At 60.6% G+C, this 226175-nt stretch carries 250 protein-coding genes, 3 tRNA genes, 1 other RNA gene, 1 pseudogene and 2 riboswitches (1 of these 257 cut by a window edge); of the genes and pseudogenes, 27 read left to right on the top strand and 228 right to left on the bottom strand.

All coding sequences use genetic code 11. The annotated features are described in order from the left end of the window. The 20 genes from Q4T40_10795 to cbiD all read right to left on the bottom strand — a co-directional run. Positions 1-1335: the 5' portion of a sigma 54-interacting transcriptional regulator gene (locus tag Q4T40_10795; GenBank protein MDT8901732.1), read on the bottom strand. It extends 219 nt beyond the left edge of the window; 1335 of the gene's 1554 nt are visible here — the first part of the coding sequence; it begins with the start codon at positions 1333-1335; its stop codon lies off the left edge, out of view. A 177-nt stretch (positions 1336-1512) separates the two neighbouring features. Next, positions 1513-2154 (bottom strand): alpha-ribazole phosphatase, encoded by a 642-nt coding sequence (cobC, locus tag Q4T40_10800; protein ID MDT8901733.1) that lies wholly within the window; start codon positions 2152-2154, stop codon positions 1513-1515. Further along, on the bottom strand, positions 2151-3248 hold the full coding sequence (gene cobD / locus Q4T40_10805) for a threonine-phosphate decarboxylase CobD (protein ID MDT8901734.1): 1098 nt from the start codon (positions 3246-3248) through the stop codon (positions 2151-2153). The genes cobC and cobD overlap by 4 nt, the downstream gene beginning before the upstream one ends. Then, on the bottom strand, positions 3245-4129 hold the full coding sequence (locus tag Q4T40_10810; protein MDT8901735.1) for a GHMP kinase: 885 nt from the start codon (positions 4127-4129) through the stop codon (positions 3245-3247). Before Q4T40_10810 ends, cobD begins: the two co-directional genes overlap by 4 nt. A gap of 106 nt (positions 4130-4235) precedes the next feature. Then, positions 4236-4997, bottom strand: a complete 762-nt coding sequence (gene cobS, locus Q4T40_10815; GenBank protein MDT8901736.1) for an adenosylcobinamide-GDP ribazoletransferase — start codon at positions 4995-4997, stop codon at positions 4236-4238. 42 nt (positions 4998-5039) lie between these two features. Further along, the gene (gene cbiB, locus Q4T40_10820; GenBank protein ID MDT8901737.1) at positions 5040-5990 is read right to left on the bottom strand and encodes an adenosylcobinamide-phosphate synthase CbiB; all 951 of its coding nucleotides are present in this window, start codon (positions 5988-5990) and stop codon (positions 5040-5042) included. Continuing rightward, positions 5984-7522, bottom strand: a complete 1539-nt coding sequence (locus tag Q4T40_10825) for a cobyric acid synthase (protein ID MDT8901738.1) — start codon at positions 7520-7522, stop codon at positions 5984-5986. Before Q4T40_10825 ends, cbiB begins: the two co-directional genes overlap by 7 nt. A gap of 34 nt (positions 7523-7556) precedes the next feature. Beyond that, positions 7557-8126 carry a bifunctional adenosylcobinamide kinase/adenosylcobinamide-phosphate guanylyltransferase gene (cobU, locus tag Q4T40_10830; protein MDT8901739.1) on the bottom strand — a complete coding sequence of 190 codons (570 nt, stop codon included), beginning with the start codon at positions 8124-8126 and terminating at the stop codon, positions 7557-7559. Further along, a complete protein-coding gene (locus Q4T40_10835) occupies positions 8123-9514 on the bottom strand; it encodes a cobyrinate a,c-diamide synthase (protein MDT8901740.1) in 1392 nt (463 codons plus the stop codon). Before Q4T40_10835 ends, cobU begins: the two co-directional genes overlap by 4 nt. A 216-nt stretch (positions 9515-9730) precedes the next feature. Then, positions 9731-10309 carry a cob(I)yrinic acid a,c-diamide adenosyltransferase gene (locus tag Q4T40_10840; GenBank protein MDT8901741.1) on the bottom strand — a complete coding sequence of 193 codons (579 nt, stop codon included), beginning with the start codon at positions 10307-10309 and terminating at the stop codon, positions 9731-9733. A gap of 5 nt (positions 10310-10314) precedes the next feature. After that, entirely contained in the window at positions 10315-10938 is a 624-nt protein-coding gene (locus tag Q4T40_10845) for a precorrin-8X methylmutase (GenBank protein ID MDT8901742.1), read from the bottom strand. After that, the gene (locus tag Q4T40_10850) at positions 10939-11316 is read right to left on the bottom strand and encodes a CbiX/SirB N-terminal domain-containing protein (GenBank protein MDT8901743.1); all 378 of its coding nucleotides are present in this window, start codon (positions 11314-11316) and stop codon (positions 10939-10941) included. Continuing rightward, complete coding sequence (cobK, locus tag Q4T40_10855; GenBank protein MDT8901744.1) at positions 11313-12077, bottom strand: precorrin-6A reductase; 765 nt, start codon at positions 12075-12077, stop codon at positions 11313-11315. The genes Q4T40_10850 and cobK overlap by 4 nt, the downstream gene beginning before the upstream one ends. Beyond that, positions 12074-12763, bottom strand: a complete 690-nt coding sequence (gene cobJ, locus Q4T40_10860) for a precorrin-3B C(17)-methyltransferase (GenBank protein MDT8901745.1) — start codon at positions 12761-12763, stop codon at positions 12074-12076. Before cobJ ends, cobK begins: the two co-directional genes overlap by 4 nt. 20 nt (positions 12764-12783) lie before the next feature. Then, entirely contained in the window at positions 12784-13857 is a 1074-nt protein-coding gene (locus tag Q4T40_10865; protein MDT8901746.1) for a cobalt-precorrin 5A hydrolase, read from the bottom strand. Further along, positions 13854-14609 carry a precorrin-4 C(11)-methyltransferase gene (cobM, locus tag Q4T40_10870; protein MDT8901747.1) on the bottom strand — a complete coding sequence of 252 codons (756 nt, stop codon included), beginning with the start codon at positions 14607-14609 and terminating at the stop codon, positions 13854-13856. Before cobM ends, Q4T40_10865 begins: the two co-directional genes overlap by 4 nt. Beyond that, entirely contained in the window at positions 14606-15319 is a 714-nt protein-coding gene (cobI, locus tag Q4T40_10875; protein ID MDT8901748.1) for a precorrin-2 C(20)-methyltransferase, read from the bottom strand. Before cobI ends, cobM begins: the two co-directional genes overlap by 4 nt. Next, on the bottom strand, positions 15316-15906 hold the full coding sequence (gene cbiT / locus Q4T40_10880; GenBank protein ID MDT8901749.1) for a precorrin-6Y C5,15-methyltransferase (decarboxylating) subunit CbiT: 591 nt from the start codon (positions 15904-15906) through the stop codon (positions 15316-15318). The genes cobI and cbiT overlap by 4 nt, the downstream gene beginning before the upstream one ends. After that, the gene (cbiE, locus tag Q4T40_10885; protein MDT8901750.1) at positions 15903-16529 is read right to left on the bottom strand and encodes a precorrin-6y C5,15-methyltransferase (decarboxylating) subunit CbiE; all 627 of its coding nucleotides are present in this window, start codon (positions 16527-16529) and stop codon (positions 15903-15905) included. Before cbiE ends, cbiT begins: the two co-directional genes overlap by 4 nt. Further along, positions 16514-17617 carry a cobalt-precorrin-5B (C(1))-methyltransferase CbiD gene (cbiD, locus tag Q4T40_10890; GenBank protein ID MDT8901751.1) on the bottom strand — a complete coding sequence of 368 codons (1104 nt, stop codon included), beginning with the start codon at positions 17615-17617 and terminating at the stop codon, positions 16514-16516. Before cbiD ends, cbiE begins: the two co-directional genes overlap by 16 nt. 93 nt (positions 17618-17710) lie before the next feature. Further along, a riboswitch (cobalamin riboswitch) is annotated at positions 17711-17877 on the bottom strand. A 257-nt stretch (positions 17878-18134) separates the two neighbouring features. Here cbiD and Q4T40_10895 point away from each other — a divergent pair. From Q4T40_10895 to Q4T40_10905, 3 genes are all read left to right on the top strand, one after another. Then, positions 18135-18752 (top strand): lactate utilization protein, encoded by a 618-nt coding sequence (locus tag Q4T40_10895; GenBank protein ID MDT8901752.1) that lies wholly within the window; start codon positions 18135-18137, stop codon positions 18750-18752. Further along, positions 18752-20923, top strand: a complete 2172-nt coding sequence (locus tag Q4T40_10900) for an LUD domain-containing protein (protein ID MDT8901753.1) — start codon at positions 18752-18754, stop codon at positions 20921-20923. The genes Q4T40_10895 and Q4T40_10900 overlap by 1 nt, the downstream gene beginning before the upstream one ends. A 247-nt stretch (positions 20924-21170) precedes the next feature. Further along, a complete protein-coding gene (locus Q4T40_10905) occupies positions 21171-21350 on the top strand; it encodes a hypothetical protein (protein ID MDT8901754.1) in 180 nt (59 codons plus the stop codon). A 47-nt stretch (positions 21351-21397) separates the two neighbouring features. On the opposite strand, the gene Q4T40_10910 is transcribed toward Q4T40_10905, so the two are convergent. The 11 genes from Q4T40_10910 to Q4T40_10960 form a co-directional block, all read right to left on the bottom strand. Beyond that, positions 21398-21964 (bottom strand): rubrerythrin family protein, encoded by a 567-nt coding sequence (locus tag Q4T40_10910; GenBank protein MDT8901755.1) that lies wholly within the window; start codon positions 21962-21964, stop codon positions 21398-21400. Between the two features lie 95 nt (positions 21965-22059). Beyond that, positions 22060-22815, bottom strand: a complete 756-nt coding sequence (locus Q4T40_10915; protein ID MDT8901756.1) for a hypothetical protein — start codon at positions 22813-22815, stop codon at positions 22060-22062. A 220-nt stretch (positions 22816-23035) separates the two neighbouring features. Beyond that, on the bottom strand, positions 23036-23242 hold the full coding sequence (locus Q4T40_10920; GenBank protein ID MDT8901757.1) for a hypothetical protein: 207 nt from the start codon (positions 23240-23242) through the stop codon (positions 23036-23038). A gap of 226 nt (positions 23243-23468) precedes the next feature. Then, the gene (locus Q4T40_10925; protein MDT8901758.1) at positions 23469-23999 is read right to left on the bottom strand and encodes a 2-oxoacid:acceptor oxidoreductase family protein; all 531 of its coding nucleotides are present in this window, start codon (positions 23997-23999) and stop codon (positions 23469-23471) included. Between the two features lie 4 nt (positions 24000-24003). Beyond that, a complete protein-coding gene (locus tag Q4T40_10930) occupies positions 24004-24825 on the bottom strand; it encodes a thiamine pyrophosphate-dependent enzyme (GenBank protein ID MDT8901759.1) in 822 nt (273 codons plus the stop codon). Continuing rightward, on the bottom strand, positions 24825-25961 hold the full coding sequence (locus Q4T40_10935; protein ID MDT8901760.1) for a 2-oxoacid:acceptor oxidoreductase subunit alpha: 1137 nt from the start codon (positions 25959-25961) through the stop codon (positions 24825-24827). The genes Q4T40_10930 and Q4T40_10935 overlap by 1 nt, the downstream gene beginning before the upstream one ends. Beyond that, a complete protein-coding gene (locus tag Q4T40_10940) occupies positions 25954-26160 on the bottom strand; it encodes a 4Fe-4S binding protein (GenBank protein MDT8901761.1) in 207 nt (68 codons plus the stop codon). The genes Q4T40_10935 and Q4T40_10940 overlap by 8 nt, the downstream gene beginning before the upstream one ends. Positions 26161-26592: 432 nt before the next feature. After that, complete coding sequence (locus tag Q4T40_10945; protein MDT8901762.1) at positions 26593-28527, bottom strand: TRAP transporter permease; 1935 nt, start codon at positions 28525-28527, stop codon at positions 26593-26595. Positions 28528-28559: 32 nt separating this feature from the next. After that, positions 28560-29081: a DUF1850 domain-containing protein gene (locus Q4T40_10950; protein ID MDT8901763.1), complete on the bottom strand. Its 522-nt coding sequence runs from the start codon at positions 29079-29081 to the stop codon at positions 28560-28562. An 89-nt stretch (positions 29082-29170) separates the two neighbouring features. Continuing rightward, positions 29171-30142 (bottom strand): TAXI family TRAP transporter solute-binding subunit, encoded by a 972-nt coding sequence (locus Q4T40_10955; GenBank protein ID MDT8901764.1) that lies wholly within the window; start codon positions 30140-30142, stop codon positions 29171-29173. A 243-nt stretch (positions 30143-30385) separates the two neighbouring features. Continuing rightward, complete coding sequence (locus Q4T40_10960) at positions 30386-30538, bottom strand: hypothetical protein (GenBank protein ID MDT8901765.1); 153 nt, start codon at positions 30536-30538, stop codon at positions 30386-30388. Between the two features lie 139 nt (positions 30539-30677). Here Q4T40_10960 and Q4T40_10965 point away from each other — a divergent pair, with 139 nt between their 5' ends. Beyond that, positions 30678-31037 carry a hypothetical protein gene (locus tag Q4T40_10965; GenBank protein ID MDT8901766.1) on the top strand — a complete coding sequence of 120 codons (360 nt, stop codon included), beginning with the start codon at positions 30678-30680 and terminating at the stop codon, positions 31035-31037. A 166-nt stretch (positions 31038-31203) separates the two neighbouring features. Here the strand turns inward: Q4T40_10965 and Q4T40_10970 are convergent, their stop codons facing one another. The 5 genes from Q4T40_10970 to hpnK form a co-directional block, all read right to left on the bottom strand. After that, the gene (locus tag Q4T40_10970; protein MDT8901767.1) at positions 31204-32751 is read right to left on the bottom strand and encodes a glycosyltransferase family 39 protein; all 1548 of its coding nucleotides are present in this window, start codon (positions 32749-32751) and stop codon (positions 31204-31206) included. A gap of 16 nt (positions 32752-32767) precedes the next feature. After that, positions 32768-34300, bottom strand: a complete 1533-nt coding sequence (locus tag Q4T40_10975) for a glycosyltransferase family 39 protein (GenBank protein MDT8901768.1) — start codon at positions 34298-34300, stop codon at positions 32768-32770. A gap of 16 nt (positions 34301-34316) precedes the next feature. Beyond that, positions 34317-35243, bottom strand: a complete 927-nt coding sequence (locus Q4T40_10980) for an NAD-dependent epimerase/dehydratase family protein (GenBank protein MDT8901769.1) — start codon at positions 35241-35243, stop codon at positions 34317-34319. 131 nt (positions 35244-35374) lie between these two features. Beyond that, the gene (locus tag Q4T40_10985) at positions 35375-36370 is read right to left on the bottom strand and encodes a lysylphosphatidylglycerol synthase transmembrane domain-containing protein (protein MDT8901770.1); all 996 of its coding nucleotides are present in this window, start codon (positions 36368-36370) and stop codon (positions 35375-35377) included. Further along, entirely contained in the window at positions 36367-37218 is an 852-nt protein-coding gene (gene hpnK, locus Q4T40_10990) for a hopanoid biosynthesis-associated protein HpnK (protein MDT8901771.1), read from the bottom strand. The genes Q4T40_10985 and hpnK overlap by 4 nt, the downstream gene beginning before the upstream one ends. 163 nt (positions 37219-37381) lie before the next feature. On the opposite strand from hpnK, the gene Q4T40_10995 reads away from it, so the two are divergent. Then, on the top strand, positions 37382-37636 hold the full coding sequence (locus Q4T40_10995; protein MDT8901772.1) for a hypothetical protein: 255 nt from the start codon (positions 37382-37384) through the stop codon (positions 37634-37636). Between the two features lie 45 nt (positions 37637-37681). Here Q4T40_10995 and Q4T40_11000 read toward each other — a convergent pair whose 3' ends face one another. The 11 genes from Q4T40_11000 to Q4T40_11050 form a co-directional block, all read right to left on the bottom strand. After that, the gene (locus tag Q4T40_11000) at positions 37682-38863 is read right to left on the bottom strand and encodes a PLP-dependent aminotransferase family protein (GenBank protein MDT8901773.1); all 1182 of its coding nucleotides are present in this window, start codon (positions 38861-38863) and stop codon (positions 37682-37684) included. A gap of 24 nt (positions 38864-38887) precedes the next feature. Beyond that, the gene (locus Q4T40_11005) at positions 38888-40855 is read right to left on the bottom strand and encodes an N-6 DNA methylase (GenBank protein MDT8901774.1); all 1968 of its coding nucleotides are present in this window, start codon (positions 40853-40855) and stop codon (positions 38888-38890) included. 154 nt (positions 40856-41009) lie between these two features. Continuing rightward, the gene (gene folE2 / locus Q4T40_11010; GenBank protein ID MDT8901775.1) at positions 41010-41798 is read right to left on the bottom strand and encodes a GTP cyclohydrolase FolE2; all 789 of its coding nucleotides are present in this window, start codon (positions 41796-41798) and stop codon (positions 41010-41012) included. An 18-nt stretch (positions 41799-41816) separates the two neighbouring features. Continuing rightward, the gene (gene queC / locus Q4T40_11015) at positions 41817-42494 is read right to left on the bottom strand and encodes a 7-cyano-7-deazaguanine synthase QueC (GenBank protein MDT8901776.1); all 678 of its coding nucleotides are present in this window, start codon (positions 42492-42494) and stop codon (positions 41817-41819) included. A gap of 141 nt (positions 42495-42635) precedes the next feature. After that, entirely contained in the window at positions 42636-43703 is a 1068-nt protein-coding gene (locus Q4T40_11020) for an HD-GYP domain-containing protein (GenBank protein MDT8901777.1), read from the bottom strand. A gap of 168 nt (positions 43704-43871) precedes the next feature. Continuing rightward, the gene (locus tag Q4T40_11025; GenBank protein MDT8901778.1) at positions 43872-44501 is read right to left on the bottom strand and encodes a ribonuclease H family protein; all 630 of its coding nucleotides are present in this window, start codon (positions 44499-44501) and stop codon (positions 43872-43874) included. Between the two features lie 34 nt (positions 44502-44535). Then, positions 44536-45738 carry a nickel pincer cofactor biosynthesis protein LarC gene (gene larC, locus Q4T40_11030; GenBank protein ID MDT8901779.1) on the bottom strand — a complete coding sequence of 401 codons (1203 nt, stop codon included), beginning with the start codon at positions 45736-45738 and terminating at the stop codon, positions 44536-44538. Positions 45739-45742: 4 nt separating this feature from the next. After that, positions 45743-46495, bottom strand: coding sequence for a nickel pincer cofactor biosynthesis protein LarB (gene larB, locus Q4T40_11035; GenBank protein ID MDT8901780.1), 753 nt, complete (start codon positions 46493-46495; stop codon positions 45743-45745). Between the two features lies 1 nt (position 46496). Next, positions 46497-47312, bottom strand: a complete 816-nt coding sequence (gene larE, locus Q4T40_11040; GenBank protein ID MDT8901781.1) for an ATP-dependent sacrificial sulfur transferase LarE — start codon at positions 47310-47312, stop codon at positions 46497-46499. Positions 47313-47441: 129 nt separating this feature from the next. After that, positions 47442-47921 (bottom strand): hypothetical protein, encoded by a 480-nt coding sequence (locus Q4T40_11045; GenBank protein MDT8901782.1) that lies wholly within the window; start codon positions 47919-47921, stop codon positions 47442-47444. 282 nt (positions 47922-48203) lie between these two features. After that, complete coding sequence (locus tag Q4T40_11050; GenBank protein ID MDT8901783.1) at positions 48204-49259, bottom strand: HD-GYP domain-containing protein; 1056 nt, start codon at positions 49257-49259, stop codon at positions 48204-48206. Positions 49260-49735: 476 nt separating this feature from the next. On the opposite strand from Q4T40_11050, the gene Q4T40_11055 reads away from it, so the two are divergent. Further along, entirely contained in the window at positions 49736-50020 is a 285-nt protein-coding gene (locus tag Q4T40_11055; protein MDT8901784.1) for a CC/Se motif family (seleno)protein, read from the top strand. Here Q4T40_11055 and Q4T40_11060 read toward each other — a convergent pair. The 86 genes from Q4T40_11060 to Q4T40_11485 all read right to left on the bottom strand — a co-directional run bounded on the left by Q4T40_11060 (position 49983) and on the right by Q4T40_11485 (position 121885). Then, positions 49983-51407 (bottom strand): cobyrinate a,c-diamide synthase, encoded by a 1425-nt coding sequence (locus tag Q4T40_11060; GenBank protein ID MDT8901785.1) that lies wholly within the window; start codon positions 51405-51407, stop codon positions 49983-49985. The two genes, Q4T40_11055 and Q4T40_11060, sit on opposite strands and share 38 nt — an antisense overlap. A 114-nt stretch (positions 51408-51521) precedes the next feature. Next, complete coding sequence (locus Q4T40_11065) at positions 51522-51872, bottom strand: hypothetical protein (GenBank protein MDT8901786.1); 351 nt, start codon at positions 51870-51872, stop codon at positions 51522-51524. 95 nt (positions 51873-51967) lie between these two features. Next, positions 51968-53311, bottom strand: a complete 1344-nt coding sequence (locus tag Q4T40_11070; protein MDT8901787.1) for a putative sulfate exporter family transporter — start codon at positions 53309-53311, stop codon at positions 51968-51970. Positions 53312-53568: 257 nt separating this feature from the next. Continuing rightward, positions 53569-53886: a TusE/DsrC/DsvC family sulfur relay protein gene (locus Q4T40_11075; GenBank protein ID MDT8901788.1), complete on the bottom strand. Its 318-nt coding sequence runs from the start codon at positions 53884-53886 to the stop codon at positions 53569-53571. A 41-nt stretch (positions 53887-53927) separates the two neighbouring features. Further along, complete coding sequence (locus Q4T40_11080) at positions 53928-55262, bottom strand: (Fe-S)-binding protein (GenBank protein ID MDT8901789.1); 1335 nt, start codon at positions 55260-55262, stop codon at positions 53928-53930. Further along, on the bottom strand, positions 55259-56065 hold the full coding sequence (locus Q4T40_11085) for a respiratory nitrate reductase subunit gamma (GenBank protein MDT8901790.1): 807 nt from the start codon (positions 56063-56065) through the stop codon (positions 55259-55261). Before Q4T40_11085 ends, Q4T40_11080 begins: the two co-directional genes overlap by 4 nt. 107 nt (positions 56066-56172) lie before the next feature. Next, entirely contained in the window at positions 56173-57231 is a 1059-nt protein-coding gene (gene dsrB, locus Q4T40_11090; protein MDT8901791.1) for a dissimilatory-type sulfite reductase subunit beta, read from the bottom strand. After that, positions 57224-58417 carry a dissimilatory-type sulfite reductase subunit alpha gene (gene dsrA / locus Q4T40_11095; protein ID MDT8901792.1) on the bottom strand — a complete coding sequence of 398 codons (1194 nt, stop codon included), beginning with the start codon at positions 58415-58417 and terminating at the stop codon, positions 57224-57226. Before dsrA ends, dsrB begins: the two co-directional genes overlap by 8 nt. Before the next feature lie 27 nt (positions 58418-58444). Beyond that, entirely contained in the window at positions 58445-58627 is a 183-nt protein-coding gene (locus tag Q4T40_11100) for a 4Fe-4S binding protein (protein ID MDT8901793.1), read from the bottom strand. Between the two features lie 445 nt (positions 58628-59072). Next, entirely contained in the window at positions 59073-62324 is a 3252-nt protein-coding gene (locus Q4T40_11105) for an efflux RND transporter permease subunit (protein ID MDT8901794.1), read from the bottom strand. Beyond that, on the bottom strand, positions 62325-63455 hold the full coding sequence (locus tag Q4T40_11110; protein ID MDT8901795.1) for an efflux RND transporter periplasmic adaptor subunit: 1131 nt from the start codon (positions 63453-63455) through the stop codon (positions 62325-62327). A gap of 171 nt (positions 63456-63626) precedes the next feature. After that, positions 63627-65027 (bottom strand): TldD/PmbA family protein, encoded by a 1401-nt coding sequence (locus Q4T40_11115; GenBank protein ID MDT8901796.1) that lies wholly within the window; start codon positions 65025-65027, stop codon positions 63627-63629. A gap of 99 nt (positions 65028-65126) precedes the next feature. Then, positions 65127-66212 (bottom strand): 3-dehydroquinate synthase, encoded by a 1086-nt coding sequence (gene aroB, locus Q4T40_11120; GenBank protein MDT8901797.1) that lies wholly within the window; start codon positions 66210-66212, stop codon positions 65127-65129. After that, the gene (locus Q4T40_11125) at positions 66199-66726 is read right to left on the bottom strand and encodes a shikimate kinase (GenBank protein MDT8901798.1); all 528 of its coding nucleotides are present in this window, start codon (positions 66724-66726) and stop codon (positions 66199-66201) included. The genes aroB and Q4T40_11125 overlap by 14 nt, the downstream gene beginning before the upstream one ends. Continuing rightward, a complete protein-coding gene (gene aroC, locus Q4T40_11130; protein ID MDT8901799.1) occupies positions 66723-67883 on the bottom strand; it encodes a chorismate synthase in 1161 nt (386 codons plus the stop codon). The genes Q4T40_11125 and aroC overlap by 4 nt, the downstream gene beginning before the upstream one ends. 155 nt (positions 67884-68038) lie before the next feature. Then, entirely contained in the window at positions 68039-68587 is a 549-nt protein-coding gene (gene pilO, locus Q4T40_11135; GenBank protein MDT8901800.1) for a type 4a pilus biogenesis protein PilO, read from the bottom strand. A gap of 2 nt (positions 68588-68589) precedes the next feature. Continuing rightward, the gene (locus Q4T40_11140; GenBank protein MDT8901801.1) at positions 68590-69120 is read right to left on the bottom strand and encodes a PilN domain-containing protein; all 531 of its coding nucleotides are present in this window, start codon (positions 69118-69120) and stop codon (positions 68590-68592) included. After that, positions 69117-70196, bottom strand: a complete 1080-nt coding sequence (gene pilM / locus Q4T40_11145) for a type IV pilus assembly protein PilM (protein ID MDT8901802.1) — start codon at positions 70194-70196, stop codon at positions 69117-69119. The genes Q4T40_11140 and pilM overlap by 4 nt, the downstream gene beginning before the upstream one ends. Continuing rightward, positions 70193-70471, bottom strand: a complete 279-nt coding sequence (locus tag Q4T40_11150) for a late competence development ComFB family protein (protein MDT8901803.1) — start codon at positions 70469-70471, stop codon at positions 70193-70195. Before Q4T40_11150 ends, pilM begins: the two co-directional genes overlap by 4 nt. A gap of 101 nt (positions 70472-70572) precedes the next feature. Beyond that, complete coding sequence (locus Q4T40_11155) at positions 70573-71358, bottom strand: prepilin peptidase (protein ID MDT8901804.1); 786 nt, start codon at positions 71356-71358, stop codon at positions 70573-70575. A 69-nt stretch (positions 71359-71427) separates the two neighbouring features. Further along, positions 71428-71835, bottom strand: coding sequence for a prepilin-type N-terminal cleavage/methylation domain-containing protein (locus tag Q4T40_11160; protein ID MDT8901805.1), 408 nt, complete (start codon positions 71833-71835; stop codon positions 71428-71430). A gap of 30 nt (positions 71836-71865) precedes the next feature. Continuing rightward, complete coding sequence (locus Q4T40_11165; protein ID MDT8901806.1) at positions 71866-73098, bottom strand: type II secretion system F family protein; 1233 nt, start codon at positions 73096-73098, stop codon at positions 71866-71868. Between the two features lie 44 nt (positions 73099-73142). Beyond that, positions 73143-74192 carry a type IV pilus twitching motility protein PilT gene (locus Q4T40_11170; protein MDT8901807.1) on the bottom strand — a complete coding sequence of 350 codons (1050 nt, stop codon included), beginning with the start codon at positions 74190-74192 and terminating at the stop codon, positions 73143-73145. 12 nt (positions 74193-74204) lie between these two features. After that, entirely contained in the window at positions 74205-75878 is a 1674-nt protein-coding gene (locus Q4T40_11175) for a GspE/PulE family protein (protein MDT8901808.1), read from the bottom strand. A gap of 316 nt (positions 75879-76194) precedes the next feature. Continuing rightward, positions 76195-77043: a shikimate dehydrogenase gene (locus Q4T40_11180; protein ID MDT8901809.1), complete on the bottom strand. Its 849-nt coding sequence runs from the start codon at positions 77041-77043 to the stop codon at positions 76195-76197. Continuing rightward, complete coding sequence (locus Q4T40_11185; protein MDT8901810.1) at positions 77040-77816, bottom strand: carbon-nitrogen family hydrolase; 777 nt, start codon at positions 77814-77816, stop codon at positions 77040-77042. Before Q4T40_11185 ends, Q4T40_11180 begins: the two co-directional genes overlap by 4 nt. 18 nt (positions 77817-77834) lie before the next feature. Next, entirely contained in the window at positions 77835-78341 is a 507-nt protein-coding gene (locus Q4T40_11190; GenBank protein MDT8901811.1) for a YqeG family HAD IIIA-type phosphatase, read from the bottom strand. 127 nt (positions 78342-78468) lie between these two features. Then, complete coding sequence (locus Q4T40_11195) at positions 78469-78732, bottom strand: sigma-70 family RNA polymerase sigma factor (GenBank protein MDT8901812.1); 264 nt, start codon at positions 78730-78732, stop codon at positions 78469-78471. Between the two features lie 1216 nt (positions 78733-79948). After that, positions 79949-80224 carry a DUF3467 domain-containing protein gene (locus tag Q4T40_11200; GenBank protein MDT8901813.1) on the bottom strand — a complete coding sequence of 92 codons (276 nt, stop codon included), beginning with the start codon at positions 80222-80224 and terminating at the stop codon, positions 79949-79951. A gap of 292 nt (positions 80225-80516) precedes the next feature. Further along, positions 80517-81104, bottom strand: coding sequence for a hypothetical protein (locus Q4T40_11205; GenBank protein ID MDT8901814.1), 588 nt, complete (start codon positions 81102-81104; stop codon positions 80517-80519). After that, positions 81097-81393 carry a DUF6527 family protein gene (locus Q4T40_11210; protein ID MDT8901815.1) on the bottom strand — a complete coding sequence of 99 codons (297 nt, stop codon included), beginning with the start codon at positions 81391-81393 and terminating at the stop codon, positions 81097-81099. The genes Q4T40_11205 and Q4T40_11210 overlap by 8 nt, the downstream gene beginning before the upstream one ends. Next, on the bottom strand, positions 81394-81966 hold the full coding sequence (locus Q4T40_11215) for an N-acetylmuramoyl-L-alanine amidase (GenBank protein ID MDT8901816.1): 573 nt from the start codon (positions 81964-81966) through the stop codon (positions 81394-81396). It lies immediately after the preceding gene. Beyond that, the gene (locus Q4T40_11220) at positions 81947-82348 is read right to left on the bottom strand and encodes a hypothetical protein (GenBank protein ID MDT8901817.1); all 402 of its coding nucleotides are present in this window, start codon (positions 82346-82348) and stop codon (positions 81947-81949) included. The genes Q4T40_11215 and Q4T40_11220 overlap by 20 nt, the downstream gene beginning before the upstream one ends. A gap of 14 nt (positions 82349-82362) precedes the next feature. After that, the gene (locus Q4T40_11225; GenBank protein ID MDT8901818.1) at positions 82363-82572 is read right to left on the bottom strand and encodes a hypothetical protein; all 210 of its coding nucleotides are present in this window, start codon (positions 82570-82572) and stop codon (positions 82363-82365) included. Positions 82573-82652: 80 nt separating this feature from the next. Further along, the gene (locus Q4T40_11230) at positions 82653-83234 is read right to left on the bottom strand and encodes a DUF4376 domain-containing protein (protein MDT8901819.1); all 582 of its coding nucleotides are present in this window, start codon (positions 83232-83234) and stop codon (positions 82653-82655) included. Positions 83235-83246: 12 nt separating this feature from the next. Beyond that, a complete protein-coding gene (locus Q4T40_11235) occupies positions 83247-84491 on the bottom strand; it encodes a hypothetical protein (protein ID MDT8901820.1) in 1245 nt (414 codons plus the stop codon). Then, the gene (locus Q4T40_11240; GenBank protein ID MDT8901821.1) at positions 84491-85138 is read right to left on the bottom strand and encodes a phage tail protein I; all 648 of its coding nucleotides are present in this window, start codon (positions 85136-85138) and stop codon (positions 84491-84493) included. The genes Q4T40_11235 and Q4T40_11240 overlap by 1 nt, the downstream gene beginning before the upstream one ends. Beyond that, complete coding sequence (locus Q4T40_11245; GenBank protein ID MDT8901822.1) at positions 85138-86250, bottom strand: baseplate J/gp47 family protein; 1113 nt, start codon at positions 86248-86250, stop codon at positions 85138-85140. Before Q4T40_11245 ends, Q4T40_11240 begins: the two co-directional genes overlap by 1 nt. After that, positions 86243-86563: a hypothetical protein gene (locus tag Q4T40_11250; GenBank protein MDT8901823.1), complete on the bottom strand. Its 321-nt coding sequence runs from the start codon at positions 86561-86563 to the stop codon at positions 86243-86245. Before Q4T40_11250 ends, Q4T40_11245 begins: the two co-directional genes overlap by 8 nt. Positions 86564-86566: 3 nt before the next feature. After that, a complete protein-coding gene (locus tag Q4T40_11255; protein MDT8901824.1) occupies positions 86567-87022 on the bottom strand; it encodes a phage tail protein in 456 nt (151 codons plus the stop codon). A gap of 12 nt (positions 87023-87034) precedes the next feature. Continuing rightward, a complete protein-coding gene (locus tag Q4T40_11260; GenBank protein MDT8901825.1) occupies positions 87035-87526 on the bottom strand; it encodes a phage baseplate assembly protein V in 492 nt (163 codons plus the stop codon). Beyond that, complete coding sequence (locus tag Q4T40_11265) at positions 87526-88545, bottom strand: contractile injection system protein, VgrG/Pvc8 family (GenBank protein ID MDT8901826.1); 1020 nt, start codon at positions 88543-88545, stop codon at positions 87526-87528. Before Q4T40_11265 ends, Q4T40_11260 begins: the two co-directional genes overlap by 1 nt. Beyond that, complete coding sequence (locus Q4T40_11270; protein ID MDT8901827.1) at positions 88542-88754, bottom strand: tail protein X; 213 nt, start codon at positions 88752-88754, stop codon at positions 88542-88544. The genes Q4T40_11265 and Q4T40_11270 overlap by 4 nt, the downstream gene beginning before the upstream one ends. Then, positions 88747-90924, bottom strand: a complete 2178-nt coding sequence (locus Q4T40_11275) for a phage tail tape measure protein (GenBank protein MDT8901828.1) — start codon at positions 90922-90924, stop codon at positions 88747-88749. Before Q4T40_11275 ends, Q4T40_11270 begins: the two co-directional genes overlap by 8 nt. Before the next feature lie 164 nt (positions 90925-91088). Continuing rightward, a complete protein-coding gene (locus tag Q4T40_11280) occupies positions 91089-91361 on the bottom strand; it encodes a phage tail assembly protein (GenBank protein MDT8901829.1) in 273 nt (90 codons plus the stop codon). Positions 91362-91439: 78 nt separating this feature from the next. Beyond that, positions 91440-91718 carry a hypothetical protein gene (locus Q4T40_11285; GenBank protein MDT8901830.1) on the bottom strand — a complete coding sequence of 93 codons (279 nt, stop codon included), beginning with the start codon at positions 91716-91718 and terminating at the stop codon, positions 91440-91442. 27 nt (positions 91719-91745) lie between these two features. Then, positions 91746-92423 carry a Rha family transcriptional regulator gene (locus Q4T40_11290; protein MDT8901831.1) on the bottom strand — a complete coding sequence of 226 codons (678 nt, stop codon included), beginning with the start codon at positions 92421-92423 and terminating at the stop codon, positions 91746-91748. Then, positions 92407-92535, bottom strand: coding sequence for a hypothetical protein (locus tag Q4T40_11295; protein MDT8901832.1), 129 nt, complete (start codon positions 92533-92535; stop codon positions 92407-92409). The genes Q4T40_11290 and Q4T40_11295 overlap by 17 nt, the downstream gene beginning before the upstream one ends. A gap of 309 nt (positions 92536-92844) precedes the next feature. Next, positions 92845-93012 carry a helix-turn-helix domain-containing protein gene (locus Q4T40_11300; GenBank protein ID MDT8901833.1) on the bottom strand — a complete coding sequence of 56 codons (168 nt, stop codon included), beginning with the start codon at positions 93010-93012 and terminating at the stop codon, positions 92845-92847. Positions 93013-93159: 147 nt separating this feature from the next. Next, positions 93160-93693 (bottom strand): phage major tail tube protein, encoded by a 534-nt coding sequence (locus Q4T40_11305; protein MDT8901834.1) that lies wholly within the window; start codon positions 93691-93693, stop codon positions 93160-93162. A gap of 15 nt (positions 93694-93708) precedes the next feature. Then, a complete protein-coding gene (locus Q4T40_11310; protein ID MDT8901835.1) occupies positions 93709-95169 on the bottom strand; it encodes a phage tail sheath family protein in 1461 nt (486 codons plus the stop codon). Beyond that, positions 95170-95454: a hypothetical protein gene (locus Q4T40_11315; protein MDT8901836.1), complete on the bottom strand. Its 285-nt coding sequence runs from the start codon at positions 95452-95454 to the stop codon at positions 95170-95172. Beyond that, complete coding sequence (locus Q4T40_11320; GenBank protein MDT8901837.1) at positions 95429-95908, bottom strand: hypothetical protein; 480 nt, start codon at positions 95906-95908, stop codon at positions 95429-95431. Before Q4T40_11320 ends, Q4T40_11315 begins: the two co-directional genes overlap by 26 nt. Beyond that, positions 95905-96471: a phage tail protein gene (locus tag Q4T40_11325; protein ID MDT8901838.1), complete on the bottom strand. Its 567-nt coding sequence runs from the start codon at positions 96469-96471 to the stop codon at positions 95905-95907. Before Q4T40_11325 ends, Q4T40_11320 begins: the two co-directional genes overlap by 4 nt. After that, positions 96468-96773, bottom strand: a complete 306-nt coding sequence (locus Q4T40_11330) for a hypothetical protein (protein ID MDT8901839.1) — start codon at positions 96771-96773, stop codon at positions 96468-96470. Before Q4T40_11330 ends, Q4T40_11325 begins: the two co-directional genes overlap by 4 nt. A 51-nt stretch (positions 96774-96824) precedes the next feature. Beyond that, positions 96825-97196 (bottom strand): hypothetical protein, encoded by a 372-nt coding sequence (locus Q4T40_11335; GenBank protein ID MDT8901840.1) that lies wholly within the window; start codon positions 97194-97196, stop codon positions 96825-96827. 9 nt (positions 97197-97205) lie between these two features. Beyond that, positions 97206-98255, bottom strand: coding sequence for a major capsid protein (locus Q4T40_11340; protein MDT8901841.1), 1050 nt, complete (start codon positions 98253-98255; stop codon positions 97206-97208). A gap of 15 nt (positions 98256-98270) precedes the next feature. After that, a complete protein-coding gene (locus tag Q4T40_11345; GenBank protein ID MDT8901842.1) occupies positions 98271-98969 on the bottom strand; it encodes a head decoration protein in 699 nt (232 codons plus the stop codon). Then, complete coding sequence (locus tag Q4T40_11350) at positions 98969-100222, bottom strand: Clp protease ClpP (GenBank protein ID MDT8901843.1); 1254 nt, start codon at positions 100220-100222, stop codon at positions 98969-98971. The genes Q4T40_11345 and Q4T40_11350 overlap by 1 nt, the downstream gene beginning before the upstream one ends. Then, positions 100215-101855 carry a phage portal protein gene (locus Q4T40_11355; GenBank protein ID MDT8901844.1) on the bottom strand — a complete coding sequence of 547 codons (1641 nt, stop codon included), beginning with the start codon at positions 101853-101855 and terminating at the stop codon, positions 100215-100217. Before Q4T40_11355 ends, Q4T40_11350 begins: the two co-directional genes overlap by 8 nt. Before the next feature lie 9 nt (positions 101856-101864). Beyond that, positions 101865-102086 (bottom strand): hypothetical protein, encoded by a 222-nt coding sequence (locus tag Q4T40_11360; GenBank protein MDT8901845.1) that lies wholly within the window; start codon positions 102084-102086, stop codon positions 101865-101867. Positions 102087-102088: 2 nt separating this feature from the next. Next, complete coding sequence (locus Q4T40_11365; protein MDT8901846.1) at positions 102089-103990, bottom strand: phage terminase large subunit family protein; 1902 nt, start codon at positions 103988-103990, stop codon at positions 102089-102091. Then, a complete protein-coding gene (locus tag Q4T40_11370) occupies positions 103938-104474 on the bottom strand; it encodes a hypothetical protein (GenBank protein ID MDT8901847.1) in 537 nt (178 codons plus the stop codon). Before Q4T40_11370 ends, Q4T40_11365 begins: the two co-directional genes overlap by 53 nt. 111 nt (positions 104475-104585) lie before the next feature. Beyond that, positions 104586-104924 (bottom strand): hypothetical protein, encoded by a 339-nt coding sequence (locus Q4T40_11375; GenBank protein MDT8901848.1) that lies wholly within the window; start codon positions 104922-104924, stop codon positions 104586-104588. Between the two features lie 373 nt (positions 104925-105297). Then, complete coding sequence (locus Q4T40_11380) at positions 105298-105789, bottom strand: hypothetical protein (protein MDT8901849.1); 492 nt, start codon at positions 105787-105789, stop codon at positions 105298-105300. A 71-nt stretch (positions 105790-105860) separates the two neighbouring features. Beyond that, positions 105861-106046, bottom strand: coding sequence for a DUF2292 domain-containing protein (locus Q4T40_11385; GenBank protein ID MDT8901850.1), 186 nt, complete (start codon positions 106044-106046; stop codon positions 105861-105863). Positions 106047-106050: 4 nt separating this feature from the next. Then, on the bottom strand, positions 106051-106500 hold the full coding sequence (locus Q4T40_11390) for a hypothetical protein (protein ID MDT8901851.1): 450 nt from the start codon (positions 106498-106500) through the stop codon (positions 106051-106053). 13 nt (positions 106501-106513) lie between these two features. Then, positions 106514-106708 (bottom strand): hypothetical protein, encoded by a 195-nt coding sequence (locus tag Q4T40_11395; protein MDT8901852.1) that lies wholly within the window; start codon positions 106706-106708, stop codon positions 106514-106516. A 2-nt stretch (positions 106709-106710) separates the two neighbouring features. Further along, positions 106711-107403 (bottom strand): nucleoside triphosphate pyrophosphohydrolase family protein, encoded by a 693-nt coding sequence (locus Q4T40_11400; protein ID MDT8901853.1) that lies wholly within the window; start codon positions 107401-107403, stop codon positions 106711-106713. After that, complete coding sequence (locus tag Q4T40_11405; GenBank protein MDT8901854.1) at positions 107390-107728, bottom strand: hypothetical protein; 339 nt, start codon at positions 107726-107728, stop codon at positions 107390-107392. The genes Q4T40_11400 and Q4T40_11405 overlap by 14 nt, the downstream gene beginning before the upstream one ends. A 325-nt stretch (positions 107729-108053) precedes the next feature. After that, a complete protein-coding gene (locus Q4T40_11410) occupies positions 108054-108428 on the bottom strand; it encodes a single-stranded DNA-binding protein (GenBank protein ID MDT8901855.1) in 375 nt (124 codons plus the stop codon). Further along, the gene (locus Q4T40_11415; protein MDT8901856.1) at positions 108425-108964 is read right to left on the bottom strand and encodes an ATP-binding protein; all 540 of its coding nucleotides are present in this window, start codon (positions 108962-108964) and stop codon (positions 108425-108427) included. The genes Q4T40_11410 and Q4T40_11415 overlap by 4 nt, the downstream gene beginning before the upstream one ends. A gap of 9 nt (positions 108965-108973) precedes the next feature. Then, positions 108974-109666 (bottom strand): ATP-binding protein, encoded by a 693-nt coding sequence (locus Q4T40_11420; GenBank protein MDT8901857.1) that lies wholly within the window; start codon positions 109664-109666, stop codon positions 108974-108976. Beyond that, on the bottom strand, positions 109572-110381 hold the full coding sequence (locus tag Q4T40_11425) for a DnaD domain protein (GenBank protein ID MDT8901858.1): 810 nt from the start codon (positions 110379-110381) through the stop codon (positions 109572-109574). The genes Q4T40_11420 and Q4T40_11425 overlap by 95 nt, the downstream gene beginning before the upstream one ends. 50 nt (positions 110382-110431) lie before the next feature. After that, the gene (locus Q4T40_11430) at positions 110432-111436 is read right to left on the bottom strand and encodes a radical SAM protein (protein ID MDT8901859.1); all 1005 of its coding nucleotides are present in this window, start codon (positions 111434-111436) and stop codon (positions 110432-110434) included. Next, entirely contained in the window at positions 111411-112262 is an 852-nt protein-coding gene (locus Q4T40_11435) for a phosphoadenosine phosphosulfate reductase family protein (protein MDT8901860.1), read from the bottom strand. The genes Q4T40_11430 and Q4T40_11435 overlap by 26 nt, the downstream gene beginning before the upstream one ends. Next, complete coding sequence (locus tag Q4T40_11440; protein MDT8901861.1) at positions 112231-114504, bottom strand: DNA cytosine methyltransferase; 2274 nt, start codon at positions 114502-114504, stop codon at positions 112231-112233. Before Q4T40_11440 ends, Q4T40_11435 begins: the two co-directional genes overlap by 32 nt. Further along, complete coding sequence (locus Q4T40_11445) at positions 114501-117041, bottom strand: DNA methyltransferase (GenBank protein MDT8901862.1); 2541 nt, start codon at positions 117039-117041, stop codon at positions 114501-114503. Before Q4T40_11445 ends, Q4T40_11440 begins: the two co-directional genes overlap by 4 nt. Positions 117042-117116: 75 nt before the next feature. Continuing rightward, positions 117117-118889: a DEAD/DEAH box helicase gene (locus tag Q4T40_11450; protein MDT8901863.1), complete on the bottom strand. Its 1773-nt coding sequence runs from the start codon at positions 118887-118889 to the stop codon at positions 117117-117119. After that, the gene (locus Q4T40_11455) at positions 118886-119260 is read right to left on the bottom strand and encodes a hypothetical protein (GenBank protein MDT8901864.1); all 375 of its coding nucleotides are present in this window, start codon (positions 119258-119260) and stop codon (positions 118886-118888) included. The genes Q4T40_11450 and Q4T40_11455 overlap by 4 nt, the downstream gene beginning before the upstream one ends. Further along, positions 119260-119460 (bottom strand): hypothetical protein, encoded by a 201-nt coding sequence (locus Q4T40_11460; protein ID MDT8901865.1) that lies wholly within the window; start codon positions 119458-119460, stop codon positions 119260-119262. The genes Q4T40_11455 and Q4T40_11460 overlap by 1 nt, the downstream gene beginning before the upstream one ends. Continuing rightward, a complete protein-coding gene (locus tag Q4T40_11465; protein MDT8901866.1) occupies positions 119442-120236 on the bottom strand; it encodes a radical SAM protein in 795 nt (264 codons plus the stop codon). Before Q4T40_11465 ends, Q4T40_11460 begins: the two co-directional genes overlap by 19 nt. Beyond that, entirely contained in the window at positions 120237-120770 is a 534-nt protein-coding gene (locus Q4T40_11470; protein ID MDT8901867.1) for a hypothetical protein, read from the bottom strand. Positions 120771-121044: 274 nt separating this feature from the next. Continuing rightward, positions 121045-121458 (bottom strand): hypothetical protein, encoded by a 414-nt coding sequence (locus Q4T40_11475; protein MDT8901868.1) that lies wholly within the window; start codon positions 121456-121458, stop codon positions 121045-121047. 12 nt (positions 121459-121470) lie between these two features. Further along, positions 121471-121617, bottom strand: coding sequence for a hypothetical protein (locus Q4T40_11480; GenBank protein ID MDT8901869.1), 147 nt, complete (start codon positions 121615-121617; stop codon positions 121471-121473). A gap of 121 nt (positions 121618-121738) precedes the next feature. Then, entirely contained in the window at positions 121739-121885 is a 147-nt protein-coding gene (locus tag Q4T40_11485; GenBank protein MDT8901870.1) for a hypothetical protein, read from the bottom strand. Between the two features lie 91 nt (positions 121886-121976). On the opposite strand from Q4T40_11485, the gene Q4T40_11490 reads away from it, so the two are divergent. Beyond that, positions 121977-122246 carry a hypothetical protein gene (locus Q4T40_11490; GenBank protein MDT8901871.1) on the top strand — a complete coding sequence of 90 codons (270 nt, stop codon included), beginning with the start codon at positions 121977-121979 and terminating at the stop codon, positions 122244-122246. 39 nt (positions 122247-122285) lie between these two features. Here the strand turns inward: Q4T40_11490 and Q4T40_11495 are convergent, their stop codons facing one another. The 6 genes from Q4T40_11495 to Q4T40_11520 all read right to left on the bottom strand — a co-directional run bounded on the left by Q4T40_11495 (position 122286) and on the right by Q4T40_11520 (position 125247). Further along, positions 122286-122756 carry a hypothetical protein gene (locus Q4T40_11495; protein MDT8901872.1) on the bottom strand — a complete coding sequence of 157 codons (471 nt, stop codon included), beginning with the start codon at positions 122754-122756 and terminating at the stop codon, positions 122286-122288. 59 nt (positions 122757-122815) lie between these two features. After that, positions 122816-122968, bottom strand: a complete 153-nt coding sequence (locus Q4T40_11500; protein ID MDT8901873.1) for a hypothetical protein — start codon at positions 122966-122968, stop codon at positions 122816-122818. Positions 122969-122981: 13 nt separating this feature from the next. Then, positions 122982-123374, bottom strand: coding sequence for an ORF6C domain-containing protein (locus Q4T40_11505; GenBank protein MDT8901874.1), 393 nt, complete (start codon positions 123372-123374; stop codon positions 122982-122984). Next, positions 123371-124387 carry a hypothetical protein gene (locus tag Q4T40_11510; GenBank protein MDT8901875.1) on the bottom strand — a complete coding sequence of 339 codons (1017 nt, stop codon included), beginning with the start codon at positions 124385-124387 and terminating at the stop codon, positions 123371-123373. Before Q4T40_11510 ends, Q4T40_11505 begins: the two co-directional genes overlap by 4 nt. A gap of 34 nt (positions 124388-124421) precedes the next feature. Beyond that, entirely contained in the window at positions 124422-124544 is a 123-nt protein-coding gene (locus Q4T40_11515; GenBank protein ID MDT8901876.1) for a hypothetical protein, read from the bottom strand. 466 nt (positions 124545-125010) lie between these two features. Next, positions 125011-125247: a hypothetical protein gene (locus tag Q4T40_11520; protein ID MDT8901877.1), complete on the bottom strand. Its 237-nt coding sequence runs from the start codon at positions 125245-125247 to the stop codon at positions 125011-125013. A gap of 121 nt (positions 125248-125368) precedes the next feature. Here Q4T40_11520 and Q4T40_11525 point away from each other — a divergent pair, with 121 nt between their 5' ends. After that, the gene (locus Q4T40_11525) at positions 125369-125539 is read left to right on the top strand and encodes a hypothetical protein (protein ID MDT8901878.1); all 171 of its coding nucleotides are present in this window, start codon (positions 125369-125371) and stop codon (positions 125537-125539) included. Here Q4T40_11525 and Q4T40_11530 read toward each other — a convergent pair. Further along, on the bottom strand, positions 125536-125742 hold the full coding sequence (locus Q4T40_11530; GenBank protein MDT8901879.1) for a helix-turn-helix transcriptional regulator: 207 nt from the start codon (positions 125740-125742) through the stop codon (positions 125536-125538). The two genes, Q4T40_11525 and Q4T40_11530, sit on opposite strands and share 4 nt — an antisense overlap. A gap of 198 nt (positions 125743-125940) precedes the next feature. On the opposite strand from Q4T40_11530, the gene Q4T40_11535 reads away from it, so the two are divergent. The 4 genes from Q4T40_11535 to Q4T40_11550 all read left to right on the top strand — a co-directional run bounded on the left by Q4T40_11535 (position 125941) and on the right by Q4T40_11550 (position 130236). Continuing rightward, the gene (locus tag Q4T40_11535; protein ID MDT8901880.1) at positions 125941-126357 is read left to right on the top strand and encodes a helix-turn-helix transcriptional regulator; all 417 of its coding nucleotides are present in this window, start codon (positions 125941-125943) and stop codon (positions 126355-126357) included. A 559-nt stretch (positions 126358-126916) separates the two neighbouring features. After that, positions 126917-127861 (top strand): BRCT domain-containing protein, encoded by a 945-nt coding sequence (locus tag Q4T40_11540; GenBank protein MDT8901881.1) that lies wholly within the window; start codon positions 126917-126919, stop codon positions 127859-127861. Between the two features lie 20 nt (positions 127862-127881). Further along, positions 127882-128604 (top strand): hypothetical protein, encoded by a 723-nt coding sequence (locus Q4T40_11545; GenBank protein MDT8901882.1) that lies wholly within the window; start codon positions 127882-127884, stop codon positions 128602-128604. 84 nt (positions 128605-128688) lie between these two features. After that, positions 128689-130236: a recombinase family protein gene (locus tag Q4T40_11550; GenBank protein ID MDT8901883.1), complete on the top strand. Its 1548-nt coding sequence runs from the start codon at positions 128689-128691 to the stop codon at positions 130234-130236. A 28-nt stretch (positions 130237-130264) separates the two neighbouring features. On the opposite strand, the pseudogene Q4T40_11555 reads toward Q4T40_11550, so the two are convergent. Next, positions 130265-130660 (bottom strand): annotated as a pseudogene (locus Q4T40_11555) (sigma-70 family RNA polymerase sigma factor). A 236-nt stretch (positions 130661-130896) separates the two neighbouring features. Then, positions 130897-131517, bottom strand: a complete 621-nt coding sequence (gene yyaC / locus Q4T40_11560) for a spore protease YyaC (protein ID MDT8901884.1) — start codon at positions 131515-131517, stop codon at positions 130897-130899. A 255-nt stretch (positions 131518-131772) separates the two neighbouring features. Between yyaC and Q4T40_11565 the strand changes: the two genes are divergently transcribed. Continuing rightward, positions 131773-132678, top strand: coding sequence for a LysR family transcriptional regulator (locus tag Q4T40_11565; GenBank protein MDT8901885.1), 906 nt, complete (start codon positions 131773-131775; stop codon positions 132676-132678). Positions 132679-132734: 56 nt separating this feature from the next. Here the strand turns inward: Q4T40_11565 and Q4T40_11570 are convergent, their stop codons facing one another. From Q4T40_11570 to Q4T40_11590, 5 genes are all read right to left on the bottom strand, one after another. Beyond that, on the bottom strand, positions 132735-132959 hold the full coding sequence (locus Q4T40_11570) for a sulfurtransferase TusA family protein (GenBank protein ID MDT8901886.1): 225 nt from the start codon (positions 132957-132959) through the stop codon (positions 132735-132737). Positions 132960-133032: 73 nt separating this feature from the next. Continuing rightward, positions 133033-134349, bottom strand: coding sequence for a hypothetical protein (locus Q4T40_11575; GenBank protein MDT8901887.1), 1317 nt, complete (start codon positions 134347-134349; stop codon positions 133033-133035). A 30-nt stretch (positions 134350-134379) separates the two neighbouring features. Next, complete coding sequence (locus Q4T40_11580; protein MDT8901888.1) at positions 134380-134868, bottom strand: prepilin-type N-terminal cleavage/methylation domain-containing protein; 489 nt, start codon at positions 134866-134868, stop codon at positions 134380-134382. A gap of 5 nt (positions 134869-134873) precedes the next feature. Beyond that, positions 134874-135296 carry a hypothetical protein gene (locus Q4T40_11585; GenBank protein MDT8901889.1) on the bottom strand — a complete coding sequence of 141 codons (423 nt, stop codon included), beginning with the start codon at positions 135294-135296 and terminating at the stop codon, positions 134874-134876. A gap of 107 nt (positions 135297-135403) precedes the next feature. After that, positions 135404-135964, bottom strand: coding sequence for an HD domain-containing protein (locus Q4T40_11590; protein ID MDT8901890.1), 561 nt, complete (start codon positions 135962-135964; stop codon positions 135404-135406). 134 nt (positions 135965-136098) lie between these two features. Here Q4T40_11590 and Q4T40_11595 point away from each other — a divergent pair, with 134 nt between their 5' ends. Then, a complete protein-coding gene (locus Q4T40_11595; protein MDT8901891.1) occupies positions 136099-137034 on the top strand; it encodes a Na/Pi symporter in 936 nt (311 codons plus the stop codon). On the opposite strand, the gene Q4T40_11600 is transcribed toward Q4T40_11595, so the two are convergent. From Q4T40_11600 to Q4T40_11615, 4 genes are all read right to left on the bottom strand, one after another. Beyond that, on the bottom strand, positions 136990-137856 hold the full coding sequence (locus Q4T40_11600) for a metal ABC transporter permease (GenBank protein ID MDT8901892.1): 867 nt from the start codon (positions 137854-137856) through the stop codon (positions 136990-136992). The two genes, Q4T40_11595 and Q4T40_11600, sit on opposite strands and share 45 nt — an antisense overlap. 16 nt (positions 137857-137872) lie before the next feature. Then, complete coding sequence (locus tag Q4T40_11605) at positions 137873-138595, bottom strand: metal ABC transporter ATP-binding protein (protein MDT8901893.1); 723 nt, start codon at positions 138593-138595, stop codon at positions 137873-137875. A 91-nt stretch (positions 138596-138686) separates the two neighbouring features. Next, a complete protein-coding gene (locus Q4T40_11610; protein ID MDT8901894.1) occupies positions 138687-140408 on the bottom strand; it encodes an ABC transporter ATP-binding protein in 1722 nt (573 codons plus the stop codon). A 178-nt stretch (positions 140409-140586) separates the two neighbouring features. Beyond that, the gene (locus Q4T40_11615; GenBank protein MDT8901895.1) at positions 140587-141252 is read right to left on the bottom strand and encodes an NlpC/P60 family protein; all 666 of its coding nucleotides are present in this window, start codon (positions 141250-141252) and stop codon (positions 140587-140589) included. 98 nt (positions 141253-141350) lie between these two features. Next, positions 141351-141488: riboswitch (cyclic di-AMP (ydaO/yuaA leader) on the bottom strand. A 261-nt stretch (positions 141489-141749) separates the two neighbouring features. Here Q4T40_11615 and Q4T40_11620 point away from each other — a divergent pair. The 4 genes from Q4T40_11620 to Q4T40_11635 all read left to right on the top strand — a co-directional run bounded on the left by Q4T40_11620 (position 141750) and on the right by Q4T40_11635 (position 144606). Next, positions 141750-141902, top strand: a complete 153-nt coding sequence (locus Q4T40_11620; GenBank protein ID MDT8901896.1) for a hypothetical protein — start codon at positions 141750-141752, stop codon at positions 141900-141902. Positions 141903-141918: 16 nt separating this feature from the next. Further along, complete coding sequence (locus tag Q4T40_11625) at positions 141919-142410, top strand: response regulator transcription factor (protein ID MDT8901897.1); 492 nt, start codon at positions 141919-141921, stop codon at positions 142408-142410. Then, the gene (locus Q4T40_11630; GenBank protein ID MDT8901898.1) at positions 142403-143689 is read left to right on the top strand and encodes a HAMP domain-containing sensor histidine kinase; all 1287 of its coding nucleotides are present in this window, start codon (positions 142403-142405) and stop codon (positions 143687-143689) included. Before Q4T40_11625 ends, Q4T40_11630 begins: the two co-directional genes overlap by 8 nt. Before the next feature lie 248 nt (positions 143690-143937). Next, the gene (locus Q4T40_11635) at positions 143938-144606 is read left to right on the top strand and encodes a CAP domain-containing protein (protein ID MDT8901899.1); all 669 of its coding nucleotides are present in this window, start codon (positions 143938-143940) and stop codon (positions 144604-144606) included. Between the two features lie 76 nt (positions 144607-144682). Here the strand turns inward: Q4T40_11635 and Q4T40_11640 are convergent, their stop codons facing one another. Continuing rightward, positions 144683-145639, bottom strand: a complete 957-nt coding sequence (locus Q4T40_11640; GenBank protein ID MDT8901900.1) for a glycosyltransferase family 2 protein — start codon at positions 145637-145639, stop codon at positions 144683-144685. 204 nt (positions 145640-145843) lie between these two features. Between Q4T40_11640 and mqnE the strand changes: the two genes are divergently transcribed. Beyond that, a complete protein-coding gene (mqnE, locus tag Q4T40_11645; GenBank protein ID MDT8901901.1) occupies positions 145844-146932 on the top strand; it encodes an aminofutalosine synthase MqnE in 1089 nt (362 codons plus the stop codon). 65 nt (positions 146933-146997) lie between these two features. On the opposite strand, the gene aroH is transcribed toward mqnE, so the two are convergent. From aroH to Q4T40_11725, 16 genes are all read right to left on the bottom strand, one after another. Beyond that, positions 146998-147357 carry a chorismate mutase gene (gene aroH, locus Q4T40_11650; protein MDT8901902.1) on the bottom strand — a complete coding sequence of 120 codons (360 nt, stop codon included), beginning with the start codon at positions 147355-147357 and terminating at the stop codon, positions 146998-147000. Positions 147358-147529: 172 nt separating this feature from the next. Continuing rightward, the gene (locus tag Q4T40_11655) at positions 147530-147688 is read right to left on the bottom strand and encodes a DUF1540 domain-containing protein (protein ID MDT8901903.1); all 159 of its coding nucleotides are present in this window, start codon (positions 147686-147688) and stop codon (positions 147530-147532) included. Between the two features lie 405 nt (positions 147689-148093). After that, on the bottom strand, positions 148094-148474 hold the full coding sequence (locus tag Q4T40_11660) for a hydrogenase expression/formation C-terminal domain-containing protein (GenBank protein ID MDT8901904.1): 381 nt from the start codon (positions 148472-148474) through the stop codon (positions 148094-148096). Continuing rightward, on the bottom strand, positions 148464-148961 hold the full coding sequence (locus Q4T40_11665) for a HyaD/HybD family hydrogenase maturation endopeptidase (protein ID MDT8901905.1): 498 nt from the start codon (positions 148959-148961) through the stop codon (positions 148464-148466). Before Q4T40_11665 ends, Q4T40_11660 begins: the two co-directional genes overlap by 11 nt. Further along, a complete protein-coding gene (cybH, locus tag Q4T40_11670; GenBank protein MDT8901906.1) occupies positions 148900-149658 on the bottom strand; it encodes a Ni/Fe-hydrogenase, b-type cytochrome subunit in 759 nt (252 codons plus the stop codon). Before cybH ends, Q4T40_11665 begins: the two co-directional genes overlap by 62 nt. A gap of 12 nt (positions 149659-149670) precedes the next feature. Continuing rightward, entirely contained in the window at positions 149671-151566 is a 1896-nt protein-coding gene (locus tag Q4T40_11675) for a nickel-dependent hydrogenase large subunit (GenBank protein ID MDT8901907.1), read from the bottom strand. Continuing rightward, on the bottom strand, positions 151563-152663 hold the full coding sequence (locus Q4T40_11680) for a hydrogenase small subunit (GenBank protein MDT8901908.1): 1101 nt from the start codon (positions 152661-152663) through the stop codon (positions 151563-151565). Before Q4T40_11680 ends, Q4T40_11675 begins: the two co-directional genes overlap by 4 nt. Positions 152664-152900: 237 nt before the next feature. Next, on the bottom strand, positions 152901-153884 hold the full coding sequence (gene nirJ2 / locus Q4T40_11685; protein MDT8901909.1) for a putative heme d1 biosynthesis radical SAM protein NirJ2: 984 nt from the start codon (positions 153882-153884) through the stop codon (positions 152901-152903). 7 nt (positions 153885-153891) lie between these two features. After that, positions 153892-155064 (bottom strand): radical SAM protein, encoded by a 1173-nt coding sequence (locus tag Q4T40_11690; protein MDT8901910.1) that lies wholly within the window; start codon positions 155062-155064, stop codon positions 153892-153894. Further along, positions 155061-156080 carry a 4Fe-4S dicluster domain-containing protein gene (locus tag Q4T40_11695; protein ID MDT8901911.1) on the bottom strand — a complete coding sequence of 340 codons (1020 nt, stop codon included), beginning with the start codon at positions 156078-156080 and terminating at the stop codon, positions 155061-155063. Before Q4T40_11695 ends, Q4T40_11690 begins: the two co-directional genes overlap by 4 nt. 122 nt (positions 156081-156202) lie before the next feature. Continuing rightward, complete coding sequence (gene tatA, locus Q4T40_11700; protein MDT8901912.1) at positions 156203-156409, bottom strand: twin-arginine translocase TatA/TatE family subunit; 207 nt, start codon at positions 156407-156409, stop codon at positions 156203-156205. 109 nt (positions 156410-156518) lie between these two features. Further along, a complete protein-coding gene (locus tag Q4T40_11705) occupies positions 156519-158063 on the bottom strand; it encodes a 5'-nucleotidase C-terminal domain-containing protein (GenBank protein ID MDT8901913.1) in 1545 nt (514 codons plus the stop codon). A 32-nt stretch (positions 158064-158095) separates the two neighbouring features. Further along, positions 158096-159613 (bottom strand): ATP-binding protein, encoded by a 1518-nt coding sequence (locus Q4T40_11710; protein MDT8901914.1) that lies wholly within the window; start codon positions 159611-159613, stop codon positions 158096-158098. Further along, the gene (locus tag Q4T40_11715) at positions 159610-160302 is read right to left on the bottom strand and encodes a response regulator transcription factor (protein ID MDT8901915.1); all 693 of its coding nucleotides are present in this window, start codon (positions 160300-160302) and stop codon (positions 159610-159612) included. The genes Q4T40_11710 and Q4T40_11715 overlap by 4 nt, the downstream gene beginning before the upstream one ends. Positions 160303-160389: 87 nt before the next feature. Continuing rightward, complete coding sequence (gene trxA / locus Q4T40_11720) at positions 160390-160713, bottom strand: thioredoxin (protein MDT8901916.1); 324 nt, start codon at positions 160711-160713, stop codon at positions 160390-160392. A gap of 108 nt (positions 160714-160821) precedes the next feature. Next, positions 160822-161481 carry a TMEM165/GDT1 family protein gene (locus Q4T40_11725; protein MDT8901917.1) on the bottom strand — a complete coding sequence of 220 codons (660 nt, stop codon included), beginning with the start codon at positions 161479-161481 and terminating at the stop codon, positions 160822-160824. A 134-nt stretch (positions 161482-161615) separates the two neighbouring features. Between Q4T40_11725 and Q4T40_11730 the strand changes: the two genes are divergently transcribed. Together Q4T40_11730 and Q4T40_11735 are read left to right on the top strand one after the other, a co-directional pair. Further along, complete coding sequence (locus tag Q4T40_11730) at positions 161616-162227, top strand: ferritin-like domain-containing protein (GenBank protein MDT8901918.1); 612 nt, start codon at positions 161616-161618, stop codon at positions 162225-162227. A 73-nt stretch (positions 162228-162300) separates the two neighbouring features. Next, complete coding sequence (locus tag Q4T40_11735; GenBank protein ID MDT8901919.1) at positions 162301-162867, top strand: nitroreductase; 567 nt, start codon at positions 162301-162303, stop codon at positions 162865-162867. Positions 162868-162920: 53 nt separating this feature from the next. On the opposite strand, the gene Q4T40_11740 is transcribed toward Q4T40_11735, so the two are convergent. From Q4T40_11740 to Q4T40_11805, 14 genes are all read right to left on the bottom strand, one after another. Next, positions 162921-163370 carry a hypothetical protein gene (locus tag Q4T40_11740; GenBank protein ID MDT8901920.1) on the bottom strand — a complete coding sequence of 150 codons (450 nt, stop codon included), beginning with the start codon at positions 163368-163370 and terminating at the stop codon, positions 162921-162923. Between the two features lie 115 nt (positions 163371-163485). Continuing rightward, positions 163486-163841: RNase P RNA component class A (gene rnpB / locus Q4T40_11745), an RNA gene on the bottom strand. A gap of 77 nt (positions 163842-163918) precedes the next feature. Further along, entirely contained in the window at positions 163919-164569 is a 651-nt protein-coding gene (gene thiE, locus Q4T40_11750; GenBank protein MDT8901921.1) for a thiamine phosphate synthase, read from the bottom strand. Positions 164570-164691: 122 nt separating this feature from the next. Beyond that, the gene (locus Q4T40_11755; GenBank protein MDT8901922.1) at positions 164692-165393 is read right to left on the bottom strand and encodes a hypothetical protein; all 702 of its coding nucleotides are present in this window, start codon (positions 165391-165393) and stop codon (positions 164692-164694) included. Between the two features lie 57 nt (positions 165394-165450). Next, the gene (locus Q4T40_11760; protein ID MDT8901923.1) at positions 165451-166569 is read right to left on the bottom strand and encodes a Nif3-like dinuclear metal center hexameric protein; all 1119 of its coding nucleotides are present in this window, start codon (positions 166567-166569) and stop codon (positions 165451-165453) included. Then, positions 166560-167249: a class I SAM-dependent methyltransferase gene (locus tag Q4T40_11765; protein ID MDT8901924.1), complete on the bottom strand. Its 690-nt coding sequence runs from the start codon at positions 167247-167249 to the stop codon at positions 166560-166562. Before Q4T40_11765 ends, Q4T40_11760 begins: the two co-directional genes overlap by 10 nt. A 95-nt stretch (positions 167250-167344) precedes the next feature. After that, positions 167345-167893, bottom strand: coding sequence for an RNA 2',3'-cyclic phosphodiesterase (gene thpR / locus Q4T40_11770; GenBank protein ID MDT8901925.1), 549 nt, complete (start codon positions 167891-167893; stop codon positions 167345-167347). A 111-nt stretch (positions 167894-168004) separates the two neighbouring features. After that, positions 168005-168079 (bottom strand) — tRNA-Glu (locus Q4T40_11775). Between the two features lie 13 nt (positions 168080-168092). Then, positions 168093-168167, bottom strand: a tRNA-Ile gene (locus tag Q4T40_11780). Positions 168168-168219: 52 nt separating this feature from the next. Next, a tRNA-Asn gene (locus tag Q4T40_11785) sits at positions 168220-168294 on the bottom strand. A gap of 119 nt (positions 168295-168413) precedes the next feature. Further along, positions 168414-169514 carry an RNA polymerase sigma factor RpoD gene (gene rpoD / locus Q4T40_11790; protein ID MDT8901926.1) on the bottom strand — a complete coding sequence of 367 codons (1101 nt, stop codon included), beginning with the start codon at positions 169512-169514 and terminating at the stop codon, positions 168414-168416. 48 nt (positions 169515-169562) lie between these two features. After that, a complete protein-coding gene (dnaG, locus tag Q4T40_11795; protein MDT8901927.1) occupies positions 169563-171362 on the bottom strand; it encodes a DNA primase in 1800 nt (599 codons plus the stop codon). Positions 171363-171548: 186 nt separating this feature from the next. Next, positions 171549-171911: a hypothetical protein gene (locus Q4T40_11800; protein ID MDT8901928.1), complete on the bottom strand. Its 363-nt coding sequence runs from the start codon at positions 171909-171911 to the stop codon at positions 171549-171551. Further along, entirely contained in the window at positions 171908-172531 is a 624-nt protein-coding gene (locus tag Q4T40_11805; GenBank protein ID MDT8901929.1) for an HD domain-containing protein, read from the bottom strand. The genes Q4T40_11800 and Q4T40_11805 overlap by 4 nt, the downstream gene beginning before the upstream one ends. A 135-nt stretch (positions 172532-172666) precedes the next feature. Here Q4T40_11805 and Q4T40_11810 point away from each other — a divergent pair, with 135 nt between their 5' ends. Further along, positions 172667-173185, top strand: coding sequence for an LptA/OstA family protein (locus Q4T40_11810; GenBank protein ID MDT8901930.1), 519 nt, complete (start codon positions 172667-172669; stop codon positions 173183-173185). Positions 173186-173249: 64 nt separating this feature from the next. On the opposite strand, the gene lepB is transcribed toward Q4T40_11810, so the two are convergent. The 19 genes from lepB to Q4T40_11905 form a co-directional block, all read right to left on the bottom strand. After that, on the bottom strand, positions 173250-173813 hold the full coding sequence (gene lepB, locus Q4T40_11815) for a signal peptidase I (protein ID MDT8901931.1): 564 nt from the start codon (positions 173811-173813) through the stop codon (positions 173250-173252). Continuing rightward, positions 173806-174633 carry a pyruvate, water dikinase regulatory protein gene (locus tag Q4T40_11820; GenBank protein ID MDT8901932.1) on the bottom strand — a complete coding sequence of 276 codons (828 nt, stop codon included), beginning with the start codon at positions 174631-174633 and terminating at the stop codon, positions 173806-173808. The genes lepB and Q4T40_11820 overlap by 8 nt, the downstream gene beginning before the upstream one ends. Positions 174634-174798: 165 nt before the next feature. Next, the gene (glyS, locus tag Q4T40_11825) at positions 174799-176862 is read right to left on the bottom strand and encodes a glycine--tRNA ligase subunit beta (GenBank protein ID MDT8901933.1); all 2064 of its coding nucleotides are present in this window, start codon (positions 176860-176862) and stop codon (positions 174799-174801) included. Position 176863: 1 nt separating this feature from the next. Further along, positions 176864-177739: a glycine--tRNA ligase subunit alpha gene (gene glyQ / locus Q4T40_11830; GenBank protein MDT8901934.1), complete on the bottom strand. Its 876-nt coding sequence runs from the start codon at positions 177737-177739 to the stop codon at positions 176864-176866. A 289-nt stretch (positions 177740-178028) separates the two neighbouring features. Further along, on the bottom strand, positions 178029-178466 hold the full coding sequence (locus tag Q4T40_11835) for a DUF4342 domain-containing protein (protein MDT8901935.1): 438 nt from the start codon (positions 178464-178466) through the stop codon (positions 178029-178031). Positions 178467-178492: 26 nt separating this feature from the next. Then, positions 178493-179254, bottom strand: coding sequence for a DNA repair protein RecO (gene recO / locus Q4T40_11840; protein ID MDT8901936.1), 762 nt, complete (start codon positions 179252-179254; stop codon positions 178493-178495). Positions 179255-179260: 6 nt separating this feature from the next. Further along, on the bottom strand, positions 179261-179377 hold the full coding sequence (locus Q4T40_11845; GenBank protein ID MDT8901937.1) for a YqzL family protein: 117 nt from the start codon (positions 179375-179377) through the stop codon (positions 179261-179263). Positions 179378-179420: 43 nt separating this feature from the next. After that, the gene (locus Q4T40_11850) at positions 179421-180731 is read right to left on the bottom strand and encodes a hemolysin family protein (GenBank protein ID MDT8901938.1); all 1311 of its coding nucleotides are present in this window, start codon (positions 180729-180731) and stop codon (positions 179421-179423) included. Positions 180732-180795: 64 nt separating this feature from the next. Then, positions 180796-181380 (bottom strand): DUF502 domain-containing protein, encoded by a 585-nt coding sequence (locus tag Q4T40_11855; protein MDT8901939.1) that lies wholly within the window; start codon positions 181378-181380, stop codon positions 180796-180798. Positions 181381-181466: 86 nt separating this feature from the next. Next, positions 181467-182729: a CBS domain-containing protein gene (locus Q4T40_11860; GenBank protein MDT8901940.1), complete on the bottom strand. Its 1263-nt coding sequence runs from the start codon at positions 182727-182729 to the stop codon at positions 181467-181469. 220 nt (positions 182730-182949) lie between these two features. Then, positions 182950-183846 (bottom strand): GTPase Era, encoded by an 897-nt coding sequence (gene era / locus Q4T40_11865; GenBank protein ID MDT8901941.1) that lies wholly within the window; start codon positions 183844-183846, stop codon positions 182950-182952. 9 nt (positions 183847-183855) lie between these two features. Then, a complete protein-coding gene (locus tag Q4T40_11870) occupies positions 183856-184251 on the bottom strand; it encodes a cytidine deaminase (GenBank protein ID MDT8901942.1) in 396 nt (131 codons plus the stop codon). 14 nt (positions 184252-184265) lie between these two features. Beyond that, a complete protein-coding gene (locus tag Q4T40_11875) occupies positions 184266-184643 on the bottom strand; it encodes a diacylglycerol kinase family protein (GenBank protein ID MDT8901943.1) in 378 nt (125 codons plus the stop codon). A 154-nt stretch (positions 184644-184797) separates the two neighbouring features. Next, positions 184798-185271 carry an rRNA maturation RNase YbeY gene (gene ybeY, locus Q4T40_11880; GenBank protein MDT8901944.1) on the bottom strand — a complete coding sequence of 158 codons (474 nt, stop codon included), beginning with the start codon at positions 185269-185271 and terminating at the stop codon, positions 184798-184800. Beyond that, complete coding sequence (locus Q4T40_11885; protein ID MDT8901945.1) at positions 185189-187372, bottom strand: HDIG domain-containing protein; 2184 nt, start codon at positions 187370-187372, stop codon at positions 185189-185191. Before Q4T40_11885 ends, ybeY begins: the two co-directional genes overlap by 83 nt. A 32-nt stretch (positions 187373-187404) precedes the next feature. Continuing rightward, positions 187405-188379, bottom strand: coding sequence for a PhoH family protein (locus tag Q4T40_11890; protein ID MDT8901946.1), 975 nt, complete (start codon positions 188377-188379; stop codon positions 187405-187407). 14 nt (positions 188380-188393) lie between these two features. Beyond that, positions 188394-189611, bottom strand: coding sequence for a sporulation protein YqfD (yqfD, locus tag Q4T40_11895; protein MDT8901947.1), 1218 nt, complete (start codon positions 189609-189611; stop codon positions 188394-188396). 11 nt (positions 189612-189622) lie between these two features. Next, on the bottom strand, positions 189623-189901 hold the full coding sequence (yqfC, locus tag Q4T40_11900; GenBank protein ID MDT8901948.1) for a sporulation protein YqfC: 279 nt from the start codon (positions 189899-189901) through the stop codon (positions 189623-189625). A gap of 208 nt (positions 189902-190109) precedes the next feature. After that, positions 190110-191621, bottom strand: a complete 1512-nt coding sequence (locus tag Q4T40_11905) for an ATP-binding protein (protein MDT8901949.1) — start codon at positions 191619-191621, stop codon at positions 190110-190112. A gap of 258 nt (positions 191622-191879) precedes the next feature. Between Q4T40_11905 and Q4T40_11910 the strand changes: the two genes are divergently transcribed. After that, positions 191880-192146 carry a hypothetical protein gene (locus Q4T40_11910; protein ID MDT8901950.1) on the top strand — a complete coding sequence of 89 codons (267 nt, stop codon included), beginning with the start codon at positions 191880-191882 and terminating at the stop codon, positions 192144-192146. Between the two features lie 123 nt (positions 192147-192269). Here the strand turns inward: Q4T40_11910 and Q4T40_11915 are convergent, their stop codons facing one another. From Q4T40_11915 to Q4T40_11935, 5 genes are all read right to left on the bottom strand, one after another. Beyond that, complete coding sequence (locus Q4T40_11915; protein MDT8901951.1) at positions 192270-194534, bottom strand: EAL domain-containing protein; 2265 nt, start codon at positions 194532-194534, stop codon at positions 192270-192272. Next, positions 194518-195705 carry an alcohol dehydrogenase-like regulatory protein ErcA gene (gene ercA / locus Q4T40_11920; GenBank protein MDT8901952.1) on the bottom strand — a complete coding sequence of 396 codons (1188 nt, stop codon included), beginning with the start codon at positions 195703-195705 and terminating at the stop codon, positions 194518-194520. The genes Q4T40_11915 and ercA overlap by 17 nt, the downstream gene beginning before the upstream one ends. Before the next feature lie 123 nt (positions 195706-195828). Next, positions 195829-196275: a hypothetical protein gene (locus Q4T40_11925; protein MDT8901953.1), complete on the bottom strand. Its 447-nt coding sequence runs from the start codon at positions 196273-196275 to the stop codon at positions 195829-195831. Positions 196276-196283: 8 nt separating this feature from the next. Then, positions 196284-197282, bottom strand: a complete 999-nt coding sequence (floA, locus tag Q4T40_11930; protein ID MDT8901954.1) for a flotillin-like protein FloA — start codon at positions 197280-197282, stop codon at positions 196284-196286. An 18-nt stretch (positions 197283-197300) separates the two neighbouring features. After that, positions 197301-198599, bottom strand: coding sequence for an NfeD family protein (locus tag Q4T40_11935; protein ID MDT8901955.1), 1299 nt, complete (start codon positions 198597-198599; stop codon positions 197301-197303). A gap of 486 nt (positions 198600-199085) precedes the next feature. On the opposite strand from Q4T40_11935, the gene Q4T40_11940 reads away from it, so the two are divergent. Both Q4T40_11940 and Q4T40_11945 read left to right on the top strand, forming a co-directional pair. Continuing rightward, a complete protein-coding gene (locus Q4T40_11940) occupies positions 199086-199229 on the top strand; it encodes a hypothetical protein (protein MDT8901956.1) in 144 nt (47 codons plus the stop codon). Positions 199230-199315: 86 nt separating this feature from the next. Further along, positions 199316-200638 carry an MATE family efflux transporter gene (locus tag Q4T40_11945; protein MDT8901957.1) on the top strand — a complete coding sequence of 441 codons (1323 nt, stop codon included), beginning with the start codon at positions 199316-199318 and terminating at the stop codon, positions 200636-200638. A gap of 87 nt (positions 200639-200725) precedes the next feature. Here Q4T40_11945 and Q4T40_11950 read toward each other — a convergent pair whose 3' ends face one another. From Q4T40_11950 to dnaJ, 8 genes are all read right to left on the bottom strand, one after another. Continuing rightward, positions 200726-201178 carry a GatB/YqeY domain-containing protein gene (locus Q4T40_11950; protein ID MDT8901958.1) on the bottom strand — a complete coding sequence of 151 codons (453 nt, stop codon included), beginning with the start codon at positions 201176-201178 and terminating at the stop codon, positions 200726-200728. A gap of 58 nt (positions 201179-201236) precedes the next feature. Further along, on the bottom strand, positions 201237-201416 hold the full coding sequence (gene rpsU, locus Q4T40_11955; GenBank protein MDT8901959.1) for a 30S ribosomal protein S21: 180 nt from the start codon (positions 201414-201416) through the stop codon (positions 201237-201239). 89 nt (positions 201417-201505) lie between these two features. Further along, on the bottom strand, positions 201506-201856 hold the full coding sequence (locus Q4T40_11960; protein ID MDT8901960.1) for a histidine triad nucleotide-binding protein: 351 nt from the start codon (positions 201854-201856) through the stop codon (positions 201506-201508). A gap of 111 nt (positions 201857-201967) precedes the next feature. Next, a complete protein-coding gene (gene mtaB, locus Q4T40_11965) occupies positions 201968-203266 on the bottom strand; it encodes a tRNA (N(6)-L-threonylcarbamoyladenosine(37)-C(2))-methylthiotransferase MtaB (protein MDT8901961.1) in 1299 nt (432 codons plus the stop codon). 40 nt (positions 203267-203306) lie between these two features. Then, positions 203307-203765 carry a GNAT family N-acetyltransferase gene (locus tag Q4T40_11970; protein MDT8901962.1) on the bottom strand — a complete coding sequence of 153 codons (459 nt, stop codon included), beginning with the start codon at positions 203763-203765 and terminating at the stop codon, positions 203307-203309. Positions 203766-203810: 45 nt separating this feature from the next. Continuing rightward, a complete protein-coding gene (locus Q4T40_11975; protein MDT8901963.1) occupies positions 203811-204542 on the bottom strand; it encodes a 16S rRNA (uracil(1498)-N(3))-methyltransferase in 732 nt (243 codons plus the stop codon). A gap of 1 nt (position 204543) precedes the next feature. Next, entirely contained in the window at positions 204544-205482 is a 939-nt protein-coding gene (prmA, locus tag Q4T40_11980) for a 50S ribosomal protein L11 methyltransferase (GenBank protein ID MDT8901964.1), read from the bottom strand. Positions 205483-205507: 25 nt separating this feature from the next. After that, positions 205508-206644 (bottom strand): molecular chaperone DnaJ, encoded by a 1137-nt coding sequence (dnaJ, locus tag Q4T40_11985; protein ID MDT8901965.1) that lies wholly within the window; start codon positions 206642-206644, stop codon positions 205508-205510. A gap of 279 nt (positions 206645-206923) precedes the next feature. On the opposite strand from dnaJ, the gene Q4T40_11990 reads away from it, so the two are divergent. After that, a complete protein-coding gene (locus Q4T40_11990; GenBank protein ID MDT8901966.1) occupies positions 206924-208492 on the top strand; it encodes an IS1182 family transposase in 1569 nt (522 codons plus the stop codon). Between the two features lie 155 nt (positions 208493-208647). On the opposite strand, the gene dnaK is transcribed toward Q4T40_11990, so the two are convergent. The 10 genes from dnaK to Q4T40_12040 all read right to left on the bottom strand — a co-directional run bounded on the left by dnaK (position 208648) and on the right by Q4T40_12040 (position 220147). Beyond that, positions 208648-210492: a molecular chaperone DnaK gene (gene dnaK, locus Q4T40_11995; protein MDT8901967.1), complete on the bottom strand. Its 1845-nt coding sequence runs from the start codon at positions 210490-210492 to the stop codon at positions 208648-208650. 35 nt (positions 210493-210527) lie between these two features. After that, positions 210528-211091, bottom strand: coding sequence for a nucleotide exchange factor GrpE (gene grpE / locus Q4T40_12000; GenBank protein MDT8901968.1), 564 nt, complete (start codon positions 211089-211091; stop codon positions 210528-210530). A gap of 48 nt (positions 211092-211139) precedes the next feature. After that, the gene (locus Q4T40_12005; GenBank protein ID MDT8901969.1) at positions 211140-212723 is read right to left on the bottom strand and encodes a TCP-1/cpn60 chaperonin family protein; all 1584 of its coding nucleotides are present in this window, start codon (positions 212721-212723) and stop codon (positions 211140-211142) included. Positions 212724-212827: 104 nt separating this feature from the next. Continuing rightward, a complete protein-coding gene (gene hrcA, locus Q4T40_12010; GenBank protein ID MDT8901970.1) occupies positions 212828-213859 on the bottom strand; it encodes a heat-inducible transcriptional repressor HrcA in 1032 nt (343 codons plus the stop codon). Positions 213860-214020: 161 nt separating this feature from the next. Beyond that, complete coding sequence (gene hemW / locus Q4T40_12015; protein ID MDT8901971.1) at positions 214021-215157, bottom strand: radical SAM family heme chaperone HemW; 1137 nt, start codon at positions 215155-215157, stop codon at positions 214021-214023. Positions 215158-215178: 21 nt separating this feature from the next. Continuing rightward, positions 215179-216975: a translation elongation factor 4 gene (gene lepA / locus Q4T40_12020; GenBank protein ID MDT8901972.1), complete on the bottom strand. Its 1797-nt coding sequence runs from the start codon at positions 216973-216975 to the stop codon at positions 215179-215181. A gap of 132 nt (positions 216976-217107) precedes the next feature. Further along, positions 217108-217557: a hypothetical protein gene (locus Q4T40_12025; protein ID MDT8901973.1), complete on the bottom strand. Its 450-nt coding sequence runs from the start codon at positions 217555-217557 to the stop codon at positions 217108-217110. A 136-nt stretch (positions 217558-217693) separates the two neighbouring features. Next, a complete protein-coding gene (locus Q4T40_12030; GenBank protein ID MDT8901974.1) occupies positions 217694-218740 on the bottom strand; it encodes a stage II sporulation protein P in 1047 nt (348 codons plus the stop codon). Positions 218741-218953: 213 nt separating this feature from the next. Continuing rightward, entirely contained in the window at positions 218954-219922 is a 969-nt protein-coding gene (gene gpr, locus Q4T40_12035) for a GPR endopeptidase (protein MDT8901975.1), read from the bottom strand. Between the two features lie 51 nt (positions 219923-219973). Beyond that, on the bottom strand, positions 219974-220147 hold the full coding sequence (locus Q4T40_12040) for a hypothetical protein (GenBank protein ID MDT8901976.1): 174 nt from the start codon (positions 220145-220147) through the stop codon (positions 219974-219976). On the opposite strand from Q4T40_12040, the gene rpsT reads away from it, so the two are divergent. Further along, entirely contained in the window at positions 220137-220406 is a 270-nt protein-coding gene (gene rpsT / locus Q4T40_12045) for a 30S ribosomal protein S20 (GenBank protein MDT8901977.1), read from the top strand. The genes Q4T40_12040 and rpsT overlap by 11 nt on opposite strands. A gap of 100 nt (positions 220407-220506) precedes the next feature. Here rpsT and holA read toward each other — a convergent pair whose 3' ends face one another. The 4 genes from holA to Q4T40_12065 form a co-directional block, all read right to left on the bottom strand. Next, the gene (holA, locus tag Q4T40_12050) at positions 220507-221526 is read right to left on the bottom strand and encodes a DNA polymerase III subunit delta (protein MDT8901978.1); all 1020 of its coding nucleotides are present in this window, start codon (positions 221524-221526) and stop codon (positions 220507-220509) included. Between the two features lie 126 nt (positions 221527-221652). After that, positions 221653-222564, bottom strand: coding sequence for a hypothetical protein (locus Q4T40_12055; GenBank protein MDT8901979.1), 912 nt, complete (start codon positions 222562-222564; stop codon positions 221653-221655). A 20-nt stretch (positions 222565-222584) separates the two neighbouring features. Then, on the bottom strand, positions 222585-223754 hold the full coding sequence (locus tag Q4T40_12060) for a serine protease (GenBank protein ID MDT8901980.1): 1170 nt from the start codon (positions 223752-223754) through the stop codon (positions 222585-222587). Between the two features lie 63 nt (positions 223755-223817). Continuing rightward, on the bottom strand, positions 223818-226175 hold the full coding sequence (locus Q4T40_12065) for a DNA internalization-related competence protein ComEC/Rec2 (protein ID MDT8901981.1): 2358 nt from the start codon (positions 226173-226175) through the stop codon (positions 223818-223820).

A 226175-nucleotide genomic window follows, 5' to 3' on the forward strand; every position in this document is an offset into this window, starting at 1 on the left:
GATGGAGCGGCAGCCGGCGCCGATGATGTTGAAGGCGTATTCGAGGCTGTTCTGCAGCTCGCGGATGTTGCCCGGCCAGTCATAGGAGCACAGGGCCCGCATCGCAGCGGGGGTTATCTCCTGCACCCTTTTGCCCATCATGGCGGAATACTTTTTCATGAAGTGGTCGGTGAGGGCGAGCACGTCCTCCATCCTGTCCCTGAGGGGCGGAATGAGGATTTCGATGACGTTGAGGCGGAAGTAAAGGTCGGGGCGGAATTTCCCGTCGCGGATGAGGTCGAGGAGCGATTTGTTGGTCGAGGCGACGACCCGTACGTCGACGGCCAGGGCCTTGTTGTCGCCCAGGCGGGTGACTTCGCGCTCCTGGAGCGCCCGCAGCAGCTTGACCTGGAGGTGGTAGGGCATTTCGCTGATTTCGTCGAGAAAAAGGGTGCCGCCGTTGGCCTGCTCGAAGGCGCCGACCTGCCCGGCCTTGCGCGCCCCGGTGAAGGCGCCTTCGGCGTAGCCGAACAGGATGCTTTCGACGAGCTCGGCGGGGATGGCGCCGCAGTTGATAGCGACGAAGGGCTGGGCCGCCCGGCTGCCGAGGTTGTGGATGGCCTGGGCGAACAATTCCTTGCCGGTGCCGGTTTCGCCGGTGATGAGGACGGTGGACTGGGAGCGGGCGGCGTCGCGGGCGAGGTTGCGGGCTTTGGCGATCGCCGGGCTTTGGCCGACGATGTCCTCGATATGATAGCGGGCGTAGCGGTAGTGGCTGACGTTGTCGAGAAGGCGCTGACGCTGTTTGCTGGCGTGCTGGTTGTTGAACGCGAGGCCGTATTCGGGGGTGAGGGGGATGCGGACGGCGGTGGCGCCGGGGGTCATGACGGAGGGACCGACGCTCGGCCTGAGTTCGCTCATGACCTGGCGGCAGAGGTGGGTGAGCACGCCGAGGGCGCCGGGGTTGGGGCTGCCGTCGGGATGGGCGGCCCTGACCCTGATGCCGCGCTCGTCGAACAGCACGGCGTCGCCGCCGGCGACCTGGGCGATGTAGGGCAGGGACTCTTCGATTATCCGGCGGAACTGAAGGTGGTTTTCCACCTGGCGGCGGTTGTCGAGAACGAGGATACCCGCTCCCAGCCGGAGGATGACGGTAATGACGCCGTCGCCGGCGACGGCCCGGATGTCGTCTTCGCCCAGCAGCGAGCGCAGTTCTTCCAAGGACGGTTCACGGTCGGCCGGATAGACGCCGGCCCTGGCGATAGGCGTGCCGTCGCCGGCGTAGAGCAGTGCGGCGCCGCCGGCCAGTTCGGCCAGCTTGTCCATCGTTTCCCGGGTCGGTTGCCTGTCGGCCATGGTTGCCCTCCCCCGCCCCGCCGTGCCGCTTTTGTGGGCACGGGACGGTATTATCTGTTCTTAATTATACATCCGCCGGCCGGCGGCGCGGAAGGTAAGGACGGCGAATTTCCGTTGGGGCTGACGGGGAAAATCGGCTGTCCGGCGGCAACGAAAAAGAGGGCTATGGCCCTCTTTTTACGGTTTATGCGTCGTTTGGAGTAAAGACACCCAAGGGCGCAGGTGGTGGATGTCGTTCAGCAGGGTGACGATCGAGCGCTGTTTGTGGTATTCGATGATGCTGACGCAGGTGTTGTCGAGGCGGATGTCCCAGACGTGGTTGAGGTGGATGTTGAGGGCGGCGCAGATGATGGTGCGGATGGTGCCGCCATGAGAGACGACGACGACGGTTTCGCCGTCATGGCGTTCGACGAGGCTGGCGATGGCGCCGGCGGCCCTTTCCTTGAGCTCGCCGAAGGTTTCGCCGCCGGGGATGCGCACTTCTTCGGTGCGGGTGAAGAGCTGGGTGTATTCTTTCGGCCACCTGCCGCTGATGCCTTCGTAGGTGAGGCCTTCCCATTCGCCGAAGAGGATTTCGCGCAGGTCGCGCATGCAGGTGACAGGCAGGCCGTGGCGGGCGGCGATGGCTTCGGCGGTTATGCAGGCGCGGCGCAGGTCGCTGGCGTAAACGGCGTCGATTTTCTCGTCGGCGAGACGGTCGGCGACCAGTTCGGCCTGGCGGAGGCCTTCGTCTGACAGGTCGGTGTCGGTGTGGCCCTGGTATTTGAGTTCTTTGTTCCAGACGGTTTCGCCGTGGCGGACGAGGATTATTTTCGTCATGCGGTACCATCCTTGAGGTTTTTTTCCAGCGCGGCCAGGAGCGCGGCGTTTTGCGCCGGCAGCTTGACGGCCAGCCGGATGTAGGCGGGCGACAGCCCCGGGTAGTTGCTGCAGTCGCGGATGAGGATGCCGTCCCGGAGCATGGTCCTGCGCAGGTCGGGAGCGGTGGCGCCTGTTAGCCGGGCGAGGATGAAGTTGGCGCTGGCCGGGAAGGGCCGGAGACCGGGGAGGGCGGCGAGGGCGGGGATTAACTCCGCGCGAGCCGCGGCGACGGCGGCGACGCTGGCGGCGCGGTAGGCTTCGTCGTCCAGGGCGGCCACGCCGGCGGCCTGGGCGAGAGTGTTGACGTTCCAGGGGTCTTTGGCGCGGTCCAGGATGTCGCCTACCGCCGGTTCGGCGAGCAGGAAGCCGAGGCGCAGGCCGGGGATGGCGTAAAATTTGGTGAGCGACTGGAGGATGATGAGGTTGGGATAGGCGGCGAGCAACGGCCGGCAGGTGAAGCCGGCGGCGTCGGACAGGAAGTCGAGGAAGGATTCGTCGACAACGACCCAGGCGCCCGCGCGGGCGGCGGCGGCGACGATCGGTTCGACCTCGCCGCGCGTAAGCAGCCTACCGGTGGGGTTGTTGGGGTTGCAGAGGAAGGCGATGTCGACGCCGGCGAGACGGGCGGCGAAGGCGTCGGGGTCGAGGCGGAAGCCGTCGTCCGCCGCCAGCGGGAAATAGCCGACGGCTGCGCCGGCGGCCCGGGCGGCCCGCTCGTATTCGCTGAAGGTGGGGGCGGCGAGGAGGACGCGGCGGGGACGGCGAACCTGGCAGAGGACATAGAGCAATTCGGCGGCGCCGTTGCCGCAGGTTACGAGGCCGGGGTCGACGCCGTAGCGCCGGCCGATGGCGTCTTTGAGGGCGGCGGCGGTTGCGTCGGGGTAGTGGATGACGCTGTCGAGAGCGTCCCGGACGGCGTCCCGGACGGCGGCGGACAGGCCGAGGGGGTTGATGTTGGCGCTGTAGTCGAGCAGTTGGCCGGGGGCGGCGCCGGTTAGACGGGCGGCGGCGTAGATGTTGCCGCCGTGTTCGAACGGACCGGGGGTGTTCATCGGCTTCCCTCCTCGATGACGGTGAGCCCGCCGGAAATGAGGCTGGCGACGCCCAGGAAGCGGAGGCCGGGGCAGGCACGGACGATGTCGTCCCGGCAGGCTTCGGCCGCGGCGGGCGCAGGCCGGCCGGGGAAGAGGACGCCGAGGACGGTGCCGCTATGGGCGGTGTTGACGCCGACCGCGCCGTGGCGGCCGGCGATGGCGATGACGTCGGGGAGCGCGGGTTTGGCGAGGATGGCCTGGTTGGCGAGGGCGCTGAGGGTGGCGGCCTGGCCGATGAGGGCGCAGTCGCCGGTGGCAAGGCCGCGGCTGACGAGGTCGACCGCCCGGCGGACTACGTCTTCCTTGACGGCGTTGAGGGCGGCCAGATCGGCGCGGCGGTTGAATTCAAGGGTGTCGATGCGGCCGCCGGCGTCGAAGATGAGGACGTTCATGGGCGGCGGGGCGCCGAGGGGGCGGCGGATGAGGCCGCGGACATGGTCGAACATGACGATGCCGGGGAAGAAGATGCCGTCGGTCGGTTCAATGGCGAGGGCGATGTCGGCGATTTCGGCGGCGGCGAGGCGACGGCCGGCGGCTAGGGCGGCCGCCTGGCAGGCGGCGGCGATGTCGGCGCTGGACGAGGCCATGCCCTTGCCCTGGGGCAGGTCGGAACGGGCGGCGACGGCGAAGGGTTCTCGGGCGACGCCGAGGTAATCCCATGTCCGGAGGACGGCGGTGACGGTTTTGTCGCCGGCGGCCGCCGGTCCGGCGGGGCCGGGGGCGACGGTGACCTCGGCGTAGAGGTCGACCGGGCAGGTTATGAGGAAGTTGACGCCGTCCAGGGTGCCCTGGACGAGTTCGCCGCACGAGCCGGGAGCGCGGACGGTTGCTGTCATCATATAGATTATTCCCCTGTTGCGTACGCCGCGACTCGGCCACGCGCGAATTTTATCGTCGGGCTGCGAGGAGTGGCTTCCCACCGCTCGCCTCGCCCTGGTTAGGCGTTTACCAGAAGCAGCTGTTCCTGAAGAGAACGAAGATTAATAGCACGATAACTTCGGTCGTTTCGGCGACGGCGCCGTAGGTGTCGCCGGTGAGGCCGCCGAGCGCGCGGGTGGCGTAGCGGCCGAAGGCTACGGCGAAAAGGGCGGCCGTGGCCAGGGCGGCCAGACCGGCCGGGCCGAGGGGGGCGACGAGCAGGGCGGCGGTGGCGGCGGCGATGTAGAGGGCGGGACGGCCGGCGTAGACGGCGAAGGCTTTGCCGATGCCCTCCGGCCTGGCGTAAGGATATGACGTTATGACGATAACCATTGCCAGTCGACCCAGCACCGGCATGGCAAAGAGGGCTGCGAGGGGAGCCGCCGGCGCGGGACTTGCTGTCAGGAGGTCGAGGAGCAGCGACCATTTGACGAGGATGAGGGCGACGAAGGCGATGACGCCGTGGGCCCCCACCCGGCTGTCTTTCATGATTTCCAGCATCCGCTCACGGGAGCGGCCGGACATGAGGCCGTCGGCGCTGTCCATGAGGCCGTCGCAGTGGAGGCCGCCGGTGAGGAAGATTTCCAGGAGAATGAGGCCGGCGGCGAGGGTGTGGATGGGCAGGTTGTGGTCGGCAAGGCGGCAGGCCGCGGCGAGGATGGCGCCGATGACCGCGCCGACGAGGGGGAAGTATCTGACGGCGGCGCCGAAGGTTTCCGGCGCCACGGTGTCCTGGCTGACGAGCCGGATGCGGGTGAGGAACTGCAGGGCGGTGAGAAATTTGTCCATGGTTCGCCCGGCGGTGACGCCGGCCTCCTCTCCCGGTGGTTATTATACGATAAGTACGGTAATTATGGCCGCGAACAGAGCGGTGGCGGTGTACATCATTCTGACGGTGAGGGCGATGTCGCCGGGCGCGAGCGGGCGGCGCGGGTCGCCCATCGTGGCCCGCTGCGAGGATACGCCGCCGTAATAGTTGAGCCCGCCGAGCCGGACGCCGAGAGCGCCGGCGACGCCGGCTTCGGGGATGCCGCTGTTGGGGCTGGGATGCCTGGCGGCGTCCCGCCGGATGGCGCGGGCGGCGCCGCGGGCGTCGCAGCCGGTCAGGAAGGCGGCGGCGATTACCAGCACGCCGGTTACGCGGGCTGGGATGTAGTTGAACGCGTCGTCGGTCCTGGCCGCTGCCAGGCCGAAGTCGCGATATTTGTCGTTTTTGTAGCCGACCATCGAGTCGAGGGTGTTGACGGCGCGGTAGAGGAGGGCGAGGGGGGCGCCGCCGAGGGCGGCGTAAAATAAGGGGGCGATGATGCCGTCGGTGATGTTTTCGGCGACCGTTTCGACGGTGGCGCGGGTTATTTCGGCGCTATCGAGGCCGGCGGTGTCGCGGCCGACGATCCAGCCGACCTTGCGCCGGGCTTCGTCGAGGTCGCCGGCTTCGAGCAGGGTCTGAATTTCGCGGCCGGCTTCGGCCAGGCTGCGGGGCGTGATGGCGAAGGCCAGCAGCAGTGCGCCGCCGCCGAGACCGGCCAGGGGGTGAAGGGCGGCGAGGGCGGCCAGCGCCGCCCAGGAAACGGCGAAGCTGACGGCGAGGACGGCGAGGACGAGGACGAAGCCGGCGAGGCGCTTGGCGCCCGGCGCGGCGGCGGGGCTCAGGAGGCGCTTTTCGAGGGCGGCGATGAGGTTGCCGATAAGGACCACAGGGTGCCAGGGCGTCCGCGGGTCGCCGATGACGGTGTCGAGGACGAGGGCGAGGCCGGGCAGGTATTTGGCGGTGCTCAGCATGGGGCACCGAGGATGCGGTAGATGAGGTCCATGTCGAGGTGGGCGCGGACGTGGGCGGCCAGGCGGTCGTAGCTGCGCTCCTTGTGGCCGCGGGTGTCGGCGCCGGCCGCGAGGGGGGCGAGGCCCCTGCGGGCGCGGAGGGCGTCGATCACTGCCCGCCGGAAGTCGTCGTTGTCGAAGATGCCGTGGATGTAGGTGCCCATGACGAGGCCGTCGTCGCGGACCGCGCCGTCGCGTTCGCTGGCGGGACCGCCGGAGCGGCCGGAGATGGTGAAGGCGGCGGTGGCGGGGGTGAGGAATTCGGTGCGGCCCATGTGGATTTCGTAGCCGGCGAGGCTGCCGGCGGTGAAGCCCAGGCCGAGGAAGGGGTTGGCTTCGCAGGCGGCGGTGACCTGGTGGGTTATTTTGTCGGCGGCGAAGGTGGTGACGGCGTCGAGGAGGCCGAGGCCGGCGGTGCGGTCGTGGGCCGATTCGGTGTGGTCGGGGTCGCGGACTTCGCGGCCGAGCATCTGGTAGCCGCCGCAGATGCCGACAACGGGGGTGCCGGCGCCGACGAGGCGGGCGATGTCGCGGTCGAAGCCCTGGGCGCGCAGCCACAGGAGGTCCTCGGTGGTGTTTTTGCTGCCGGGAAGGATGACGAGGTCGGGGCTGCCGAGCCGCTGGCCGGCGGCAACGTAGCGGACGGCGACGCCCGGTTCGCCGGCGAGGGCGGAGAAGTCGGTGAAGTTGGAGATTTTCGGCAGGCGGAGGACGGCGATGTCGATGTCTGCGGCCCCTCGCCCCTCCCCTGCCCCGCTCCGCTTGTCGTCGAGGGAGACGGAGTCTTCGTCGTCGATGCCGAGGTCGTCGAGATGGGGGATGACGCCGACGACGGGTTTGCCGGTTCTGGCGGCGAGGAAGTCGACCGCCGGCTTAAGGAGGGCGATGTCGCCGCGGAATTTGTTGATGATGATGCCTTTGACGAGGTCGCGTTCGTCGGGCTCAAGGAGTTCGAGGGTGCCGACGATTGAGGCCAACGCCCCGCCGCGGTCGATGTCGGCGATGAGCAGCACGGGGGCGGGCGCGAGCTTGGCGATCCGCATGTTGACGATGTCGTTGGCTTTGAGGTTGACTTCGGCCGGGCTGCCGGCGCCTTCGATGACGACGACGTCGTAGGCGGCCTGGAGGGCGCGCAGCGACTGTTCGACGACGGCGAGCAGCTCGCGGCTGTAGCCGGCGTGGTACTGGACGGCCGACATGTTGCCGACCGGACGGCCGAGAACGACGACCTGGGAAGAAGCGTTGCCGGTCGGTTTGAGGAGGACAGGGTTCATTTCGACCGCCGGCTCCAATCCTGCGGCCTCGGCCTGGGCCACCTGGGCCCGCCCCATTTCGCCGCCGCTTTTGGTGACATACGAATTGAGGGCCATGTTCTGGGCCTTGAAGGGCGCGACGCGCTGGCCGTCCTGTCGGAAGATCCGGCACAGGGCGGTGGCGAGGACGGATTTGCCGACGTGGGAGGAGGTGCCTTGAAGCATGATTGATTTTGCCATGTTGTACCTCATATTACCCGCCTGAAAAAGCCTTCTAGACGGTTGGAATAGTTGTCGCAAGTTTTTTTATATCAACGGCGATACCGCTCACCACTAAGTAAACTTCGTCGGCGACGGCAGCAAGCCGCTGGTTCGCCAGGCCGGCCAGGTCGCGGTATTCGCGGGCCAGGGCGTTGTCGGGGACGATACCGGCGCCGACTTCGTTGGTGACGAAGACGACGGTGGCGGATACGGTGCGGGCGGCGGCTGCCAGTCTGGCGATTTCGCCCGTGATCTGGCTGTGCCGTTCCTCCGCGGTGGCGGCGGCGGCGGGGTCGAGCAGGAGATTGGCAACATAGACGGTGAGGCAGTCGAACAGGACGGCGCCGGCGGCTTCGGCCGCCCGGCCAAGAGCCTGGTGGGCCGCCCGGGGGGCCTCGTAGGTCTGCCAGGAGGCGGGCCGGCGGGCGCGATGGAGGGCGACGCGGGCCGCCATTTCGGCGTCGAGCGTTTCGGCGGTGGCGATGTAGGCCACGGGAACGCCGAGGGCGGCGACGTATTTTTCGGCGAAGGCCGATTTGCCGCTGCGGGCGCCGCCAGTGACAAGGACGATCTTGCCGCTCATCGTTTTTCCCCTTCCGCCGCCCGGAAGGCGCGGCACCGGGCGGCGAACATGGCTGCCGCGGCGCGGTTGCCGGCGAGGTGCATGTGGAGGTATGAAGCCAAAAGGCTGCCGGCGGCGAAGCCGCCGAGGTAGACGTTGCCGGTGCGGATCTTGCGGAACTGGAAAGCCCAGTCGAAATCGTCGGCCGGGCAGGTTAGCTCCATGCGGGAGAAGTGGAATTCGTGGCCGCGGAGGATGTCGCCGGCGCGGCAGAGGACGTTGTCGCCGAGGGCTGTTGCTTCTACATAGCCGACGGTCTGCAGGCGGCTTTCCATGCGGCAGGCGGCGGGAACGAGACCGACCATCGGGAAGGAACGGCCGTCGAAGGCGACGATCTCCTTCGCAAGGTACATGAGGCCGCCGCATTCGGCGTAAGCGGGCATACCCCGGCGTACGGCGCGGCTGATGGCTTCGTGCATGGGCCGGTTGGCGGCCAGGTCGGTGAGGAACATTTCGGGAAAGCCGCCGCCGATGATGAGGCCATCGACGGCCGGCAAAGCCTGGTCGCGCAGGGGGCTGAAGGGTACGAGCTCCGCCCCGTGTTCCTCTAGGACGGCGAGGCTTTCCGGGTAATAGAAGGTGAAGGCTTCGTCCCGGGCGACGCCGATGCGCACCGTTTTGGCGGCGGCGGCGGCCGGCGCGGGCACGCTGAGCGGCGGCGCGGCGGCGGCGGCGCGGAGCAGGGCGTCCACGTCCAGGCCGCGGTCTACGGCCGCGCGCATGAGGTCGACGCGCAGGGCGGCCTCAGACTGCTCGGTCACGGGAATAAGGCCGAGGTGGCGTTCGCCGACGCCGAGGCTGTCGCTGCGCTGCAGGCAACCGAAGACAGGCAGGCCGAGGCGGCCGAGGGCTTCGGCGACGATGGCCCGGTGGGTTTCGGAACCGAGACGGTTGACGATGAAGCCGGCGATGGCGAGATCGGGGTCATAGGTGGCAAAGCCGAGGGCGGTGGCGGCGACGCTTTCGCCGGCCGACCGGGCGTCGAGCACGACGACGACGGGGGCGCCGAGCGCCCTGGCGATGGCGGCGGTGCTGCTGATGCCGCCCCGGCCGCCGTCGAAGAGGCCCATTACGCCTTCGATGACGGCGATGTCGGCCCCGGCGGCGGTTTTGGCGAACAGGGGGACGAGCTCGTCCTCCGGCACCAGCCAGGTGTCGAGGTTGTGGGCGGGCACGCCGCTGGCCAGCTTGTGGTAGCCGGGGTCGATGTAATCTGGGCCGACCTTGTACGACTGCACGCGCAGGCCCCGCTGCCTGAGGACGGCGAGCAGGCCGGCGACGATGGTGGTCTTGCCGACGCCGCTGCTGGTGCCGGCTATGACTATTCTAGGAATCTGCAACTGCTTCATCGGCATATCGCCTTTCTTAAGCGGATTGTGCGGGTCGTTCAGAAACCCCCAGATGCTAGGCAGCCCGAGGACGCGCCGCGACGACGGCCCCGGATGGGCCTAGTGCCGAGCGCGCCATGGATGGCACAAGCGCTCGGTCGCGTACTCGCACGTACGCTAGCAAGCGCCCGGAGGGCTAACAACGCAGATGGGGGTTTATCAACGACCCCCAAGTGTTCAGTACTCAACCCCGCGGCGGGCGTCGATGTGTAAATCTTTCATCGGGTGTTTAACGGCGCGGCAGTAAGTAACCTGGTCGGCGAGCGCGATCAGCTCGTCAGGCATGTGGCGGCCGGTGAGAACCACGGTGGTTTCTGGAGACCGGGAACCGATCAGGGCGATGACCTGGCCGGGGTTGAGAAGGCCGCGGCGCAGGGCGTGGCTGATCTCGTCGAGGACGAGGACGGCGGGCCGTTCGTCTTGCAGCGCGCCGGCCGCGTAGGCGAGGGCCCGGGCGGCGTAAGGGTTGGCCGGGTCCCGGTTGGCGCGGAAGCACTCGCCGCATTTGCGGCAGGTGGCTTCGCCGCTTTTGATGCGGGCGGCGATGGCGCAGCCGTGGCCGAACTGACGGATGGTGAGGGCTGGCAGGTGAACCTGGGCGAACAGTTCGCCGCTGTAGCCGCCGCCCTTCTGGAACTGCACGACGACCGCCCGCCGGCCGCAGGCCGCGGCGGCGACCGCCAGCCCTAAAGCCGCAGTGGTCTTGCCCTTGCCGTCGCCGGTGTAGATGAGAAGCGGGGCTGCTGCGGCGTTCACGGCGCTCACTCCTGCAGGTAGAGGATGGCGTTGACGGCGGCGGCGGCGATGGGGCTGCCGCCCTTGGTGCCGGCAACGGTTATGTAGGGCACAGGGGAGGTGGCGGCGAGCAGGTCTTTGGATTCGGCGGCGCCGACAAAGCCGACGGGCACGCCGATGATCGCCGCCGGGCGGATGTCCGTCTCCTCCATGATTTTGAGCAGTTCGAACAGCGCGGTGGGGGCGTTGCCGATGGCGACGACCGCACCGTGGAGGCGGGACCCGAAGGCGCGCATCGCGGCCATGGCGCGGGTGGTGCCGGCGCTTTTGGCGGCGGCGGCGATCGCCGGGTCGGCGATCAGGCAGTGGGCGCTGCCGCCGAATTCGCCCAGGCGGCGCCGGTTGACGCCGGTGCGCACCATCTCGACGTCGCAGAAGATGTCGCAGCCGCCTTTGAGGGCCCGGCCGGCGGCTTCGGCGGTCAGGGGATGGATGCGGATGTGGTTGGCGTAGTCGACGTCGCCGGCGGCGTGGATGATGCGGGAGTAAATTTTGGCCGCGGCGGGGGTCAGGTCGAAGCCGGCGAGATGGGGAGCGATGATGGCCATGCTCCGCTCTTCGATCAGGCCGGGGTCGGTGATGAAGTCCACTTACTCAGCCTCCCGGATGCGGTCCAGCAGGATGTCGGCGATGCGGGGGTCGGGGCCGATGTGGGCGGCCATGGTTACGGAAACGCCGGGGAAACGGTTCTTGAGGTCGGCGATTTCCTCGGGGATGTCATGCTGGATGTGCATGCCGTTGGCGAAAAACATCGGCACGATGACGATGCTGGCCGCGCCGCGGGCGACGAGGCCGGCGACGGCGTCCTCGATGGTGGCGAGTCCGGATTTGCGGTTCATGATGGCTGTTTCCACCAGATCGCTGCCGAGGCGCTCTTTGATGATGTCGCTGATCTGGAATACGACCTGGTTGGCTTCGCCGACGCTGGCGCGGCTGCCGTGGCCGAGGACTACGATTCCCTGTTTCATTGCATGACCTCCTTGACAAATTCGCTTACGGCGTCGAAATCTGCGGCGACGCGGCTGTACTCGACCGCCGGCCGGTCGATGACCACCAGGGACAGGCCGAGTTCGACGACGGCGCTGATTTTATTGTCGGTGCCGCCGACGATGCCGCTGTTTTTGGTGACGACGACTTCGGCGCCATAGTCGCGGTATAGGGCGAGGTTGAGCTGATGGGAGAACGGCCCCTGCAGGGCGATGATGTCGGCGGGGGCGAAGCCCAGGCGCCTACAGACGGTGAGGACTTCGGGCTCGGGCAGGACGCGGGCGATCAGGCGGCGGCCGGCCAGCAGCGGTTCGTTTTTGAACACTGCCAGGGTACGGCTGCCGGTGGCCAGGAAGATCACCTTCCCCAGGCCGGCGGCCAGGCGGGCGGCGTCGGCGGCGTCGGCAGCCAGGTGGAGCTTGTCGTACTGCGGCAGGAGCGCCGGCGGGCGCTCGTAGCGCAGGTAGGGCAGTTCGAGGGCTTGGCAGGCGGCCTGGGCGTTATGGGATGCGTTGGCGGCGTAAGGGTGGCTGGCGTCGATGACCGCCCGGGCGCCTTCCGTTTTGAACAGGGCCACCAGGCCGGCGGTGTCGCGGCAGCCGGTATGGACTGTCAGTCCCTGGGTGGCGGCCAGTCGGCGGCCGTAGTCGGAGACGACGGCGACGCTGACCGGCCAGCCCTGCCGGGCGAGGACGGCCGCGAGCTCCCGCCCGTCCCTGGTGCCGGCGAGGACGACGATCACAGCGAATACCCCCGCGGGGTTATCATCCGCCCGGCGGCGGTATAGGTGCGGCTGTTGCCGATGATGACGAGGGAGAACATGTCGATGTGCTCGCGGGTGAAGTTCTCGAGGTCGGACAGGACGACGCTTTCGTCCTTCCGGCTGGCGTGGTGGACGATGCCCACCGGCGTGGTCGCCGGGCGGTGACGGAGGACGATTTCCCGCACTTGCTCGATGTGGCTTATCCGGCGGGTGCTTTTGGGGTTGTAGAGGGCAATGACGAAGTCGCCGGCGGCGGCCATCTCGACCCGCTTGACGATTGTTTCCCAGGGGGTGAGGAGGTCGCTGAGGCTGATGACGGCGAAGTCGTGCATGACGGGTGCGCCGAGCAGCGCCGCGGCGGCGCCGATGGCGCTGATGCCGGGGACGATATCGACCACGGGCTGGAGCGCCGGCGGATACTTGAAGACAAGTTCGAGCACCAGGCCGGCCATGCCGTAGATGCCAGGGTCGCCGCTGGATACGACGGCGACCCGCCTGCCGGCCATGGCTTCCTCGACGGCCGCCTGGCAGCGGTCGATCTCCTGGGTCATGCCGGTGCCGATGATTTTTTTGCCGGGGAGAAAATCGGCGATGAGGCCGAGATAGGTGTCATAGCCGACGATTACTTCGGCGGCGGCGAGGGCGTCGGCCGCGCGCTTGCTCATGTCGGCGAGGCTGCCGGGGCCTAGACCGACGACGGCGATTTGACCTCGGCGATGGCAACCGATATTTTGTCGTAGATCGTTTTGCACAGCAGGAGCCTGTCCGTTCCCGCCGCTAATAGAGCCGCCGCTTCGCATACGTTCCCCACTCCAATCTGTTCTTCTACAAAAGGCGATGTTTCGAGGCCGTTTTTTTCGATGCATTGCTGTAACTGCTCGTTGCTGTATGTCCGAAAGGGCACTGCCATCTGTTCCACCATGGCCAGCAGGCCGATTTCGTCGTCCTTGACGGCGGTGGTGGCGACCGAGCCCACGCTTTTGACGCTGCGGCCGATCTTTTTGCAGGCGTCGGTGATGGCGGTGAACAGGGCGGCGCTGGTCACGCCCCGCCGACAGCCGACGCCGACGGCCATGGTGGCCGGCCGCAGGAAGATATGGGGCTTGACCATGTACATCTCCTTGTCGGAGATGACCACGGCGGCGTCGTAGCGGTCGGTGTGGACGAGGTCTTCGCTGGTGACGAGCATGATGCACTGTTCGGCCGCCAGTTTGACGTAGTGCTCGTGGTTGGGCAGGGTGCAGTCGATGAAGAAGACGACCCGTTTGCCGGCGACGAGGGCGGCGTTGATGTGCTTGAGCTGGTCGAAGGGCTCGATCTCCAGGCCGATACGGGCGGCGAGCACGTCGGGGGCGGGTTTGTGCTGGATGTCGGTGGCGGTGGTGATGACCGGGACGGCGCCCGCCGCGTCGGCGAAGACGCGGGTCAGTTCGTTGGCGCCGCCGATGTGGCCGGCGAGGAGGCTGATGGCGTGCCGGCCGGCTTCGTCCATGACGACGACGGCCGGGTCGTAGCGCTTATCGCGGATATGGGGGGCGATGACGCGGACGACGATGCCGGCGGCCATGACGAAGAGCAGCCCGTTGTATTTGTTGTATATCGCGGCGACGAGCTCGCTCAGGCTTTCGTAGGTGACCGCTTTCGTCCCCCCCTCCCTGCCGGCCTTGGCGTAGAGGTCGATCTTGCAGGTTAGTTTGGCGGCGATGCCGGCCGCCAGGCGGGCCCCGTTGTCGGTCACGGAAATTACTGCGGTTTTCATTTTGCCTCCCTGAACATATGCCCGAAATCGGGAGAGTAGAGCTTCGACAACGCGTAGTCGCCGTCCAGGCAGCGGCCGACCACGATCATGGCGGTGCGGTCGACGCCCGCCTCTTCCACCGTGCGGGCGATGGTGGCGAGGGTGCCGCGATAGATTTTCTCGTCAGGCCAGGAAGCTTTCTGGACTACGGCGATGGGGGTGTCGGCTGGATAACCGCCGGCGGTGAGTTCGTCGACGACGCTGTCCAGCATGTGGACGCTGAGGAAGATGCACATCGTCGCCCGGTGAGCGGCGAGCGCGGCGAGTTTTTCGCGCTCCGGCACCGGGGTGCGGCCTTCGAGGCGGGTAACGATGACGGTCTGGGATACTTCCGGCAGGGTGTATTCGCAGCGGAGGGCGGCGGCGGCGGCCAGGAAGGAGCTGACGCCGGGGACGACCTCGTAGGGAATGCCGCGTTTGTCGAGGGCGTCCATTTGCTCTTTTATGGCCCCGTAGATGCTGGGGTCGCCGGTGTGCAGCCTGACCACCTCCCTGCCTTCGCCGGTCGCCCGGACGATGGCGTCGATGACCTCGTCCAAGGTCATGGATGCGCTGTTCATGATGACGGCGTCCTGCTTGGCTAAGCAGAGGAGGGCCGGGTTGACGAGCGAGCCGGCGTAGATGATGGTATCGGCGGCGGCAAGGAGACGCTGGCCTTTGACGGTGATGAGCTCGGGGTCGCCGGGGCCGGCGCCTACGAAGCGGACTGTCATCCGAGTCCCCCCTTTTTTATCAGGATGAGCGACAGGTAGTCGCGTTTCTTGCCGACGAGGCTGTCGAGGTCGCGGGTGACGAACTGGTCGGGGTAGCCCAGCCGGCTGACGAAGACGGCTTTGTCCTTGAGGCCGAGGTCGCCGAGGACGGCGACGATTTGCTCGTATTTGCCGGCGACCTTCATGAGGACGGCGTTGTCGAAGGCGGCTAAGAGCGGCCGCAGGGCCTCCGGGTCGTCGACGGCGGGCAGGATGGCGAGTTTTTCCGTGCCTTCGGAAAGGGGGAGGTCGAGGTGGGCGGCGGCGGCGGCGAACGAGGTGACGCCGGGGACGCTCTCGACTTCGACTTCGGGGATAAGGTCGCGGACGTGCTTGAGGAGGTAGGTGTAGGTGCTGAACAGCATGGCGTCGCCGATGGTGATGAAGGCGACGTTTTTGCCGGCGGCGAGGCTGGCGGCAATTTTTTCGGCGCCGCGACGCCATTCGGCTTCGAGCTGATCCTTGTCGCGGGTCATGGGGGTGGAGACTTCGATCATTTCCGCGGCGGGGCCGATGTGGGCGCCGGCCACCTTGAGGGCGACGCTTTCGTTGTCGGCGGCCGAGCGGGGGATGCAGACGACGTCGGCGGTTTTGAGCAGGGCGGCGGCGCGGAGGGTGAGCAGGTCGGGGTCGCCGGGCCCGACGCCGATGCCGTAGAATTTACCGGTCATTGTGGTCCTCCCTTGGTGCAGGCTATGATGTACACCGGGTTGTTGGCCTGGAAGAGGTGCTTGCCGCCGGCCCTGTGGAGGCGGGTGACCTGGACGCAGGCGGCCTCGGTTCGATAGCCTGGCCGTGCTTCGAGGTCGGCGAGCGCCTGGTGAAGCGTTTCGACGGTTACGGCGGTGACGATGAGGCGGCCGCCGGGGACGAGCAACCGGTCGGCGGCGGCGAGGATGGCGGCGAGGTGACCGCCGCTGCCGCCGACGAAGATGGCGTCGGCGGAGGGGAGGCCGGCGAGGGCTTCGGGGGCCGCGCCGGCGACGATTTCGATGTTGGCGGCGCCGAATTTTGCGGCGTTGGCGCGGATTAGGGCCGCGCCCTCGGCTTCTTTCTCGACGGCGAAAACGCGGCCGCGGTTGGCTAACAGGGCTGCCTCGACGCTTATCGAGCCCGTGCCGGCGCCGATGTCGATGACGGTGGCGGCGGGGCCGATCCTGGCTTTTACGAGGGCGAGGATGCGGACGTCCTGTTTGGTCATCGGAATGTCGCCGCGGATGAATTCCTGGTCGGGTATGCCGGGAACGGCCGGGGTCATGCCATCACCACCATCACGCAGTGTTCGCAACCGGCGCCGGCCGCCGCGGCGGCGAGGTCGGTCGCCAGGATCTGTTCGCCGGGGTAGGAAAGGTCGGCGCACAGCCATACGGCGGTGGCCGGCGGCCAGCCGCAGGCGAGGAGTTCGCCGGCGATGGCGTGCGGGGCGTTGGCGGCGTCGGTGAGGAGGGCGAGTTTTTTGCCAGGCGCGTAGTCGAGGGCGCCGTCGGCGGCCGCGCGGCCGTGGAGGCTGACGAGGACGGCGTCCTGCCAGGGACAGGCCAGGCGGGCGAAGGCTAGCTGGACGGAGCTGACGCCGGGGATGACTTCGAGGCGTCCGGGCCCGAATTCGCGGCGGAGGGCGGCGAGCAGGCTGTGGAAGCCCGGGTCGCCGGAGACGAGGACCGCGACGTCGCCTTCCGCCAGGCGGCGGCCGATGTATGCAAGGACAGCGGCGATGTCGCCGCCGATGGGGTAGGTTTCGCTGCCCGCAGGGGCGAAGGCGGCCAGGGCCCGGCGGCCGCCGACCAGCACCTTGGCCCGGGCGATGGCGCGGGCGGCTATGGGGGGCAGGTAGTCGGGCGAGCCGGGTCCGATGCCGATAACGGTTATTTTATGATCCATCCGAGAGTGCCTCCGATTTTGTCGGCCTGGTCGTCGCGGCCGAGGATATCGCCCTTGAGGGTGACGATGGCGGTGCCGACGGTCAGCCGGCCGTGGACGAAGCGCGCGGCGCGGCTGCTGGCCTGCGCGGCCAGGCGGCGCCAGACGCCGCCTACGGGGTAGCGGCCGATAACCTCGACCGCGGCTTCGGTGGTGACGCAGGCGAGGATTTCCTCGACCGCCTCGCGGGGGGCGCCTTCGGCGGCGGCGTACGCGGCGAGCGTTTCGAGCCGGGCGTCGGCCATGCGGCTGTGGGTGTGGAAGATGCCGGCGGCGACTTTGACGATTTTGCCGAGATGGCCAAAGAGCAGTATCTGCCGCAACCCCTGGTCGGCAGCGCTTTCAAGCATGTGGCCGACGAAGTTCGAGGTCTGGACGACCCGGTCGGCGGGCAGGCGGCATTTGTTTATGGCGATGTCCTGGCCGATCTTGCCGGGGACGAAGACGGCGGTGTCGTGGCCGAGGGCTTTGACGACGCTGAGCTGAGGGGTGAGGGAGGTTTTCCACGCTTCCTCGGACATGGGCTCGACGATGCCGGTGGTGCCGATGACGGACAGTCCGCCTTCGATGCCGAGGGCGGGATTGAGGGTGCGGGCGGCAAGCTCGCGGCCGCCGGGGATGGCGATGGTGGCGACGGCGCCCCGGCCGGCGGGGAGCACGTCGCGGAGGGCGGTTTCGATCATTAGGCGGGGTCCGGGGTTGACCGCCGGCTGGCCGACAGGCATGGCCAGGCCGGGTTTGGTGACGGTGCCGACGCCTTCGCCGGCGAGGATGACTATCGCCTCGTCGGCGGTGATAACGACGTCTACGGCGACGGTGACGCCATCGGTGACGTCGGGGTCGTCGCCGGCGTCCTTGACGACGGCGGCGCTGCCGCCGCCATCGATGGCGCGGCTGGCGGCCACGCCGACGGGGATGAGGTTGCCCTGCGGCGTGGCGACCTCGACCGTCAGGGCCGGGCGGCCGAGAGCGGCAAGGACGGCCGCCTTGGCGGCGGCGGCGGCGCAGGTGCCGGTGGTTATGCCCCGGCGGAGGGTCTTGCTGGACACGAAAATACCCCCTGAAAACAGGGGGTATAAATAATAACAATACTTATAATTGTTATACCTATCTACCCACCTGCCTATCTTCCGTAGGTCGTAACGGCGCGTGTTAGAACAGGCAGGTCTCCTGGCTCTGGCTCATCGCTCACCACGCCTTCCCGGTTTCCCAGTGGCATTGTGTGGTTGCTCCCCATTACAGTGGCGGGACCGCGCCGGACTGGACCGGCTTCCCTATTAAGCAGTGCACCTGTTCCCTGACGTATTAAATTACTGGCGTGTGGAGATATTATGTGCTTATATTCGGCCAGTATTACGATATTCCTGCTAATTATGGAAAAAAGACAAATAATTGGCCGCCGCCCGAAAATGTTGTAGGGTTTTTTCCTACACGACTGTAAGAAAAAATTCGTGCCGGCCTGTAAGAAAATTTAGTATTTTCCCGAACTTGCTGGAGGATTTCTATTGTCGCTACCCGAATATATGGAGTTACTGGTCAGTCCACCATACCATGCAGGGGAGTGATATGATGAAAAAGGTGTGTGAGAACTGGGAACAGGCTCTCCCGGCCGGCACTTTCGGCCCGCACCTGTTCGGGGAGTTCGAAACCCGCGCCAAGAACGTTTCCGCGGAGGTCTTCCGGGTCGCGACCGCCGCAGAAGCGCAGGCCGTGCTCGTCGAACTCGCCAAGAGCCTCGGGGCCAAAAAGGCGGTGGCCGTCGACTGCCCGCTCGCCCAAAGCGCCGGCGCGTACGAGGCGCTGAGGGCCGCCGGCCTGGAGGTCTACACCGCGACGGACGACATTGCCGCCCACGCCGATACCGCCGATCTCGGCGTGTCGGGGGTGGAGTTCGGCGTCGCCGAGACGGGCAGCGTCCTCCAGGATGCCTTGGCGGTCGAAAACCGGCTGGTGTCCACTCTTCCGCCCGTTCACGCGGTATTCCTGAAGAGCGGCAACATCGTGCCGGCGATGGCGGACGCGATCGGCGCGGTAGCCAAGGTGTTCGACCGCGGCTACCTGTCCTTCATCACCGGCCCCAGCCGCACGGCCGATATCGAACGGGTTCTCACCATCGGTGTTCACGGCCCCAGCAGGTTCATAATAATCGCTGTGGATGAGACCGCCGGGGGAGGTGCCGCGTAATGGCTGTCAACGAACGCAATATCAAGAAGGAGATCAGCCAGAAGCTGAAGGACGACGTGCTGCGCGGCGCGCTGGGCCGCTTTGGCGAGGCATATCCCGTGTCGCGGGCCAAGGCGTACGAAAATGTGGAGGATATCGAGGCGCTGCGCGACGAGTTGAAGGCGATGAAGGTCGCCGCGGTGGCCGATATCGAGGCGATTGCCGACCGGTTCGAGGCCGAGGCCGCCAGGCGGGGCGCCAAGGTGTTCCGCGCCGCGGACGGCCCGGCGCTGAAGAAGTATCTGCTCGACCTGTGCAAGGATAAGGGCGTAAAAAGGGTCGTCAAGTCGAAGTCGATGGCGTCGGAGGAAATCCACCTCAACCACACCCTCGAAGAGGCCGGCATCCACGTGAAGGAGACCGATCTCGGCGAGTGGATCATCGCCCTGGCAGGCCATACGCCGTCGCACATGGTCATGCCGGCCATCCACCTCAACCGCCAGCAGTGCGCGGAGTATTTCTCCAAGGAGCTTAACGAGGAAATCCCCCCTGATATCCCCTTTATGGTGCAGACGGCCCGCAAGACGCTGCGCGAGGAGTTTCTGCAGGCCGATATGGGCATCTCGGGCGCCAACTTCGGTATCGCCGAAAACGGCGCCATCGGCCTGGTGACCAACGAGGGCAACGCCCGTCTGGTCACGACCCTGCCCCGCGTCCACGTGGTCATCATCGGCTACGAGAAGCTTATCCCGACGGTTGAGGACGCCATCCCCATCCTCCGCTCCCTGCCCCGCAGCGCGACGGCCCAGCTGGCGACCAGCTACGTGAGTATGATCAGCGGCCCGACGCCGACGCTCGTCAAGCAGGGCGGCAAATGGGTGGAGCAGGATAAGGAGCTGCATATCATCCTGTTCGATAACGGCCGGCTTAAAGCGGCCAAGGACGAAAAGTTCAAGGAGATCTTCCAGTGCGTCCGCTGCGCTTCGTGCCTGAACGTCTGCCCGGTCTACCAGCTGGTGGGCGGCCACGTCTACGGCCATATTTACGCCGGCGGCATCGGCGCGATCCTGACGGCGTTCTTCAACAGCATGGGCGATTTCGAGAAGATCAACGAGCTGTGCATCGGCTGCCGCAAGTGCACGACCGTCTGCCCCGGCCGGATCAACATTCCCGGTCTGATCGAGGAGCTGAGGGTCAGGGGGGTCAAGGATCACGGCCTGCCGTTCTCGCTGAAGCTGCTGTTCGAGAATGTGATCGCCAACCGCCGCCTGTTCCACAGCCTGCTGCGGACGGCGGCCATCGGCCAGAAGCCGGTGCAGTCCGGCCGCTTCATCCGCCACCTGCCGCTCTTCCTGGCCGGGATGACGGAGGGGCGCAGCCTGCCGGCGGTCGCCGACACGCCGCTCAGGGACCGGGTGCGCAAGATCACCAAGAAGCTGGCCTCCCCGGCAAAGAAGGTGGCGTTCTTCAGCGGCTGCAATATGGATTTCGTTTATCCCGAGACAGGCGAATCGGTGTACAAGGTGCTGCAGGACCTGAATATCGCCGTGGTGTTCCCCGAGGAGCAGAGCTGCTGCGGCAAGCCGGTGGTCGGCTTCGGCGACGTGGAGACGACTAAGCGGATTGCCAAGCGCAATATCGAGGCGTTCGAGAAGGCGGGCGTGGACTATGTAATCGCCGCCTGCCCGAGCTGCACCGAGACGCTGCACGTGACCTATCCGGAAATCCTCGCCGACGACCCCGAGTGGGCGGAGAGGGCCAAGGCGTTCGCCGCCAAGGTCAGGGAGTTCTCGCAGTTCGTGTGCGGCGAGTACGAGCAGGCCGGCCGCCTGACGAAAAAGCCGGGGGCCACGAAGGTTACCTTTCACGATTCCTGCCACATGAAACGGGTGCTGAACATCCACGAGGAGCCGCGCAAGCTGCTGGCAAGCACCGGGGCGTGCGAGGTCGTGGAGATGAAGGACTGCGATAAGTGCTGCGGCATGGCGGGCGCGTTCGGTATCAAGTATTCGGAACTGTCGGCCCCCATCCTCAAGCAGAAGATCGAGAACATCAAGGACAGCGGCGCCCAGGTGGTGGCTGTCGGCTGCCCGGCCTGCATGATGCAGATCGGCGGCGGCCTCGACAAGCAGGCGCCTGATATCAAGGTGAGGCATGTGGCCGATATTCTGGCCGACCAGATCAAGGATTAAGGAAACGGAAAAGCGGCTCCCCGATTTCGGGAGCCGCTTTTCACTTGTCTTCATATGTTCGGGATGACGATCGGGCCGTTGCCGTCACCTGCCCGGCCTGCGTATCGAAGGACCGCCTAGTGACGAGACCGCGACCGACAAAAGAACGCCTTGTAGAAAACGAGACGTACTTTGCCGAAGCGGCTGCGGGTCCAAATCGCCGTCCGCAGCATAGCCTATATTATCCCATTGCGGGGAGGTGGCAGGAATGAACGGGTCGCTGCCGGGCCTGTGCGCGTCGCCCTTCGGGCTGCTGATACTATGGCTGGTCCTCTTTATCGTCCTGGCAGATGTCAGCTGTCCTATCTTCCACGCCTGCTACGCCTGCACGCCTTTCTACGGGCGCAAGGGGTGCGGCCGCGGGACCGACTGGAAAAGCCGCGATTAATCGCGGCTTTTCCCTTGGTCGGACAGACCGGTTTTTTCTGCCGGCGGTTATTTTTCCGCCGGGAAGATTTTGAACAGGCTCTTCTTCACGCCGCAGACCGGGCAGAAGTCGGGCGCGTCGCCTTCGCCGGTGTGGCCGCATACGGGGCAGATGTAGACGTCGCCGAGGGCCATGTCCTTGTTTCCTTTGGCCGCGTCCTGGGCGGTCTTGAACATTTTCGCGTGGATTTTTTCCGCCTCCAGGGCGTAGCGGAACGCCCGCTCGGCGCCTTTTTCCTCCTGGAACTGGGCGGTGTGCAGATAGACGGGGTACATCTGCTCGATTTCGTGCAGTTCGCCGTCGATAGCCCCCTGGAGGTTTTCCGCCACCGAGCCCAGGCCGAATACGGCGCCGGCCGTCACCGTCGCGCCGCCGGGCTGGTCGCCGAGCTCGCGGAAATGGTTGGTGGCGTGGGCCTGCTCGGCGTAGGCGATGGCGGCGAACAGGCGGGCGATGTTGGGCATCCCCTGTTTAGCGGCGTGCTCGCCCCATATCAGGTAGCGCATGCTGGCCATCGATTCTCCCCCGTAGGCTGAGCGCAGGAAGTCGGCGGTCATATCGTTTTTGACGGACATAATATCACTCCTTTGGGATTTTTTTGCAGGACGGTGATATTATTCCTATTCTCGCTGTCTTTCATTTAAACCTGCCGGAAATTCATTAAACGAATTCAGTCCGCCTCCCGGAAGCGTAAGGGTATTTTTTCGAACGCGTCGTCGAAGATGCGTCCCATCATCGATTCGGGGCCGGTGGAGTCGTAGTTGCCGCTCCAGGAAAAGGAGACGCGGCTGCGGGCGTCGGTAAACTGCCAGACGTTCCGCCAGGTTCGAGCGTCGAGCAAGGCGAAGCTGGCCTCGGCGCAGTCGAAAATCTTGTGGCGGGCCGGGTGATAGACGTCGACGGTGCGGGGCACTTCCATCCAGCCGGAGACTCTTTTGCCGTCTGACGACCGTTCGTGATATCTGACCTTATCGATGACCGTTTTGGTGGTATAATAGGCCTCCTGCCACTCGTAGAACCAGCCGAAGTCGCGGATATCGCAGTAGAGCACAAGGTCGGCGTACTTGGGCATCTCCCGCCTTACCAGAGCGGAGAGTGCCTTGGGGTCGTCCGACAGCTCGGCGGCGAGAGCGGGGTCGGCCTTGACGCGGGCGGTGACGTAGGTGAGGGTGACAAATTGCAGATGAGGCAAGTTGCGTTTGCGGTCACCCAGCATGGCGGTGATTTTTTCGGCTGACACAGGGTAAACGACGAACTTGTTTCTGCCGCCGACGTCGAAGCCGCCGTAGGCGAAGGTTGGTTCCATGATCAGCACGGTTTTGGCTTTGGCGAAGTTGTAGTTCGGGCTGACGGATTCGCTCTGGCCGGCCGCCGCCGGAGCCGCCAGCAGCCACAGCGCCGCCAGTACGACGATGGTTTTTCGCATGTTACTCCCCTCCTATTCTCGCTGCCCGCCCGCGCGGGGTCATCCGGAATGTCCGGGATATATACGACTGACCAGTCGGTCATGTATTGGCGGAAAAACAGGCCCGCCTGCGGCTTTGCTTTCAGGATAGCAGCAAAATATGACAGCGGTGTGACAATTATCCAGGTGAAAAAGAAGGCGAACCCGCCCGTCGCCGGAGGCTCGCCATAGTGTTCGGTGCTTAAAGGATTTCGTTCGAGGTGATCTGGACCGAGTAATCTCCCTTGCTTGTCCGCTTGATGACGGCCTTGCGGCCGGCGCCGTCGTCGACGGTGATCGCCTGGAGGTTGTGACCGAGGAGGAAATTGAGGACGTCCTGCTTGACGAACGCCTCCCAGCCGAGCTTCTTGGCGCTGGCTTCGTTCTCTGCGATAACATCCGCTGCCATTATGCTTCATCTCCCTTCGTGAAAAGTGCCTCTGGGGCCTACTACATATTCGCCCTTTGCCAGGAAAACCCTTGCGAGGGAGAAAAATAAAAAAGGCTGCCTATCGTGGCCGGCGAGGGCGGCTTGTGGTTCACCACCCGCTGCGGCGGCGGTCTTACTATGGCAGTAGGCAAAGAAAAGTGCTTCCCGTAATGGGAAGCACTTTTCGGCCATATCAATCTTCTCTTTATTTCTTTTCGCCGAGGGTGAAGCCGATTTCGAGGGCCTTGGTGTTGACCTCTTCGGTGCCTTTGGGCACGCGGGCGAGGACGGCTTCAACGAGGGCCTGGCGGCCGACGATGCCGGTGGAGCCGACCAGGACGCCGAGGGCGACGATGTTGGCGAACATGTCCTTTTTCAGGTTGTCGCGGGCGGCTTTGGTGATGCCTACCGATACGACGTCGGCGTCGATTTGGGGGATGGTGTCGACGTTGGTGGCGTCGACGACCAGCTTGCCGCCTTTTTTGAGGATGCCGGCGTATTTGGCGCAGGCTTCCTGGCTCATGGCGAGAAGGATGTCGGCGGCGACGATTTTGGGGTAGTCGATGTGTTCGTCGGAGATTATCACTTCGGCCTTGCTGGCTCCGCCGCGGGCTTCCGGCCCGTAGGACTGGGTCTGGATGGCCTGCTTGCCTTCGATGATGGCCGCTTCGGCGAGGATGATGCCGGCGAGGATGATGCCTTGCCCGCCTGTTCCGGTGAGGCTGATGCTGGTTATCATCTTATTTGCCCCCCTTCTTCTCGACGCGGGCGATGAGTTTGTCGTATTCGGCGGTGTATTCGGGCGCGACGGTGCGGTAGAGTTCGCCGATGACGAATTTGCCCTGGAGGTCTTCGGGGCTCATTTTAGCCACAGCCTGGGCCATGACGGCATGGTCGCGCTGCCAGGCGAGCATGTCTGCGGCGCTGCCCATTTTGTTTTTGCGCCCGTAGGAGATGGGGCACTGGGTGATGGCGTCGATGACGGAGAAGCCTTTGTTTTCGATGCCTTTGACGACCAGGTCGGTGAGGAGCTGGGCATGGAAGGCGGTGCCGCGGGCTACGTAGGTGGCGCCGGCGGCGATGGCGAGAGCGGCGATGTCGAAGGACCGCTCGATGTGGCCGAAGGGGGCGGTGGTGGCTTTGGCGTCCATGGGGGTTAGGGGCGAGTATTGGCCGCCGGTCATGCCGTAGATGCTGTTGTTGAAGATGACGGTGGTGATGTCGACGTTGCGGCGGGCGGCGTGAATGAAGTGGTTGCCGCCGATGGCGGTGGCGTCGCCGTCGCCGGTGAGGACGATGACGTTAAGCTCGGGCTTGGCGAGCTTGATGCCGGTGGCGAAGGTGAGGGCGCGGCCGTGGGCGGTGTGGACAGTGTTGAAGTTCATGTAGCCTGAGGCGCGCGACGAGCAGCCGATGCCCGAGACGACGACGGTTTTCTTCTGGTCGAGGCCAAGTTTGTCGACAGCCCGCAGGATGGCGGCGAGGAGGATGCCGTTGCCGCAGCCGGGGCACCAGATGTGCGGCAGCGCCGACTGGCGGAGATATTTTTCGATGCCGGCCATTATTTGCCACCTCCTGCCGTGATGATGGGGTTCAGTATTTCTTCCGGCCGGAAGAGTTCGCCGTCGTAGCGGGTGAGGGAGACGACTTTCTCTCTGGGCACGTAGCGCTCGATTTCGCCGACGAGCTGGCCGTAGTTGAGTTCGGGGACGATGACCTTTTTCGCCTTTTGGGCTGCCTTGGCGACGATCTCGCCGGGGAAGGGCCAGATGGTGACGAGGGTGAGGAGGCCGGCCTTGACGCCTTGGGCGCGGGCTTCCTTGACGGCGGCGATGGCCGCGCGGGTGGTGCCGCCGTAGGCGACGACGAGGACGTCGGCGTCGTCGGTGTAGTCTTCATGGTAGATGGTTATTTCGTCTCTGGCCCGCTCGATTTTGGTGTGCAGGCGGTCGATGAGTTCGGTGGTGAGGGCGTTGTTCTGGGACGGCATGCCTTTGTAGTCGTGGACGAGGCCGGTGACGTGGTAGTAGTAACCTTCACCGAAATCCGCCATCGGCGCGACGCCGTCGGCGTCAGGCTTGTAGGCCTGGTAGTCTTCGGGCGGTCCGGAGGGCCGCTTGCGGTCGATTACTTCCACTTCGCCGGATTCGGGCAGTTCGACCGTCTCGCGCATGTGGCCGATTACTTCGTCGAGAAGCAGGATGACGGGGGTACGGAATTTTTCGGCGAAGTTAAAGGCTTTGACGGTGATGTCGAAGGTTTCGCGGACCGAGGTGGGGCTGAGGGCGATGACGCCCCGGTCGCCGTGGCTGCCCCAGCGGGCCTGCATGACGTCGCCCTGGGCGGGCGAGGTCGGTTTGCCGGTGCTGGGACCGAGCCGTTGAACGTTGACGATGACGCAGGGAATTTCCGCCATGGCGGCGTAGCCGATGAGCTCCTGCTTGAGGGAGAAGCCGGGGCCGCTGGTGGCGGTGATGGCTTTGACGCCGGTGAGGGCCGCGCCGCAGACGGCGCCCATGCTGGCGATTTCGTCTTCCATCTGGATGAATTTGCCGCCGAATTTGGGTAGCATTTCGGCGAGGATTTCGGCGACTTCGGTACTGGGCGTGATGGGATAGCCGGCGAAGAATTTGACGCCGGCCGCCAGCGCCCCTACGGCGCAGGCCTGGTTGCCCTGCATGAGTTGCGGTTTAGCCATTGCTCTCCCCCTTCCCGGGTTTTACGACTTTGATTGCATAGTCCGGGCAGCGCAGTTCGCATTGGCCGCAGGCGATGCACTTGTCGGGGTCGGTAACGTAAATTTTGCCTTTTTCGTCGAGGGCCAGAATCTTTTTGGGGCAGAAGGCCACGCATATGCCGCAACCTTTGCAATATTTCTGGGTGATATCCAGTGCCACGTCAACACCTCCTGAGATTTTTGCCGGTAGCCGGTTATGATGCCGTTCGTGTACCATTAGCCTGTGCCGCCGGCGGCGGGGAATATTCCGGCGCGACGCCTGTCCGCCTGGGTGGCGGAAGACTGTTTTCATGGCAGGCGATGTATACAAAAAACATTGGTTCTATGGATACATGGCCTTAAGCACACCCATAGCCGGGCATCTCTACCCGGCTATGGTCAGCAACAATGCTGCGACTTACAAGCTATTGAATTTTATTACCCTTTGTTTTCGCCATCTGGCGAGGTTTTCCTGCAAAGACTACAGGAAAATTCCTCAAATGTCGAAATACTACAGGCTACGAGCTGTGCCGACGGGCGGCAGGCGTATGTTTTCTGGGTATTGTATACAAAGTACTTTGTCGGCGACCGCCCCGCTTGAGGGAAAGCGGTATCAGGCTTCAGCGTGGGGAGCGGCGAGTCGCTTCCGCTTGAGATATTGGAAGAATATCAGCGCCGCCATTACGCCGCCGCCGATGGCATCGGTGTAGATGCCCGGTTGGATGAGCATCAGACCGCCCAGGAAGAACAGCACCCGCATTGGGATGGATACCGGGGCGAGGATGTAACCGATCATCGCGGTGCTCAGGCCGACCATGCCGACCAGGGCGGTGCAGGTGCTCCACAGTACGGTAACAGCGGTGGCGTTGATCATCAGCAAGGTCGGGGATAGAACGAAGATGTAGGGTACGACGAAGGCGGCGATGGCCAGCTTGAAAGCGTTGAAGCCGGTGCGCATCGGGTTGCTGCCGGCGATGCCGGCCCCGGCGAAGGCAGCTAGGGCGACCGGCGGGGTGACGTCGGCGATGATGCCGAAGTAGAAGGCGAACATGTGGGCCGCCAGCACGGGGACTCCCATCTGAACCAGCGCCGGGGCGGCGATGGTGGAGGTGATGACGTAGTTGGCGGTGGTGGGTACGCCCATGCCGAGGAGCAGCGAGGTTATCATGGTGAAGAACATGGCAGGCAGGAGTTTACCGCCAGCCAGTTCGAGCAGCGCGGATGCGAGCTTGAGCCCGACGCCGGTCTTGGTGACGACGCCGATGATGATGCCGGCGGTGGCACAGGCGATGAGTACGCCGAGGACGGCTTTGGCGCCCTTTTCGAGGCCGAGGACGATGTCTTTGGCGCTTATCCTGGTCGCTTTGCGCAGCAGCGAGGCGCCGATGGCCAGGACAATGGCCCACAGGGCGGCTCTCATGGGCGTGTAGCCGACGACGAGAAGGTAGACGATGACGATGAGCGGGATGGCCAGGTGACCGCGTGAGAAGAGCAGTTCTTTGAATTTGGGCAGTTCACTGCGGGGGACGCCCTGCAAACCGTTCTTTTTGGCTTCAAGATGTACGCCGATCCAGACGCCGCTGTAGTAAAGGAGCGCCGGGATGGCGGCGGCCAGTACCACCTGGACATAGGGAATGCCGATGAATTCGGCCATGAGGAAGGCGGCTGCGCCCATTACCGGCGGCATGAGCTGGCCGCCGGTGGATGCGGTCGCTTCGACGGCGCCGGCGAATTCGGGCCGGTAGCCCAGTTTCTTCATCATCGGGATGGTGAAGCTGCCGGTGCCGGCAACGTTGGCCACCGAGCTGCCCGAGACGGTGCCCATGAGGCCGCTGGAAAGAACGGCGACTTTGGCGGGGCCGCCGCTGGCCCAGCCGGCGATGGCGTTGGCGATGTCGATGAAGAATTTGCCGAGGCCGGTGGCTTCAAGGTAGGCCCCGAAGAGGATGAAGAGGAAGATGAAGGTGGACGAAACGCCCAGCGGTATGCCGAAGATGCCTTCGGTGGTATAGAAGAGGTGGTCGATGAGTTCGCCGACGCCAACGCCCCTATGAGCCAGGATGTTGGGCATGTAGGGTCCGGCGAAGGCGTAGGCGAGGAAGCCTGAAGCGACAATGACCATCGGCCAGCCTACCGCCCTTCTGGCGGCCTCCATGACGAGAATCAGGCCGGTGACGCCGACGATGATGTCGAGGGTGGTGGGCATAGCGGCGCGGGCGACGAGCTCTTCGTAGAAGATAACGATGTATAGCGGCGCCGCGCCTCCCAGGATCGCCAGGATGAAGTCCAGCGGGTGAACCTTGTTTCGGGACCAGCTGCTCCGGGTCGGATAGAGGAGAAAGATGAGGACCAGGCCGAAACTAAGATGGATCGCGCGCTGCAGCGCGGCGTCCAGCACCCCGAAAACCGCAGTGTACAACTGGAACAGCGAGAAGCAAATGGCGATAGCCATGACTACTTTCGCCATCAGTCCTTTTAAGTCTCGCGTGTTGGATTCCCGGTCGTATTTCGCCAGGACTTCTTCAGCGGTAAGGGCTTTTCTCTCCAACTTGAGCCGCCTCCTTTCGGGTAATGAATGAGTCAGTCGTTACGAAGCCAACGGTAGTAGTAAGGTTTGACCCTGATGGTGACAAAAGCTCCTCCCTTATGGAAGGCGTATAGGGGAACGACGCGGTTGTGCACTTCGAGCACAAGTCCCGCAATCGGCCCGGCATGGACGGAGACTTTGTCGAAGCGGCGGTTCATGCCGGTAATGATGAAGTCGTTGCCTTGCCGGATGAATTTCCCCTCGCCGGGCAGGAAGGGAAGCCCTACCCCATAGGTCTGGTAGACCGTAGACTCAAGGATAAGTTCGTCGGCGGCCGCGATGACGAAGTTTTCCGCCACAGGCGTTTTTTGTACGGAGTGAGTGTATTTTAAGCTAAAGGTATCTCCCTTGCTGACGAGGATGGTCTCTGTTTTTCCCTGGTCTGTCTCGATGAACATGCAAAGCCTCGTCGCCAGAAACAGGCCTCCGACTATCAAGCCCGCCACCAGGCAGGAGACGCCCAGCAAGGTTGTCGTTCTGATGCCGGCCAACCGGCCTTTCATGCGCTCGAACATTTTACAACTCCAGTCTGCCAGAAAAAGCCGGGAATCGGAAAGACCCGATCCCCGGCACGCTAACTATTGGTCTCGAACCGACGAGAGGTTTATTTCTCTTTGAAGAATTTTTCAGCGCCGGGGTGCAGTTTAACGGACATGCCGTTCTGGGCGGTCGCCTTGGTGATCTTCGCGCCTACGGCATGAGCGGCCTTGATGCGATCAAGGTTGCTGTAGATGGCCTTGGTGATGGCGTACACGTTGTCGGCGCTCATTTTGTCGGCAACGACGAGCATAGCCTGGACGGCCACGGCGTCAGCCTCGGCGGCGCCCTGGTAGGTGTTGGCGGGAATCTTGATCTTGGTGTAGAAGGGGTACTTCTTGATCAGGGAGTCGGCTTTGGCAGCCTCGATGGGAACGAGAACGACTTTGTTCTGGACGGCGATGTCCTGGATGGCGGCGGTCGGGAAGCCGGCGGTTACGAAGGCGACGTCGACGTTGCCGTCTTTCAGGCCGCTGGCGGCTTCACCGAAGGACAGGTACTGGACTTTGATGTCGTTGTAGGTGATGCCGTACTGTTCGAGGATCTGGCGGGCGTTGGCTTCGGTTCCCGATCCGCGGGCGCCGACGGCGACGCGCTTGCCTTTAAGATCGGCGATCGTCTTGATGCCGCTTTTTTCGAGGGCGACTATCTGGATGGTTTCCGGGTAAAGGGTGGCGATGCCTTTGAAATTCTCGACCTTCTTGTCCTTGAACATTTCGGTGCCGGTCGAGGCATAGTAGGCGATGTCGTTCTGGATCAGCGCAAGGTCAACCTTGCCGTCCTTGAGCATGTTGACGTTGGCCACCGATGCTCCGGTGCTCTGGGCGCTGGCGTTGGCGCCGGGAACGTTTTTGTTGATGATTTCCGCCATGGCGCCGCCCAACGGGAAGTAGGTTCCCGCAGTGCCGCCGGTGGCGATGTTGATGAATTTCTGCGCGGCCGGTTTCGCCTGCTCTTTCTTGGCGTCACCGCCGCCGCAGCCGGCGATCAGACCGGCAACCATGATGATGACTACCAGGATCGCAAGAGTCTTTTTCATTTTTTCCCCTCCTCAGTAGATTTGTGGTTAACACAAATAGTTTTTCGATGTGAAACGAGGTTTTCCTGCTGGGCTGTGATAGCCAGATCGCGGAAATACGCCGTTTTGGGCCTACAATACAGAATCATTCAAAAAAAAACATAATCCTTCCCGCGCAGACGGGGTTTATGGTGTTGGCTGCTTGACCGCGTTTTCGATGCGAAACAGTTCCTGGAAGCAAACAATGTGCGCGTCAGGCGGGCATCAGTGCTCGGGGGTGCTGGCGCCGCGTTTGTGGACGTAGTACATTACCGCGAGCCAGACGATAAAACCCGGTCCGGCCACAACGGGGTTGATCAGCAGACATAAAATAAAGGCTATTATTATCGGCCAGATGCTGATACGGATCAGTTCCATTCTTTCACCTCCCGCCCGGTCCGCAATTTACTAGTATTATGGCCGCGTGCCGACCATAATAAACTGCGGAGTTGGGGACGGGCGGGGGAAAATGGTATAATGGTCGTATTATCACGAGACGATGGAAAGGACGTGCAAAATGGAGGGTTCCAATACCGGTTGGAGCATCAGGCTTGCCCGAACGTTATGGTTCAATACTTACCGCGCTTTGGTGGAGGACGCCGCCGGCGAATACGTGGCCACGCTGAGACTTATTCCCGCCATCCCCCTGGACCGCGGCAGCGTGCCCGAAGACGCGCCGGTTGTCGATCCGTACGTGCTGGTGGTGGTGGAGGACGCGGTCTTCGCCGAGGAGGAACTGGTCAATTTCGAGGGGCAGGTAGCCGGCCTGCTGCTGGAGAAGATGGCCCAGCCCGATTTCAACCCCGCCTTCTGCCAGTTCGCCTACCCCTCCGCGCCCCGGGGCGCAGGGCCGCAGGTGATGGAACTGGGAAGCTAAGAAGAAACAAAAAGAGTGCCGTAAAGGCACTCTTTAATTCTCTATGGATTGCGCTGCGGACGTTCAGAAGCGTCCAGATGCTAGGCACGACGAGGCTTGCGCCGCGCCGCGTACTCGGACGTACGCAAGCAAGCAAATGAGTCGTAACGACGCAGATGGATGCTTATCAACGTCCGCTCTCTTTTTTGTATACGGCTATGCGGGGGAAGGAGGCGATCTTGGTGTACCCCGGCATCGCCTCCCCTCCCCTGCCGACGAGGAGGTAGACCTCCGACAGACCGGCGGTGCGGGCGGCAAAAGCGGCGGTCGTTTCTGCTGGCATGGTGTATTTGCCTGCCCAGACGCTTGCGGGTGGAGTGACGGTTTCGACAAGGCGGGGAATGGCGTAGCCGCTGTAGAATACGGCGGAGGTGTGATAGTCGCCGACGGCTCCTACGACGGCTCCCTTGGCGGGCAGGACGGCGGCGGCTTCTTTGGCCGAGCGGGCCGCAGCCATCGGGATAAGCACCTGATAAATCATCAACAGGCTGACGACGACGACGGCGGCTCCGGCGGCCAGCGGCTGAAAGAAGGCCTCGCCCCGGTAACCCAGCCACAGTACCGCGGCCGCGCCGGCCACGGCGGTGAGTTGAAGCGGCCACCAGGCGGCCGCCGGCAGCCACGCCCCGCCGGCGGCGAAAGCCGCCAGCAACAGGACGGCTGGCAGGGAGAGCCACAGCAGGGCCCGCGGCCGCTGGGCCTGCATCTCGTCCAGTTCTCGCGCCACCAGGAGGGCGGCGGGGAAAAGGGCGGGAAATACGTAGGTCAGGTATTTGGTGGCCATAAGGGTGTAGAAGGCGATGAAGACGCCTATCCAAACGGCCAGAAACGCAAAATGCGGCCGTTTCCGCCCCGTCCAGAGCGTGCGGAGGAAGACGCCCGTCCACGGCAGCAGACTCACGGGAAAAAGGATGAGGTAGTAGTAGAAGACGTTGTCCTGGGGGTGCTCGGAGACGGTGGCGCGAAGATAGTTGTGGAGGCCGAGGAAGGTGTCGACGAAGTCGCGGCCGTGGGCAACGTACATCGCGAGGTACCAGGGGGCGGCGACGACGAGGAATATCGCCGCGCCGGAGAAGATGCGCAGCCGCTTGAAGAGCTCCCAGCGGCGGGCTAGGATAAGATGGACGAAGACGACGAGTGCCGGCATGACGAGGCCTACGGGGCCTTTGGTCAGGACGGACAGGCCGGCGGCGGCGTAGGCGGGGATGAACCAGCCCCTCCCCTCCCCTTTCAGGCCAAGGTAGAACGATGCCAGGCTGACGCTGGTGAAAAAGAACAGGACGGCATCGGTGATGACCATCCTGGCGATTACCCAGAATTCCAGCGAGGTGCCCAGGACGACGGCGGCAAGAAGGCCGGCCTGGCGACTGCCGTAAAGGCGGACAGCGAACCAGCAGGCGAAACCGACGCCGGCGGCGCTGAAAAGGGCAGCCGGGAAACGCGCCGCGAACTCGCCCACGCCGAAGACGGCGTAGCTGGCGGCGATAAGCCAGTAGATCATGGCCGGCTTGTCGAACCAGTACTGTCCGTAAATGCTGGGGGAAAGCCAGTCGCCGCTCATGAGCATTTCCTTGGCGGTGAGGGCGTAGTTGGCTTCTACGGGATCTGTTATGGGGATGTGGCCGCTGAGCGGCAGGAAGAGCGCCAGCGCGGCCAGGAAAACAAGCAGGGGCATTGTCTGGTCCTTTCTGTCACTGCTTGACGATCAGCAGCTTTTCGTCGGCGGTCGCCAATACCTTGAGCTTGCGTTTATCGGCTTCGGGCAGCCATTCCCAGTCGGCCGGACGGACGACGAAATAAGCCTTGCCGGGAGTTTTCCAGTGGTCGGGGGTGAGTTCCGTGCCATAGACGCCGGCATAGAAGGAGAAGCCGGGGCGAAGGAATTTGACCACATACACGGGCGATTTGCCGTCATAGTGTGCGGTGAAGGCCTTGGCGAGGTCGCGGGTGTGAAAGGCCGGCGCGGCCGGAGGGAAAAGCAGCGACATGAGAATGACGACGAATACGGCCATGCCGGCTATTTGCAGCCAGAAGGCCCGTTCCGTTTCCCGCCTGGCGACGAAGAACCATGTCCCGATGATCATGACGACGAAGACGGCGGCCGTGAGATAGGCACCCGGCAGGAGGGCCGGCATGGCCTGGCGGGCGCCGTAAACGGCGCCCGCGGCGAACAGGCCGCCGAGGACTGTGAAGAGGAGCGGCCAGGCGAACGGACGGGCGTTGCGTCTCCGGGCGGCCAGGCGGTCGATGTACCAGCCGGCGACCATGGCGAGCGGCGGGTACATTGGCAGGATGTAGGATACGAGTTTGGTCCGCGAGGCGGTGAAGAACAGGAAGATGAAGGCCGCCCAGATGATGAGGAAGAGCAATGGCCGGCCGTGCTGAGGCTGGCTGTCGGTCAGGGCCGCCCAGACGGACTGGATCACGATCGCCGTCCATGGCATGAAGCCGATAATGAAGACGGGGATGAAGTAGTACCACAGCACCCCTTCGGGATGCTCGGGGCTGGTAAACCGGGTAATGTTGTGAAAACCAAGGAAGGTGTCGACGAAGGCGTTGCCGTGGATGGCGTACATAGCTATGTACCAGGGCAGGCCGGCCAGGGCGAAGAGGACGATCCCGGCCGGTATCTTCATTTCCCTGAGCAGGTGGAAACTGCGGGTCAGGAGCATGTAGATAAAGATTATCGCACCCGGGAAGAGGAAGCCCACCGGCCCCTTGGTGACGGTGGCCAGTCCGGCGCAGATGTAAAACAGGTAGTAGCGTTTTTCGAGGAAGGCGAGCAGGGCAACGGTCAGGAAAAGGTTGAGGGTGATGTCGGTGACGGCCGCCTTGCCGAGGTAAAAGTATTCTATGCTGGTGACGAGGATAAGGGCGCCAGCCAGGCCGGCGCGGTTCCCGAACATCCGGGATGAGGCGGAGTAGACGTAGAGGGCGCAGAGGATGGCAAGCACGGCGGACGGAAGGCGGGCGGCGAATTCGCTGACGCCGAACAGCTTGAAGGAGGCGGCCACAAGCCAGTAGTACATCGGCGGCTTGTCGTACCAGTATTCGCCGTAGATGCGCGGCGATACGAAGTCGTTGTGGCTGAGCATCTCTTTGGCGGTTTCGGCGTAAACCGGCTCGTCCGGGTCGAGGAGGGGTATGCCGCCGAGGTTGTAGAACATGACGAAGGCGGCGATAAGGATGATGAGTATCGTTCCGAAGCTGATCCTATCCGTCATAATTACCTCCGCTTAATCAGGATGACGGGTTGCCCGCCAGCGAGCGGTAGGTCGCGGCCAGGCCCTCCATGAGCGGCGTCCGCGGCTGCCACGACAAGGCCTGCACAGCGGCGCGGTTGTCGAGGCAGGAACGGTAAATGTCCCCTTCCCGCGGCGGCTGGCGACGGACGGCCGTTTCCCGCCCGGATACCTTCGCCATTAGGGCGGCCAATTCGCTGACACTTATTTCCGTGCCTGTGCCGATATTATACACGGCGTTGGCGGCCGGTGATACGAGAGCCCGCCAGTTAGCCTCGGCGACGTCGCCAGCGTAGATGAAATCGCGGGTCTGGCCGCCGTCGCCGAAGATGTCGAGCGGTTGACCGGCGGCGATGCGACGGGTGAAGATGCTGACGACCCCGCCTTCGCCGGCGTCGCCCTGGCGTTCGCCGTAGACGTTGGCGTAGCGGAGGATTACGTAGTCGAGGGCGAAGACTTCCCGGTACAGCCGGAGATAGTTTTCCGCCGTGACTTTGCTCAGTCCGTAGAACGAGAAGGGCTGCACGGGCGTTTCCTCGACGATGGGGACGGCTGTGGCTGCGCCGTAAACGGCGGCGGTGGAGGCGAATACCACTCTTTTGACGCCGGTGGTGCGGGCAGCTTCAAGGACGTTGACGGTGCCGAGGACGTTGACGGCGCAGTCGAACGCCGGGGCGGCCAGAGATTTCGGTACAGCCGTCTGGGCGGCTAGGTGGATGACGAAGTCGAACTGTTCGGCGGCGAACAGCGGCCCAAGGTCGTCCTTGGCGATGTCCAGTCTCACGAGGCGCGCTGCCGGGTTTACGTTGGCCGCAAGGCCGGTGCTGAGGTCGTCGACGGCGACGACGGCGCAGTCTTTGGCCAGCAAGTTGTCCACGATGTGGGAGCCGATGAAGCCGGCCCCGCCGGTGACAAGAACTTTCACGGGAGCCCTCCTATGTAGGTGATATCTTTAAAATGAATCGTTTCTTTTATACTAGGCCGTTCAGAATGCTCTGACTTGTTTGCGTACGTCGAGCGGACCAGCCGAGGAGCAACAACGCAGCGGGGCGCTTATCAACGGCCGACTTTTTTCGGTTGATCAAACAGGAAGTCCCGGCCGAACACCCTGACCGTATAATAAAAGCCGATGGAAAATGGCAGGTACTCGGCGGCGATCCGCCAGGCTACGGCGAGGATGCCGACCGTGCCCGGCGGCAGGAGTTCTCCGAAGAGGATGACGAAGCCGCCTTCGGCGATGCCGGAACCGCCCGGGGTGGGGGCGAAGTAGAGCAGGATGTTGAGGAAGATCATGCGGCCCATGACGAGGGGCCAGTCGACCGTCGCCCCCAGGCCGAGGAAGAGTACGGGGACGACGGCGTAGAGGGCGAGCAGGCTGGCGGCCGATTCGGCAAACACCCTGAGCATGCCGAGGGGAGCGCTGAGCAGCAGGAAAACGGCGCCGCGGGTGTCGCGGTAGAGACCGAATATTTGGCGTCGACGGCTTCGCCCGACGCGGCGGGTGAGGCGCCGCAGCACCTTTAGGGAGAGCGGCGACCTCAGGAACCATACGCCGGCGGCGCTGGCCAGCACCATGGCGCCGCTTACGGCGATGAGAACCTGCGGCGGTATCCAGGGCAGCAGGCGGGGGTCGTAGGCAAAGACGAACGGTAGGCAGACGAAGAGGAACATGATGGACATGATGGTGCGAATAAAAACGACGACGGTGGCGCTGCCTGTGGGGACGCCGGCCTTCCGCAGGAACATGACCTGGGCCACCGCTCCGCCTGTCGCCCCCGGGGTAAGGAGGGCGGCGAAGTAGTTGCTGAATATAACCTGCACCGCCTGGGTCAGGGTTATCCGCTGGCCGGCGATGCGCACCAGGTGAAGCAGCCTCGTGCCGTCGAAGTACATGCCGACGACGAGGCACACGAGCACGGCGACGAGCGACCACGGACGGAAGGCGTCCATGTGGCTGAGGGTATCGATGCCGACGGTGAAATAGATTACGGCCGCCGATATGCCGGCAACGAGCAGGACGAGCAGGATGAGACGCCGGTAGAATTTATTCATGGGCCGAGCTCCCGGAAGGAGATCAGGCGGATTCCGTTAGCCTCCAGGCGTCGCAGGGTTTCGTCGCCGGTAAGCGCGGCCAGTTCGTCCCGCCAGCGGTAGCCCCAGCCGTACAGAGCCCCCAGCGCCGCGTCGTCGTCGCCGGGATGGACCATTATTTCGCTGACGCCGTCCGAGAGCCGGTCAAGGATGGCGAGCAGATATTGCTGCCGCATGTTGCCGCCGGCGAGCATGCCGAAAAAATGGTCGGGAACGGCGATCCCGCGTCGCCTCGCTTTGCCGCGGGCCAGCGACGCCAGCGAGGAAAGGCCGAAGCGGCCGAGGAAGCGGCCGGCGGTGTACGGGTAGCCGCCGGAGAAAAAGCGAGGCTCGGCTGGGATGCGCAGGGCCTTGATGCCGAATTCCGCCGCCAGGTCGAGGACGATATCGATGATGCCGGGGAGGACGTGCAGGTGCTGGTGGCTGTCGAGGTGGGTTATCGCGATGCCGGCGGCGGCTGTTTTGGCGATCTGGGCGGTAAGCTCGGCGCGTATTTCGTCCCTGTTGACGCGGCCGCGCAGGTAGCGGGCCAGAAAAGCCGGGTACTGGCCGGGAAAGCGCCCGTCGCTGTCAACGAGGGTCGGGATGGCGGCGGGATCGGTTACCGGCCTCTCCCCCACCAGCGTCAGGTGTACGCCGATGCCGAGAGACGGATGGTTACCGGCCAGCAGGGCCGCATCGGCAAAGGCGGCAGCGCCGGGCATTATCGAGGTGCTGGTTATGCAGCCCCCGGTGTGGCCGGCGATGACGGCCCGGTTTACCGCCGGGTGGAGGCCGAAGTCGTCGGCGTTGACGATGAGCTGTTTCATAAGCGGACCCTTTCCTGTTGCGGTGACGATACTAGTGTTTACCGACAGTGCAGATTTCTTCCCGGAGCGCCCCGGGCTTCGCATGCCCTTATTTTCCATGTATTCTTGCAGTCGGGCTGACAATACTAAATTTGTACCTAGTACATTACAAGGAGGTTACTCTGTGGACAAGAAGAATCAACAGTCCAAGTCTCAATTCGGCACGCTGACCGCCACCCAGGACGCCAACAACGATTATGCTTCGTCGTCCGCATCCAAGGGCTCGGCCTCTAGCAGCATGATGAGCGGTGGATCGATGAGCGCCGGTACCCTGACCGCCCAGTACGACGCCAACAACGATTACGGCGGCGGCAAGAGCGGCAATCAGAGCCAGTCGGGGCAGCAGAAGGTGAAAACTTCCGATAAGAATATCAAATAGCGCTTCAAAAGGGAGCCTGCGAAAGGCTCCCTTTCCTTTGCCTCGTCACATGTGTCTGGCCAGCAGGGCGCCCAGCCTGGCAATTCCGGAGGCGATCTCTTCTTCTCCGGTATTGGCGAAGCTGAGGCGGAAGGTGTTGTGACCGCCGCCGTCGGTATGGAAGGGCGTGCCCGGCACAAAGGCGACCTTGGCCTCGTCGATGGCCTTGGTAAGGAGGTCGCGCGCGTCGAGCCCCGGCGGCAGGGTGACCCAGATGAACATGCCGCCCTCCGGCTGCGTCCAGGAGACGTTGCCGGGGAAGTAGGCGGCCAGGGCGGCCAGCATGGCGTCGCGCTGGCGGCGGTATTGGCCGATGATGGTGGCAATGTGGGCGTCGAGGTCGGTGTCGGTGAGGAAACGGTGAAGGGCGCGCTGGGTGAGGGAGTTGGTGAGGATGTCGTTGAGCTGTTTGGCAGCCGTTACTTTAGCCGCGATTTCGGGGTGGGCGACGAACCAGCCCACGCGCAGGCCGGGAGCGATGACTTTGGAGAAGGTGCCGGTGTACATGGCCCAGTCGCTGTCGGCGAGGCTTTTGATCGGCGGGATGTCGGCACCGCCGAAACGGAGTTCGCCGTAGGGGTTGTCCTCCAGGAGAAGGATTTCGCGGCTGGCGGCAAGCTCGCCGAGGCGGCGGCGCCTTTCCAGGCTGAGGGTTATGCCGGTCGGGTTCTGGAAGGTGGGGTTGACGTAGATGAATTTCGGCCGCGCCTTTTTGAGCTGGCGCGCCAGAGCGTCGACGTCCATGCCGTCGTTGTCCATGGGCACGGGCAGGAAGCTGGCCTGATAGCTGCGGAAAGGCTGCAGGGCGGCGAGGTAAGCGGGGTTTTCGACGGCGATCAGGTCGCCGGGGTTGAGCAGCAGGCGGCCGATAAAGTCGATGGCCTGCTGCGAGCCGCTGGTGATGACGATGTTTTCAGGTTTGCAGGCGATGCCGGAGCGTTCGAGGCGCTGGGCCAGCAGTTCGCGCAGCGGCGGGTAGCCTTCGGCGAGACTGTACTGGAGCGCCGCCCCGCCCTGTTCTTTGAGGACGGCGGCGTACGCGGCCGCCAGGCGGTCGACGGGGAAGGTTTTGGCTGACGGCAGGCCGCCGGCGAAGGAGATGACGTCGGTGCGCTGGGTTATTTTGAGCATCATTTTTACGGCAGGGTCTTCCATGGTGGCTACGCGGTCGGCCCAGTCGATTTTCATGCGTATTCCTCCCGGGGTATATTTCTATAGCTTGCCCAAGAGCGGGCGACGGCGCGACCGGCGGGCCGTCAATCTGGTCTCGTATTCTTCGACGAGGTTTATCTCGGCGGGGGATAGTTCGTAGATTTTATAGACCATTTGGTTGAAAAGATCGTCCATGGCGGCGGAGCGGGCCTCGGCGCCGTTGTCGCCTTCTTTGCGGCGGCGGATGAGGGTGGCCATTATCCTGACGAGCTCGGGCGCGCGGGCGCTGGCCTCCGGATGAATCCTGACCGGCAGGAGTTCGAGGGTGTCGATGTCCGTCTGGGCCATCGACCGCCCGTATTCCATCGTAACGGCGTGGTAGTAGAAGGACATCAGCCTGGAATTCAAAAGCATCAGCAGGTAGTCGAGGGTTACGTCGCCGTCGGTGGCTACGAAGCTGTGAAGGTTGTTGAGGTGGTAGTAGCCGTTGTCGTCGATACAGGCGGTAAGGGTGTAACCGGTCTGACGGACGAGGATTTTGCGGACGCCGACGACGGCGGGGTCCCAGCCGCCTTTATAAAGCCGCGCGGGGTCGATGTTGAGCCAGTGGCCCTCGTAGGTCAGTCCGTACCGTTCGACCTGGCTGCCGGAAACCAGCCCGCGTCGCCAGGTCTGGCCCGCACACTCCCGGCCGATTATGTCGCTTTGCTTGGAAACGGAGCGTACGCCGGTATGGCCTGATGCAAAATTTGCCAACGGTTCATTGCTATTATCTATTTTATCAATCAGGTTTTTGACCGTCAAATCGGAAAACAGACGGAAGCGCTGGTGGGGAAGAGTGGCGAAATAGTTCTGAGGGTAGGAGCAGCCGGCTGCTTCCTGTTTGAGGTCGTCTTTGCTGTCGAAATGGTGGACGGTGACTGCCTGGCTTTCCCGGCCGGTGGGGTCGCTTTCACGCCGGAGGACGCAGATCGCCGACATGCCGACGGCGGCGTTTTTAAACACCGGCAGAGCGATGTGGACCATTGTTTCGATGGCGGTATGGTCCATAATGTAGCGGCGGATTTTCGAGTAGTAGCGGCCGAGGAGAAAGCTGTCGGGGAGAATGAACCCCAGCTTCCCCCCTTCCACAAGCATTTCGATGCCCCGCTCGAGGAAGAGGACGTAATAGCTTAGCTTGTATTCGGCCGAGGCGCTGAACGCGCGGCGCAGGTATGCTTCGTAGTCGCGGTCGAGGCGCTGCGCCCCCCGCAGACCGAAGGAGAGGTAGGGCGGGTTGCCGATGACATAGTCGTAGCGGGACGACCAGAAGGCCCGGTCGCCGCCGGCATCCCGCTCGGGCCGGCGGAGGCTGTCGCAGACGAGGATGTTGGGACGCAGGCCGCCGCAGGCCTGGGGCCTTTTGAGCAACAGACCGGCTGCCGCGGTTTCGGCCGCAAGTTCGTCGATGTCGGCGCCCCAAAGGTTATGGGTAACGATGTGCCGGTGGATTCCGTCGTCCGACCAGTCGTTGTCGGGAAACTGCTCCGCCAGGACGCCGCGGGCGGAGATATATTTGTCCCGGAGAAGATCGTAGGCGCGAAGGAGAAAGTTGCCGCAGCCGCAGGCCGGGTCAAGGATTTTGACGTGCGGATCGGCGGTGATATCGGCGTTGGCGGCCGTTCGCGCAAGAATGAAGTCGATCACCTGGGGGGCTGTATAAAATAGACCCTGGGCCCGCCGCCCGAAGGCGAGCTTTTCGTACAGTTCGCCGAGCAGCCAGGCGTCGTGGGGCAGGGTGCACAGCCAGCGGGAGATTATGGCGTGAATGCGATCGGGTATTTCGGCATCGCCGGCAACCGGCGGGCCTAGGACGGCGTCGGTCAATGCCTGGGAACCGATCGCCCGGGCGGCGGCGTCTTCCGTAGTCGGGCTGCCGCCCAGCACGGCGACGAGCACGGTTAAGAGGCCCCTATCGGCTTGCCGGCCGTGGGCAGTCAACCAGGTTTTCACTTCTTGACATTCCGCCAGAAAGTGCTTCCAGTTCATGCCCGCACTCCCCGTACCGTTTTTCCCGCTCCCGGTAATGTATATATGAAGGTCGTCGCTAACGTATAACGGTTGTGCGAGGCTGGTTAGAAAGTTCCAGATGCAAGGCGCTCTGAGGAGCAACGCAGCAGAGGACTTTATAACCGGCCTCCCCCTATTTGCCTATCGTCTCGATGTGGGCAGCGTAGGCGCTATGGTTATGTATCGACTCATAATTCTCGCACTCGACCTCGAACCAGGCCACCCCGTCCAGCGCCCGGAGCGCCAGGACCAGGTCGCGGAGGACATCTTCGACGAACTTGGGATTCTCATACGCCAGCTCGGTGAGATGCTTTTCGTCCTCGCGCTTGAGCAGCGAGAATACGGGGGCGCTGGCCTGGGCTTCCATGAGGGCGGCCAGATCTTCTATCCAGACGAAGCGCCCAGGCTGGAACCTGACCTTGACCCGCATTATGCCGCGCTGGTTATGGGCCCCGTAGGCCGAAATTTCCTTGCTGCAGGGGCACAGGGAGGTGAACGGAACGGTGAGACCGAGGACAAAGTCGAGGTGATTCCCCATCTCAAGGTTGCCCGCGAACAGGCAGTCATAGTCGAGCAGGCTTTTCATGCCGCTGACGGGCGCGGTCTTTTCGATGAAGAATTTGAAGGCGATGTCGATGCTGGCTCTTCTGGCGTCGAGGCGGCCGGCGAGATCGTTCAGAATGGCTTCCATCTCCCGGTAGGAAACGGGTTTCTGGCTCCAGTCGCTGAGCACCTCGATGAAGCGGCTCATGTGGGTGCCTTTGTATTCCTTGGGCAGGTCGACGGTCAGCTTGATGTTCGCGAGGACCGACTGGAAGGAGCCGCTTTTGCGTTTGATGAGGAACGGCAGGTGGACTTCGCTCACGCCGACTTTCTGGATGGCGATGCCCCGTTCGTCGGTAAGGCTTTGTACGTCTTTCATGGCTTCACTCCGTTTTCTTTACGGCCTTTTCGCATAAGGGATCGGGTCTTGCATGCCGGCTTCGCCGAAGCCTTTCAGGCGCAGCACGCAACTGTCGCACTTCCCGCAGGCCTCTTCGCCGCCGGCGTAGCAGCTGGTGGTGAGGTGAAGGGGGGCGCCGAGTTTGGCGCCGAGGAGAACGATGTCCTTTTTGGCCAGGTCGATGAGCGGCGTTTCCACCTTGATGCGCCGCCCGTCCTGAACGGCGGCCTTGGTGCTGTAGTCGGCGAGCTGCTGAAAGAGCCGCACGAATTCGGGCCGGCAGTCTGGGTAGCCGGAGTAGTCGAGAGCGTTGACGCCGATGTAGATGCGGTCCGCGCCGCTTACTTCGGCGTAACCGAGGGCGTAACTGAGGAAGATGAGGTTGCGGGCCGGCACGTAGGTTGCGGGGATATCGTGCCTGCCTGCGTCACCCTCGGGGACGGCGATGGCCGCGTCGGTAAGGGCGCTGCCGCCGATGGCGTCCATGTTGGTCGATATCACCAGATGGCGCTTGACGCCGTAATATTCCGCGACCCGGCGGGCGCTGGCCAGTTCGCGGCTGTGGCGCTGCTGGTAGTCGAAGCTTATGGGAAAAAGTTCGCATCCGGCGGCGGCGGCCGCCGCCATGCAGACGGTGGAGTCGAGGCCGCCGGATAGCAGGACGACAGCTTTCATGTCGGGCAACACTCCTCTTGGCTTCTTGTAGGGTTATTATGCGGCCGCCCCCGTCCCTGCTATGCGGGCGGACGCCGGAACGAAGGAAGGCTGTTCTCACAACAGCCTCCGATGCCGAGGGTTATAATTTGGGCCGGTAAATCAGGTTCTGAGCACTTTGATGATGCTCAGGTCTTTTTTGTTCTCAAGATCGATGAACTCGCCGTTTTCGTCGCGCACCACCGGCCGGGCGGAGATGAACTTGCCAAGGTAGACGACTTCCGCCTCCCGTCCGTCGCTGAGGAGGACGACATTGCCGATAAAGTAGTCGCGGACGTTGTTGAGGAAAACGGTGCAGATATTGGGGTCAAGCTTGTCGTACATGTCGCGCATCAGGGCTTCGACCGCCGCGAAGGGGGTCGCTTTTTTGCTGTAAACCTTGTCGGAGGTGATCGCGTCGTAGATGTCGACGACGGCTACCACCTTGGCAAAGGGATGTATTTTGGCGCCGGGGACCTGGATTGGGTAGCCGCTGCCGTCCTCGCGCTCGTGGTGCTGGAGGATGGCGTACATGACGGAGGCCGGGAGGCCGAGTTCTTTGACGAGATTGTACCCCCTGGTGGTATGGAGGCGCATTATCTCCATCTCGGCCGGGGTGAGTTTCCCCGGTTTACGGAGTATTTCGAGCGGAATCTGGGTCTTACCGATGTCGTGCAGCAGACCGGCCAGCACGAGGTCCTTGAGTTCGTCGCCGCGGTAGCCCAGCCACCGCCCTACGACGCCGCACAGCACAGCTACGTCGATGGAATGGTAGAAGGTGTAGTCGTCCTGGCGCTGGACCACCTGAAGATGGTTGAGGATGCCGGAGGTGTTGATGAAGGGTTCGAGGGCGCTGTCGGCCAATTCCCTCATCTCTTTAAGCGGCACCTGCTTGAAAAAGCGGATGGTTTCGAAGGAGCGTTTGAGGGTGCCGACGGTGTCGTTATATCCGCAGGAAACCGCCACCTGGGTTTCCGACAGGGGCGGGGGTTCTTTGTCGGCGCTGTCGACCACGTGACGGATGTCGACGACGCCCACGCCCCATCCCTTCAGGCGCTGGATAAGATTGTCGGTAAGGACGGTTCCCTCACCGAGCGCGAATTTGTCATTGTCGGTGATCAGGCTCCCCGCCAGTTCCATTCCGGGCTTGACTTCGTCAATCCGGTACCGCTTGGTGATTACCCGGATCATTCATACTCCCCTTTTCGCGGATATAGCGAAAAACGCCGGAAATGCGAGAAAATGATTAGTCGTATTTTTCATGTATTTTGACATTTTCCGTTGATTTCCTGCATTGGGAGGCAAATACATGCGTTGTTTTGAATTTTGCGTTCATTTTACGGGGTTTTTCCGCTTCCGCTACTGCGGAGTTTTTTTACCGAGGGCCTCGCGGGCGAGCTTGTCAGCCATTTCGTTCCCGGCCACGCCAGCGTGCCCGGGTACCTTGTTGAAGGCGACCCATGGCAGGTAAGGACGGATATAAGCGGCGTAAGCCTGGGTGAACTTGTTGTTCGCCTTCCAGTCGCCGAGCGCCCAGGCGGCGATGCCTACGTAGTCGTGGTGGATGGTCAGGGGCTTGGCGCCATTGTCGTGGGCCCACTTTACGGCCCGCATGGTGGCGGACAGTTCGCCGGCGACGTTGTGGATGACCGCCGCGGCGTCGTTCTCGCCGGCCCCGCAGTCGGTGAAGATGATTTCCCCGCCGCGGTAGACGACGAAAGCCCAGCCGTAGCGGTTGTCTTCCTTGCGGAAGGTGCCGTCTACGTAAATGTCATAGCCGTCGGCGGACGGCGTCGCGGCGGTTCCCGCCGTTTTGACGCCGACTGGCGGACGGCCGGACAGGTAGGCGCGGGCTTCCTGCTCGGAGGGAAAAGCTTTGTACTCAGCTCCCGGGAAGCGTTCGACCTGCTCCTTGCATTTTTCCCAGGATAGATATACTCCTGGCTGCCGGCCCGCCCGGACGGCGTAATATTTCACTTTCGGCGCCATCAGCTCACCTCCCGGAAACCGTGTTTACGCGCGGTCACTGTTCTTCCCCGCCGTCTGTCCGCCCGTAAAGGGGCCAGGCGAGCGACAGGGCTTTCTGCCAGACGATCTTAAGCGGCAGGCCGTGTTCTGCCGCGAGTTTGCGGCAGTCTTCGTATTCGGGGGCGGCGTTTACGGTCTGGCCTTTGACGGCGCTTACCTTGACCCGAACCTCGCCCCAGGGCGTTTCGACGGTGGCCGTCCGCCGCTCAGCCTCCAGGCGGTTGACGGGATAGTAGCGCATGCCGATGGTGGTTGTTTCGGCAAGGATTGCCGCAGCGGCGGCGGGGAAAGCGGCGCTGTCCGCAAGTACGGAGAGTCTGGTGGCCGACCGGCCTTTCTTCATTATGATGGGCGTCAGCCAGACGTCGCGGGCCCCGACGGCAAATAGGCGGTCCATGACATGGGGGAATATCTGGGGGTTGAGGTCATCGATATTGGCCTCGATTACGAGGTATTCGGCCTGCGCCTGCGCTTCAGCCGCTTCGCCGAGCACCGCTCTGACGACGTTGGGGATCTCGAGATCCCACGAGCCGGCGCCGTAGCCGATTGTGTCGCTGATGAAGCCGTCCGGAACGCCGCCGCTGCCTGCCGAGAAGACGGCTACCAGCGCGGCGCCGGTCGGAGTGACCAGTTCTTTGGCGATTTCGCCGTGTTCCCAGGCGATGCCGCGGAGGAGTTCGGCGGTGGCCGGGGCGGGAACAGGCATGCGGCCGTGGCTGCATTTTACGAAGCCGCTGCCTGTCCTGAGCTTGGAGGTGTAGACGCGCCCGATCCCGAGCCAGTGGAGGCCGAGAACGGTGCCGACAATGTCGATGATGGTGTCGACGGCGCCCACTTCGTGGAAATGGACTTTGTCGACGGTGGTGCCGTGAACCTTGGCTTCCGCCTCGGCCAGGCGCAGGAAGACTTTTTTCGCGTCTTCCTTGACGGCGGCAGGCAGATCTGAGCCGTCGATGATGGCGGTGATGTCGGGCAGGTGCCGGTGCCGGCGCTGACCGAAGAAGCCGGTCTTTACGTCGAGGTAGGTGGCGGCGATACCTTGCTTTTCGACCTTTTTAATGATGAGTTCGTAGCCGTTGACAGGCAGTTTGGCCAATTCCTGGCGCAGGTGGCTCTCCGGGAAACCCAGGTCAAGCAGAGCGCCGAGAAACATGTTGCCGCTGATGCCGCTGAAGCAGTCCAGATAAAGGGTACGCACGGTGTCACCTCATTTTGTTGATGATGCTGGCGAGGCGCCCGGCGCCGAAGCCGTTGTCGATGTTGACGACGGCCACGCCGGCGGCGCAGCTGTTGAGCATGGCGAGGAGGGCGGCGATGCCGCCGAAGTTGGCGCCGTAACCGACGCTGGTGGGCACGGCGATGACCGGTTTGGCGACCATGCCGCCTACAACGCTGGCCAATGCCCCTTCCATGCCGGCGACGACGATTATTACGTTGGCTTCCTCGATGGTCTGCCGTTGGGCGAGTAGCCTGTGGATGCCGGCGACGCCAACATCGAACACGCGAGTGACTTTATTACCCATTATTTCGGCGGTGAGGGCCGCTTCCTCGGCAACCGGGATGTCGCTGGTACCGGCGGTCATGACGAGTATGAACCGGTCCTCGTCGACGACGACTTCGTCCCGGCGGACGACGATCATCCGGGCGACCTCGTGATAGCGGGCGGCCGGCACAAGGGCGCGGGTCGCCTCGTACATCTCGGGGGTGGCGCGGCTGGCGATGACGTTGCCGTTGACCTGCGCCAGGCGCTCGACAATGGCGGCGACCTGAGCCGGCGTCTTGCCCTGGGCGAAAACGACCTCCGGGAACCCCTGGCGGAGCATGCGGTGGTGGTCTATCTTCACGAAATCAAGGTCTTCGTACGGCAAGTCCTTGAATTTATCAAGGGCCTGTTCCATCGAGAGCCGGCCGTCCCGGAAATCGGCAAGGATGGCGGCGACCGTTTTGCTGTCCATTTTACACCTCTTTTAGCGTTTCATTCATGCTCCCGGTGCGGTATCCGGCGAGGTCGAGAGCGACATAAGCGAAGCCAAGGGCTTTGATGGCGGCGACGATGACCGCGGCGTTGCCGGGGGCGACGAGAATGGCAAAGGCGGCCGGCTCGACCTCGATACGAGCCAGGTCGCCGTGGTGGCGGACCCGAACCTGGCCGGCGACCAGGCGGCGCACGGCGGTTTCGGCTGCTTCCACCTGCCGGAGGCGTTCCTCCGTGACCGGCAGGCCGTATGCGAGCCGGGAAACAAGGCAGGCGGCGCTGGGCTTGTCCCAGGTAGGAAGGCCCCAGAGGCGGGAGACGGAGCGAATTTCGTCTTTCGACAGCCCCGCGTCAAGCAGCGGGCTTACGACCGTGGGCAATTCGGCGACCGCTTTCATCCCCGGGCGGTAGTCGCAGCGATCGTCGGCGTTCGTTCCCTCGACCACCCAGGGAATCTCGTTGTCTTTGGCCCACGCCGCCAGGGCGGTAAAACGGATTTTCTTGCAATGGTAACAGCGCTCGCGGTCGTTGGCGGCAAAGGCGGGGTCGGACAGTTCGCCGCTGTCCAGCAAAATATGTCTGAGGCCGAGAGCGACGGCGATCGCGGAGGCGTCGCCAAGTTCGGCGGCCGATGATGTGGCCGAGCGGGCGGTGACGAGGACCACCCTCCCGCCGAGCGCCCTTTGCGCCGCCGCCGCGAGGAATGTACTGTCAACGCCGCCGGAGAAGGCGACCGCCACGCTGCCAAGCCGGCCGAGCATTTCTTCCAGCAGGCTTAATTTTTCCCCAGTCGTCACGCAAATACCTCCTGGATGTCAATAAAAAAGACATAGTTATTCCCTGGTGGAATTCTATGTCTTCATGACACGGTTTCGGATTATATTTTACCATATCCCGCCGGCGGCCTCAAGTTCATTTGTGAGCTGTCAGTTCTGCAGATGCTTCTGGCGGGAGCCGATCAGCAGAGCCTCGAGGTTCTCCATAATTTTGAGCTGGTTTTCCTCCAGCAGGCTGATGCTCTGGTTGAGGAGCAGAACCTGCGGGTTTATTCTGAGCTTGGGGTTGCGGGCAATCAAATCAAGGTGGCCGGCGGCCATTTCGAGTTGTTCGGCGGCGGCCAGCACCTGGCTGTCGAGGAGTTTTTCGAGTAGTACGTAATGGTATACTTTTACGGCGTCGATAGCCTGGCCAAAGCCTTCGCTGCTGGCCTGGCGCTGGGCGAAAGTATTGAAGTGGACACTGAATTCCTGAAACTCGCTGCTGGTGGCCACTGCCAGGTCATGGTTCAAGAGGTAGATCAGTTTATATATCTTATTTATATAGGAGTTCTGCAACTGTATCAGGGACAATACGTCGCTGAATTCTGCCCCCTGGCAGGGCGCGAGGTGGAAATCCTGCAATTCCACTCTAGTACCACCTCCACTGAAGCGTAGTCGGTCACTATATCCTATTCATTGTTACGCGTTATGTTTACGATTTCGGACAGCTTACCGACGTCAAGGTCAAAATTTTTGTCGGCCAAGCAGTGTGTTCTTCGAGTGACCAAACGAGCCTAACGCCGGTAACGGGGCACTTTCCCGCGCCCACCCTGCGGCAAGCGAAACTTGGCTCCGGCCAATCGCCTGATACAAGTTTCGCTTACCGGCGGCCTAATACAAAAACCGCCGGGGTTCTGTCACCCGGCGGTCCTATACCACAGCCACAATCTGCAGTTCTCGCTCATGAAGGAGGTTAACGATGCCCTCCCGCGTCCAGACGACCGGTCTGGCCGGCTCCTTGCTGTTTATCCTGAGCACCGCTCCGGTGGAGCCGTTGTTGAATTTCACCGCACTGCCGATATAGTAGGGAACGACGATCTTGTTGACGGCGTCGACAACCTGGCTGTCGAACTGCGTTCCCGCGCCGGCGTTTATTATGCGGATGGCTTCGTGGGCGGGAACGCGGGGCCGGTAGACACGGTCGGTTATAAGGGCGTCGTATACGTCGGCGACGGCGACGATGCCGGCGAGAGGGTGGATTTTGTCTTCGCTTATGCCCCAGGGATAACCTCGCCCGTCCGGCCTCTCGTGGTGCTGAAGGGCCATGAGGGCGATGCGGCTGTCGACCTTGGTCTCGAGCCGCAGGACGTTATAGCCGAACGCGGTATGCTTCTTAACCTGCTCGAATTCGTCCGGTGTCAGGGGGCCGTTCTTTTCGATGATTTCATTGGGGATGCAGCTCTTGCCGTAGTCGTGCAGCAGGCCGCCGATGCCGAGGATGTAGATTTCGTCGCGGGAAAGGCCCATGGCCATGCCGAAAGCGACGGCGAAAACGCCGACGTCGACGCAATGACCGTAGAGGTAGTCGCTTTTCTGCCTGATATCCGATAGGTATATCAACAGGTTGCCGTGTCCCGACAGTTCTTCGATTACCTTATGGATGCATTCGCGCAAATGAGGAAGGTGGGCGGCGATGCCCCCCCGGTTGCGGAAGGCGTTCTGCATGGCTTGGACCATGCTTAGCCGGGTTGCGGCGCTGATGAGGTTCGGGACGGCGGAGAGCTCCTTGTTGGCCGGTTCGGCCGCCTTGATGCGGACGGCGGTGATGCCGTGCTTGCCGAGAAGGGCGATTATCTCCTTGCGAAGCGCTGTGCCGGCCGTAACGAGAATCTGACCATTACCGTTAACTATGTCATCCGCTAATATCATGCTGCCGGTGGCTTGGACGAGCGGTATCTGCTTAATAGCCGTAACCTCCGTTCGCACAAAATAAGAACCCCGCCAAACTCTTACAGTCTGGAGGGGTTCACTACTAGCTCAGTGTAAAATAAGTGACCACATAGTTTTTTACACGTCATCGCATTCCACTGTCTGCAGTATAAAATTGGGCATTCACTTTGTTCGTTTTTTCAAATTCGACATGACATAAGGTATTCCTGCATGATTATTGGGAAATTTAATAAAAATTTACCATAATTTCGGGTCGAAAAAAACAGACCGCGCTCCAGCCGGTCTTCTCCAAGATGTTGTATTTAGGTCTGCCCCCCTCCCCTTTCCGGCAACAAAACCCGGTCCGCCTCAGCAAGAGAAAAAGCCAGCGGCATTTTTCATTATGTAGCCCTTGCACCTCCCCGCCTGGGTGACGAAAGTGTACATAAAGTTTCGAGAGGGAATAGCTTAGCCGGCCGCGAACTATATTCCGGTAGTCGCCGTCAAGTCGCTTGAATAACGGAGGAATACCAGTGCTGACCATAACCCCCGAAGCAGCCGCATATATCCGCTCGCGGAATAAGCCCATCTATCTCGACATTCCCCCGGCCGTCGGGACCTGCTGCATCCATATGCGGGATTGCCCCGCCGTCCGCTTCGGCGAGCCGCCGTACGACCGCGAGAGCTATGAAAAGCGCTGCATCGACGGCCTGACGGTATTTGTGCCTTATGATCTGCCCGACCAGCCTTTGAGGATAGTCCTGCACAGCTACTTCGGCTTTAAGAATCTGACGGTATCGGGCTGGCATCTGGCCTAGCCTGAACGCCGCGCCGCCACTGGGCGGCCAAAGTCACGAAACGTGGCGCCCACTCCGGGTTGGCCACGGCGTGGATATGGTTGTAGGTGGCAAAGGTGTTTTTGTAGATTATGCCGTCGCGGCAGCCGTCGATGCCGTGGCCACGGATGACTTCGTAGGTGTAGTTCAGGCCGGAGTCGGCGGCGATGAGGCGTGAGTGATGGAATTCGTGGCCTTTGACTTCGGCGCCGGCGGCGAAAAACGGGTTGCCTTCCAGGCTGCGCATCAGGGTGTAGCCATGCCCCTGGGGTCCCTTTTCGACGACGACGGAAAACGGCAGTACGCCGCACATCGGATAGGTCCGCCCTTCCCAGATTATCTCGCGACCCAGGTACATGAGACCGCCGCATTCGGCGTAGATGGGCAGGCCCGCTTCGGCCGCCCGGGCGATGGCCCGGCGGAGGCCGGTGTTGGCGGCTATGGCCTCGCCGAAGACTTCGGGGAAACCGCCGCCGATGTATAGGCCGTCGATAGCCGGCAGCTCCGTATCTGCCATGCTGTTGATGTATACGAGCTCAGCCCCGGCGGCAGCCAGGGCTTCAATGTTTTCAGGGTAGTAGAAGGTGAAGGATTGGTCGTGGATGACGCCGATCCTGGCCTCGATTTGTTGCCCGGACCGGGCGCCGGCGACGGCAGACGCGAGGGCCGGCGCCTTGGCGGCGACGGCGACGATGCCGCCAAGATCGAGGTGACGGGCGGCGACGGCGACGTTGCCGGCGACAGCTTCGCTCACGGTGCCGTGCTCGGCCGCCGGGACGAGGCCGAGGTGGCGCTCGGGGAAGACGCTGTAAGCGTTCTTGGGAACGGCCCCGAGCACGGGAATGCCGCAGTACTCCTCGATGGCCGCCCTAAGCATGCTCTCGTGGCGGGGCCTGGCTACTTTATTGAAGATGACGCCGGCGATGGAAACGTCAGGCTCGAAGTGCATGAAGCCGAGCACCAGGGGTGCGATGCTGCGGGTGGTACGGGTGACGTCGACGACGAGGATGACGGGCGACCGGGTGATGCGGGCGATCTGGGCAGTGCTGCCGGTGCCCTGGAGATCTACACCGTCGAACAGGCCCATGGCGCCTTCTATCAGGGCGATGTCGGCCCCTTCAGCCCCGCGTTGGAGGGTGGTCCTTATCTGATGGTCGTCCATCCAGAAGCAGTCAAGATTGCGGCAAGGCCGCCCCGCGGCATAACCGAGCCAGCTGGGGTCGATATAGTCGGGTCCCTTTTTGAACGGCTGGACGGCGTAGCCCTGCTCGCGGAGGGCCCCCACCAGGCCGATGCTGATGGTGGTTTTGCCGGAATGGCCGTGCGGCGCGCCGATGACCACGCGGGGGACGTTCCAGGATTGGGTCATGAAATAATATCCTCCCCTATAGTAGGGCTAAAGGCGGAATTAAAACGGCCGGCGTACCAAGTACGTGCCGGAGCGAGTTTCGAGGAGTATCGCAAAGTTGGACTTTCGGCTATTTCACAACGTGTCCCACTTGCGGGCATACTCGAGCAGCACCTGAAACTCGGTGTCTTCGTAACCTTGCGACAGCAAATACCGCTTGGCGTCCTGGGCTTCCATCTCGGTGGAATCGGCGAAAACGCGGTCTTTGGCGAATTTGAAGGTGAAGCCGCGGGCCTCCAGGGCTTCCATCATCGCCGCCACCCTTTCTGCGCGCCGCGAAAGGCTTTCACCGAATCGGCGGACGCTTGCAGCCGTGGGGGGGAGTTGCTCGGACGGCGCCACTACTTCGTATGGCACCGGCTCGTCAATAAGTTTGAGGATGACGCGGGTAAGATGGTTGACTACCGGCCTGTAGGTTTCGCTCATGTTATCGCCTCCGCTTAAAAGTATACCATAAAGGTGGTTCGGCTACTACGGAAAAAGGCCCGGCAAGCATTTGCCGGGCCTTCTGCAGTTAAGGCTTACTTCACACCGAGCCAGTAGCTGACGAAAACGTGGTTGGACAGCCAGTAGCCCAGCGGCACGTTGATGAGCACGCCGATGGTGAAGGCGGCGAACGGCTTCCAGCCGAAGGAGGTCAGTTCGCGGAAGCGGGTGGTGAAGCCGATGGACAGGAACGTCCAGGTGAAGGTCCAGCCGCGGAGATTCTTGATGGGACCGAGAACTTGTTTGGAGTACGCGGCGCCCATTTTGGGTGCCATCGCGGCGATGAGAACGGTGGTGAAGATGGAGGCTACGAAGAAGCCGATGACGAATTTGGGGAAGCGGCGCCAGATTTCGCCGATGTCGACGCGCTCGGAGCCGTTGCCGTTGCCTTCCTTCTTTTCCCAGACAGTTACGGACAGCCATGCGACCAGGAGGGCCCAGATGCCGACAAACATATCGCGGCCTACGACCTTCATGAGGGTGAAGGTCTTGACGGCGCGCTCGTCGCCGATGGCGGCGGCGGCTGCGAAGCCGGCGGCGTCGGCGAACTCGGAGGTGCCTATCCAGGCGCCGGCAGGCCCGGGTTCCATGCCGAGGGCCTTACACCAGATGGGCAGCAGGATGACCATGACGACCGCCCAGACGATAACCATGGAGATGGCGACCGATACGTGCTCTTTCTCAGCCCGGCAGGCGCCGCCGATGGCGATCGAACCGGAAACGCCGCAGATCGAGCCGCCGGCGCCGAGACAGGCGCCGAAGCGCGGGTCGAGGTTGAACAGTTTGGTGGCGGCCCAGAAGATCGAGAAGAAGGTGGTGGCCGCGACGATGGTGGCCTGCATCATCGCCATGGGGCCGGCCTTGAGGATGATGGTGAACGGCAGGGTGGCGCCCATGAGGACGATACCGGTTTTGACGTAGAATTCCGTCTTGAGGGCCGACTGGAACCACTTCGGCAGGGTGATCGTGTTGCTGATCAACATGCCGAACAGCAGGGCCAGCAGCGGGGTCTCGAGCTGCCAGGTCTTGAGGAACTTGTTGGCGCCGAGAGCGGTGATGGCGACGGAGATGATGAACAGCACGGTGAAGCCGGCGGCGTAGTTGCCGACGTTGATTTTCATCGTCTTGGCGGCGATACTGAAGGCGGCCAGGAAGAAAACGAACAAAATGATCACCCCCGGCACCTTAGAACCGAGAGTACCGAACATCTTGCCGGCGTCGGTCCAGGTGGACACGCCGACGGCCATGGTTTTGAAGAACCCGGCCGCGCCAATGAAAAAGGCGATGGTGATGAGGAAAGTGAGGCCCAAACCGATGATTATTGCCCAGGTGTCTTCCCGCTCGTACCAGGGAAGGGCTGATTGAGGAGCTCCTGCCATGAGATATTCCTCCTTTAGAATAAATCCTTTGGGGTTACGGGGTCTTACTGAAAATTGCGTCTATTCCCGACCAATCACCCCCATTTGACCGCTTATAACCCAACAAGCTTACCTTATATCTCTTCGCCGGGAACCTTGTGAATCCCCTAACATGCAACAATCATAATTTCTAATGATGGTATAAATAACTATTATAAATCACCGGGAAAAGGCCACGCCACCTGTGACGGGGCACAGGCGGCGTGGAAACTGTGAACTTAGACGCAGCCGGTAGGCTTGGGAAGACCGGCCAGTTTGCAGGCGCCCTTGGCCGGGCCGGACGGGAACATGTCATAGATCTGCTTGAGGCTGAAGCCGGTGTCCTTGCACAGCTTGCGGATCATCGGCGCAATGCCGAACTGCTTGTAGTAGTCGCGCAGGTAGTTGATGACCTTCCAGTGGTCTTCGGTAAGTTCGGTTACGTCCTCAAGCTTTGCGAATGCCTCGACGATATCCTGGTTCCACACGTCGGGATCTACCAGGAAACCGTCCTCATCAACTTCGATCTGTTGGCCTTTTACGTCAATGTTAGACATGATTCTACCTCCTTTGATTTATATGCTACATGAGATTAGATTTATGCCAGGACGATAGCCTTGCCGACAACGTCCATGACGCCGCCCATTTTTAGGTCTTCCATGCCGTAGTGCTTCATTACGTAGGGCAGCTGGGCCTTGCAGATGGAGCACGGGGTGGCGAGGAAATCAAGGGGCAGAAGTTCTTTGACCTGCTCGGCCTTTTTCTTGCCCAACTGCATGCGGATGGCCATCATCTCGTCCATGAGGATGCCGGAGCCGCCGCCGCAGCAGAAGTTGCGTTCGCGGTTGGGGGTCATTTCGACGAATTCGTCCACGCAGGCTTTGAGTATCTCCCGCGGCTGCTCGATGATATCGCCGGCCCGGGAGTAGTTGCACGGATCATGGAGCGAGACGCGCCAGGGCAGCTTCTGCAGTTTGAGCTTGCCCAGGTTCTGGTAGGTGTAGTCGAGAATGTGGACGAGGCCGAAGGGCGCGGGTCCGTTGGCGCCTTCGGTATACATCTTGGCTGCCCGCCAGCCGTGGCCGCACTCGCCCTGAACGACGAGCTTGGCGCCTACCATCTTGGCGGCGTCACGCATCCGCTGGTTCTGCTCCTTCATGGCGTCCATGTTGAATAACAGGCCGAAGTTGGCTGCCTCGAGGACGGTGGAGGGGATGGTCCAGTTGGCGCCGATGGCGTGGAAAAACTTGGCCGCGCCGATCATGGTGTCGACATTGGAGAAGAAGTCGGCCGAGGACGGAATGTAGAGGATGTCGGAGTCGGGCTTGTCGACGGGAATCTTGATTTCGAGACCCGTCTCTTCCTTCATCTCGTCTTCCATGAACTCGCAGCAGTCGATGGTGGCCGGCTTGGGGATGCCCATATTGTTGCCGGTCTTGATCATGTTCGCGGCGATGCCGGTCATGAACCGGGGCACGACGCCGATGGCGGTCATGATGCTGCGGGCGGCGATGGTGACCTCGGCGGTGTCGATGCCGAAGGGGCAGTAAACGGCGCAACGTCGGCACTCGTTGCACTGGTAGAAGTAGGTTACCCACTTGGCGAGCGTTTCGGAGTCGTAATCCTCGGCGCCGATGTAGCGGCCGATGGTTTTGCCCGTCCAGGTGAAGTAGCGTTTGTAGATTTTGCGGAAGAGATCCGCCCGGGCGGCGGGGATGTTGTTGAAGTCGCCGGTGCCAAGGTAGCTGTGGCAGGCTTCGGCGCAGGCGCCGCACTTGGTGCAGGTTTCGAGCATCACCATGATGGACCTGGCCCATTTGCGGTATTCATCGATTCCCTTAATCAGCGCCTGCTGTTTTTCTTCTTCCGGCACCGGGGTATAGCCGGCGGCCAGCACTTCCTTTTCCTTGGCTAAATGAAGCGGAACCTTCATGCCTGCACCCCCTTGGCTTGGCCTGAGTCGGCAACCGGCTGCTTGGTGCCCGCGAAGTCGGACCGCAGCGGCGTGCCCGCCGGCGTGGGATATACCGGCGCAGCCTCGACGAGCATGGCCCGGTTGACGAGGAAGCCGGCGAAGTGGAGCATCTTAGAGAAGGGGAAGTAGATCATGAAGAGCATCACGGTGGTGAAGTGAGCGATGAAGATGGGGTCATTGGGGATAGGTGTGGGACTCAAGGTCAGCAGGTTGCCGATGAAGGCCTTGACGGCCGGCAGGTCTACATGGACGCCCGGCAGGCGCATGTGATTGCCGGTGAGGGCAATGACGAGCACGAACAGGAGATCGATGTAGTCGGCCGGGTCGGACAATTTCTTGACCTCGGGATTGGCCAGACGGCGATAAAAGAGAACGATAAGGGCAACCATGAGGATTATCCCCGATACTGTTCCTAAAAAGGCGGACGTGGCCTGGCTGGCTGAGGACGAGAGGCCGATAAGGGTGAACTGGTTCATGAGGAAATAGATGCCGACTATATGACCGCCAATGACCATAGCCAGCGATACATGGAGAAGCCAGGCCCACAGCCAGAGGTTTTTGTCGTTTTTGTAGAGGCTCTTGAAGAGAAGCAGTTCCGTCCCCACGGCTGCTACGCGGCCCGCGCCGTCAGTGGGCGCCGGGAAGAGGGTGAGTTGGAAGGGAACGGGCACTTTCAGCCAGCCCGCCACCCGGTAGGTTACGCCGATCAGGAAGATCGCGCCCGCGATGTAGGGGAGCACCTGTCCGACGAAGTATAGCATACTTTAACCTCCAGCGGGGCTTGAGGCTGCCTAGAAAGTCCATCTGCGGCGTTGCTCCTCAGAGCGCCTTGCATCTGGAGCTTTCTAGACAGCCTCGCCGCGCGATTTTAGAGTCGGAACTGACTGGTGGAACGGAAGGTGGTCGGTGCGAAGGTGAAGTCGTCGATGTGTTTCTCGGTGAAGGGGATGTCGGTGAGCTTGAAGAAGCGCTCCCAGCCGATGCGGTCGATCCACTCGCCCATACGCTCGCCGGCGCGGGCGTTCTTGGCGTATACTTCGACGAGATGCTTGACGGCGTCGGTGACTTCCGGCCAGCGGGGCGGGTTATTCGGCAGGAAGGGGATGGCGAGGCGGGAGAATTTGGGGGCGGTGCGGGCGTTGGAGACCTTGCCGCCTACCCAGATGGAGACGCCGTCATTGATGGGATCGGCGATTTCCATCGACGGGCACATTGTATAGCAGTTGCCGCAGAACATGCATTTTTCCTTGATGACTTCGACGCTTTTGAGTTTGGGGTTGGGACGGATGGCGCCGGTGGGGCAGGCGGCGATGACCGAGGGGATCTCGCAGGCCTTGGCGACGCCTTCGTGGTTGATGCGGGGGATGGTGCGGTGGATGCCGACGATGGCGATGTCCGAGCAGTGGCAGGCGCCGCACATGTTGACGCAGCAGGCTACGGCCAGGCGAACCCGGGCGGGGAGCTTCATGGTGGTGAAGTAGCCGTGGAGTTCGTCCATCATCGATTTGACCAGACCGGAGGCGTCGGTCGCGGGGGTGTGGCAGTGGATCCAGCCCTGGGTGTGGACGACGTTGGAGATGGCGTTGCCGGTGCCGCCCACGAGGTAGCCGCGGCCTTTAAGGTCGGCGAGCAGGGGCTGGAGCTGTTGCTCGTCAGAGACGAGGAATTCGACGTTGTGGCGGGTGGTGAAGCGGAGATAACCGTCGCAGTATTTTTCGGCGATGTCGCACAGTTCCTTGATCCAGTCGGTGCTGATGAGGCGGGCCGACGCGATGCGGACCGAATAGAGGACGGCGCCGGTTTCGCTTACGTGCTTGAGGACGCCGGGCTGGGGGATTTCATGGTAGGACCATTTCCCGTAGTTGTTAGCGATTACCGGCGGAATCATCGTCCGATAATCGGGAGGGCCGAAATCGGTTTTAGCCATGCTTCACTACCTCCTCTTCCTGCCAGAAGATGTATGGGTTGGCGCGCGGTGCGGAGACCATCTGCGGCTGGGGCGTCAGGCCGATGCCCTTGAGGAAGTTGCCCATGCCGATGCGGTAAATGAGTTCGCCGATACGCTCGCGGGGTTTGGCGTGCTCGTCGAAGTATTCAGTGATTCTGCTGACAAGATCGAAGATTTCGGTGTAGGGGGCGTCGACTTTCATGAACGGCACGAGCACCCAGCCGATGAAGGCGGACTTGACGACAGGAGCTTTGCCGCCGATGAGGATGGCTGCGCCGCGATCCTTGCCGGTCTTGACGGCCTTGGGCATCATGTCGATACAGTTCATGCAGCGAACGCAGTTTTCGGCGTCAAATTTGAGTTCTTGTTTGGCGCTGTCGAATTCGAGAGCTTTGGTCGGGCATTTTCCGACAACGAGCTGTTGGATGTCGAAACCGCCTTTGACGTATTCGCGGACGGCGTCCTGGTCGATCTTGAGGGAGTCGCGCCAGGTGCCGATGACGGCGAAGTCGGAGCGGGCGGTGGCGGCGGCGCAGTCGTTGGCGCAGGCCGAGCACTTGATCTTGAACTTGTAAGGCCAGGCGGGACGATGGATTTCGTTCTGGAAGTGACGGGTGACTTCCTGGATGAAGTCCATGCTGTCGATACAGGCGAATTCGCAACGGGCCATGCCGACGCAGCCGCTCGGGGTACGGAGGCCGCCGCCGGACCCGCCGAGATCCCAGCCTTTTTCGCTCAGTTCGTCAAAGCAGGGCTGCAGGTTCTCGGTGGTGGTGCCGAGGAGGATGATGTCGCCGGTGGAGCCGTGCATGTTGGTCAGGCCGCTGCCGAATTTGTCCCAGGTCTCGCACAGGCTGCGCAGGGCTTTGGTGGTGTAGAAGAAGCCGGGAACCATGTTAACGCGGACGGTGTGGAACTCTTTGACGTTGGGGAACTCTTCGGGCTTGGCTGAATAACGGCCGATGACGCCGCCGCCGTAACCTTTTACGCCGACGATGCCGCCGTGTTTCCAGTAGCCGGTCTTGTCCTTGTAGGACAATTCGAGCTGATCGAGCAGGTCTTGGGAATTGGCTTTCTTAGCCGCGGCTTTTTTCATTTCGGTTATGAAACTGGGCCACGCGCCTTTTTCGAGATCATCCAGCATTGGGGTTTTGGATTGAGCCATACTCTTCACCTCCGCATTTTTTGGCCTTTAGTACTCCTGGACGACGATGGCCTCGGTCGGGCACATCATCATACAGCTTTGGCAACCCATGCACTCTTCGCCGGTCACTTCGGCTTTGCCGTCGACGAGCGACAGGATCTTTGCCGGACAAGTGGCGACACATTCGCTACAACCAACGCATTTGTCCTGATCAATCGTAACTATGAACAACAGTATCACCTCCCTCACAGAACATGTCCGCATCGAGGCTGCCGGCCCACACAAAAAAATGAGGCATCAGGGTCAACTAATGCTCACTTTGTGTTGCTGATACTACGGGAAAAAAAGTACGTGATGTTTTTTACAATTTAAGCGTAGCAGAATTTTGCGATAACAACAAGACGCCCGACCATCACTTTTGCTTTGCCGGGTATAATGATTTGTTTATGATGGATCTATTTATTCTGTAGGCTATCCGCCTTCTCCTCCGGCGCCGCCCCTCTCCCCGGGCCGGTAATTATAGGCAGCAGCCGCATTACACTTTATGAGGATCAGCAGGGAAAAATTACCGTCAGCTCTCTGCCGGCAGCGAGGTCGGGCCCATAAACAAAGGCAGCCCGAACGATGTCCGGGCTGCTTGCCGTTCCTATAACCGCTGGTTTGGGGGTGGACTCGGTCAGCGGACCCGCGGCGACCCGCCTTTTACCCAGGCCAGGGGCATCCGACCGTAGTAGGCGATCGAGGCGAGTTTCTGGCGGAAGGTGTTGGCGCGCCACCAGTTCTGGAAGGTGTCGATGATCAGGTAGACGAGCGGTACGATTATGAGGGTGAGAAAGGTGGAGGTGATGAGGCCGCCGATTAGCACGACGCCCATGGAGGAACGCAGTTCGGCGCCGGCGCCGATGCCGAGAGCGATCGGCAGCATGCCGAAGATCATCGCGAAGGTGGTCATGAGGATGGGGCGAAGTCTCACTACGCCGGCCTCCACCAACGCCTCCATGATGCCCATGCCCCGCTCCCTGAGCTGGTTGGTGTAGTCGACGAGCAGGATGGCGTTTTTGGTGACGAGGCCCATCAACATGATGAGGCCGATGAGGGACATGATGTTGACGGTTTTGTTGACCAACAGCAGGCCGAGGATGGCGCCGATGAGCGAGAAGGGCAGCGACAGCATGATGGTGAAGGGGTGGACGAAGCTTTCGAACTGAGCGGCCAGCACCATGTAGATGAGGACGATGGCCAGGGCCAGCGCCTTGAATATTTCCTTGAAGGAGTTCTGCTGGGTCTGCGCCTGGCCGACGAGCTTCCAGGTGTAGCCGAAGGGCATATCCATGCCGGGTAGGACGACATTGCGCACTTGGTCGAGGATGATGCCGGAGGATACGCCGACGGTGTTGGCGTAGACGATGATCTGGCGCTGGCGGCCTTCGCGGTCGATCTGGGTGGGTCCGGAATCCAGGCGGACGTCAGCGATGTCGCCCAGGCGGACGAAGGTGTTGTTTTTCGTGGAGACGCGCAGGTTGGCGACGTCGCTAATGTTCTGGCGGAATTCCTCGGGCATGCGCACGCGGATGTTGTAGTCGCTGTCGGCGATATTGTACTGGTTCTTGGTGGTTTTGCCGAGGAAAGCCATCTGAACGACATCGCCGACGGCCCCGGCGTCCACGCCCACATCGCCCATGCGCGCCGGGTCGAGCTTGATCTGAACCTCGGGCTCGGACTGCTCTCCGGAGATGTCTACGTCGGTGGTACCGGGAATCTTTCTGATGTTGTCGGCAAGCTCCTGGGCCAGGCTTTTCAGGACTTCGAGCTCCGGGCCGCGGATGCCGACCTGGACGGGACGGGAGTCGCCGCGGCCGACGCCCTGCACGTTGACGACGGCGATCTTAAGGTCCTTGACTTTGCGGAACTTGATCCGCAGTTCGTCCATGATGTCCATCATCGTCCGCGGAAAGAGCTTGGCTTTGGCGCGGCTATAGAACTCGCCGGCAGATTTGGAGGTCGACCAGATCTCGGTCCAGGGCGGGTAGCGATATTCGGACGGCTTGAGCTTGACGCCGATGATGCCTTTATAGACAGGCTGACGTTGGGCGCCGAGAGTCATGAAGCACGTCTGAAGTTCGGGTATTTTCATTACTTCCTGCTCGATCGGCGCGATGAGGTCTTTCATTCTGTCGATCGAGGTGCCGGCAGGAGCGGAGAAGCTGATCATGAAGTCGCCCGAATCGTAGCTGGGGGTAAATTCCTTGCCGAGGAAAGGGAAGAGAACGAAAACGCTGACGACCAGGAACGCGACCGCCAGGCCGACCAGTTTCCACGGACGCCCCAAGGCCCACGCGAGCAGCGATTTATAGTAATCGCGGGTGACGAGGAAGCCGTTTTCCCATATATCGAGCACTTTCTGGACGCGGCGGCCGACCGGTCCGCGCAATTTCCCCGCCTCGCTGTGGTCGAGAGCTTTCAGCCAATAGGCTGAGAGCATCGGCGTCATGGTGAAGGCGACAAACAGCGAGAAGGCGACGGCGAAGGCGATGGTGAGGCCGAATTGCTTGAAGAACTGGCCGATGACTTCGCCCATATTACCCACCGGGACGAAGACGGCGAGGATGGAGAAGGTGGTGGCCATGACGGCGAGAGCGATTTCGATGGTGCCGTCGCGGGCCGCCTCAAGGGGCGGCTGGCCATGTTCGAGGTGGCGGAAGATGTTCTCGATGACGACGATGGCGTCGTCGATGAGAATGCCGACAGCAAGGCTAAGCCCCATGAGGGACATATTGTTGAGGGTGAAGCCCATCGCCTTCATGAGGAAGAAGGTGGAGATGATCGAGGTGGGGATGGCGATGGCGCCGATGATGGTGGCGCGGGTGCTCTGCAGGAAAAGGAAGGTGATGACGACGGCGAGAAAGCCGCCGAATACAAGCGACATCATGACATCCTCAACGCTGTCGCGGATGTAGACGGCGTTGTCGCGTACGATGGTGACCTTGAAGTCGGACGGCAGCGTGGACTTCTGCAGTTCAGCCATGCGCTTCTTGACCCGCTCGGCGACGTCGACGGTATTGGTGCCGGACTGCTTCTGCACGGCGACGAGCACGCTGGGGGCGCCGCTGGTGCGGGCATAGACCCGTTCTTCCGCCCAGCCGTCCACAACCTCGGCGACGTCGGCGATCCGGACGAGGCGGCCGCCCTGATTGGCGACGACGATGTTCTTGACATCGTCGATGGATTTGAATTTGCCCAGCGTCCGCACCGTGATTTCGGTGCCCTTCTCATTGACTTTGCCGCCGGGAGTGTTAACGTTCTGGCTTTCGAGGATACTGAAGATTGACTGGAAGGTGACGTTGTACGCTTCCAGTTTGCGGGGATCGACCTGAATGATTATTTCCCGCTCGGCGGCGCCGAACACGTTGACCTCGCCCACGCCATCGAGGCGCTGAAGCTCGTCTTTGACGATATCGGTGGCGATTTTGCGGATTTCGCCACGGTCGCGGTAGTCGGAGGCCAGGCTGAAATAGACTATCGACTGGGCGGTTATGTCCATGCGCTGTACTGCCGGTTCGTCGATCTGGTCCGGCAGCCGCCGCCGGACGCCGGCGACTTTCTCGCGCACGTCGTTGGCGGCCATCTTGGCGTTGGTGCCGAACTCGAATTCGAGGGTCGTCCGTGAGAAGCCTTCACGGGACTCCGATGATAGTGTCTTGATGCCGGAAACCGAGCTTACGGCGTCCTCGATGGGCTTGGTGACAAGGCTTTCCATTTCCTCCGGCGAGGCGCCGGTATAGGTTACAGTGACGGTGACGATCGGGAAATCGACGTCGGGGTAAAGGTCGATGCCGAGCGTCGGGTAGGCGCTGAGGCCGAACACCACCAGAAGCAGGACGACCATGGTGGTGAATACCGGCCGTTTGATGAAGGTGTAAATGCCCACCTATTTTTCACCTGCTCCCGGCGACGGCGCAATCGAGGAGCCGTCCTTGAGCTTGTTGTGACCGGCGACGACAATCGTGTCACCCAATTTGACGCCGTCGAGCACCTCGGCCCAGCCGCCGCCCACGTAGCCCAGCTTGAGGAGCCGCTGCTGCACTTTGTTGTCGGCGATGACGACAAAGACCGTTTTCTGGTCCTCGCGCATTACGAGCGCTCCCTCGGGGACGGCGAGCGCCCCGGGCCGCACCCGGCCGGGCGCCTCTACTTTGGCGAACATGCCGGACTTGAGCTGACCGCCGGGGTTGGGGATGGTTATCTCGGCTGTAAACGTCCGCGACGGCTGGACCGCGGCCGGGGATATGCGGGTCACGGTGCCGGCGAATTGTTTGCCGGGGAAGGCGTTCACCTGGACGGCGACTTTGCTGCCGACCGACAGTTCGTGCACCTGGGCCTCGCCGACCATGGCCTTGGCGAGCAGCGACGCGGTATCGGCGACGGCGACGATCGCCGTCCCCGCCTTGGTATAGTAGCCTGCCTGGACGTACCGCTTGACGACGACGCCATCGCGCGGGGCGACGATGTTGGCGTTGTCCAGCCTGGCCTGCAGGAGCGCCAGGTTGCCTTCGGCCGACCTGAGGCTGCCGATGGCCAGGTCGCGCTTGATGCGGGCGGTGTCGAGAGCCTGCACCGAAACGGCCCCCTGTTTGGCGAGAGCCTCGGTCCGTTTGAGATCGAGGTTGGCCTGCTCCAGGCTCGCCTGCGCGGAGAACAGGCTACCCTGGGCCTGCACCACCTGGGCGGCCAGTTCGTTGGTATCGAGAACAGCCAGCAGGCTGCCGGCCTTGACGACGTCGCCTTCTTCGACGAGCAGGCGGTCGATGCGGCCGTCCACTTTCGAGGAAATGTCGGCGCTCCACACCGGCTCGAGATTGGCTGAGAATACCAGAACAGGCTTGATGTCCTGTCGTGTGACCTTGCCAAGTTCCACCGCCACTGTGCGCCCCTGGGTAACCCTGCCGGCCCTTTCCTTATTAGCTGCCAGGTTGGCGTAAATGCGGTAGGCGATTACAGCCGTAAACGCAATTACGACAATCGCAACAATTTTGACGAGTTTCTTTTTGTCAGTGGCCACTTTTTTTCTCTCCCTCAGCCGTGAAAATTCACATGATAATATTCGCTCCCGCGCGATACTCTCCTGCCGATAAGTGACCGGACAGTCCACAATATTTGTAATTATTAGAGCGGCCTTGTCAAAGGCCGCTCCCTGCTTTAATTATGTAGTTGCGTCAGACTTGACGGACGCTTACGGACGGCCGCTATGGTCGGTGCCGCCGACGACGATCTCCGGTATCCGTATCGTCGGCTGCGCGTCCGACACCGGCGCCCCCTGGCCGTCCTTGCCGCAGGTGCCGATGGAGAAGCCGAGATCGCTGCCCACCATGTCGATCTGGCGCAGCACTTCCGGTCCGTTGCCGGTAAGAGTCGCGCCCCGCACGGCATGGGACACCTTCCCGTCCCGGATAAGGTATCCCTCGGCAACGTCGAAGACAAAATCGCCGTTGACGGTGTTGACCTGGCCGCCGCCCATCTTTTTGACCAGCAGGCCGTTTTTGACCGACCCGATGACGGCGGCCGGGTCTTCCTTGCCGGGAGCGATGTAGGTGTTGCGCATGCGGGGGACGGGCTTGTGCTCGAACGACTCCCGCCGCCCGTTGCCGGTGGGGTCCGCCTTGTCGCGGCTCGCTGTCAAGTAATCGTACATGAAGCCTTTGAGCACCCCGTCGGCTATGAGAACAGTCTTGCCGGTTGGGAAACCTTCGTCGTCGAACCGCAGCGTCCCGTAACGCCGAGGCATGGTGCCGTCGTCGACGACGGTGATGCCGCTGGCGGCCACCTGCTCTCCCCGTTTGCCGGCGTAGACTGACAGGCCTTTTTGGACAAGATCGGCTTCAAGACCGTGGCCGCAGGCTTCATGCACCATGGTGCCGCCCGCGGCGCCGGCCATTACGACCGTCATCCTGCCGGCGGGGGCGGGTTTGGCGTCGAGAGCGGCGACCGCACGCCGGGCCGCCTCGCGGGCGACGGCTTCGCAGGCGTCGCGTTTCGTCAGTTCGAACCCTTGCGTACCGCCGAGGGCCTCGAAGCCGGTCTGGATCTGCCCGTCGCCGGCGGCGACGGCGTTCACCGCCAGCCTGGTCCGCACGCGGCGGTCCTCTACCAGCCGGCCGAGCGAGTTGGCGATGGTCACGTCCTGGATGACATCCCCGTACACGACCATCACCTGCTTGATCCGCGCGTCCGCCTCACGGGCCGCCGCGTCGGCGGCGGCGACGACCGCCGTTTTGTCTTCGATGGGAACGGCGTCCGGCATGACGGCGATATCCAGGTCGACCGTCGGCTGGACCGCTTTGAGGTCGATGCTCACGTCCCGCTCCGATACTTGAGCCGCGCGGCTGGCGATGTCGGCGACCCTGATAAGTTCGTCGGCGGTGATCTTGTTGGTGTAGGCGTAAGCGGTGGTGTCGCCGGAGATCACGCGCACGCCGGCGCCGCTGTCGATGCCCGTCTTGACGCGCTCGATCCTGTTCTCTTCGCAGGACACCATGGTGGTGGCCCGATTCTCCACGAATATGTCGGCGAAATCGCCGCCGCGCCGCAAGGCCGCGGCCAAAACGTCGCCAAGCACCCTCCGGTCTAGCATCATATCTCCCCCATGCGTAAGCGCCGGCCGCAACCGGCGCGATATCTACAGCTAGTATTTAGTAATGACGGGCTTTTTACGCAGCCGGTCTTCCGGGTCAGCCTACCCGGTAATCGCGGCAAGCACCTGCCTGACCGCCTCGTCCGGCACGTCACCGCAGATGGTCACGCGGCCGATTCCGTCAGGCAGCACCCAGTTGACGACACCGCCGATGCTTTTCTTGTCCCTGGCCAGATAGGCTGTAAGATCTTCGGCGCGGCAGCCGCGGGCGGCGGTCGGCAGGCCGAAGCGCCCGAGAAGGGCGGCGACGTTCTCGACCGTCTCCCGGCCGCAGCGGCCTAGAAGGCTGGCCAGGAGGGCTGCGCCGTACATGCCGATGGCCACGCCTTCGCCGTGGGTGTAACGGGCGAAGCCGGTGGCCGCCTCAACGGCGTGGCCGATGGTATGGCCGAAATTGAGGATCATCCTGAGATGGCTTTCCTTCTCGTCCTGCTCGACGACCGCCGCCTTGATCTCGCACGAGCGGCGGACGATCTCGCCTAAAACCCCGGCGTCGCGCGCCAGGATGGCCTCGCTGTTGGCGCCCAGCCACGCGAAGAAGGCGGCGTCGGCGATGACGCCGTATTTGACCACTTCCGCCAGGCCGGAGGCCAGTTCACGGGCCGGCAGGGTCGCCAGGACGGCGACGTCGGCCACGACCAGGCGCGGTTGATAGAAAGCGCCGATGAGGTTCTTGCCGGCGGGGTGGTTGACGGCCACCTTGCCGCCGACGCTGGAATCTACCTGGGCGAGCAAAGTAGTCGGCACCTGGATGAAGGGCACGCCTCTGAGATAGGTGGCGGCCACGAACCCGGCCAGATCCCCCACTACCCCGCCGCCGACGGCTATTATCGGCGACCTGCGGTCGAGGCCGCCCTCGATCGCCTGGGTGTAGAGGCCTTCCGCCGCAGCCAGCGATTTCGACTCCTCCCCCGGCGGGATTACGGCCAGACCGGCGCGTACGCCGGCCCGCCGGAGGGCGGCCAGAGCGCGCTCGCCGTAAAGATCGGCGACAACGGCGTCCGTGACCACCAGAGCGCGGTCGCCGAGGTTTAGCCGGCTGATGCGCTCGCCGAGCAGGTCGAGACCGCCGGGCTCGATGTAAATTGCGTACCCGCCGCCGGGCAGGTTGACGTTAACTTCGGCCATGAATATGCCCCTCCTGCCTGAGAAAGGCGATTATTTTTTCCACCGTCAGTTGTGGCGTAAGGTCGCTGGTGTCGAGGGTGAAATCGGCCTGGCCGTACAGGGGAGCCCGCTCAGCCAGCAGCCGGGCGACGATTTCCTCGCGGTCGGGCCGGGCGAGAAGCGGGCGGGTGCTCCTCCGTCCCGTGCGTTCCAGGATGACCTGGACCGTGGCGGTCAGGCAGATTATCACCCCGCCGGCGCGCAGCCGCCGCATGTTGTCCGGGTCGAGAACGACGCCGCCGCCGGTGGCGATGACGGCTTTGCGGTAGCGGGCGACGCGGGCGACCGCCGCCTTTTCCCTTGCCCGGAAATACGTCTCGCCGTGCTGGGCGAATAATTCGCCGATGGTAAGACCGGTTTCGCGTTCTATTTTTCTGTCGACATCGATAAAGGGGCGGCCGAGGCGGCCGGCCAGCAGGCGGCCGGTGCTGCTCTTGCCCGTCCCCATGAAGCCGATGAGGACGATATTCTTCATCGCGGTCCGCCGTCCAGGCGGCGGCGGTAATGCTCGACCGCCGCGAATAGGTCGCCCAGATGGTCGCCGCCGAATTTTTCCAGCACCGCCCCGGCGATAACGATGGCCACCGCCGCCTCGCCCACCACCGCGGCGGCAGGCACGGCGCAGACGTCGCTGCGTTCGGTGTTGGCGCGGGTGGCCTCCCTGGTGGCGATGTCCACCGAGGCCAGCGGCGCCATAAGGGTCGGAATGGGCTTCATCACCGCCCGGACAACCAGGTCTTCGCCGGTCGAGATGCCGCCTTCCACGCCTCCGGCCCGATTGGTCCGCCGGTAGTAACCGCGGCCGGGCTCGAAAAAGATTTCGTCATGCGCCTGGCTGCCGGGCAGGGCGGCGTTAGCGAACCCCTCCCCTATCTCGACGCCCTTTATAGCCGGTATCGATACGAGGGCGGCGGCGAGCGCCGCGTCAAGGCGGCGGTCCCACTGGACATGGCTGCCAACGCCGGGCGGCAGGCCCGAAGCCACAACCTCGAATACGCCGCCGAGGGTGTCGCCGCGCGTCTTGGCCGCGTCAACGGCCTCTATCATCGCCGTTTCGGCCGTTTTGTCGGCGCAAAAGAGCGGCGAAGCGGCGGCAAGCTGGCCGATTTCGGGCGCGGAGTACGGGCGCCGCGCGGCGGTTACGCCGCCGACGGCGACGACATGGGCGGCGACGGTTACGCCGATAGCCGACAGCAGCTGGCGGGCGACGGCCCCGACGGCCACGCGGGCCGCCGTTTCCCGGGCGCTGGCGCGCTCGAGGATGTTGCGGATGTCGTCATGCCCGTATTTCTGGACGCCCGCCAGGTCGGCGTGGCCGGGGCGCGGCGCGGTTACCGCCTCCCCCGCCGCCGGGCCAGTCGGCGACATGCGGTCCTGCCAGTTGGCCCAGTCGCGATTCCTGACAGCCAGCGTCAACGGGCTGCCAAGAGTGCGCCCGAAGCGCAGGCCGGACAGCACCTCGGCCTCGTCCTTCTCGATGCGCATGCGGCCGCCGCGGCCATAGCCCTGCTGGCGGCGGGCAAGGTCGCCGTTTACGACGGCCAGGTCTATCGGCAGGCCGGCTGGCAAGCCCTCGATCACGGCCGTCAGGCACGGCCCATGGGATTCGCCGGCGGTCAGAAAACGTAGCATCGGTCAGTCCTCCCCAAGTCTATGGTTATATAGAAAAAATTATAACTGTAGTATTTCTAAGCCAGGTAAGCCATATCCTGCCTGACAGGCGGCAAAAAACCAAGACGGCCTTGTTGAAAACCAAAATGAAAAGTGACCAAGGCCAAAGCCCCTGGTCACTTTTTGACGCTGTAGATTACCACCTGCAGCTTGGTCTCCAGCCCGCCTCCCGGTTTCATGTCCATCGTCAACTGGGGCACGGAGTTAAAGCGCGGCGCGTCCTCGAGACGTTTTAAAAAGCCGACCGTCTGGAAGAAGTCGCCCCTGACGAGGAGGTCGAGCGGCGTCTCGTGGTAGCCGTTCCGGCTTACGACCGGAGCCGGCTTGACTTGCATTATCTGCACGCCGCTGGCGCGGGCCGCCTTTTCGACGGCCACGAGGAAATCGCTGACGCCGGGGGTCTCGGGCAGCATCCGGTCGAGCGCCCGCCGCCGGGCGTCCAGCTCGGCCATATGCTTGGCGGGGTCGGGGTGGGCGAGCGCGTGAGCCTCGATCGTGTCCACCTGCCGCTTTTCGTTCCGGTAGCGCCCGTCGAGCTCGGCCAGGCGGAGCCGCTGGGGCTGGAGTAGGAACAACCAGGCCGCCGCGAAGATTAGCAGAGCTACGAGAGCGAACAGCATCAGCTTATGTTTTAGGGAGAGCTCTTTCGGCAGCGAAATTGCCACGGTTACCTCCCTTTAATCTTGAGGGTGATCTCGAACTTGGTGGCATAGGTGAGGATGTCCCGCTCCGCCTTGACCAGTGTCGGGTCGGCGAACAGGTCGTCATGCTCGAGTTTGCGCATGAAGGCGGCCAGGTCGGGGGTGCTCTTGGCCATCCCGAGCAGCTTCAAAGCGCCTTTATTATCGACCGTCAGGTCGGTGTACCAAAGCTCCGGGGGCGTCTTGGCCCCGAGCTGGGTGAGAACAGCGTACCAGGAGGTGCGGTCGCGGGTGAGGGCGATGAGCACGCCGTCCTTGGCGTCGACGCCCTGCTGCCTGGAGTTGGCGGCCAGCATGGCCTCCCGGGCCGGCTGCAGCAGCTGGAGGCGGTTTTTAGCCTCCTCCAGGTTGCGCTCGGTATGGACGAGCATGAACTGGAGATATCCCCAGACCCCCAGCAGCGCGCCGAGGACCAGGACTATTAGGGTGCCGAAAATCCGTCCGGTCCGCCATTTGGGCCGACGCTCGGCCGGCGGCAGCAGGTTGATGCGGATCATGCTTCCCCTCCCCTCAGTGCGAGGCCTACGGCCACGCCGAGGCGGCCGCCGAGGCTGCGGATGTACTGGGGGTCGAAGCTGCCGGCGACGTCGAACGGCGCCAGGGGATCGTGGATGACCACCGGCACGTCGAGCTGGGCGGCGAAATAGTGGACGATGTTGTCCAAGGCGGCGCCGCCGCCGGTAAGAAAGGCCTTATCGATGATGGCCTCCTTGTTCTGGATGCGGTAGTACTCGATGGTGCGCATGGCTTCGCGGGCCGCCTCGGTGACAAGCAGCTCGAAGCTCCGGTGGACGGTGGACGATTCCCCCTGGGTGCCTGGGCGGAAAAGCAGGCCCTTCTGGCGCTGCTTGAGGCGCTCGGCCTCCGTCTGGCCTAGTTCGAAGGCTTCCATGACCACCTCGGTGAACCGCTGGCCGTTAATGGGCAGGGGGCGGGCCACCACCGGGGCGCCGTCCTGGAAGATGGTGGCGTGGGAAACTTCGGCGCCGATATCTACCACCAGGGCATTGCCGGCGGCCGGCAGCGTCCGGTAGATGGCGAGCGGTTCGGCGTCGATGGCCGCCGGCCGGAGACCGGCTTCCTTAGCGGCGGCGAGCAGGTCGTCGACGACCTCGCGGGGCGCGGCGGCGAGCATGACCCTCAGTTCGAGCTCACTCGTGCCGCGGCCGGTGACGGCGTAGTCGTAATAGTATGTTTCGGGGGCGAAGGGGACGTATTTTTCGCTGTCCCACTTTACTGCCTCCCGCAGTTCATCGGGGCTGAGAGGCGGAAAGGAAATCTCGCGCACGAACAGCGCGGGCACGCCGATGGCCAGCGCCGCGTCGCGGATGTCGGCCCCGCTGGTGCCGAGGGCCTGGCGCAAAAGCGCCGCCAAGGCTTTGACGTCACGGCACGCGCCGTTCTCCATGATGCCGGACGGCAGGTCCACGACGCCGGCGGCCTTCAGCAGGGGCCGGCCCTTGCGGCGGTCGAGCTGGACGATTTTGACGGCGCTGGTGCCGACGTCGACGCCGAGTACGTTATCTGTCTGGCGGGCAAACAGGGACCGCAGGATGTTCCGCATAAATGTCATTCATCGCCCCGGTCGTGGTGGGGCCGCGACTTGACGAGGATGATGGCGTTGGTTAGAGCGGCGATGATATCGACATAGAACTGCTGGTCGAGGGCTTTGATCTTGGCCAGCGTCTGGCCCTTGTCGGTAACGACGTAGCGGGGCGGCAAAAAGTTGAGCGCCAGGGCCGCGATGTCGTACTGGCAGCGCTTGCAGTTGCAGGCGCCTTCGTGGTTGGCGAGCTGCTCGGGGAGGTGCTGCCAGACGAGGGTTTCCATATAGTTGACAAGATCCATATCCGCACTCTCCTTCTGTTACGGCCGTTGATAAGTTCTATAGATATAATTAGACAAAAGCCGTCAGCTACCTGCCGCACGGCGGAGGATTGCGGGAAAAATCACCGTCCGAGGAAGTGGCGGACGTACCAGGCGACGAGGTCCGGGCCGTAGAGGAGGGTGACGAACGCGCCGATGGCGATGAACGGCCCGAAGGGGATGAGGTCCTTGCGCTTTCTGATCCTGAGGAGCAGCAGCGCCCCGCCGCCGAAGCCGCCGGCCAGGAAGGCCAGGAAGAGGGCCAGGAGGGTTTGCTGCCAGCCGAACCACAGGCCGAGCGCGGCGGCGAACTTTAAATCCCCCCCGCCCATGCCGCCGCGGGTGACGACGATGATAGCCAGCAGCAGGCCGCCTCCGAGCAGGCCGCCGAGGAGCATGTCGAGCGGGCCGACGGGCAGGACGACGGAAGAACCCCATAGGGGCAAGTAGGCGAAGGAAAGGTTTATGGCGACACCCGCTCCGGCAAGCCATATAAGGACTTTGTCGTAGATGAGCTGGTGGTCGAAGTCGATGAGGGTGATGACGACAAGGAAGGACGTCAGGACGAGGGCTTTAACGAGCGAAGGCCCGATACCGAAAACAAAGAAACACCACACGAACAGCGCGCCGGTCGCAAACTCGACCAGTGCGTAGCGGGCGGAGAAGGCAGCGCCGCACGACCGGCAGCGGCCGCGGCGGAGTATGTAGCTGAGGACGGGGATAAGGTCGACGGGCCCGAGGCGGACGCCGCAGGCGCGGCAGCGCGACGGCGGGCTGACGACCGACTCCCCGGCCGGCAGGCGGTAGGCGCAGACATTGAGAAAGCTGCCCACCGCCAGGCCGAGAAGGAAAATGATAAGTTCAAACAAGTTGGTTAACTCCCGAAAAAGGTGGGAATCAAGGCAGTCATGAGACTGCCTTGATAGAAACAAGAAGAACTAAAGATTTTCGACAAGAGTAGTGCCAAGCGCAGCTCTAAAGGAACTACCTGAGGCAATAATTGCGTATGTTGTTGAGGCAGCTACCGTACCAGTCGATCCCTGAGGCCCTTTGTAAGAACCAACAGGCGGAGTAACCGCGGAAGCAAGGTTTGCGGTTACTGCCGTTTGCGTTGCGTAATCCGCGTTTGCAGCTACGGTGCCTCCATTGGCAATAGCAAGTTGAATCGCGGAATCAATGGTCCTCAGGTCGGCGGCAATCTTCGCGCCACGGGCAGCTGCACTCGCGTCAGAGAATTTAGGTATGGCTATAGCTACAAGCAGGCCAATGATCGCGACAACTACCATAAGCTCAATCAGTGTAAAACCTTTGTTGCTTTTTATTTTTCCACGAATATTAAGTAACATTATGTTTCACCCCCTTTCAAACGTACTGCCTTACATTTTCACATTTCCAATACCTGATATGACATCAAAGAGCGGCATGAGGATCGCGATGATGATCGCGCCTATAACCACTCCCAGCGTCCCGATGAGTATAGGACCAAGGAGAGCGCTCAGGCGGCTGACGGTGTCGTCGACGTCGTTTTCGTAAAAATCGGCTACTTTCTCGAGCATCTTGTCGACTTCGCCCGTCTCCTCGCCCACCGCCGCCATCTGCACGACCATCAGCGGGAAAACGCGCGCCGTGCCGAGGGTGGCAGCCAGGCCAAGACCCTCGCTCACGCCTTCCTGAGCGGCGGTGATAGCGCGGGCCATAAGGCGATTGCCGGTCGTCTTCTTGACGACCTCCAGGGCGGCGATGATGGGCACGCCGCCGCGCAGCAGTGTGCTGAGGGTGCGGCTGAAACGGGCAACGGCGATCTTGCGCCACAGACCACCCATGACTGGCACATGGAGCATAAGCTGGTCAAACAGACGCTGTCCCCGGGGCTGACGAAAATATAGGCGCATCCCATAGGCTATGGCTGCCAGTAACGCGGCCAGTAGTATTCCATACTGTTGCAGAAGGGCGCTAAACGCAACCAATGCACGAGTCGGAACCGGCAGAGCCACGTTCATTGTAGCGAATAGCTGCACAAACCTGGGGAGGACGAAGATTAAGATAAATATTATCGCCGCAGCAGCGAAGGTCATAATCACCGCCGGGTAGGTGAGGGCCGACTTGACGTTGGCGGTCAGCTTGCTCTCCTTCTCGAAATGGGTGGCGAGCCTGTCGAGGACGACGTCGAGCACGCCGCCGACCTCGCCGGCCTCGACCATGCTGACAGTGACGGCCGGGAAAACGCCGGGATGGCCCTGCATGGCCCTGGAAAGGGTTTCGCCCTCCTGCACCTTGACGAGCAGGTCCTTGGCCGCCGCCTTGAGGCGCGAATTATGAGTCTGGTCGACCATGACGCCGAGGCTGACGGTGAGGGACAGGCCGGCGTCGACCATGGTGGCGAACTGGCGGCAGAAGACGGCCAGGTCCTTGACGCCTACGGGGTTGAAGATATCGGCAAGCCCCCGGAGGACGGAGTCGCCTTTCTCGGCGGCCGGCCTGATCTGGGTGACGAAGTAACCCTGGTTTCGTATGTATGCCGCCACGGCCGCCTCGTTTTCGGCGACAACCGAGCCTGTGAACAGCTGGCCGGTGCGGTCTTTGGCCCTATAAGCGAAAGTCTTTGACACCGGGTTGATCTCCTCTGCGTGGGGGACTGGCTAAGAAGCCGCCCCTATCCGTTGATTAATTTCGCCAAAGTCTCCTGGTCGTTGGCCCGCGCCAGCGCCTCGTCGGCGCTGATCAGGCCGCGGCGGCAGAGGTCGCGCAGGGCGGTGTCCATCGGCTGCATGCCGTTTTTGGCGCCTGTCTGGATGACGGAAGATATCTGGTGGGTTTTGCCTTCGCGGATGATGTTGCGCACCGCCGGGGTGGCTATGAGAATCTCGAGGGCCGCCACCCGGCCGCCGCCGTCCTTGAGGGGCAGAAGCTGCTGGGCGATGATGCCCTGGAGGGTGAGCGAGAGCTGGACGCGGATTTGCTGCTGCTGGTGAGGCGGGAAGGCGTCGATGATGCGGTCGATGGTCTGGGCGGCGTCGCCGGTGTGAAGGGTGGCCAGCACGAGGTGGCCGGTCTCGGCGGCGGTGATGGCGGTGGCGATCGTCTCCGGGTCGCGCATCTCGCCGACGAGGACGACGTCGGGGTCCTCGCGGAGGGCCGCCCGCAGCGCGGCGGCGAAGGACAGGGTATCGGCGTGGACCTCGCGCTGGTTGATGATGCTGCGGTCGTGCCGGTGGAGGTACTCGATCGGGTCTTCGAGGGTGACGATGTGGCAGGCCCGCTCGCGGTTGATGAGGTCGATCATGGCCGCCAGGGTGGTGGACTTGCCGCTGCCGGTGGGGCCGGTGACGAGCACCAGGCCGCGCGGCTTGCGGGCGAGGGCGGCGACGGTGTCGGAGTGGCCCAGTTCGGCCAGCGTCGGCACCTGCTCAGCGACGATGCGGACGACGATGGCGGTGGCGCCCCGCTGGCGGAAGGCGTTTACGCGAAAACGGCTCAAGCCGGGGATGGCGTGGGAGAAGTCGACTTCGCCCCGCTCGTCGAAGACGGCGCGCTGGCTCTCGCCGGCGATGGCCGCGAGCAGCGCGGCGGTGTCGGCGGGCTTGAGGGCCGGCCGGTCGGTGCGGACGAGGTCGCCGTTGATCCTGAGGACGGGCGGGATGCCGACGGTTATATGCAGGTCGGAGGCTTTGCGGGCCACCGCTTCGCGCAGAAGGGATTCCATGCGTTACCTCCGTTATAAGCCGCTATACGCCACGCGCATGACTTCCTCGACGGTGGTCAGCCCGGCCATGGCTTTGGCGATACCGTCCTCGCGCATGGTGGTCATGCCCTGGCTGCGGGCAAGGGCGGCGAGTTCGCCGGTGGAAGCCCGGCGGATGATGAGCTCGTGCATCTCGGGGGTGACGGGCATAACTTCGTGGATGGCCACCCGTCCGCGGTAGCCGCTGTGGCCGCAGCGCAGGCAGCCGACGCCGCGGTGGAGGGTGATGGGCTCGTCGGGGCCGATGCCGAGGAAGAGGCGCTCAGGCGAGTCGGGCGCGGGCGTGTACTGCTGTTTGCACTCCGGGCAGACGACCCGCACGAGGCGCTGGGCGACCACGCCGAGCACCGACGAGGCGGCCAGGAAGGGCTCGATCTCCATGTCGATGAGGCGGGTGATGGCGCCGGGGGCGTCGTTGGTATGGGCGGTGGAAAGGACGAGATGGCCGGTGAGGGCGGAGCGGACGGCGATGTCGGCCGTTTCGGTGTCGCGGACCTCGCCCACCATGATGATGTTCGGGTCCTGGCGAAGGATGGAGCGCAGGCCGTTGGCGAAGGTGAGGCCGGCGCGGGGGTTGACCTGGACCTGGTTGACGCCGTCGAGGCGGTATTCGACCGGGTCCTCGACGGTGATGATGTTTTTGCCGGGCACGTTGACGGCGGCGAGGGTCGAGTACAGGGTCGTGGTCTTGCCGGAGCCGGTCGGCCCGGAAACGAGGATCATGCCGTACGGCTGGCGGTACAGATTGCGGTATTTGTTAAGATTATCGGCGGAAAAGCCCAGGCTGTTGATATCCAGGATAACGGTCTGCTTGTCCAGTATCCTGAGGACGGCTTTCTCGCCGAGGATGGTGGGCAGGGTGGATACGCGGATATCGATGTCGCGGCCGGCCTCGTTGACCTTGATGCGGCCGTCCTGGGGCAGGCGCTTTTCGGCGATATCCATCTCGCTCATTATTTTGACGCGCGAGATGAGCGACGCGTGGGTGTGGCGCGGGAAGGTGACCACCTCGCGCAGCACGCCGTCGATGCGGAAGCGGACGCGGAGGTTTTTGTCCTGAGGCTCGATGTGGATGTCGCTGGCGCGGTCCTTGACCGCCTGGCTGATGAGCGAGTTGACGATGCTCACCGCCGGGGCGTCGTCGGCGGTCTGGATGTCGCTGGCGAGCGGGTCGTCGAAACGGATGCGGCTGGCCGCTTTTTCGACAAGTTCGCGCACGCCGTAGGTCTCGTTGATGGCCTGGACGATCTCGCGTTCGGCGGCGATGACCGGTTGGACCTCGCAGCCGGTGACCATGCGCACGTCGTCGATGGCGTAGAAATTAGTGGGGTCGACCATCGCCAGGGTGAGCTTCTTGCCCTCTTTTTTGAGGGGCAGAACCTGGTAGCGCTCCGCCAGGGCCGCGGGGATGACGGCGGCGACGTCGCTGCCGACGGACGCGGCCGTGAGATCGACGAGGGGGACGCCGAGCTGGAATTCGAGCACTTCGATGATTCCACGCTCGGTTATGTAACCGAGGTTCACCAGGGTCTTGCCCAGGCGTTCGCCGGTTTTCTTCTGGACGGTGAGGGCCTTGTCGAGCTGGGTCTGAGTGATCGTGCCCGCTTCGACGAGCAAGTCGCCGAGCTTTTTGCGGTTTTTCACCATTGGCGCTCCTCCGGGTACGAATAGGCTGGGTTCTGTATACCGGTTTCAGGAGAAAAAAAAGCAACCGTCAACAGCAAAAATTGCAAATGGTCGGTTGCACTACTAGCTCGGGTCCAGGCAAGTGCCCACAATACGCCAAGAACTGTCATCGCTCCCATATGTAACTGTAATGACTAGGGACATTCGACATAACTAGGAGCACTTCCTGCAATAATATGTAATTTTAGAGGAAATTAACGAAAATTTTTCTATTATTTATTATTCAACAATGATTATCTGCATAATTCGACAAATATCGTGTTTTTATCACCTTTTCCTATCGGCGCAAAGCCTTGTCAAAAGCGGTGCGCATCGCCGCGCGGGACGCTTCCCTGCCTGTCCAGAGGGCGAAGGCTGCCGCCCCCTGCTCGATGAGCATGCCGGCGCCGCCCACGGTCTGGTGCCCGCGCTCGCGGGCGCGGGCCAGGAATCCGGTCAGCGCCGGCGTGTAAATGAGATCGCAGACGGTCGCTCCCGGGCTTAAGGCCGCCCAGTTCAGCGGCACCTCCTCGTTAACGTTCGGGTACATGCCGAGCGGGGTGCAGTTGACAAGGATGTCGCAGTTCCCGAGGACGGCGGCGAAAGGTTCGCCCTGCCAGCCGCAGCCGGCGACCGCACCGGCGGGGAAGGAGGCGGCGAAAGCCGTCGCTTTCAAAGCGTCGCGGGCGGCGACGGTTACGGCCGCCGCCCCGTGTTCGAGGAAACCCCAGGCGACGGCGCGGGCGGCGCCGCCGGCGCCGAGAAGCATGGCCCGCCGGCCGGTTATCGCTACCCCGTCGGCGAGCAGCGAGTTGACGAATCCCGCCAGGTCGGTGTTGTAGCCAGTCGCCCGGCCGTCGGCGAAGACGACGGTGTTGACCGCTCCTACCAGCTCGGCGCTGCGATCGAGCGCATCCAGGAGCGGGATGATGTTCACCTTGTGCGGCACGGTGACGTTGATGCCGGCGAAACCGGCGGCCCTGAAGCCCGCGACCGCGGCAGCCAGGCCGCCGGGGGCGACGGCCAGGGGGATGTAGGCGTAGTCGAGCCCGGCGGCGGCGAAAGCGGCGTTGTGGATGGCGGGCGAGAGGGAATGCTCCACCGGCCAGCCGATGACGGCGCATACCCTGGTTTTGCCGGTAATCACAGGTACACCTCCGGCCGGCGGTCCTGCCAGACCTTCATCGTTTCCCGCACCGCGGCCACGGCGGCGGGGTCGATTTCGCCGTAGATAACCGCCTCCTCCGCTCCGCCGGCGGCGACGATCTCGCCGTCAGGCGCGATAAGGAGCGACTGGCCGGCGAAGGGGCTGCCGCGGTGCTCGCCGACGCAGTTGACGGCGCAGATGTAGGTCTGATTCTCCATCGCCCTGGCGCGGCAAAGTACCTGCCAGGGCAGGGCGCGGACAAGCGGCCACTCCGACGGCATGAAGACGACCTGGGCGCCGTCGCCGGCCAGCAAGCGGAAAAGCTCGGGGAACCTGAGATCGTAGCAGATCGCCAGGCCGGCCCTCAGACCGCCGACATCGAACAGGCAGCGGCGGTCGCCGGCGGCGAAGAAGCGCTCCTCGCCCGTCATACTGAATAGGTGTATTTTGGCGTAATTAGCGATCGTCGACCCGTCCGGACCGATAACGACCGATTCGTTATATATCCGTCCTTGACGGCGCAACGCAAGCGACCCGGCGACTACCGTCACGCCCTCCCGGGCGGCGATCTCCCGCATCCCGGTCAGAGTCGGGCCATCCTGGTCCTCGGCCATATCCGCCACCTGGCGCAGCGCATAGCCGGTTGTCCATATCTCGGGCAGCACGACGACGGCGGCGTTTGCGGCCGCCTCGGCGGCAAGGGCCAAGCCGCGGGCGCGGTTGGCGGCGACGTCGCCGGCGATGATGCGCATCTGGACCATGGCGATTTTCATGGGCAGCCCCCTTTTGCTTTACTTCATCAGCCCTCTCGCCCGTAGCATCCTCACCGCCAGCCTCTCGAAGCGACGGTGGATGCGGGTGCCGATAAATTCGTGGGCGGTGAGCGGTTTGACCCAGATAGTCAGCAGCCCCATACGGTTGCCGCCAAGTACGTCGGTGAACAGTTGGTCGCCGATCACCGCCGTCTCACCGGGCTCGAGCTTAAGTTCGGCCAAAGCCTTCCTGAAGCCTGTCTTGGCGGGCTTGTACGCCCGTGAAAAGAACGGCAGGCCGAAACGGGCGGCGATCTCCCGCACCCGCCCCCGCCAATTGTTGGAAACGATAGCCACCTTGAAGCCCCTGGCCAGCACGTCCTCCAGCCAGGCGACAATGGCGGCGTCCATCTCACGGCTGTCCCAGGGGATGATGGTATTGTCGAGGTCAAAGATCACCCCGCGAATTCCCTGGTCAGCCAGAGAGTCAAGGTCGATCTCGAACAGGGAGTCGACCGCCAGGTTAGGGCATAGCAGGCGATACAACCGGGCACCTCCCAGGAGTTATTACCAAAAATTATATCACGCCCGCCGGCAAAAGACAAAAAGCCCGGCAACAAGGAAAGCCTTACCTTGCGGTAAGGCTCCGGACGTTCACTCGCCGGGTCAGGCGCTAATACTGGCCGTCCTCGGCGGACAGATTCTTGCTGAGTTTGCCGATGGCCCGCTTCTCGATCCGCGAGACATATGAACGGGAGATACCGAGCATCTTGGCGATGTCGCGCTGCGTCTTCTTGCCGCCGTCCGGCATGCCGAACCGCATCTCCAGCACCCATTTCTCCCGGTTGCTCAGGCGGCTTATCTGCTTGTTGAGCCGCTCCTGCTCGCACTGGATCTCCACCGCCTCGGCCACCACGTCGGGGGCGGTGCCGAGCACGTCGATCAGGGTGATCTCATTACCACTAACACTTTACCTGTTAATATCTTATCAAGCTATGTATTTATTATATTGAAAGCTTAAAAAGCAGGTTAAAAAGCAAAGTCCCTCGGCCATAACCGGGGGCTTCGTGGTAACTCACACTACACTGTTTCCAAACTCAGAGTTGCTGCTATCCTGCACCTCTGGCAAATAGCTCTACGCTTGAAATTGGCAAGGTTATCGTCGCTGCCACAAAATATACAAGAGGCCGATGAATACTTGGACAGAACGAGCTTGCCGTCTTCCTCCCTGATTTCGAGCAGGTCATTATAGGATAAGCATAGCGTTTGCCTTACTTCTGTCGGCAGTGATATTCGGCCTTGTAGATCCAGACGCCTGACGATGCCACCTGCCAGCATGATATCACTCCCCCGGATCCCTCTTCTCTTCTTTATAATATATCGGTAACCGGCGATTGTCCAATAGGTCGTCGCCCAGCCGGCAGACGGTGGCAGTAAGGTGGTTGATCTGATGGCGGCGCTGGAGGCGAGCCTGAGGGAGATTAAGGCTAAGCAGAGTAAGCCGAAGCGGAAAAAGGTAAGCGGGCATAAAAAAGCCCCGGCCAGCGCCGGGGCTCCGTAATAAGAGTTTTTACCTAAAACTATATAGATTCTCAATATCTAACTTTACTGGAATTACCTTCTGTAATTGTTCTTTGGTTCGCTTAGAAAAATCCATTATTGTGACTCCTGAGAATCTACCATCATTAAAAGAGTTTCGAATAAGAATGCCATCCACGTCACGGGAGCAATAAGATGGCCGTGGTGTTCCTAACGAAACATACAATATATCATGTTCCGTATCATAATTAAGCGTTAGTTTTCGCTTACGTCCGTTCATAAACGACACCCCGTTGCGTAAGCATTTGAGATTTTTGACTAGGCAATATAGGATATGCGGTCACAACATCGCCTGTGCTTGCGCCAAAACTTACAATTACCTTTAGAATTGACAAACATCCTGTGCCGGGAAGATTACATAACCTATAATAATTTTCTTTGCCATTATCTCGTTCATGCTTCAAAATATATTCCGGCGATTCGATCGCACGCCGAATAAGCTGGTCCTGTTTGTTAAGTTCCGGATGACCAGGTACAATATGTATATTCCACGTTTTACTAGTCAATGCTATACTTCGGCCCAAAGGGTCACTAGTCGTAAACATATTATCCCCTTACTTGCCTTGAATATCCTGCATTTTCTTAAATTTTTCTTCGTCGGGATTAACCACAATCGTTCCAAATAAGTCTTCATATTGTTTAACATTTTTACATAACAACTCGGTAAAAATTTTTGCATGCTGTGGACTCATTAATATTGTACACAGAACTTCCTCTGTATCTTCCTTATCAGGTGAGCTGCTTGCTAGTTTTCGAGCAACAACGAGCGAAAAATCAAGATTTGAAACACCGATACCAATCCGGTTAGTATAATATACTGGCTTTTCCATATATACCTCCTTGGCCACTTAATAACTTTTTCTTCGACGAATAAGAAAAAAAACCTACTGTAAATCCCCAAAAAAGAAATATTTATATCAATAGTAGTCTTCTACGCTATTATCATATCACACTTTTTTTCTCATCAGTCCATTAAAAGTCCACTTTTCGTCCAAACGGGTACTTTTCAAAAAAAAAATTTCTGCCCCCAATCTTTATCCGTACAAACTATATCAGAAATAGATAGTACGGTGGTGCAAAAAAAATGCAAAAATCCCCCGGCTACGGCCGGGGGATTCGTCGTCAATCCAATGGTATTGTCAGCCTCGCTCCAATCCTTACCTTCTCCCCCGCACGGTCGGCGTCGTAGCTCACCACCGGGCCGAGGTAGCCGGTTCGCTTGAACACTGTCACCCGCGTCATGTAGGCCACGTCAGCAGCGTCGCGGTAAACCGTCACCTCCAGCATGCGCTTCGGATATGCCTTGACATTATACACGTTCAGGTTGACAGACTCTTCCGGCTTCGGCTTGTCAGGGGGCTTGTCCGGTTTCGCTGGGTCGGTGACGATCTGCACCTGCGCCCCGGTCTGCTGCTGAACGTTGGCCAGCGCCTGCGTCATCCCTGCGCCAGTGGTCTGGATAACCTGGTCAGGCGTCCATGGCTTCGCCTCCTGGACTGCTTGGGCGACCTCCTGGGCCTGGTCTGGGGAAACATGCACCCCGGCGTTGTTCGCGGCCGTCTGAACGCCCTGCGGTGTCTCGGCCTGCTGCTGGGGCTCGTACGTCACCGGCTGAGTCTTGGCACAGTGGTTGTAAGCCCAGACGGCGGCGGCGAGGAAAACAGCCAGCAGCAGTGCGGCGAGGATGATCTTTTTGACGCGGTCATTCACCTTCTTCCACCTCCGGAAGTTCTACCGTCTGCCCGGCCAGTTCGTGGGTGCAATCGCTGAGGAACTGGATTTTGCCTTCACGGACAAAGCTATGGCAACGCGGCACGGCCGGGTTGTGGAATTGCGCTATCCCGTTCACCAGTATCGACGGACTCAACGTCGGCCGTTCGGCGTCGCCGGCGAAGTCCCAGCCGTTCGGATTGGCTGGCTTGATCGACACCAGGTGATAACTTTTGCATCCGGGACACCAGAAGCGGACACTATGCTGCGAGATTTTGGCTTTTGCCACTTACGCCACCCCCAGGAACTGATCGACAGCCAGGGCGATGGCTTCTTGCTGCCGCTGCCGGAATGTGGCGTCGTTGGCCAGCATCTCCTCGGTCGGGTTGGTGATGAACAGCAACTCAATGAGCACAGCCGGCATGGCGGCTACCGTGATGACGGTGAAATTTTCTTCCTTGTCCGGATCTCCGTCGGACATATCCGGCCGGCCGGGAACTTCCGGAACAATTGCAGTTATGTTGTTGTAAATCAGCGTGGCTAGGTCGTCGCTGTGGGTGTGTCCGCTGGTGGTCCACACCTCGAAGCCATGAGCACCGGCGCTGACAAAGGCATTGTAGTGGACGGACAGAAGAACATCCGCGCCCCAGGCGTTCGCCTTTACGGCCCGTTTGGTCAGGCTCTCCATTTCGGCGTCTGGGCCGTATCGGGTCAGTTCTACCTCATGGCCGCGGCTGGCCAGGATGCGGGCGAGCTCCTCACAGAAGGTCATGGCCATGACAGCCTCCTGGGTGCCGCCTGCACCGATCGCTCCGGGGTCTACCGCTCCGTCGTGGCCGGGGTCAAGCATTATTCTGGCCATTTGTCTGTCCCCCTTCCTGGTGCATATCCGGTGTACCGGTTACCTGCTGTACCTTCCGAATAAACGCCACTTCGGCGTCGATGAGCCAGCCAATGATCGCGCTCGGCAGAAATACGCGCTTCCACCCGAGCACCTGTTGCAGTTGGATCATAGCCATAGACCGCTTCGTCGGGTTCTCCATGTTATCGCAGGCCCGGTCGATTTCGTAGATGATTTTATCCAGCTTGTCCTTGAACGGCCCGGGCGGCATGCCGTGCTCCCGGACGTATTTGCCAGCCAGGTGAACGGCCAGCACTAGGACGTTTATAGCCGCAAAAACAATGAGCAGCGCCCACGCCAGGTGCTGCTCAAGCCAAGTAATAGCAATAGTAATCAGTTCCATGATATCCTCTCCTCTCAGTGGCCACGGGAGAACCAGATAGAAACCCCTATCCCGGCAAGCGATACGATGCCGGAAACAACGAAGGCCACTCCCGCAATAAATCCGGAGGAGTGGGCCTTCTGGTTTCTCAGTCCCTCAATGGCGGCAAGCACCTTGGGTATCTCCTTGGTGTGCTCCTCAACCCGCCCCAGCCGCTCAGAAACCTTTCCGATGTCTTTGTTCATTGTTGATAGTTCCCTGTCCATCTGACCGTGCAGGACGCAAACCTCGTGTTCTCCGCCCACCTCTCCCACCCTCTTTCCTTTTACTCCGTCCAGGTCGGCAGTGCTTCGATCTCCGCCGCTGTCTTGCCGGCATCCAGGGCAGCGTCAACGGCCGCCTTCAGCGTCCGGGCCGTCTGGTGTAGGCCGTCGGAGTGCGCCGCCAGAGCCGCCGCAAGAGCGAGGAGATGCTGCGCATCGAGGTCGATGGTCGTGTTGTCCGCGCATGTCCAGGTGACAGTGAACGAACCCTCGGACAAGATGGCAGCGACGGCCGTGTTGACCGCGGCGTTGATGCGGATAACGCTGGTCTGGTCGCTGTCGAAGGTTTTGTCGAGATAGGTGAAGCCAAGCTGTTCCCGCCGGTTGCGCTCGGCGTTGATGGCGGCACGCTTGATGATGGCGGCTTCAGCCGGCGTCGGCTCATGGTCGGGACCGGGCTGCTGCACGTTCTTGGCCACCCACGCGCCGTTTTCAAACGCCGCATACTGATTCTCACCGGCGGCCGGCGGCGCTTCGGACGTTGCAAAAGCCGGGATAAGATTAACGCCGGACACCGGGCATTTGTCGGCCTCGCCCTCGCCCAGGTAAATGCCGGTGTCCGGGTGGTAATGGTAAATCTTCATCGCGCGCCCCTCCTAATATTTGATGCAGTACAGGTAGGCTATATTGCGTGCACGGGTTTCTGCTCCGACTCGCGGCGTTCCGTTGGTTCCGTCAGCAATGATAGTGGTAGTGACACCGATTGCTTCATTAGCAATGCCACTTGATGTGTCATAAGATGCCGCAGCGGTCATTTGTGCGGCGGGTAGTGCGCCGCTTCCAGTAGAGCGGGAAACAAGGTGCAAGTGTCCCTGAATTTGGTCAGCCTGCGCCGCGCCCATAACGCGGTCAGCGTCCACTCCGCGCCCATCGTCAAGGCCGCGTAGAAACTCGCCGCGTAGATCAGGCAATCGGAAGGTGGTAGCGCCGTCGCCAACCGAAAAACGCCCAGTCTGCCCGCCGCTCCAAGCTGCCTCAGTTGCGACAAGGCCGGTCGCGTTTGCCCATGCCCACAGTCGCGGATAGGACGCCCGCGAAACCAGTGCGCCGTTTGCCTTGAGATAGCCGGCCCGCGCGGCCGTCAGTATTTCAGGCACCGCCCGCCCGACCGGCGTGCCGTCGCGCACGTCGTCCACTATCCATGTGACGGTGCCGTCTGTGACCAGCGAACCAACACCCGTCCAAGAAGGCTCTACGGCCCCCGACGTGCCTGCTACGACGCATTCGAGGCGCATGTACCCAGTCGGATTGGTGAAAGGATAGCGGATGTCGCCAACGGAATAAGTGGTTGTTCCATTCCAAGTATTGGATGACAATCCCAGCTGTTCAGCCTTCACTTCATGCGGATTGTCCTTGTTGTTGCTATGCTCGTTAAACAATTCCAACGAGACCAGCACCGCTCCCTCGTTGATCGTCGCCGTCACCGTCGCCGAGCTGCTAATCGCCACGACAATATCGACGACCTGCTCCACCACCACGGCCCCGCCGCCGGCCGGCAGATAATCGCACTCGCTGCCGGCATTGGCCACCGAGTACAGGATTTCGCCCTCATCCGGGTCGGTAGCGAAAAGGCCGACCTCGCGCACGAAAAAACCGGTCGCAAGGCCAGTGTTTGTGAGCGTTCCACGTACCCGCCAGGTGCCGTCGCCTAGCGAGGTGACTGATTCGATGTTGACGATCAGCTTCGGGCTCACCAGGTCAGTCAATGCCTCCAGAGTCCCCCCCACGGGCAGCGTGCCGTCGCCGAGCTTGATCTTGGTGAACGCCGCCGTGGTGCCGGCCTGGATCTTGGTCTGCAGATCGACGCCGAGGGTTGTCAGCGTCATGCCGTTAAATGCCATCACGATACCTCCAAACTCAGTAATTTGCCGCTATGCATTGCGCAGCCGAAATACGCGGGCCCGGTGACCGTTTCCATGGTGAATGCGACCGGGTAGAGGGTGAGCGTTTTGCCGAATACCTGCGCAGCGCCGAAGTATGTGGTGCCCGACCAGGTCCGTCTCACGATGACGCTTTCGAGCCACGACCGCTTATTTTTCGCGGCCTCTATTACCTTCACCAACCGGTCATAGGCTGCGGCCTCAGAAATTATTTCGTCTGTTTCCACCCGGAAGTAATACGGCTCGCCGCCGTATTCAAACCATTCGGTGACAATCCCATTCGAAAACACAGTCGACACCATGGCCTGAACCGCCGCCTTGGTGCCCTTTTTGCGGTGCCACTTGATAGCCGTCCGCACGAGGTTCCTTTTCTTGGCCAGCGTAAGGCTCAGGTCGTAGAAATCCACATGCCATTGCCAGGCAAGAAGATCGAGGACCTGCTCGTCCAACTCGTCAATCCGGGCCAACAGAACGCACTCGGCGATCGCGGCGCTGACCTCCTGCAATTGCGGGCTGACGGCGGCCGATATGGCCTTCACGTTGGCGTCGCCACTGATCGAAGCCGGAATCAGGTCGATCCAGTTGACATCGAAGATCGTTTTGCCCATCACTCGATGCCTCCGTAGTTGATGGTGACGGTGTCTTCCTTCGCGACCTGGCTCTTGGTAAGAGCGGCATAAGCAGGAGCCACTACTACCACCCGGCTGGCGCCGGCCTTCTTCATCCGGTGGCTCAATTCCGAAGGGTCAATCCCGCGGCCGAGCTTTGTCCGCTGCCAAACTTGGTATGCCGCAACGGCCGCGTTCACGGCTTCCTGAATGCTCGCCGCTGTCGATTCATTGGCCTTATCGATGTAATAGGTGACGTCGATATTGTAAGTGACTCGCGTCGGCGCGTCCGCCGATACGTTGTCAGTCAGCGGCCGAACATCGTCCGCGCTGCAGATCGCCAGGACGCTGGCCAGCAATTCCGCACCGGGGAGTTCACCGTCGTTCAACAGCGGGTAGATGGTGATACAACCCGGGCTAAGAGAATCGACCGCCACGTCAATGATCGAACTCGACGCCGTTTTGGCCCAGAATATATAAGCCCCTTCCGGGCCGGCCACCGAGAAGGATTCCGGTGCCTCATGAATACGCTCCCGGTAGGGATCATCTTCTTCCCTGTCGGTGCCTCCTTCGCTCTTCGTTAGGTTAGCCACCGAGGCGATATATGGTATCGGGTCGGCCAGGGTAGTGAGCGTATCCGCGGCGTAGTCGTTTCCCGCTGTCCCGGCCGTGGTGCATTGTACCTTCACGTCGACATAGAGGCTACCGGCCGGAATTATCCCTTCCGCCATGGTGGCGAAAAACACGCCGTCGCCGGCAGCCACCCGTTTGCCTTTGGCGATGGTGACGGACGACGGCCGCGCTGCCGACAGGCTGAAGCGCTCCGTTGTCGTCGCCGCTGTCGCCTGCGTGCGCGGACAATCGACCAGAGCGCCCAGGTGGTCCAGGAAGTCGCCTTCAGCGTAAGCAAGAAGGTTCATTTTTGCGGAGCGGTCGATATAGGCCCGCTGGCCGACGATGATCGGCACCTCGGCCTGCAGCATCTTTTTCCGCGGATCGCCGTCGGCCAGCGACTCGTTGGTTTCCGCCGTAAACTCAACGATGATTTCCGCCTCGATTGTCGCCGAATCTTTCGCCGCGAACTCGATATCAGGCAGGTTGAGTTTAGCCATTTTCTTTGATCCTCACTTTCACCATGGGCTTCAGCGTCCCGTTCAGCGAGCCGTCGTAGCTGACGCTGAGCACCTCCACCCTTGGCTCGTAGGTGGTAATGGCTGTTATCAGCCTGGCGGCCAGCAGCGACTTGACGACATTGATTGGCCGGTCCAGGAGCCCGCCGTCCCAGGCGAACGCGCGCGCCATCGGGCAGGAATACATCGTCGACGCCAAGATCATGGCCACGTTTTGCAGGATTTCGGCCGTGCCGGTGGCGCCGAAGTCAACCTTCAGTTCGCTGTCGAAGCTCACCTCGTAAGTTTCAGCCATCGCTTAAGCCTCCTTTGGTAGCTTTACGTACTCGGTCAGGCTGATATAGACCCTCGCCGCCAGAAGCGCCCCTTTATTTGTATACGATGCGTGCGATTCGCTGACTTTCGTAACCACCCATTGGTTGGTGGTCACCAAGTTGCCCCCCAGGGTGAAAGTGCAGACAACGCCGTTATCCCGAAGCTGCCGCAGTTTTTTCAGTTCGTCGATCGGCTCGACGCCGAGCGTCTTGCTGAGTAGTATGGAAAAGGAAATCGTCTCGAGGTCGGGCCCGATAAACTCCAACACCGGTTTCCTGTCCTGGCCGATAATCTCGTGGGTGGCCCAACGGCCGGCGCCGTCACGCTGGAAATCGTGAAAAGTCAGTATCTTGAGTTTGGCGGTCGTGGACGCGGACGCTTCGAATACGACTTCGATCGTCTGTCTTTCATGTTTGCCGCTTAATACGCCAATCGACATTTAACCACCCCTTTACACCGGAGTCCCGGTCGTGCTGCCACCGGGCGCGACACCTCCGTGAACGTGGTTAACCAGCGAGATCCCATTCACGACCACGTCTCCGGCGGCGCCTGATATATTAACCGTGCCGGCCGTGACATTGACGACACCGGCGGTCGTAATCGTCATGGTGCTCGACGCCCGGTCATGCTCCACCACCGCGCCGTCGGCAAAACGTATGTACCGCCGCCCCTGTGCTCCCGCCTTCGGAGCGTTGACGGCGCCGCGCACCGAAAACAGGACGTATCCCTCGCTGCGGCCGGTCGGCATGAACATACACATGACCTGTTCGTCCGGATCGGGCAACCAGAAGTTATCGTCGATATAGGCCCCCCAGGCGGCCACCTGGAGCCAGGCCGACACGGTATCGTCCAGGTCGTCGAAGGCAACCCGCACCAGCTGGTTTACCTCGTCGATCGCCGATACCGTGCCGACGCGAAACAGATTCTTTACCTCGCTATCCATCAATACCCCTCCAGGCACCGGCGCATCTGCAGGCTGACATCATAGCCGCTGCCGCTCTGTGCGTGCGTGACCTGGGTGATTAGCCAGCGGCCGTCGAATTTGCCGAAATTTTTCAAGATGACAACCATGCTGGCCATCAACCGGAGATCCGCCGATATGGTCATGCTGAACTGCCAGGCGCGGCTATTCTTTTCCCGCAGGGCTTTCTTGGCCTTGCGTTCAGCCTCGGCCAGGCTGTCGAAGCGCTCGCGCAAAACTAAAACCCGCTGCGTGTTCGGCGGGTTTGGCGGCGCGTATTCGTAATCGTATTTTTTCCGACCCTTAGGGCTTCGGTAGTTGATGCAGCAGGACTTATAGGTATCGTGCAAGGTTGCCCGGCCGCGGTACTGTTTGATGGGGAAAACCTTCTTGTCGATGGTGAGCACCGGGTCTGCCTGCTCAAACTTGGCTTCGTCAAATATCACCAGCTGCTTGTCCGAGACCTTGAACGCTAGGCCGGCTTCCCGGCACAGCCGCATGATAAAGTGCAGGTCCGTCTCTTCGGTCTGCTCCACCCGGTCATACTCGGGATCGTCCGCCACGTCGTAATAAAGCGAAACGCCGGCGCCGGCGGAGATATCGCCGGCCACCGCCGACAGCTTCGTCTTTTCCCAGGCGCGGTTTTTGTTCTCTCCCTTGAGTGCGGACGACTGCGGCACCGATAATGCCTTGATCGTGACTTCCGACGGCGGGTAGCCGCCGTCGATCTCGTCGATCTCCATCTCTCCCAGGGGGAGCTCGTCCTCGGCGTCGTCGTCCTTCCAGTTCCTCCGCCGGATGGTGGCGGATATCTTCGCTCCCTCATCAGGGAACCAATCTCCCTGCCAGAGCTGGTCTTTGTCCATGAGGGTGATCTGCAGCTCGTCGGATTGGCCGCTCAGGTTGTCGGTGAAGGTCCAGCCCTTCAGATACGGCCGCAGATCCTCGGTGATGTTCGTCCCCTCGTATTTTACGTCGAGCCACGCCTGCCGCGCCGTCATGTGCTCGCCTTCTTCCAGGGCGGCAGGTTGGTGGCAGTTGTGGCCGTCTTATCCGGTATGGTGAGCACCACGCCGGCGGGGAATATCACAGTGGCGGCGTGCTGGGGATTGGCGGCGATGAGATCCTGCATTTTGTACTCGGAACCGTATTGGTTATATGCGATCGTATCCCACATGTCGCCCTGCTTGGTCGTGTACGAGCTACTCAAGAGCCACCCTCCCCTGCTGCCAGAATGCTTCCTTCATTTGGGCGATGAAGTTGTCCTGAGCCCGCTGGAGCTCATCCATGGCCTGCGGACCGCCGCCGTTGATGACCGGCGCAAACGTGGCATTGATGACCAGGCCTCCGCCTCCGACGCCGAGCATCTGACCGGCTTTCTCCCAGAGCGACACTGATCTGGCCGAGCCGTCGAGCGGTATGGCAGCCTCTGGGACTCCGGCCTCCGCGATCAGGCCGACGTGCGGCCGGTTGAAGATGCCGCCGAGGGCGTGTGGGACGACGGCTTCCGCTGCTCTCAACCCGCCCATCCCGGCGGATTCTCTTTGCACGCCTATCAGGTTTTTAAACTTATCAGCCAACCAGGCGACCTTGTCTCCGATCGACTGCAGGAAGGCCGCGGCATTCGGGAAGGTCTCCTTAAACTTCTGCCAGGCTCCGTCGATTGCGTTTCGTACGCTTTCGAAGTTTTGATATAAGGCGTACAATGCAACACCCACACCGACAATCGCTAATACAAACCATCCCAGCGGATTAGTGAGCAACACGGTGAAAAATCTCATTGCCAGGCCTGACAGCCCTGACAACAAAGAGCCCAGCCCAGACCATACACCTTTCAACAAACTTGCTACCTTGGCGTATTTACTTACGCCATCAGCTCCGATAACCATCCACTTATGAAATCTAATAAAGGGACCTACCGCGGAGCTTACTACCCAGGTAACGCTTGATGCCGCCAGTGCAAACACAGTCAGCCCGGCAGCTCCGGTCATTACAGCGCTCGTCAGTTGCGGATGCGCACGGGCGAATTTCCCGACTGACTCGGCGAAGGCAGCTAGCCCCTGTGCTTTCTCGTTGATGTCAGGGAGTAGACCCTCTCCGAAGGCTCCCATCGTTCGAGCCAATGCAGCCTGTGTACCTTCCAGTTGAGCTTTCGCGGTCTGGGATAATATGGCGAACTCTTTCCTTACTGAGCCTTTGGCAGCTTCGGAATTCGCCTTTTTAACGGCGTCTAGGAATTTGTCGTAGTTCCCCGTTAAAAGTGATATGGTATCGATGTGGTTCTGACCTATCAATTCAGCCATGACGTTGTTTTTCGCGGCCTGGTCGAGTTGGTTGATACGGTTAAACAGGTCGAGAATAGCGCCGTCAGCGTTCTTTATCATGCTTCCCTGCAGCTCTTCCGCAGTCAACCCGATCTGCGCAAGCGCTTCCTGAAAACCTTTCGCCTGCGTCGGCGCGGCGGCGAACCTTGTAAGCATCGCGTTTACGGCCGTCCCGGCTACCTCCGCCCGCTCGCCTGCGGCCAGCATGCCCGCCCCCAGGCCAACGGTCATGCCCTCGCTCATCGTAGGCGCAAGCCCCTTAACGAGTTTCCCTGTTCTCGTCATGAAATCTATCAGATCGGGACCGGCCGCCAGCGTCTGATCATCGACGTAGTTGATTTTGTCGGCCAAGGCTTCTAGCTTGGCGATGCCCTCGGCCGTCTCCAGGTCATAGCCGAGGGCGTTGCCAATCTTCGCCATATCGGTGGACACCTGGTCAGCCGGCATCTCAAAGGCCTTACCCATCATCACGCCCATTTCCGTCATTTTGCGCAGGTTCTCGGCCCCCTTAACGCCGGACCTCGCCGAAAGAGCATAAGCCTTTGCAATCTCATCGGGTAAGGTTTTTAAGTCTCGCGATATCGCCAGGATATCTTCCTTCGCCTTTAAGCCGATTTCCGTCAGCTTACCGGTGTCATCCCTGGCGTTGTCGACCTGTTTGGCAACGTAGGCCATCTCCGTGTCAAAAGAAATGGCCGCAGCGGCAGGAACCGCGAGGGCGGCACCGGCTGCGGCCGATTTCATCATGCCGGACCTGGCCCGATCAGCCACAGCTCCTGCCGTGTTCTGCATTTTGGTTAGGCGGTTCACTTTGCCTTGCAGCTGTTCGACCTTGTGGAGTTGGACAGTAAGTTTTTCATAGCTGGCTGCGTACTCCAGAACGGAGATTTTACCCTTTCGCTGCGCGGCGTCCAGCTCGCGCAGCGATACCTTTAGAGCCCTGGAGCGCATCTGAAGGTCCGCAAGTTTTTGGGACGCGGAGGAAAACGTCCCGCTGAACGATCCGCTGAGTTTCCCCGCCATGGCGAATACTATTTCATGAACTTTGCTGGCCAACAAACATCACCTCTTTGGCCGTTTTTCGATGATTTTCGTAATATCCTCCACCCATCCGTTCAATTCTGTCAACGGCATTTCAAACCACGACATTACCGACGAGTGGGTTTCCAGCGATATCCGAAGGCAGATTTCCCTAAGCTGTTGCGGATCTGGCCTTCCGATTAGAGTAAAAAATCCTGCACCAGCGACTTCACAGCCGTGAAGTCCTTCGCGGGCAGGCTCAGGATGACATCCACGTTGACGCTGGCGGCTTTTGCGGCTACGACGGCCAGGTAGGTATGGGAGGTTTCCGGCACCTGGCTGGCGTCGCCCAGCAGTCGCGCCTCACGGGCAGCATTTACGAGATCGCGGCCGCTCAATTTTTCGAGATCGAGGTTTAGTTCGGTGTACTCCTTGCCTTCCGCCGTATGCGGCTTTTGCAGTTTGTAAATCACGATTTACCACTCCTTTTGTTAATTTGATAGTGTATTTTTTAAAAGAAAAGAGCCTTTCGGCTCTAGGAGGGAGCGACGTTATTTGTTTTTAAAGTTAACTGTTATCAAATTACTTTCTACAGCCCTGTCCACTAATAACGCCAATTCCTTAAACGAGCGCGGGTTGGCTTCATCGTAAAAATGGAGCGTTCCCTGCCCACTAAACAAAATGCTCACCAGCCGGCCCTGATTGTCTGTGCAATCAACGATAATATCATCGTCTTTCGTATTATATACCTTATCAATGGTGCACCCGACCAACCGCTGGATATCATCTGCATCAAACAACTCAAAACCATAGGCGCGCTTACCGCCCATCCAAACACCTCCGTATATCTTATTTGGTCAAGCTGTTAATTTTGGTACAACATGCAGCTTTTCGCAATATGCCCGTAGCACCTTCTTCCGCTCTTGAAATTCCGGTATCGTCGCCACCAGTCCAATATCGAAGTTTTGCAGTTTCTGAATCAGTTCAGCTTGGCGGGGCGACATGTAATCACGAATCGATGCATCTTTAGGGATATCATTGGCTTCCCGGAACTCCTTTGAACTCATACCGAGTACAATCCGGTTAATCATGTCGGCCTCGTTGCTGTAATAATGCCATTCCGGGTTATCGAAAACAATCTTGATCATATTGGTTAGTTCGGGATATTCCAGCCTTGCGATATAGCGTGAGCGGATAAACTGCTCCATTTCGTTGAAGCGATTGATGTAGGCCACCTTAAAACGCATTGCCTTTGCGCCCGTGAAACCCATAGCGAGGAGCGTAAAACCGTCGCGCGTAAGGAGATATTCGGGTTGTTTTTTGTTCTGTTCGTTCTTATAGAACGATTCTTTAAAGTTTAAACGCCCAAGGTCGGACTCCTCAATTTTGAGGAGTCCTAACAATATTCCCTGTATGTCTCTTAGTACGTTGTCATGCCGTTTTTCAAATATGTCGGCCACATCCCGGCTGCTAACAACAGGAACTCCATCCACAGCAATTACTCCGAGCGCCTTTTCGCTAATTGGCAGCTTCAAGTTCTCCCATCCTTCCGATAGCGGCATAATCCGGGTCGATGAAAACCATATCTCCGACCCGCAGCCATAGATAGTTTTTCAGCTTCATGGGCACGACCGTCAGTTCGGACATCCGCCGCCGCCCCCTTTTCCCTCGGCGATAATTTCCTCAAGCATCAGGAATATGGCGAGCTTCATCTCTTGATCATTAGTCATGAGCAGTCGCCTCCGTTTCCATCTCAGCGGCAATGTCTGCCAGTACCGCCCTCATCAATTGCCGAAATACGTTTTCCTCACTTTTAGGCATAAAAAATCCTCCTCTTTCTCAGCCCTTGCCGATTGAGGAGGCCCGTGCTATACTTGTAGCAAGGCAAACCCTTCTTCGGAGGGCTTTGTTGGGGGAAGAAGTCGCTCAACTCTTGGTCGGGAGGGCGGCTTCTTCTTACTTTTGGTTGCGAGACATTATCCACGATTCGACCTTAGACCACTCAAAACGAACCAATCGACCGACCTTGATATAAGGCAACCCATCTTTTCGCCATCTGTCAATTGTTTTTCGGGTTACTTTTAATCGTTCGGCCAGTTCGTCGGAGGTCAGATAACCATCCACGCTTACCCCCCTTTCATGCCCTTATGGGTATATAATAGGACATTGCAGGACATTAGTCAAGGGGTTGTCCCAAAAATTAGAAGAAGCCAAGCACGGAATGACAGGCCGTACCTTATTGAGGCGGCCTGTTTTTGCATCCTACCCTCCCTAAACGATCCCCAACGCCGTTTTGACGTCGGCCAGAATATCGGTGCCGTTGACCGAGAAAACGTAGTTGAGCTTGTCGATCTCCAGCACCGTGGTATCGTTGATGACGACCTTGAAGTATACGCACTCCAGCTCTATGGAATTGGAGTTAGCTCCGCCCTGCTCCAGCTTGCCGAAGTCGCCTTCGGTCGGGAAGCCCCGAATGACGTACCGGGCCGAATCTATACCGCGCGCGCCGCTGCTGTTGTCGTACTTCTGGACGGCAGAGCGGAACTCCATGTCGTGGCCGACACAGTCCATCAAACTGAACTGGCCGGCAGTGATCGTCCTGAAGTTGATCTTGGTCCTAAGGCTTTTCGTCTGACCGATCGTCGGCGTCTCGATCTCACCCAGGATGCCGGCTCCTTTGAGGGCTTCAGTTATATACTGCACCTTCGGCAGCTCCACGTCGGCGGTCCCAATGAGGTCGGTGCCGGCTTTGTACACCCGGTAATCGACAATCCGTTCCGGGATCATATTAACGGTTTTGGCCATGTCTCACACCTCCCTTTACTCAAATAGGGCCGCGAAATACCTGGTGTCGAACTCCAGGACGAATTCCATGTCTTCGGCCGGCACCACGCCGCCCAGATAGACATGGAACCTGACGATGCCATTCATCAAGTCGGTGACCGGATTCTCGGATTCGAGGAATTCGACCCGCCCGCCCAGCAGTGCCTCCCGAGCAGTGAGGCCGTTGAGCCAGATGTTCATGCTGTCGACGACGGTTCTGATGAGGCGCTTGTTCATCGGATTATCAACCTTCTGCCAGTAGGTCGTGATGATGGTATTGCCGATCCAGTTGAACATGCGCCGCACCGGAATCCAGCGGTCCTTCGGATCGCTCGACGTCGGGTAGATGCCGGTGTTATTGCCCCAGGCTTTCCACCCGCCCATAATATTGACGGCGGTGACGATGCCTTTACCATTAAGGTAGGCTGCCTGGTCGGGCCCTAGGGTGACCTCGTCGCCGGCGGCGGTGATCGCGCTGTCCATCTGCAGCGAATGGTTGCTGGGGCTGACGTACGGGATGTCGCCGTTCTGGCTGTCGACGTAGCACATCAGGCCGACCAATTGGGTGCTAAGACGGAACTTCTTGCCGTCGAGGGCGACCATAGGCCAGCAGTCGATCTGAAACTCGCTGGTGTAGTTGTTGGTCGTTTTCCACTCGTAAGCCTCGGTGTACAGGTCAGCGCCGCTGCTGGTGCAGTTGATATCGCAGACCGCCACCGCCTTGAACAGGCTGTTGATGTTTTGAACTTTGCTCTTCATGACCGCGGCGACACCTGACTGATCGCTCCACCCGGGCGAGGCCAGCAGGCCAGGCACCAGGCCGAATTTCGGGAACACCTGGTCGATGAGTTCGATGCCGGTGACGGCCCCGGTGGTCGCATCGGTGCCGCCGATAATGTCAGCCGCGACGACGCCGGCCGGGTTGAGCTTATCGTAGGTGACGACCAGCGACGTGGTATCGGTGGTGATGGCGCCGTCGGCAATGCGGGTTATGAGCACTTTGCCGTCACTGTCGAAGGCCGCGGTATAGTCGGTGTCCTTGACGAGCGGCTGACCGGCTTCGGTGAGCTTGACGACCAGAGTGCTGAGCAGGATGCCGAGATCAGGCAGCGTTTTCTGCCCGGCCGACAGTGCGACAGCGGCGTTGGTAACGGTTTCTTTGTGTTCGGCCGGATCGAGCACGTTGATGAGCACCACCGGCCCGACGCCGAACAGTTTGAACATAACATACATGGCTTCGCAGAGCTCGTAGCTGTCGAAGTCGTCGCTGTAGCCCAGGGCCGCGACGGCCTCGGCGTAGGTGAATGCCAGCAGCGGCTTGTTGACGTATGCCGCCGGGTTGGCGGCCAGGTTGACCGGCGCGCGGCCGACGAATACCGGCAGGCCCGCGTCGACCTGCACCGGTGCGGTCACCGAGGTTGCGACTTCGGAAATATAGACGCCGTGTTTATAGGCCAATTATCTCGCCCCTTTCTGCCCCAGGAATGCCTCCACCTGGCTGAACCAGGTATTATAGGCCGTCCCGGTTTTGCTGATCTGATCCAGGGTCGCCGTCAGGTCGACCACGTTGACACAGAGCCGTTTGGCGGCCGGACAGGCCGCGAACAGCTCGTCAAGGTGTTTTGGCAGCCCGCCTTTGAAGACGGCGAACCGGTTGAGTCTCTCCGCCACGATGTTGGGCCCGACGTAGATCAGGTGAATGGCCGGCGCCGGCTCATTAGCGGCTGAAGATTTTTTGGACATCTTCGTCCACCTCCATAATGCTCGGGATAGATACGTTCAGGGTTAACACCCCCTGCCATTCCGGCACCGGCTGCTCCTCAGGGATCTCCCGTTTCAGCGGCAGCTCGACAGAAAAGCAACCGCCGAAAAGGCGATTGCTCAGCAGGAAGGTTTTTATGGAGCTCATGAGGTTGAGCAGATCACGCCACCCTTGCCGGTCATCGTCCGAATATACGCCGCAGATGACTTTGACCTGGGCTGTTGCCCCCTCTTCGTCGGTTTCGTCGCTCAGATAACGGACGATGACGTAAGGGAAGTCCTCGGTGGTATTATGGTTTTTCGGGTCTTTTGGCGGCAGGTAGCCGTCCACGACCTGGGGCGCCCGGTGGGCACCCTTCGGAGTTGTGAACTGCAGCGTCGTCGTAAGTTTCTTGATATGGACGACCAGCTCGTCGATCATGGTCGAAACGTTCACCGGACAGTCCCCCTCTCCAGGATGCGGCCGATTTCATGGTCAAGCCTGGCATCCAAAGTCTCCCGCGCCTTTTGCTCGATCTGCCGGGTTACGTTGTCGGAGCCGAGCATCTGCGGAACGCTGGGCCCGAAACGCTGCTCGATCGGCAGCCGCTTTTTGCCCGCCCGTTTGAACACGCCGACATGGCCGCTACCCATGCGAGCGAGGAACGCGCTCTTTACCGTTTTGCGGCCACTGCCTTTTTTGACGCGCACAGTGACCGACCGCTTCGCCTTGGGATCTGGGCGCGTCGGGCTGACGTCGAACTTCGACATGGCAATAGGCGTGCCGGTTGCAATGATTATGCCGAGAGGCATCGATGGCGTTGCGTTTTTGGTGGCGATCGTCTTGCGCACCGCCTCCGCGCTGACCGTGTACTCGGCCCGGACGGCGCGTACGGCTTCCGCCCTGGCGGAGCCGAGGCTGCGATTGATGGCCCTGGCCTGGACGGCTGGAAGAGCTCCCTTGATGTTGCCCAGCAGACGCTCGGCTCGGGCGATCTGGTCAGAGGTGAATTCGATCATGCTTGGTTCGCCTCCAGGGTGACCTCCAGCATGCCGCTGTCGTCGACGCAGTCCACAACATACCAGGGCTCGCCGTCGATAATCATCTTTTGCTCCGGGACCGGCCAGTAACCCAGGGCGACCGTGCCGACGGACAGGCGGCGGCGGCGGACATAGACGCCGTCCGTTTGGCTGCCGGTCGACTTGTCCTGATCGAAGCTGCACAGTATCATTCTGCCGTCGATATCATGCTCCTCGGCATTCTCATCCCCATCAAGGAACACATCATCGACATCATCGGCCATAAGCTCCTTGAGATTCACATGGGCCACCCCCAGACTGAAGCGGGCTCCGGCAAGGAGCCCGCAAGTTCATTATTTGCCGATCGTGCTGTTGGGGTCGATGCTGCCGAGGGTGTCGCCCTGGGCGACATCCTCCTCCGCCTTCTTGATGGCCGCAATCATTTCAGGTTTGGTCTCAGCGTTGCCGAGGTCGATTTCATGCAGTTCGGCATAAGTCCGGAGCTCGTCCTTGTTCATGCGTTCAACCGGCTTGGCAGCCGCCTGCCTTTTCGCCGCCTCTTCCCGCCTGGGCAATTCGACGATGGTTCCGTTGCTCTCGGCGACGAGCTTGTCGGCTTCTTTGTCAGACAGATCATACATGATGGCGCCGGCGGGTTGGCCAGGACCGAAGCGGACGCCGTCACGCTTAACATTGAACTTGAGTATCTGAACGTCTTTGCTCATGGCGTCCTCCTATTTCACCTTCAGGGTGTACCAGTCGTTGACGTCTTCGGGAAGCGGGACCATCGCGCTGGCCATTCGGATTTGGCGGACGTCCTTGCCCTTTTCGCTCCACACTTTCGGCACATTGCGGCCTTCGTAGGTGCGGAACACTTCGTCGTTGTCCATCTGGGTGATGGCGCCGTAGAGCTGCCGGCCACGTCCGGGGATGCCCATGATGAAGTAATCGTCAGGGATGTACTGCTTGTTCGTGCCGTCGTCGTCGAGATAGAGCCCGTTGTAGGCGAACATCTCGAGGTTCAGGCTTTCGATAATCCCGATCCGGATTACTTCGGGCGACTGGATCCGCGGCGCGATAGACATCAAGGAGAGGTTCTCTTTCGGCCGCAGCAGGTATTCTTTGATTGCGGTGTTTTTCAGGATATAGTCGCCGGTCGCAAAGCTGCAGACAGCGATAGTGGGAACCATGCCGGCGGCAGTTGACACCGTGCGGCTCATGAAGGTCATATCGCCGTAAATGTCGGCGCCGGCATTGTCCCAGGTGTCGCTACCGGTCAGGGTGTCCTTCTGGGTCCAGTCCAGAGTAAAGGTATCCTCGACGTAGGTCACGCCGTCGTCGGAATACCCTTTTGCGGTGAAGGTGCCGAGGGTCAGCAGTTGGGCCGCCATCCACTCGCCGCGGCGGGTGTTCATGTCGGAAAGCTCGGCCATATCGTTGGCGCGCAGTTCCGCCTCGCGCTGCGCCGGGGTGCGGGTGCTGTAAAGCTCCTCGCCGAAGCCGCGCTTATTGAGGTTCTCGACCGAAATCGGCCGCTTGGGCATCATCTTGGGCGGCTTGTAGGATTTCATCGTCGAGCCGACACGTGCCATGTTAACGCCGCTGCTGGCAGGAGCAACAAAGGGTGCCATGGCACGGTTGCCTTTCTTGTACTCGATGTCAACTTCTTCGGTGACAAAGGTTCGGGGGTTCGGGAAAAACGTGCTGAGAAGAAGAGTCGTCGGCTGATAGGACCGCTCGATTGCTTCCAGCAGGATGCGGGTCTGGTTCATGTCAACACTCATTTTCGTCGTACCTCCTTATTGTTCGTTCGTGACGATGATATTGAGCTCACGCAGGCGGTCGGCATGGGTAGCCATCGTGTCGGAGCCGCCGAAGATCAGGTGATCGCCGTTGAATATCCCCTGAGTATAGGCCTCGCCCTTGGCGTCGGCGTCGGCAGGGACGACGACGGTCTGAACTGCGATGCAGTCGGCTACTGCGCTGCCATCGACGGCGGTGCTGTCGACAGTTTTATGCTTGCCGGAGCCTGCCGCCAGGGTGACCGTAAAGCCGTCGCCGGCAACGAATGCCGTAGACCCGTCCACGATAACGAATTTGATCTGTTTGGAGAAAGTGGTGCCGGGCGTGGTCGCCGCTTCGATGATGTCGATGAGATCGCCATCGGGGTCAAAAACATGAGCCATGGCGGCCGCGGCAGGATCAGCAACGGCGGCCGAAACGATCTTGACCTGATATACACCCGGCTTTGCCCCAGCCAGGACCGGGGTGGTCGCGTCTATGGTCAGAGTGCCGTTGCCTGTGTTGGCTCCAGCCTCGCCGGCGCCGGCGACCGCCACGGAGGCAGCGCCGATGGTAATCTTGCCCAAAACAGTTCCCCGGGCGACCGTACCGCTGCCTGCGGCGAGCGTGACAGCTTTTGTCAGAAGCGGGATCTCCGTGCCGCCGATGAGAGCGTCATGCGCAAAGGTGTTAAGAGTTTTCACGAGCTCGGCCATTATTTCTTACCTCCAGTCTTCTTGTTGATGATGTCGGCCATGAAGTTGACCGCCTGGGCTTCTTCCTGGGCGTCAGCCGTGCCGCCGGCGCCGTCGGTGCCGATATTGTCCACGCCAGAATTGGTGGTGTCGGCCGCCAGTCGTTTCAGCCAGCCTTCGCCTTTGTTCTCGGCGGCCGGCGCGGGGGCCGGGGCAGTGCTTTTGACGATCTCAACGGCATTTTTGATGTCGTCGGCCGTCTTACCGGTGGCCTTGGCGTCGGCGACGAGCGCCGTCACGGTCGGGTTTTTCCCGTCATCGAGGGCGTCCAGGGCGGTGATTCGGACCCTTTCGGCCGCCACTGCGTCCTTCCCCGCCTGATTCGTGATCTGAGCGACCAGTTCGGGATGTGCTTTCATAAGGTCATTGACGTTTTTGATTTCCAATTCGGGTTCCTCCTTCGCATGATTTTGAGACGACAACGACTGCCACGCGGCAGTAACGAGTTTTTTGGCTTCGGCCAGAATGGATTCTTTTTGCTGGTCGGCGACCGGGAGCGGCGCTGGCTGAATTCCCTCGATTTTTTTTGCGACTTCGTAAAATTTCCGCATCGAATCGTTGGCCGCGTTTTGGATATCCAGCCGGCTGAAGGCGAAGTTCATTACTGATTCAGACGAATTACCTTGCCCGGCTTTCGAGGCATAAAGCATCTCGGTGGCAATCCTGTTTTTGATGGCCGTATTCGCGTCCATGTAGGTTTCAGCATCCATCATAGCCGATATCTTGTTCCGGCTCAGGCCGGTGGCCATCTGGTATACGTTTACGATTGTCTCCTTCACGACATCCAGGACATCGGCGGCCTTTCGGAGATCCGAAGCGTAGCCGCTTGCATAAGTCAGGGGGTTGTGGGTCATGAACATACACCCGGGGCTCGCTTTTCGTTTATCCCCGGACAAGAAGATTGTCACCGCAGCACTCATTACCTTGCCGTCGCCGATTGTGGTTACAGTGGCGCCGGTTTCCTTATGGTTCAGGAGAGCGTTGCATATGCCGGTCGCAGCGAATACGCTGCCGCCGTAGCTGTCGATCCAGACGGTAATGTTCTGGCCGACATACTGAGATAATTCCTCCCGAAACGCATTAGGCGCGGCTGCCTGCATTCCAAACCACTCATAAATCCAGACCAGATCATCGTCGACAATATCGCCGTCGATCCTGAGCTCGACCTCGTCGGGCTTTGCCGCGTTCTTGATGAAACTCCAGAATTTACTCATCGTCCTTTTTACCTCCTTTCGTCGGAGTTGTGTTCCCTGTCATTTGCGGCACGGTCACGCCGGCCGCTACCATTGCCTGAAGCTCCATGCCGCGTTGCGCGATGTTCTCCTCCCAGTCTGTTCCGGTCATCTCGGCGGCCTCTTTCTCGCCGGTCGACAGGCCGTGCTCGATGCGCAGCGCCGCTCCTTCGGCCTCCTTGACGGGGTCGAGCACACCCATGACCGGCCCGTACCACTCCGCCCCGCACCAGGCGGCACGGATCATCGGGTCATCGAAAAAACCCGGCGCTTCGATGTCGCCGATGGCGACGGCTTCAGCAAGCCAGGCTTCATAAATCGGCTGGTTAAAATCCCGGGCGAACCAAGTGCGGCGCATCTTGAAAGCCATCCATGCCTGCAGCAGGGCGGCGCGGCTGGCGGAATACGACGAGGTGAACGCTTTTATCAGCACTTCATACGGCTGCTCAAGGCAGGCGGCGATCTGGCGGATGAGCTGGGTAGTAAACGGCTCGTAGGCCGAGATACTTCGGCCAGCGTCGATCTGATTCGCCTTATACCCAGGGGGCAGGACGTTCATGCTGCCGGCGCCAAGCTCAAAATCGTTTGGATCGATCGACACCTTTTCCTCATCCGGCACCGCTTCGGCGAGCGGAAAGCCTTGCGGCCCGGCTTGCAACTGCTGCTCGAAGAAGACAGTGAAAAACGCCTTGATGATCGCCGCGGTCAGCTCGGCCTCGGTGTACCTCGTTACCTGCTTCAGCGCCTCGAGCACCGGCGCCAAATAAGGAACGCCCCGGTATTCCTCGGAGCGTGTGTCGTGGCATATCTGCAAGATATTCGGTTGACCGGTTTCCTTGCCGAAGGCCTCAACCCTGATCCACTTCGGCGGCTCCGTCATGTTCGTCGGGTCATAGGGGTAACGATTGCATATCCAGTAAGCGACGACCGCGCCGTCGTCGTCGATCTCCACGCCATTGATAATCCTGTTGCCGTTGTTCGTGTTGACTGCGCGGACCGACAGAAGCGTCAAGGCGCCCATGGTTGGCGAATCGGGATTGCAGACCCTGTCGGCCTCGAACAGTTGGATGCGCAGCGAGTATGGCATGCCCGGCAGCGGCGGCCGGTATTTCAGCGCGGCCCAACCGTCGCCGTTGGTTAGATAGCCGGTATAGGCGATGTCCTGGAGGTCGTAGAAATTATTCTTCCGGTGCAGGTCGCAGAATTTACTGCGAGCCCAGACCTCAAACCTCCGGCGCGTTCGGCGCTGCCACACTTTCGCCTTTTCCTGCGATATGCCGAGGACCGGCCAGTCGATTTTTGGCCGCACCTGAAGCCCTGCGCCGATGACGTGCGTCCTGGATGTAGCGATGGCGCTGGCAGCCAGCGGCTGATTCATCACCGCCGAACGGGAGCGGGCCCTAAGCAGCGGCAGGTTAACGTCGATGTCGGACTGTGGGCTGCTGGGCTCCGGCGTCCATCCTTTCATGCTGCCCTTGCTGGTGCTGGCGCCGCCTTCCGAATACCCGGTGTTGAGCGCCCGGAGCACCTGCCGGGCGGTGATCACCAAACCCGGGGCGGCCGCGGCCGGCGCCGTCGGCTGACGTGCCTTTTGTCGTTGTCGTTTGTTGGACATGCGATCACCTCACAGATCTCTTAATACAACACGCCGGGCCCGGCTACCGGCCGGCAGAGCTGTACCCCCGGCGCCGCCGGCGAGCAGCGAATCGACGCCCTCCCGGATCTGGCTCAGATCGGCGCGCCTGTTACGGCGGCCGCCGGCTGTTTCGTATTCCTGACTTACGAGTGCTTTTTTCTCAGCGTCGATATAGTTTTGCAGTCGCTGGTCCTGCGTTAAATCAGCCATATTTACCCTCCTTCTACCCCTTTTTTGACACAGCCGTAACGCTTCTTCGTGTTTTCCGGCTTATTTTTCGGTGCGCTTTCAACCGCTTTTATACCTAAAACGGCCGCTTTGTAGGCCGCCCAGTTAGGGTTTATGCTGTATAGGCAGGCCAAATTGTACACCCGGAGGTCAAGCGGTTCGTTGCGGCCATCGGGAGAAACGTTCTTCCAAGCCATAACCTTCCGGCCTTTTACCGTTTTGGGCTCCTTTTTTTCGGCTATTAGGCCACGAAAGTAGAGCTGATCATACCCGCGGCGATCGTCATCGGGGAAATGAAAGTACATCGGACCGGGTTTATTGACGTTGATCAGCCGCTGCATGACATATTCCTTGCCTTCATTGACGCCAAGCATCACCAGGGGGATAGCGTATCCTTTAGCCTGGCCCATCTGGTAGATGATCGGTATACCGTGCAGCCGGTGTCCTTTAATGGCGATGCGCTGCTTCCGTCCATTCCTGGCGCAGTATTTATATACCTCCTGGGTGTAGTGACCGCCGGAGTCTATAAAGGTCCGGGCAACCTTCAAACCTTTGCCGTCTGCGCGATAAAACAGGCGATCGAGCTGCTCGTCGAGAGCGTCCCATGTCTCCTGCTGATCGGGCACGCCGAGGACCACTCCCTTTCTGATGCCCCAGCACTCCTCCCCTTCACCCCAGCCGCAGACTTCATACTCCAGGCGGTTATCCTGGGTATCGACTGCGGCCGTCAATAACAAAACGCCGTCCGGCAGGTCGGCGTCGTATTTCTCGCGACGTTGTATCAGGACTCGCTCGTCCTTTATCTCTCCCTTTGGGCGGTAAATCTCGGCAAGTCGGGTATTAACGAACGTCTTGACCTTTTCGGGATCCTCTCCGGCGTCCAGATATTCCGCAACTATTTTCCCCCACGGCACCCAGGGTGAAGCGAAAGAGTTTGCCCGGAACGAACGGATATGGGTAATTTTAGGGTTCTGCGCTAGCCACTCCTGGGGAAATCTCCGAACCTCGGCCTCCGTGTACTCATGGCCACAATCAGGACAACGCCAGAATACCACCGTGACCTTGTGAGACTTTTGTCCGTCGACCTCGAATGTTTCGTATTCGTATCGCATGTTCCACAGCGTAACCCATTGCCACTCTTCGCAACCCGGGCATTGATGCCTCCATTCTTCCTGGCTGCCTAGACTGTATTCGGCCGCGATGCGACTTAGATCATCCGTGGGAGTAGAAAAGACGCCTATGATGGCGTTCCAAAAATTCGACGTGCGTTTTTCCGCCAAGCTGAACGGGTCACCCTCAGTGCCGGCAGACGCCTCAAATCGGTCAAGCTCGTCGACGAGGAGTAGCCGGATGCTTCGGCTGGCCAATCCGGCGGGGGAATTAGACCCGACTAGAGCAAGGAAACCTCCAGGAAATAGTTTTTTCAGCAATGTATTGCCGCTGTCGCGGGTCTTAGGATCAGCAATCAATCTTTTCAGCACCGGTGTGTCGCGGACCGTCGGCGCCAGACGCTCCTTGGAGAACGCTTCGGCGGCTTCGATATTCGGCTGCACCATAAGCGCCGGGCAAGGATCAAGATGGACGAACCGGCCTAAGACGTTGGTTAATATCTCCGATTTCCCGAGCTGCGCCGCTAACATGGCGACAACCCGGCGAACGCCTCGCTGCGTAAAGGCGTCCATGATTGCTTTCTGGTAAGGAGCCCGGCTAGTGTTCCAACGGCCAGGCTCAGCGGCGTAATCAGTCGGCAGGAAACGGTACTTATCAGCCCATTCACTTACCGTCATCCGCAGTGCTGGCGCTACATATTGCCGCAGCAGTCTCTGAAAAAGGCTAAGCGTCTTCGCCGCTATCGTCGTCAGGTTCTGTTTCATCATCGTCACCATCAGGAATAAACTCTGTTACCTCATATTCGGACAACTCCACCAAGATAGCATAGATTTCGTTAGATAGTAATTCGTTGATCTCGTCAAGAGTTTTGTTTTGCAAAATTATGGCCATCTTATGCGGCATCGCCTGCAGTCGGCGTTTAAACACGGTCAGCATGCCGCCAACCATCATCTCCACCTGTTTTGCGTCGTGCAGCCGGCCCTCTTCTTTGGCTAGTTTCAATTCAGTCAATTGCCGTTTTAGAGCCTCATGCTTGGCGCGTTCGGCATCCAGGTCTAAGGTGTCTTCGCCCGGCAATCCGTTTCGCAAAAATTGGCAGTATTTATACATGCTATCAGCAATGGAATATTTGCCGTTAGTCGGTTGAGGAATAGCCCCTTCGTGAACAAGCTGTTGCACGCGCCGTGCGGAAATTCCAAGGCAATGACCGATTCCGGTAGCCGTGGTGTATTTGCCCCGAAGTTCTTTTATCACGTCCATAATCAAAAGCCTCTTTCGCGAACGAAATTCCCCTAAAAAACTCTGCCCCTAGAAAAATTTTGGGCTCGCGAGCGACCGCACCCAAAATTTTTCCCCAGAGGGACCCATAAACTAAACTGTTTTACCCATCGCTGCCTTCACTTTCGCCTTGCACTCCTCGACGCTTATTCCCTCGCGCCTGGCTGCTATCACATACAGTTCGTCATTCGTTATCTCTCTTCTGTGATGAGCGCCATGGGCACCTTTACCAAACGAAGCTGGTCCGCTAAGGATGACGATGTTTTCCCTGATGTCTGGGCCTTTGCCGCCACCCATTCCCTTAGCTTCGATGTGAGCCGCTTCCAGACACTCAAAATTAAAATCGGGCCCGTAGTATTCACAGTGCCCGATCTCTTTCTTCATCTGGGTTAGCAGCTTAGGATTCTTCACTCTTGGATGCTTTGCGAACATGCCATCACCACAATTCAATTCTCCGCGACGCGGAGGATTACTTTGTTACGCCCATGATCTTCGACGAGTTCACTGACTCCCGGCGAGACACCGGGAGATCATCCCGCCGCATGAGTTCCCTATAGTCGACTTCTTTTTTCATGCGCCTGCGTGTAATACACATACAATCGACGAGACCGATCTGAGTGGCTCCGCACTTCTGCTCTCCTGTCTGGTTTATACAATTACGACGATCACAAAAGACTTCGGTCACGGTCGCCACCTCCTGCTAAACAAAAGAGCCGCCAAGGCTTTCCCTTGCGGCTCAATCTCTATTTTAAACTATAGCATATTTAAAACACGAAATGTCGGACATAAACCGGACATGTTTATGTTAACTCACAAACTGGAAGTTTCTATCTTCTCGTAGGCGGTACCGAAACAGAGCATCACATATGAGCCATACAGCTTTTCCCGTCTGCCGGCGAGAGTGCCGCTCACTGTACCCGATAACGTCCTCGATCTCCTTCCATTGCCGATTGCCCATGTATCTCAGTTCAATGAGCTTGCGGCACGTCCCGTTTAGGGTACCGAGTGCGCTTTCGATTTTATTCACCAACGTTTGGAGCTCCATTATCTCCATGTCCAGCTCGCGGATCTCTCTCTGCAAAAACATGAGTCGGTCGGCGTAAGATTCCGGCTGGGTGAGTTCACTGCCGCCGCCGGGCTCGGTGCCATACTTGGCAATGGGCATCCGAGAGCTTTCGAGTTCGGCCAGTTTCTGCTCACGCGTTGCGCTCATGTTTTCGAGGGCAGTCTGAAAGCTTACGAGGTTCCGCAGGTATCCCTCGGTCAGTCGGTAGTAGTCATTGTACCTTAAGATCATATTTATCACTCTCCTCACCCAAAATAAAATGGCCGACACCACAGCGGGGCGCCGGCCTCTCGTTGTTCGAGTCAGCCTCGTTTTAATTCTCCGCGACGCGGAGGATTGGGCTTTTTCGTTTTATTGGTTTCCATCAAGACTACTTCGCCGTCCTGGATGGTGAAGGTCACTTTGCCGTACTTGATTGCGTTGATCTCTCCCGCAGAGTCGTGGGCTTCTCGGCTTATTTGTTCGACGACTTCCTCTTTTGTCGCCATGGTTCTATGCCGTCCTTCTACCTTGATATCGCTCCATGAACTGCCCTAACGTCATGTCGTTTATCTTTGCAAGGTGTGCAGCCAGGGCCGTAACGTTTCGAGGCTGTGATGCACCGATAGCGTCACAAAAGTATCGAAGAACGAAGTCCCATTTCCGGCCGTAAGTATCCGCCTCCTCGACAACCCACGCCTTGAGGTATCGACCGTTAATTGTGAACCTTCCTATAGGCTCCACCATGTTCGATGATTCAGAATATCGCCATCCGCTTTCAGAGTTATCCCAGTTTTCCTCCGGATCGGCGCACAGGAGTTCGAACTCTTCATCGGACATCTGGCATACGCTAAGGTTGTCATCGGGCCGCCAGCCGTGACCACTCCATGTAATTTTTGGCTTAATGCCGATCCGTTCAAAGTGCTGCTCGATTCCTTCTCCGAAAACAAGTATTTCCTTCATCGTATCTCTCCTCCTATACCTGTTCTACCTTGATACGGTTTCCGCAGGGGCATTGGAATAAATCGGCGTTCCCTTCCCTGCGGATATGCTGTAGGTCAGGGTTTACTACTTTGCACTTGTTGCAGGCGTATTCCTGATCTTTGGTGAGGAATACCCCGTAAAAGCGGCAGCCGTCCTTGATGAAGGGTTGATTCCAGTTTGGGCTCATCGTCAGCAGTCCTCGTCTCGAATTCTGTTTATCGACCTCGCTGGGTCGAAGCCCTCAGGGTACCGAGCACGAAGTTTTTCAATATTGGCCGCCGCTACGTCGGAGAGACTGAGGCCGGCGGTGGTGGCCAGGGTGGCTATGTACCAAAGGCAGTCGCCGAGTTCCTTTTGGAGCTTGTCCTTGTCCAACTGATGGCCGTGGAAGACGACCTTTTTGAGGTAGTCGATGGTTTCGCCCGCCTCACCGGCCAGCCCCATGCCGAAGTTGGTTAATCTGGTATGCTCGGTCTTATTACCGGCCGTTCTCTCGGCGAGCTGCTGATAGTCATCCATTGTACGAGCTGCTTCGGCATTTATTTGTGGCTTATCATCAAGCACTATTCCAGCCTCCCGGCAGCGGGACAGGGTAGCACACATCTCGCGCCTGGCGCAGCCCTTGCAATATGCGTCCACATATCGCTGTGTTTTTTCTTTAAAAACAGCACCACAAAAACGATCCATATGCTTACCCGCCGCTTGCGCCACGTCCAGCAGGAGTCGGTTGTGGACTTCGGCATCCATAGCCCTTCGTAGCGCGTGGGGAGCTATGACCATTACGACATCCCGCCATTGCTTCGATACAGTTGCCGCAGCTATAGCGTCTTCACAGTGTAAAAGATCGATCGCCAAGTTGCGCTTTTCTTCATCCGGCTTCATAAAGGCCTTCCTCCTTCTCCTTGATTAGGCGGTCGATAAATTTCGAGCATTCGTCCATATTCAGTGTCGCCGGATCCGTCATGGTTTCGTATCCGAGTTCCCTCTGAAGCTCGTATGCCTTGTCCATCATTCTGACGGTGGGCTTGTTGAATTGCGGGCCGCCTGGTCGACGTTCGTTTTGGCAGTTTCTCAGATGGGGCATTGTCGGGAGCGATCCGCAGGATGAGCAGCGTTCGGGATTGGTCTGAAGCTCTATTGGCGCCGCCCAGCAGGTTTCACACTGCGCGGGGTCCGTTTTCCCAAGGTAGCAAGTGTCGCATTTCATGGCTTCTCTCTCCCTTTCCGCCAGCACCACGCATACAAAAACGCGATTCCAGCTATACACAATACCGGCCATTCAAGTGTCATTTTCATACCGCCTTTCCCGGTACTGGTTTTTTACCCGCCCGTGTGGTTGAGTTTACCCGGTATCCGCCTCGGCCGGTGCCTCCGTTTCCTAGCCGGTTGAGGCTTCTTCGGTGGTCAGCTACGGTTGATTCGCAGACTTTCATTCTCCGGGAGATTTCTTTATCGGTGTACCCCATGGAGTAAAGAACTTCGTATCTACGCCTGTTGTGAGGTAGGTCAAAAAATCTCATCTCTCTCCCCCTTTAACCGAACGGTATTTCTTCTTCCGGGTTGTCGGCCGGGTGCGGGGCTTCTTCTCGCTTGTATTCGAGGAATTCGATGTATGAGGCAATGACTTCCGCCACTCTGCGCTTTTGGCCGTCGTTGGTTTCGTATGACCTGATTTGCAGCTTGCCTTCGACGAGGATGCGCTGCCCCTTGGTGAGGTTGTTTCCGCAGGTTTCGGCGAGCTTTTCCCATGCGACGATTGGGACAAAGTCGGCGTCGCTTTTGCCGTCGTGTCTATTTCCTCCGTGGCGGTTGACGGCTAGGGTGAAGGTGGCCACCGCTTTGCCGGACTGGGTGTATCTTACCTCGGGGTCCTGGCATAGCCGTCCTGTCAAAATTACCTTGTTCATGATTTCCCCCTGATCTGGTGGTAGGCCGAGGCTAACCACGCTTTTCTGTCCTTCGGGAGATAAACTACTGGGCATTGGGCGTGATTGATAAGCAGGTCTTTGAGATAGCTGTCGATGTAAGCTTGGGAGACTATGTCGGTAAGCCTGAAGCCGTCGTTTTTTATCTCGCCGGTTGGTATGGGGCAGAAGATTATGAGGTCGTATTCTTTGCTGTGTTGGGCGGCGTGGCGGGTAAAGTCGATGATCAGTCCCTGGTCAAGTCCATAGAGCCGCATGTAGGCGATAACGTCGAAGACGGTGCGGTCGCTGATGAATTCATTCTCTTCAGCCCAGAGTTGGCGGTAATAAATGCGCTGCTGAAATATCCTTACGGTTTCTCGGTCAGCGGCCATGATCTGGTCGTTATCCGTAAAGCCCATCTCGGCGGCGACTGTGCGAGCTACTTCGTGGATGCGGTGAAGCTTGGTGATTCTCTGAAGCTTTCGGGCCAGGGTCGTTTTGCCTACGCCGTGAGCTCCTGATATGCCGATTCTCATGATTGTCTCCTATCCGGCTTTTGTTCTGAGGCTTTGGCCGGAGAATGTTATTTCCTGCATGGTTGACCTCATCCGGTCGATGATTCTTTCGGCGTAAGTCCGTTTTAGTTGCTCGCTGCTGAGGTTGGTGGTGATGATCACCGGCAGAAGGCCGTTGTATCGTTCACTGATGATGGAGTCGACTTTGGTCAGTACCCAGCCTTCGGTGTGCTCTGAGCCGAGGTCGTCGATAACGAGCACGCGGGTTTTCCGCAGGTCATTTTCGAACTTGGCCCACTCTTCGACGTTCTTGGCTTTGAGGCTGAATATCGTGTCGAGCAGGCTGGACATGGTGATGAACAGGCCGTAACCTCCGGCGTGAATGTGTTCGAGCAGGACCGCGACAGCGAGGGTGGTTTTCATTGTGCCGACCGGACCTTTGAGGAGCAGGCCTTTGCCGTTTTTGATGTTGCCCGACAGGTTCCCGGCGTAGGTCTTTAGCTGGGCGTATTCGTGAGTTATAGACTGGGGAACGCCTTTGGCTTCAATGGCCTGAAAGGTACAGCCTTGATACCGGCGGCCGATGCCGGCCATCTGGATGCGCTTTTCGGTTTCGCGAAGATCCTTATCAGAGAGCGGTGTGTCGCTCAGCGTCCCAGTCGACTTGTCCTGGTCTATGTCCAGCTTTAGCCTGTCGGCGAATTTGCGGATGTCCTCGTCCACGATGCTCTTCCTCCCATGGTTTTTGATAGTCTTCGTAGCCGTCAGCCCGCCAGTTCTGCAAAATTCCTTCGGAGTAACCAATCCTGCGGCGGCCGGCGGAAACAGCCATTTCGAGGGATTTTATAATCCAGTCCCGCGGGTAGTGATCTATCAGAGACAGCACTTTTTCGCGGGTGGTGTCATTGATTATGCCGAACTTGTTCTGCACGAACGTGAACACCTCTGCGACGACTTCCTGCTCGCGCGCGCTAACAACACACTGAGAAGGAATAGAAGTAAAAGAAGGAATAGGGCGAGTAGTACGCTGCTCCTCACTTAGTACTTCCGTACTGCTCGGTGAGTCCTCACGTACTTGTAGGTTAGTAGTAACCGAGTTATCACCTACAGGTGCGGGAATAGTGCTGCCGTTCTCGTTGGGGTGTGGGCTCTGGTGCTTCTTCCAGTTGTTGATTTGGATATACTTGTTGCCGTCGACTTCATACCTCGAGACGAAACCTTTTTCGGCCAACTGCTGCATGAGCTCGTCGCCATCGCAGTTGTCATATGGAAGGATTTCGCCTTTGAGTTTACGGGGGCGGTCTTCAAGGCGTCCGTCACGATCAGCCCAACACCATAACCCGGCAAAGAATAACCTCGCCAGCGGCGATAGTTCGCCGAGGTCTTCGTTTTTAAAAAAGCCCGGTTTTATGTCTCTTTTTCTTGCCACTTCTCTCACCGTCGCTTCCTAAATAGGGGTACCGAGTCACTTGCCGATAATCAGGGCGGCTATGTAGCGCATATGGCTCCCTCCCCGGGCTGATAATCCAGGCGCTTCTTCTGCCTGTACGCCTTGCGGTCGAAGTCCTCAAACCTACAGGCCTTCTTCGACCAGTATTTATTGCACCAGAGTGCCAGTCGGCGGGTGATCTCCGGCGCCTTCCGCTTGTCGTAGACCATTATGAAGGGGTTGGCACCGTATTCGTCGAGGATGTCAACCCGCCGGCGGTCATCTTCGTGGGTGCTGTTGTAGTTGGTGAGGACGTAGAAGGAAAGGTCGTCGCCCCGTAGGCCCCTGGCCAGCAGCTTCTCTATTCCGCTGCGGACGATCTGCTCGTCACCGATATGGTCGAAGGCAAAATGGATGCGCCGGCCGTGCTTCATATTGGCGATGTAGTCGGCGGCTTCGTCGGTGACGAGGCGGATATCAAGTCCCTGGGTGAAGTCCACTCTGTAGCCGTGGTCGATGATCTGCTGGGCCTTCTCCCGCCACAGCGGCGAGGCAAGAAAGTTGTTGTCGAGCAGCACCAACGCCTTCGACTTGGGGTTCGCGATCTCGACCGGCCAGGCGACGTGCCTGATGTTTCCCTCTTTACGGGGAACGACGCAGAACGGGCAGGTGCGGATGCATCCGCGGGAGGTAAAGCCGAAGCCGTAGGTTATGCCGTAGAGGTCGTAGTCGGCGGGAAGTGCCTCGATATCGGGCGGCAGGGTTTTTGTTATGTCCCAGCCGGTGCCACCGACTTCAACGCCTGCGGCCGCCAGTTTCTTGGCTAGTCTCAATGAGCTCCGCTTCACGGTGTCGTCGAAAATGACCGCTGCGTAGGCCTTGTCGATGGGGTTGAAAAGATCTTGGCCGAGAAGGTAGTCGTCGGGGTTGCGGTATAGGATTACGTCGTCGCCACGGGCTTTGTGGTAGGCTGAGAGTTTCATCAGCGCTAAGTTGGGCAGTTTGCCGTCTACTTGGATAAGCGCGACTTGCAAGGTGTCACCCCGCTTCATAAAAAGTGTCATCTTCGTCTCCGAAGTTCTCCATCTCAAACAGGTCGAGATAATATTGCTGTTCAGGCGATAACTTCAGACGTCCCATATACCACTCATAAATGGCGTCTCCGCTTTTCCATGTGCGCGAGAGCGCGAAGTGTTCGCGTCCGTAAATTTCGTAGAGTTTATTAAATGTCCAGCGATACATGGCGGCAATTTTAGGCCACCGCTTCTCTTCCATCTGGCGGTGGGCATTAGACACCAGCGGGCAGAGAACGCATCCGAGACGCTTGAATCCCTGGTCGTATAATGCAGGGTATGGTAATCGCTTTTGGCGAATAAGTCCCCAGACATCGGCGTCGGCCCAGGGTGCAATCGGATTTATAATGAGCCGTGATTTCTTTTCATTGGCTATGTGCGCTCTAATGTCGTTTTCTATGATCGCCCGCTTTGCTCTTTTGGGGCTCTCGGCCCATCGTATCCCCGTCAAAAGAATCCGGCCCCCCGAGGAGCTTTCTTTCTGGCAACTGCAACAATACCGCGCATTCCTGGTTGGAGGCATTTTTTTGTGTAGAATAAGGTTCCACATCGACCACTCTCCACGGTCTTGGGAAACGTCCGGTGCGTACTCGCGCATATGGTAGATAAGCTCCGGAGGGTCGACGGTCGTAATTTTGTAGTGAGCGTCATATTTGACACCGGCTTGGTCGGCGCACCATTTGAGGGCGATGCTGTCTTTGCCGCCGCTGTATGCGAGGTAGTAGCCCTCGGGCGGTTCGTTTTCTTGTAGTATCCTTATGGTGTCAGCGACAGGGTCTGAAAATTTACCTGTGAATAAATCCTGCTTTTGATACAATCACCTCCACCTCCGTGGGTCCGTCCTCCCTCACCCATACCCCGCCGGCCGTCAGGTCAAAGTAGTCGCCTTTTTCGCTGGCCAACAGGCAGGTCAGTATCTGGTCGCCTATCGCCCGGGCCGCCGGCGGCGGTACTGCGTTGCCGATCGCCTCTCTCCAGCGGGCGTCTGATTTGCCGGCGAGCACCAGCGGCTTGCCGTTCACCGTGAGCGGGAATCCCTGCAGCGCCGCCAGTTCGAGTGTCGTAAGCGGCCGGTGCCAGGTGCCGTCCTCGGCGATGATTACCCAGACGCCGCTTTCTTTGTCGCCGGGTATTCTGGGATCGGCGACGGAGGCGGGGCTGCACATGGTCCGCATGTTCCCCCTGACGGTTACCGCCGGTTCATTCCAATTCTGAACGCCATAGGAGGCGGGGTACATGTCGCATTCGAAGCGCGGGTCGGCGATGGAAGAGGCTCCCGCGTGGACGTCGCCGGCGGCAAGTATAGTGCTGCCGGGCTTGTCCCAGGCGTGGACGCCGAGGGCGCCGTTCCTGATGTTGTTCCCTAGCCTGGGGTCGGCGATGGTGTGCCCGCCGCAGCTAGGCGAGTGGCCGCTCGTGATGGTACCGGATGGCGTATCCCATGGGGTGACACTGTAGCTGTGGTTATAGTAGCCGGCGGCGTGCTGGACGCGGGGGTCGGCGATCGACTGAGCGCCTGATTGGATATCAGGAATGCCGGTGACGCACGTGGCCGGCTTGTCCCATTCGCCGAGTTGGAACATGTTGTGATACCCTTTCTCCCTGGCCAGGCGCGGATCAGCGATGCAATGCCCTCCGGATGACGGCCCGGTCCCTCCTGTGACGGTAGTCGCCGACGCGTCGAAGGCCTGAACATTATAGAGGTTGGTACGGTCGCGGCCATTGGTGCTCTTGATGTTCACGCGCGGATCGGCGATAACATGGCCGCCGCAGCTGGGGCCGGTGCCGCCCGCTACCGTGCCGGCGGGTCCATCCCAGCCGGTAACGGTATAGGCGTGGTTGAATTTCGGAGATTTCGGATCGAGGCGCGGGTCGCCGACGCTCAGTGCTCCATTGTTCGGCCCGGCGGCGCCGGTGACCGTCTTCGCCGCGGCGTCCCACTTCCCGACTTGGTAGAGGGCGGCGTGGCCGTCTTTGATATCGAGCCGGGGATCGGCGACCGCCGGCGCACCGCTGCCGAATCTTGTTCCCGTGATGCAGGGGGCGGTCTCGTCGAATTTGATTACCCGGTAGACGCTGGGGTGGCGGCTCTCCCTTTCGTTCAGCCTCGGGTCGCTGACGGCCGCCGGCGTGCTGCCGCCTATGCTGGTGTTGCCGGTTACGGTGCCCGATGGGCCCTGCCAGTCCATAACGCCCATTGTGCTGCTGCGGGGGATATGCTCCAGCCGGTACTGCTCCGGGGCGATCTTCTGCAAGTCTCGCCAGTCGCCGCCGGCGGGGATGAGCGCCAGGCGCACCCAGGTTTTCCACTGGAGGCGCGGGAGGCGGTGCATAGGGCCGCAGCTGGGGGCGTCGGGCAGGGGTATGGGGCCGATGATGTCGCCGATGGTGCGGAGCTTCAGTTTCGGCGGCTGGTAGAGGTAGGCCGGGACTTTGGCTTCGTTGCGGGCTACCAGGAGAAAGCGTTTCCGCCGCTGGCCGAGGCCGCCGAGCTCGCCGCAGTCGTGGTCGCCGCCGTGAAATACGTAGCCGTAGCGGCCGAGTATCTTCTTTACCTGCTTGACGAGGAACGCTCCCCTGGTTTTGATCATCGGTACGTTCTCGATCAGGATGAACGCCGGCAGGTCTTCCTCGAAGGCCCGCATCGTGAGGCCCATGGAGCGGACCACTAGTCGGTTGAGGGCCTGGTACTTGTCGCTGGCCGCGCTCTTGCTGGGCAGGAGGCCGCTGAATCCCTTACAGGGGGGCGAGAGGAATACGACGTCTGGGTAATCGCCGGCGGCGCGGTAGAGGTCGTAAGGGGTGACTTCCCGCCAGTCCTCGGGAGGCTCTTTGCCGTGGAAGGCGATATAGTCGGCCCGGTTGAAGAGGTCCATGCGGACGGCCGGGGCGTCGGTGAGATATTCGAAGTCTTCGCAGCAGAGCGGGTCGCAGTCGATGCCGGCCAGGGTGGTAAATTTGGCGACGGCACCTTTGTATTCGCCGACGGACTCTTGCATGCCGACCGCTGCGCCGCCGCTGCCGCAGAATAGGTGTAGAGCTTTGTAACGGTTCATCATCCCGCCTCCCCTTTCACTCCGTCGAGGCGCATCGCGTGCCCCATGCCCTCGTCGATGAAGTCAAACAGCGTCGGCGCGTCTCTCATCGCCTCGGCCACCTGCATGTATCCCAGGCCGTCTCTGAAGTAATCGCTGTTGAGCTCGCAGGCCTGTCCATACCGGCCGAGTTTCACGGCCACCATCGGGACCGTCATGATCCCCCCGAACGGGTCGAATACCACCTCTCCGGGGTTCGAGTACCGGTTTATCAGCCGTTCGACTATATCCAGCTGCAGCGGGCAGACATGCATTTCCCTTCTCTTCTGCGACTGCTTCGTGTTCAGCGTCTTCATTCGGTTGATGTCGTCCCATACTCCATCCGTCCAGGATCCGGGAGCGACTACCATGAAGCTCGCCGGCAGTTTGCCGTCCTTGTCGAGCTTCTTGGCCAGGGCGATGTGCTGGTGGTAGTCGTAGACCGATTCCCTCGAGTATTTGCGGTAAACCGCCTGGAGAGAGTCGACGGGAAGTGCGGCCAGTTCTTCCTTGCTTATCAGCCGGTCGCCTGACGATCTCCAGTAGCCGTGCGCGTCGATTTGCCACTGTGCCCGGGTGTATTCGTCCTTGGACTTGGCGACTGGCATATCGGCGTAAGCCTTCGAGGTATCGCTGGGAAGTCGGCGAAATAGCAGGATATACTCCGGGCAGCCGACGCCCATCTTGCTCCCGTCCTTGCACTGCTCCGACCAGCCCAGGCGGTAGGTCTGATTGTTCTCCCTCACCACGTCGGTGACGACGGTTATGCGGCCCATGTACTGGAAGCCGTGGCGGAGGAAGTGCGCGACTGTGAGGTCGCTGAACGGGTCAACGGTGGGCATGCCCGTGCCGGTGGCGTTGCCGAAGAGGATACGGTCCTTGACGTGGATGGCGGCTATTCTTCCGGGCTTCAGGATCCGGAGGAGGTTCGGCGTCAGGAAGTCCATCTGCTCGAAAAACTTCTCGTTATCCTTGTTGTGGCCGAAGTCGTTGTAGGACGGGGTGTATTCGTAATGGTTGCTGAACGGGATCGAGGTGACGATCATGTCGATGCTGTCAGCTGTCATCCGTTCGGCTTCGAGGATACAGTCGTTATTGGTGATGGTGAAGTGCTTGCCCTTGACTTCCACTCTCTCAACTCCGATTGACCTGGCCATTTTTTCAGCTAACGAGGTGCTGGACAGGCCGTGTTTTTTGATGATGGCGGTCATCTTCTTGACCATCGCGTCATGCTGCCGCCACTTTTCGAGGAGCACTCTGAGGATCTGTCGCTCGCTTTCGGTGTAGATGATGTCGATGATTACCTCCTCCGTCTGAAGGAAGCGATAGATCCTGTGAATGGCCTGGATGAAGTCGTTGAATTCATAGTCGATGCCGAGGAAGATGGCTCTGTGGCAGTGGCGCTGGAAGTTGCAGCCCTGGCCGGAAAGCTCTTTTTTAGTGGCGAATAGCCGGATGCGGCCGTCGCTGAAATCAATTACCCGCTGTTCGCGGAGGTCATAGTCTTGGCTGCCGTAGATGTCGACCGCGGCGGGCAAGGCCTTTTTGATCGCATGCCGCTCGGCTTCGAGGTCATGCCAGAGGATAAAACTATCGTCGGAGGAGTTGACGATCTCGGCCATCTTGGCCACACGGCCGTCGATGCTGTCCCTTTTCTCTTTGGCGGCGTCGGCCAGGGAGACAGCTGCATCTCGCAGGAGTTTGACCTGGCCGTCTCTCTCTGTGCCGGCGGTGGAGTTGTCGACCGGGATCTCGTGGTAGTTGATCTTCAGAGGTGGCAGTATGTAGCCGGTGTCGTAGAAGCCGAGGTCGGAGGGCGCGGTGATGAACAGGGCCCAGGAGGAAAGCCACAGCCAGAATTCGGCCTCCTTGTGCGGGTAGAGGGTGAGATTGTTGGCCTTGGTGCTGTCGCGCTGGAAGAATCTCGTAAGGGCCTGGCCGGTGTCCATGATCTCCAGGTAGCCGGCGTAGTGGATGAGCTCTTTATAGCGGTTGGGCGCCGGCGTGGCGGTGGCGAGGAGTTTATACCGAACGCCCTTGAACTTGTCGAGGAAGGTCTGATAAGTCTTGCTGCCGTAGCTCCTGAGGACGGAGGCTTCGTCGAGGGCGGTGGCGGTGAAGCATGTGGGGTCGATATCGCCGTCGCGCACCCGTTCATAGTTGGTTATGAGGATATCGGTTTCAGCCGCGGCGACTTCGGCCATTGTCCTGACGTACTGCGGAGGATCCATGCCGAGCAACTGCACGGCGTCGCGGGTGAATTCCTGTTTTACCCCCAGGGGGAGGACTATCAGGGCCTTGCCTCCCTCTTTGGCGATGATGATCCGGCACCATTCAAGTTCCTGGACCGTCTTGCCCAGGCCGAAGGATTCGAACAGCGCCCGGCGTCCTCCCCTAATGGCCCACCTGACGGCCTCCCGCTGGTGGGGCTTTAGCGCGGGGTTGATGTCGTCGATCGATATGTCGAAGCCGCTGTCTTTGGCGAGCTCCATTTTGTCGAGTAAAAATTGCTGATAGTTCATATCTCACCCCGAAAGCATATACTATACCGAGGGGACCTTCTGCCACATCCTCTTGGCCCCTACACCGGCCCGGCTTTATGCCGGGCTTTTAACTTTGTTCAGCTTGATAGCCTTGATCTTCTCGACCAGATTACTCATGTGCTGTGTGGCCACCGTCTGGGCTATAGCGCGGTCCTCTTCGGTCTCCGCCTTGTCTCCCATGAGGCCGAGGAATTGCTCCGTCTTAAGCCCCAGAGCCTCCTGGATAGTCTCGTCGGAGCCGTCCTCGCTAACGAGGTAATAGCAGAGGATGGAGTTTTCCTGCCCGATGCGGTGGGCACGGTCCTCGCATTGGGAGTGGATCGCCGGCGACCAGTCCAGCTCTCCGAATACGACGCTGGTTGCGACCTGGAGGCCGTCGAGGCCGGCCGCCGTCCGGAGAGATATACAGCAGAGGGGCGTCATGCCGCTCTTAAACATCTCCACCGCCTCATTCTTAGCGGCGGCATCTTCCTGGCCGGTGATCTTGCCCGGACGGAATTCCCGCAGCTCCTCCATGTAGATGTCGAACACCGCGTGATGGTAGGCGAACAACAGCACTTTTTCCCCGGCCTCCAGCAGCATCCTGACGAAAGCGCAGACGGCGGAAGCCTTGGCTATTCCGGTAGCCATACGGGCCGCTCCCTCGATCTCCCTCTTCACTCTGCCCTTCTCCAGCATGTCCTTGATGGCGTCGTAACCTTGGGCCTTCTCGACGGCTTCGCGTATCAGGTTGCTGAATACGGCCTGATCGGATTCGATAGGCTCAACCACTCGACGCTTAGGCGGCAGCTCGCCGAGAACGTCGGCCTTGGTGTGGCGGATCATCAGGCCCTCGCGCTTTAGGTAGTCGCCGAGGTTAGCCGGATCGGTGACGATATCGCCGTCGTAGCCATAGCACCATGTTCTCGAAAAGCTCTCCCAGTCCGAGAGGCAATGGAAGTCGATGATGTTCATGACGTTCCATATCTGGCCGCCGCGGCCGTAAATCGGGGTACCGGATAATCCTATGACATTCTCGGCCTTGTCCGCCACCAGCGAGGCGGCGGAGTATTTCTCCGTTTGCCGGTGCCGGAGCTCCTGGATCTCGTCGAAGATCACCGTCTTGAAGCCGTATTCCGGCAGTTCGTTCTTCCAGCCTCGCAGGATGAGGTAGTGCATGATGTAGATGTCAGCAGTCGGCAGGTCGTAGGGTTTCAGTCCCTTGATGACATGGACGAACGGGGGTACTGCCTTGCCCTTGCTAAACAATGTTGGCGCCTGCCCTATCGACGGCGGGAGGTCGAGGAATTGGGCAATCTTGTCGAGCCACCCCAGAATAAGGTGCGGAGGAACGACAATCAGGGCCGGCCAGGCGTTCACCGCTGAGAGGAACGCCAGCGCGATCGGCGTCTTGCCCAGGCCCATCTCGTCAGCGTCGAGTGTTCGCCGGTTGTGCATCAGGTGGGCCAAGCTTTCCTTCTGGTACTCCCTGAGCGTCCCGGTAAATGCCGGCGGGGGCGTGACCTTCGTCGGGGCCTTGTTGATGGCCTCCCGCTTTAGGACATGCTGGACGGTTTCCTCATACGTCTGCCGCCACTTCGCTTCATCGGCGATTCGGAGAGGGTAGCGGAGCATCAGCCAGTTAAGGTCGCCGTTGGTGCGCCGGTTGGTGCGGAAGCGGACGCGGGTGCGGTCATAGGTTTTGGAGCCGGGAAAGAGGCGCTGCGCGATTTCGATGACGCAGGGCTCCCCTTCTATTTCCCAGTCCTGTTTTCGTTCGTTGAAGGTCAGGGTGCCGTAATAATACTCGGCTTCAGAGGGGAACTGCAGGTATTGCGGAACGGTCATAAAGCGATACCCCATAATTTATTGAGTGCGATCAGCAGGCAGGGCTTGCCGCTAATCTCTTTGGGTACGTCGTGGATCAGTTGCTCTACGATAAGGATGATGCCTGTTATCTGATGGCAGGCGGCGTAGCGTTCAATCTGGGCGATCACCGCGAGCTTGGGCGGCTTGCCTTTCTTAACTTCCACCCCGATACCGCCTTCGACGAGGAAGTCGATGCGGCTCCGGGGGCCGAGGCGATATTCCTTCTCCGCAGGCAATCCGGCCTCTCGTAGGACGTCCGCCACCATGGACTGCAACTTGTATTCGTCAATGATCTTGGGGACGCGAAGGCGGCGCAGGGCTGCGGCTACTTCGTCTATTGTCATCATCATCACCCCTCGCATAATGCCTGGCACTCCCACCAGATCAGGCCCTCCAACTCTACCGCCAGCTCCCGCACCCGCGGCGGCTGCACAGGCGTCAGGCCCTCATCTTTGAGCATAGCGGCAATCTTGCGCCAGGCTTCTTCTCCATCGGCGGCCCAGACGCGGCAGGAGCGGACCTGCCGCTGCGTTATTGGGGTACCGAACATCTCGCCACCACTTCCCGGATGCTGTCCTTCCAGGCTACCTTCGGGTTCTGGCGCAGGCAGTGATAGAGCAGCATCGTATTGGTGTCGTTCTGGGCGACCTTCAGCCGAGCGATGGCCTCGGCCAGCTCCGGGCTCTGCTCCTTTACCCGCTGGTCGATCTTGTTCATCTTGCCGATCCAGATGTCGTGGGTGACGTAAATATCGACTGCCTCAACAACGCTGACAGCATTGAGTACGCCGCCCAGGTTTGGCTCGATAGAGACGGAGGTGTTGAAGCCGGCTGCTCTGGCAAACAAAAGTGATTTAATGCGCTCCTCCGGCGGCGGCGCCCCCGGCTCCCATAGTGCGCAGGTGTCGGCGTCCATGCTGCCGATGGTGAATCGGAAAAGTATTTGCCGGCGGTAATCGGTAAGCTCCGCGCAGAGCCGCTCGATGCAATCGAGGTGAGGTTTGCTGACGATCAGGACATCATTGCCAGCGGCGAGCATGCGACTGAGGGCAATGACGGCCGACTCCAGGTAGATCGACGTAATGTCGTGGGTGGTGGGAAACATGATTACGTCGTCGGCTTTGCTATACCAGCGCTTGTCGACGGCCGCCTGGTTGATGCGCTCGGTTGTCCAGTCCTCCGGCCGGATGCGCTTCCATCGGTCGACGGCGTCGGCCCGGGCGTAGCAATAGGCGCAGTTGTGGCTGCAGCCGCGGCCGATGTTGTAGCGATGCTTGGCCCATTCGTCAACGCCGGTGCCGGCGCGTTCGCGGGTGAAGGGGTCCATTTATACCGCCTCCCGTTGTCTAGCTTGAAGAGGCAATAAATACTTGCTAACTATGCCCACGATTGGGCAGATAAGGTGCTTACCGTTGATAAGAACAGTGCTGTTGGGGTTGTCGGCCTGCTGCTCTGCTGTCTTGATGACGTTGAAAATGTCGATGTACTTTTGGTCTATCAGGACATACCCGCCGTCGCGGGCAAGGTAAGCTTTGTCATTATGCTCTGTCAATCCGGTCAGTTCGAGAGTAACATTTTGGGCATTGATGGCACTTGCGATTATGCCGCGGGCACTCTCGGGGAAGTCTTTGTGCGGGCGCTGATTGCCGGGATAATACCACCCATTTACCTCGCGGAGCCGCAGTGACGCCTGAACGTGCCATAGCTCGTCGTCACTCAGCACAAGCATGATCTGCGTGTTGGTTACAAGGTTTATTCCATCGTCGCCACTATATAGGCCAACTTGATGGCCCCGAAGCGCGGCGATCACCTTTGACATGTTGAGCTCAGGAATAGGCTTTACCACTGAACGACTTGCCATCTACCGCGCCCCCTTCCGGGCACAGCAAAAGCCGCAGGGTTTCCGCGGCTTATTTCGTTTGGCCTTCTTTTTCATATCTCTCATCTCCCAAAATCAGATTCGAGGAGCGGGCCGGGGGCCGTAATGGCCCCCATCTGGCCCCTGTAACAGTATGAGGTTACTGATTATCTAGCCGCCTTTGTCGTGTTCCCGGCCGTCAGGCGAGGTGTATCCGTTTTCAACCGGGCGGGCGGCGCATAGGCACCACCTCGGCTTTCTTCATGGGGTTCGGTGATTAGGCAATTTCGAAGTGCTTTTGCACGAGCGCTTTTACCGTACCGTAGTTGTGGTGTTCATAAATGCGCTCCTTAATTAAAACTCGGGTATAACCACGAGATGCTTTTTTGCTCTCATCTCGGTAATAATTCGAATCGCTCAAGCAATCGTCCAAAAGCGTATGGTTGATAAAGTAGATGTCTCCTTGGTCGTTGACGTTATAGCGGCGACGAATTTTGCTGTCCTTGTAATAATCGAGGTCGCCGTAACGATAATCTCTCTTCTCGTCAGATACCCTTTTATAGCTCTCCAAGTCTTCCGTCAGAAGTTTTGCCTTTGCTAAAAACATCTCGGTATCAAACTTGACGATAAACATGTGGTAAGAGTGGTAGAATTGGCTGACGATGAGCGTATATTTGAAATCTGAATCCAAGAAAAAACCTCCTTATGCGCAGTCCCCGCCCGGCCGGCCGCCGGTGAGCAGCTGCTTCGTCTTTACGATCCGTATGGTCCGCGCGCTGATCTGCCGGCGCCGCCCGTCGATCATGTGGCTGTTCGCCAGCCAGGCAGTGAGGTCGATTACTTTGCTCATCCCAGCGGCCTCCAGTCTGTGCAGCCGCACCAACATACTCCCGGTCGAGGGTTGGGGCGGGTGAATCTTAGCGTGTGTCCATTGCCGCAGATCCAGCGGCGGTATAGTTCGAGCATGGCCGTCACCTCGTTTCGTTCAGGTTGACGTAGGGCTTTTCACATTGGCGGTTGTCGTGGACCTTGACGACCTTTCTCTTCTCGCTGTCCCACATGGTTGAGTATTTGGGGCCTAAAGGCAGTCCGCAGGCCGCACACTTGGGTTTTGCCATCGGTGTCTCCTTGTTCCATAGATTTACCAGTTGATTTTCTCTCCGAGCGGGAATATAATCAGTTTTACCAAACACACGTTCGGAGGTAATTATGGAAAGGCAGTTTTTGCGGATCGTGGCCGAGCACGATCAGGACGGGAACATCCGGCCGCTGCTTATCAAGTGGAAGGATGGCAGATGCTTTACGGTTGACAGGGTCCTTGACGTTCGCCAGGCTCCTGCGTTAGCCGCCGGTGGTCTGGGTATCAGATACCACTGCCGTATTCACGGGAAGGAGTATTATCTGTTCTGCGACGAGGGCAAGTGGTTTGTCGAGCGGCCGGAATCTTCACGTCCTCTAAGGGAGGGAAAAGGCAGGTAGTTGACTAGGATTATTGATCGGTGTAAAATATAGGTGAGTTCACTTAACCGCCTTGATGGCGGCTTTTTCTTTTATAGGGACCAGTAAGAGCGAGAAAGCTGATCTGACGAGTTCGGTTAATTCCTTGGTGCATCTGTTCCATACGGGGATTTCCTGCTCGTCCACGCGGTTGTCGCGACAGATCCTGGCGATCTCTTTTTGCACCGCGCCGGCGTCGTCCATTTCGACCTGTAGGTCGCAGTAGCTGGACGATAGTTCCCTGATAGGAACTTCCGGAAGCAAGGCGGCGCCGACTTTGTTTTCCCGCAGGTATATGTAGCCGAGCCAGGGTGCGTCCAGGTGCTCCATCAGCTGCAACATGGTGTCATCGCTCGGCAGGCCGCCGCTGCGGTATGTGCTCACGGTGGTCCGGCTGACGCTGCAAAGCTCGGCCAAGCCTTCGACGGAGATTTGTTTGGCGTCCATCGCCGCTATAAGGGCATTTGCAAACAGTCTGTTTATGGCAATCACCCCCTTCCTACGGTATTATTAAGGTAATCTCTCACCCATCGCCCTTCGGGGCTCTCTTTTTAGAACCGGCCGAGCAGATGCGCGGCGAGAATATGGCCAGAGAAGTAGACGACGGCGCCGAACAGGAATGTTCTCAGGAGTGCTGCCCTGACTCTGGCCAGTAGTTTGGCGTTGGCTTGTTGACGCTGATCGCGCAGGATATCGGCTAACATATGTACCTCCTTCCTAGGCCGCCCCGAGGTATTCCCAGTCGCCGACGTATTTCATGGCGTGGTCGAACATCATCAAAGGAATGTCCCGGTAGCTCGGCACCTGGTAAACGTCTTTCAAGGCGGAATACAGGGCGGCAAAGTAAACTTTGCTGTGTTCCCGGTAAGCTTTTTCGGAGGGGAGCATCTCCCTCACACGCCGGCCGATTGCCTTCTGAAGCGCCCGCTGCTGGTTGTAGTCGATGTGCAGCTTGGTTTCCACCTTGTCCTCCAGGGTGGCCACTTTACTCTCCAGCTTGACGACCTTCCCGGCGAAGCCCTCGACGGTGCTTAGCATCATCTGAAGCGCCTGAAGCGTTTCTTCGGGAGAGAGTTCCCGTCGCCCGCCGACTATAGCCAGATTGCTCATACGTCGATAACCTCCACTCTTTTAATGTTGTTCAGCAGTTCGTCGATCTCGTCGCACCAGGCGCGAACGGAGCCGACGAGAGTCAACAGGTTTTCCTTCATGGGCTCGTTGGTGCGGATCTCGGATAACGGCTTGGAATACTTGGCGGGGGCCAGTCGCTTGATAAGTTCCTCGGTGTCGGCAATAAATGGGCCAAGGGCAAGCGAGGCGTTGATCTGGGACGCAAGGTCGCTACGCTTTTCCTGGAGACTGGAAATCGCCGTCTCCATCTCGGCCAGCTTTTCTTCGCTGGCTTCAAGGGTAGCAACCCGTTTTTCCATAATGCCCACCCGGGCGGCCGCCTTGCTTACGACCTCGTAGTCCGCCGGCGCCACAGTGGGCCGGGCCTTCAGTTCCTGTTCGAGCTTCGTTTTCTGCCGGAGGAGTTCCTGATAGTCCTTGTGGCTGGTGATGTCGCCGTCGAGCACTCGCTGAGTAAGCTCCGGGTCGGCGCTGGGCTTGGCGATCTCGCGGGCCAGAGTGTACGGCACCTTCTCGATGAGTTCCCTTTTCTCCGCGTGGCGGAGAATTAAACCGTGGTAGTTGATGAGTTCGTAAGCTGTTGATTCCTTAATCCCCAGGCTGGCCACCCATTTGCCAAAGCAGCCGTAACGATGTTTTGCCAGTCTCTCCTGCGCCTCTTTGAGTTCCTGACCGACGTCGAAGCGCGTGCGGTGCATATAGCCGCCGATGATAGTTTCCTTCTGACGAAGATAACCGGCGGTCTCGGCGTCGATCTGGCTGTAGTCAAACGTCGAAGGTGGCGTCATAAGGTCGATGTTGTCGGGCAGTTGAGTAGGCTTGTCCTCCCTCGGGGCGTCTGCGGAATTGAGCACCGACTTTGTTTTCATGAGCAGCGCCCATGTGCAGCGGGCGGCGCAGTCGGTGTCGCACTCAGCGCAGCAGGTTATCCCCCGGTTAGCGGCGTCCTCGCCGCACTTTACGCAGCCGTCGTGTTTATGCTGGCAGTCCAATATATCATCACTCCTTTCTTACCGTGGCCCCAGCCTAGCGGCTACTTTCCTCAAATTTAACCTTACGGTGGCAGATGCAGCACTTCGTATGTTTGCGAGCGATATAGGCGTTTTGCTTGCCGATGCTGCCATGCTTGGGACAGGTGTACGTTTTCATCGCTCTCTCTCCTTTACAATCACACACTTCAGATCGTGCGCACATTCAGGGAAATGCCCGCACTTAAAGCAGCACACCGGCCGGCGCCCGTCGTTGTAGCATGGCCCCTTTATGCATAGCTCGCCCTCAACCAGGTTCGGACAAGTCAGTTCGCATTTGCGATCCGGAATTTGAAATGTCTTGGGCTGTTTATATGTACACCCCTGGCATTTTTCGTGAGGGAATTCGTAAAGGAAGTTGCAAAAACCGATTTTGTCGCAATAAAAGCAGTCTTTATCGGGTTCTATGGTGACGCGATCTATGGCGGGCATTTCGATTCCCCCTCCTCACTGATTTATCTCTCGGTGCAGCCGCCACAGTAAAAGCAGAGTGACTACTGCAAAGCCGATCAGCAGGACATCATACCTGCCGGAATCTATGGCCGCAAAAAATGCCTGCATAGCTTGTCCACCTCCGCAGCAGCCGGTCATATGATCCGGCGCTGACCGTCTTTTTCGGCCTCGGCGTTGAGGCGCAGTTTCGTCTCATCCGACAGGGAGTTCCACACTGCCCAACTCGCATGGTGAAAGTCGGCCAGTATCTGCTTTTTACGCTCCTCGGTCATCGGCGGCGGCGCCACCACATGAACCACTGTATTGCCGAATTTATAAGTGGCCGCGTATTTATCCGCCATCGTCATCACCTCGGTAATTATATGAAGCACCGGGTTGTCTCGTTGCTTCAAAAAACATGCTATCAAACTGATATCAGAACGATAGCGCCGCGCAATTCGTCCGGCCTTGATATGATATGTCTGGGGTAAATACCTCAAGGAGGCCGCCCAGATGCTGAAGCCTTTTCTTCTCCGCATCGAAAGAATCTATATAAGGAAGTTGGAATACATAGGGGATCGAAACGGGCGGTCGATCAATAAGGAGATCAGACAAGTGCTGGTGAAGTACGTGGAACAGTTCGAGCATAAGTATGGGAAGATTGAAGTGAATGATAAGGACTAGGCAGCCGTTTCTTCGCTAGGAACAAAACGTGCTTCAAGCTTCAGAACCTCGCACGCTTTAGCCATTGTGGTCTCATTCCAGCGGCGGTCGCCTTTCAATAGGTCGGATATGTAATTGATGCTGTAGCCCATTCGCCCGGCGAGGGCCGTGATGTTTATGTCGAGCTCTTTCATTCGGGTTTTTACCACTTTTGTGAAGTTCATTGTTTCACCACCTCGATTAAATAATAAGCTATATGACGAACAATGACAAAGCGCGCAACTCGTCATATTGACGATAATTTATAAACGGGCATCACAATTCGTCGTTTAGCTTGTTTTATCTTTAATTATCGTCATATAGCTTATTGAGTCGTAATCTATACGCTGATAAAATGAACTCAGCGAATAGCGGGGATGATAATGATGTACGAGAAAACACTTCCAAATAGTTTGAGAAGTATACGAAAGTCTAAAAAGTTGAGCGGCAACTATATTGCCGCTCAACTTGGAATAACACCTCAGTATTACTATGACCTTGAAACAGGTCGGCGCAGGCTTAATTCCGACCTCCTTATGGGACTTGTATCAACTTTCAATTGCACAGCCGACGAAATATTAAAAGTTCCTGGCCAAAATCTTACCAACAAATATTGTCAAAAAGTCGCAGATAAAATTATTGATGTTTCACCCCTAATCCCAGAAGAACTAAAAAAAGAAGCCGGCTCTGATGTAGCTTGGGGCCAGCTCCGCAAGGACGCGGAAAGCAATGATATTTCGCCCGAGGAATTACGGGCTATGCTCGAAGCGCTCAAAAAAATAAAAAAACCGGGCAATTAAGCCCGGTCATTGCAAGTCTTTCAAACTGGGGTCTATAAATAGTACGCTTCCGATCACGATCCAATCCCAATTTTTCAATGGACAGTACACTATCTCCTGTACGTTGTGAGCTGCGACGATATCAGCAATCAGGCCCCTGTTTTCCATATCAAGACCTCCGGAATTAGAACATATGTTCTATTTTCTGTTTATTGCAACCAACTCCTGCCTTCTCTTCGAACTTTATTCCGCCATTTTTCGACAAGCAAAATATAAAGCCGCCCGGTATTCAGGCGGCGGATAAGATAAGCATCTTTTCATCACCTCGGCGTTATTATTTTGGTAACTTGTGGAAGGCGAGAGCGATATCAGAATGATATCATCGGCCCAAAATGATTGTAGCCAGCCCCTACGGCTGGCCATTACATCTATGCGCTATAGAAAATTCAATATTTTTTATTTAATACCTTCTCTGTAAACTAACACCAGCAGCTTATTTTTTCGGGACGTTAGTCCCTATCCACCAAGCAGTCGCGGCACAGTCATGGCCGCTATTTTTATTGTCGGGAGGGAGTTTTTTATGAGTAACGCACGGCTTGCACACTATGAGTCACAGCGTTATAGGCTTTTCACCAGCAAAGCCGAGGTGGATAAGGCGCTACATACTCTCGAAGGCATATTAAAAGGCATAGGTATCGACGAAAAAATAAACATCACTGAAGTCGAAGAGTTAGTGCACTGGTACTACGAGTATATGAATATGGCCAATTTGCACCCTTTTTCAGAGATAATTCCTTTGGTTTACCAGTCTCTTCAAGATAACGTCTTAGAACAGGAAGAAGTTAATGATATTCTCTGGCTTTGCAACAATTTTAAAACCGATAGTTTATACTATGATGTTGTTACATCTGATTTGCAAAGACTCCAGGGCATGCTTCACGGGATACTATCCGATAACGAAATAACGGAAGAAGAAATGCTCGGCCTACAAAAATGGCTTAACGATAACGAGCATTTGGCGTCGTCTTTTCCTTACGACGAAGTATACAGCTTGTCAGTAACCGCAATGGCGGATGGCGAACTTTCCGAAGATGAAAGGCGGTTCCTAAAAGGCTATTTTGCAGAATTCACCAATATCGACCATTCTAAGACTATTAACCGAGCAGAAATTGAAAGCCTAAAAAAGAGTATGTGTCTACAAGGGATATGCTCTATGACTCCTGATCTTTCAATAAAGGACAAGCATTATTGCTTTACCGGAATATCATCAAAAATTACTCGGAATGGTTTTGCAAATATTATCACTGCTCTGGGCGGTATTTATAAAAATTCGATTTCAGCCGGAACGGATTATCTCGTAATTGGGAATGATGGCAACCCTTGCTGGGCCTTTTCTTGTTACGGACGAAAAGTCGAATGCGCTGTTAATCTTAGGAAAAATGGCCACAAAATACTGCTGGTACACGAAAACGATTTCTGGGATTTCTATGACGATCACATTTCGGTTAATTCCGAAAAAGCATAAGGCTATTGGAGGTGTTTTCAATGGAGTTAAGCCCTGAAGAGAAACAAAAAATTTATCTGGAGGAAAAGGCGCGGCTGGACGCCCAGGAGCAAGCCAAGAAAGAAAAAAATGCGGCCACCAATAAAAAGGGATGCTTCGGGTGCCTCGGGGTTATAGTTATTATTTTGATCGTCGGATCTCTCGCCGGATCATGCGGAGACACGAAGAAAACGACCACAAAACCGATTGTCAGTCAACAGCAAACAGCGCAAGCCATAAAGCAACAACCGAAAGTAAAGACGTACAGGTCCGGCCAGTATAAAGTAGGTGTGGATATACCTGCCGGCGAGTATATTGCCATTGCAAGAGATAAAGCTTACATAGAGATTGCAAAAAACGCCACCGGAACACTGGACAGTATCCTGGCAAACGATATTTTCCTTAATAGAAGTATAATAAGTGTAAATGACGGCGAGTTCTTAAAAATTCAGGGCTGCGAGCTTTATTCGTTTAAAGATGCCCCGAAACCTCAAGAGAGAAACGGATTTCTCCCTTCCGGGATGTACAAGGTTGGCGTCGATCTGCCTGCCGGAGAATACAAAATCATATCGGAAGGCGGCCAGAGCTATGCTGAAATTAGCAGCACGAGCCGCCATACACTCGACGACATAATTTCGAATGAACTGTTTACCAACGAAATGTATATTCAGGTCTCAAACGGTCAGTATGTTAAACTATTTATGGCTAAAGTCAAAATAAAGTAAGTCCCTTTTCTGTACAAGGATTTTAATAAGACATATCGAACCATAGCCCCTACAAGGGGCTTTCTTCTTAAACGGAGGTACCGGATGCAGCAGCGCAAAGACTTAGAACCAGCTTGCCTATATCTTCGCAAATCCAGGGAAGACCGCGAAGCCGAAGCTCGCGGCGAAAAGGAAACCCTGGAGAAGCATCGCAAGACCCTTTACAAGCTGGCCAAGGATTATAACGTCAACATAACTGGCGTTTTCCCCGAAGTGGAAAGCGGCGAATTCATCATCCACCGGCCGGAAATGGTGAAGCTTCTCCGCGAGATCAGCGAGGGCAAATGGCGCTCGGTATGGGTAATGGAAATCGACCGGCTCGGCCGCGGCGACATGGAAGACCAGGGCTATATCCAGAAAACGTTTAAGCAGTCCGGCACATTGATCGTCACGCCGAGGAAGATATACGACCTCAATGACGAGATGGACGAAGAGTATACTGAGTTCGAGCAATTCATGGCCCGAAAGGAATTCAAGATCATCAACCGCCGGCTGCAGCGCGGGAGAAAGGAAGCCGCCTCCGAAGGGTTTTATCTCGGCGCCCGGCCGCCGTATGGGTACAACGTCGAGAAAACAACAAAGGGTAGGATCTTGGTCCCCCACCCCGAACAGGCGCCGGTGGTCAAACTTATCTTCGACCTCTATGTCAGCGGGATGGGCGGACACAAAATCGCTGCCGAGCTGAACCGCCTCGGACACTCCACCTATTCCGGCAAGCCGTGGGAATCGTCATCTGTGCTGTTCGTAATCAAAAATGAAGTGTACTCCGGCCGGATCCAGTGGCGCAAGAAAGAGGAGAAAAAGTCTCTCGACCCGGGTAAGAAGCAAACGGTACGCACCCGCCCCCGGCAGGAGTGGATAGACGTGCAGGGGCGGCACGAGCCTCTGGTTGCCCCTGAGACGTTCGCAAAGGCACAGGAGATACTGAGGGGCCGGTATCATGTTCCTTATCAACTGAACGGGCTTGTGAATCCACTGGCCGGGTTTATCAGGTGCGATATGTGCGGCGGAGCGATGGTGCTGAGGACGTACCGTAAGCAGCAGCCCCATCTCATCTGCTATAATACGAAATGCCGAAACAAGAGCACCCGGTTCGAGTATGTCGAGGAGCGGATGGTCGAGGGGCTGGCAGCCTGGCTTCATAAGTATCGGATGGAATGGGACGCACATAAGCAGCCGGAGGCCACTGATACGATAGCGACCGTAAAGGAACAGACGCTAAAGAGCCTAAATAAGGAACTGCAGGAGATGGAGAAGCAGAAGAGCAGCCTGCACGATTTCCTTGAGCGCGGCATCTATGACGAGCAGACTTTCCTCGATCGCGCCCATGTCGTCTCACAGCGGATCTCGGACACCCAAACCGCCATTGCCGAGACGGAGAAGGTGCTGATAATGGAGCAGAAGCGCCGGCGGGTGCGGCGCGAGATTATCCCCAAAGTGGAGCAGGCCCTGAAGCTATATAGAAAAAGCACCGACCCGGCGGCAAAGAATGACCTGCTCAGATCGGTGCTCGATTATGCGATTTATCGAAAAGAACGCTGGCAAGAAAAAGACGATTTTACCCTGGTTTTATACCCAAAGCTCACTGAATGACGCTTTTTTGTGCCCGTCACAGGTAAAGTGTTAGCGGTATCTCATTACCCTCCTTGTCGACGCCGATGGGATCGTAGAGACTGACTTCGGTGCGGGTGCGCCGGGTGCTGCGGAAGTGCATGAGAATCTCGTTTTCGATGCAGCGCGCGGCGTAGGTGGCCAGCCTGGTCTTCTTCCCCTGGTCGAAGGTATTGATGGCCTTAATCAGGCCGATGGTACCGATCGATATCAGGTCGTCGATCTCCTCGCCGGTGTTGTCGAATTTCTTGACGATATGGGCTACCAGACGCAGGTTCCTTTCGATCAGCACGTTGCGGGCTTTCTCGTCGCCGCTCTTGAGGCGCTCAAGATAGTGCTGCTCCTCTTTCTCCGACAGCGGCAGCGGGAAGGTGTTGTTGGTCAGATACGCGACCAGGAGATACAGCCCTTTGGCGACGGCGGCCGCGAGGACCGCGAAAAAAGAAACCAATACCCTTCACCCCCGCAAAGACTTGTGCTTCATTGTATGGGTGCGAGGGGAAAGATGTGCCTGTTAAGTACTGGAAGGGCGAGGGAAGCCGTGTACCGGCGGGAAAAAATAGTGTATACTTTCACCAGGAGCGTGATTCGTTATGGAGCAGTATATCGGCGATCTCGGCGTTTTTTTCGCCGCCGCGCTGGTCATTCTCTACCTGATGTGGGACCGCCTGTTCCCCCGCTGACCCGGCTGACGACGGCGGCGGCGTCCCTGGCGGCCATGCGGCCGAGCACATCGGCGAGCGCTTCGCCGATGACCCGGCTTAGTTTTACCACCACGGCCAGCGGGGTGTTCTGGAGATCGAGATAGCCCAGATGGCCGCCGGCATTGACGACGCCAACGATGGAAACATGGCCTACGCAGGGCAGGCGGTTGCCTACGGCGATGCCTGCTTCGATGCCGCCTTCCCATGCTTCGATGTTGCCTATTTCCCCCGCCCGGCCCAGGCAAGCGTCGACAGCGACGATGATCGCGTGGGGATGACGGGCGGTTATCATGCCCACGGTCTCCACCAGGTTGCCGGCGTGCACCGGGTGGTCGAGGCTGCCGTAAACGGTGCAGGCGCCGTATTCTTCCAGATGGCTGCCCACCAGCGGCCCGAGGGCGTCGCCGGTGTAGCGGTCGGACCCGATGCACAGCGCAATGATCGGCCTTATGGCGATGCCTTCCTGCCTGTTCAGCAGACGCCAGCAATGCCCGGCCAGCCTGGCGACGATTTCGCCCTCCCTAAGGTTGACAATCAGCTTGTCGTCCGCTTTGCCCATTATCCCCCTCCCCCTGCGTAATTCATTAATCCTTATGCATCGGGAGGGCAATTGTTGCCAAAAAGCTGGCGCGGCGTGGCCTGGACTCTTCTTCCGCAAAGCCTCAGCTCTGCCGGGTATCGCTAAAACTGATACTGCACGACCGGGTATAACTTATTGGTTATATCACGAACAAGATGATGAATATGGCCAGGACGGTCACACGGCGTCTATCCATGTTATAATTTACACATATTCAGCCGGGAGGTCGATGCTATGCAACTAGGGCAATTTGACCTGTTTTGCCAGGTGGCGCGCGTCAAAAGCTTTTCCAAAGCAGCAAAACTGCTTCATATTTCCCAGCCGGCGATCAGCGCCCAGATTCATTCCATGGAAGAGTTCTACGGCATCAAGCTGTTCGAGCGGACCCCCCACGGCGTTACGCTTACGCCGGCGGGCACAGTGCTGTTCGACTACGCCAAACAGATCCTCGAACTGCACGAAGACCTGGAACGCAAACTCACCGGCATGGCCGACGAAAAGAACCAGAAGCTCGTCGTCGGCGCCACGCCCACCGTCGGCGGCCACGCCCTCGCCTGCGGCATCTGGACCTTCAAGGACAAGTATCCCGACCTGCAGATCAACCTGGAGATCGACAATCCCCAGGAAATCGTCACCAAGATATACGACAAGGACGTCGATCTGGCCATCGTCGAGTGCCCCGTCCGCAACTTCAAGGGGCTGACCGTCAAGAACGTGTTCACCGACGAGCTTGTGGCCATCGTCCCCAACAACGCCCACTGGGCGGGCCGGACCACCGTCACGCTCGACGAGCTGCTCAAAAACCGGCTGATTCTCCGCGAGGAAGGGTCGGAGCTCCACCTGCTCCTCGACGAAGCGCTCAGGCCGCTCAACCTGCGCTTCGCGGACCTCAAGCCGAGCACTTCCATCTCGAGCGCCAGCGCCATCAAGACGGCGGTCGAAAACGGCCACGGCGTATCGATCGGCCTCAGGCTGACCGTGCAAAAGGAACTGCGCCACGGCAATATCCTCGCCCTGACGATCGAGAATGTCGACCCGCGCGTGGAATACAACCTCGTCTACCGCGACGACGACCTGACCGGCGTCGCCAAGCGCTTCATCCGCTTCATCACCTCGCCGGGCGAGCTGGAAGTCTGCTAGCGCCTTTAAGTACAAAGACCCGGTTGCGAACGCAACCGGGTCTTTTCATATTGCTGTTATTTTATGATCTTGACCTGCCAGACGCCCTTCTCCACTTCCTCGACATCGAAGCGGTGGCCGTTCTTGTCGGCCCAGGCCAGGATATTGCGGACCGAACGGCTGAAGTCGGATTCGATCACCAGGCAGTCGCCGCTGGCCATCGTCTCCAGCTTAGCCTGCGCCATGAGCAGGGGGTGCGGGCAGGTTTCCCCCAGCATATCGAGATAATGCATCGCCATCATATCCCCCTCCCTGAACAAGCTATATTCGCCGTCCGCGCCGAAATCCCTGTCGGAAACTTTCGCCAACGTGAAGCTATGGGATGACGGACGGGTCGTAGACAAAAGTCAGAGGCGAACTGATGGTAATATTGCCCAGGCTGTACATGGCGCCGTACATCGTTCCGCCGCCGTCGTACGTCACCGAGGACCGCCCGAACATGAAGGCTTTATTGTAGCAGTCGCCATGGACGGTCAGGGTGCTGCGGGTCATAAACACTCCGTAGGATGTAGCCGGCCTGGCAATCGTTCCGATGCGATGGTCGACGGTTACATTGCCCTGCGCATAAAGCTCAATTTGGCCGGTATCGGTGTTATTGCCGTTGAGAGTAATCGTGCCGTCGGCGATAAGAACAAAGTTGCCCTGCATTGCAGTGTTAACAATAATATTGCCGTGGGAGTATATGACAACCTGGTTCGGAAAGGCGCCGGTTGTAAGAATGTCACCTTTCTTAGCATTCAAATTGAAAACCACATCTCCGGAAACCTCGTACATCTGCTTGCCGCTCGGGAAAACCGGGACCGTCCAGATGTTGTTCCAGGCGAGTCCCTGGACGCCAGGATTGATGGTCTCGTTAAGCGGGTGCTTGGTAAAAGTGTCCAGACGGGAGTTATCCGCGTTGAAAAAGCCGGCTTCGAACATGTCGAGCAGCACCTGGGTGACCGACGTGGTCACTTCCGGGCCCCAGGGGAAACCCGGTGCCCCGGCGGTGGTGGCAAGCGCGTATTCGTTGCCGTAGGTGGGGTTGGTGTAGTTGCCGTTATAGACGGTGAGCGTGCCGCCGGACAGTATGCCGTACTTGGTGGCGTTTATATATTCGGGATCGTTGACAGGGCCGGGAAACACGGCCACACCCTCACCGGGATCAGTTGGGGAAACAGGATGCGTCCTGCCATAGGTGTTTGGGTCGCCGGGAAATTGTACCTGTCCGTCCGCCAGCACCACAATCACGCCGGTTACCTGTTGCTGGTACTGACCGTTGACCATACCGGTGGAAGTAATCGTGTACGTTCCCTGAGAAGGCACATAGCCTGTCGCGAGTGCAGGAGATGCGGGGGAAATGCTCACACTGTAGGTGGTGGTGCTGTCGTCCCACAGCGGGATGTTTTGGACGAGGGCTTGCGTGGAAAGCCAGTTCCATTGGTCGCTGTGGTCGGAAATAGCGGCGTAGGCCCGCTTCAGGCCCGCCTCGGCGGCGTAGCGGGCCGCCATCGTGTCGCGGTCGGCGTTGCCGGCGCCATGCTTGATGGTCAGCATCGGCAGCAGCCCGGCGATGATCGTTCCCAAAAAGAGCATGGCGACAATCGCCAGGACAGTCACCGAGCCCCGTTGTTTTGTCCGTCGGTTATCCATTGCCACGCTCCCAATGTTATTCGGCCGGCTTCAGATCGATCCGGTCCAGACGACCATAGTCAGGGTGATGGCGGCCGTAACGCCGCCGGTGATCTGCGCCGCCGTCACCGTAACGGTTATCCGCCTGGGCTCAGCGGCGTCGCGGATGAAAGTGGCGGCCTGGATGAGGCCGTTGCCGTACAGTATCCTGTCCCCGGGCGTGACGATGACCACGTTGCCTGCCTCCAAAGCGGTGCCGAGTTCTATGGAGTGCGCCTCACCGTTCTTGGTATAGCTGATTTTTTCATCGGTGGCGCCCGCCGCCGGCGCATTTACTTCCGCATCGTAGCGGAGTTCGGTCGCGATGGCGCTCAGAGTGCTGCGCACCTGGTTAAAGCTGTGCTCGTCGCTGGAACCGTACTGATAGGCCCGCAAGGAAGAAGACAGGACGCCGAACACCGCCGCCCCGACAAGAGCCATGATCGCTATGCCGATGACCAGCTCTATCAGGGTAAACCCGCGCTCTCGCTTATTATCCATAGCATTCATTGCTCCAGTTGGTAGTAGTAGCCGGTCATCTGCACCTGCCCTGCGGTACCGTTGTGTTCCTGCCAGGTAACCGCCACTTGCACGGGCACCAGCCGCGGGCTAAGGCCGGCGATTGCCGCGACCGCCACTTGAGTTACCTGAACGGTGAACTGAACCGGACTGCCTTGCATCTGTACCTGTTGAGCGGCCGGAATTACGACGGGATTCGAAGCAAAATCCCGCCGGTCAAATTTTTTCAAATCCTCGAGTGTCGCCTGAGCGATGTAAACGGCCCGCAGACGGTTGTTCGCAGAGGCAGACGCGAACGTTGACTGATAGTATGCCATCGCCAGGGCCGTCAGGGCCAGGGCCACGATAACCATACCAATCAGAGCGTCGATGAAAACCCAGCCTCGCCGATCGCGCAAAATGCGCAGCATGCCGTCCGCCTCCTTCTTCCCCGCCTTGTTTCTACAGTCTCCGGCAAAAATCCTGTAATTTGCCTGAAAACAAAAACACGCAGCACACGCTGCGTGTTTTTTAGCGTTTATCCTACCAGCGGCAGTTCGCACTTGCCGTTGGCCTCTGCGAGGGCCTTGGTGACGAAGGCGACGTGCTCGGCGAAGTCGACGCCCATGGCGGCCGCGCCTTCGGTGATCGTCTCGCGGCTGACGGCGCGGGCGAAGGCTTTGTCTTTCATCTTCTTCAGCACCGACTTGACCTCGACGTTTTCGAGGCTTTTGTCGGGCCGGACGAGGGCACAGGCGATGATGAAGCCGGTCAATTCGTCGAGGGCCAGCAGTGTCTTTTGCAGCAGGGTACGCTCACCCGCCCACTCGCGGCCGTGGGACTCGACATCGGTGATGAACTGGTCGTCGAAGCCGTGGGCGGCGAGGATCTCGCGGGCGTGATGGGGGTGCTCGTCGGGGAACTTGTCGAAGTCGATATCGTGGAGCAGGCCGACCGCGCCCCAGTAGTCGGCATCCTGGCCGAACTTGGCGGCGTAGGCCCGCATGGCGATCTCGGTCGCCAGGGAGTGCTTGAGGAGCACCTCGCTTTTGACGTGCTGGCGGAGGATCTGCAGCAGTTCGTTACGGTTGGTCGTCATCGGAAAGCCTCCTTGTTTACGGATAAACTCTGTTATCCATTATAGCAAAAAATGGTCCGCCGCTGAAGGGTGCGGGTCTTAGCCGCCCCCGGCGGTCATAAATTTGTAGGGAACGGCTTTTTCGGAGGGCAGCTATGTACTTTTTCTTATCCGTCGCCGGCGGGCTCGGTCTGCTGGTAGGCGGCCTCCTGGTGATGAGGGCCGGCCTGCGGCGCGTCTTCTCCCCCGCCCTTGCCGGCCTGCTCGGCCGGCTGACGATGACGCCATGGCGCGGTCTGCTGGCGGGGGCCGCCGGCGCGGCCCTGATGCAGAGCAGCACCGCGCTCACCCTCATGACCGTGGGGCTGGTAAGCGCCGAGTGCCTGTCTTTTCGGCAGGGGCTCGGCCTGGTGCTGGGAGCCAACATCGGCACCTGTTCGACCGTCGGCCTCCTGGCGCTCGACCCGCCCCGGCAGGCGTTGGTGCCGCTCTTGGCGGCATCCGTGCTGGCGGCCGTCCTGTCCCGGCGCCTGCGCTCCGGGGCCCTGGCCCTGTCGGGCATGGCAGCGATGCTGACCGGCGTGCAGCTGCTGTCGGGAGCGCTGGCCGGGCTGTCTGAGGCCGATACCGTCGTCCGGTGGCTGGCGGCCGCAGGATGCAACCCGGTCGCCGGCATCGGCGGCGGCGTCCTGCTCACGTTCCTGTTCCAGTCGAGCAGCGCGGCCACCGGCCTGCTGATGGCGCTAGCCGGCGAGGGGACGATCGGTCTGACGGCCGCCGCTTACGGCGTTTACGGCAACAACATCGGCTCGTGCCTGTCGTCGCTGATCGTGGGCGCGGCCGCGCCGCTGGCGGCCAAACGCGTCGCCATGGCCCATATCCTGCTGAACCTGGCGGGAGTGCTGGTATTCCTGCCGTTCACCGCTCTGTTCGTGCAAGCCGCCTCCCTGGTGGCCGACGATTTTTCCGCCCGGGTGGCGGCGATGCATACCCTGTTCAATCTCGTTTCCTCGCTGGCCGTCCTTCCTTTCGCGGGCGCTTTCGCCTCACTTGTCGCCCTGCTCGTTCCCGGCCGAAACGGCGGCGCCTGAACACCGCCGGACCGCGCCGGTCCCTACGCTACGGCCAGAAGTCAGGAGAACGGCAATATAGACGGCAACGGCGGTTATGACGATGGTGCCGCCGGGGGCGATGTCGAGGTAAAAGGACAGCGCAAGGCCGCCGGCCACGGCGAAGACGGAGAAAGCCACCGCCCAGGCCAGCGTCGCCCGGAAACCGCGCCGCAGAAGATGGGCGGCCGCCACCGGAACGACCATGAGAGCGCTGACGAGCAAAATACCCACTACCCTCATGCCGACGACGACGACGAGGGCGGTCAGAACGCTGAGGAGAATGCCGACAAGCGAGGTGTTGATGCCCGCGACATGGGCGGTTTCTTCGTCGAACGCCACGAGGGCGAGCCGGTCGAAAAAGGCCCCGACGGCCGCAGCCACCACCAGGCCGCAAGCAACGATGAGGATAAGGTCCTGGCCGGTTACGGTGAGGATGCTGCCGAACAGTACGCCGAGAAGGTTGGTTCCGGGGGTGCGGGCCATGCTGCTGAAAATGACGGCCAGGGCGATGCCGGTATAGAACATGATGGCGAGGGCGGTGTCGGCATGATGGGCGTGGCGGTGGCGGATGAATTCCACGGCGCCAGCGCCGAGCATGGTGACGGCCGCAGCCGCGGCGGTGGGATAGACGCCAAGGAGATAACCGCCCATCACGCCGGCGAAGGCAATATGGCCCAGGCCGTCACCGATAAGGGCCTGGCGGCGGACGACCACGAACATGCCGATGAGCGGGCAGACGACTGCCGTGATAAGCCCGGCGGCCATGGCCCGCTGCATGAAGTCATAGCTTAAAAAGTCCATGAGGCTTTCTATCCTCTCAACTCGAATAATACAACAGGTGCGGTTCCTGGGCGTGGACGCGGCGGAACTCTGCGCAGTCGCCCAGAAAGCACAGGCCTTTGTTGATGCATGCCACCCTGCCCGCCCAACGCGTGACCTTTTCGATATCGTGGGACACGGCGACGACGGTTATCCCCAGGCTCTGGTTGAGCTGGCCCAGGAGGCCGTATATCTTCGTGCTCGTGTCGTAATCGACGCCGCTGGTGGGTTCGTCGAGCAGCAGCAGGCTTGGATTGCCGGCCAGCGCCCTGGCGACCATGACCCGCTGCTGCTGGCCGCCGGAAAGCTCGTCGACCCGCCGGTTCCGCATATCTTTCAGGTCCACCATCGCCAGCATGTGATCGACGATATGGCGGGCCGCTTCACGGGACAGCTTCTTTTTTCGGCCGGATACCAGGCCGAGGGAGACGATTTCGGCGACAGTGGCCGGAAAATCGGCGATGTTGCGGGCGAAATTCTGGGGAACATAACCGATGTCGCCAGCGGCGCGGGCCTCATCGACCGTCCGGCCGGCGACCGTCACCTCGCCGCAGTCCGGCCGGAGGAGGCCGGCCACCAGTTTAAGCATCGTGCTCTTGCCCGCCCCGTTCGGTCCGACGACGGCCAGAAACTCGCCGGCGGCGACCGCCATTGATAAACCGCGGAGGACGGGGTTGTCACCGTATGAGAATGAGACGTCGGTGAGCCTGATATCGTACACTTTGTATCTCCTCAAAAACGTGGACTGCGCGACATCCGAAGGCTCTTTAACCCGGAAGCTTCTGCCAGTCCGTATAATTATGCCACCGGAGTCAGCCTTTGATTCCCAGCTCGCCCCTGTCGACCGCCCGGGCGTAAACGCCGCCCCGGGCGATAAGCTCGGCGTGGGTGCCACGCTCGGCGATCTGGCCGCCCGACAGGTAGACAACCTTATCGGACGCCAGCAGGGTGGACAAGTTATGGGTGATGATGAAGGTCGTGCGACCCTGGCTGACGTTGCGGATAGCGGCCATAACCTGTTTTTCGGCATGGCCGTCGAGGGCGGCGGTCGGCTCGTCGAGCAGCAGGATCGCCGGCTCGAGGATGATGGCCCTCGCCAGCGCGATCCGCTGACGCTGGCCGCCGGACAGGTTGGCGCCCTGCTCCCCTACCGGTGTATCGTAGCCGCGCGGCAGCTCCTTGATGAAATCGTGGGCGTTGGTCAGGCGGGCGGCATGTTCCACCTGGCTGTAAGTCGCCGTCGGCCGGCCGTAGCGGATATTTTCGAGGATGCTGGCGTTGAACAGGACGGGATTTTGCTGGATGAACCCTATCTGGTGGCGCAGGGCGTTGATTTTGAGGCTGCGGATGTCGACGCCGTCGAGGTAGATGGCCCCGGCGTCGGGGTCGTAAAAACGCAAGAGCAGGTTGGCGAACGAGGATTTACCGGCGCCGCTCGGGCCGACGACGGCGATAACGTCGCCGGGCTCGGCTGTCAGGCTGATATTCTTGAGTACATCGACGCCGGAAGAATAGCGGAAAGATACGTCCCTGAACTCCACCCGTCCGGAGGACTTGTCCAGGTCGAGGCGTCCGTCGACGACGGTGTGGGGCTGGCGGTCGAGGTCGCGGATGCGCTCCCAGGCAACCGCCCCCATCTTCATGCTGGAGAACGCCTGGGTGATTTTCCGCACCGGCGCCGGCACGTTGATGATATAGACGAGAAAGGCGAACATGCCGCCGATGGTCAGGTCGCCGTTGATAACCTCCCGGCCGCCGAACCAGATGATGATGGTGAGGCCGATGGCGGCGAGGAACTCGACCAGGGGGATCAGCAGTGCGTTGAGGCGCTGGACATGGAAGTAGTCCTGCGCGGCTTCATGGATCTGATGGCGGAATTTTCCGTACTCGTAATCCTCGCGCACATAGCTCTGGACTATCATCGTCGACAATATCGCCTGGTGCAGCAGGCTGGTCATCTTCGCCATCGTATGTTCCAGCAGGCCGCCGAGTTCAGCGATCTTGCGGTTAAAGTGGCTGATGGCAACGACGATGAACGGCAGAGTGATGAAGGTCACCAGGGCCAACTCCCAATTGAAGTAAACCATGATGACGATGATGGCCAACAGGTTGAGCGATTCGACGACCAGATCGGGTACGCCGACAGTTACGGCCTGCTGGATGAGCAGCAGGTCGTTGGTGAAATATGAGACGATGTTGCCTGTGGAGGTGTTTACGAAATAACTGTAGTCGAGCGAATGCAGGCGCGCAAACATGGCAGCGCGCATGCGGGCGATCATGGTACTGCCGGCTTTGGCCATGTTGTAGCCGTAAAGAAAATAGAAGACCGCCCTGATCAGATAGAGGACGACGATGCTGCCGACGATGAGGTTGAGATGCGTAAAGTCGGTGTTCTCAAGGGCATCGTCGATGAGAAACTTGATTATGACAGGGGCCGCCAGTCCTGCTGCCGAGGCAATGACGAAACAGGCCACAGCGATTGCCGTCAGCAGCCAGAACGGAACGACGAATTTTTCCCAGTAAAAGCGGAACATAAATCCTCCGACGCCGCTTGCGCGCCGACGCTGCGGGCCCAAGCCCTGGCCGGCCGTCCGCCAGCCGCGATCACTGTTATTCCACAACCTTAACCGGTAAACAGCCGTTAAATGCCAATGCACCCAGCAAAACCCAGCTCGCAAAAATAAACGGGAGGCGAAAGCCTCCCAACGACGACTAAACTCTGCGTGCGCCGATATAGCGGGGCCCCCAGTAGCTGTCCGCCATCCGGTCGATCGCAACCCCGCGGCTGGAAGTGGCGCTGATGAACTTGCCCTCACCGAGGTAAATGCCTACATGGGAGGCGCCGTCCGTGTAAGTGGTGAAAAACACCAGATCGCCCGGCCTTAGCTGAGCCTTGGACACCGAGCGGCCCAGAGCGTACTGCTCATCCGCCATGCGGGGAAGGCCAAAGCCGCCGCGGGCGAAAACATAGCGGGTAAAACCCGAGCAGTCGAACCCGTCGGGCGTGTTGCCGCCAAACACATACGGCACCCCGAGATAACGGAGTGCGGCCTGGATAATCTTTCTCGTCGCTGCCGACGCGCCGTCGCGGCTTACGGGTATATCGCGGCCCATCATCGCCCGGTAGGTAGCGGGACCGACGACGCCGTCCGCGTCAAGGCCGCGGTCTTTCTGAAACGCCTTCACGGCCGCCTTCGTCGCCGAGCCGAATTCGCCGTCGGCAGGTCCGGCGTCATAGCCAAGGGTGCCTAGCGTGGTCTGGATCTGAGCGACATCCGGTCCCCAGTCGCCCTCCTCAAAGGTAGCGGCGGCAAAAGCGACTGTGGTCACGGATAAAAACAAGCAACATAAAACAAGGCATCGCCGGAATATCCGCATTCTTTCTCCTCTCAACACCATCTTGGATTTCCCCGGTCAGAAACCGGGAACATCTCGCGCTGGTCCTTCGCCTCGGGGGTCGGCTGACAGCCAGCCTTACGTACGAGGCGATACGCCTTGGGGATTAGCTGACGGGTTCGGGCCAGAGGAAAAGATGCCCTACTGCTCTTTGCAGATTCACCCCTCTATATCTAGTGGTTCTCCCCTACCTGATACGGATTCGGCGCTTCATTTTGTGATTTTATTCTACAGAAACAGGGAAAATCCTCTTTCAGTCTCCAAAATAATCAGTCTTTTAAACCCTATCAGCAAAATCGATGCCTGAGTTTGCCGGTATACTCCTAATCGTTGCCCATTCGCTCAATGTGCTGTAATCGGACATTCTTTGATAACAATTTCAAATATTTAAATGCAATTCAAAGAATAATCTTCTAAAATAGTTTATGAAACGATTTACCGGAAACGGCGCGGAACTACCGCTTTGCAAGGGGAACTATATGAAGCTGTTGTTGGTTGAAGACAACCGGAAACTGGTCGATGCCCTCAGCCATGTCCTAAAAACGCAAGGATACGCGGTCGATACCGCCCTGGACGGGGAGACCGGCCTGGAGCTGGCCGTAAGCGGCCGTATACGACATAGTTATTCTTGACCGTATGCTGCCGAGCATGGACGGCATGGCCTTCCTGAAGGAATTCCGCGGTCTTGGTTTTCAGACCCCCGTCCTCATCCTGACCGCGAGAGACGCTCCCACAGAGCGGGTGGAAGGCCTGGATACCGGCGCCGACGACTATCTGGTCAAGCCCTTCTTCACCGAAGAGCTGCTGGCCAGGCTGCGCGCCCTGACGAGAAGAAAAGGCAAGGATCTGGTGGGGGACGCCATTTCTGTCGACGGTCTGACGCTCAAGCCGCTGCTGGGTGAAGCCACCAAAGGCGAGGAAACCATTCGCCTGACCGTCAAGGAATCGCTGCTGCTCGAGCTGCTCATGCGCAACCACGGCCAGGTTGTCCCCAAGCAGCGGATCATGGAAAAAGTCTGGGGCTACAACGTCGAAACCGACATCGCCAGCGTCGACCTTTACATCTACTACCTGCGTAAAAAGCTCAGGATACCCAACATCAAGACGGTACGAGGGGTAGGCTACTATTTTCATGGGTAACAGCCTGATCAACAAATTGCACCGCCGCCTCACCCTCGTCAACGTGGCGGTCATCCTGCTGCTGTTTTTCATCCTCATCGTCGGCGCTTATTTCTTCTTCCAGCACGACATGAACCGGCGGACGGACGCGGTCGCCGCCAGGCTTGAGGCCGATATAAAGGCCGGCATCATTACCGACCTGCCGCAGTTCAAAGGGCCCAGAAAAAGGCCGTCGCCTGCAGCGCCGCCGTCCTTTCCGCCCGGCCCCCCTCCTCCGGCGCATAATTTCTTTTTCGTCAAAACCTCGCCGGCGGGTGCGATCACCTTTCAGTCTTCCGGGCAGACGCTCGAAGGCGACCATCTGGCCGCCCTTGCCGCCGCGGCTCTCGCCGGCGAGAACTCCAAGGGAACGGTGTCGCTAGAACAGAACCGCTATACCTATTACAAGTCGCCGCTGGCGAGTGAGTCTGGCACGCTCATTATCTTCCACGACATGGAGCACGACTTGGGACTGCTGCGATTGCTGCTGACGGCCCTGACGGTCGTCGGCGCCATCTGCGCGCTGCTGTCCTTCGCCGCCAGTCATTTCATGGCCAGGCGGGCGATGGTGCCAATCCGGACGGCCTGGAGGCAGCAGAGCGATTTTCTGTCCGACGCCTCCCACGAGCTCCGTACCCCGCTCGCCGTCATCCAGACCAACCTCGACATCGTGTTGGACAATGGCGGCGAGACAGTGGCCAGCCAGAACAAGTGGCTGACAAATATCCGCGAAGAAACCGTCCACATGGCCAAACTGGTTGACTCGCTCCTCTTTCTCGCCCGGGCTGATTCCAACCAGCAACCGCTCGACATCCGCCCTTTTCCCCTGGGCACGGCGCTGGTAAGGGCTGTGACGCCGTTCGAGCCCCTGGCCGCAGCCAAAGGAATCACCCTCGAATACGCGGCCGCCAGGTCTATCAGCGGATACGGGGACGAAGCGCGCATCAAACAGGTCGTCGGCATCCTGCTCGACAACGCCATCCGGCATACGCCTCCCGGCGGCGAAATCAAGGTGGAGCTGGACCGCGCCGGCCCGAAAACGGTGCTGACCGTCGCCGACAACGGCGAAGGAATCGCCCCCGAATACCACGACAAAATCTTCGACCGCTTCTTCCAGGCAGACAGGTCCCGTAACGACAGCGGAGCGGGCCTCGGGCTGGCGATCGCCAGATGGATCGTCGAAAGCCACGGAGGTACGATCGCGGTAAAAAGCGCTCCCGGCAAGGGCACGACTTTCGTTGTCGCGCTACCGTGGAAATAATCGGGGCGTTAATCCCCGGGCATTATCCCGCAACGGCAAAGAGGAAGGGCTGCGAACCGCAGCCCTTCCTCTTTGCATGGTGACGACCCCACAGCAATTATTGGCTACAGCCCGCGGCCCGGCGCGGCTGGCGGCGCGGCAGCCATCCCATAACCTTCCTCGCTTACGCGGACAGGAGGCAGGCGAAAAAACGCGAATACTATTACGAGTCAAGTTGACATAAAATCAAAAGAAATGGCAGGTACGCAATGATAAAACAAATACTGAAAAACAAACTCGTTCCCCTTTTGCTAACAGTCACCCTGCTCACGACATCGTTCGGCGGCGCTTTCGCCCTCCCGGCCGCGGCGGCCGACGGGGCTGCGGTCCGGGACGGGGCCTCGGATAACAGCATTCTGGCGGCGGTCGTCGCCGTAGGCCTGATCGCCGCTCTCGCCGGTGGCGGCTCTTCCGACAGCGGAGTGGCGCCGAGCAAAGGCACCGGTACGGATGTCGGCTCAGGCTCGGGCTCAAACCCGAGCGGCGGCACCAGCACGGCCAGCGAGGAACAGCAGGCTCTCGCGCTGCTGAACCAGGACCGGGCCGCGAACGGTCTCCCGGCGCTCAAAGCCAACACCCAACTGACCCAGTTGGCGAGAAACTACGCCCAAGATATGATCGCCCGCGGCTTCTTTTCCCACTACAACCCCGAAGGCCAGTCGCCGTTCGACCGCATGCAGCAGGCAGGCATCAGCTACAAGTATGCCGGCGAAAACCTCGCCGTCAATTCGGGCATCGCCGCCGCCGAGGTCGCGTTCATGAACAGCTCCGGCCACCGCGCCAACATCCTCAGCCCTAACTTTACCGAGGTCGGCATCGGCGTGGCCCGCAACACCAGGGGCCAGGTGTATGTGGTGCAGGAATTCATCGGCAGGTAAGCGCCACGGAATATCAAAAGCCCGGCGGTTTCCCGATAGGGATCGCCGGGCTCGCTTTCTTTCGCTACGCGGGCCGCTACGGGCGGTCGTCCCCGCCGCCTTCGCGCGGCCAGTTGAGCTTCTCGCGGACCAGGTATAGCGGCCGCCGCTTGACCTCCTCGAATATCCGCCCTACATACTCGCCGATAATACCCATAAAAACGAGCTGCAGGCCGCCGAGAAGCAGGATGCTGGCCGAGATCGTCGCCCAGCCGGGCACGGCCTCGGCGGTGAAAAGTTTGATGTAAAGGACGTGTACGGTCAGCCCGACGCTGATCGCCCCAAAAATCACCCCCGTGTAAAAAGCGAAGCGGAGGGGAAGTTTGGAATAGGCGGTAATGCCGTCAAGGGCGAAGGTCAACATCTTGCGGAGCGAAAACTTCGACACGCCGGCGTAGCGGGGCGGAGCGACAAACGAGATCTGCGTCTGGCAGAAACCGATGTCGCTGATCATACCGCGGATAAAGCGGGCTTTTTCCCGGAACAGGCGGAAACTCTCCACCACCCGCTTGTCCAGCAGGCGGAAATCGGAGCCCCCTTCCTGGACACGAACCTTGGACATGGCGTTCATCAGCTTGTAGAAAGTGCTGGAAGTGAAATTCTTAAACCAGGAGACACCCTCGGTAGTGAGGCGGATGGTCTGGACGACGTCGAAGCCTTCCTCCCACTTGGCAATCAGTTGGGGTACCATCTCCGGGGGGTGCTGCATATCGCCGTCCATGCTTACCACCGCATCCCCTTGCGCGTGATCCAGCCCGCAGGACAAAGCCCCCTGGAGGCCGTAATTGCGGGCGAGGATGAGCGCCCGCACCCGCGGGTCTTCCCCGGAGAGGCGGTGGAGGATGGCCGGCGTGGCGTCCCGCGAGCCGTCGTCGACGAAGATGAGCTCGAAGCGGTACGGCAGCGGTTCCATATGTTTGCACACTTCTTTATAGAATATGTCGATGTTTTCCTGTTCGTTGAAAACTGGCACGACGATGGAAACGAGTTTCATCTTCATCCCTCCATTTCTTAATTATTACATTTGCGGCCCCGCAGGTCAAGCCTCCGTCTGCGACGAGACCGCTTCCCCGCAATATAGAAAACGCAACTCCGCATTCCGGGAGGAACGGGAACTTAATCAAGCTGCGCGGCAACGCCAACGGCGACAGGAAAACGGCGGCCGGCCGGCGAATACTTCCGCGAAAGGGGTGGCCTTATTTTGCAGACAACCTACCAACACATTGCCGCCAGGGTAGCTCGCGGCGAACGGCTGACACGCGAGGACGGCCTTGCCCTACTCGGCTGCAATGATCTTGCGTGGCTCGGGCACCTGGCCGACACCGTCAAGCAGCGCCTGAGCGGCAAATACGTATACTTCAACGTCAACCGCCACATCAACCTGACGAACATCTGCCTGGCGAAATGCCGCTTCTGCGCTTTCGGCTGCGATGCCAAAAGCTCCCAGGCCTACTTCCTCAGCAAGGAAAATGTCATCGACATCGCCAGCCGTTCGGCCCGCGATCCCGATCTGCGCGAACTCCATATCGTCAGCGGCCTCCATCCCGACTGGCCGTTCGACTACTATGTGGACATCATCCGTTCCCTGAAGGCGGCCCTACCCCATTTGCACCTCAAGGCGTTCACCGCCGTGGAGATCTGCCACTTCGCCCAGATCTCCGGCCAGAGCGTCGCCGCGGTGCTGCAAACCCTCAAAGAGGCCGGCCTCGACTCGATGCCCGGCGGCGGGGCGGAGATCTTCAGCGAGCGCGTGCGCCAGGACCTTTGCCCCCACAAGGCAAGCGCCGCCGAATGGCTCGAAATTGCCCGCACCGCCCACAACCTCGGCATCCCCACCAACGCCACGATGCTCTACGGCCACATCGAAACGGCCGAGGAGCGGATCGACCACCTCCTGACTCTAAGGGACCTTCAAGACGAAACCGGCGGCTTCCAGACCTTCCTCGCCCTCCCCTTCCATCCCCACAACACCGGCCTCGCGAACGAAGTGAAAAGAGTTTCGGCGTGGGAGGACCTCAAAATGGTGGCTGTCTCCCGGCTACTGCTGGACAACTTCCGCCATGTCAAAGCATACTGGATAATGCTCACCCTGCCGGTAGCCCAACTGGCGCTCGGTTTCGGCGCCGACGACATCGACGGGACGGTGACGGAGGAGAAGATAACCCACGCCGCCGGAGCGCGGACCGCCCAGCACCTCGACAAGGAAACGCTGATCGCCACCATCCGCCAGACAGGGCATACGCCCGTCGAACGGGATTCTGTTTATAACATTATCAAGAAGTATTGAGTTAATACAAAAAGGCTGCCTGGCCTGTAATGGTCCGGCAGCCTTTTCCTGTTGTGCGGGGCCTGTCAGTTCCCGGCAATATCCTTGCGGAGGACGGCGGCGCCGTGCAGGTATATATGCCTGATCTCCCCCTGACCCTTGTCGGTGTTCCACAGGATGAGGACGCGGATGCAGCGGGCCACGCCGTCCGCGCTGGCGATCTCCTGGGTGCCGAACAGCGGCACTTCCGCCCAGCCCATCTCGCGGGCGGCGGCGGCGGGAAATGCCGCATCGAGGTCGGGGGTAGAACTGAAGATGACGGCACCGATATCTTCGCTGGCGATGCAGTTTTCGGCGGCCATCGCCTGAACAAGCTCGGTCGTGCGCCGAAAAATATCCTCCCGGCAGTTGGCTTCGACTGTCGTAGCCCCGCGTACGCCGCGCAGCATGTGTTTCCCCCCTCCTGGCAGATTATTATCTAGTTCGCTCCCCGGGGCCTATTTCCTTCCTAGGCCGATGAAAGAACGCGACAGAAGAAAAAGAACCCGATGCTCCAGGTTCTTTTTCCAGGCCGCCTTGTCTCCCGGCGGCGCCTGCCGTCAGCCGGCCGCCGTCCCGCTACTTCGGCATGAAGGTATGGCAGTTAGTTTGCTCGCTCTGGCGGGCGCTCATACCGCCGCCGTCGACGTTGACCTCGATGGCGGATGCGTCGCACTGCTCTCCCTGTTTCCAGTACTTACAGGACTGGACTTTGCATTTGACTCCAGGCAATGTCACTTTTTATCACCTCCTCGAGAAAATACGCCCCTAGTATGGGCAACCGGCTGTTTAAATATGCCGAAAAAAAGGAAAAACCGGGAGAAGCTTCTCCCGGTTCATATCAATTTCCAGCCCTCGAGTTCGAGGGTCTTGATGCCCAACGGGCGTTTAAGTTCCAGTGTCAAAAGATTGAGCGGCTCAAACCCCTTCGGAACATAAACTCCGACGCCGTCGATATCCCATCTTTCGTACCTTTCCGGTTTTTGGCGCGGCGGACCCAGTCCCACGGACGGGCATAAGTTAACCCGCGCTCAGCAAAGGCTTAGACCTTCATGGGGAATCAGATGGGCTTCGCCGCCCCGGGCGATGATGTAATCGCGGGCTTTGGCGCTGACGGTGAGATTCATTTTTTCAATCCCTCCGTTATAACTCAACCAGTTGCTGCCTGAGCGCATCCAGGCCACCGGTCATGTCTTCCGGCTGGGCGGCGGCGATGGCCGGAAAACGGCCCACCTCGATCGTTTCAAGCAACGGGCGCCGTGACTGATCGTAAAACACCCCGTACCAGACGCCGGCGACACCGCTCTCCAGCCACTCGGCCGGCTCGTCGCTTTTTTCGAGGTTGATGCGTATCCCGCCCTGCCCGAGGCAGTCCCGGATTGCCTGCCGTTCCTCCTGGGCGAGCCCCATCTTGTTGATGTAAATTGTCCAGCCCTCGCCGCCCGCGATGTAGCGTTCGAGCGCGGCGGCGATTTCGGCAAGCACTGCTTTCGCTTTTTCGGAAACTCCGCTATCAGCCGTCAATCGCGGTCACCTCCACCTGCCAGCGGTCCAGCTCGGCCAGCACCGCGGCAACGGTATCCGGCAGCACGGCGGCGGCGACAGGAGTCAGTTCGAGACCGAGGTCCAGCGACTCCGGCTGGACGCCGAGCACGACCACTTCCTCAATCGCCCGGCCGGTAGCTTCAAGCACCGCCAGCACATCCTTGATGCCGAGCTCGTGGAGCGATACTTTCTCCCGGAAATACGCCTTGACCTCGTCGCCGGCGAAACGGTAGAACGTGCCTGGCGGCCCGCCGCCGTCGATGGCATCGACGACGACGAGCCGCTTGGTCCCGGTGAGAAAACGCAGGAGATCCATGCCGAGCGTTCCGCCGTCAAGCACCTGGACGGCGGCGGGGAAACGGTAACGGCCGAGCAGCTCTTCCACTACTCTGACGCCGAACCCCTCATCCTTGAGCAGTATATTGCCGATGCCGAGTACCGTAATTTGCTTGTTTATCGCTGTCATCGGCTATATCTCCTATATCTGCGGGTTTGTGGGCGTAAAATTTCACGCCGGACAACATGCTCGAAGCTTCGCCTTCCCGCTCCATGAAATCGGCGCGGACGACCAGGTAAACGTGGACGATGACGAAGATAGCGAGCAGCCAGGCCACATAGTGGTGAACGATATGAACGGTGTACTCGCCCCCGAGGAAGCCGTTGACGGGGCCGAAAAGCTTCGCCCCCAAGCTGTTGGGGTTCACCATGACATACATCGCGAAGCCGGTCAGCGCCTCGATGACAAGCAGGACATACACGCCCAGATAGGCGCTGCGTGCCAGCGAGTTGCGCAGGAAAGGCCGATGCTCCGCCGACAGGAAAAGGTAATGCTTCAGCATTTCCACGATCCCCTGCCAGTAAAGCGCGGTCCAGAACCTCGGCAGCAGGCGGTCGCCGCGGTTGACGGCGAAACCGTAGATCCGCAGGATAAAGGCCGCCGTCAGGACAAAAGCGGCAAAGAAATGGATGTAGCGGATGGTCTCCATCGACAGCAGTTTTTGGACGGCGAAGGTGGGCTCGACACCCTGGGTGCCGATGAAGAACGGATTGCCGATATACAGGCCGGTTGCGAACAGGACGCCCACCGAAATGGCCATCAGCCAGTGGAATATCCGCAGCCACGGACTGTAGATGTAGTATTCCTTCACAGGACCCTCACTCATGCTTCATCCCCCCTAACCCTTAAAATAGGGATCGGTATGAACGACGCCCACTTCCTTGCCTTCAGCATCGTAGAGGTGGGTGGCGCAGGCAAGGCAGGGGTCGAAGGAGTGGATGGTCTTGAGGATCTCGAGCGGTTTGTCGGCCACCTTGACCTTGGTGTCGATCATGCTGGCCTCGTAGGCCCCGTAGCCGGCCTTGCTGTCGCGAGGACAGGCGTTCCAGGTGCTGGGGACGATGGCCTGGTAGTTGTCGATCTTGCCGTCCTTGATGACGACCCAGTGCCCGAGCGCGCCGCGGGGCGCCTCGTGCAGGCCGACACCTTTGGCGGTCTTGGCCCAACTGGACGGTTCCCATTTGACGGTGTTGGCCACGGCGGTGTCGCCGGAGCGGATGTTCTTGACCAGTTTATCGAAGTAGTATTTGTTGATGTAGGCGTTGAGCTGGGCCTCCAACCCGCGGATAGCGGTGCGGCCGACCATGGTGGGCATCCACACTTCCGGCGGCAGGCCGAGAACCTTGGAAACGGCATCGATCTGGTCGACGGCCATCTTCTCCGCCCAGGTCGGCTTGATGACGCCCTTCTTGACCTTGGTGTAGATGACGATATAGCGGGCCAGCGGGCCGACCTCAGCCATCTTGCCTTTCCATTTCGGGGTCTTGAGCCACGAATACTTGCCGGACTCGTCGAGGTACTTCCACTCCGTCTTGCTGCCTTCCTTGGGGCCGGTAAAGTTCTGGGCGGTGACGCCGTCCCAGGGATGGAGGTCCTTGCCGGCCTGCGGGTAGGTGTACCAGGAGTGTTCGACACCCTCGGCGAGGATCGCCGGATCGGCGTAATCCTTGCCGGCCAGTTCATGGTAAACCGCAGCCTCCAGGCCTTTGCCGAAGTTCTCGACAACGCCGTTGCAGCGGAAGAGCAGCTTCTTGTGATAATCGCCGTTGGCGATGCCGGTGTAGGGCTCGTCGGGGAAGTCGCCGTAACCCAGCACCCGCTCCTTCGCCAGGCCGCCGCCGTCCACGTAGCCTTTCTGGACATACATGTGGCCGATCGCCAGGAGGTCGGGCAGATAGAAATAGTTCACGAGGTTGATAGCCAGCATGATCGATTGGTCGACGACGGCCAGCCGCTCGCTGTTGACCGGGGCGTTCATGTCGTTCATCGAAATCGAACAGGGCATGCCGCCTACGATGTAGTGCGGGTGGGGGTTCTTGCCGCCGAAAACGACGTGGGAACCGACCAGTTCGCGCTGCCGGTCGAGCATGTTGAGGTAGTGGCCGACCGCCATGAGGTGGACTTCCGGGGGCAGCAGCTGATAGTCGGGGTGGTCCCACCAATGGGCGGCGAAAATGCCGAGCTGGCCGCTTTCGACGATCTGCTTGACCTTGCCCTGGACAGCCTTATAGTAGGCAGTCGTCGCCTTGGGGAAGTCCTTCGGATAGGCGTCGAAATTAAAGTCCATCGGCCCGCTGAGCGGCAGGGCATACTTCTCGAGCACCACGTTCTGTAGCGCGGCGGTGGCGGCCGGATCGGCCTTGAGGGCCTCAACCGGGCTGACCCAGTCGAGGGCGTGCAGGTGATAGAAATGAACCAGATGGTCCTGGGCAGTCTGGGTGGCGTTCATGATGTTGCGCATATAGTTGGCATTCTTGGGGATTTCGATACCCAGGGCATCCTCGACGGAACGCAGCGAGGCCAGCGCGTGCACGGTAGTGCAGACGCCGCAGATGCGCTGCACGAACGCCCAGGCGTCGCGCGGATCGCGATCCTTGAGGATGAGTTCTATGCCGCGCCAGGCGGTGCCGCTCGACAGGGCGTCCTGCACCTTGCCGGTTGCTTCGTCTATTTTCAGCTCGACCCGCAGGTGGCCTTCGATGCGGGTAATAGGATCAACTACGATTCGCTTCATGCCTCAGGCCCCCTCACGTCAGTATCTTGCTGTTTGGCCTGCTTGCTCTTCTGCATGGCCGACAGCGCTCCATGGGCGACAACCCCTACCACGGCCGCGCCGGCGGCTACCATGCCCACCTTATCGGCGTCGGCGATCGTGCCGGGCACCGGTATGTTGGGCAGCCGCTCGTAGAACGGACCGTTGTCCCAGAAATTATTGCTGGCGCAACCGAAACAAGGCGCTCCCGACTGGATGGGATAAGACAGGCCGTTCCACCAGCGCATGTTGCCGCAGGAGTTGTAAGCCACCGGACCCCGGCAGCCCACCTTGTACAGACACCAGCCGGCCTTGGCCCCGGCGTCGTCGAACTTTTCGACGAACATTCCCGAGTCGAAGAACGGACGGCGGTAGCAGGTATCGTGGATACGGTTTCCGTAGAACTGCTTGGGCCGGCCCTGCGCGTCGAGGGGCGGAAGCTGGCCGAAGAGTGCGAAATGCATAACGACGGCGGTCATTACCTCGGGGATGGGCGGACAGCCCGGCACCTTGACGATCGGTTTGCCGGTGATGACGTCGCTCACCGCGACCGATTTCGTCGGGTTGGGCTTGGCGGCCTGAACGCCGCCCCACGCGGCGCACGAGCCGTACTCGATGATCGCCGCGGCTCCGGCGGCCGCTTCCTTTAGCGCCGTCAGGAAAGTGCGTCCGCCCGCCATGCAGTGAATGCCATTGTCCGCGAGCGGCACGCCGCCTTCGACGGCCAGGATGTACTGCCCAGCGTACTTCTTCATCACATCCTTGAGGTGATGCTCGAACGCTTCGCCGGCAGCTGCCGACAGGGTATCGCTGTACTCGAGGGAAATCATGTTGAGGACAACATCGGACGCCAGCGGCGACTGGGACCGGATGAAGGACTCGTCGCAGCCCGTGCATTCGTGGCCGTGCAACCAAATAACAGGCGGCAGCGTCTTCTTCTCGGCTGCGGCCACCACCTCGGGCAGCATGGACGGCGCCAGGCCGAGCATACCGGTGACAACCGCGCACGTCTTCAGGAAAGACCGCCGGCTCACGCCCCGTTTCTGGAATAACGCCCACATTGAATCGTTATTTTCCATATACACCCCTCCCCTAAAATAAGGTTTCTCTTGTCGGTATTCCCGCAAGGCGCCCCCCGCCAGAACGGCGCCAAAGAGAAAAAAGCAGGAATTTTCATTCTCATATCAATCGTACCAAAGAAATGGCCTGGCTTCAACGCGGCAATAAGTTATAGTGATATAGGTGTTGTTTATCCCCTGGGGGAGGGGGGATATAAGTAAAAATTAATGACAGGGTTGGGTCCTGTCATCAGGCGGCTACCGGCCGCAGGCACACCAAGGCTCCTCAGCCAGGTAATCGCCGTCGGAATAATAATAAGCCCTGGCGCGGCAGCCGCCGCAGATATCGCCGTAGCCGCACCGGGCGCAGCCGCCTTTGAGGGGCTGGTGGCGCAGCTCGTGGAAGAGGGCGCTGTCCCGCCAGATGGCGTCGAAGGGCGCCTCGCGCACGTTGCCGGCTTTTAGCGGCAGATAGGGGCAAGGATGCACGTCGCCGTTAGGGAGGATAACGCAGTAGGAGGTGCCGGCAAGGCAGCCCTTGGTGAACCTCATCGGGATGCCCTTCTGCCTGGCGATGCGCATGAACTGCGGCGCGCAGGTGGGCTTCAATTCGATGGGCACCTCGGCCTGCTTGGCGAGGATCTTCTCCAGGAGGGCTTCGTACTGCTGTGTTTTGAGGGTGGTATCCTCGATATCCTTCCCCCGGCCGGTGGGCACGAGGAAAAAAATATGATGGGCCACCGCCCCCAGCTCCACCGCCAGGTCGGTTATCGCCGTCACCTCGTCCTCGTTCCAGTTCATGACAGTGGTATGGAGCTGAAACGGCAGGCCGGCTTCGCGGCAGGCGGCGATGCCTTTCATCGTCTCCTCCCACGCCCCTTCGTACCCGCGGAACCAGTCATGCTTCTCGCGGTCGCGGCTGTCGAGGCTTATGCCGGCGCAGGCCGCACCCGCTTCCTTGAGACCGGCGGCCGTTTCCGGGGTTATCAGGATGCCGTTGGTGCCGAGCACCGGCCTGAGGCCCAGTTTCCTGGCGTGGGCGATAAGCTCGCGGATGTCGGGCCGCATAAGCGGCTCGCCGCCGCTGAAAACCATGATCTTGAAACCGGCGCGGGCAATCTCGTCAAGCAGCTTCTTGCCCTCGGCCGTCGTCAGTTCGCCGGTTTCGGCGGCGCCGGCGTCGCGGTAGCAGTGCACGCAACTGAGGTTGCAGGCCCGGGTCGTATTCCAGGAAATTATCATCGCGGGCTTACTCCTTCCAGTCAGCCAAATAGCAGGCCGGGTCCTCACCCCACAGGTTGCCGGTGGCTGCCTCGGCCCGGATGCGGCAGCCGCCGCACAGGCTCTTATAACGGCACTCGCCGCAGCGGCCCTCGAGATGGTCGGCCTTGTCGCGAAGCTTGAGCAGGAACTCGTCGCGGTTTTTCCGCCATATCTCGCTGAACGGTTTTTCGCGGACATTGCCGAGGGTGACGTGGCCCCAAAACTGGCAGGCATGCACATCGCCGCGCGGGTCGACGTTGGCCATCTTCTCGCCGGCCGAGCAGCCGCCGTGCATGGCGAGCAGCTTTTTTATCTCCTCCACCCTTTCCGGCTGGGTGCGTTCGATATGCTGGAGAATATAGATGCCGTCGGCGTGATTGTCGGTGGTGAGGATCTCCACCTCCACCCCCCGGCGGTGAAAATCGAGCGTTTTCTCGATCAGCAGGTCGATCGTCTGCCGCTTTTCCTCGGCGGTGGTGTCGAGGTCGGCTATCCCTTTGCCGCGGCCGGCGTAAACGAGGTGGTACATACAAAAACGGGCGATCTTCTCCCGCTCCACCAGATCGAGAATCTCCGGCAATGTATGGCGGTTAAGCTTGTTGACGGTGAAGCGCACGCCGGTCTTGTTGCCGGCGGCCAGCGAATTCCTGATGCCCTGCAGCGTTTCGGCGAAACAGCCCTTGCGGCCGCGAAAATAATCGTGCACCTCTTCGTTGCCGTCAATGCTGATGCCGACGTACTGGAAGCCGGTCTCCTTGATCCGGCGGGCCGCCTCGGGAGTGATGAGAGTGCCGTTGGTCGAGATGACGGGGCGGATGCCCTTGGCCACGGCGTACGCGCCCAGTTCGAACAAGTCTTCGCGGATGAGCGGCTCGCCGCCGGAAAAGAGCAGCACCGGCACCTTCATGGCCGCCAGATCGTCGATGAAAACCTTTGCTTCGGCGGTGGTAAGCTCGCCCTTGTAAGCCCTGTCTTCGGCCTCGATATAGCAATGGCGGCAGCTGAGGTTGCAACGGTTGGTCATATTCCAGACAACGATGGGGGTGGCGTCGGACGAAAACTGCAGCATGTGGGGCGGCAAATCGCGGGAGCTGCGGCCGTATTTGACGATGTCGGAGATGGTGGCGGTGCCGCAGAGGAGTTTGGTGCATCCTATCATTCGGGTGTTTCCTCCGTGTTTTGCGGTAATATACTTCGGCTGGTGCTTTTCAGCAGGCATTCGATGCAGACTGGCTGATTGCCGACCGGCTGGTAAACCTGGCCGCAGCCCTCGCAGCGGGGCAGGTCTCGTCTGGCGACGTGGTACCGTTCCGGGCGCCCGGGAGCGGCCACCGTCAGCGCGCCCTGCGGGCAATGGGCGGCACAGAGGCCGCAATTCGTGCAGCGCCCCGGCTGGTGGTAAAAATTGAGAGCGGTGCCGTGGTCTTCGACGGTAAGGGCCTTGTTGGGGCAGATCCTTACGCACAGGCCGCAGGCCAGACAGGCTTCGCCGATGGTCACGGCGGCGTAAAAGGGCGACGGCGTTTCGCCGGCGAAGGCGCCGGCGTGACGGAAGAACCAGTCCTGACGCGGCAGGCGTTCGCCGCCGGCCGTCCCTGCGGCCACCACCTCGCGGACGGTGTCGACCGTCGCCCCAAGCAGAGCGGTGAAAAACGCCCGACGCGAGATGGGCCGTTCCTTAACCGCCTGGCGCGCGGCGGCCTCGCCCCGCAGGATGGCGGGCTTGCCGGCCTCCAGCAGCAGGCGGTTGACTTCGGCGAGGGTTGCCTCCAGATGGGCCGCCACCTCCGGCCGGCAGGCCGCGCAGGCGGTGTCGTCCACAGCGACCTCGCGTACGCCCCCCCGGCCGCTGCCGAACATCGCCAGCAGCAGCCGGCCGTCGACAAAGCCCAGGCACGGCCAGGGGCTGTCTTCCCGCCGTCGCCGGCAGGCAAACACCAGCGGCGCGGCTGGATCGTCCAACACTTTATCCAGCGGGGCGCGGGGAAAACTTTCCCCTGTAACGGCATCGGCAGGACAGGCTGCCAGACACAGCCCGCAATCGGTGCAGCGGGCGGCCTCTACAGAAAGGCCGTCGGTGAAGCACCCGTGCGGGCAGGCGGCGGCGCAGCGCCGACACTCGATGCGCTTATAGTTGTCATTAAGGCACAGTTGGCGGTCGACGGCGACCGGCATAGTATTCCTCCTCGCGAGGAAATAGATAAGAAAAGGCGGCTTCCGGTCACGAAAGCAGCCTCGGAATGTTGTCCGACCCTGCGGCAGGCCGTGCTTGCCGGGCTTTTATAACAGACGCCTGATCAGGACGTCTTGCCCTGATCCTTGGCCGGGGGGGCTTCCAAAGCGGTGGCTTTGTGGATTTCTTCCTTCATGCCGTTCGTTTCCTCTTTGAAGCCGCGGATGCTCTTGCCGATCGCCTTGCCGACCTCCGGCAGCTTCGAGGGTCCGAAGACGACGAGGACGATAACCAGCACCAGTATCAGTTCGGTCATGCCGATGTTGAACATAATGAGCCTCCTCTCCGGTATTCACCGTTGTGATAAACCCTTCCAGGCTTATCAGGATTGTACAGTTACATTATCGCAAACGGGACGAGTTTAGACAATGAATATTTTCTTATGCCGCGATAAAGGGCGCCGCACTCCGGCTCAGCTCTTTCAGCCTGGTGTCGCCCAGGAAGCGGATTATGCCCGCCTTCCGCACCGCTGCGGCCAATACGTCGCGCAGCTGCAGGAAAGTATTGGTCTGGTGCGCGGCCGCCTTGATCATTTCGTAGCCGTCGCCGCCGGCGGCAAGGAAATCATTCACAGCCACCCGATAGGTCTTATCGGCTTCCAGCGCCCGGCCGTCGGCCAGAGTCGCCGCCACCCGCTGGCCGGCGGGCGCCGCGGCGCGGTACTCTACCTCGAGTCCGGAGAACTGGAGCGCCCCGAACCTGGGATTGGCGATCCCGTACTCAAGGGCGGCCAACACCTGGGCGCCGGTCATTTCGGCCACTTCGAGACAGCCGTCGAAGGGCATCGCCGCGTACAGATCGCCGAGGGTTACGGGACCCGCCGCCAGCCCGGCGCGCAACCCGCCGCCATTGAAGAAGGCGATATCCGCCCCGGCGGCCTGCCGCAACGCATCTGTCGCCCACTGACCCAGCGGCGAAAGCCGGTAGCGGTCGTGAGGCAGGGCGGTTGCGGCTTCTCCGAGCACAATTCCTTTCACCGGCGCGACCTCGCTTTGCGTCGCGGCGACGATCGCCGCCACCCGCTTGTCGGGAGCTAAGCCGGGCGGAATATCCTTCACTTCAACCGCCGTCCCGAGCACTTCCCGGCCCGCAGCGCTATAGGCTATACGGACCGCGGCCACCGCCCTACCGTTGTAGCAGGCCTGTACGACCGGCACGCCGGCTACCTTGCCGGCCACCCTGAGATGAGAGTGGCCGCTGATAACGGCCGCCAAGTCGCCGCCCGCCGCCGCGGCCAGGTCGGCCGCCTCGCCGCCGGGCTGTTCGCCCGGATAACTGGCCAGGTGCCCGAGAGCGACGACGATGTCCGCGCCGCGCGCCTTCAGCTCAGGGACGAGCGCTTTCACCGTCGTTGCCGGGTCGGCAAAAAGATAGTTCTTCACGATTCGGGGATTGGTCGTCACCGCCGTGTCGGGGGTGGTAAAGCCGACGACGGCGATTTTGACTCCGGCCCGTTCCAGGATGACGTACGGTGGAACCAAACCGGCCCGCCGACCGGTGCTTCTGTCGACAATATTGGCGGACACCACCGGGAAGGCGGCCTGCGCCATGCGTTGCCTGAGCACGTCCAGTCCCCAGTCGAACTCGTGGTTGCCGATGGTCATCGCATCGAAACCAGCCGCGTTCATAAATTCCACCACCGTCTTGCCGAGCAGCAGGTTGGAATCCGGTGTTCCCTGGAACATGTCGCCGGCGCTGAGGATGAGCGTACCGGCCGGGTTCTTGTCCCGTTCCGCCTTCAGATAGGCGGCCAGTGCAGCCGCGCCGGGGTTTTTGCCGGCGGCGGAGAGGGCGCCGTGAAAATCGTTGACCGCCAGGATGTCGATCCGGACCACGCCCGGCCGGGACGCCGCGGCCGCGGCGGAGACCGGCAGCGCCAGGGTCAGGATAAGCAGGATAGCCGCCAAGCGACGTAAAGTGCGCATTAAGATAACCTCCCAAGTGTTCCCTTCGCCTTTCAGGCGGCGGGAAAGAAAACGGTAAAAGTACTGCCCCTTCCAAGCTCGCTAGCCACCTCGGCGCGGGCGCCGTGACGGGCGACGATCTCACGGGCGATCGCCAGCCCGAGGCCGGTGCCGGCCCCCGTCCGGCCATGGGACTTGTCCCCCTTGTAGAACCGCTCCCAGATGAACGGCAGATCTTCACGGGCGATGCCGCTGCCGGTATCGACCACCTGCAGCCGCACCTCGTCGCCTGCGCGCACGATGCTGGCCGTCACCCTCCCTCCGGGCGGAGTGAATTTCAGCGCGTTGTCAAGCAGGATGAGCAGCAACTGGGTGAGCCGGTCGCCATTGCCGTTTACCCCGGTCTCGCCGTCCGTTTCCAGCGTCAGGGCCACCCCGGCCTGCTCGGCCCGGGGCATAAGCAGCGATACGACACTGTCAGCGATAGCCGCCAGCGGGATCTTCTCCATCGCCAAGACGGCGCCCTCGGCCTGCAGGCGGCTGAGATCGAGCAACTCGTTGATCAGCCCCTCCAGCCGAACCGTCTCGTCCCGCATCACGTGGTGGTACTTCTCGGCTTCCTGCGGCTCTTGGACAGTGCCGTCCAGCAGGGCCTCAGTATAGCCGCGGATGACGGTCAACGGCGTCCTGAGCTCGTGAGAGATATTGGCGACGAAATCACGGCGCAGCTTCTCCATCCTGGCCGTGCCGGCCACGAATCGGCCAAGCTCCTGGGCCAGCGCATTGAGCGACCGGCCAAGCTCCCCGACCTCGTCGCCGTCGTCCGCCTTTACCCGGATGGCATAATCGCCGCGGGCCATCGTAGCCGCCGCCTCCTGCATGTCGCGGAGCGGGCGGGTGATGCCGCTGGCCAGCCGGCGGACAAGGAAAAACGTCAGCAGCAGCGCGGCCAACCCTAGGCCGCCGATGTAAAGGTAGATGCGCCGGAGAAACTCGTCGACGCCGCGGACCGGGGAATTGAGGACGACCGCGCCGTTCACCGTCCCGTCCGCCTTAAAAAGCGGCACGCCTACGATCAGCATATTCTCCCCGTATATAGGGTGATAAAAATTCCTCGTCAGTACCTGGCCGCCGAATACCGGCTCCAGACGATCGGCCAGCGTCCGGGCCAACACATTGCCCTGGCCCATGCCATGACCACCCTGGCCCATGTGGCCGCGGCCCATGCCGAGGCCGCCCTGTCCCAGGCCCATACCGCGGCCCATGCCGCTGGCAGGCGGCGTGGAAATGGCGACAACCCGCCGCGAAGCGTCGATCACCCACACGCGGGCGTCCAGGAAGGCGTCGACGCTGTCGATCAGCTTAACGAACTGGGCCTGGTCGATGCGGCCCTCGTTATAGCTCTCTACCAGGCGACCGAACTCGAGGCCCTTGTCGACCAGCTCCTTCTCCTTGCTGGCGAGAAAATACTCGCGCAGCAGGAGGGAAATGCCGGCCGATACGCAGGCCAGCACCAGCACCACCACCATTATGTAACTGTACAGCAGCCTGCGCTGGAGCGAGTTTCTCACACTTTCACCTCAAACTTGTAGCCGACTCCCCACACCGTCTTGACATCCCAGGGAGTGCTGTCCTGGGCGCCGATCTTCTGGCGGATACGCTTGATATGGGTGTCGACGGTGCGGGTATCCCCGCAATAAGTATAGCCCCACACAGACTCCAATAGCTGCTCGCGGGAAAAAACGCGCCCCGGGTGGGCGGCCAGATGCCACAGCAACTCCATCTCCTTCGCGGTCAGAGGTTCGGTGCGGCCATAGACGGTTACGGTGTATTCGCCGCGGTTGATCTCCAGGTGGGGGAACCGCAGAATATCGCCCGCAGCCGCCTCCGGCCCGGGCGAACGGCGCAGCACGGCCTTCACTCTCGCCACCACCTCGCGGGGATTGAAGGGCTTGCCGATATAATCGTCGGCCCCCGTCTCGAGGCCGAGTATCCGGTCGTCGTCGGCGGCGCTGGCGGTGAGCATAATAATCGGCACGCGGGAGAACTTGCGGATCTGGCGGCAGGCTTCCAGGCCGTCGAGCACCGGCATCATGATATCGAGAATAACCAGGCTGGGCGACAGCTGCTGCACCTTGACGATCGTCTCCGCGCCGTCGGCCGCTTCGGCCACCGCGAAACCTTCCTTGTCAAAGTACAGCTTCAGCAGCTCCCTTATCTGGGCATCGTCGTCGGCTACGAGGACCAGCGGTCCCGACATCGGCACACCTTCTTTCTAAGCTCTGGACTTTTTAGCCAGCCGAAAATAAAAAGGCGGGGGTACCCCGCCTTTCCTGCCTGTCAAGTGTTACACGGCTCCGTCGATGGCCGCCGCGATATCGCGGCGGGGACGGAACCCGACGATGCGGTTGACCTCCGCGCCGTTTTTAAAAACTACCATGGTCGGGATGCCCATAACCTTGAATTGGCCGGCCAGTTCTGGCTGCTCATCGACGTTGACCTTGGCCACGACCGCTTTCCCGTCGTAGTCGGCGGCAACGGCCTCCAACTCAGGCGCCACCATCTTGCACGGGCCGCACCACGGAGCCCAGAAATCGACCAGCACCGGCTGGGCGGACTTCAACACCTTTTCGGCAAAATCGGCTTGATTGGCAATATTAACTATTGACATTGCAGATTCTCCTTCCTGTGCGATGTTTCCTGCTATCCGCCCCCCCTCGGGGGGGTTCGATTTCATTGTAAAATATTTCCCCGCCAAAGTCAAGGCGCGCATGCCTGCCTAATCGCCGGGCAGACGGCCGCCCCGCATCCGGGCCGCGAAATACGCGGCCAGCGCCACAATAACGAGGCCGGCGGCGGCGACGGAGGGCGAAACCAGGCCCGGCGGCAGGTACCGGTACAGGCCGGCGAGCCCGAACACGATAAAGATCAGCGCCGCGCCCCACTTCACCAGGCGCTCGGGTATCCGCCGCCCCAGGACGACCCCGACGCCGATACCGATACCGTCGGCGGCCATCATCCCCGCCGTCGTCCCCAGCCAAACCGGAACGACCGTCTGGTACTGGGCGGCCAGCGCCATAGTGGCAAGCTGGGTCTTATCGCCCATCTCAGCAAAGAAAAAAGCGATCGCCACCGTCCAGAAGGGACTGCGACGGACGGCGTCGGCCTCGCCGGCCAGCTCGTCGCCGCGCAGCGTCCAAAGACCGAATACGATAAAGGAAACGGCAGCCGCGACCTGGATATACTGCAGCGGCACGACCCTCGTCAAATAATTGCCCGCCTCGACCGCCAGCAAGTGGTTGACGACCGTGGCGGCGAAAACGCCCGCCAGCACCGTCGTCCAAGGATAACGGGAGGCGAAGGCCATCGCGAGCAGTTGGGTCTTATCGCCCATCTCGGCCAGCAGAACGAGGAACAGCGAGGCGAAAAACGCAGTCACACCATCCCCCCTTTATTAAACTGCTGTTAGTATGGCCGATAAATGACCTTCCGAACCGGCTCAGATGGCTTATGAACCTTTTTCCGTAAACTCACATACCATAAACTGAACCACCACTATTAAGGGGGATTGACATGAAGAAAAACCGGGCCAAGAAAATCGGCCCCCAACATCACGATCACCACGGCGAAGGCTGCTCAGCCAGCCCCTGCCTGCCGATGCTAAGGGACGCCGCCATCGCCGAGCGGGAAGCAATCCTTTTCTACCTGGAGGCGGCCGCCATGGTCTGCGGCGACCTGCGGCAGCTTTTTCTGAACACGGCTGAAGACGAAATGGAACATTTCGTCATGACCATGCGCCACATCTCGGCCCTCGACGAAGTTCAGGCCGAAGCGCTTGAGGAGGTCGACCTCGACGTCCTGCTCATGAAGCGGGGCATGACGCCGAAGTGGGCGGAGGGCTGGCACCCCGCGTGCGCCTGCCCGCTGGAGGAACAAGCGGTGACGCCGCCCATGCCGCCGGCGCCGGAAAACGACCTCACCCCCGTATGCCTGCTGACCAAAGCACTCACCAGCGAGCTTGAGGCAATAAACATGTATCAGAAGTATATGGAACAATCGCCGGATGCTGATTGCTGTCGTCACTTCTGTCATCTGATGAACGACGAGAAAGAGCATGTGGCCTCTTTTACCGCCGCTCTATACGACCTTACGGGCGAGCCGCCGGCCGAAAAGACCGCCGATTAGTTATGTCAACTTTACAACCGACCGGCAGTTTGCTAACATTTTAGATAACAAATCATGCCAGGAGGAGATGCATTTGAACCTCACGGAAGCGATCGCAAACCGCCGGTCGGTGCGGAGCTACACGGCCCAAAAGGTAGACAAGGACGCCATCGACAAACTGCTCCACGCCGCGGTGCAGGCGCCAAGCGCCTCCAACACCCAGCCCTGGAGCTTCGTCGTCATCCAGGACGCCGCGTTGCTCAAGGAGTACTCCGACCGCTCCAAAAGCCTGCTCCTCAGCATGATCGACCTTGAAAATTCGCCCCACAAAAAATACCGCGACATGCTGTCCAATCCAGCCTTCAACATCTTCTACACCGCCGGTACGCTCATAGCCATCTATGCCAAGCCGATGGGGCGCCACAGCTACGGCGACTGCTGCCTGTCCGCCCAAAACCTTATGCTCGCCGCCCACGGGCTCGGCCTCGGCACCTGCTGGATCGGTTTCGCCGGGACGCTGCTAGATACGCCGGCGATGAAAGAGGAACTCCGCGTTCCGGTCGAATACAGCCTTGTCGCCCCGATCATCGTCGGCTACCCGCAAGGCCGGATACCGCAGTTGACGCACGACAATCCGGAGATTCTTTTTTGGAAAGAATAAACGAAGCGGCCGCAAACGCGGCCGCTTTTCATCGTCGTTAAGAGTGAAAACCGTTACAGGCGCACAAATTTGATATTACTGATGCTTGTGTTCACGGTTCCCCGATATACCGCGAAGTACTCTTCCAGGCTTAGTCCCCGCGGCAGGCCGGACCCGTCGGAAAAATCGGCCCACAGGTCGGCCCAGAAAGCGGCGGTCGGCCGGAAGAGGTACGTCCGTTCAACAAGGTGCAGGTCATGCGCGAAGCGCAATCCGGTACGGGCGGCAAGCAGCCGCGTAATCTCGTTGCCAGGCATATCGCCGGGCTCGTCGCCGATATCGTAGTTCACATGCTTTTTCAGTGAAGCGTAAGGCCGGTGGCCGTTGTCGAGCTTCAGGTCCCAGGCCCGCTCCACCAGAGCCGCGTCGCTGAGACGCTGGATATCGGAATGACGGCCGACCACGAACACCTCTTCGTTGTCGAGCACGATCATGGCGGCCGCCAACAAGTCGGCTTTGATCATTTTTATACCACCTTTGTATTTGAAATAACGGAATACTATCTTTCGTTATTGTCCCGCAAAGTCCTTTTCATAAAAAACAAAACCCGCAGCTTTGTGCTGCGGGTTTTTTCCAGGGTCGGTGAGCAGTCAATAAGCCGAGTTCTGTCCCGCTTGCGCGGCGATGATCATTTATCTCGGCCGGCAGTTGCCTGCCGGCTCTAGCGACGCTACCCGGAAGGATCGGCGGGCTACCTCATCTCTTCCCTATTCGGTCTTGCTCCGGGTGGGGTTTACCTAGCCAACCAGTCGCCTGGCTGCTGGTGCGCTCTTACCGCACCGTTCCATCCTTACCCGGCGCGATGCCGGGCGGTCTACATTTCTGCGGCACTATCCCTGAGGTCGCCCTCGCTGGCCGTTAACCAGCACCCTGCCCTATGGAGCTCGGACTTTCCTCGAAAGCCCTGCGGCCTTCGCGATCATCTTTCGTACTCACTGGACCCTGTTCAGTTGTCTGGATTAATAATATACCACGAACATCGGCTGCCGTCAAGGCGGTGCGGCGCGGTATTTTATGCCATGGCGGCGCGCAGGGCGGCCACCTTGGCCACAATGTCGTCCGCGCCGACGATGTCGGACACGATGGCGATCATCCCCGGGCCCCGGCGGCTCACCTCGGCGATATTGCTCTGCTTGATGCCGCCGATGGCTACGTACGGGAGGTTGACGTTCGCGGCCGCGTACTCCAGCAGGGCGAGCCCCACCGGAGCTGAGGCGTCCTTTTTCGTGTCAGTCGCGTACACCGGGCCGACGCCGATGTAGTCGATCACCCCGGCCAGCTTGTCGGCCTCCCTGGCCTGCTCCGGCGAATGAGTCGAAAGGCCGATGGCCATATCGGAGCCTACAAGCTCCCGCACCTTTACGGGCGGCAGATCGTCCTGGCCTACATGGACACCGTCCGCCCCGACCGCCATCGCCAGATCGACATGGTCGTTGACGATAAAGGTCGCTCCCGTATCCGCCGTCAGGCCGCGGATGGCCAGGCACTCCTCGTACATTACGCGGGCCGGTTTGGCCTTCTCGCGGTACTGAATCACCCTGACGCCGGCGGCCAACAGCAGCCGCACGACCTCTACGCTGCTTCGTCCGCGGGAAAGCGCGTCATCCGTGATACCGTAAATCCCGCCGGCGACAAAATTAGCCATCCCTCTACGCTGACTCATACATTCCCTCTCCCCCGGCGCCCCATAGACGCCTGTAAACACGAATATTTTACCGCGTAACGAGAAAACCGTCAAACCTGACAAACAGTCGCCGCAGATGGACTATATAAACGGTTGCCCCCTTACTCGACCAACAGTATGCGGCCGCAGTTGTCGCAATAGAGCAACTCCCCCTGCCCCCTCGCCGCCTGCCTGGTGGGGATGCTCCGTCGGCAGCCGCCGCACACGCCGCCGGCCAGCCTGGCCACCGGCTGAGGCAGCTTGCGGGCGAGCTCCCGGAACAGGCGAAGCAGGGCGGGATCGACTTTGTCGGCCAGCGACCGGCAGCGCTCCTCCAGGTCGGCCAGCTCGGCCTCACCGCGGGCCGCCTCCTGGGCGACGAGCTGCTGCCGCTCGGCGTGGAGGCGCTTCCTGGCCTGCAGCCCGGCCTCGTCGCCGGCGATCTTGGCGGCCAGCCGCTCGCTTTCCTCGATAGCGGCGACCGCGTCGTTCTCGCGACGCCCGATATCGCGACGGAGAGCCTCGCACCGTGTCCTGATCTGCTCGATCTCCTTGATGTTGGTTATCTCACCCCGGTAAAGCTTCCCCTCCAGCTCCTCGCAATGCCGGGTAAGAGCGGTCAACTCGGCCTCGCCGACGGCGCACGCCTTCTCCAGGCCGGCCAGCTTCTCCCGGTCGGCGGCCACCCCCTGCGACAGCAGCCTGATCTCCTGCCATAGCAGGCGCACCTCGTCGGCGCTAATCTTCTCCTTGCGGCCGGCCGCCTGCCGTTTCTGCCGCTCCAACTCCTGCAGTTCGCTAAGCATGCATAACTGATCTTTCATCGCCAAACCCTCCTCCTGCTGCTTACAATAGAAAAAGACAGGCCTTGTTCGCCTGTCTCACCAAACGCGGAATACATCGCGGGAAACGTCCTCGGTCCTGATGACAATATCCCAGCCGCTATGCGCGGCGCAAGCCTCGAGATAACCGGCGACCGCCCCGACAACCGGGCGCTCGGTCGCGAAATGGCCGGCGTCGACCAGCGTCAGGCCGGCCGCCGCCGCATCCAGCGCCTCGTGATACTTGACGTCCCCGGTAACCAGGACGTCCGCCCCGGCCCCTATAGCCGCCGCCAGGAAGCCGGCGCCGCTGCCGCCGCATACCGCCACCTTCGACACCTGGCGGTCGGTCGGGCCTGCGACCCTGACCTCCGTCGGCCCCAGCGCGTCTTTCAGCCTGCGGACGAAGTCGGCGAACGGTTCGGGTGTCGCCAGGCGGCCCACCCGTCCCAGGCCGTAGGGTCGACCGGGATTGTTCAGCGCATAAAGGTCGTAGGCCACTTCCTCATAAGGATGGGCCGCGAGCATCGCCGCGACGGCCTTGGCGGCGACTCCCTCGGGCATTACGGTTTCCAGCCGGTGCTCGGCGACGTACTCCAGTTTACCCTGCTTGCCGAGGAACGGCTTCGCGCCGTCCAGAGGCAGAAAGGTGCCCGTGCCGATCGTCTGGAAGGTGCAGTGGCTATAATTGCCGATATGGCCGGCGCCGGCGGCGGTAATGGCCGCGCGCACCCGCTCCGTGTACTCCTCCGGCACGAACACCGCCAGCTTCAGCAGCCGCTCCCGGCCCTCGACCGCCAGCGGCCGCAAATCGCCCAGGCCGAGCAGGCCGGCCAGCGCGTCGTTCACGCCGCCGTCGGCCGCGTCGAGATTGGTGTGGGCGGCGTACACGGCAACGCCGGCCGCCAGCAGCGTGGCCAGCGTCCTGCCCAGGGGCGTATCGGTGCGAACAGCGGACAGACTCTTGAAAATCAGCGGATGGTGGGCGACAATCAGGTCGACGCCCCCGGCCGCCGCCCGCTCCGCTACCTCCGGCGTCACATCCAGAGCCACCAGCAGCGAGGCGACCTCCTGCTCGGGGCTGCCGACCAGCAGACCGACGTTGTCCCAGCCGGCCGCCAGCTCGCGCGGCGCCAGCCGTTCCACCGCCGCCATTATTTCCCGGCACTTCACAGGCATGCGAGTTTATCCTCCAACTGGGCAATCTTCGCCAGATATTCCCGGTACTTGGGGGAAGAGACCGCCTGGGGGCTGGCGGCCATTTCCGCCGCCACCCGCCTGGCCTGCGCCAGCAGCGCCTCCAGGTGGTCCCTGAGCAGCGGGTGCCGCCTATCCCACAGCAGCGGCCCGATATCGTACAGGATGTCCTCGTATTCCTCCGCCGCGCCGGGCGCGGCGGCAATGACCTCATATAGCCGCCCGTCCTCCTCGACCAGGGCCTCGGCCACGGCACGCCAGCCGGAGGCGGCCAGCCAGCGGCGAACGGCGCCCCCGCCCAGCATAGGCTGGAGCACGAGGCACGACAGCGACGCCGTCACCTCCGGGCAGGCGGAGAGAATCTCGATGATCGTCGGTCCGCCCATGCCGGCGATAACGGCCGTGTCGACCTCGCCGGGAGCCAGTACCGCCAGCCCGTCGCCGAAACGAAGCTCAATCCGGTCGGTGAGACCGACCCTGGCCAGCGCCTCGCCGGCCGCCCGGAACGGTCCCTGGTGAACCTCACCGGCCACCGCCCAAGGAACGATGCCTTCACTGACCAGATACACCGGCAGATAGGCATGGTCGGTGCCGATATCCGCCAGTCGGCCGCCAGGCGGCACCAGGGCCGCTATCGTCGCCAGGCGTTTGCCCAGTTTCACGCCCATCCCTCCCTGAAAGCATTTGAAGTCCAACCGCAAAAGTTTAGCGGCTTGTTGCTATTATTTCTCCCCGGTGGGGAAAAATTCCTGCGGGGTCAGCCCTGCAAGGGAAAGCGTTGGATGGGGGTGTAGACCCGCCGGCGGTCGACTTCCTCGCTGAGCATGAGGGCGAATTCGCGCACCGTGAACGGCTCCCGGTCGACCCGGTAGGCGCTCCAGGGCGGAGCGCCCGGCAACGGCACGACATCCTGAGCGAGCGTGATATGCGGCCGCCAGGCCCGCTGCTCGGGCGGAAACCCGCACCCCGCCATCTCCCGCTCCACCCTCCCCTGCAGAGCCTGCAGCGCCGCCGTATCGCCGCCTGCGTCGACCCACACCGTCCGGATCGGCACGCCGCCGCCGAACTGGCCCAGGCGGCCGAGGGCGACGTTGAAAGGTCCTACGGACGATGCGGCCGCGGCCAGCGCCGGCCCGAACAGCGGCACGTCGGCGGCCGGCACCTCGCCGAGAAATTTCAGCGTGATGTGGAAATTCTCGCGCCGCTTGAACCGCCCCCGCCGACAGTTGCCGCGCAGTTCGGCCTGAACAGCCTCCAAAGCGACGACGATTTCTTCCGGAAACTCGATACCGACGAACAGGCGCATGGACACCCTCCAAGCAATAATTATTTAGATATTTGACACGCCGCGAGATTTTCCCTATTATTCCCGGAAAATGATAAAAGCGCGGCGAATATGCCGTGCTTTTCTTCTTTGTGGTGACCCGTAGGGGATTCGAACCCCTGATACCGCCGTGAAAGGGCGGTGTCTTAACCACTTGACCAACGGGCCGGATTTATGAGATTGGTGGGCCCACCTGGGATCGAACCAGGGACCGGCCGGTTATGAGCCGGCTGCTCTACCGCTGAGCTATAGGCCCCGAAAGATATATAAAACAGGTTTTCCGAAGAAGACCTGTCTTACTAACAAAGTGGCTCCTCGAGTAGGACTCGAACCTACAACCACCCGGTTAACAGCCGGGTGCTCTACCATTGAGCTATCGAGGAGTGTGCACCGACAAAATATATTATAAGACAGGCCTTCGCCGGCGTCAAGGTCTTAAAGACAAACTCTTTTAGTAATTATTGGGGCGGCCCCTTAGGCCGCCCCACCCAAAGCCTTTATCCTACTCCAGGAAATCCTTCAGCTTCTTGCTGCGGCTCGGATGACGCAGCTTGCGGAGCGCCTTGGCCTCGATCTGGCGGATGCGCTCGCGGGTGACGCCGAAATGCTGCCCCACTTCCTCAAGCGTTCGCGCCCGCCCGTCGTCCAGCCCGAAACGCAGCCTCAGCACCTTTTCCTCCCTGGGGGTCAGCGTCTCCAGCACCTCCTCAAGCTGCTCCTTGAGCAGCATGAAGGAAGCAGCCTCGGCCGGCGCCGGCGCGTCCTGATCCTCGATGAAATCGCCGAGGTGCGAATCTTCCTCCTCGCCGATGGGCGTCTCAAGCGACACCGGTTCCTGGGCGATCTTCATGATCTCCCGCACCCGCTCGACGCTGACATCCATTTCCTTTGCGATCTCCTCCGGGCTCGGCTCGCGCCCCAGCTCCTGCAGGAGCTGGCGGGACACGCGGATCAGCTTGTTGATCGTCTCCACCATATGCACCGGGATGCGGATGGTGCGGGCCTGGTCGGCGATGGCCCGGGTGATGGCCTGGCGAATCCACCAGGTCGCGTAGGTGCTGAATTTGAAACCTTTGTTGTAGTCGAACTTCTCGACAGCCTTGATAAGGCCCAGGTTGCCTTCCTGGATAAGATCCAGAAACAGCATCCCCCTGCCGACATACCGTTTGGCGATGCTGACCACCAGGCGCAGGTTGGCTTCCGCCAGGCGGCGTTTGGCCTCCTCGTCGCCCAGGCCCATGCGCTTGGCAAGGTCGATTTCCTCGTCCGCCGACAGCAGCGGCACCCGGCCGATCTCCTTGAGGTACATCCGGACCGGATCGTCGATGCTGACCCCTTCCGGGATGGTGAGGTCGATATCGACCTCCTCCGGCGTTTCGGAAATATCGGCGTCATCCAGGGCTTCAACATCGGGAACCTCGTCAACTATCTCGATCCCTTTGTTGGAAAAGACCTCATACATATCGTCGATTTCGTCGGGAGTGAGGTCCTCGTTCTGGAGAGTGTCCATAATTTCGGCGTAAGTCAACATGCCGCCGCGCTTCTTGCCCTTGTGCAGCAGTTCGTTGACATGTTCTGCTTGTATGCTCTTCTTCTCGCTCATTCTACTCCCCTCCTCCCTAGGCGTTCCCCGGATAAGGCAAATCGTTTGTCATGCTTGGTGCAATTTGCTAATTTCATCTTTTATTCGCTGACTTTCGGCTAATTCCTGCCGATAGTTGCTTTCGTCCCCCAAACGTAGAAATTCCTCGGCCCGAAGGCTATGAACCATGATCAGGGGCTCCAGGCGGGCAACCCTGATGATCCTGATGCAATCGTCAACAACGCGGGAAATGTCGTTTAATTGTATCTCCATTACCATAATATTCGACAACTCGGTGGCTGCTGCCTCCGGCAGCCCAAGGGCCAAGCCGTCGGCGGCGGGACTTTTTCCCATATTATACGCAGTAAACAGCGAATTGATTATCGTTTTCCGCTCTCCGCCCTGAATATCTTCGCCCGTCAGCTCCGCCTGGACATAAGGGATAACGGAACGGTCCTCCAGCATCAGGCGGATAAGCTGCCGTTCGGCCGCGACCGTCTTCGGCGCAAGCTTCTGCGTCAGACTCAGCACATTACTATTCTGCCCGCGATTGGCAGCTTTATCCTTTTGCTGATTTTTGCGTATCTCCCGCCGGATATCCTCCTCGTGGATGCCGAGCGTCTGCGAAAGCATCCTGATATGCTCGTTGACCTCCGCGAGGTCGGGGGCCTCGGCCAGCGCCGGGATGGCCTGAGCAAGAACGCCCATCTTGCCCGAGGCGCTCGAGTAATCGTTAGTCTGCAGCGCCTGGCTAACCTGATAAGCAAGCAGCGCGGGCGCCTGATCCATTAGGGCGCGGAAGGCGTCGGCGCCGTGCCTTCTGATAAACTCGTCGGGGTCCTTGCCATCCGGCAAGGTTATGACCCGCACGGCAAGCCCCAGCGCCCGCACGGTCGCCAACGCCCGCAGCGTGGCGTTCTGGCCGGCCGCGTCGCTGTCGTAGGCGAAATAAATCTCTTCGACGTGACGCGCCAGTTGCCGGGCCTGCTCAGGGGTGAACGACGTACCGAGAGACGCGACGGCATTCTTGATGCCGCTGGCGTGGAGCGCGATCAGGTCCATGTACCCCTCGACGACGATCGCCTTGCCGGCCTGCTTAATGGCCTGGTACGCGAGATCGAAGCCGTACAATACATAGCGCTTGTTGAAGACTGGCGTCTCGGCCGTGTTAAGATACTTCGGCTGGCTGCCATCCATTACCCTGCCGCCGAAGCCGATTACCCGGCCCCGCGCGTCGGCGATCGGAAACATGATCCGGTCGCGAAAACGGTCGTAAACGCCGTCGCCCCCCGTCCGCGCCACCGCCAGGCCGGCTTTCGCCAGCGCATCGGCGGTAAAGCCGCGGCTGGTCAGGGCGGTCGTCAATTTATCCCACGCCTTGGGGGCGAACCCCAGCCGGAACGCGGCAACCGTCTCGTCGTCGACCCCGCGGGCCTTCAGATATTCCCTGGCCGCCTTACCGTAGCTCGTCTTAGTCAGGCAGGCGTGGAAAAAATCGCTCGCCGTGGCGTTGGCCTTTAAAAGGCCGGCCATTTCCCGTTCCGCCTGCCGTTCTTGTTCGGATTTCTCCTTCTCCGGCACGGGAACGTTCAACTTCGCCGCCAGCTTCTTAACCGCCTCCATGAAGGTCAGGTTTTCCAGCTTCATGAGGAAGTTAAAAACGTTGCCCCCTGACTGGCAGCCGAAACAGTAAAAAAAACCTTTGTCGGGCGTCACGGAAAAAGACGGCGTCTTTTCATGATGGAACGGGCAACAGCCCCAGTAGTTTTTCCCGCGTTTTTTCAGCGGGACGTATTCGGAAATAACACTGACTATATCGCTCTGGGAGCGCAGTCTGTCGATAAAATCGTCGAAAACGGCATCTTTCATATAACCTCACCCTAGCGCCCGTGAACGATCTGGTTGTTGCGGACTAGACTCACGCGGAGACTTATTCTTTTTTGCATTAATACTATTCAAGGCAAACAAGAAATATCCTCTTTTCCCCCTTGACAAAGACTAGATATTTTGCTAGACAAAAAAAGACCGGAGCCCCAAGCTCCGTTATACTGTCGCCTACTTTCGGCCGTCTTTTTTCTGCGGCGTCGCCATGATCACCGAATCGCTCATCAGCTGGCTGCCCGGCCAGGGAACGTGGCGGAAAATCTCGTCCTGGGAGCTCTCGTCGCGGCAGGTCTTATCGCTGAGCATCTTGCGATAGTGGATATACGCTCCCCGGCGACCGCATTCCGGGCAGAAGGTATTATCGGCCCGGTGGCGGTTGGCCTTCCAGGAAAACAGGTTGAAGTGCAGCCCGCAGTGCTGGCAGATGAACCCGTTGACAAAAACCCCTTCCCGCTGGCTTTCGCTTATCCCGGCGGGAGGATTTTTTAGCACGGTCGTCTGGTCGGCTTGGTCGCGCAGATCATCGGTTTTCATCGCTCTTCCTCCTTTTTGTATTTCGTGGTTTTCTTCGCCAGCCGCTCGCAGTCGGCCACCAGTCCCGGCAGCACATTGGCGATGAAGTAGCGGACGCTGACCAGGTTGCTTTCTTTCAGCTTCTTGAGAATGGCATGGTACTTCTCCTCGAACAGCCCGATGTTGTTAAGCTTGACCTCAAAAATGCACTCCATCAGCGCGTCGATATTATCGGCGGCCCGCAGTATCCGCCCTTCCAGGCTGTCATCCTTGCCGTCGAACAGCAGATTGCGGTACAGGGAGCGGTAAGGTTGCTCCATCTCGGCGAAAAAGGTCTCTTCCGCCAGCTCCTTCTCAATGACGGACAGGGCGGACGCTATCTCGGGGTTCTTATACTTCGTCGTACTAAGGATATCGCCGGTGATCGATTCGATGACATCGTGGTTGATAAGCTTGCGGAACAGCCGGCCCCAGTCCACCTTGCCGCCGTTCTCCTCCTCGATGAGCGCCAGCATCTGGCCGATCTGGGCCACGAGGAAAGAATGCTCGCTCACCGTCGTCCGCTGGTGCATGAATTCGGTCGCCCACCGGCCCATATTATTCAGTTTGCGCACATAAACGAGATAATTATGAAGCCCCATGTGCATCCCTCATTCCGCTTCCGGCGATAGCCCTTTCTTCTCCCGATATAAGACGACACATTCGCTTTACATATATTAACAATACCATTTTCGCCGCGCCGCTGCTATAATTTCAAGTAGAAAGGTGGGGCAAGAATGAAACAAAAAACACTGCTCGTCACCCTCCTGGCCCTTCTGTTGCTCACCGGCATCGCCTGCGCATCCCCGTCTAAGCCGGTCATCAAAGCCGACAAAACCTACTTCGACGTCAACACGGGCCTCTATGTCCTCAAAGGCAACGTCTACATAGAAGTTAAGGATAGGATCATCACCGCCGGCATGGCCAGGGTCAGCATCGCCTCACTGGAGGTCTGGGGCACTGGCGGAGTCACCGTCACCCAAGGCGACATCTACTTTTCCGGCCAGGACGTCTACGTATTCGGCCTGCAGGACAGGGCCAAAATCGACGGCGGCGTCACCTTCAAACGCACCGGCCTGTCCATAACCGCCGACCGGGTTGAGTTCAACTGGCGCAGCAAAATCGGCGTATTCAGCGGCAACGTCGGGGTAACTCAGAACGACGCCACCTGGACCGCCGACAGAGTCACCTACAATGTCGAAACCAACGCCATCGTCCAGCCGACCCTACCGTTAACAGCGGGGTCGGGCGGCTAAAACCGAAGCCATTTTAACCCCCGGCAGGCGCCGGGGGTTTTTCGTTGTCGCCTATGGCCCCTGGCTAAAACAGCATGACTCCCAGAATGTGGTCGGCGGGAATGCTGCCGATAAAACGACTGTCACTGGAATTGTTGCGGTTGTCGCCCATCACGAAGACGTGCCCGGGCGGCACCGTCACCTTGCCGGGCGACGAATAGCGCATTGGCTCCTTGACGTAGTTTTCGGTCAGCGCCTTGCCGTTGCGATAAACCTTGCCGCCCTTGAACTCAAGCACGTCGCCCGGCAGGCCGACCACTCGCTTCACCCAGATGTAGTGTCCGGACGGCGAACCGCCCCTGACGAGCGTCGCCACGTTGCTCACCGGCTCGGCAAGGTCGTCGGCGAACTTGCGGGGGCGGTCGACGCGACTGTCGATAACCACAATGTCGCCGTAGCCGGGCAGTCTGCCCAGAGTATGAACCACTTTTGACAGATAAATCCGCTGGCCCTCGTGGAAGGTAGGCTCCATGGAATGGCCAAGAACCTTGGTGGGCTGAAAGAAGAACACATTTATGACCAGGGCGATGGCGGCCGCGAGAACGATGCTTTGCAGCCATTCGCCGGCCTCGCGCATGAAGCTACTCATTCTGTCCTCCCTTGGGAGCGCCCTTCTGGACGATTTCCAGGATCTTGTTGGCCGTCTCCTCGATGGCCTTGTTGGATACGTCGATTATCGGGCATTGCAGCTTGCGCATCAGACTTTTGGCGTGTTCGAGTTCCTCGGTGATGCGGTCGATATTGGCGTAGCTCGCGTCCGAACCCAGCCCCATCGTCCGCAGGCGTTCGGCGCGGATCTCGTTGAGCTTGTAAGGGTTGATCACCAGCCCCACGATACGGTGGGGAGGCACCTGGTAAAGCTCCTGCGGCGGCGGCACTTCCGGCACCAGCGGCACATTGGCCACCTTGACCCGCTTGTGGGCCAGATACATGCTGAGCGGCGTCTTGGAGGTACGGGAAACGCCGATAAGAACGATGTCGGCCTTGGGTATGCCCCAGGGATTCTTGCCGTCATCGTACTTGACCGCGAACTCCACCGCCTCCACCCGACGGAAATACTCCTGATCGAGCTTGTGCATCAGGCCGGGCTTCAGTTTGGGCGCCAGCGAAGTAGCCTGCTGGACCGCCTGCATCATCGGCCCCATGATATCGATGGTGTGAACGCCGTATGTTTTCGCCAGTTCCACCACCGCCGCCCTCAGTTGGGGCGACACCAGCGTGTGGCAGACGACGCTCCCGGTGCCGGCCGCAGCCTCAAGCACTTCCTCGATCTGGCGCACGGAATTGATATAGGGCACGCGGACGATATCGAACCGGCTGAGGTCGAACTGGCTGGCGGTGGCGCGGGCCACCAGCTCGGCCGTCTCGCCTATGGAGTCGGAAAGGGCATAAATTATTTCCTGTTGCACCGGTCTCCCCCCTTTTTCAAAGCAGTCCGTTGATAAGCCCCGCGGTATTGCATCTGGGGCTTCTGAACGGCCTGGCACATTTCAAGCAATTACCGTTCGTTTGGGAGACAAAAAATAAGCCCCCGAGTTATTATACCCTTTCTCCTCGGGGGCGTGCAAGCCGTGCTATGCGGCAACTATCTTGCTAAGGTCGGCGACCCCGGCGGCCAGCGCCGTGATGCTCTTCAGGAGGGCGAGTCGGTTGTTGCGGACGGCGACATCGTCGACCATGACCATCACCTGGGTGAAAAAGGCGTCGATGGGATCGGCCAGCCCGGCTATCACCTTCAGCACGCCGGCGTAATCCTTGGATGCGCTCAGAGCGGCGATCTCCTTGCGGGCGCCCTCCAGGGAGGCGTACAGGACTTTTTCGCCGTCAGCGGCAAACAGGGCGGGGTCGATGGCGTCGCCGGCGGCGTTCTTGGCCAGGTTGCCGGCCCGGGTCAGCGCCTGGACGGCCCGCTGCATGGCTTCGGTCGCGCCCACCTCGGCGAGCGCCTTGGCACGCAGCCAGGCGTCATAGACATCGTCGGTATCGGTCGCCAGCACGGCGTCGACCATATCGTAGCGCACCCCTTCGTCGGCAAGGACGTTTTTCAGGCGCAACCGGAAGAACTCGCCGATATCCCCGCAAAGCTTGGCGCGGCGCTCCTCGCCGCTTACGGCGAGCAGGTCCATGGCGGCGGCGGCCAGCGCTTTGATCGAAACGTGATAGCGGGCGGCGATCAGGATGTTCACGATGCCCAAAGCCTGACGGCGAAGGGCGTACGGATCCTGGGAACCGGTGGGGATCAGGCCGCGGCTGAAGGTCGCGACAATGTTGTCGAGCTTGTCGGCAACGCTGACCATGCGGCCGGCGGGCGTTTGAGGAAGGCTGTCGCCCGCGAACCGCGGCAGGTAATGCTCGAACACCGCTTCGGCTACCGCGGGCGCTTCACCGCTCAGCTTGGCGTACTCGCGGCCCATCACGCCCTGCAGTTCGGTGAATTCGTACACCATGCCGGTGACGAGGTCGGCTTTGGCGAGATGCGCGCCGCGTCCGATAGTGGCCAGCTCCGCCTCCGGCAGGCCGGCCTTCCTGGCGATTTCGGCCGCCAGCTTCTCCAGGCGCACCGTCTTGTCGTACATCGTGCCAAGGCCTTCCTGGAAGACGATCGTTTTCAGCTTCGCGACCCGGTCGGCCAACGGCACCTTCTTGTCCTCCTCGAAGAAGAAGCGCGCGTCGGCCAGCCTTGCTTTCAGCACCCGCTCGTTGCCGTGGCGGACGATATCGATGTAATCCTGGCCGCCGTTGCGGACGGTGATGAAAACCGGCAGCAGCTTTCCGTCGGCGGCGAAAACAGGGAAATAACGCTGATGCTCGCGCATCGGCGTGATGACCGCCTCAGGGGGCAGGGCGAGGTACTTCTCCTCGAACCGCCCGCACAGTGCGGTCGGATATTCCACCAAATAGGTAACCTCCTCCAGGAGATCCTCGTCGATGACCGCCGTACCGCCCTGCCGTACGGCCAGCTTCTCGACCTGCTCGCGAATCACCTGGCGGCGGAGGTCCTGGTCGACCATCACGTGATTGGCGGTCATTTTGGCAAAATACTCGTCCACCGACGCCAGCGCGACCGGCCCCGTGCTGAGGAAACGGTGGCCGTGGCTGACGTTGCCGGCGGCGACTTCCGCGAGGGAGAAGGGGACAACGTCGCCCCCGAAGAGGGCCACCAGCCAGCGGATAGGCCGCGCGAACCTGAGGTCCAGGTCGCCCCAGCGCATGCTCTTGGGAAAAGCGATGGCGGTGACGATCTCCGGCAACAGCTCAGGCAGGATGTCAACGACCGGCCGGCCGGTCTCGTGAACGACGGCATACACATAGCCATCCTTGACGACCAGGTCCTTGACATCCACGCCCTGGCCGCGGGCAAAGCCCTGCGCGGCCTTTGTCGGAACGCCGCTGTCGTCGAAGGCGATCTTCACGGCGGGTCCCTTATTCTCGCTGTTGCGGTCGGACTGCTGCTCGGCCATCCCCCTGACGATCAGCGCCAGGCGGCGGGGCGTGCCGAAAGTCTGCACCTCGCCGCAGGCGATGCGGCGCTCAGTGAACTTGGCTTTGGCGATGTCGGCCAGTTGGGCTAGCGCAGCCGGCATAAACTTGGCGGGAATCTCTTCACTGCCGATTTCCAGAAGCAAATCCTTGGCCATATTATTTCCCCCCTTTCAGAAGCGGGTACCCCAGCTTCTCCCGCTGTTCCAGGTACCCCTGGGCGCACAGGCGGGCCAGGTTGCGGACCCGTCCGATGAAGGCGGTGCGCTCGCTGACGCTGATTGCGCCGCGGGCGTCCAGCAGGTTAAAGGCGTGGGAGCACTTCAGCACGTAATCGTAGGCCGGCAACACGTAGCCAAGCTCGACGATCCGGATGGCTTCCTTCTCGTACATGTCGAAGAGCGTGAACAGCATGGTCGCGTCGGAAAGCTCGAAATTGTAGGTCGACTGCTCGACCTCGTTGCGGTGGAAAACGTCGCCATATGTGATGCCCTCCACCCACTCGACATCGAACACGTTCTCCTTGCCCTGGATGTACATCGCCAGCCGTTCTAAACCATAGGTGATCTCGACCGCCACCGGCTTGACGTCGATGCTGCCCACCTGCTGGAAGTAGGTGAACTGGGTAATCTCCATGCCGTCCAGCCACACCTCCCAGCCCAGGCCCCAGGCGCCGAGGGTCGGCGATTCCCAGTTGTCCTCCACAAAGCGGATGTCATGCTTGTCGGGATCGATGCCCAGCTTTGCCAGGCTCGCCAGGTAGAGATCCTGAATATTGGCCGGGGAGGGCTTCATGATGACCTGATACTGGTGATGCTGAAACAGACGGTTGGGATTGTCGCCGTAGCGGCCGTCGGCCGGCCGGCGGGACGGCTCCACATAGGCTACGTTCCACGGCTCGGGGCCGAGGGCGCGCAGGAAGGTGGCCGGGTTCATCGTGCCGGCGCCCTTCTCCACATCGTAAGGCTGTTGGATGATGCACTTCTGCTGGGCCCAGAAGTTCTCCAGGGTCAGGATTATCTCCTGAAAAGTCACTGTCATCGCCTCCTGAAATCAAATAAAATACTCCCGTCCCGTAACATATCGTTACAGGGACGGGAGTTTTCTTCCCGCGGTTCCACCCTGATTGGCCCTGAGGCCCGCCTTGATTTATGGCGGGGTTTACTATCCCTTTCGGAATTTCCTCCCGCGGCTTGGGAACGCCTTCGTCCGCCTGCGCCGGGCTTGCACCCTCCCCGGCTCGCTGGGTTTGGCCGACTACTTAATTCCTTCATTGCCTTCTGTTGCTATAATAGCATAGCAAATTTGCCCTTCCCTGTCAACGTTACAAACTGCCGCGCGGCCCTTCCCGGTCGTCAGTTGGCCGCACCTCTGTCACCTCGCTGCCGCCGTCACTCCGGACAACCTCAATGGTGCAGCGCTTGAAGACGGCCACCAGCACGCCCAAAGCCGCCAGCTGCGGCAAGAAAACGGCGCTGATCGCCCCTAACGTCACAGGAATTTCCACCAGCGTCTTGCCGTCCTGCTTGACGCGGATCTTGGTGACATTGCCCTGGTGGATGAGCTCCTTGACCTTATCCACGACCTCGCCGGACTTCACCGAAAATTCCTCCGTCCAACCGCCCGGCTTTTTGGACTCCAGGTCGATCAACGCCTCCAGGACACTGCCGCCCGCGCGCTCCAGCGCGTCCTTGGCCTCCCGGTAGGATACTCCGGTGCGTTCGCGGATCGTATCGATCTTTTCGAGGGTAATCTCTTCCATTGCTTTCCCTCCTGCTGCCGTTTCGCTTAGTGTCCCCGCCCGCCGCCCGTTTTATCCTGCGCCAGCGTCGCGATGAAGGCCAGCGACTTCAACGGCTTGTCCAGCCGCCAAGTGAGGAACTCGCCGAGCAGACGCTCGGTTTCCATCAGAACGGCGCCGGTCACCGAAAAGTGCCCTGGTTCGGCGAGGTCGAGGTCGAGCATGCGGGCGAGAAAATCCCGGCCGTCCTGCCCGAATGGCGTAAGATGCGGCTCGCCGCAGGCGGCGCAAACCCCGCCGCCGGCCGCGGCGTCGAACCGGGCCGGAAACGCAAGTTCCCGGCCGCACGCCACGCAGTTCTCATACTCCGGCCGGAACCCGGCCAGCGCAAGGAGCTGCAGCGCGGCCGCCAGGGCGGTCACCCTCACGTTGCGGCTCGCCAGCAGGGCGAAGGCGGCCAGCAGCAGGTCGAAAACCGCCGGCTCCGGCTCCCGCTCCGGCCACAGCTCGGCCACCAGTTCGGCCAGCAAGGCCGCGTACGCCATCCTGTCGAGGTCTTCGCGCAGTTCGCGGAACGACCGCCTGACGACGCACTGTTTGAGCGCCCCGATATTCTTCTCCCCGGCCAGCGCCAGCTCCACATGGGCGAAAGGCTGAACGCAGCCGGCCAGCTCGCTCCGCGGTCGGCGGGCCCCGTAGGCCACCGCCGAGAGCTTGCCGTGTTCGCGGGAAAATAAAGTCACCATCCTGCTGGTGGCGTCGTAGTCCCTCACCGCCAGCAGGATGGCCTCGCAATTGTATACGCCCATGCGGCGCTACTCCCGGCCGAGCCCGGCGGAATCCGCCGCGTCGCCGCCGCAATGCCGGTAAAGCAGATACGCCCTGATGTCACCGGTACTGAGAAAAATCTCCCACATCAGTTCCCTTAGCAATACGCGCACATCCCTTCGGTGTTTTGCGCAGCGGGATCGCCGGCTATGGCAGGTCGCTCCTGCCCGCGTCCTCACCGGAGTCCTCGTCGCCGTCCACTTTAAGCGGCACAGCCTTAACCCTCACGACCCGGAAGCCGTTTACCTGGAGGACGGAAAAACGATAATCGCCGATATTCACTTCGTCGCCAAGCTCGGGACGGCGACCGAGAAGGCCGAAAATATACCCGCCGAGCGTGTCTTCCTCATGCTCTTCGAGGCGGATGTTCAAAAGCTCGGATACATCGTCGAGCAGCACCCGGCCGTCGAACTCGAAGCTGCCGTCGGGAAAGCGCTGGATTTCCGCCTCGCCGACCGCGTCGTGCTCGTCCTGGATGTCGCCGACAATCTCCTCCAACACATCCTGCAGGGCCACCAGGCCCGCCGTGCCGCCATACTCGTCGGCCACCACCGCCATATGGGTGCGTTTGCGGCGCATCGCCTGGAGCAGCCTGGCAACCGACATGCCCTCAGGTACCACGAGAATCTCGCGCATGACGGTACTCAGGTCCTTCTCCCCCGGCCCGCACATATCCAGGTCCATCAGGTCGCGGATATGCACCATGCCGATGACATGATCCTTATCCTCCACACACAACGGATAGCGGGTGTGGCCGGTCTCCTTCACCGCCCGCATATTCTCCTCGAACGGATCGTCGGTGAACAGACACACCATATCCTGGCGGGGCACCATGACCTCCCTCGCCAGGCGGTCGGCAAAATCAAAAACATTGTCGATCAGTTCGCTTTCCATCTGGTCGAGCACGCCGCCACGGTGGCTGGCGTTGACAATCATCCTGAGCTCTTCCTCGGAATGGGCCACCTCGGCCTCGCTGAGCGGCTTGATACCCAACAGACCCATGATGGCGCGAGCCGCCTTGTTGAACAGCAAGATGACGGGATAGCCGACCTTATGGAAAATGAACAGCGGCCAGGCGCAGAAGAGCGCCAGCGCCTCGGCGCGCTGAATGGCCAGAGCCTTGGGCACCAACTCCCCCAGCACGATATGCATGAAAGTGATGACGGTGAAACCCAAGGCGACACTGATAGTATGCACCAGCCAGGTCGCCCCCGGCAGATACTGGTAGATCAGCGGCGCGATCAGGGCCGCCACGGCCGGCTCGCCCAACCAGCCCAGGCCAAGCGAAGCCAGCGTAATACCGAGTTGGGTCGCGCCCAGATAGGTATCGAAGGTCGATACGATTTCCAGCGCCAGCTTGGCGCGGCTGTTCCCCTGAAGGGTAAGCTCCTCCAGCCTCGTGCGGCGGATCTTCACCAGCGAAAACTCGGCGACAACGAAAAAGCCGTTCAAGAGCACCAGCAGCAAGGCGGCCGAGAAAGCGACGAGGCTATTGATGGACGAGTCGATAGCGCATCTCTCCCTAGGGTTTGGTCACTCCGCCGCGCGGCATCACAGTGCCGGCGGTCAGGATGTACTGCAGCGCGCTTTCGCTGGTCACGTCTAAGGGTATTATATCCCGCTTCGGCACAATAATATTAAAGCCCGCAGTCATGTTGAGGCTCATGGGTATAAAGACGCAAACGCTCTCCTCGCACAAATTGCGGGCGAGCGGCGCCGACAGCTCGGTCATCACGAAGCCCAGCGTCTTCGCCCCGGGATGGGGAAAAGGCACCAGCACCGCATGCTTGAACATGTTCTGGGACTCGAACACCGCTGTCGACAACTGCTTGACACTGTTATAGATAAACTTGAGAATGGGAATCTTCGAGAGCGCCTTTTCGCCCACCTCGATGCACCGCCGCATAACCCAATGGGAGGACAGCCAGCCCACCACCAGAATAATGGCGATAACGGCGACCAGGCCGAAGCCGGGAAACTTGACCGGCAGGTGACGCCCGAGAATCCTCTCGGTGATATCCAGTATCTGAACGACGACGAAAAAGGTAATCGCCATCGGCACAATGACAATCAGACCGTTGATAAAATATCTGGACAGGTTCTTCATAATTCACCCCTTGAACTCATCATAACATCGGCGATAACTGCGGTCAATAAAATAAAAGAGGCCGCCCTCCGGCAGCCCCCGTTTCGTCAACTGAAATTCAACACATTTCTCTTACGCGGCGGAATCACGGCATCGATAACATCGTCGACGGTGATGATGCCCACCAGCTTATTATCGCCGTCCGTAACCGGCACGGCCAGCAGGTCGTACTTGCGGATGATGCTGATGGCGTCTTCCGTCGGCGCCTCGTCGCCCACGGTAATGATGCGGGTCCGCATGATATCGGCCAGCCTGGTTTCCGGCTTGGCGATGATCAACTCCCGGAGCGACAGCACACCCGCCAGGTGCTCCTCGGCATCGACCACGTAAATGTAATAAATCGTTTCCGCCTCGGGGGCCAGCCGCCTTAGCTCGTTGATGGTCTCGTCGGCGGTCAGGCCTTCCGGCAGCGCGATATACTCGGTCGTCATCAGGCTGCCGGCCTCGCGTTCCTCATACTCGCGCAGCTCCTCCACCTCGGCGGCCTCCTCGCGCTCCATCAGCTCGAGAAGTTCCGCCGCCGTGTCGTCCGGCAACTCATTGAGGACGTCCGCCGCGTCGTCGGAAGCCATCATCTCCAGAATATCGGCAGCCCGATCCTTGCTCATGCCCTCAAGGATGGAGGCCTGCATCTCCGTCTCCATCTCGACCAGCGTCTCGGCGGCCCGCTCGTTGTCCAGCGTCTGGAAGATGGCCGACCGCTCCTGGGTGCCGAGATCGCCGACGATCTGAGCGATATCGTACGGATGGAGGGCGGCCAGCTTGCCCTGGGACACCGACAGCTTGATCGCCGACAGGTCGGGGGTGATGAGATCGACGTTGCCCCACGAAATGAGTTTCTCCGGCAGGCTGCGGCCCAGCATGCCCGCCACCCGCCGCAGGGCTCGCTCGGCCCCCAGCCGGCGCACCAGGCCGCGGAAACCGATGTCGACAGCCACCAGGCGGAACCCGTCGTTCACCTGGGTGATTTTAAGGTCATTGACCCGCACCACCCTGGCCCCGTCGGTATCGACGATCTGGCGGTCCAGCAGATCGCGGCACAAATACAGCTCGTCGCCGGTCAGATCGCCGTGGCTGACGTCTTCACGCACGATGTTGAGAGACACGATCTGCTTATTAAGCATCGCCACATGGTCATCGCTTACGACCACCGTCTCCCGGCGGCGCTTCACCTCGACGCCGCACACCTTCGGAAAACCCGCTTCCGGCTTTATCAGCACGTCCCCGACCCGACCCACGCGATTGCCTACCTTGTCAATGACCAACTTGTCGATCAACTCGCTGACAAAAACCTCAGTAAACGGCTGCATTCCGGTTTTCTCCCCCTGCCCGTACGGCCGTTGACAGCCCCCGTCTGCGTTGCCCACGCAAGGGGCGGAAGCAATTCTAGGCGCTAAAGCGCCAAGAACTTACGCACTTGATCCTGCGCGTGCTCGCACAGCAGATGACTTGAGTACGCCCCGCTCGCATGCTCGGTCTGACCAGCATCCGGGGACTTCCGGACGGCCGCTCCAATTCTACTAACACTCTCTACTCATACCCGAGGGATTTCAGAACCCCTTTTCGGTTGCGCCAGTCTTTTTTTACCTTGACCCACAGATCCAGATACGTCTTCGACCCCAGAAGATTCTCCACGTCGATACGGGCCAGGCGGCCTGCTTCCTTCAGCACCGCGCCGCCGGCACCGATCACGATCCCCTTCTGCGAGTCCCGCTCCACATAGATCACCGCCCGCACATACAGATCGCCGTTATCCCGCGTCGCCACCTCCTCGATATCCACCGCGATGCTGTGAGGCACCTCCTCGCGGGTAAGCTGCAACACCTTCTCGCGGATAAGCTCGGCGATCAGCAGGCGCTCGGGCTGGTCGGTAATCATATCGTCGGGGTAATACTTCGGCCCGGGGGCGAGGTATTTCTTGATTTCCCCCGTCAGGCCGTCGAGATTGGTACGGGCCAGCGCCGACACGGGCACGAGGGCCGTGAAGCTCCGCTTGGCCGCGTAGCGCTCGATGATCGGCAACACCTGTGCGCGGGGCAGCTTATCGATCTTGTTGATAACGAGGATCACCGGCGTCCGCACCTCCGCCAGGCGCTCGAGGATATACTCCTCCCCCGGCCCCGGCTCCTCGGTGGCGTCAACCACGAACAGCACCACATCCACCTCGCGGAGCGTGTTCTCGGCCGTACGCACCATGTACTCGCCCAGCTTATGGCGGGGCTTGTGGATGCCCGGCGTATCGATGAACAGCACCTGGGCGTCCGGCAGGTTGAGGATGCAGAGAATCTTATTGCGCGTCGTCTGCGGCTTGTCGGACATGATGGCGATCTTCTGGCCGACAAGGGTGTTGACCAGCGTCGACTTGCCCACGTTCGGCCGGCCGACGACGGCGACGAACCCCGACCTGAAAGCATTGTCTTCCTTCATAGGCACGTATCATTCCTCCGGCAAATCGGCTTTCTCGAAGGCGTGCGGCAACAGCTCCGCGAGCGTCACCGTCCGCTTTTCCCCCCTGGTATTGCACATTATAACCTTGTTTATACCGAACTCGGCCATAACCTGGCGGCAGGCGCCGCAGGGCGAGGCTGGCAAGGCCGTATCGGCCGCCACCGCCAGCGCGGCGAGCCGCTTCTCCCCTTCGGAAATCGCCTTGAAAATCGCCACCCGCTCGGCGCACATCGTCAGGCCGTACGATGCGTTCTCCACATTGCTGCCGCTGTAAACGCGGCCGCTCTCCCCCAGCACCGCGGCGCCGACGGCGAAGCGCGAATACGGGGCATACGCCCTGTCGCGGGCGTCCAGGGCGGCGTTTATAAGCTTCTCGTCTTCCATAGAGTCCCCTCCCCTTACATAATGCGTGGCGCGAACAACACGTACGCCACCACCAGCGACATCAGGGCGACCACCAGCACGCCGCCGGCGGCGACATCCTTAGCTACCTTCGCCAGCGGATGGTACCCGGGGGACACGATATCCACCAGCGCCTCGACCGCCGTGTTGAACATCTCCGCCACCAGCACGGCGGCGATCGTCAGCGTCAAAACTCCCATCTCCGCCCCCGTAAGGCCGAGGCGGAAGCCGGCAGCCAGCGCCAGCACCCCGGCCACGGCATGGATTCTCAGATTGCGCTGGGTGCGAAAACAGTAGGCCACGCCGCTCGCGGCGTAGCTGAAGGCTCGCAGCAGGCCTGCCAGGAAGTTACCCTCTGCCGATTTTTTCATCATGCCAGTTCCACCATTTCAGCCGCTCCGGCTCACGCCCCGTAAACTCCCCTACAGAACGAAGGCCGAGGTCCCAAAAGTCCTCGGCAATTCTCGGGCCCGACACCGGGAATGCGCCTGAACTCTCACAGGATTGTTCCGCGGACGTCTCCGGCCATCAATTTCCCTCACGGCCGATGCCCAAAGCAGCGAGGATCTGCTCCTCGCGCGAGCGCATCGCGGCCTTATCGTGCTCATCCTCGTGGTCGTAGCCCACCAGGTGCAGCATCCCGTGGACAGTAAGGTAAGCCATCTCCCGCTCCAGGCTGTGGCCGAATTCCGCCGCCTGGCGCTCGGCCGTCTCCAGGGAAATGACGATATCGCCCAGCAGGGCCTCCTCCGGGCCGCCCTGCACCGCCGGCTCCTCCCCCTCGTCGAGAGCGAAGGACAGCACGTCGGTAGCCGCGTCGATCCCCCGGTAGTCCCGGTTGAGCTCGCGGATATAAGCATCGTCGGCAAACACCACGCCGACCTCGGCGTGGGGCGATATGCCCAGCTCCCTGGCCGCCTCAGTCAGGACGGACGTCACCGTCTCCTTCACCTTCGGGGCAGGCTTCCTCTTTTCCGGGACACTGCTTAGGATTATTTCCATTCTTCGTCTTCTTCCTCTCCAGTTCCTTCAACGCCTCGGGGTATTCGATCCGCGAATGGAACACGCTCGACAGCACGCGCACGAAAACATCGCCGATAGTGTTCAGATCCTTGAGAGTGAGATCGCACTCGTCCAGCTGCCCGTCGTGAAGGCGCTCGCGAATGACCTTGCGGACGGTGGATTCGATGCGGTTCACGTTGGGGCGCGACAGCGAGCGCACCGCCGCCTCGCAGGCGTCGGCCAGCATCACCAGCGCCGCCTCCTTGCTTTGCGGGCGCGGCCCCTCGTAGCGGAAATCGGCTTCGATAATGCATTCGCCGTGTTCGTTTTCGGTCGCCCGCCGGTAAAAATAAGATACGAGCGTCGTGCCATGGTGCTGCTGTACGATATCGACGATCGGCTGCGGCAGCTTGTAATCGCGGCAGAGGTCCAGCCCGTCCTTGATATGCGAGGTCACGATCAGCGTGCTCAGAGACGGGGCGATCTTATCGTGGGGATTCTCGCTGTCCGCCTGGTTTTCGATGAAGAAATAGGGCCTTTTAATCTTGCCGATATCGTGATAATACGCTCCCACCCTGACCGTCACCGGATCGGCGCCGATATTGCCGGCGGCCGTCTCGGCGAGATTGCCCACCAGCAGGCTGTGGTGATAGGTGCCGGGAGCGTCGAGCAACAGGCGCTGCAGCAGCGGATGGCTTGGGTTGGCCAGCTCCATAAGCTTGACCGGGGTGGTGATGTTGAAGGTGCTCTCAAGATAAGGCAAAAACCCGATGGTGATAACCGCCGAAGCGATGCCGCTCACCGCGCCGTAGACTCCCTGCAGCATAATCTGCGCGCCGTTTACCTGTTCGAGAAAACCGGTGGAGCCTACGGTGACGAAATTCATCGCCGCGATCCACAGGCCGGTTCGCGTCAGGCTGTAGCCGTGACTGGACTTTGAAACGCTGTAAACGCCCGTCAGGCTGCCGATAAGAGCCACCGCCACCGCCCTGAGATCGTTCTCGACAATCACCCCGAACATCACCGCCAGGGCAATGCTGATGAAAACCCCCAGGCGGGTGTCGATAAGAATGGCGGTAAGCAGCGCCCCGGCCGCGATCGGGGCCACAAAGTTGGAATAGTAATGGGCCGCCTTGCCGAACAGCAGCGTAAGCAGGATGATCAGCCCCAGCAGCACCATGTGGAGATCTTTGGCGTAAACCTCCGGGGAAAACTTGTACAAATAACCGATAATCAAACCCATGACCACCAGCACGAAAATCGCCAGGCCGAAAATGCGGACCTCGCTGATACTGCCGCGATGAAGGCCGAGTTCCTCCATGGCGTAGATCTGCTCGGCGGTCACGATATCGCCCCGCCGCACCAGCACCTGACCCTTCTTCACCGTTTCCCGCACAGGCTCGGTGCTAGCCAGGGCGGCCTGCTTGCGCTTATCCGTCTCGCGCACGTTCAGGACAAAATTCGGCTTGACCAGCGTCTGGGCCAGGCCGATGACCACCGCCTCGGCATCCTTGCCCAGGCCAAGCTCTTCGACATCCAGGGCGATATTTTTGCGGGCGGCGTCGAGGCCATCGTCACGGATGCCGCGCTGCAGATATTTGCGCAGGACGCTCTTGGTCTGCTCCTCAGCCTTGGCCAGTTCCGCCTCGTTCAGACTTGCCAGCCCTTCCACGGCCGGCGCCGGCAGCGACAAGGGCAAAGTAGCTTTAAGCTTTACGGCCTTCTGGTCAGGGTCGGTCAGCGTCTTGTCGACGGCAACGGCCCGTGCGGCGCGGAAAACGGCGCCGGTGCTATCCTCGGCCTTGGCCGCCACCGTAACGTCGAAATCGTAGACACTGGCCACGCTGGCCAGCACCTCCGCCTCCAGCTTCTTGGTCTTGATCTGATCGACATACGAAACGGTCCGGGGAGCGATGACGTCGCGATCGCTCACCTGGCCGACCTGGAAGGAAATCTTGTCCGCGATGAAGTCGGCGGACAGGATTATCATATACAGAGAAAAAAACGCCATAAACAACACGATACGGCGCGAAAGCGGTCTGGCATGCATGCTGTTAGGCTGGGAGAACAATTCCCTGAGCTTATTCTGAAGGGATGACATCTTTTTTCATCTCCACTCGCCAGGGACGAACCCTAGCCCGGATTTGAAGCCTCGTAGCGCTCGTAGGCCTTGATGATACGGCCCACGATCTCGTGCCGCACCACATCGCTCTCGTTAAGGAAGATGGCCTCTATGCCGCGGACGCCGGCCAGCACCGCCTGGGCGTGCTTCAGGCCGGACGAATTTCCCGTGGGAAGATCGACCTGGGTGATATCGCCGGTGACGACCATCTTCGAGCCGAACCCCAGCCTGGTGAGAAACATCTTCATCTGCTCGGGAGTAGTGTTCTGCGCCTCGTCGAGGATAATGAAGGAGTCGTCGAGGGTGCGGCCCCGCATATAAGCGAGCGGCGCCACCTCGATGATGTTCTTGGCCATGTATTTCTGGAAGGTATCGACGCCAAGGATGTCGTACATGGCGTCGTATAACGGACGCAAATAAGGGTCGACCTTCTCCTGGAGGTCTCCTGGCAAAAAGCCGAGCTTTTCCCCGGCCTCGACCGCCGGTCGGGTGAGGATGATCCGCTCGACCTCCTTGTTCTTCAAGGAAAAAACTGCCATAGCGACGGCAAGATAAGTCTTCCCGGTTCCCGCCGGTCCTATTCCGATCGTGATAAAGCTGTTGCGGATCGCCTCCAGATACAGGCGCTGCCCGAGCGTCTTGGGCTTGATGTGACGGCCGCGGGCGGTTACCAGCACCGTGTCGGCGAACATCTGGTGCAGGTTCTCCTCCCGCCCCTCCTTGACCATGCGGACACTGTAGCGGACATCGTGGGCATTTATCTGGTTACCCTGGCGATACAGGAACGACAACTCGTTGAAAAGCTTGGTCAGCAGCTCCACTTCAGTCCGGCTGCCGGTGATGGCGACCTCGTCGCCGCGGGCTACGATACGGCTGGAAAAATTCTCGCCGATAATGCGCAGGTGTTCGTCGCCGTGGCCGAGGATGGCCACCGCCGCCTGGGCGTCGGACAACTTGATCCGCCGCTCTTCTTGGTCGTTAGGCAAAGAAAGCGTGCCTCCTAATGCATGTTGATGTTTATAGTCTGCCCGATATCCTCGACAGTTTCCACCGTCACCTTGACGCGGACAAGCCGGGGCTCGGCCGTCTGCAGCGTTGCGACATCACGCGCCAGCACCTGAGCCCCTTCGGGAATACGGTCCTGAACCGCGGCCAGCGCCTTGCCCCTGGCAATGTCGCGTGCCTCTCCGACCGTTATCTCGTAACTTTCGGCAACCAATTCGTGGAAGATATCTATGATAGATTCGACGGCAAAATTGCTATTCCTGCCCCCGGACAGCTTTTTGTGGACCACCTCGGCCTCGAAGCGGGGAAAGGGCTGCTCATCCGCCTTCTTAAGCACCAGCTCCCGCCCGCCGGCCCGGAGCGAAACCGCGACCGCCTTACGGCCGGTACGGCGGAGGACCTCCTGGGTAAGGCTCGCCTCGCCATAGCCCTCATACCAGACCCTGGCCTTCACGATCCCGGCGGCGCGGATAAAAGCGGCCGGAACCTTGCCGGCCTGCGCCTGCTCATTGGCCGCCGGCGGTTCCTCGACGATACCCTTTATCAACAGATCGCCGCGTTTGACGGTATCGCCCTTCTTCACCGCCGGCTGGCCGGCGATCGCGATAACCTCGGTTATCACGCCGTCCTTGGCTGCGATGACATCGGCCGGCGACTTATCCTCCGCCTTGGGCAGCGTCTTCTCGACCACCTCGATCAGCGCCCTCGTCCCGGTAAGGTTGACTCCCACCCAGGCCAGTTCCGGCAGCGCCAGCAGCATCTCCTTTTCCACTCCCTTAAGATCGACGGCGTCCTTGGCAACCCCCGGCCGAAGCCCGCGCTCCGCCGCGGCAGCCAGGATCAGTTCGCCGGCCACCTCCTTGTGGCCGCTGACATCGACAAACCAAACCCTCGCCGTCAGCAGGTTGAGGAGAATGAAAAACAGCACCGCCCCGACAACCAGCATTTTGCGGCGTCTGATACGCTTGACGGTGAAAGGAAAGCCGGCATGCCCGACCGCCTCCACCCGGTTGCGGCTCAGGCGGGCGAGCGGCCTGATGCGGAAAAAATCGGGCAGGCGGAGGCTCGCGTACATATTGTCGTTATGTTTTGTGATCCCCCATAAAAAAATGCCCCGTGCCAGGCATAGATTGATAAACCTTTCCGGAACGGCGCCGCTGATTTTCACCCTCACGGTGCCGTGCAGGTAGTTGGTCAGCCGCAGTGTCAGCATCTCGGACCACCTCAGACCTCATACTTGATTTCCATGACGGTACCCTCCACGAGAAGCTGCTCGGCCTGGAAATTGCCGATGGTGAGCTCGGCGCCGGCCACATACAACTCGCCCTGGCTGAGCTTGATGCGAACGAGCGAACCGGTGTACTCGATAATTCCCTTGTGATTCTCGACCAGCAACTGCTTATTGCCCAACATGGTGATCCGCGGCAGGTCGAGCACGATATCGGCCGGTATCTCCAGTAGTCCGGCCAGCGTCTGCAGATTGCCCTTGCGGCGACGTTGCATCAATCTCACCCCCATACCACAAATTTATTGCACTGATCTGGTGTTTAGTACAATTGAGGCCGTTGATAAGCCCCCATCTGCGGCGTTGTTCCGACGGGCGCTTGCTTACGTACGTTTCGAGTACGCGCGCTGCACGCCCGTCGGAGCCGCCTTGCATCTGGGGGCTTCTGAACGGCCTCGTCTATTCATTGTTTTGGGGGAACATCTTTTATCCCATCACCCCGTGGCAGCGGCCGAGGTAATCCTCGAACTTGTGCACCTTCACGGGAGCGGCAAACCGCATGTAATTCGTAGCCACCACCATCTCGCCGCAGTCGAGGTTCTTGATCTCGTTGCGCTGCTGGAGGATATCCTTGCGGCACATCGCCTCCAGCTTGCCGCGGTCGGCCTTCGACGCCAGACCGAGAATGAACAGTGTGTTAAGCTGCGACAGCACCTTGTCGGCTAAGAGACGCGGCTGCTGGTCGACCACGCACAGGCCGAGATTGAACTTGCGGGCCTCGCTCACCAGGCGGGCGAACACGTTGTTGCTGCTGTGCTCCTTCCTGCCCAGGAACCGGTGAGCCTCCTCAAGCACGATGAGCACCGGCTTGACGGCGCGGCGGTCCGTCTCCGTCTTGGCGGCGTAATGACCGAGCAGCTTCTTCGACAGCAGCGTCGACAGCGCCAGCTCCCCGACCGGCGAAACATTCTTCAGCTCGACGAGCACCACCTTGCCCTGTTCGAGCTCGGCCATCATATCGCCCACCACCGACTGCCCGCCTTCCTCGATATTCAGCTCGTTCTTGACATTCCAGCAAACACTCTTGATCTTGCTGATCGTCGGCGACTGAAACTTCTGGCCGGTGCTGGCCTTCAGCTCGTCGACGATATCGGCGGTATCGTACTGCAGCACATCGCGCACCCAGTTTTCGGCCAGCACTGACGACAGCTTGTAGATGGCGTCAAACTGCGGCTCGGTGAATGTAGCGCACGCGGTTATGTCCTCCGGACCGACCTCGCCGTAACTCAGCGTCAGCCGGCGGGCGTATTCGGCCTGGGGATTAGCGTTATAAACGGCAAGGCGGTCCTTCACCCCCGGATGGCGGGCAAGGTCGCGGTAATACTCGTTGTGAACATCGAAAACCAGCATGCCGTAATTGCCGTTGTCGATGACCGAGCCTGCCAGCACCTTTACCAGATTGCTCTTGCCCGACCCGGTCGTGCCGAAAATGCCGATATGCTCGGTAATCGCCTTGGACCCGTAAATGCCGACCGGCAGCTCTAAAACGCCGCGGCCGCTTTTCAAAAAACCGATCTCGAGATCGCCCTTCATCTCGGCGAGCAGGGCGGTATCGGCCGCGCTCAGGCCGCGCACCTCGCAGAAAAAGTCGGGGCAGGTCTTGGGGTTGAACAGGCGGCTCTCGGCATCGGCGTAGCAGAGCTGCTCGGCCATGCCGATCTTGACGGTATGATTGCCGCCGAGGTAAAACTCCAGTTCCTCCTGATTTTCCACCTTACCCTCTCCGTCAAGTTTGTTCATCAGGTAGCCTACGTTATTGATCCCCGACCAACGCGACTTCACCTTGAAGTCGTATGACCGGATATAAAACCGGTCGCCGCTCTTCCCTTCCACCACCAGGATGTCGCCGAAGTCGACATCCTGGCCCGGGGCCACGACAAACTCGACATAGGTGCCCTTGGCGTAAATCAGCCGGCCCTTGTAATCGCTCACGCGCATGCCCCCTTTCGCTGCCGCGGATAATGTGCGGACATTTTTTAGTGTACGCGGCCGGGCAGCAAAAAAAACAGGGATTTTTTGCGCCCTGCCGACCGCGTTTGCCGCCGTCGCCCCCTGCCATGCGACTCCTCCGCCGCCCGCCCTTGCCCGTCGCCCCTGAAAACTTCAACTACATAATTTTTATAAAACATCCCATTTCCGTGTTTTTATGTGGTATAATTACACTAAAATCATATTTTTTACAAGGTGGCAGCAGCATTGGTTAAAATATTCCCGGCAAGATTCATTGTTGATAACGAAAGCGTTGTTACTCATATGTGGGAATGGGTGAACGACAAAATCAAGGATTCGAAGGTCAGCCAAATAGTTCCCTTGGAAATGGAGCGGAGCGCTTCCAAGACTTCGTATATGCTTAAGGGGTTAATAGAAGTTCACTGCCGCGAAAACATCACCACCTCCGAGTTATCCGGCATCCTTCGGCCGTACCCGAACTTTATCCAGAACATCTATCTATCTTTTCAATAAAACACGAGCACAATCGAAAAACACTAGGGCAAACACCCTAGTGTTTTTTTGTTTTACTGTACCGTCCCGCTCCGCAGATCGGCGTAACGCCGCCGCTTGCCGATCTCTGAGAAAACCCGCGCCTCAGCGGCGGATTCTCCCCTGTGCCCAGGCCAGCGCCTGCTGATCCGTGGTCGGCCGGCTGAAAAGAAATCCCTGCGCGAAGTCGCACCCCAACGCCGTCAGGATCTTCCGCTGCAGTTCGTTCTCCACCCCCTCCGCCGTCACCGACAGTTTCATCTGATGGGCCAGCTTGATAATCGAGCCGACGATCGCCTCCGCCGACGGATTGGACCCCGCTTCAAGCAAGAAGCTCCGGTCGATCTTGACGGAATCGGCCGGCAACCGGCTCAGATAAGTCAACGACGAATACCCTGTGCCGAAATCATCCAGCGCCACGCGGACCCCCTGAGCGCGAAGACTGCGGAGCTTTTCCACCGAAAGCTCGAACGATTCGATCATTGCGGTCTCGGTAATCTCGATCTCCAGGCGGTCGGGCGGAAACGCCTCCTCGGCGAGAATCCGGCAAACCCGGTCGACAAAATTGGCCTGACTGACCTGGCGGGGTGAAACATTGACCGCGATTCTGACCGGTTCGCCGAGGGTCTGCGCGGCGCGGTGGCCAAACCTGCACGCGCCCCTCATCACCCACTCGCCGATCGACACGATCAGGCCGGTCTCCTCCGCCACCGGGATGAAATCTAGCGGGCTGACAAGCTCCCCTCCGCCCCTAGCCCAGCGGATCAGTGTCTCGAACCCGACGACCCGGCCGGTCGCCATGCAGAGCTGCGGCTGAAAATGCAGCACGAACTCCTCCTCCGCCAGCGCCCTGTGCAGCTCACCCTCGATCCGCATGCGCCGCAGGAAGGCGTCCTCCATATGCTGCTCAAACATCCGCCAGGTCATCTTCCCCGCCGCTTTGGCGCTATGCAGCGCGGTATCGGCCTTGCGCATCAGTTCGTCAGGCAAAGATCCGCCCGACAGAAGGGCGATGCCCAGGCTGCAGGACACCACGACCTGCGTCCCGCGAACGAACGCCGGCCGGTCGAACACCTGCATGATCCTCTCTGCCCAATAAAGATACTCACTCGGCTCACTCAGAAAAAACGCAGCCACGAACTCGTCGCCGCCAGGGCGGGCGACGGTGGCTTCATTGGGCATATTGTCCTTCAGGCGCGTGGCGATGTCGCGCAATAACTCATCGCCGAAAGCGTGGCCGCGGGAATCGTTGATAACCTTGAAATTATCGATATCCAACAGAAACAGCGCCCCGCCCCTGCCCTCCTCCCGGGCGGCGGCGATGATCCCCGCCAGCGCCTCGTAAAGCCCCGCCCTGTTAAGCAATCCGGTCTGAGCGTCGTTATACGCCATATAACGGATGCGCTCCTCCGCCTCCTTGCGCGGAGTGATATCGGTCAGCGAGCCGGCGACCCTCACCGCCCGGCCGTCCTCGAACAGCGCCTTGCCCTTGGCCTGCACCCATATCCAGCGGTCGGGGGTTATCAGAAAACGGTACTCCGCTTCATAATGCCTCGTCTTCCCGGCGAGATGCCGGCTCAACGCCGCCTCGTTGCGCAGGATATCCTCGGGATGGATGCGCTCCCACCAGAGATTGGCATCCTGTTCGATGGCGACGGCGGGCAGGCCGGAAATGCCCGACCAGGACGCCGAAACCGTCAGCCGGTTGCGGACGATATCCCAGTCCCAGATGCCGTCCTTCGCCCCCTCCATCGCCAGCCGGTAGCGGGTTTCGCTCGCGGCAAGAGCCCTGTTGCTGGCCTCAAGCTCGGCCATCTTCAGCTTCAGCGTGTCATCGGCGGCGGCCAACTGGCCGTACAACTCCTCAAGCTCCAGATAGCTGGCCTGAAGCTGCTCATGAGCCGCGCTGAGCCGTCCCTGGGCCTCCTTCCGCTCACCGATGTCGCGGGCGACGATCACGCAGTAACTACTGTCGTCGATATCGGCCCGGCTGCAGGACAGCTCCACAATCCTTTCCTGTCCGTCGCCGCAGGCCAACGTGCGTTCCTCGGCCGCTCCTCGTCCCGCCAGCAGCGCAAGCGGTTCGATCCCCAGCCTCTCCCGGATACAGACCGCAGTCGTTGTGGCCCCCTCTTCCCAGCCGAGACAGCGGCGCGCCGCCGCGTTGGCGTCCACGACCAGACCACCCGCAAGATCGACAAGAAAAATCGGATCGCGGGCCTGATCGAGCAACAGGCGAAACCGCTCCAGTTCGGACATGCGCTGCTGAAGCTCCGGATAATAACTCTTGCGGACCGAGGCCTCGCCCATGCCGATAAGCATCTCGCGGGTAAAGCTTTTCAGTTGATCGTCATCAGAAGGCGCTTTCATAAATAGCCTCCGTAGCACGCAACGACAACGCGCGGGGATTGGTAGCCATGCAAGCATCCTTGAGAGCCAAGGCGGCCAGCAGCGACACCGATGTCCTTTCCACGCCCAGGCTGCCCAGGGTCGCCGTTATCCCCAACCCGCGCCGGAAAGCCTCCACAGCCTCCCTCAGCGCGGCCGCGGCCGCCTCGTCGGTCATGCCGGCAAGCGACAGGCCGAAAACCCTGCCAACCGCCTGGTACTTCTCCCGGGCGGCCCCGTAATTGCCGGCGATCACCGGCCCGAGAAGAATGGCGTTGCACTCGCCGTGCGGCAGGTCGAGAAACCCGCCGAGACTGTGGGCCATCGCGTGGACCGCGCCAAGAATGGCGTTGGAGAACGCCAGGCCGGCCTGCAGACTGCCCAGCATCATCCTGCCGCGCAGACCGATATCGTCCGGCCTGGCGATTACCGCCGGCAAAGCGGCGTGAACAAGACGGATGGCCTCCATGGCGTGCAAATCGGTTATCGGCGAACCGGCGTTGGACACAAAAGCCTCCACGGCATGGGTAAGCGCATCCATACCAGTGCAGGCGGTAAGATAAGCGTCCATCGTCATCGTCGTGGCCGGATCGATCAGGCCTACATCAGGCACCGTAGCCTTGCTGACGATCGCGATTTTCGTCTTACGGTTCTCATCAAGGATAATGGTAAACTGGGACACCTCCGAAGCGGTGCCGGCGGTGGTGGGCAAGCAGATAAGCGGAGGCATCGGGCGGCCGACCCGGTCCACGCCCTCGAAATCGAGGATACCGCCGCCATTCGAGCACACAATACCTATCCCCTTGGCGCAGTCCATCACGCTGCCCCCGCCCACCGCCACCACCGCGTTGCAGCGCTCGCGGGCGTAGCAGGCGGCCCCGTCCGTCACCTCCGCGGACCGCGGATTGGGGCTAACGCCGTCGAAAACGACACAGGGAATGCCGTACTCCTCCAACGTCGCCACCGTCTCCCGCACCCAGGGCGTCCGGGCGTGGAGCACCTTGTCGGTCACCAGCAGAACCCTCCTGGCGCCGACGTTTTGGGCGTAGCGGCCGACGAGCTTCCGGGCGTCCAGGCCGAACACAAACTCCGGGGCAACAAACTTGCGCAATTCCAGAAACGGGTCCGCTTCAACAACACTTGTTGCTTCCATAATTGCACCCCATCTTATTGAACCTGGCAATTTATTCAATATTTCGACATCCGCCCGCATCATTCCTGCCGCCGGCGCGCGTCAAAAAACAAGCCGCCGGACTCGCCGGCGGCACCTGTCGACCTATTGCTGGTACGGACTCCGCAGCGGGCGCTTGCACCGCGGCGGCTGGATAATCTCCGCGAAAATAATGCCATTCATCACCGCCGCCTGATCGAGCCGGCCATCCCACGGCCGGGCCTCAGCAACAACCACCGCGGCCGGCGGCGAATCCTGGGTAAAACTCTCCTCAACCTGCATGGAAAGAGGCTCGGCGGCATGATAAGCCGTCACCGCGGGCTGAGAGCGTTCCTCAACCGGCACCGGACGTAGCGGAGGCTCCTCCGCCGGCCACCGCTCCCCGGTCGGCGGAACGCGGCCGGGAGCCGTCGGCCTGGTATCGACGGGCGGCGGCACCCGGTCGGGAATCTCCGGATACTTATATTCTTGCTGGCGCCGCCTCTTCTTCAAGATCTCCGGCACAAGGTAGAACAAGATCATCAGTATGACGGGTACGATTAGCTCCCCCATAGCGCCGCCTATTTCTTATCTTCGGGCTTGACCGACTGCGCGGCCGGCCCGGCTTTGCTGATCGTCTCACGCATCTGGGTATCGGCCAGGATATTGTTCATATTATAATAATCCATCACCCCGAGACGGCCTTCCCGGAGAGCGACGGACAGCGCCTTGGGCACATCGGCCTGGGCTTCCACCACCTTGGCCTGCATCTCCTGGGTGAAGGCCCGCATCTCCTGCTCCTTGGCCACAGCCATCGCCCGCCGCTCCTCGGCCTTCGCCTGGGCGACGCGCTTCTCGGCTTCGGCCTGATCGGTCATCAGTTCGGCGCCGATGTTGCGGCCCACATCCACGTCGGCGATATCGATCGACAGAATCTCGAACGCCGTCCCGGCGTCCAGGCCCTTGGAAAGCACAGTGCGCGAGATGTGATCGGGGTTCTCCAGCACATCCTTGTGATCGGCCGCCGAACCGACGCTGGTGACGATGCCCTCGCCCACGCGGGCGATGATCGTCGCCTCGCCGGCGCCGCCCACCAGACGGTCGATATTCGCCCGCACGGTTACGCGGGCCTTGACTTTAAGCTCGATGCCGTTCTTGGCCACGGCGGAAACGAACGGCGTCTCGATCACCTTGGGATTGACGCTCATCTGTACAGCCTCCAGCACATTGCGGCCGGCCAAGTCGATGGCCGCCGCACGCTCGAACGGCAAAACTATTTGCGCCCGGTGGGCGGCGATCAGGGCGTCGATGACGCGGTCCACATTGCCGCCGGCCAGGAAATGGGCTTCGAGCTGGTTGACGTTGACGTTAAGCCCGGCCTTGTTGGCCTTGATAAGCGGCATCACGATCTGGGCGGGAGGAACGCGGCGCAGCCTCATGCCGATAAGCGTGAATATCCCCACATGCACACCGGCCGCTATGGCCGAAATCCACAGCCCCAGGGGCACGAAATGCAGGAAAAGGGCCAAACCGATGATAAACAGAACCAGAACAAACACACTGCTTAATAAAGTCGCCATAAACACTCTCCTTCGATACTATTCTTGGCTTTCGACGGGGCGAACTACGATGCGGTTGCCGCTCACGCTCACCACCTTGACCTTGGTTCCGGCCAATATGTACTGGCCTTCCGACACAACATCCAGATGAGTGCCGGCAATATCGACAACCCCCGCCGGCCTGAGCAGGGTCAGGGCGACCCCCGTCCGGCCGAGGTAGACCTGGTAATCGTCGCTGGAAACAAACCCCGCGGTCGTCGTTTCGGAGTCCTTCAGAACGAGCCGCGCCCACAGGCGGCTGGAAGGCAGCCGCTTCACGATCAACAGGAAAACGCCGATCGCAATCACCAGGCTTATCGCCATCAGATTGAGCGCGGCAAGATCGCCGCCCAGCGTCAGGAAAAAACTCGCCAGGATGCATAAGATGCCGCCTAAGCCGAAGATGCCCATCCCCGGGGTATAAATCTCGATAACTATCATCACCGCGCCGGCGATAAACAGCGCGATCGTCACCCAGTCGGCCAGGCCACTGAGCCACTGGCTGGCGAAAAACAGCAGCACCGCGCCGAGGCCGACGAGAGCCCCCAAGCCAAGCCCCGCCGTCTTGATCTCGGTCAAAATCGCCAGGAAAATGAGCGACAGGAGCGCCGACTTAACCACCGGGTTGGACAACCAACTGGCCAGCTTTTCCGCCCAGCCCTGGTGGTATTCGACCACCGGCGCGCCGGCCAAGCCGAAATGCGCGAGCACATCGGCCCGGTCCGCGGCCACCAGATCGGCATACCCCACCTTGACAGCCTGATAATCGGTCAGGGCGAGAATCTTGCCCGGCTCGGCGTAGCCAGGCAGACCGAGCGTCTTGTCAACCATCGCCTCCGCCACCCGGGGGTCGCGGCCTAGCTTATTGGCGGTCGCGGCAAACTCCGCCTTGAGGGCGGCAATCGTCTTTTCAGTCGCCGGGATGGGTTCGGCCGCGCCGATGCTGCCGCCGGGCGCGATAGCGATCTTCTTGTGGGCGATGGCGATCAGCGCCCCGGCCGACCAGGCCCGGTTCTTGATATGGCAGATGGTCTCCACCGGAGCCTCGCTGATCTTATCGCGGATGACAGTGGCCGCGTCCACCAGGCCGCCGAAAGTATCGATCTCCACCAGGACCGCCCGGGCGTTCCTGGTCTTTGCCTCATTCATCGCCTTATGTACGAGGGCGGCCTGTCCGCCGTCGATCTCGCCCTTGATATTGATGACGATCACCGGACCGCCGGCGTCGGCGTAAGCCGCCGGACCGGCTGCCAGGGCAACTGCCAGGATCAGGGCCAGGATGAGTACGAACCGGCGCATAGCTTTCCTCCCAAGCTTATTATTGACTTAGTGTATTCGGCATTGCCCCCGGCCATTCCTGTCTGACGGCCGGAGCAAAGGGGACAATGTCGCCGCCCGACGATTACTTTTTTAAAATTTTGCAACTCTTTCAAACATTTTTATTTTTTTAAGGAAGCTTGACCATTCACTTTATATATGTTATTGTCTAGGAGCGTAATAGTGAAGCAAACAATCGCAACAGCATTCTTCTCTTCAGCCAGCAATCATCGCCGCAACTCACGCGTCTTTCAATGCACCACCCACCGCCGCAGCACACAGCCATCACATCCAGCCTATTCGCAGCAAGACACGCCACACCATAAGCCGCTTCACATTACAAGTTAGGCAGGTCATCACGACCTGCCTTTTTTCATGCGATAACCGCTGCAAAGCCTCGGGATTGACAGATTGACATCGCCGGCATTAAAATTTAGGGGAAATCCCTGTGAAAGGAGGCCAAGAGTGATGAACGCCGTTTTCAGCCGCCTGGCGGGTGACGTAAAATCGCCTGTTCGCGCGAGCGGTTTGCGCAAAAATTGGCTAAGTGTGTCCTTTTTTAAGCAAACCCTCACTGAAAACAGCTTCCGGAAACTCTTGGCCGTAAAATAAGAAGCGACTGCTTCTTTCCCAAAATTACGCGAAGACGCCGGTTAGCCGGCGTCTTTTCCTTTTCACAGGAGGCAAAAATTAAAACTATGGAACAACTCATCAGCTACAAGCAAATCGGGAAATTGGCGTTCCCGATCATCGTCGCCCAGTCGGCGGTAATCATAAACGGCATGACCGATCTCGCCTTCATCGCCCCCTACGGCACGGAAGCGATCGCCGCCGTGTCGGTCGCCAACGCTTTATGCGCCACCTTGTTCAACTTCCTGGAAGGCTTCAGGATCGGCACAACCGTTCTCGTCGCCAAGGCCACGGCCGCGGACGACGCGGCAAAAGCGTCAGCCGTATTAAACAGCGGGCTTTTTCTGGTCGCGCTGGTCGGCGTCGTCGCCCTCGCCTTCGCCCCCTATGTCGGCTCCATCGTCTACGACATCGCCGGCGACGGACAGATGAAACATCACGGCGCTGACTACTTGACGGTGTGGCTCTGGGCAGTGCCGCTCATACTGGCCTCTTACGTGCTTGCCGGCCTGTTCAGGGGCCTGCAGGACACGAAAACGCCCCTATACAGCACCTTTACCGTCTGCCTGCTGAATATTTTCTTCGACTACCTCTTCGTCCGCGGCGGCTTCGGTTTTCCCGTCCTCGGCGTGAAAGGAGCCGCCTGGGGAACCCTGCTGGCCAATCTTGCCGGCCTGCTCATACTTGCCTGCCTGGCAGCCAAGAAACCCTTGACAAGCAAACACATCAACATCAGGCAGCCATTCCTCGGACACATCCGGCAATACGCTGCGCTCGCCGCCGATATTGGGCTCAACACAGGCTTCACGCTCCTGGTCCTGCTTATTTTCGTCTGGGTAATAAAACCGCTGGGCGCGACCGCCCTGGCGGTCCACCATATTACCCTGCAGGTCTTCAACCTTGCCTATCTTCCCGCCGTCGGCTTTCTGATCACGGCAACAATCGTCGTGCCGCGGCTGGCGGGGCCTGACCGCCAACACCTTTTGCGCCCCACGGCGGGCCGGATATGCGCGATGAGTCTCGGGGCAATCCTTGCCATAAGCAGCCTGCTCTTCATCTTTTCGGCCGCTGTCGGCAGTTTCTTCAGCCCCGCCGACAGCCTGGTGGCCAAACAAGCGTCCGCGACGATCCAAATCGTGTGCCTCAGCCAATTGTTTTCCTCCGTTTACATGGTTATGCGCGGAGTGCTGACCGGCTGCGGCGATACCCGTTTCCTCGTTTACGAAGGCTGGATATCGGGCTATCTCGTCTTCCTGCCCCTGGCCTATCTTCTGGCCGTAAAAGCAGGCTACGGCATCTACGGCGGCTACACGGCCTTCCTGTTGTGGTGCGCCACGGACTGCGCCGCGCTTGTGTGCAGGTTTTTCCTCCGCAAGGCGCCCGCCGTATAGCCGCAGGCCGCCAAACCCGAAGCCTCGCCGCCTCGACACCGCAAAACAAAAACCGGTATCCGTACGGATACCGGTTTTTCATCTCATTCACTTGTTCAGCGCGTCCTTGACCATGGCGTTGACAGTCTTGCCGTCGGCGCGTCCCTTGACCTTCGGCATCAGGGCGGACATAACCTTGCCCATATCCTTAGGCCCGGCGGCGCCGGTCTGGGCGACAGCCTCGGCCACCAGGGCGCGGACTTCCTCATCGCTGAGCTGTTGGGGGAGATAGCCCATCAGAATGCCGATCTCCTGCTCGAGCCCGGCTACCAAATCGGGCCGGTTGCCCTTCTTAAACTCCTCGAGCGAGTCGCGCCGCATCTTGACCTCCTTGGCCAGGACATCCAGCACTTCCTCGTCGCCGAGTTCCTTCTTGCGGTCGATCTCGACATTCTTGATGCTGGCGCGCACCATGCGGATGACGGAGAGGCGCAGCTTGCCGGCCTCCTTATCCTTCATCGCCTGTTTCATGTCTTCAGTGAGTCTTTCCTTGATCGACATGGCGGAAACCTCCGGAACTTCTATCTGGGTCCGCGCGCCTGCGATTGCCGTTGGCGGTTTAGCTCTTGAACTTCCGTTTGCGCGCCGCTTCGGATTTCTTCTTCCGCTTCACGCTCGGCTTCTCGTAGTGCTCGCGTTTTCTCACTTCGGAAAGAACGCCCGCTTTTTGGCAGGTACGTTTAAATCTGCGGAGTGCGCTGTCCAGTGTTTCGTTTTTTCCCACTTTGACTTCTGACATATATCTCCCTCCCTCCACTGCAGACCTGGGGAAGATCGCTTATACATTCACCACAAAATTATACACGATAACGACAAGCACTGTCAATATCAGCCCGGAGGCCAACTCATGAAGCGCCCGCCGAGAATATGCCAGTGGATGTGGTAGACCGTCTGGCCGCCGTTGTCCTTGGTGTTGACCACCGTGCGGAAACCGTCCTCAGCCAGGCCCAGTTCGGCCGCCACCTTGGGAATGACGGTCATAATATGCCCCAGAAGGGGGATATCGTCGGCGCAGGTCTCGCAGAGATGGGGGATATGGCGCTTGGGCACCACCAGTACATGTACGGGAGCCGCCGGATTGATATCGGGGAAGGCGACGACATGCTCATCCTCGTAAATTATCTTCGCGGGGACCTCTTTGGCCGCGATCTTACAGAAAATACAGTCTTGCTGCCGCATTAGCTTTCTTCCTCTCCGCCAAGCTTCACCGCTTAGTAGTATACGCGTTTTCAGGAAAATATTCTGCCTTTTTCTGCGATATCCTGCCGCCCGTGTCCGGGCAGGAAAAAATTAGCCCACGATCTCGCCCCACAACCCGTCCCGGAGGAGGCCGCGCAGCCTCACGGGGCGGATCTTGCGGGCCAGGCCGCTGTCGCCCTCCGCATAAACGCGCATGTAATTGCCGGTCAGACCCTCGATGCCACCGTCGGCCGCCGGCTCGAACAACACCATAAGCTCGCGGCCGAGAAACCGCTCGTGGAAAGCGACCGCCTGCCGGTCGGCCAAAGCCTGCAGCGCGGCGACCCGGCGCTTCTTCTCCGCCTCGCTCACCTGCCCGGGGAAAGCGGCCGCCGGCGTCCCCTGGCGGCGCGAATAAGGAAAGACATGGATGCGGGCGAAAGCCATGTCGGCTGCGAAGGCCAGGGTGTTGGCGAACTGCTCCGCCGTTTCGCCGGGGAAACCGACGATGATATCGGTAGTGATAGCGATATCCGGCACGCGCTCCCGGATGCCACGGATCAGGTCGCGATACTCGGCGGTCGTGTAGTGACGGTTCATCGCCGCCAGGATGCCGTCGTCGCCCGCCTGAAGAGGCAGGTGCAGGTGAGGACAGAGCCGCTCGTCCTCGCGCATGGCAGCGATCAGCGCGTCCGAAACCTCGATGGATTCCAGCGACCCGAGACGCACACGGGCCACGTCCGGCACGGCCAGCACCGTCCTCACCGCGTCGGTGAGGGTGGCCGCCCCGCCCGTCTCCAGCCCATAGGCCCCCAGATGGATGCCCGTAAGCACGATCTCCCGGAAACCGGCGGCGACGAACTTCGCCGCCTCCCGACCGATGCTGTCGAGCGGACGGGAGCGCAACGGGCCGCGCGCGTAGGGGATGATGCAGTAAGTGCAGAAATTCGCGCAGCCTTCCTGGATTTTCAGGAAAGCGCGGGTGCGGCCGGGAGCGGCGAACAGCGGGATATCCTCGAAAACATCCGCGGCCATGATATCGCCGACCGCCCTGATCTGCCGGCGGCTGGCGGCAGCCTCCTCAGCCAGGTCGACAATCCGCTGGCGGTCCTGGGTGCCGACGATGACGTCCACCCCGGGGATGGCCTCCACCTCGCCGGGCGACACCTGGGCATAACAGCCGGTCACCACCACGGTTGCGCCGGGGCCGGTGCGGGCGGCGCGGCGGATAAGCTGGCGCGACTTGCGCTCCCCCAGATGGGTGACCGAGCAGGTGTTGACGACATAGACGTCGGCGGGCTGGTCGAAGGCCACCACCTCATAACCGCGCGCCTTGAACAGCCCTTCCATCGTTTCGGTCTCGAACTGATTTACTTTGCAGCCCAAAGTGGTAAAAGCTACTTTTGGCATCGCGCCTCCGTCGGGGACCGTAGGCAATCCCCCTGCCGCGTCAACTTTTTCCCTTTATCTTCTCTAAATAGATAAAGCTGAGACCGTCGGTAACCGTTTCCGTCTTGAAGGGTATGTAGCCATGTTTCTGGTAAAGGCGAATATTGGCGACGCTTTTGTGTCCGGTAAAAAGCTCGAACCGGCCGCAGCGCGGAAAAAACTCCTCCATCCCGGTCAGCAGCCTACTGCCATAGCCCCTTTTCTGATAATCGGGGTGAACGACAAGCCGGCCGACATGACACGTTCCGTCCTGCTCACGCCCCCTTGCCGAACCGACGATTCTACCGTCGACCACCATCTTCAGAAATACCCGGGCGGAAAATTCCTCCTCGACCTCTACAAGCGTCTGCGTCAGAGGCGAAATCCGGTAATCGCCGTAAATTTCCGCTTCGCTTATATAAGCCAACCGTTGCAAGGCCAAGATTTCGCCGGCGTCAGTCACATTCGCCTTTTCTATCACCGAATTGACCTCCCTTAGTAACGTTGCGGCCGTAGCCTTCCGCCGCTACCCAAGATCGCCCTTCTCGTACATTACGATAGCCAGCGCCGCCAACGACGCCGTCTCGGTGCGCAGAACACGCGGACCGAGGGTGGCGACGCGCGCGCCGCGCTCCCGGCACAGCGCGACCTCCTCCAGGCTGAAGCCACCTTCCGGGCCTACCAGCAGCAGGTACGACGACGCCCCGCCGCCGGCCAGGATCGCCCGCAGCGGCTCGCCGCCCTGCCCCTCGTACAGCATTATAATCTCCGTATCCGCCCCGGCCTCCGCCAGCGCATCGGCCAGCGGCCGCACCGGTGCCACGGCGGGCACGACGTCCCGGCCGCACTGCTTGGCGGCCTCGGCGGCGATCTTCTGCCACCGCTCCCGGCGGCTGACCTGCTTGGCCGCGTCGTAGCGCACCGTGCAGTTCTCGCACGCCAGCGGCCAGACAGCCGCCGCGCCGAGCTCCACCGCCTTCTGGACGATATACTCCAGTTTATCTCCCTTCGGCAGGCCCTGAGCCAGCGTAACGGCCACCGGCGGCTCGTGCTCGGCCGCCAGCCGCTCGCGCACCGCGGCCTGGACCGACGCCGCCTCCACGGCGGTGATCACCGCCCGGGCGGCGTGCCCGGCCTTGTCCGCCACGACAATCTCCGCTCCCGGACCCAGGCGTAGCACCCTGCCGATATGGCGGGCGTCAGGCCCGGTGATCGTCACCGTGTCAGCCAGTTCGCCGGCGATGAAAAAACGGCGCACCTCACTCGTCCCCCCGGCGGGCCAGGATGGACGCCCAGCCGCCTTCCTCCAGCACCTTCTCGACCTCCAGGCCGGCGGTGATGATGGCATCGGTCACGTCGCCCAGCCGGTCGGCGATAACGCCGCCCGCCAGGAAAAGGCCGCCCTCCTTGAGCCGGTCCGGCACCGAAGGGGCCATGCGGATGATGACATCGGCGATAATATTGGCAATGATGAAATCGGCCCGGCCGGACAGGCCGGTCAGCAAATCGCCCTCAGAGACCGTAACCGTGGCGGCCGTGCCGTTCGCGGCCACATTCTCGCCGGCGATCCTGACCGCCAGCGGGTCGTTGTCCACCGCCTGCACCTCGCCTGCCCCCAGCTTGGCGGCGGCCACCGCCAGGATGCCCGAACCGGTGCCGACATCGAACACGGTGTCGCCCGGCCGCAGCGCCTCTTCGAGCAGTTCCAGGCACATCGCCGTCGTGTGATGGGTGCCGGTGCCAAAGGCCATCCCAGGGTCGAGCTCGACGACGACATCGCCCCGGGCGGCGGGGTACTCCTGCCACGACGGCTTGACCACCAGTCGCTCGCCCACCCTGATAGGATGGTAATATGCCTTCCAGGCATTGGCCCAGTCCTCCTCGCGCACCTCGCGCAGGCGGATGAGACCGCGCCCCTTGTCAATATCATGTCTGGCCAGCTCGTCGACCTGGCGTTCGAACACGCGCAGCTTGTCGTCCAACTGATCGTCCGCCGGCAGGTAGGCCTTGACGGTTACGACGCTGTCGTCCTCGGCCTCCGGGATGTCGCAGTAGTCCCAGGTACCCGAACGCTTGTAGGAATTGACGAGCTCCGGGTCCTCGATAACCACGCCGCTGGCGCCCAGTCCGTGAAAAATATCGGCCACCGCTTCGGTGGCCTCATGGGTGGTCTGAATACTGATCTCTGCCCACTTCATGCTCGCCTCGCCCCTCTCGATGCAGTTACACCCCGAAAGCGTCCTTCACCTTTTTGAAGAACCCCTTCTCCTCCGGGTTCACGTCCTCGCCGCCAAGCCGGGCGAACTCGGTCAGAAGCTCGCGCTGGCGGTCGGTCAGCTTCTTAGGGGTGACCACCTTAACGCGGACATGCTGGTCGCCGCGGCCATGGCCCCTGAGGTGGGGGATGCCTTTATCCTTCAACCGGAGAGTTGTGCCCGACTGGGTGCCCTCCGGAATGCGCACCTTCACCTGGCCGTCGAGGGTGGGCACCTCGATCTCGTCGCCGAGGGCGGCCTGCACGATGCTTATCGGCACCTCGCAGATAACGTCGTCATTTTCGCGCGTAAACAGCTTGTGCTGTTTAACGAAAATATAAACATACAGATCGCCGGGCGGACCGCCGCGCTCCCCGGCCTCGCCCTCGTGGGCGACGCGCAGGCGCGAGCCGGTGTCGACCCCGGCGGGAATTTTGATCTTGATGCGGCGGCGGTTCCTCAATTTGCCGCGGCCGTTGCACTCCGAGCAGGGGGTGCGGACGATCTTGCCCTCGCCCCGGCAGCGTTCGCAGGTCTTGACGTTGACCATGCGGCCGAAGGGAGTATTCTGCACCGCCTGGGTCTGGCCGGTGCCGCGGCAGTTGGGGCACGTCTCGGGATGGGTCCCGGCTGCGGCGCCCGAACCGCGGCAGGCCGTGCACTCCTCCGTCCTGGGCACCTGGATCTCGGTCTCAAGGCCGAAGGCCGCCTGCTCGAAAGTGATCTCCATATCGTAGCGCAAGTCGGAACCACGTTCGGGGCCTGCCGGCCGGCCGCCGCCGAACCCGGCCTGACCGAAAAACATATCGAATATATCCCCGAAACCGCCCGCACCGCCAAAGCCGCCGAAACCGCCGGCCCCGCCGCCCGACGCGGCGTCGAAAGCGGCGTGCCCGAACTGGTCGTACTGGCGGCGCCGCTCCGCATCGGACAGCACCTCGTAAGCCTCGTTGATCTCCTTGAACTTCGCCTCAGCCGCCTTGGGATCGTCGCGGTTAACGTCAGGATGGTACTGGCGGGCCAGCTTGCGAAACGCCTTTTTTATCTCGTCTTCCGAGGCCGACTTGGCAATTCCAAGCACCTCGTAGTAATCTCTCTTGCTCACTCCACACCATCCCATAATCCGGCATAAGTCGCCGAACAAATCTCAAAGATTAAAATCGACTGCCGGGACTGTCTAGAAAGCTCCAGATGCAAGGCGGACCGGAGGATGCGCTGCGACGGCGTACTTGGTTGCGTACGTCGAGCGGCGCATCCGAGGACCAACGCCGCAGATGGACTTTCTAGGAGTGTGTTGCAAAACCCATTGAAATCAAACCGGAGATTCCCTTGAAACCAGGGAAATCAAGGCCTGACGGCGAATTTACCTGTAGAGGTGAACGCCGTGTTAGGAAGCCAAGATAAACAGACCAGCTTATTGGATTTAGAAGCGTGGCTGGATGGTCCGCTGGTCGATCCCGATAGCATTTACGGACTGTTTGCCCGGTGGGGCGAGCGCCTCATCCGGGAAGAAGACTTTGCCGACCTGTACAGTGCCGTTGGCCGGCCTTCGGTTTCTCCGGCTCTGCTGTCGAAAGTGCTGTTGTTGATGTATCATGACAACGTTTCGGATCGGGAAGCGGAACAGCGCGCCCGCTATGACCTGCGCTGGAAAAAAGCGCTGGGTCTGGGCCTGAACGAAACGGGCTTCGACCATACGGCCCTGTGCCGGTTTCGTACCCGGCTGCTGCTCAATAAGCAACAGAAGCTGGTTTTTGAACGATTTGTCCGCCTCGCCAAAGAAACGGGGATCTTGAAGGACCGGGGACTGCAGATTCTTGACTCCACCCAGGTGCTGGGAGCGGGCGCTCTCCAGGACACCTACACCTTAATTAAAAAGGCCATCCAGAAGATGTTCGCCGTAAGCAGTCATGCCGGCGGTACGGCACGGGACCGGTTGAACGCCCTTTCTTTGTCCTTGGATTACAGCCAAAACGGCAAGGAGAAGATCCGGTGGGATGATGCTGAAGCCAGAACCCAGCTCCTCCGCCAGTTGGTCGGCGACGGTCGCGCCATCTTGGATGCGCTCAAGGGGGCCGAATTGACGGCGGACGAAAAGACGGCCATGGAACTCCTGGGTAATGTCACCGAGCAGGATATTGTCACCGATGACACCGGTATCCATCTCAAACAGGGCGTGGCTCCTGACCGCATTCTTTCGGTAACGGACCCGGACATGAGGCACGGACACAAAACCTCAAGCGGCAGGTTCAACGGCCATAAGAGCCAGATTCTCATGGACGAAGCCAGTGAACTTATTACCGGCATCGATATCACTGCCGGAAACCGGCCGGATGGCGAGTCGGTCGATCCCTTGTTGGCGGGAACCCTCGTCAAGCCTGGCAAGCTGCTCGGGGATACCGCGTACGGCACACTCGAAGCCCGCGATCAGATGGCTAAACATCAAGTAACGCCGGTGGCGCCGCTGCCAGGGGCTCACGCCCCGAAGAAACGGTTTGGCAAACAGGACTTTACCATCGATTTTGGGCAAGGAATCTGCTGGTGTCCGGCGGGAGAAATCACGGCCACGGTCCGGCATCGCAAGGGCGGCATTGATGTGTTTGTTTTCCCCAAAGCGACCTGCAACCGTTGTAAGTTCCGGGACCAGTGCACCCGTCACGGCAAGGGAAAGACGATTGAGCTGCATTCGCAGGAAGAGCGGCGGCGGGAGATTCTGGCCGAGATGGCCACAGAAGAATTCCGAACGCTGTACGTGAAGCGGGCCAAGGTGGAGCGAAAAGTGGCGCACCTGATTCGCAAAGGAATGCGTCAAGCCAGATATATAGGCAGAACCAAAACGCTCCTTCAGGTCGCGTTTACCGCAGCAGTGGTGAATATCAAACGGCTCTATACACTTACCCGGGACCAAGTCTGCCCATCGGTCGGGCTCCCAGCGGTCCTGGTGGGTCAGTAAGGGCCATAGGGGATAGAATCAAACGTTATTCTTTCCGGCATATCCCTAAATTGAGGTGACGGGCCGCCTTTTTAACCATGATGGGTACTCAATGGCCACAGTATACAGGGGTTTCGAAACACTCTCCTAGGCAGTCCCCATGTAAATGTAACTCGCTATTTCTTTTTGTCGTCGTCCATTACTTTATAATCCGCGTCAACGACCTTCTCGTCCTTGGGCGCTTCCTGGGCGCCGGGGCCGGCTTCCGGGCCGGCCGCGCCCTGCGGGCCGGCCTGGTTGTAAACCGACGAGGTCAGCTCATACAGCGGTTTGGTCAGTTCCTCGGTATCGGCCTTGATCTTCTCGATATCGCTGCCCTTGAGGGTTTCCTTGAGCTTGTCGGCCGCCTGCTGTACCTTCTCCACCAGCGCCTTGTCAGCCTTGTCGCCCAGATCCTTGATCGTCTTCTCGGCCTGGTACACGAGCGAATCGGCGCTGTTGCGGACCTCGACCTCCTCGCGGCGCTTCTTGTCCTCGGCCGCGTGCGACTCGGCCTCCTTCACCATCCGCTCCACTTCGTCCTTGGCCAGACCGCCGGAAGCGGTGATGGTGATCTTCTGCTCCTTGCCGGTGCCCAGATCCTTGGCGGACACGTGAACAATGCCGTTGGCGTCGATATCGAAGGTGACCTCGATGCGCGGCACGCCCCGCGGCGCCGGCGGAATACCCGAAAGCTCGAAACGTCCGAGGGTCTTGTTATAAGACGCCATCTCCCGCTCGCCCTGCAGCACATGGATGTCGACCGACGGCTGATTGTCGGACGCGGTCGAGAAAACCTGGCCCTTCGACGTCGGGATGGTGGTGTTACGGTCGATGATCTTGGTGAACACGCCGCCCAGCGTCTCGATGCCGAGCGACAGCGGCGTAACGTCGAGCAGCAGCACGTCCTTCACTTCGCCCACCAGCACGCCCGCCTGGATGGCGGCGCCCACGGCCACGCACTCGTCGGGGTTGATGCCGCGGTGCGGTTCCTTGCCGAGGAACTTCTTGATCGCCTCCTGCACCGCCGGGATGCGGGTCGAACCGCCCACGAGGATAACCTTGTCGATATCCTTGGGAGCGAGGCCGGCGTCCGACAGCGCCTGACGGGTGGGTCCCATGGTCGCCTCGACCAGGTCGGCGGTCAGCTCCTCAAACTTGGCGCGCGTCAGGTTGACGTCGAGATGCTTCGGACCCGACTGGTCAGCGGTGATGAACGGCAGGTTGACGTTGGTCGTCAGCACGCCGGACAGCTCGATCTTGGCTTTCTCGGCCGCTTCCTTGAGGCGCTGCATCGCCATGCGGTCCTTGGTCAGGTCGATGCCGCTCTCCTTCTTGAACTCGGCCACCAGCCAATTCATGACCCGCTCGTCGAAATCGTCGCCGCCCAGGCGGCCGTTGCCGCTGGTCGCCTTGACCTCAAACACGCCGTCGCCCAGCTCGAGGATGGAAACGTCGAACGTGCCGCCCCCGAGGTCGAACACGAGGATAGTGTGATCCTCGCCCTTGTCGAGGCCGTAGGCCAGCGCGGCCGCGGTCGGCTCGTTGATGATGCGCAGCACCTCAAGGCCGGCGATGGCGCCGGCGTCTTTGGTTGCCTGGCGCTGGCTGTCGGTGAAATAAGCGGGCACCGTGATGACCGCCTTGGTTATCTTCTCGCCCAGGTATGCCTCGGCGTCGGTCTTCATCTTCTGAAGGATCATCGCCGAAATTTCCTGGGGGGTGTAATCTTTGTCGTCGATCTTAACCGTGTAATTCGTGCCCATGTGGCGCTTGATCGAGCTTACCGTGCGGTCGGGGTTGGAGACGGCCTGCCGCTTGGCCAGTTGGCCCACCAGGCGCTCGCCCGTCTTCGAGAAACCGACCACCGACGCCGTCAGGCGGCTTCCCTCCGCGTTGGGGATGACCACCGGCTCGCCGCCCTCCATAAAGGCGACCACCGAGTTGGTCGTGCCGAGGTCTATACCGATGACTTTTGCCATGCTTTCTTCCTCCTTAGAATGAATCTATAAAAAACTTAACTGTTGCTTACGACTTTGACCATACTCGGGCGCAACACCTTCCCGCCCATCTCGTACCCCTTCTGCAGCTCCTCGACGATCAGGCCGTCGGCCTGGCAGGCATCCTCCACCCTCATCACCGCTTCGTGGCAGGCCGGGTCGAACGGGTTGCCGACCGCCGCGATCGGCTTCACGCCAAGCCGCTCAATTATGCCGCCGAGCTGACGATACACCAGCTCCACCCCGGCACGGAGCTGAGCGGCGTCCTGGGTGGAAGCGGCCAGGGCCCGCTCGAAATTATCGAGGACAGGCAGCAGTTCCTTGAGCACGCCGTACGCCACCACCTGGGACAATTCCTCCTTCTCCTGGCGGCTCCGGCGGCGGTAGTTGTCAAAATCCGCCTGCAGCCTCAGAAGCCGGTTGTTCAGTTCCTCCATCGCGCGGTTCTTGTCATCGAGCGACTCCATAATTTCCTTCATCTCGGCGCAGTCGAAGCACACCTGCCCGTCGGCGGCGTTCCCCGCCGCATCCGCCGCGTTTTTCCGCTGTTCCGTTTGCTTGCGTTCCTCCATATTGACCATATCACCTCGCGTATATAAATCGACCCACACCATGACGGCAGACGCCGGCTAAAAATCCGGCATGCCCGCGTCGCCCGCGACCTGTTTGGCGGCGTTGGCCCCTTCCTCTTTCTTCTTGATGATCGTATCGATGCGGAGGATAGCCACCGCCACCTCGCCGGCCGCCTTGATGGCGTGCAGCTTGACCGGCACCGGGTCGACGACCCCGCGTGCCAGCATATCGGCGATCTCGCCGCTGTCGCAGTCGACGGCGAGCGAGTCCGAGCCCTGCGCCGCCTGGGCCGCCATGACCTCCTCCACCTTCTCCAGGGGGTTGAAGCCCGCGTTCTCCACAATCTGCGAAAGCGGGCGCCTGAGCGCGCTGGCCACGCAATCCACGCCGTAAGCGGCCATCCCCTTGATATTCTCCCGCGCCTTCTCGACCTGCCGGGCCACGGCCACCTCGATCGCGCCGCCGCCGGGCACGCAGCCGCCCTTTACCGCGGCCTGTAGGCTGGAAGCGGCGTCCTTGGCGATGCGCTCCCGCTCGCCGACCACCTCTTCCGTCGCCGCGCCCACCAAAATAGTGGCCATCGGCTTGCCCCTGCCGCCGAGAATGCGGATCTGTTCCAGCTTCTCATCCTCGAAAATCTTATCGGCAAAACCCAGATACTTTTCGATCTCGGCCGGATCCTTCTTCAGCCCGGTGCGCTTGACGGGACGGGCGCCACAGTGCTCGGCCGCCCGCCGCATATCCTTGTTCGACACCCGCTGCACCACCATGATCCCGGCGTCGGTAAGGATCTCCTCCGCCGAATCGTGCACGCCGCGGTCGACCAGCACCACCTTGACACCCAGCGCGGCAAGCTTGCGGATGTTGGCCTTGAACTCTTCCTGAAGCTCTATGTAACGTTTGAAACCCGCCTCGGTGCCGAGCGCACCGTCCTCGATCTCCTCCGGCTCCAGCGCGTCGTCCACCAGCAGCAGTCTGGCGCCTTCGACCGCCTGCGGCATATCCTTGCTCATCCGCTCCTTGTCGACGATCACGCCCATAAACACCTCGTTATCCGCCCCTTCCTCGGCGGTAACGATATCTGACAGCTTAAAATTGGCCTCTTTGAGCTTCTCCAGGCCGATCAGCCGTGCGGCGGCCACCACCAACTCGGCGATGTCGCGGTGTTCGCGTCCGGCGATCACGGCGATGTTCGTCAGCACCGGATCATCCACCGAACCGACCTGGCGGGCGCGTTCCCTGACAGCGTCCAGGGCGACGGCGATACCGTGCCTGACGCCCTCGATAACCCTGGCCACCGGCACGCCGCGGATGACCTGGTTGACGCCCTCGGCCACCAGCCCGCCGGCCATAATCGTAGCGGTCGTCGTGCCGTCGCCCACCTCGGCCTGCTGGGCCTTGGCAATATTTATCAGCATCTTTGCGGCGGGGTGATTGACATCCATCTTATCGAGAATAGTTACGCCGTCGTTGGTGATGATAACCTCGCCGAAACGATCCACCAGCATCGTATCAAGGCCCTTGGGGCCGATCGTGCCTTCCACCGAAGCCGTGATGGCCCGCACGGCGCTGGCGTTGGTGAGCAGCGCCGCCAGCCGTTCGTCGACCTCGGCGCCGCTGCCCGCTTGTTTCAGATTCATACGATTCCTCCTGCTATATACATATATTCTTAGCTGTTGCCGCATTATGTATGACTGCCGCCGCGACCGGGCAGACCCAGGTGGGACTGCCCGGTCGCCGGCGGTCAGTAAACCTTGAACTTCTTCAGCGTCTCGCCGAGGTGGCGGTGCATAAACTCCAGCACGGCCATGGTCTTCCCGTATTCCATGCGGGTGGGACCGAGCACGGCCAGCGTGCCGATCACCTGGCCCTCGATGCGGTAGGTGGCCTGCACCATGCTGCAGTTCTGGATGCCGCTGTACTTGTTCTCCTGGCCGATGGTCACGACGACGCCCTCCCCGTCCTGCATATGGAGGATATCGGCCAGCAGCTTTTCCTCCTCCAGCATGGAAAGCAGGCCGCGGATCTTCTCCACATCGCGGAACTCCGGCTGAGCCAGAAGCTGAGTCGTACCGCCAAGGTAGACCTTCTCGTTCCGCTCGACGGCCAGCGCCTGGCGGAGGATCGCCAGCGCCGTCTCGAACAGCGCCGGATTTTTTAAAATATCGTTCCTGATCTCCCTGAGCAGCGACTGCTTTATCTGGTCGAAGCTCAGGCCCGCCAGCCGCTCGTTGATGCTGGCCGCGATCTGCTGGAGATCGGGGAAGGAAGTGCCCTCGGGAATGTCGATGACCTTGTTCTCCACGAAACCGGCGTCAGTCACCACCACCACGATCGCCCGCCGCTCGTCCAGCGGCAGGAACTGGAGGTACTTGAACAGCGCCTGGGAAAACTGCGGCGCGGTAACCAGCGAAACGCTGCGGGTCATGCGGGAAATGATCTTGGCCGTCTCCTGGAAAACCTCCTCGATGCTGCGCACCCGCGACTCGTACCAGTTGGTGATCAGGCCCACATCATGCTCCGATATTTTCGGCTGCTCCAGCAGACAGTCGACATAGAAACGGTAACCGCGCGGCGACGGGATGCGGCCCGCCGAAGTGTGCGGCTGCTCCAGGAAGCCCAATACCTCGAGATCGGACATCTCGTTGCGGATCGTCGCCGGACTGAGGCCGAGCGAGTACTTGCGGGCAAGCGTCCGCGACCCGACCGGCTCTGCGGTGCTGACATAATCGTCTACAATGGTCTGGAGAATCTTGCGTTTGCGTTCGTCAAGCATCGGCCACCCCTCCCTCGTGCCGTAAAAAAACGATCTTTCCCGGTCATTGTTAGCACTCCTCTTGATAGAGTGCTAACACCTACTAAAAAAATACCATTCCCGCCCGTCAATGTCAAGATTATTAGCGCTCTTTCCCGCCCCGCGGGGCAACTTTTCGCAGCTTAATCGGGGAGAAAGGCGGCGAACACTATATTGCCGAACTTCTGGCCCTTTTCCGTGAGGCGGAGGCTACCCTCCCCGGCCGTCACCAACCCCTGCCGCGCCAGCTTGTCCGCCGCCGCGCCGTAAAGCCGCGGAAACTCGCGGCCGAAGCGGGCCGCGAAATCTTCGTAGGAAACGCCGGCCGCCGTCCGCAGAGCCAGAAAGGCGTATTCCGCCATCGCCACCGCCGCCTCCGGCCGCTCGCGGCTGGCCAGCGGCGACTCGCCGGCCAGCGCCCTGGCGATATACTCTTGCACATCGGCGGTATTCGCCAGCCGCTCCCCCTGCCAGAAGGAATGGGCGGCCGCCCCCACGCCGATATACGGCTCATAGCGCCAGTACCTGAGATTATGGCGGCACTCCGCCCCCGGCCGGGCGTAGTTCGAAATCTCGTAGCGGGCGAAGCCCCGCGCCGGCAGAAAGCTCGCCGCCAGGTCGTACATCGCCTCATCCTCCGCCTCGTCAGGTAGCACCAGGCGCCCTTCCGCCGCCAGACGGGCGAACGGCGTCCCCTCCTCCACCTTCAGGCCGTAAACCGAAACATGCTCCACCGGCAAAGCCGCCGCCTGCTCCAACCCGGCGCGGAACCCCGCCGCCGTTTGCCCCGGCAGGCCGTACATCAGGTCGATGCTTATCCTCCCAAAACCGGCCTTTCTGACCGCCGCCACCGCCTCCGCCGCCTGGGCGGCGGTATGGATGCGCCCGGCCGCCGCCAGCACGCCATCGTCGAACGCCTGCACGCCCAGGCTGACCCGGTTGGCGCCGTTCGCCCGCAGTACGGCCAGCTTGTCGCCATCCAGCGTGCCGGGGTTTGCCTCGAAAGTGAACTCGGCGCCGGCGGCCACCGCGACGTTCGCCCGCAGGCAGCGGCCGAGCTCCTCCAGGCACCCGGCCGGCAGCACCGTCGGCGTGCCGCCGCCGATATACACCGTATCGACCGTACAAACCGACAAAAGGCCGCCCTTGCCGGCGATCTCCCGGCACAAGGCGGCTGTATAAGCTGCGTAAAGGTCCTCTCTTCCGGCAACGGAAGGAAAGTCGCAGTACAGGCATTTCTGTTGGCAAAACGGGATATGGATGTAAAGACCGATGCTCATTTGCCGACTCTCCCCGAGGCTTTAATCCATCTTCAAAACGGCCATGAACGCCTCCTGCGGCAGCTCCACGCTCCCCACCTGCTTCATGCGCTTCTTGCCTTCCTTCTGCTTTTCCAGCAGCTTGCGCTTACGGGTGATGTCGCCGCCGTAGCACTTGGCCAGCACATCCTTGCGCATCGCCCGCACCGTTTCCCGGGCAATAACCTTATTGCCGATTGCGGCCTGAATGGGGATTTCGAACATCTGGCGGGGGATGATGCCGCGCAGCTTCTCCACAAGCTGACGGCCGCGCTGGGTCGACCGGTCGCGGTGGACGATGGCGCTCAGCGCGTCGACGACCTCGCCGTTGAGCATGATATCCAGCTTCACCAGACTCGACTCCTTATAGCCGACAAGCTCGTAATCGAGCGACGCATAACCGCGGGTCGACGACTTCAGGCGGTCGAAATAGTCATAAATAATCTCGCTGAGCGGCAGCTCGTAAGTTATCATTACCCTGGTGGGGTCCAGATACTTCATATCCTTGTAATCGCCGCGCTTCTCCTGGGAAAGCTCCATCACGCTGCCGACAAAATCGTTGGGCACGATGATCGTCGCCTTCACATACGGCTCCTCGATATGGTCGATCTCCTGCGGCACCGGCATCTTCGAGGGATTCTCGATCTCGAACACCTCGCCGTCCGTCTTGAAGACCTTGTAAATGACGTTGGGCGCGGTGGTTATCAGCGCCAGATTGTATTCCCGCTCCAGCCGCTCCTTGACAATGTCCATATGCAGCAGTCCCAGAAAACCGCAGCGGAAACCGAAGCCTAAAGCCACCGACGTCTCCGGCTCGAACACCAGGGAAGCGTCGTTGAGCTGTAGCTTCTCCAACGCGTCGCGCAGATTATCGTAATCCGACGTCTCCACCGGGTACAGGCCGCAGTACACCATCGGCGTCACCTTGCGGTAGCCCGGCAGCGGCGCGGCAGCTGGCCTGGCGGCATCGGTCACGGTGTCGCCCACCCGCGTATCCTTCACATTCTTGATGCTGGCGGCCAGGAAGCCGACATGCCCGGGCTCGAGAGAATCAACCTTGGCCGGGTAAGGACGGAAGATGCCAACCTCATCGACCTCGAAAGCTTTATCGGTGGCCATCATCTTAATCTTCATGCCGGGGACGATGCGCCCCTCCATCACCCGTACATAAACAATAACTCCCTTGTACGAGTCGAAGCGCGAATCGAAAATCAGCGCCTTAAGCGTCGCTCCCGCATCGCCGGCGGGCGGCGGCACCTTATTGACGATCGCCTCGAGGACATCCGCGATACCCGCGCCCGTCTTGGCGCTGACCAGCACGGCGTCCGACGCGTCGAGGCCGATGACCTCCTCAATCTCGTGCTTCACCTTGTCGGGATCGGCGCTCGGCAGATCGATCTTGTTGATTACCGGGATTATCTCCAGGTCATGCTCAAGAGCCAGATAAACGTTGGCCAGCGTCTGCGCCTCAATGCCCTGGGCGGCGTCGACGACCAGCAGCGCCCCCTCGCAGGCCGCGAGGCTGCGGGACACCTCGTACGTAAAATCGACGTGCCCGGGGGTGTCGATGAGGTTAAGCATATACTTTTCGCCATCACGGGCGGTGTACTCCAGCCTCACCGCCTGCGCCTTGATGGTGATGCCGCGCTCGCGCTCCAACTCCATCTGGTCCAGCACCTGGTCGGACATCTCGCGGGCGGATAGCGTCCCCGTAAACTCCAGCAAACGGTCGGCGAGAGTCGACTTGCCATGGTCGATATGGGCGATGATGCAGAAATTGCGGATATGGGCCGTGGCCATGAAGCGTTCTACCTTTCTGATGATCGCATTATTCCCGGCCGTTGATAAAGCCCCAGATGCGGTGCAGTTGGGGCTTTATCAACGGCTGATATATAATTATAGCATCTGCCCATTTGCCCCGCAAGCCACCCCCTATCGCTTAACGGCATCCATAAGCTCGCGCACGAGCGGCCGCAGTTCCCCCCAATAGCCGGCCAGTTCCCGCTTCGTCCTTACGGCCGCGGCCACGAACTGCCCGCGCCAGACCACCAACCAGTAAACGGCGCGGTCGAGCTCCACCCGGACAACCGTCGGCACCGTCAGCCTCCGTCCGGCTACCTCAAGAGAGAGAGAATCGCCGTTGGCGCTTATCGACCCCACCGGATAAACCGCCCTTACCCCCCAGCTCTGGCCCAAAACGTACGCCCGGTAGTAGCCGGATGCCTCCCGGCGGACATTAAGCGCCTGGCCGAACTCGTGCCTGGCCGTCAGGCGATTGAGCTGGTTGTCCGCCACAACCACGCCGGCGGCGATGGCGAAAACGAGAATAAGTATGCCGCGGCTTATCGTTCGCGCATCCGCCGCCGACAGTCCGAGAAGCATGAAGACACCTCCTGCCTGTATTATCCAGCCAGGTTCGTATCCTTATACATAGAGACCGTTGATAAAGCCCCATCTGCGTTGTTGCGGCTTCGCGTCCGCCATCCCCAACGTCCGTCCGGTGTTTCCGGTGCCGCCCTTACGACTCAGACAAAATCTCCGCCACCACATCGCCCAACAGCTCGATGCTGCGGATCGCCTCCTCCTTGCTGCTCTCCTGGCTGCCCACCTCAATAAGCAGCGCCCGCGGATGCAGATGCTGATTATAGCGCCAATCCACCAGCTGGATGCCGCGGGACAGACCGGGGAAATGCTGGTTCAGCCTGGCGTCGATCAGCTTGGCGAACGCATGATTCTGCTGCCAGTGCGGCTGCACCAGGTCCTGCTGTCCCATGCCCACCACCAGCGCGATACGGGCCATCGCCACACCGTTGACGGTCACCGTCACATTATCCCGCTTTTCGGCGTCGCGGTGGATGTCGAACACCATCTGGATAGACGGGTAATCGGCCAGCATCTTCCGCACCGTTTTCTCCGAAGGACCGTAAGCCTTCATGAAGCTCGGAAAATCGTGGATATTCCTGCTGTGTACCGCCGCGATGCCATGCTGAGCCAACCGCTTTTGCAGGGCCGCGCCGACCTCGACGATCTCGCCCCGCTGACCGCCCGGCTTGTGGGACGCCCCGCAAGACGGAACGAAAGACTCGGCGGTATGGGTGTGATAAATGCCCACCAGCGGTTTGCCGTCCGGGGTGACCCCCTTGAATTCGAACTTGGGAAAATTGGGCAAGGTAATGGCGCTTACGGCCGGCGTTCCGGGTTTGAAAAGACCCATCAAGGGTATCTCCGCCCGCAGCAGCGACCGCATATCCTTGATATCGACCCCGGTAACGAACAGAATCACCTTGCGGATGAACGACTGCACGGTAACCACCGGCCTCACCTTGACCGGCGAAACGCCGTCACCCGCGCCGAAACCGGGGATGCCGGACGACAGGATGTCCCGCCACGGCACGAGGAAGCCGGGCACTTTGCCCCCCTGCCCGGAATCGCCGCCATCCGTCGCCCCCTGAGCGAACACGATGCAGTAAACACCCGAAAACATGGCGGCGATTACGACCGCCGCCGCGGCGATCAGCCACAATTTCCTCTTCTCGCGTTGCTTGCGTTCCCGTCTAGTTACCATCGCCGCCTCCAGCATGTACAAATGGTATTGTTTACATACCATGTATATGCTTGGGCTTGCGGCCTTTATGCCAGGGAAGCCGGCCTAAAAGTCCAGCTGCTGTGTCGCCCCTTGCAGCGCTTGCATGCGTGTTCGGAGCACGCGGCGCGCTTGTCGGAGCGCCTTGCATCCGGGCCTTTACGCCGGCTTCCGGCAGTCCGGATTCTTTTGCGGCTAGTGCAGATACATATGGATGTTCTCGTAGTCGATGTTGGGATGCATTGCCTGGTTGATGCCCCCGGCGACGACGCTGGCGATATCCTCGATCAGACGGTCAACTTCCTTCGGCGTCACCATCAGATCGCCGAGCGTCTCCGGCAGCACCTGACGCACGATCATATTGCGGTCCTGGTCGCTCAGGTTCTCCATGCTCTTGAAATAACGCGCGAACGCCGCGTGCTGCTGCAGCGTGTTGATGGTATCCATGGCAATCGTCGAGGCATGGACGACGGTCGGTACGCCGACGGCGATAACCGGTACCCCGAGCGACTGCTTATTTAGCCCGAACCGCTTATTGCCGACGCCCGAACCGGGGCTTATGCCCGTATCGGCCAGTTGGACGGTGGTGATGACCCGGTGGCTCGACGCGGCGGCCAGCGCATCGACGGCGATGACCAGGTCGGGACCGATCTTGCTCACGATCCCATGGACGATCTCCGCCGTTTCCATCCCCGTTATCCCCAGCACGCCGGGCGCGATCGCGCATACCGAACGCACGCCGCCCTTCAGCTCCGGCGTAAGCATCCCCTGGAGATGGCGGGTCACGACGATTTTATCCACCGCCCGCGGCCCCAAAGCATCGGGGGTTATATTCCAGTTCCCCAGCCCCACCACCAGAACGACGGCCTTCGGCGGCAATTTGGCCAGACTCACCAGCTCGTCGGCCAGATACTTCATCACCTTATCCTGCAGGGGCGTGTTCTTCTCTCGCAGACCCCGGGCCTCGATGGTCACGTAGCTGCCCTGCAGCTTGCCCATCATCCGCTCGGCCTCCGGGGTGGCGATATTCACCCTTGTGATCAGAATCTCCTCATCCTCGGCGGTCTCCACCATAACCCCCGGGATGTCCTCCCGCGTCCTGCGGGTCAGCGCTTCCCGCGCCTCCAGCGCCAGGTCGGTGCGCGGGGTGCCGTACTCGTTCATGGCCGTCACTCCTGTCCTAAGCATAAATTCGCGTGTTTAGCCGAAACTATCTTAACCGGGTTTTTCGGCCCATATTCGGCTGCCTGTCAAATCGTCGCGCTTCTTTTCCAGCGGCGAAAAATCCGCGCGGCTTTCCTGTGGAAAGAGTTGCTTGCTTTTTACGACTTGACGTGCTAAAATAATTTGGGTAAAGAGGTCAAAGGAGGTGAACCACTTGCCGAACATCAAATCTTCGGAACGCAGCGTTAAAACCGACGCTTCCCGGCGTGCCCAGAATTTCTCCGTCAAATCAGCGGTGAAAACCGCCACCCGTAAAGTGGCTGACACGGTCACGGCCGGACAAGCCGACGACGCCAAGGCCCTCCTGACCAAAGCAAGCAGCGTGATTGACAAAGCGGCCGCCAAAGGCGTTATTCATAAAAATGCCGCCGCGCGGAAAAAATCCCGTCTGGCGAAGAAAATCAACGCCATCGAAAGCAAATAACAAGCACGAAAACGCCTGTCCACCGGACAGGCGTTTTTTATGTACCCAGGCCGTTGATAAAATCGCTTGCGGCTTTCGGGCATGGCTTAACCAGCAGCAGTTAACGGCACATCTCGATAACGATCCGCTCCAACACATACTTGTCCGCCCGGCCGTTCTTCAGGTCCCGGTCGGCCTCAGCCAGGGACACCAGCGTCCGCCGCAGCGCCGCAGCCGTAAAGCCCCGTCCCTGGCGCAGCAGTTTCTCACCCACGAACGGCGGCACCCCCAGCTCCGCGGCCACCTCGCGGCTGCCCGCCCCGCCGTCGGCCAGCTCCTTGCCCCGCCACAGCATCCTCACCTGGCGGGTCAACAGCGCCAGCAGCCGGAGGGCGTTCTCCCCGGCGGCCAGCTGCTCGGCCAACAGCTTCAGCGCCTTGCCGGCCTGCTTCTGGCTCACCGCGTCGATCATCGCGAACACCGACACCTCCGGCACCGCCGACATGGCCGCCAGCACATCCTGGCGGGTTATCGTCTGCCCGCGCGCGTACAGGGCGATCTTGTCCAGCTCATTGTCGAGCAACCCCAGGGAAAGCTGCGGCATCATGCTGAACGCCGCCAGCAGTTCCTCGGCCGCGTCGGGGGCCAGCCTGCGGCCGAGCTCGGCCAGCTTGGCGGTAAGCCATGGGCGGATATCCTTCGCCTTCAGCGGGCTGACGTCCACCGCAGCGCCGCAGCGCTCCACGCACTTATAGAGCTTGCGCCGCTTGTCGGCCGTGTCGGCTGTCATGAAAACGACGTGGCTGTAATCGGGCATCGCCTCCAGCAGCTTAAGCAGCCGCTCGTCCCCGCCGCCCTCCCCTTCCTCGCTTTTCGAAGAGCGGAACAGGTTGGTGCCGCGGATGACGATCACGTTCTTGCCGCCCATGAAAGGCACCGTCTCGATGAGATTGGCCAGCTCGGCCGGCGGCGGGTCGCGGTCCAGCACCGCCAGGCTCATGTCGCGCTCCTCCGGCGGCAGCAACGCCTCCGTCACCGCCTTCTCCAGGCGGCGGGCCAGGTAGGTCTCCTCGCCGTGGATGAGATACACCGGCCGCACCCGGCCCTTCTTTATTTCCGCCATCGCCTCGTTATAATCCATGCCGCACCTGCCTCGCTAGAACTACCATCAGTATTTCGGCGGCCCGGCGGCGATACCCTTCATTTTGCCGGCGCAAAAGGCGGCCGGCCCCACAGCCCGCCGCCTTGCCGTTACCCGCTTTGCCGGTCACTCGCCGGTCATAAACTTCTTTACCTGAACAAATAGATACTCGCCCCAGGATTCGGGGATGGGCTGCTGCCAGTCGGTGCGGTTCTCCTCCTTATCCTCGAGCCTTTCCAGCAGCGCCCCCTGGCGGGTATAAGAATACATGCCGTAGTGCTGCATGCGGTTTTGGGCGAAATCGTAATAACCCTTGTCTATTATGTAGCCGAGATGCTCCCAGCCCCGCAGCGGGCGCCCCTGCTCTTTGCGGGCGGCCCGCATCGCGGCCGCCTCCTCCCCGCTCAGGTCGAGGCGCAGCCAGACCTCGGCATACACCTTACCGCTGTAGGGGTCGCGGAAAAACCTCGCGTTGGCGGTATCCACCGACGCCGTCATCCTGATATTGTTGCCGATCACCTTGTAACGGTCGCGCAGCGACCGCTCCACCATCGTCTCCTGGTACGCGGCCTCGTACAGCTTGATCCGCTTGTAAATATCGTCATCCACCGTCTTGGGCACGATGGCCTCCCAGGGAATCCTCTCCGGGGGAGCCTCGCCGAGCTCCAGGATGCGGTCGTCCTTAGTCATCGCCACGACGCCGACAATCTTATAGCTGGCCTTGTCCAGGCGAAAATACTTATGCACCAGCGAATAGCGCAGCTCCTCCCACTCCGGGCTGTAATAGCCCAGAGCCTTGACCTTCCTGATCATCTCCTCCCGGCCTTCCTCGCTGTAAACGTTCTTCGTCCAGACATCGTAATACGGCCGGTTCCCCTGCGGGTCGATGCAATACTGCAGGCTGTCGGTATCCATGTAAACGTGGTGCTGGCTGATAAATCCCACCAACTGGTACTCCGCCGCCGCCGGGGACGGCCCGGCCAGCAGCGCCGCGCAAACGGCAACAGCAGCCGCCAGCCTCGTCGCCGCGCCCCTCATGATCCCGCCTCCCTTGCCGCCTACTCCTCGACAATACTGACCGCCTCGGGATACTCCTTGATTATCCACACCGCCAAACCGATCGCCTTCTCGATCAGCGACCCCGGCGGCGGCGTCTCCTCCCGCAGCGGCAGCCCCTTAAAATCGACCGCTTCGATTATCTTGCCCCGGTCGTCGTAATGAATAAGCCGCAGGAGGGAGAACTTGCCCGCATCCGGAGTGAACCTTATATGGGTTAGCGTCGCGCTGAAGTTGAAAAATTTCTCGCCCCGGCCCTGCTTCGCCTGCGTCTCGATCATCCTCGCCTTGCCGGCCGGCTTATAGGAGCTCTTCACCCAGAACTCGACCCGGTACTTGTCAGTGTCCTTGTTGTGGACAAGCATCAGCGTGCTCAGATCAATATAAGTGTCGTACTCCGGGTATGAAGCGACGAACATGTACCGTTTAGGGTCCTCGGTCGGGCGCTTGGGGGGCTGGCCGGGCACCTTCCGCTTCTGCCCGTCGCCCGGCGGATTCAGCACCAGCGGCCCGCCGCTCGGCGTCACCATTTCATCGATGGCTTTAGCCCGCACGGCAAAATTCAGGTTCTGGCCTTCCGCCCGGTGGCCCACCGAAACGCCGACAACCTCGCCGGCGGCATTGACCACCGGTCCGCCGCTCGAGCCGGGCGAGATCGGCGCCGTCATCTGGAAAACCTCGCCGAAGCTCCCGATCTTCCGGAACCCGGAAACGATGCCGTCCGACACCGTAAAACTCAGCCCCTTCGGATTACCGAACACAAATATCCGTTGCCCCTTGACGACCTCATCCCGGCTGATCCTTAGAAACGGCACCGGCTCGATCACATTGCCGACCGTCGCCTTGACGATGTCGGCCTCGGGGTGGATGGCGACAACCTTCGTCACCGGGTATTTCCGGCCGCTCGGCGACACCGCCACCGCCGAAAAAGCGTCCTTCAGCACATGGCGGTTGGTCAGGAACTCGCCCTCCGGGCTGATGAAGAAACCGCTGCCGAGACCATACTGATCGCCATCCCGGTCGTACATGACGATAAACAGCACCGCCGGTTCGACATCCTTCACCAGTTGGGCGAGGTCGGCCTCGGCAGCCGCCGGCGACGCGAACGCCATCAGCAGCGCCGCCAGCAGCAAACACAGGATTATTCTCTTCCCCTTCGTCGCCGCAACCATCGCCCAACCCCCTGGAACAATCGACATATATTTCATTATTAGTCGCTTTACTGCCAAAATCCTCTATTGCCCGCCCCGGCAAGTCTCCACCGTAAGTTCCCTGCCGTCGCTGCGGAAAACCACCGCGCCGTCGCGGTCGGTGCGATAGACGGCCACCCCCCGCGCCGCCAGACGCTGCAGCGCCTCGGGATGCGGATGCCCGAAGCGGTTGGCGTGACCGGCGGAAATAACCGCATAGTCAGGCTGGAAAGCCGCCAGCAGCTCGGGCGTCGTCGCCGACCTCGCCCCGTGGTGGCTGACCTTCAGTACGCCGCCCGCGCCCGGTACGCGGCCGGCCAGCATATGTTCCTCCCGGCCGCCCAGGTCGCCGGTCACGAGAAACCGGTGGCGGCCATACTCCACCAGCACCACCGTCGACTCCTCCCCTCGCCCGACCCGCCCCTCTCCCGGAGCCTGCACGACGCGAATAGAAACGTCGTCGAGGAGGATACTCTGCCCGGCATAAGCAGGCACCACGCCCCGGCCGCCGGTAACCCTGAGCACCGCCCGCACCGGGGCCGCGGGCTCGTCCTGCGGCACCAGCACAGTGCGCACCGGCAAAGCGGCGACAACGGCGGCCGCGCCGCCGGCATGATCCTGGTGGCCGTGCGTCAGCACGAGATAATCGAGCGCCGTCACGCCGTAATGGCGCAGATACGGCACCACCACCCGCTCGCCCACGTCAAAGCCGCCGAACTCCCGGCCGCCGCCCGCGTCAATCAGCACGGCGCGGCGGTGGGGCGTCACGATCAGCGTCGCGTCGCCCTGGCCGACGTCGATGAAATGAACGGCAAGCGGCCGGGGATAATTCGCATAACCGAAATAAACAACGATAAAAAGGGCGAGCACGGCGGCGGCACGCCGCGGCCAGCGCCGGACAATGGCCGCCGGTCCCGGCAGGCGCGGCAGCAGACCGTACGCCCACGCCAGAACAAAATAATATGCCGTCCCCGCCGCCACCCCCATTGCCGGGAAATGGAGCGTCGCTCCCGGTACGGCCGACAGCCAGGCCGCCAGCTTTACAGCCACGCCCACCAACTGGGCGCAAAACACCAGCAGCAGCTTGCCCACCAACGGCAAAAGGGGCGCCGCCAGCACGGCCAGTAACCCGGCGACCACGACCGCCTCGATGACCGGTAAAATGACGATATTGGCGACAAACGAGGCCGGCGGAAGGCTGCTGAAATACCAGAGCAGCAACGGCACAACGCCAAGCTGGGCGGCGGCCGTCGCCGCCAGCGGGCCGGCCAGCCATGGCGGCAGGAAAGACAGGGCCGCGGCGGTCGGCGGGTATAGAAGCACCAGCCCGAGAGCCGCCCCGAAGGATAACTGAAAACTAATATCGAACAACAGAGCCGGCTGCCAGGCCAGCATGCCGAGGGCCGCCAGCGCCAGCGCCTGCAAGGTGTCCCGGTCCCGTCCCAGCACCACCGCCGCCAGCGCCGCCAGCCCCATCACCGCCGACCGCAGCACCGGCGGTGTCAGCCCGGCCAGCAGCGCGTAAACGATCACTGCTGCCGCCGCGAGGCCGGCGGTCTTTGCCCGCCGCAGCCCGAGCCGCGCCCCCGCCCAAAGCACCGCGCCCGCCACCAGCGCGATATGCGCGCCGGAAACCGACAGGATGTGCACGAGGCCGGTCGCGGCGAAATCCCGCACCACCTCGCGTTTAATGCCCGCATAGCCGCCGAACAGCACGCCGCTTATCACCGCCGCGTCATCCGCGGCAACCGTCGCGCGGATAAACTCCGTCATCATCTGCCGCCAGCCCGCCACCATGGCCATAGGAGAGCTATCACCGCCAGGTGCGGCGCGGAAATCCCCCGCCCGGGCTGTCATGCGGGCGGTCACGCCTTCCAGGCGATAAACCGCAGCCACATCCGCCTGCCCGGGATTATTGTAGCCGCGCAGAATATCCACCCGGCCGCGCACGCTCACCCTGTCGCCGTAAGCGGCCACAGCCGCCCGGCGCGGCTGGCGGAAACTCACGACCACTTTGCCCGCTACCGGCTCCAAGCCTCCCTGTCCGACGTCCACCGCCGCTGCGGCCACTACATACCTCACTATTACCGTTTCGTGGTCCACATCCGCCCACCGGGGCAGCCCGTCCACCGCCCCATGCAGCGTAACCGTCCGCCCGGCGAACCGGCTCACATCGTAAGGCGAAATCACCTCCGCCCCGCCATAGCGAAGCATACCGGCAACGAAAAACAGCGCCGCGGCGGTCACCGCCACCGTCCGCGCCCCCCGCCGCACCTGCGCCAGAGCGACAAGCAGCAGCCCGGCCGCCAGCGCGCCCAGTACCCCGGCCGCGACACTCACCGCGGTCGCCAGCCACACGCCGCCGGCAAAAGCCACCGCCAGCAGCGGGAGAATAGCAAACAT

Source organism: Selenomonadales bacterium 4137-cl, assembly GCA_032334055.1.
Classification (GTDB): Bacteria; Bacillota; Negativicutes; order Sporomusales; family UBA7701; genus Anaeroselena; species Anaeroselena agilis.

Coding starts and splice junctions, on each gene's coding strand:
- Q4T40_12060 (MDT8901980.1), bottom strand. CDS start 223,754: ATGGTTGCGGCGACGAAGGGGAAGAGAATAATCCTGTGTTTGCTGCTG.
- Q4T40_11005 (MDT8901774.1), bottom strand. CDS start 40,855: ATGAACTGGAAGCACTTTCTGGCGGAATGTCAAGAAGTGAAAACCTGG.
- Q4T40_10905 (MDT8901754.1), top strand. CDS start 21,171: ATGAACGGGTCGCTGCCGGGCCTGTGCGCGTCGCCCTTCGGGCTGCTG.
- Q4T40_11505 (MDT8901874.1), bottom strand. CDS start 123,374: ATGAGCAATCTGGCTATAGTCGGCGGGCGACGGGAACTCTCTCCCGAA.
- hrcA (MDT8901970.1), bottom strand. CDS start 213,859: ATGCTTGACGAACGCAAACGCAAGATTCTCCAGACCATTGTAGACGAT.
- Q4T40_10835 (MDT8901740.1), bottom strand. CDS start 9,514: ATGAAGCAGTTGCAGATTCCTAGAATAGTCATAGCCGGCACCAGCAGC.
- Q4T40_11485 (MDT8901870.1), bottom strand. CDS start 121,885: ATGGCAAAACCCAAGTGTGCGGCCTGCGGACTGCCTTTAGGCCCCAAA.
- cbiB (MDT8901737.1), bottom strand. CDS start 5,990: ATGCTGAGCACCGCCAAATACCTGCCCGGCCTCGCCCTCGTCCTCGAC.
- Q4T40_11295 (MDT8901832.1), bottom strand. CDS start 92,535: ATGTCCGAACTGACGGTCGTGCCCATGAAGCTGAAAAACTATCTATGG.
- Q4T40_11125 (MDT8901798.1), bottom strand. CDS start 66,726: ATGAAGAATATCGTCCTCATCGGCTTCATGGGGACGGGCAAGAGCAGC.
- Q4T40_11305 (MDT8901834.1), bottom strand. CDS start 93,693: ATGGCCAAAACCGTTAATATGATCCCGGAACGGATTGTCGATTACCGG.
- Q4T40_11450 (MDT8901863.1), bottom strand. CDS start 118,889: ATGACCGTTCCGCAATACCTGCAGTTCCCCTCTGAAGCCGAGTATTAT.
- cobU (MDT8901739.1), bottom strand. CDS start 8,126: ATGAGCGGCAAGATCGTCCTTGTCACTGGCGGCGCCCGCAGCGGCAAA.
- yqfD (MDT8901947.1), bottom strand. CDS start 189,611: ATGCTGACACTGCGGCTGACCAACTACCTGCACGGCACCGTGAGGGTG.
- Q4T40_11285 (MDT8901830.1), bottom strand. CDS start 91,718: ATGGGCGGTAAGCGCGCCTATGGTTTTGAGTTGTTTGATGCAGATGAT.
- Q4T40_11335 (MDT8901840.1), bottom strand. CDS start 97,196: ATGAGCAAAGACGTTCAGATACTCAAGTTCAATGTTAAGCGTGACGGC.
- holA (MDT8901978.1), bottom strand. CDS start 221,526: ATGGATTATAACGAGGCGATGGCGGAAATAAAGAAGGGCCGGGTGCGG.
- lepA (MDT8901972.1), bottom strand. CDS start 216,975: ATGGCCACGGCCCATATCCGCAATTTCTGCATCATCGCCCATATCGAC.
- Q4T40_11415 (MDT8901856.1), bottom strand. CDS start 108,964: ATGAGAATCGGCATATCAGGAGCTCACGGCGTAGGCAAAACGACCCTG.
- folE2 (MDT8901775.1), bottom strand. CDS start 41,798: ATGAAAGACGTACAAAGCCTTACCGACGAACGGGGCATCGCCATCCAG.
- Q4T40_11635 (MDT8901899.1), top strand. CDS start 143,938: ATGATAAAACAAATACTGAAAAACAAACTCGTTCCCCTTTTGCTAACA.
- mtaB (MDT8901961.1), bottom strand. CDS start 203,266: ATGCCAAAAGTAGCTTTTACCACTTTGGGCTGCAAAGTAAATCAGTTC.
- Q4T40_11695 (MDT8901911.1), bottom strand. CDS start 156,080: ATGCCGGTCGCCGTCGACCGCCAACTGTGCCTTAATGACAACTATAAG.
- Q4T40_10810 (MDT8901735.1), bottom strand. CDS start 4,129: ATGATGACAGCAACCGTCCGCGCTCCCGGCTCGTGCGGCGAACTCGTC.
- ercA (MDT8901952.1), bottom strand. CDS start 195,705: ATGGAAGCAACAAGTGTTGTTGAAGCGGACCCGTTTCTGGAATTGCGC.
- Q4T40_10935 (MDT8901760.1), bottom strand. CDS start 25,961: ATGGCTAAACCGCAACTCATGCAGGGCAACCAGGCCTGCGCCGTAGGG.
- Q4T40_11570 (MDT8901886.1), bottom strand. CDS start 132,959: ATGATGGCGATGCATTATCTCGATATGCTGGGGGAAACCTGCCCGCAC.
- Q4T40_11905 (MDT8901949.1), bottom strand. CDS start 191,621: ATGCGCGTGAGCGATTACAAGGGCCGGCTGATTTACGCCAAGGGCACC.
- thiE (MDT8901921.1), bottom strand. CDS start 164,569: ATGAGTCAGCGTAGAGGGATGGCTAATTTTGTCGCCGGCGGGATTTAC.
- trxA (MDT8901916.1), bottom strand. CDS start 160,713: ATGTCAATAGTTAATATTGCCAATCAAGCCGATTTTGCCGAAAAGGTG.
- Q4T40_11925 (MDT8901953.1), bottom strand. CDS start 196,275: ATGGGGGAGCTAATCGTACCCGTCATACTGATGATCTTGTTCTACCTT.
- Q4T40_11615 (MDT8901895.1), bottom strand. CDS start 141,252: ATGCGGATATTCCGGCGATGCCTTGTTTTATGTTGCTTGTTTTTATCC.
- grpE (MDT8901968.1), bottom strand. CDS start 211,091: ATGGTCAATATGGAGGAACGCAAGCAAACGGAACAGCGGAAAAACGCG.
- Q4T40_10915 (MDT8901756.1), bottom strand. CDS start 22,815: ATGCGAAAAACCATCGTCGTACTGGCGGCGCTGTGGCTGCTGGCGGCT.
- Q4T40_11665 (MDT8901905.1), bottom strand. CDS start 148,961: ATGACAGCGATAAACAAGCAAATTACGGTACTCGGCATCGGCAATATA.
- Q4T40_10960 (MDT8901765.1), bottom strand. CDS start 30,538: ATGGAACTGATCCGTATCAGCATCTGGCCGATAATAATAGCCTTTATT.
- Q4T40_11575 (MDT8901887.1), bottom strand. CDS start 134,349: ATGGATAACCGACGGACAAAACAACGGGGCTCGGTGACTGTCCTGGCG.
- Q4T40_11950 (MDT8901958.1), bottom strand. CDS start 201,178: ATGTCGATCAAGGAAAGACTCACTGAAGACATGAAACAGGCGATGAAG.
- Q4T40_11455 (MDT8901864.1), bottom strand. CDS start 119,260: ATGATGATGACAATAGACGAAGTAGCCGCAGCCCTGCGCCGCCTTCGC.
- Q4T40_12030 (MDT8901974.1), bottom strand. CDS start 218,740: ATGGTAACTAGACGGGAACGCAAGCAACGCGAGAAGAGGAAATTGTGG.
- Q4T40_11940 (MDT8901956.1), top strand. CDS start 199,086: ATGAACGCCGTTTTCAGCCGCCTGGCGGGTGACGTAAAATCGCCTGTT.
- Q4T40_11550 (MDT8901883.1), top strand. CDS start 128,689: ATGCAGCAGCGCAAAGACTTAGAACCAGCTTGCCTATATCTTCGCAAA.
- Q4T40_11585 (MDT8901889.1), bottom strand. CDS start 135,296: ATGCTGCGCATTTTGCGCGATCGGCGAGGCTGGGTTTTCATCGACGCT.
- Q4T40_11150 (MDT8901803.1), bottom strand. CDS start 70,471: ATGGATCTTGTCAACTATATGGAAACCCTCGTCTGGCAGCACCTCCCC.
- Q4T40_11580 (MDT8901888.1), bottom strand. CDS start 134,868: ATGGATAATAAGCGAGAGCGCGGGTTTACCCTGATAGAGCTGGTCATC.
- aroB (MDT8901797.1), bottom strand. CDS start 66,212: ATGGCCGAAGTTAACGTCAACCTGCCCGGCGGCGGGTACGCAATTTAC.
- Q4T40_11160 (MDT8901805.1), bottom strand. CDS start 71,835: ATGTTACTTAATATTCGTGGAAAAATAAAAAGCAACAAAGGTTTTACA.
- Q4T40_11525 (MDT8901878.1), top strand. CDS start 125,369: ATGCTGAAGCCTTTTCTTCTCCGCATCGAAAGAATCTATATAAGGAAG.
- Q4T40_11080 (MDT8901789.1), bottom strand. CDS start 55,262: ATGAAGGTTCCGCTTCATTTAGCCAAGGAAAAGGAAGTGCTGGCCGCC.
- Q4T40_10970 (MDT8901767.1), bottom strand. CDS start 32,751: ATGCCCCTGCTTGTTTTCCTGGCCGCGCTGGCGCTCTTCCTGCCGCTC.
- recO (MDT8901936.1), bottom strand. CDS start 179,254: ATGGGCGTATACAATTGCGAGGCCATCCTGCTGGCGGTGAGGGACTAC.
- Q4T40_11405 (MDT8901854.1), bottom strand. CDS start 107,728: ATGAAATGCGACACTTGCTACCTTGGGAAAACGGACCCCGCGCAGTGT.
- Q4T40_11225 (MDT8901818.1), bottom strand. CDS start 82,572: ATGAACAAAGACATCGGAAAGGTTTCTGAGCGGCTGGGGCGGGTTGAG.
- Q4T40_11465 (MDT8901866.1), bottom strand. CDS start 120,236: ATGGACCCCTTCACCCGCGAACGCGCCGGCACCGGCGTTGACGAATGG.
- Q4T40_11620 (MDT8901896.1), top strand. CDS start 141,750: ATGAAGCTGTTGTTGGTTGAAGACAACCGGAAACTGGTCGATGCCCTC.
- Q4T40_11235 (MDT8901820.1), bottom strand. CDS start 84,491: ATGGCATTTAACGGCATGACGCTGACAACCCTCGGCGTCGATCTGCAG.
- cybH (MDT8901906.1), bottom strand. CDS start 149,658: ATGAGTGAGGGTCCTGTGAAGGAATACTACATCTACAGTCCGTGGCTG.
- Q4T40_10955 (MDT8901764.1), bottom strand. CDS start 30,142: ATGAAAAAGACTCTTGCGATCCTGGTAGTCATCATCATGGTTGCCGGT.
- Q4T40_11345 (MDT8901842.1), bottom strand. CDS start 98,969: ATGGCCGAGCTCGTGAAAACTCTTAACACCTTTGCGCATGACGCTCTC.
- Q4T40_11675 (MDT8901907.1), bottom strand. CDS start 151,566: ATGAAGCGAATCGTAGTTGATCCTATTACCCGCATCGAAGGCCACCTG.
- Q4T40_11935 (MDT8901955.1), bottom strand. CDS start 198,599: ATGCGCCGGTTCGTACTCATCCTGGCCCTGATCCTGGCAGTTGCCCTG.
- cobM (MDT8901747.1), bottom strand. CDS start 14,609: ATGACAGTCCGCTTCGTAGGCGCCGGCCCCGGCGACCCCGAGCTCATC.
- Q4T40_11915 (MDT8901951.1), bottom strand. CDS start 194,534: ATGAAAGCGCCTTCTGATGACGATCAACTGAAAAGCTTTACCCGCGAG.
- Q4T40_11260 (MDT8901825.1), bottom strand. CDS start 87,526: ATGGATAGCGAGGTAAAGAATCTGTTTCGCGTCGGCACGGTATCGGCG.
- Q4T40_11230 (MDT8901819.1), bottom strand. CDS start 83,234: ATGAAGATTTACCATTACCACCCGGACACCGGCATTTACCTGGGCGAG.
- cobI (MDT8901748.1), bottom strand. CDS start 15,319: ATGACCGGTAAATTCTACGGCATCGGCGTCGGGCCCGGCGACCCCGAC.
- Q4T40_11380 (MDT8901849.1), bottom strand. CDS start 105,789: ATGATCTTAAGGTACAATGACTACTACCGACTGACCGAGGGATACCTG.
- Q4T40_11860 (MDT8901940.1), bottom strand. CDS start 182,729: ATGCAGCCGTTTACTGAGGTTTTTGTCAGCGAGTTGATCGACAAGTTG.
- Q4T40_10950 (MDT8901763.1), bottom strand. CDS start 29,081: ATGTTCGAGCGCATGAAAGGCCGGTTGGCCGGCATCAGAACGACAACC.
- Q4T40_11810 (MDT8901930.1), top strand. CDS start 172,667: ATGAAACAAAAAACACTGCTCGTCACCCTCCTGGCCCTTCTGTTGCTC.
- aroC (MDT8901799.1), bottom strand. CDS start 67,883: ATGCTACGTTTTCTGACCGCCGGCGAATCCCATGGGCCGTGCCTGACG.
- Q4T40_11025 (MDT8901778.1), bottom strand. CDS start 44,501: ATGGCGCCGAAAGTGAAATATTACGCCGTCCGGGCGGGCCGGCAGCCA.
- Q4T40_11535 (MDT8901880.1), top strand. CDS start 125,941: ATGATGTACGAGAAAACACTTCCAAATAGTTTGAGAAGTATACGAAAG.
- Q4T40_11215 (MDT8901816.1), bottom strand. CDS start 81,966: ATGGCCAGAATAATGCTTGACCCCGGCCACGACGGAGCGGTAGACCCC.
- Q4T40_10985 (MDT8901770.1), bottom strand. CDS start 36,370: ATGAATAAATTCTACCGGCGTCTCATCCTGCTCGTCCTGCTCGTTGCC.
- hpnK (MDT8901771.1), bottom strand. CDS start 37,218: ATGAAACAGCTCATCGTCAACGCCGACGACTTCGGCCTCCACCCGGCG.
- Q4T40_11070 (MDT8901787.1), bottom strand. CDS start 53,311: ATGGCAGGAGCTCCTCAATCAGCCCTTCCCTGGTACGAGCGGGAAGAC.
- Q4T40_12055 (MDT8901979.1), bottom strand. CDS start 222,564: ATGAGGGGCGCGGCGACGAGGCTGGCGGCTGCTGTTGCCGTTTGCGCG.
- Q4T40_11200 (MDT8901813.1), bottom strand. CDS start 80,224: ATGGAAAAGCCAGTATATTATACTAACCGGATTGGTATCGGTGTTTCA.
- Q4T40_11020 (MDT8901777.1), bottom strand. CDS start 43,703: ATGATCCGGGTAATCACCAAGCGGTACCGGATTGACGAAGTCAAGCCC.
- dsrB (MDT8901791.1), bottom strand. CDS start 57,231: ATGGCTAAAACCGATTTCGGCCCTCCCGATTATCGGACGATGATTCCG.
- Q4T40_11530 (MDT8901879.1), bottom strand. CDS start 125,742: ATGAACTTCACAAAAGTGGTAAAAACCCGAATGAAAGAGCTCGACATA.
- Q4T40_10975 (MDT8901768.1), bottom strand. CDS start 34,300: ATGACGGATAGGATCAGCTTCGGAACGATACTCATCATCCTTATCGCC.
- Q4T40_11400 (MDT8901853.1), bottom strand. CDS start 107,403: ATGAAGCCGGATGAAGAAAAGCGCAACTTGGCGATCGATCTTTTACAC.
- Q4T40_11445 (MDT8901862.1), bottom strand. CDS start 117,041: ATGAACTATCAGCAATTTTTACTCGACAAAATGGAGCTCGCCAAAGAC.
- Q4T40_11245 (MDT8901822.1), bottom strand. CDS start 86,250: ATGGCTAAACTCAACCTGCCTGATATCGAGTTCGCGGCGAAAGATTCG.
- Q4T40_11490 (MDT8901871.1), top strand. CDS start 121,977: ATGGAAAGGCAGTTTTTGCGGATCGTGGCCGAGCACGATCAGGACGGG.
- Q4T40_11430 (MDT8901859.1), bottom strand. CDS start 111,436: ATGACACTTTTTATGAAGCGGGGTGACACCTTGCAAGTCGCGCTTATC.
- cobS (MDT8901736.1), bottom strand. CDS start 4,997: ATGGACAAATTTCTCACCGCCCTGCAGTTCCTCACCCGCATCCGGCTC.
- Q4T40_10910 (MDT8901755.1), bottom strand. CDS start 21,964: ATGTCCGTCAAAAACGATATGACCGCCGACTTCCTGCGCTCAGCCTAC.
- Q4T40_11315 (MDT8901836.1), bottom strand. CDS start 95,454: ATGTCCAAAAAATCTTCAGCCGCTAATGAGCCGGCGCCGGCCATTCAC.
- Q4T40_11640 (MDT8901900.1), bottom strand. CDS start 145,639: ATGAAACTCGTTTCCATCGTCGTGCCAGTTTTCAACGAACAGGAAAAC.
- Q4T40_11370 (MDT8901847.1), bottom strand. CDS start 104,474: ATGGACGTGATAAAAGAACTTCGGGGCAAATACACCACGGCTACCGGA.
- Q4T40_10825 (MDT8901738.1), bottom strand. CDS start 7,522: ATGGCAAAATCAATCATGCTTCAAGGCACCTCCTCCCACGTCGGCAAA.
- cobC (MDT8901733.1), bottom strand. CDS start 2,154: ATGACGAAAATAATCCTCGTCCGCCACGGCGAAACCGTCTGGAACAAA.
- Q4T40_11365 (MDT8901846.1), bottom strand. CDS start 103,990: ATGGTGACGATGATGAAACAGAACCTGACGACGATAGCGGCGAAGACG.
- Q4T40_11395 (MDT8901852.1), bottom strand. CDS start 106,708: ATGAGCCCAAACTGGAATCAACCCTTCATCAAGGACGGCTGCCGCTTT.
- Q4T40_11480 (MDT8901869.1), bottom strand. CDS start 121,617: ATGAGCAAAGTAATCGACCTCACTGCCTGGCTGGCGAACAGCCACATG.
- Q4T40_11185 (MDT8901810.1), bottom strand. CDS start 77,816: ATGAAAATCGCCATGGTCCAGATGCGCATCATCGCCGGCGACGTCGCC.
- nirJ2 (MDT8901909.1), bottom strand. CDS start 153,884: ATGATAATTTCCTGGAATACGACCCGGGCCTGCAACCTCAGTTGCGTG.
- Q4T40_10865 (MDT8901746.1), bottom strand. CDS start 13,857: ATGAAAACCGCAGTAATTTCCGTGACCGACAACGGGGCCCGCCTGGCG.
- Q4T40_10900 (MDT8901753.1), top strand. CDS start 18,752: ATGGCTGTCAACGAACGCAATATCAAGAAGGAGATCAGCCAGAAGCTG.
- Q4T40_11240 (MDT8901821.1), bottom strand. CDS start 85,138: ATGGGCAAAACGATCTTCGATGTCAACTGGATCGACCTGATTCCGGCT.
- glyS (MDT8901933.1), bottom strand. CDS start 176,862: ATGGCCAAGGATTTGCTTCTGGAAATCGGCAGTGAAGAGATTCCCGCC.
- Q4T40_11690 (MDT8901910.1), bottom strand. CDS start 155,064: ATGATAGGATGCACCAAACTCCTCTGCGGCACCGCCACCATCTCCGAC.
- Q4T40_11760 (MDT8901923.1), bottom strand. CDS start 166,569: ATGCCTGTGAAGTGCCGGGAAATAATGGCGGCGGTGGAACGGCTGGCG.
- Q4T40_11945 (MDT8901957.1), top strand. CDS start 199,316: ATGGAACAACTCATCAGCTACAAGCAAATCGGGAAATTGGCGTTCCCG.
- rpsU (MDT8901959.1), bottom strand. CDS start 201,416: ATGTCAGAAGTCAAAGTGGGAAAAAACGAAACACTGGACAGCGCACTC.
- Q4T40_11255 (MDT8901824.1), bottom strand. CDS start 87,022: ATGTCGATTGGCGTATTAAGCGGCAAACATGAAAGACAGACGATCGAA.
- Q4T40_11705 (MDT8901913.1), bottom strand. CDS start 158,063: ATGCGCACTTTACGTCGCTTGGCGGCTATCCTGCTTATCCTGACCCTG.
- Q4T40_11140 (MDT8901801.1), bottom strand. CDS start 69,120: ATGATCCGCATCAACCTGCTGCCGCCGGCCGAGCGTCGGCCCAAATGG.
- Q4T40_11960 (MDT8901960.1), bottom strand. CDS start 201,856: ATGCGGCAGCAAGACTGTATTTTCTGTAAGATCGCGGCCAAAGAGGTC.
- Q4T40_11390 (MDT8901851.1), bottom strand. CDS start 106,500: ATGAAGGAAATACTTGTTTTCGGAGAAGGAATCGAGCAGCACTTTGAA.
- Q4T40_11460 (MDT8901865.1), bottom strand. CDS start 119,460: ATGTTCGGTACCCCAATAACGCAGCGGCAGGTCCGCTCCTGCCGCGTC.
- Q4T40_12005 (MDT8901969.1), bottom strand. CDS start 212,723: ATGAATCTGAAACAAGCGGGCAGCGGCGCCGAGGTCGACGAACGGCTG.
- Q4T40_12065 (MDT8901981.1), bottom strand. CDS start 226,175: ATGTTTGCTATTCTCCCGCTGCTGGCGGTGGCTTTTGCCGGCGGCGTG.
- Q4T40_10920 (MDT8901757.1), bottom strand. CDS start 23,242: ATGGCAGCGGATGTTATCGCAGAGAACGAAGCCAGCGCCAAGAAGCTC.
- dsrA (MDT8901792.1), bottom strand. CDS start 58,417: ATGGCTCAATCCAAAACCCCAATGCTGGATGATCTCGAAAAAGGCGCG.
- Q4T40_11000 (MDT8901773.1), bottom strand. CDS start 38,863: ATGAAAATCGACTGGGCCGACCGCGTAGCCACCATGGAAGACCCTGCC.
- cobJ (MDT8901745.1), bottom strand. CDS start 12,763: ATGAGCAAGCGCGCGGCCGACGCCCTCGCCGCCGCCGAAGTAATCGTC.
- Q4T40_11075 (MDT8901788.1), bottom strand. CDS start 53,886: ATGTCTAACATTGACGTAAAAGGCCAACAGATCGAAGTTGATGAGGAC.
- Q4T40_11885 (MDT8901945.1), bottom strand. CDS start 187,372: ATGTCATCCCTTCAGAATAAGCTCAGGGAATTGTTCTCCCAGCCTAAC.
- Q4T40_11410 (MDT8901855.1), bottom strand. CDS start 108,428: ATGAACAAGGTAATTTTGACAGGACGGCTATGCCAGGACCCCGAGGTA.
- Q4T40_11340 (MDT8901841.1), bottom strand. CDS start 98,255: ATGAGTGTTGACATGAACCAGACCCGCATCCTGCTGGAAGCAATCGAG.
- cbiE (MDT8901750.1), bottom strand. CDS start 16,529: ATGGATCATAAAATAACCGTTATCGGCATCGGACCCGGCTCGCCCGAC.
- Q4T40_12025 (MDT8901973.1), bottom strand. CDS start 217,557: ATGCTTCTCGGACTGTCGGCGGCGGATGCGCGAACGATAAGCCGCGGC.
- Q4T40_11610 (MDT8901894.1), bottom strand. CDS start 140,408: ATGTTCCGCTTTTACTGGGAAAAATTCGTCGTTCCGTTCTGGCTGCTG.
- Q4T40_11600 (MDT8901892.1), bottom strand. CDS start 137,856: ATGGACTTTTTAAGCTATGACTTCATGCAGCGGGCCATGGCCGCCGGG.
- thpR (MDT8901925.1), bottom strand. CDS start 167,893: ATGCGCCTGTTCGTCGGTATCGAGTTTCCGGAAGAAATCGTCGTCGCT.
- Q4T40_11870 (MDT8901942.1), bottom strand. CDS start 184,251: ATGGAAGACGAGAAGCTTATAAACGCCGCCCTGGACGCCCGCGACAGG.
- pilM (MDT8901802.1), bottom strand. CDS start 70,196: ATGACATTTATGCGGAACATCCTGCGGTCCCTGTTTGCCCGCCAGACA.
- Q4T40_11375 (MDT8901848.1), bottom strand. CDS start 104,924: ATGTTCGCAAAGCATCCAAGAGTGAAGAATCCTAAGCTGCTAACCCAG.
- prmA (MDT8901964.1), bottom strand. CDS start 205,482: ATGAAGTGGGCAGAGATCAGTATTCAGACCACCCATGAGGCCACCGAA.
- yqfC (MDT8901948.1), bottom strand. CDS start 189,901: ATGCAACGTCGCCGCAAGGGCAATCTGCAGACGCTGGCCGGACTACTG.
- gpr (MDT8901975.1), bottom strand. CDS start 219,922: ATGAACGAGTACGGCACCCCGCGCACCGACCTGGCGCTGGAGGCGCGG.
- dnaG (MDT8901927.1), bottom strand. CDS start 171,362: ATGAAAGATGCCGTTTTCGACGATTTTATCGACAGACTGCGCTCCCAG.
- Q4T40_11755 (MDT8901922.1), bottom strand. CDS start 165,393: ATGAAAGATCAGTTATGCATGCTTAGCGAACTGCAGGAGTTGGAGCGG.
- Q4T40_11515 (MDT8901876.1), bottom strand. CDS start 124,544: ATGAAAACGTACACCTGTCCCAAGCATGGCAGCATCGGCAAGCAAAAC.
- Q4T40_11085 (MDT8901790.1), bottom strand. CDS start 56,065: ATGCTATACTTCGTCGGACAGGTGCTCCCCTACATCGCGGGCGCGATC.
- Q4T40_10965 (MDT8901766.1), top strand. CDS start 30,678: ATGGAGGGTTCCAATACCGGTTGGAGCATCAGGCTTGCCCGAACGTTA.
- Q4T40_11115 (MDT8901796.1), bottom strand. CDS start 65,027: ATGATGCTAGACCGGAGGGTGCTTGGCGACGTTTTGGCCGCGGCCTTG.
- Q4T40_11060 (MDT8901785.1), bottom strand. CDS start 51,407: ATGACCCAATCCTGGAACGTCCCCCGCGTGGTCATCGGCGCGCCGCAC.
- Q4T40_11175 (MDT8901808.1), bottom strand. CDS start 75,878: ATGGTGAAAAACCGCAAAAAGCTCGGCGACTTGCTCGTCGAAGCGGGC.
- Q4T40_11590 (MDT8901890.1), bottom strand. CDS start 135,964: ATGACGACCAACCGTAACGAACTGCTGCAGATCCTCCGCCAGCACGTC.
- Q4T40_11385 (MDT8901850.1), bottom strand. CDS start 106,046: ATGGCGACAAAAGAGGAAGTCGTCGAACAAATAAGCCGAGAAGCCCAC.
- hemW (MDT8901971.1), bottom strand. CDS start 215,157: ATGAGCATCGGTCTTTACATCCATATCCCGTTTTGCCAACAGAAATGC.
- cbiT (MDT8901749.1), bottom strand. CDS start 15,906: ATGACCCCGGCCGTTCCCGGCATACCCGACCAGGAATTCATCCGCGGC.
- ybeY (MDT8901944.1), bottom strand. CDS start 185,271: ATGGAAATAATCCTAAGCAGTGTCCCGGAAAAGAGGAAGCCTGCCCCG.
- larB (MDT8901780.1), bottom strand. CDS start 46,495: ATGGACAGCAAAACGGTCGCCGCCATCCTTGCCGATTTCCGGGACGGC.
- lepB (MDT8901931.1), bottom strand. CDS start 173,813: ATGAGTAGCTTCATGCGCGAGGCCGGCGAATGGCTGCAAAGCATCGTT.
- Q4T40_11265 (MDT8901826.1), bottom strand. CDS start 88,545: ATGACGGCGCGGCAGGCGTGGCTCGACGTAAAATACGAGGGGACGAAC.
- Q4T40_11730 (MDT8901918.1), top strand. CDS start 161,616: ATGAAGAAAAACCGGGCCAAGAAAATCGGCCCCCAACATCACGATCAC.
- Q4T40_11360 (MDT8901845.1), bottom strand. CDS start 102,086: ATGGCTGATTTAACGCAGGACCAGCGACTGCAAAACTATATCGACGCT.
- cobD (MDT8901734.1), bottom strand. CDS start 3,248: ATGAACACCCCCGGTCCGTTCGAACACGGCGGCAACATCTACGCCGCC.
- Q4T40_11355 (MDT8901844.1), bottom strand. CDS start 101,855: ATGTCCAACAAACGACAACGACAAAAGGCACGTCAGCCGACGGCGCCG.
- Q4T40_12040 (MDT8901976.1), bottom strand. CDS start 220,147: ATGTTCGGCAAGTGGTTCACCTCCTTTGACCTCTTTACCCAAATTATT.
- era (MDT8901941.1), bottom strand. CDS start 183,846: ATGAAGGAAGACAATGCTTTCAGGTCGGGGTTCGTCGCCGTCGTCGGC.
- Q4T40_10930 (MDT8901759.1), bottom strand. CDS start 24,825: ATGGCCGGCATCGAAAAATATCTCCGCCAGTCGGCGCTGCCGCACATC.
- Q4T40_11170 (MDT8901807.1), bottom strand. CDS start 74,192: ATGGAATCCCTTCTGCGCGAAGCGGTGGCCCGCAAAGCCTCCGACCTG.
- Q4T40_11715 (MDT8901915.1), bottom strand. CDS start 160,302: ATGTCGGGACCGCTGGTCCTCGTAGCCGACGACGATGCCCAGATAAGG.
- Q4T40_11595 (MDT8901891.1), top strand. CDS start 136,099: ATGTACTTTTTCTTATCCGTCGCCGGCGGGCTCGGTCTGCTGGTAGGC.
- Q4T40_11325 (MDT8901838.1), bottom strand. CDS start 96,471: ATGATCGAATTCACCTCTGACCAGATCGCCCGAGCCGAGCGTCTGCTG.
- rpoD (MDT8901926.1), bottom strand. CDS start 169,514: ATGAGCGAGAAGAAGAGCATACAAGCAGAACATGTCAACGAACTGCTG.
- Q4T40_10895 (MDT8901752.1), top strand. CDS start 18,135: ATGATGAAAAAGGTGTGTGAGAACTGGGAACAGGCTCTCCCGGCCGGC.
- Q4T40_11855 (MDT8901939.1), bottom strand. CDS start 181,380: ATGAAGAACCTGTCCAGATATTTTATCAACGGTCTGATTGTCATTGTG.
- Q4T40_11545 (MDT8901882.1), top strand. CDS start 127,882: ATGGAGTTAAGCCCTGAAGAGAAACAAAAAATTTATCTGGAGGAAAAG.
- Q4T40_11875 (MDT8901943.1), bottom strand. CDS start 184,643: ATGATGAAAAAATCGGCAGAGGGTAACTTCCTGGCAGGCCTGCTGCGA.
- yyaC (MDT8901884.1), bottom strand. CDS start 131,517: ATGGGCAAAGCGGACGACAAGCTGATTGTCAACCTTAGGGAGGGCGAA.
- tatA (MDT8901912.1), bottom strand. CDS start 156,409: ATGTTCAACATCGGCATGACCGAACTGATACTGGTGCTGGTTATCGTC.
- Q4T40_11470 (MDT8901867.1), bottom strand. CDS start 120,770: ATGGCAAGTCGTTCAGTGGTAAAGCCTATTCCTGAGCTCAACATGTCA.
- Q4T40_11740 (MDT8901920.1), bottom strand. CDS start 163,370: ATGATCAAAGCCGACTTGTTGGCGGCCGCCATGATCGTGCTCGACAAC.
- Q4T40_10850 (MDT8901743.1), bottom strand. CDS start 11,316: ATGAAACAGGGAATCGTAGTCCTCGGCCACGGCAGCCGCGCCAGCGTC.
- Q4T40_11220 (MDT8901817.1), bottom strand. CDS start 82,348: ATGGAACTGATTACTATTGCTATTACTTGGCTTGAGCAGCACCTGGCG.
- Q4T40_11540 (MDT8901881.1), top strand. CDS start 126,917: ATGAGTAACGCACGGCTTGCACACTATGAGTCACAGCGTTATAGGCTT.
- Q4T40_11250 (MDT8901823.1), bottom strand. CDS start 86,563: ATGGCTGAAACTTACGAGGTGAGCTTCGACAGCGAACTGAAGGTTGAC.
- Q4T40_11565 (MDT8901885.1), top strand. CDS start 131,773: ATGCAACTAGGGCAATTTGACCTGTTTTGCCAGGTGGCGCGCGTCAAA.
- Q4T40_11440 (MDT8901861.1), bottom strand. CDS start 114,504: ATGATGAACCGTTACAAAGCTCTACACCTATTCTGCGGCAGCGGCGGC.
- Q4T40_11835 (MDT8901935.1), bottom strand. CDS start 178,466: ATGGAAGAGATTACCCTCGAAAAGATCGATACGATCCGCGAACGCACC.
- Q4T40_11630 (MDT8901898.1), top strand. CDS start 142,403: ATGGGTAACAGCCTGATCAACAAATTGCACCGCCGCCTCACCCTCGTC.
- Q4T40_11680 (MDT8901908.1), bottom strand. CDS start 152,663: ATGGAAAATAACGATTCAATGTGGGCGTTATTCCAGAAACGGGGCGTG.
- floA (MDT8901954.1), bottom strand. CDS start 197,282: ATGGCGACTTTATTAAGCAGTGTGTTTGTTCTGGTTCTGTTTATCATC.
- Q4T40_11500 (MDT8901873.1), bottom strand. CDS start 122,968: ATGTTAGCCGATATCCTGCGCGATCAGCGTCAACAAGCCAACGCCAAA.
- Q4T40_11065 (MDT8901786.1), bottom strand. CDS start 51,872: ATGAGCGAAACCTACAGGCCGGTAGTCAACCATCTTACCCGCGTCATC.
- Q4T40_11625 (MDT8901897.1), top strand. CDS start 141,919: ATGGACGGCATGGCCTTCCTGAAGGAATTCCGCGGTCTTGGTTTTCAG.
- Q4T40_11350 (MDT8901843.1), bottom strand. CDS start 100,222: ATGAGTAAATTCTGGAGTTTCATCAAGAACGCGGCAAAGCCCGACGAG.
- Q4T40_11805 (MDT8901929.1), bottom strand. CDS start 172,531: ATGGGGCTTCATAATTATCTCGTTTATGTGCGCAAACTGAATAATATG.
- dnaK (MDT8901967.1), bottom strand. CDS start 210,492: ATGGCAAAAGTCATCGGTATAGACCTCGGCACGACCAACTCGGTGGTC.
- Q4T40_11800 (MDT8901928.1), bottom strand. CDS start 171,911: ATGAAAACCGATGATCTGCGCGACCAAGCCGACCAGACGACCGTGCTA.
- queC (MDT8901776.1), bottom strand. CDS start 42,494: ATGAAAGCTGTCGTCCTGCTATCCGGCGGCCTCGACTCCACCGTCTGC.